Raw genomic sequence first — 230,195 nt, 5'->3', positions numbered from 1 at the left:
GCCGAGGCGATGTGCACGCCGTCGGCGGTGTTGTGGTGGAGGTTCGCGATGTCGACGAAGAGTCCCGCGCGGAAGTAGTCCAGCGCCGCCTTCTGGTGGCCGACCTCCGCCGCCATGATCGACTGCACCACGGCCGAGAGGGACGAGTCACCGGTGGTGATCGGGTCGTAGTACTCGAAGTCGGCGCGCTTCTCCTCCGCGGTGAACTCGCTGCCGCGCAGGAACTCCGCGAGCACCACGTCGGCCTGCTTGAGCACCTGGAAGCGGTAGATCACCAGCGGGTGGTAGTGCAGCAGCAGCGGGAACGCCTCTTCCGGCGTGCTGGCCACGTCCCAGATCTCCCGCTCCAGGAAGCGGTCCTCCTGGAGGTGGATGCCGAGGGACTCGTCCTTGGCCACGAACATGCCGTCCGCGCAGGCGTCCCACTGCTCCAGCTCGCCCTCGTCGAGCTCGAGCTCGATGCGCATCGCATCGTAGGCGGCGGGGTCGGCCTCGCGCAGCTCGCGCACCGCCCGGGCGGCGCGGCGCAGGTTGAATCGGGCCATGACGTTGGTGAACAGGTTGTTGTTCACGACGGTCGTGTACTCGTCGGGGCCGGTGACGCCGTTGATGTGGAAGCTGGCCCGCCCCTCGGCAGTGACCCTCCAGAAGCCGAGGTCCGACCACATGCGTGCGGTCTCCACCAGCACCAGCACCCCGTCGCGGTGCTGGAACTCCATGTCGCCCGTGACGTCCACGTACTGGCTGAAGGCGTAGGAGACGTCCGCGTCGATGTGGTACTGCGCGGTGCCGGCGGCGTAGTAGGCCGAGGCCTCGTCGCCGTTGATGGTGCGCCAGGGGAACAGCGCACCGCGCTGGTTCAGCTCCCGGGCGCGCTCACGGGCGTTGGGCAGCATGTTGGTGCGGAAGCGCAAGGCGTTGCGCGCCCAGCGCGGCTGGGTGAACGTGAGGAACGGGACCACGTAGATCTCGCTGTCCCAGAAGTAGTGGCCCTCGTAGCCGGAGCCGGTCACGCCCTTGGCGGGGATGCCCCACTGGTCCGAGCGGGCGGTGGCCTGGGCGAGCTGGAACAGGCACCAGCGGGTGGCCTGCTGGGCGGCGGGCTGGCCGGGCAGCTGGACGTCCGAGCTCTCCCAGAAGGCCGCGAGGTAGTCGCGCTGTTCGGCGTGATGGTGCTCGAAGCCGTGCGCCCGCACCCGGTCCAGGGTGCGGCGGCAGCGGTCGAACAGCTCCCGATGGGGGACCGAGCGGGAGGAGTGGTAGGCCACGGACTTGCGCACCGTGAGCGAGGTGCCCTCCTCGAGGTGGGCCCGGATCACCTGCCGTCCGAGATCGACGGAGGTGTCCACCAGCTGCTCGACCTCGACGTCGGACTCCACCTGGTGGTCCGCGCCGACGGCGAGGGTCATGCCCGAGCGCGCCACCCGGTAGCCCAGCAGCATCCGCCGCTCGGAGTGCCAGTCCTGCAGCGGCTCGAGCACGCGATGGGTGAAGGCGGTGGTCTGGCGCGGATCGGCCTTATCGGTGATGGGGCCGCCGGCGACGCCCTTGCCAAAGTCGTCCAGGAAGTCCTCGCGGTTGATGATCTGCGAGGAGACCGCGATCGGGGCGGAGCCCTCGAGCATCTCCACCCGCAGGGTCATCAGGGCCAGGTGCCGCTGCTCGAAGGAGACCATGCGCGAGGTGGAGACCTTCACCCGCTTCCCGGCCGGGGTGCGCCAGATCAGCTCGCGGCGCAGCACCCCCTCGCGGAAGTCGATCCAGCGCTCGTACTCCTCGAGATCCGCGATCGACAGCAGCAGCGGCTCGTCGTCCACGTACAGCTTCAGCACCGACGAGTCGGGCACCGAGATCATCGTCTGGCCGGTGCGGGCGAAGCCGTACGCGGACTCGGCGTGGTTGATGTCCCAGGTCTCGTGGAAGCCGTTGAGGAAGGTGCCGTGGTGCTCGGCGTCGCGACCCTCCTCGGGGGTGCCGCGCATGCCCATGTAGCCGTTGGCGGTGGCGAAGAGGGTCTCCATCAGGCCCAGGTCGCCGTTCGGGCGGGACTCGACCAGGCGCCACTCGTCCACGGGCAGGCGGGTGCGGTCCACCGGATCGGTGGGCACGGAGCGCAGGCGGGTCATGCGAGCTCCTCGAGGTCGGCCACGACGAGCGTGGCGCCGGCATCGGTCAGGGCCTGGGCGCCCGCACCGCGGTCCACGCCGACCACGGCGCCGAAGCCGCCGGCCGCACCGGCCGCGACACCGGAGACCGCATCCTCGTAGACCACCGCGTCCGACGGGTCGACGCCCAGCAGGGCGGCGGCGCGCAGGAAGGTGTCCGGCGCGGGCTTGCCGGGCATGCCCTCGCGAGCTGCGACGTTCCCGTCGACGACGTGCTCGAAGCGGTCGCTCAGCCCGGCGCCGCGCAGCACCTCCTCGGCGTTGCGGGAGGAGGAGACGATCGCGAGGCGCGCCCCCTCGGGCAGGGCGTCGAGGTAGGCGACGGTGCCGGGGTAGGGGGCGACGCCCTCTTCCCGCAGCAGCTCCAGGACCTCGTCGTTCTTGCGGTTGCCGAGACCGCGCACGGTCTCCTCGCCCTGGGGTTGGTCGCCGGGGTCGGAGTCCTCGCCCTCGGGGATCGAGATCCCTCGGGACTCGAGGAAGCCGCGCACCCCGTCGTAGCGGGGACGGCCGTCGACGTGGGCGAAGTAGTCGGCGTCGGTGTACGGCTCGGCGATGCCGCGGGAGGCGAGGAAGCCGTCGAACATCGAGGCCCAGGCGCGCATGTGCACCTCGGCGGTCGGGGTGATCACGCCGTCCAGGTCGAACAGGTGCGCCGTGAGCTCGGTCGGTCGGGAGGTTTGCGGTGAAGTCACGCGCCCATGCTACGAGGGCGTCTGCGACGGGTCACGCCCGGGGAGGCGGACCCGGGGCCGTGGGTGGGGCGAGGCCAGGCGTGAGGCACGCCTCGCCGCCGGGCGTCCACGACGCGCTCCATCCCATGGCACGGGTCCCGCCGCTGGGCTACTCTGCGGATGTCCGCGCCCGTGCGAGCGCACCGGTGCGGAGCGGCTGCGATCCTTCTGAGGAGAAGATGACTGTCACCGAGTCGCTGCCCGCCCTCGAGGCGGTGCGTCGAGAACTCGAGATCGACGAACGGGCCCCGGGCGGCCACCCGCAGGTGCGGGTCGTGCTCACCCTCTCCACCAACCTGGACCTGGCCCCGGCACAGCTGTGGCCCCTGCTCACCCGGCCCGCGGAGCTCGGCTCCTGGTATGGCCGGGTCGACGGGGACCTGCACGAGGGCGGGCGCTTCACCGCGCCGCGCGGTGCGAGCGGGAGCATCCTGGAGGTCGAGGAGCCCCATCGTCTGAGCCTCGTGTGGGAGCAGGAAGGCGCCCAGGACCTGCTCCTGCTGCGCCTGGACCCCGAGGACGACGGCACCACCCTCCTGCGCCTGCGCCAGACGGCGCTCGTGGACCGCGAGCGCTTCGACCAGGAGGGCCCCGGGTCCCTCGCCCTGCACTGGGAGCTCGCGCTGCTGGCCCTGGTGGCCCGCACCGACGGGTGGCGCACCGGCTGCCTCACCGAGGTGCCGGTGCCCACGGCCGAGTGGCAGCGCAGCGAGGAGGGGCGCCGCTACCTGCGCGCCTGGTCCGTGCGCTGGGCGGCCGAGGCCGTCGCCGCCGGGATGGATGAGGACGCCGCCCGCCGCACCGAGTCCGAGATCGCGGGCGCCGGGCTGGCCGACTGACCGGAGAGGTCGACCCGCGGGCCGCGAAGGCCCGTCGGCCGCGAAGGCTCGTCGGACACGCAGGTCCGTCGGCCGACGGGAGTCGTCCCGACCTCGCCCGCGTCCGGCGGGCGGAACTCTTTGCCCCGGCTCACGACCCGGTGACACACTGCGGCGGTGACCTCTCCTGCGCCCGCTCCCCGCCCCCGGGACGGACGCACCCCCGCGCAGGTGCTGCGCGGGCTCACCCCGTCGGTCTACGCCCCGAGCCTGCTGGAGTTCATCGGCCTGGCCGCGCTGATGCCCGTCATCCCGCTGCTCGCCCGCGACCTCGGGTTCTCCGTCCCGCAGGCCGCGGCGCTGTCGACCATCTTCGGCCTCGCCTCCTTCCTCGGACCGATCCCTGCCGGGCGGATGATCACGGCGCTTGGCGCCCGCGCCTCCCTCGTCCTCACCGGCTGCCTGCTCGTTGTGGTCAACGTCCTCGCCTTCGTCCTGATCGCGCCCGCGCTCGGCGGGGGCGGCGACGCGCTGCACCGGGGTGCGCTCATCGGACTGCTGTTCGTGATGGCGGCGAGCACCCAGGTGTGGCAGCTGGGACGCCAGGCCTACCTCGGCACTGCCCTGCCTCCCACCATGCGCGCCCGCGGCATGACCCTCTTCGGCGGCGTGATCCGGCTGGGGGAGATCCTCGGCCCGCTGGTCGGCGCGGTGGTCATGACGGTGGGGAACATGGCCTGGGTCTTCCTGCTCTTCGCCGTCACCGCCGCAATCGCCACCGTCATGGTCGCCGTGTTCCTCCCGCCCGGGGAGGCGCGCCCCAGCGCCTCGCGGGAGCAGTCACGGGCCGAGGGCTCACCGGCCCGTCGGCCCCGCACCGAGGCGAAGGTGCGCCTGGACCGTGCGGTGCTGGGGCGGATGGTCGCCGTGGGCCTCGGGATCTCGCCGGTGATGATGGCGCGGGTGAACCGGCCCGTGATCGTGCCGCTGCTGGGGGAGGCGCTGGGCCTGGACCCGGTGTGGATCTCCATCGTGTTCGGCATCAGCGCCGCGCTCGAGATCCTCATGGTGCTGCCGGCCGGCACCCTCATGGACCGCTTCGGCCGCGCCGCCGTCGCCGTCCCGTGCGCGCTCGTGATGGGCGTCGGGTTCCTGCTGCTCGCGCTCATGGGGACCACCCTGGAGGGCGGCGGCACCACCGCCGCGGTCCTCGCCCTGCTGGTGCCGAGCCTGCTGATCGGGCTCGGCAACGGGCTCGGCTCGGGGATCGTGATGACCCTCGGGATCGACGTGTCCCCGGTGCACGGCCGCACCGGCTACCTCGCCTGGTGGAACACCATGCTCGGCGCGGGCCGGCTCGCCGCGCCGCTGATCGTCACGGGCATCACCCTGGTCGCGCCCGTCGCCGCGGCCGGTGCCGCCACCGGTGCGCTGTGCCTGGCGGGCGGGCTCTGGCTCGCACGCACGCTGCCCCGCGTCACACCGTCCGGGGGGACCCGGAGGCGCTGACGCGGGGCAGCGTGGAGGGGGAACGGCCGCACCGCTCGCGCGGTGGCCGGCTCAGGCGATGATGCCGCTCAGGCGGCGGTGTCGACCAGCGCGTTCTCGGCGGTGGTCTGCAGCAGCTCGGAGGCCTCGTCGCGGGAGACCGCGCGGGCGATCGCGATCTCGGAGGCCAGCGGGTCGATGGCCTGCTTGAGCAGGTTGCGCTCGGCGAGGCTGGACGGGGTGCCGCCGGAGTCGCGCATGATCGAGCGGATCACCTCGACGCGGTCGGTGAGGCGACCGGTCTGGAGCTGCATCTGCAGGGACTTGATGCGGTGCGCCCAGGAGGCCTTCTTCTCGGGGACCTCGATCGGCTCGGACAGCTGCGCGATCAGTCCGTCGATCTCCTCGTTGCCGAGGATGGGGCGGAGCCCGATGACGTCCTTGCCGTCGGCAGGGACGGAGATCCGCATCTCGTCACCGATCACCTCGAGGTCGACGTAGGACCGTTCGGTCCCGCGGACCGTGCGGGTGCAGGTGGAGACGATGCGCACCGGCCCGTGGACGGGGTGGGTGAGCACGTCACCGGTCTTCGGGACGGTGGTGTCGACAGCGGCATCGGCAACGGACAAGGGGTACCTCCTCGATGGACCAGCGCACCACCGGCACCCCGGCCCTGGTGGGGTCGGGGCGGACGCCCAGCATCACAGCGCCCCGATCCATGGTCGGGGCGGAGGGCTGGGGGAACGACTCGAGTGGCGTTCGACCTGCAGGAACAGGCGACGACACCTGCGATGGCACCGCACCATTCTCTCACGGATCTGACAGCAGATCCAGAGCGTGACGTCTCCGGCTACATCACACCGGACTGCTGGTGACGGCGGCGCGCCGAGGGGTCCGGAGGTCCCGAACGGTGGGTGGTGTTGGATGGGGTCATGCCGCGCCGTCGCCCCTCCCGCTCTCCCGAGACCGAGCACCCGCTGGTCCGCTTCGACGAGGTCGGGGTGGTGCGCGACGGGATCGTGCTCCTGCTCGAGGCCAGCGGCACGGTGGACGCGGGGGAGACGCTGGCCGTGACCGGGCCGAACGGCGCGGGGAAGACGACGCTGCTGCGCGTTCTGGCCGGGCTGTGGACCCCGACGGCCGGCACCGTGCGGATCGCCGGGAGGGAGCCGGACGACCGCGACCGGCGGGTCCGCGCCGACCTCGCCGCGCTCATCGGACCCCCGCAGACCGCCCGGGACCTCACCGTCGTCGAACATCTCCAGTTCGTCGGGGCGACCTGGGGGACCCCGGCCGACGAGGCCCGGCGGAAGGCTGAGGCGCTGCTCGACCGGCTCACGCTCTCCCACCTCGCGATGCGCTTCCCGCACGAGCTCTCGAGCGGCCAGACCCAGCTGCTCGCCCTCGCCCTGACGCTCGCCCGGCCCGGGCGCGTTCTCCTCCTGGACGAACCGGAGCAACGACTGGACGAGGAGCGCCTCGGCCTGGTGATCGATCTGCTCCGCGAGCGGACCGGGGCCGGCACCGCGCTCGTGATGGCAACCCACAGTCCTCGGCTCGTCGAGGAGCTCGCGACCTCGCGGCTCCACCTCGAGGAGGCGGCGGCGTGAGCAGCGATCTGCAGGCCGTCAGGGAGGTCTGGGCCACCCGCTCCCGCGCCCGCACAGGCGGAGAGATCCTCTACCTCCTGTACGTCGGGGTGCTGAGCGTGCTGATCTTCGGCCTCCCCGCGCTGCGCTCGGCCGGGAACGCACTCGCCCGCCCCGATGTGCTGCCCTGGCTCCGGGCCGCGGACTCGGGGACGTGGGTGGTCGCGGGCGCTCTCGCCGTCGCAGGAGCACTGGTGATGCTCGGGGCCGTGCGCGGGCCCGCACTGCTTGCCCCCTTCTTCACCGCGACCCTCGCCTCCAGCAGGATCCGGCGCCGGGACGTGCTGTGGCGGCCGCTGCTGCGGGCCCTGCTCGTCCCGCTGCTCGGGAGCGTGGTCCTCGCGGCGTTGGTCGGTGCGACGCTCGTCAGCGCCGGGAGTGCGACCGCCGCTGCGGTGGTGTGGGCTGTGCCGGCCGCGGTCGGCACGGGCCTGCTGCTGGGCTGCGCCTGGCTGGTGGGAGAGGTGCTGCCGGCGGTGCCACGCCGGCTGACGGCCGCCGCCCTCCTCCTCGCAGCCGTGCTCTGCGCGGTGTTCCCGGTCCTCGCCGGACCCGGCGCGCTGCTCGCGGCGGATGTGCCGGTCGCGGCCCGGTCGCTCTGCCTCCTCGCCGCCGGTCTCCTCGGCCTCGCCGTGAGCATCCCCTCGCTCGATCGGATCCGCGGTCAGGTGCTGGCGGAGCAGTCGACGCGCTGGGAGACCGCGGCGACCATCGCCACGACGGGGGACATGGTCAGCGCGTCCGGGATGTTCCGCTCGCCCCCGTCGGCAGGGCGTCGCCTGCCCGCGGTCGGGGGTGGGCCGCTCGCGATGGTCTTCGCCCGCCGCGATGCCTTCGCCTGGCTGCGCAGCCCGGAGCGTCTGGTGATCGGTATCGGGCTGGGGCTGACCTCGGCCGTGGCGCTGGCCGCCAGCGGTCTCGTCACCGGCCCGGTCGCCTGGACCGTGGCCCTGCTCGGCGGTGCGGGCCTGTGGGCGGCGTCGGGGGTGTTCGTGGACGGCATCCGCCACGGGGTCCACACGCTCGGAGCGCCGCCGCTGTTCGGTCCGGGGGCCGGGGAGCAGGTTCTCCTGCACGCGCTCGCGCCGACGGTGATGCTGTCCGTCCTCGCCGTGCTCGGCGGGGTGGTGCCGGGACTGCTGTCAGGGGCGGAGGCGCCGGGCGGGGCGCTGCTCCCGCTCGCTCTCGTCCCCGTGCTGGTGGCGGGACGGGCACGCGATGCGGCGAAGGGCCCCTTGCCGCTGATCCTCATCACCCCGATGCCCACGCCCCAGGGAGACATGGCGGTGCTGCCGATGCTGGCCTGGCAGTCCGACGCGATCCTCCTGGCGCTGGTGGCGACCGCGGTGCTCGTGGTGCTCGTGCCGCACGGCATCGGGGCGGTCCTCGTCGGGACGCTGACGATGACCGTGCTCACCGCACTCATGGCGGTGCGGCGCCTGCGCGCGCTGCGCGACTGACCCGGGCGCCGCCCGTCGGCCCGTCGGTTCAGTCGCGAGGATGCGCGGCGATGACCTCGCCGAGCCGCCCGATCGCGTCCTCGATGACCTCGGGGGAGTGGGTGACGAAGCTCAGCCGCATCGTGGAGCGGTCGGGGTTGTCGGCGAAGAAGGACCAGCCCGGCAGGTAGGCGACGCCGGCGTCGACGGCCGCGGGGAGCATCTCCTGGGCGTCGTAGCCCTCGCCGAGCGCCGCCCACAGGAACATGCCGCCCTCGGGGTGGGTGACGTGCGCGCCCCCCGGCAGGATCGGGGCGATCGCGCGGGCCATCGCATCGCGGCGCTCGCGGTAGATCCCGCTGACCGTCGCGACGTGCCCGTCGAGGTCCGCGGTCTCGAGGTACCGGGCGACCGTCAGCTGGTCCACCACGGAGGACTGCATGGAGATCGCGGCCTTCGCCACCGCCAGGGTGTCCAGGATCGCGCCCTCGGCCCGCATCCAGCCGATCCGCACGCCGGGGCTCATCAGCTTGCTCATCGAGTTCAGCAGGATGGTGCGCTCGCCCATCCCGGGCAGCGCCGCGATCGGTGCCCAGGTGCTGCCGGTGAAGCTCAGCGCCCCGTAGGGGTCGTCCTCGATCAGCGGCACCCCGGTGCGCAGCAGCACGTCCGCGACAGCGCGGCGCCGCTCGATCGGCATGGTGCGCCCGGTGGGGTTCTGGAAGGTGGGGATCAGGTAGACCATCTTGGGGTGATGGGTGCGGATCGCCTCCTCGAGCGCCTCCGCGATCACGCCGTCGTCGTCGGTGTCCACGCCGATCATCCGCGCGCCGTGCACCGAGAAGGCCTGCACCGCGGCGAGGTAGGTCGGGGACTCCACGAGCACCACGTCACCGGGCTCGAGCAGGGCCTGGGCGACGACGAACAGCCCCTCCTGCGAGCCGGACGTGACCCGGATCTGCGAGGCGTCGGTGGGCAGGTCGCGGGACAGCCGGCGCGCCGCCTGCTCGCGCAGCTCGATCTCGCCCTCGCTGACCCCGTACTGCAGGGCGCGGTGCCCCTGATGGGAGAGCACCCAGTCGTAGCAGGCGGTGACGTCCTCGAGCGCGAACAGCTCCGGGTCGGGGATGCCGCCGGCGAAGGAGACGACGCCCTCGAGCGCGGCCATCGCGAAGATGTCCTTCAGCGGCGAGGACTCCATCCCGGCGTAGCGGGCGGCGACGGGGAAGCGGAACGGGGCGGTCATCGGGGGCGTGGTCATCGCTCCATCGTGTCACGCGAGGGCGGCGCCCTCGAGGAGCAGCAGTGCCTGTTTCGTCTCGATCCCGCCGGCGTACCCGGTCATCGCGCCGTCCGCGGCGAGGACCCGGTGGCAGGGCACCACGATCGACAGCGGATTGCGCCCGACGGCCGCGCCGACCGCCTGGGAGGCCCGGGGCCGGCCGAGCTCCCGCGCGATCCCGCCGTAGGTGGTGGTCTCCCCGCGCGGGATGGCGCGCAGCAGGCGCCACACCTCCTGCTGGAAGTCGGTGCCGTGCGGGGCCAGCGGCAGGTCGAAGTCCTCGCGCTCGCCGGCGAGGTAGGCGAGCAGCTGGCGCTCCGCCGTATCCAGCAGCGGGTCGGTCCCGCCCGCCGCCTCGCCCAGGCGCTCCGGGCGCGGCGGATGGGACTGGTCGCGACGCCACACGCCGGTGAGGGCCTCGCCCTCGGCGGCCAGCACGTAGTCGCCGAGCGGGGTGGTCACCCAGCGGTGGCGCGGGGCGGTGGTGGGGGTCATGGGCGAGGTCCTTCCTCGGGGAGGTCGGTGCGGGGTGGGAGGTCGGTGCGGACTCTTCGGTCTGCGCGGTCGATGTGGTTGGTGCGATCGGTGCTGCCGGTGCGAGGGGCAGGGTGCGGCCGACGGTCGCCGCGCAGCGAGGCCTGGTGGTGCCACAGGTGCAGCGTCGCGTAGGACCGCCACGGCGAGGCGGCGGCCAGCGACGCCTGGAGCCCGGGGTGGTCCTCGGCGAGGCCCAGGTCGCGGGCGGCGGCGAGCAGGGCCGCGTCCCTCGCGGGGGAGAGGTCCACGGCCCGCACGGTGCGCAGCAGCGCATAGTCCGCGGTCCACGGGCCCACGCCGCGCAGAGCCAGCAGCTCCTCGCGCAGCGCACCGACCGGCAGGGTCGGATCCAGCGCCTGCGCCGCAGGGACCGCGACGGCCAGTGCCTCGCGGCGGGCGCCGGGGCCGCGGAACCACTCCGCCGCCGATGCGGCGGCGAGGACGGGGTCCACCGGCAGGCGGTGCACCCCTGCACTTCGCATCCCCGCGGGCAGCTCCTCGGTGTGCAGGTCGGTGGCGCGGGTGATCTGCTCGCGCGCCTGGGCGGTGGTGATCTGCTGTCCCGTGATCGCCCACAACAGCGCCTCGCCGAGGTCCGGCAGGCCGGGCAGGCGCACCCCGGGCCGGTCCGCGACCAGGCCGGCGAGGGCGGGGGAGGTGCCTGCGAGGCCCTCGTCGATGCCGACGGGATCCGCGTCGAGGTCCAGCAGGCGGCGCAACAGCGCGATCGCGGCGGCATGGTCGCGCAGGTCGGCGAGGTGCAGGGTCAGCGGCAGCGGACCGTCGGCGGCGAGGTCCACCTGGGCGAGTGCAGGACCGTGGGGCAGGCTCAGCGCCCGCGTCCACCGCAGGTCCTCGAGGCTCTCCACCCCCTCCACGGCGCGGTGCGCCAACCAGTCCGCGAGCCCGGCGCCGTCGAAGGGGCGCCGCACCGCCAGGCGTGCGGTGAGCACTGCCCCGTCGGATCCGGGGCTCGCGGAGCCCCCGGCCCGCGCCCGGTCGGCCGATGCCCGGTCCTCGGGCGCCGCGGCCCGCCGGGCCCGCTCGCGCACCACCGAGGGTGCGTGGCCGTAGATGCGGGAGAAGGTGTCGTGGAACTGACGCTCGGAGCCGAAGCCCGCCGCGTGCGCGACCGTCGCGAGCGGCACGTCGGAGCCTGCGACCAGCTCGTGGGCCCGTCGCGCCCGGCGCAGCCGGGCATGGGCGAGGGCACCCGCACCGGTCCGGTCCACCAGCGCCCGGTGCAGGGTCCGCTCCGACACGGCGAGGCGCCGGGCGAGAGCCGGGACGCTCCCGTGCTCGTCCAGTGCGCCCTGCTCGATCAGGCGCAGCGCCCGCCCGGCGAGGGTGCCGGCCGGATCCGCGTCCGGACTGCCGGGCGGGGCCGTCGGCCCGCAGCGCTTGCACGCCCGGTACCCGGCGGCGACGGCCGCGGCGGCCGACGGGACGAACTCGACCCCGTCCCGCCGCGGGGTCCGTGCCGGGCAGGAGGGGCGGCAGAAGATGCCCGTCGAGCGCACGCACGTGAAGAACATGCCGTCGAACCGGGTGTCCCGCGCCCGGATCGCGGCATAGCGCTCGTCGTCGGTCATCGCTGTCATGGCTCCAGTGAACCCCCTCGCGGCCTGGGGCACCAGCGGGATCCGGTCATCGCGGCCCGGCGGCGGGACCATCGGCCGACGGAGGCCCCCGTCCCGTCTCGCCCGTCGGATCCTGCGCGCCCGCCCTGTGGAGGGGACACTGGGACGATGCGCGAGATCGAGGACGACGCGAGCGGGCCTTACGGCGACGCCCTGGTCGCACGCCTGCGCGCCGCGGGCTGCGTGGCCGCCGAGGAGGAGGCGCAGGTGCTGCGCGGCGCCGCCCGCGACGAGGCCGAGCTGGAGGAGTGGACCGCCCGGCGCTGCGCGGGGGAGTTCCTCGAGCAGGTCGTCGGGCACGTGGACCTCGCGGGGGAGCAGCTCGTCGTCGCCCCCGGCGTGTTCGTCCCCCGGCAGCGCACCGCGCTGCTGATGCGCGAAGCGCTGCGCGAGGCCCGCACCCGACCCCGCCCGGTCGTGCTCGAGATGTACGCCGGGGTCGCCCCGGTCGCCGCACACCTGGCCCGCCGTCTCCCCAGCGCCCACGTGCACGCCGCCGAGCTCGACGAGCGCGCCCTGGACTGTGCCCGACGGAACCTGCCCGAGGAGGCGACCCTCCACCACGGCGACGGCTGGGTGGCGCTGCCCCCGCACCCGCCCCGCTTCGACGTGATCGCCGCCGTGCCGCCCTACGTCCCCGACGATCAGCTGCGGCTCATGCCCCGGGAGGCGCGCGAGCACAAACCGCTCACGGCGCTGCTCGGCGGCGAGGACGGCCTCGACCACGTACGCCGGATGCTCGACGGTGCCGCCGCGCACCTGACCGCGGACGGGGTGATGCTCCTGGAGATGCACCGCGACCAGGCCATGGCCGCCCTCGACCTCGTCGCGGCCCTCCCCGCGACGGAGCGCCCGTCGGCCGACGTGATCGAGGGCGACGACGGTGCCACCGCCCTGCTGCGCCTGAGGAGGGTCCCCGCCCGCGCGACCGCGCCCGCCCCGGACCTCTTGCTCCTGCGCCGGGTGCGGGACCAGATCGACCGCGAGCACCACGTGCCCCTGGATGTCGAGGCGCTCGCCGCGGGCGTGCACCTCTCCGCCGGGCACCTCAGCCGACGCTTCCGCGAGGAGTACGGGGAGCCGCCCTACTCCTATCTCATGACCCGGCGGGTGGAGCGGGCGATGACGCTGCTGCGCACCGCCGACCGCTCCGTCACCAGGATCTGCATGGACGTCGGCTTCTCGTCGCTGCGCACCTTCAGCACCCGGTTCAAGGAGCTGGTGGGCGTCTCTCCGAGCGCCTACCGCGAGCACGGCGCCGAGGTGCTGGACACGATGCCGCCGTGCATCGCCCGGAAGGTCACCAGGCCGGTCAGGAATCGAGAAGCACCGCGCGCGGAAGGCTCCTCGCGTGGGGTGCATGACCACGACATCGCCCGCACTGACCATCCACTCCAGCTTCCTCCCGCACACCGACCCCGAGGCCTCCCTCGCCTTCTACCGGGACGTCCTCGGCTCCGCAGACCTCGACGTGACCTTCGCGGCGCTCGAGGCCGCCGGCGCCGAGATCGTGCAGGAGCCGGTCGACCAGGACTACGGCATCCGCGACTGCGCGGTGCGGGACCCTGCGGGGAACATGGTCCGCATCCAGCAGGCCCAGTCCTGATCCGTCACCGCACCGCGACCTTTGCACCGCACCGATCAGGACAGGGATCCATGAGCACCGACGACCACACCTCCGGCACCTTCAGCGACGCCGAGAAGGAGGCGATGCGCGCCCGCGCCGAGGAGCTGCGCGCCGAGAAGGCGCAGGGCAAGGGCGCCAAGAAGCGCGAGAGCGACCGGGCCAAGCTCGAGGAGTTGATCGCTGGCCTGCCCGAGGCGGACCGGCGGGATGCGACGCGGGTGCACGAGATCGTCTCCCTCGTCGCCCCGCAGCTGGATGCGCGCACCTGGTACGGGATGCCGGCCTGGGCTCTGGACGGCGACGTGCTGTGCTTCTTCACCCCGGCCTCGAAGTTCGAGGAGCGCTACAGCAGCATCCGCTTCAACGCCGTCGCACAGCTGGACGAGGGGAGCATGTGGGCGGCCTCCTTCGCCGTCACCGAGGTGGGCGATGCCGCGGCGGACAGGATCGCCCTCCTGGTGCGCCGGGCCGTCGAGGGTGGGACCGCAGCAGGCTGAGCCTCAGGCGCGTCGGCACCGCTCGACGCCTCCCGGCACAGGGAAAGGGCCCTGCTCCTCGCGAGGAGCAGGGCCCTGACTTGCAATGATGCTGGAGCGGGCGACGGGAATCGAACCCGCGTAATCAGTTTGGAAGACTGAGGCTCTACCATTGAGCTACGCCCGCGTGCCGCCCCATTGAACCAGATCAGGGCGCAGGAGCACATTCCCCGCGGGCCATACGTGGGCCAGACGACATGCATCTGCTCACAGGCGTCCGGTCCCATCCCGCCGTCGCGCAGGGGGAACGGGTAATATCCCCTGGGTTGCCCTCCGGGGTGTAGCTCAGCTTGGTAGAGCACCCGCTTTGGGAGCGGGAAGTCGCAGGTTCAAATCCTGTCACCCCGACTCCGCCACCGGGTCGCCACCGCGCGAGCTCCGGGGCGCCACCCGAGAACGTCCATCTGCTGTCCATCCACAGGGAGACCTGACCAGTGAAGACCGAGTCCGAGAAGCTCAGCCCCACCCGGGTGAAGCTCACCGTCGAGGTGCCCTTCGACGAGCTGAAGCCCGCCGTCGAGGCCGCCACCAAGAAGATCGCCGATCAGGTGCAGATCCCCGGCTTCCGCAAGGGCAAGGTCCCCTCCAAGCTCGTCGAGCAGCGCTTCGGCCGCCCCGCGATCATGCAGGAGGCCGTCAACGACTCCCTGCCCGACTTCTACCAGCAGGCCGCCGCCGAGGCGGAGCTGAAGCCCGTGGGTCGCCCCGAGGTCGAGGTCACCGAGGTCCCCGGCCTGGACGGCTCCGAGGACGGCAGCCTCCAGTTCACCGTCGAGCAGGACGTGCGCCCCGAGATCGCGCTGCCCGAGTTCTCCGACGTCGAGGTCGAGATCGAGGAGCCCTCGGTCGACGACGACGCGGTCGAGGTGCGCCTGAACGAGCTGCGCGAGCGCTTCGGCACCCTGGTGGGCGTGGACCGCCCCGCCGAGGACGGCGACTTCGTCTCGATCGACATGACCGCCACTATCGAGGACGAGGAGATCGAGTCCGTCGAGGGCGTCTCCTACCAGATCGGCGAGGGCAACATGCTCGAGGGCCTGGACGAGGCCCTGATCGGCCTGTCCGCCGGCGAGACGACCACCTTCGCGTCCAAGCTGGCCGGTGGCGACCGCGCCGGCGAGGAGGCCCAGGTCAAGGTCACCGCGCAGTCCGTCAAGGTCCGCGAGCTGCCCGAGGCCGACGACGAGTTCGCCGAGATGGCCTCCGAGTTCGACACCATCGACGAGCTCAAGGAGGACCTGAAGGTCCAGGCCGCCAAGGACGCTGAGGGCAACCGCGTGGCCCTGGCCCGCAACGCCCTGCTCGAGAAGCTCCTCGACGAGGTCGAGATCCCCATCCCCGACCAGCTGGTGGAGGACGAGATCCTCACCCACCTGCAGAACGAGGGCAAGGAGGCCGGCGACCCGCACGGCGAGGAGATCCGCGAGGACACCGTCAAGGCGATCCGCGCCCAGTTCCTGCTCGACGAGATCAACGGCACCCGCCAGGTCGACGTCGACCAGAACGACCTCATGAGCTACATGACCCAGCTCTCGGCGCAGTACGGCATCGAGCCCAACCAGCTCATGCAGATGCTCGCCCAGTCCGGTCAGCTCGAGCAGATCTTCTCCGAGGTCCAGCGCTCCAAGGCCCTGGACGTGGTGCTCGCGGACGTGACCGTGAAGAACGCCGCCGGCGACGTGCTCGACCTGGGCCTGACCCCGGCCGCCGAGGAGTCCGACGAGGCCGCTGAGTCCTCCGAGGACGCCGAGGAGAAGGCTCCGGCCAAGAAGGCTCCGGCGAAGAAGGCCCCCGCCAAGAAGGCGCCGGCGAAGAAGGCTCCGGCCAAGAAGGCCGCTGCGGCCGACGACACCGCCGAGGCCGACGCGGAGAAGGCCGACGAGGCCGCTGCCGAGGCTCCGGCCGACGAGGCCGCCGAGGAGAAGGCTCCCGCCAAGAAGGCCCCGGCCCGCAAGGCTCCGGCCAAGAAGGCCCCCGCCCGCAAGGCTCCGGCGAAGAAGGCTGCCGAGACGTCCGAGGACGAGGCCGCTGAGGCGACCGACGCCGAGTGACCCCCGGCGCCCCTGAGGGCGCTGCTGCGCGGGCCGTCACCCCTTCGGGGGTGGCGGCCCGTCGCCGTGCCGGGGCACCCAGCTCTGCCGGGGGCGCTCAGCCGCGCCGGGCTGCGAAGCCGCCCCGGACCGCTCAGTCGTGCCGGGGCCGGTAGAGCCGTCCGCAGGTCTGCGGATCCGTCCCGATCGTGCCGGCCGGTTCCCAGCGGACCCGTCGGCCGCCCGGGACCGCGAAGATCCGCGTGCCGTCACCGAGGAAGACCGGCGCCGTCCACACCTGCAGCTCGTCCACGAGGCCGTGCTCGATCGCCTGACGGGCGATGTCGGCGCTGATGATCTGCACGTCCTTCTCGCCCGCGATCTCCTGCGCGCGGCGGATCGCCTCGCGCACGTCGATGTCCAGGGCGAGGACCGAGGGGTCGCCGGCGAGCTCCTCGGGGCGGTGGGTCAGGATGATCTCGGTGCCGGACCATTTCCCTCCGTACGCCTCGGAGGTCAGCTCGTCCCGCTCCCCGGCCTGGGCCCGGGCGGCGTCATACCCGGCACGGCCCGAGATGATCACCCCCACCGCGGCGGCCAGCTTCTCGAGCTGCGGGTCCGCGGCCGGGTCGGGATCGGACGGTGGGACGTCGCCGAGGAAGCTCATGTCATGGCCGGGCCCGGCGATGAACCCGTCCAGCGATGCGGTGAATCCGTAGGCGAGCTTGCCCATGGCGTGCTCCTCGCGAGGTGTGGGGCGCGGAGCCCCCGGAGATCCATCGTCGGCACGGGGTGCGGGGGAGTCAACCGGGGGAGCGGACCGGCATCGCACCCCGGACGCACGAGAGCCCGGTCTCCGTGTGGAGACCGGGCCCTCGAGGTGGTCGCGACGCAGGCGCTGGATCAGCGGTAGGTCACGAAGATCGGGTTGCCCCAGATGTTGCGCTCGGTGACGGAGGCCGGGGTGCGGCCGGCGTCGATGACCTTGCCGTTGCCGGCGTAGATGCCGACGTGGCCGGGCCACGAGACGATGTCGCCGGGCTGGGCCTGGGACTGCGAGATCTGGCGGCCGCCGTTGGTGATCTGGCTGGAGGTGCGGCCGATGTTGATGCCGGTGCCGGAGTAGGCGTAGTTCACGAGGCCCGAGCAATCCATGCCGGAGAAGGAGGAGCCGCCCCAGCTGTAGGGCACGCCGATGGCGGTGCGGGCCTTGTTGACGATCGAGCTGCCGGAGGTGGAGGTGCTCGAGGAGGAGGAGGCGGCCGGAGCGGAGGCACCGCCGGTGGAGACGCCACCGCCGTTGAGGGCGCTGCGGGTGTTCTTGCCGACGACGCCGTCCACGTACAGACCGGCGTCGGACTGGTACTCCTTCACCGCGCTGTGGGTGCGCGGGCCGAACACGCCGTCGACGGCGAGGTTCGCGCCGTTGTTGTTCAGCGCGGTCTGCAGCTCCTGCACGGAGGCGCCGCGGGAGCCCCAGCGGAGCTTCTCGGTGGTGTTCAGGACGGCCGACGGGGCGACCGTGGTGGTGGCGGGGGCGGCCTGCGCGGCCGCGGGGGCGCTCACGGCCGGGGCGGCCGGAGCAGCGGGGGCGGCCTGCGCGGAGCCGGCGAACGCGGTGCCGAGGACCACGGTGCCGAGAACCGCAGCGCCGCCGAGGCCCTTGGCGGCCTGGTGCGCGTGGCGGGTGGGGAGCTGCGCGCGGCCGGGGGCGCGGTGCGAGTTGTGCTGAGCCATGATGTGCGGTTCGTTCCTTCCGATCCCGACCGGAAGGCCGGGGCTGTCCTGCTGGCTGTCGTGACCACCGTTGTCTAGGCGATGGCTCAAAGGTAGAAGCGACTTCCAGCGCGTCACCAGGTGCTTGGCAGAGCCCGACCAGTTACTTGGCGTTCTTTTTACACAGTCGTGCACTCTCGTGACCCTTCCTCGCCCCGTCTTGACGATCTGACGGGGGCGGGGCCACATGTCCGCCTTCCGTGCGCTCGGGCGGCACCCGTCGGCGCCCGGCGGATCCCCGCCGACGATTCCGTCGGCCCCTCGGCCGCCCTGGGGGCCCCGCGGGACAGTGCGCCTGCGGCGAACAGGAGGCCGCGGGCCCCGACCGGCGCATAGAGTCGACCCATCGAAGATTTCCGCGATCAAGGAGCTCCAGTGACCTCAGCGACCTCGATGAACCCCGCGCCCCGCGACGCCGGCGGCGACTCCCCGATGGGCCTCGACGACAACGTGTACCAGCGCCTCCTGCGCGAGCGCATCGTGTGGCTCGGCTCGGAGGTCCGCGACGAGAACGCCAACGCGATCTGCGCCAAGATCCTGCTGCTGGCGGCCGAGGACCCCGAGAAGGACATCTACCTCTACATCAACAGCCCCGGCGGCTCGATCACCGCGGGCATGGCCATCTACGACACCATGCAGTTCGTCAAGCCCGACATCGTCACCGTCGGCATGGGCATGGCCGCGTCGATGGGCCAGTTCCTGCTCTCCTCGGGGGCGAAGGGCAAGCGCTACGCGACCCCGCACACCCGCGTGCTCATGCACCAGCCGCTGGGCGGCCTCGGCGGCACCGCCACCGACATCCGCATCCAGGCCGACCTCATCCTGTCCATGAAGCGCCAGCTCGCCGAGCTGATCGCCGAGCAGACCGGCAAGAGCGTCGAGCAGATCACCGCCGACTCGGACCGCGACCACTGGTTCACCGCGAGCGAGGCCCTCGAGTACGGCTTCATCGACAAGATCGTCACCGGGTCGGGTGACGTCTCCGGCGGCGGCGGCACCGAGGGCTGACCGCGCCCGTCCTTTCCACGACACTCTCGAGACCAGGAGACCCCGTGACCTTCGATCCCCGCACCATCGGCGCGCTGCCCACCGCCCAGGCCGGCGGCTACGGCCGTGGCGCCGCCCCGCAGATGCCCACCTCCCGCTACGTGCTGCCCCAGTACGAGGAGCGCACGGCCTACGGCTTCAAGCGCCAGGACCCGTACACCAAGCTGTTCGAGGACCGCATCATCTTCCTGGGCGTCCAGGTGGACGACGCTTCGGCCGACGACGTGATGGCCCAGCTGCTCGTGCTCGAGTCCCAGGACCCCGACCGCGACATCACGCTGTACATCAACAGCCCCGGCGGCTCGTTCACGGCGCTGACCGCGATCTACGACACGATGCAGTACATCAAGCCCGACATCACCACCGTGTGCCTGGGCCAGGCGGCCTCCGCCGCCGCCGTGCTGCTCGCCGCCGGTACCCCCGGCAAGCGCCTCGCCCTGCCCAACGCCCGCATCCTCATCCACCAGCCCGCCATGGGCGGCGAGGGCGGCGGCGGCCAGGCCTCCGACCTGGAGATCCAGGCCAACGAGATCATGCGCATGCGCGAGTGGCTCGAGGAGACCCTGGCCCACCACTCCGGTCGCACCAAGGAGCAGGTCAGCGTCGACATCGAGCGCGACAAGATCCTCACCGCGCAGGCCGCTCTCGAGTACGGCCTGGTCGACCAGGTCCTGGCTTCCCGCAAGGAGACCAAGGGACAGATCCCGAACTGAGCAGCGTCGCGCCGCGCCCGCCGGAGGACCGTCTCCGCCGGGCGCGGCGCGCATGCTCCCGTCGACGGCGCGGCGAGGTCGACCTCGACCGTGCCCGTCCGGCGGGGGCGCGGAGGAGCGGGGCCCGCGGCAGCGGGCGCTCCGCCTCCCGCGTCGCGACGGCCCCACGCTGTACCGTTGGTGGGGTCCGCGAGAGGGGACCGCCCCGGCCATGCCGCCGGGACGACCGAGGAATGACCGCCCGAGGAGAGGACACGGACATGGCGCGCACGAGCGATGGGGCCGACGTGTTCAAGTGCTCCTTCTGCGGCAAGTCCCAGAAGCAGGTCGAGCGCCTGATCTCGGGGCCCGGTGTGTACATCTGCGAGGAGTGCATCGAGCTCTGCAACGAGATCATCGCCGAGGAGATCCAGGCTGCCCAGCCCGCCTCCGAGGAGCAGGCGCCGCTGCCCACCCCGCGCGAGATCTTCGACTTCCTCGAGGAGTACGTGGTGGGCCAGGAGCCCGCCAAGCGCGCCCTCTCCGTCGCGGTCTACAACCACTACAAGCGCGTGCGCGCTCAGGACGCCGCCCAAGCCGGCTCCGGGGCGAGGAGCGCCGCCGCGGCGCTGGCCGAGGAGGCCGGTGCCGAGCGCGACGACATCGAGGTCGCCAAGTCCAACGTGATGCTGGTGGGGCCCACCGGCTGCGGGAAGACCTACCTCGCCCAGACCCTCGCCAAGATGCTCGACGTCCCCTTCGCCATGGCGGACGCGACCGCGCTGACCGAGGCCGGGTACGTCGGCGAGGACGTCGAGAACATCCTGCTGAAGCTGCTGCAGGCCGCGGACTATGACGTCAAGAAGGCCGAGCGCGGCATCATCTACATCGACGAGGTCGACAAGATCGGCCGCAAGGCCGAGAACCCCTCGATCACCCGGGACGTCTCCGGCGAGGGCGTGCAGCAGGCGCTGCTGAAGATCCTGGAGGGCACGGTCGCCGCGGTCCCGCCGCAGGGCGGTCGCAAGCACCCCCACCAGGAGTTCATCCAGATCGACACGACCAACGTGCTGTTCATCGTCGCCGGCGCCTTCGCCGGCATCGAGGACATCATCGGCAACCGGATCGGCAAGCGCGGCATCGGCTTCGGCTCCGAGCTGCACTCCCCGCTGCAGCAGGAGGCGCTGTACTCCAAGCTCCTGCCCGAGGACCTGCTCAAGTTCGGGCTGATCCCCGAGTTCATCGGCCGCCTGCCGGTCATCACCAGCGTGTCCAACCTCGACCACGACGCGCTGATCACCATCCTCACCGAGCCGCGCAACGCCCTGGTCAAGCAGTACCAGAAGATGTTCGCGCTGGACGGGGTCGAGCTCGACTTCGAGCGCAGCGCCCTGGAGGCGATCGCCGATCGCGCCATCGAGCGGGAGACGGGAGCGCGCGGCCTGCGCGCCATCCTCGAGGAGTCCCTGCAGCCGGTCATGTTCGAGGTCCCCTCCCGGGACGACGTCGTGAAGGTCGTGATCACCGAGGGCGTGATCACCGAGGGCCGCGCCCCGCTGATGCTCACCGGCAAGGACGCGGACCGCCAGGTCGCCTCCCCGCAGGAGCGCAGCGCATGAGCGCAGCCGACGCCTGCCAGGCCGAGGCCCGCCAGGACGCCGGTGCGCCCGCGGGGACCGATCCCGTCGATCCTGCGCGTGAGGCGGAGGTCGCCCGTGCCCGCGAGCTGCTGGGCGAGGAGCGGCGCAGCATCGACAACATCGACGCCGCGCTCGTGCATCTGCTCGCCGAGCGCTTCTCCCACACCCAGCGCGTCGGGGTGCTGAAGGCCGAGCACGGCCTGCCCCCGGCGGATCCGTCCCGCGAGCAGGCACAGATCGAGCGTCTGCGCTCCCTCGCCCACGACGCGGGTCTGGACCCGACCTTCGCCGAGGCGTTTCTGCGCTTCATCGTCACCGAGGTGATCCGTCATCACGAGCGGATCCGCGAGGAGGGTCCGGGGGAGTCCTGACCCCGCCCCGTCGGCCGCCCGTCCGGTGTGTCGAACCCCCGTCGCCCCTGCTGCACCGCTGGTAGCATCGCTGGCATGGCTCGCACCACGTTCCTCGACTGGCCGGTGATCCGGCAGCTGCGCGGAGCGGATCCGACCGGTCGTGGCACCGCCGTCACCTCCGAGCGGACCCGCGGCACCGCACCGCGCACCTCCGACGCCGACGGGATGGCCGAGAGCGTCTGCCCCTACTGCGCCGTGGGCTGCAGCCAGCGGGTGTACCACAAGGACGGCAAGGTCATCCAGATCGAGGGCAACCCGAACTCCCCGATCTCCCGCGGGCGCCTGTGCCCCAAGGGTGCCGCCAGCGAGCAGCTGGCCAACTCCTACCTCCGCCAGACGAAGGTCCGCTACCGCCGTCCCTACGGGACCGAGTGGGAGGACCTCGACCTGGACACCGCGATGGACATGATCGCGGATCGCTTCCTCGAGGCCCGGCGCAAGCACTGGGAGGACGAGGACGCGCAGGGCCGGCCCCTGAAGCGCACGCTGGGCATCGCCAGCCTCGGCGGTGCGACCATCGACAACGAGGAGAACTATCTGATCAAGAAGTTCTTCACCGCCGCGGGCGCCATCCAGATGGAGAACCAGGCCCGCATATGACACTCCGCCACGGTTCCCAGTCTGGGAGCCTCGTTCGGTCGTGGCGGTGCCACGAACACGGTGCAGGACTTCGCCAACGCTGACCTCATCGTCATCGAGGGCTCGAACATGGCCGAGGCCCATCCGGTCGCGTTCCAGTACGTGATCGAGGCGCGCAAGCGCGGTGCCCGCGTGATCCACGTGGACCCCCGCTTCACGCGCACCTCGGCCAACGCCGATCGGCACATCCCGATCCGCACCGGCACGGACATCGTCCTGCTCGGCGGCGTGATCCGGTACGTGCTGGAGAACGAGCTGTACTTCGACGAGTACGTGCGCGCGTTCACCAATGCCTCGACGCTGATCAGCGAGGAGTACGGCGATCCCGAGGACCTCGACGGCCTGTTCTCCGGCTACGACCCGGAGACCGGCACGTACGACAACTCGACCTGGGCGTACGCCGGTGACCCGGACATGGTCGCGCGCGGCCTGCCGGACCGCGACGAGACCCTGCAGCACCCGCGAACCGTGTTCCAGATCCTGAAGCGCCACTACTCGCGCTACACCCCGGAGATGGTGCAGGAGACCTGCGGCATCTCGCCGGAGGACTTCGAGTACCTCGCCCGCTCCATCGCGGAGAACTCGGGGCGCGAGAAGACCACGATGTTCGCCTATGCGCTGGGCTGGACCCAGCACCAGGGCGGTGCGCAGATGATCCGCACCTCGGGCATCCTGCAGCTGCTCATGGGCAACATGGGCCGTCCGGGCGGCGGCATCATGGCGCTGCGCGGCCACGCCACGATCCAGGGCTCCACCGACATCCCCACGCTCTACCACATCCTGCCCGGCTACCTGCCGATGCCGAAGGTGGGCCAGGACGACTTCGGGGATTTCACCCGGGCGGTGGGCACCAAGGAGCAGAAGGGCTTCTGGGCCAACGCCGACATCTACACCATCAACCTCCTCAAGGCCTGGTGGGGGAAGCATGCGACCGCCGAGAACGACTGGGGCTACCACAACCTGCCCAAGCTCACCGGCGCGCACGGCACCTACCAGACCCTGATGCGGATGCTCGAGGGCGGGGTCGACGGGTACTTCCTGTTCGGCCAGAACCCCGCCGTCGGCTCGGCCAACGGTCGCATGCAGCGCCTGGGCCTGACGCACCTGAAGTGGATGGTGGTGCGCGACTTCTACATGATCGAGTCCGCGACCTTCTGGAAGGACGGCCCGGAGATCGAGTCCGGGGAGCTCTCGCCCGAGCAGATCGGCACCGAGATGTTCTTCCTTCCGGCCGCGAACCACACCGAGAAGGCCGGGTCCTTCACCCAGACCCAGCGTCTGGTCCAGTGGCGCGACAAGGCCGTGGACGCGCCGGGCGATGCGAAGAGCGACCTGGAGTTCATGTACGACCTGGGCCGTCGCGTCCGCGAGAAGCTCAAGGACTCCACCGATCCCCGCGACCGGCCGATTCTCGACCTCACCTGGGACTACCCGGTGGACGAGCACGGCGAGCCGGACGCGGAGGCGGTGTTCGCCGAGATCAACGGCCGACACCTGACCGGCGAGAAGGCCGGGCAGCCGCTCGCCGCCTTCGGCGAGATGAAGGCCGACGGCTCCACCATGGGCGGCTGCTGGATCTACGCCGGCGTCAACGCGGGCGGGGTCAACATGGCCCGTCGGCGCACGCCCGGCAAGGATCAGGACGAGACCGCGCTGGAGTGGGGCTGGGCCTGGCCCGCCAACCGTCGCATCCTCTACAACCGCGCCTCGGCCGACGCCGACGGCAAGCCGTGGAGCGAGCGGAAGAAGTGGGTGTGGTGGGACGAGGAGGCCGGGAAGTGGACCGGCAAGGACGTCCCCGACTTCCCGCCGACCAAGCGGCCCGACGACCCCGGTGACCCGACCAAGGGCGGCGCCGCGGCGCTGGCCGGCAACGACGCATTCATCATGCAGTCCGACGGGCGCGGCTGGCTGTTCGCCCCGACGGGCATGGTGGACGGGCCGATGCCCACCCACTACGAGTCCCCGGAGTCCAACGTCCCCAACCCCCTGTACCCGCAGCAGTCCAACCCCACGCGCGTCACCTTCCGGGACGAGGACAACCTCAGCTCCCCGGGCGCGACCGGGAAGGGCGGCGAGGTGTACCCGTACGTCTTCACCACGTACCGGATCACCGAGCACCACACCGCGGGCGGCATGAGCCGCTTCCTGCCCTACCTCGCCGAGCTGCAGCCGGAGATGTACTGCGAGGTCTCCCCGGAGCTCGCCGAGGAGCTGGGCCTGGAGCCCTACGGCTGGGCCACCATCATCTCGGCGCGCAACGCGATCGAGGCGAAGGTGCTGGTCACCGAGCGGATGACGCCGCTTCAGGTGGGCGGGCGCACGATACATCAGATCGGGCTGCCCTTCCACTGGGGCCGCGGTGACGAGGCGATCGTCCAGGGCGACGGCGCCAACGATCTGATCGGCATGAACCTCGATGCCAACACCCAGATCCAGAACAGCAAGAACAACTCGTGCACGATCATCCCGGGGAGGCGCCCCCGCGGCGCCGGGCGGGCGGAGCTCGTCAAGGCGTACCGACGTCGCGCCGGGCTGATCCCCGAGGAGCATCCGCAGGTCGACGGGGCCGAGGGCGCTCCGGGCGCCGGCCCCGCCGCGGACCTCGTCGCGCACGAGGTGCGCGGACCGGAGGAGGCCACCGCGGTGCCCACGGGCGAGTCGTCGATGAAGGGAATGGAGAACCGATGAGCCTGCTCGCAGGACCGGAGGGACCCGCCGCCGACACCGGCTGGGGCCACGACCACGCGCGAAAGGGCTTCTTCACCGACACCTCGATCTGCATCGGCTGCAAGGCCTGCGAGGTGGCGTGCAAGGAGTGGAACCGCAACCCCATCGACGGCAACCTCGAGATCCTCGGATCCAGCTACGACAACACCGGCGCCCTGGGTGCGAACACCTGGCGTCACGTCGCGTTCGTCGAGCAGGGCCAGGAGCGGATCGAGGAGGCTCGCGAGTCCGGGCGGAAGCTCGTCAGCCTCGGCATGCCGACCATCGGCCCGAAGTCCTCCGGGGCCCGCGGTGCGACCCCCGCCGGGGACCTCTCGCAGGTCGACCGCACCCCGCCGGACACCCCCGAGTTCCGCTGGCTGATGTCCTCGGACGTGTGCAAGCACTGTACCAACGCCGGATGCCTGGACGTGTGCCCGACCGGTGCGATCTTCCGCTCCGAGTTCGGCTCCGTGGTCGTCCAGCAGGACGTGTGCAACGGTTGCGGCACCTGCGTGAGCGCGTGCCCCTTCGGGGTCATCGAGCGCCGCGACGACGGCACCGTCTCGCCCTTCGCGCACCGCGAGGAGAAGGACGAACGGGCCCGCACCGCCAGCAAGTGCACGCTGTGCTACGACCGCCTCGTCGACGGCGAGCAGCCCGCCTGCTCCGCGACCTGCCCCACCCAGTCGATCACCTTCGGCGACCACCCCGACCTCAAGGCCGACGCGAAGCAGCGCGTCGCGACCCTGCACGAGCGCGGCATGACCGAGGCGCGGCTGTACGGCGCGAACCCCAAGGACGGCGTGGGCGGCACCGGTTCGGTGTTCCTGCTGCTGGACGAGCCCGAGGTGTACGGCCTCCCGCCCGACCCGCAGGTGCCCACCAAGTCGCTGCCGAGGACCTACGCCCGCACCGGCCTCGCCGCGGCGGGGATGGTCGCGGCCGTGGCCCTGTCCTTCCTGGGGGCCCGCCGATGAGCGTCAGCGAGTTCGACGCCGACCGGCCCCCGCAGCAGCCTCGCCGCCGTGGAGGCGGCAGAGGGCGTCGCCGCCGCAGCCTCGGCGAGGTCGGCATGGGCGACGGGTCCCGTGAGGGCGCGGTCGTCGAGGACGTCGAGTTCGAGCGGTCCGACGAGTACGACTCCTACTACGGCCGCCCCGTCGTCAAGGCGCCGCCGTGGGAGGCGCCGATCGCCGTGTACCTGTTCCTCGGCGGCGTCGCCGGCGGGTCCGGGCTGCTGGCCTTCGGTGCCCAGTGCACGGGCCGGCCCGTGCTGCGCCGCAACGCCCGGCTGACGGCGCTCGGCGCCGTGGGCCTCGGCACCGTCGCGCTGATCGAGGACCTGGGCCGCCCCGAGCGGTTCCTGAACATGATGCGCACCGTGAAGATCACCTCCCCGATGAGCCTCGGGACCTGGGTGGTGGCCGGCTACGGCACCGTCTCCGGCGTGCTCGCCGCGCTCGAGGTGGACACTCTGACCGGGGAGCGCGTGCCGCTCGGGCCGCTGCGCACCCTGCTCCGCGGCGTGGAGGGCCCGGTGTCCGTGGCCCAGGCCGGACTCGCCCCACTGCTCGCCTCGTACACCGGTGCGCTGCTGGGCAATACCGTGGTCCCCACCTGGGAGGCCGGCCGCGGCCACCTCTCCTACCTCTTCGTCTCCTCGGCGAGCCTCGCCGCGGGCGGCGCCGCGATGCTCAGCACCCCGGTCGCCGAGGCCGGTCCGGCCCGCCTGCTCGCCACCGCCGGGGTCGCCGGCGACGTGGCGAGCATGCACCTGATGAAGGAGTCCATGCATCCGCTGGAGCGGGAGCCGCTGGAGACCGGCAGGGCCGGGGCGATGCTGAAGTGGTCCGAGCGCCTCGCGATCGCGGGCGGCATCGGCACCCTGCTCGGCGGGCGCAACCGGTGGATCGCCGCCGCGAGCGGCGCCGCGCTGCTGGCCTCCTCGGCACTGACCCGCTTCGGGGTGCTCGAGGCCGGGCTCGAGTCCGCCAAGGACCCGCGCCGCGTCATCGAGCCGCAGAAGGCGCGCCTGGCCGCCCGCCGCGCCGCCGGCATCACCGACGACTCGATCACGACCGTCGGCTGAGGCGGGCCGGCCTGGGCCCGCCGGGTCGCCCGGGACTCAGCGCACTTCGATGCCCTCGCCCGCGACGGTCTCGCCGATCACCGGGTAGCCGGGCACCTCGCCGACCACGAGCAGACCGCCCGAGGTCTGCGCATCCGCGAGCATCAGCAGATCGTCCTCGGTGATCCCGGCGCCCGGGCGCACCGCGTGGCGCACCCAGTGGAGGTTGCGACGGGTACCGCCGGAGACGAACCCGTCCCGCAGCGCCTCCGCCGCCCCGTCGACCAGCGGCACGGCGGCGCGATCGATCACCGCGCCCACGCCGGAGGCGCGGCCCATCTTGAACAGGTGCCCCAGCAGACCGAAGCCGGTGATGTCGGTGGCCGCGCGCACCCCGGCCGCGAGCGCCGCCTTCGAGGCGTCGCGGTTCAGGGTCGTCATCGTCTCGATCGCCGAAGGGAACACGTCGCCGGTGGATTTGTGGCGGTTGTTCAGCAGGCCCACGCCGAGCGGCTTGGTGAGGGTCAGCGGCAGGCCCGCCTCCGCGGCGTCGTTGCGCAGCAGGCGGTCCGGGTGGGCGGTGCCGGTGACGGCCATGCCGTACTTCGGCTCCGGATCGTCCACCGAGTGCCCGCCGATCACCGGGACGCCGGCCTCCTTGGCGACGGCGAGGCCGCCTTCGAGGACCCGCTGCAGGAGCTCGTAGGGCAGCACCTCGCGCGGCCAGCCCACGAGGTTGATCGCGACCACCGGGTCGCCCCCCATCGCGTAGATGTCCGAGAGGGCGTTGGCCGCAGCGATTCGGCCCCAGTCGTAGGGGTCGTCGACCACGGGGGTGAAGAAGTCCGCGGTGGAGAGCACGGCGGTCTGGCCGTCCGGCCCGCCGATCCGCACCGCTGCGGCGTCGTCGCCGTCGTCCAGCCCCACGATGACCTGGTCGTAGCTCTGCTCGGCCAGCGACGAGACGACCTCCTCCAGCTCGCCCGGCGGGATCTTGGAGGCGCAGCCGCCGCCGTGGGCCATGGTGGTCAGACGGATCGAAGGACGGGACAGGGGTTGGATCGTGCTCTCGCTCATGGCACGACCATAGTCCGCTCCCGCCCTCCGGCGGCGGGAGTCGTCGCAGGTCCCGCGGTGATACGGTGGGCGGCGGAGGCGTACGTGTCCTGGTGGGCGCCCCGGTCTTCAAAACCGGTGAGACCGAGCATCTCGGTCTGGCGGGTTCGATTCCCGTCCGCCTCCGCCACGCCACCGTCCCATCGGCCCCGCCGCAGCCGCCGACCGACGGACGTCCGATCCCGTGCGCAGGAGGTCCCGTGCCGCAGTCCCCGACCGGCGACCAGGGCGCGCAGGACCCTCGTCGCCGCATCCCGCGCACCGATCATCTGCTCGCCCTGCCCGAGGTCGTCGCCGCGAGCGGGTCGATGGGGGAGCGGGTGGTGCGCGACGTGGTCCGCGCCGCCCAGGACCGTGCCCGCCGCGGGGAGATCGCCCCGGAGGATGTGCAGGCCGCGGTGCTCGCCGCGCTCGGGGAGCACAGCGCCTCCTCGCTGCGTCCGGTGCTGAACGCGACCGGGGTCATCGTTCACACGAACCTCGGCCGGGCCCCGCTCTCCGCCGCCGCCCGGCAGGCCCTGCAGGACGCGAGCGGGTACACCGACGTCGAGTTCGACCTCGCCACCGGTGCCCGCGCCCGCCGCGGCGCCGGTGCCCGGGCCGCTCTGCTCGCCGCCTGCCCCGCCGCGGAGGACGCCCTGGTGGTCAACAACGGCGCCGCCGCCCTGCTGCTGGCCACGACCGCGCTCGCCGCGGGCCGAGAGGTGCTGTGGAGCCGCGGCGAGCTCGTGGAGATCGGGGCCGGCTTCCGCCTCGCCGAGCTCGTCGCCTCCGCCGGGGCGCAGGTGCGCGAGGTCGGCACCACCAACCGCACCCACGCCGCGGACTACCGCGACGCCCTCGCGGGCGGGACCGTCGGCGCGGTCCTCAAGGTCCACACCAGCAACTACCGCATCGAGGGATTCACGAGCGAGGTCGGCATCGCCGAGCTCGCAGGGATCGCCCACGCCCACGGCGTCCCGCTCATCGCGGACCTCGGCTCCGGGCTGCTGGCCCCGGAGCCGGCCCTGCCCGCCGAGCCCGACACCGCCACTGCCCTCGCCGACGGCGCGGACGTGGTCCTCACCAGCGGCGACAAGCTGCTCGGCGGCCCCCAGGCCGGGATCCTGCTGGGCCGCGCCGAGGTCATCGCGCGCCTGGCCCGCCATCCGCTCGCCCGTGCGGTCCGCGCCGACAAGCTCGCCCTCGCCGCGCTCGAGGCGACCCTCGCCGGACCGGTCCCGCCCGTGCTCGCCGCACTGCGCCAGGACCCGGTGGCGCTGCGGGAGCGCACCGCGCGCCTCGCCGAGCGCGTCGGCGGCAGCGTCGTCCCGCATGACGGCCGCGTCGGCGGCGGGGGAGGAGCCGAGGTGCCCCTGCCCGGCTGGGCCCTCGCCCTCGAGCCCGGGCTCGCCGCGCCCCTGCGCGCCGGGGAGCCCGCCGTGGTCGCGACCGTCCGCGACGACGCCTGCCTGCTGGACCTGCGCTGCGTGCCGGGCGAGGCCGACGACACCCTCGCCGCCGCGATCGAAGCCGCCCGCGCGGGTGCGGTCATCACCGCCGACGGGAAGCGCTGATGCAGGTCATCGCGACCGCCGGGCACGTCGACCACGGCAAGTCCACCCTCGTGCGCGCCCTGACCGGCATCGAGCCGGACCGCTGGGACGAGGAGAAGCAGCGCGGCCTCACCATCGACCTCGGCTTCGCGTGGACCCAGCTTCCGTCCGGCCGCGAGGTCTCCTTCGTGGACGTCCCCGGCCACGAGCGGTTCCTCGGGAACATGCTCGCCGGCATCGGCCCGGCCCCCATCGTCTGCTTCGTCGTCGCGGCCGACGAGGGCTGGCAGGCCCAGTCCTCGGACCATCGCGACGCCGTCGCGGCCCTCGGCATCGACCAGGGGCTGCTGGTGATCACCCGCGCCGACCTCGCCCCGGACCGCGTCGACGCGGTCGTCGCCGAAGCCCGACAGGAGCTCGCCGGCACCGGCCTCGCGAATGCTCCGGCGGTCGCGGTCTCCGCCGTCACTGGGCAGGGGATGGACGCGCTGCGCGACGAGCTGGACCGGGCGGTCGAGGCGGCGCGCCTGCCGTCGGCCGCCGCGCCCGTACGGCTGTGGGTGGACCGTGCCTTCTCCATCTCCGGCGCCGGGACCGTGGTCACCGGCACCCTCGCCGCCGGAACCCTCGCCCCCGAGGACCGGCTCGAGCTCGTCGGCGCCGCCCACAGCGGCGAGGTCGCCGTGCGCGCCGTGCAGAGCCGCGGCGGCCCCGTGGACGCGCTCGGCCCCGTCAGCCGTGCCGCCGTGAACCTGCGCGGCGTCACCACCGAACAGGTCCATCGCGGGGACGCGCTGCTGACCCCCGGCGCCTTCGCGCGCACTGCGCTCGTGGACGTGCGCCGCACCAGCGGCGTGGACCTCGAGAGCGCCCCGGGGGAGCTCGTCGTGCATGTCGGCACCGCCGCCGTGCCCGCCCGCGTGCGCCCGCTCGGCGAGGACCACGCCCGCCTCACCCTGGACCGTGAGCTGCCGCTTCGCGTCGGCGACCGGATGGTGCTGCGCGGCAGCGGCTCCCGCAGCGTCCGCACGGGCGTGCAGATCCTCGACGTGGACCCGCCCTCCCTCACCCGCCGCGGCGACGGTGCCCGACGCCGTGCGGCGCTCGAGGCCATGCCCGTCGGCGGCGACCTCGTCCACGAGGTGACCCGCCGCGGGGTCGTCCGCCGCGAGGAGCTGGCGCGCTACGGGATCGAGGTGCCCGAGACACTGCCGGACGGGATCACCGGGCACGGGCCCTGGCTCGTGGACGGCGCAGCATCGACTGCCTGGAGCGAGCGGCTCGCCGCGCTCGTCGAGCGTGACCGCCGCGAGGACCCTCTCTCCGCCGGGGTACCGCGCAAGGCCGCGATCGACGCGCTCGGCCTGCCCGATCCCACCCTGCTCGACGCGGTGGTCACTGCCGCGGGTCTGCGCCAGGAGGCCGGCCGGGTGCGCGACCCGCAGACGGTCGCCGGGCTCGGCGCGGCCGAGCAGGCCGTGGCGGAGCTGGAGAAGCGCCTGGCCGCAGCACCCTTCCGCGCCCCGGAGTCCGACGACCTCACCGCCCTGAAGCTCGGGCCGAAGGAGATCGCGGCCGCGGCCGCGCAGGGGCGCCTGCTGCGCCTGGCCGACGGGGTGGTGCTGCTGCCCACCGCTCCCGCGCTCGCCATGCGCGAGCTCGCCCGGCTCGACCAGCCCTTCACCACCAGCCAGGCCCGTCAGGCGCTGGACACCACGCGCCGCATCGTCATCCCGCTGCTCGAGCACCTCGACTCCCGCGGCTGGACCCGGCGCCTGGACGCCGGGCACCGCGAGATCGTGCGCTGAGCACGCCGCCCCGCCACGGGCGCCGGGACGGCGCGCGCAACGGGGCGGGGACCTGCGGAGGGGCGGAGGCCGTGCCTTCGGGAGTTGGCGCTCAGCCCTGGTTGCGGGGCTGCTTCACCGGCGGCTCGCCCAGCTCGACGTCCTCGGTGCGCAGGCCCTCGGCGTCCTCCGCCCCGGCCAGCTCCAGCTGCTCGATCCGGCCCAGCGCGATCAGGTCGCCCCGGGCGGCCTCGAGGTGCGCGAGCTGCCCGGTCGGAGCGACCAGGCGCAGCGACAGGATCGGGGTCTTCTGGGAGACCTTCGCGTCGGACTTGATGCGGCGCAGCACGATCGCGGCCTGGGCGACGGTGTCCACCAGCGCCGCGTCCTGGCCTTGGGCGGCCTCGCGCAGCGGCGCGGCCTCCGGCCAGGGCTGGGTGTGCACGGAGCCGCCTCGCCACCACGACCAGACCTCCTCGGTCGCGAACACGACCACCGGCGCGAACAGACGCAGCAGCACCTCGAGGGTGATCGCGAGCGCCGCACGGGCCGAGGCGGCCCCGGCCTCGCCGGCCTCCGAGTTGCCGTGGGCGCGCTCCTTGACCAGCTCGATGTAGTCGTCGCAGAACGCCCAGAAGAAGGGCTCGACGACCTCGAGGGCGCGGGCGTAGTCCATGTCGTCGTTCGCGGCGGTGGCCTGCTCGACCACGTCCGCGAGCTGGGCCAGCAGCGCCCGGTCCAGCGGATCGGTGACCACGGACGGGTCCGCGGCCAGACGACCGGCGGGATCCGCGGGCGCCTCGCCGAAGCCCAGGGCGAACTTCGAGGCGTTGAGGATCTTGATCGCCAGGCGTCGGCCGATCTTCATCTGGCCCTCGTCGAAAGCGGTGTCCACGCCCTGGCGGGCCCGGCCCGCCCAGTAGCGCACACCGTCGGAGCCGTGCTGCTGCAGCAGCCCGATGGGGGTGACCACGTTGCCCTTGGACTTGGACATCTTCTTGCGGTCCGGGTCCAGGATCCAGCCGTTGATCGAGGCGTGCTTCCACGGCAGCGCGTCCTGCTGCAGGTGCGAGCGGACGATCGTGGAGAACAGCCAGGTGCGGATGATGTCGTGGCCCTGCGGGCGCAGGTCCATCGGGTACACCTTGCCGAACAGGTCAGGGTCCGAGTTCCAGCCGCCGGCGAGCTGCGGGCTCAGGGACGAGGTGGCCCAGGTGTCCAGGATGTCGGGGTCGGCGACGAAGCCGCCGGGCTGGTTCCGCTGCGCCTCGGTGTACCCGGCGGGGACGTCGATCGTGGGATCGATCGGCAGGTCCTCGACGGGCGGGGTGAGCACGGTGTCGTAGTCGGTCTCGCCGTCCTCGCCCACCGCGTACCAGACCGGGAAGGGCACGCCGTAGAAGCGCTGGCGGGAGATCAGCCAGTCACCGGCCAGGCCCTCCACCCAGTTGCGGTAGCGGGACTCCATGTAGGCCGGGTGCCAGGTCAGCTCCTTGCCGCGGGCGATGAGCTCGTCGCGCAGCCCGCCCTCGGAGGTGTCGCGGCCGCCGTTGGTGAGGTACCACTGGCGGGAGGTGACGAACTCCAGCGGCTTGTCGCCGTTCTCGTAGAACTTCACGGGGTGGGAGATCTTCTTGGGCTCGCCGACGAGGTCACCGGACTCGGTGACCATCTCGACGACCTTCTTCTGGGCGCTGAACACGGTCAGGCCCGCGAGCTCCGCGTAGGCGGCCTGGCCCTCGGCCGAGGAGATCCACGGCGCCTCGGGCAGGAAGCGGCCGTCGCGGCCGATGACCGAGCGGGTGGGCAGCCCGAGCTCGCGCCACCAGATGACGTCGTTCGCGTCGCCGAAGGTGCAGATCATCGCAATGCCAGCACCCTTGTCGGGCTGGGCGAGGGGGTGGGCCTTGACCGGCACCTCGACCCCGAAGATCGGGGAGACGACGGTGGTGCCGAACAGCTCGTGGTAGCGCTCATCGTCCGGATGGGCGACCAGGGCCACGCACGCGGGCAGCAGCTCCGGGCGGGTGGTCTCGATGAACACCTGCTCACCGGTGCCGTCCGTGCGGGTGAAGCCGATGCGGTGGTAGGCACCGTCGCGGTCGCGGTCCTCCTGCTCGGCCTGCGCCACCGCCGTGCGGTAGGTGACGTCCCACATGGTGGGGGCCTCGGCCTGGTAGGCCTGGCCGGCGGCGAGGTTCTCCAGGAAGGCGCGCTGGGAGGTGGCGCGGGAGTGTGCGTTGATCGTCTGGTAGCTGTGGTTCCAGTCCACCGACAGGCCCAGGGTGCGGAAGACCTCCTCGAAGGACTTCTCGTCCAGGGTGGTCAGCTGCTCGCACAGCTCGATGAAGTTGCGGCGCGAGATCGGCAGCTGGTTCGCGGCCTTCGCGGACTTGTTGTCGCCGCCCACCTGCGGGGGCGTGAAGTCCGGGTCGTAGGGCAGCGACGGATCGCAGCGCACGCCGTAGTAGTTCTGGGCGCGGCGCTCGGTGGGCAGGCCGTTGTCGTCCCAGCCCAGCGGGTAGAACACGTTCTTGCCGCGCATGCGCTGGTAGCGCACGATCATGTCCGCCTGCGAGTAGCCGAAGACGTGGCCGATGTGCAGGGAGCCCGACGCGGTGGGCGGCGGGGTGTCGACGCTGAAGACCTGGTCACGGGTGGTGTCCGGGTCGAAGGCGTACAGCTGCTGCTCGCTCCATACGCCGTCCCACTTCTCCTCCAGACCCTCGAGGGAGGGGCGGTCGGGGATGGAGGCGCTCTGGTGCGGTGCGGTATCGGTCATGGGGGCCATTGTTCCAGGCGCGCGCGCCGGATCGAGAACGATCCCGCGTCGTGGAGGGTCGGGTGCGCCACGTGGGCGCGCCGTGAGCGCCCGCCGTCGCTCAGGAGGCGAGCGGCAGGCGCACGGTGAACGCGGTGCGGCCGGGGCGGGAGTCCACCTCGATGCGGCCGTGGTGCGCCTCGGTGATCGCCTGGACGATGGAGAGCCCGAGCCCGGTCGTGCCGTCGCTGCCGGAGCGGGCGGAGTCGGCACGGGCGAAGCGGGCGAAGACGTGGTCGGCGATCGCCGGGTCGATGCCGGGGCCGTCGTCGATCACCTCGAGCACGGCGGTGCTCGTCACGGCGCCCTTCTCGGCGCCCTCCACCGTGCCCTGCTCCGTGCCGAGCCGCACCCGCACCTCGGTCCCGTCGGGTGTGTGCTTGCGGGCGTTGGCGAGGAGGTTCACCACCACCTGGGTGAGCTGGCGGGCGTCGCCGCGCACGGGGACCTCGTCGGCCCCCACCTCGAGCCGCCAGCTGTGCCCGGGCGCGGTGACCCGTGCGTCCATGACCGCGTCGACCACGATCTCCCCGAGCTCCACGACCTCGTCGTGCCCCGACGTGGCACCGGTCCGCATCGCGCCGTGGACCCCGGCCGCGGCGAGGGCCTCCTCGTCCAGCCGGGCCAGCAGCAGCATGTCCTCCACGAGCGCCGTCATCCGCTCGGCCTGCGCCTCCATCCGCTCCACGGACTGCTCGCCGCGAGGAGTGAGCTCCTCGGTGTAGCGCAGCATCTCGGCGTAGCCGCGGATCGCGGTCAGCGGGGTGCGCAGCTCGTGCGAGGCGTCCGCCACGAAGCGGCGCATCCGGGTCTCGCTCAGCGCCCGCACCTCGAGGGCCTCGTCGACGTTGTCGATGAGCAGGTTCAGCGCCCGCCCCACCTCGCCGGGCTCGGTGCCGGCGCGCGCGATCTCGGGGCGCACTCGGGCGGTGAGCGCCACGTCGCCGCCGGTCAGCGGCATGTCGGCGATGTGGCGGGCGACGGCGGTGACCTCCTCCAGCGGGCCGAGCGCCCGCCGCACGATGAGGGAGCCGGCCACCCCGGCGACCAAGGTCGCGAGCACCCCGGCCAGCAGCAGGGTCAGGTCGAGCCGGGTGATGGTGGAGGTGGTGGTCGCGAGCGGCAGTCCGGTGATGACCACGACGCCGCCGGTCTCGTCGGCGTGCACGCGGTAGTCGCCGATGGTCAGTGACACGTCCCGGTTCACGGAGGTGACCGCGTCGGTCGCGGCCGCGGCGAGGGCCTCCTGGTCCTCGGTGCCGAGCTCGTGGATCGCGCCCTGCGCATCCCGCCAGGAGCCCTGCAGGGACCCGTCCGTCGCCAGCATCAGCGCGCCGAGCTCGAACTCGCCGGCGCCGGGGCCCGCGGGGGCGCCGGAGAGGTCGGGGACGGTGCCGGGGTCGACGTCGCTGAGATCCACGCCCCCGGAGTCGCCGTTCGTGGGAGGCATGCGCCGGTCGGCCGCGCGGCCCAGCTGCTCGTCGAGCTGATCACGCAGGTGCCCGCTGACGGAGACGTGCGTGACCACGCCGACGCCGAGGCACAGCAGCGCGACCGTCGCCGCGAGCAGCACGACCATGGTCGCGCGCAACGAGCGCCGGCCCACCGGGGTGGTGGTGGCGTCGGGGGAGCCGGTGGCGTCGGGGGAGTCCTGCGTGGTGCGGGGCCGGCTCGTGCGGGCTCGGCTCATGCGGGCTTGAGCATGTAGCCCGCGCCGCGCACGGTGCGGATCATCGGCTCGCGGCCGACGTCGATCTTCTTGCGCAGGTAGGAGATGTACAGCTCCACGATGTTGGCCTGGCCGCCGAAGTCGTAGTTCCACACGGCGTCGAGGATCTGCGCCTTGGAGAGCACGCGGTGGGGGTTCTCCATCAGGTACTGCAGCAGCTGGTACTGGGTGGCCGTCAGAGCGATCGGGTCGCCGCCCCGGGTCACCTCGTGGGCATCGAGGTTCATCACCAGGTCGCCGACCACCAGCTCGTTCGCCTGCCGGGCGGTGACGCCGGAGCGCTGGACCAGGCGGTGCAGGCGCAGCAGCACCTCCTCGATGGTGAAGGGCTTGGTGACGTAGTCGTCGGCCCCGGCGGCGAGGCCGCCCACCCGGTCGCTCGGCGCATCCAGCGCCGTCAGCATGAGGGAGGGGACGTCCGGCTGCAGCAGCCGGATCCGGCGCAGCACCTCGAGCCCCTCGAGACCGGGGAGCATCCGGTCCAGCACCAGCACGTCCGGGCGCAGGTCACGGGCCACGCGCACGGCCTCCAGGCCGTCGCCGACCACGGTCACCTCCCACCCGATCAGCTGCAGCGGGAAGCGCAGCAGGTCCGCGATGGTGGGCTCGTCCTCGACGACGAGCGCCCTGATCGGGGAGCCGTCGGGATGTTCGAGGCGCGGGAGGGCGCTCAGCGCCGCCGCCAGTCCAGCGGTCATGGGGTCATCCTCCCACGCCGACGGGGGACCCGACGGCGAGGGCTGCGCGGACGGCGGGCTTGCGCCCTGCCCATTCGACGGGCCGCAGCGCCGGGGCGGCGTCGGGGGCGTCAGGACGGGAGGCGGGCGCCGGGGCGGGAGCGGCGCCGGAAGCGCTGTGGAGGTCTGCGCGGTGGAGGTCGGCGCTGTGGAGGTCTGCGCGGTGGAGGTCGGCGCTGTGGAGGTCTGCGCGGTGCGAGTTCATGGCGCTCACGATCGGGCGCGAGGCTATTGATCTGCTGTGAGCGTGCTGAGGCACGGGGATGAGGCACGGGGATGAGGCGCGGCAGGCGGGAGCGGGCGGGGCTCTTCGACGTCGCTGGGGCCCTGCACAGCAGATCCATAGGCATCGCGCCCAGGGTTCCTCCCATGCACACCTCTGACACCAGGACCGTGGACGCCCCGTCGGCCGCGCCGGTACCGTCGGCCGCGCCGGTCCCGTCGGCCCCGTCGGCCGCGGCGGCCCGGCGCTCCCTCGGAGCGCGCGCCGCCGCGCTGCGCACCCACTGGACCGACTCGCGCGCCGGCACCCTCGCCCTGCTCGGGATCCTTCTCGCCACCGGATTCCTGTACTGCTGGAACCTCACGGCGAACGGCTACGCGAACTCGTTCTACTCCGCCGCCGTGCAGGCGGGCTCCGTGGACTGGACGGCCTTCGTCTACGGCTCCTCGGACGCCGGGAACTCGATCACGGTCGACAAGCCCCCGGCCTCGCTGTGGATCATGGCGCTGTCGGTGCGGCTGTTCGGCCTGAACTCGGCCGCGATCCTCATGCCGCAGGTGGTCATGGGGATCCTGTCGGTGTTCGTGGTGAACCGCTCGGTGAAGCGGGTGGCAGGGGAGGCCGCCGGACTGATCGCGGCCGCGGCGCTCGCGATCACCCCGGTCGCGGTGCTGATGTTCCGCTTCAACAACCCCGACGCCCTGCTCGTGCTGCTGATGACCCTCGCGGCCTGGGCGACCGTGCACGCGATCGAGACGGGCTCGATCCGCTGGATGACCCTGGTGGGGGTGCTGATCGGGTTCGCGTTCCTCACCAAGACCCTGCAGGCCTTCCTGGTGGTGCCGTTCTTCGCGATCGCGTTCCTGATCTGCGCGGACACGACGCTGCGCCGGCGGATCCTCGGCACCCTCGCCGCGGGTCTCGCGCTCGTGGTCGCCGGCGGCTGGTGGGTCGCGATCGTCGAGCTCGTGCCCGAGCAGTGGCGCCCGTACATCGGCGGCAGCCAGACCGACTCCTTCCTCGAGCTGACCTTCGGCTACAACGGGCTGGGCCGCCTCAGCGGCGACGAGGTCGGCTCCGTCGGCGGTGGCGGCGGCTTCGGCAGCGGCGCCGGCATCTCCCGCCTGTTCAGCTCCGCGATCGGTGGTCAGATCAGCTGGCTGATCCCCGCCGCCCTGATCCTCATGCTCGGCGCGCTGTGGCTGGGGCGGCGCGCCCCCCGCACCGACCCGGTGCGGGCCTCGTTCCTGGTGTGGGGCGGCTGGTTCCTGGTCACCGCGGTGGTGTTCTCCTTCATGCAGGGAATCTTCCACGAGTACTACACGGTCGCCCTCGCCCCGGCGATCGCGGCGATGGTCGGCCTCGGCGCCCGGACCGTGTGGCGCCACCGCGAGTCGCTCCTGGCGCGTCTGGTGCTCGCGCTCGCCGCGGCCGGCACCGGGGTGTGGGGCTTCGTGCTCCTGCAGCGCCAGAGCGAGTACGGGACCTGGCTGGCGGTGCTCGTGCTGGTGAGTGGTCTGCTCGCGGCGGCCGGCCTCCTGCTCGCCTCACGCTTCGGCAGGCGGACCCTCGCCGTGGTGCTCGTCCTCGCAGCGCTCAGCGCCGGCGCCGGCCAGGCGGCCTACGCCGCGAGCACCGTCACCACCGCCAAGACCGGCTCGATCATCACCGCCGGCCCGTCCTCGAGCGGCGGGTTCGGCGCCGGCCCTACGGGCATGTCCCGCGGCGGGCAGGCCGGGCAGATGCCCGGAGGCGTCCCCGGCGGCGGGCAGATGCCCGGCGGAGGCTCGAACGACGGCGGCTCGAACGGCGGCGGCTCCAACGGCGGGGGCACGATAGGCGGGAACATGCCCGGCGGCGGGCCCGGCCAGGGCTCGGGCTCCTTCACCCCGCCGAGCGGCGGCGCGCCGGGCGGATCGGGCGGCGAGTCGGGCTCCGTCGGCGGTGCCCCCGGTGGCGGGGGAGGCGGCATGGGCAGTCTGCTGAACGCCGAGGAGCCGGATGCGGAGGTCGTCGCCGCGCTCCAGGAGGACGCGGACCAGTACACCTGGGTGGCCGCTGCCATCGGCAGCCAGAACGCGGCGGGGCTGCAGCTGGCCTCCGAGGAGCCGGTCATGGCGCTCGGCGGGTTCAATGGCTCGGACCCCAGCCCCTCCCTCGAGGAGTTCCAGCAGTACGTGGCCGACGGGGAGATCCACTACGTCCTCGCCGGCGAGGGGTTCGGCGGCCAGAACGGCGGGTCGAACACCGCCTCCGAGATCACCCAGTGGGTCGCGGAGAACTACACCGAGGTCACGATCGGCGACACCACCTTCTACGACCTCACCCAGCCGCTCACGAGCACCGACGCGGCCGCCACCACGCAGGAGGGCACGGTATGAGCACCGACGCCCGCGTCCAGACCCCGCCGGCGCCGGGGACGGCGCTGCTCCCGGGCGATGCTGAGCCCGGCACCACCGTCCTGGACGTGGTGATCCCGGTGCTGAACGAGGAGCACACCGTCGGCGCGTGCGTGCGGCGGCTCGAGGCCCACCTGCGCGAGACCTTCCCCTACCCGTACCGCATCACCATCGCCGACAACGGCAGCACCGACCGCACCCCCGAGGTCGCCGCCGAGCTCTCCCGTGAGCTGGCCGGGCGGGTGCGGGTGGTGCGGTTGGACCAGAAGGGGCGCGGCCGGGCGCTGCAGCAGGTGTGGTCCGCCTCGGACGCGCTGATCCTCGCGTACATGGACGTGGACCTCTCCACGGACCTCGATGCGCTGTGGCCGCTGGTCGCGCCGCTGATGTCCGGGCACTCCGACCTCGCGATCGGCACCCGGCTGCACCGCTCCTCGCGGGTGGTGCGGGGCATGAAGCGGGAGCTCATCTCCCGCTCCTACAACCTGGGACTGTCGGTCGCGCTCGGCGCGCGCTTCTCCGATGCGCAGTGCGGCTTCAAAGCCATCCGGGCCGACGTCGCCCGCGAGCTGCTGCCCCTGGTCGAGGACACCGCCTGGTTCTTCGACACCGAGCTGCTCGTCCTCGCCGAGCGGTGCGGGCTGCGGATCCACGAGGTGCCCGTGGACTGGTACGACGACCCCGACTCCCGGGTCGACGTGGTCCGCACCGCCCGCGACGACATCGCGGGTGTGGTCCGTCTCGCCGTCGCCCTGCACCACGGGGACCTCCCCGTCGAGCAGATCCGCACCCGCTCGGGCAGGGCCAGGCCCCGCAGCGGCACCGCCGCCCAGCTGATCCGCTTCGCGCTCGTCGGCGTGCTCTCCACCGTGCTGCACCTGGGCGGCTTCGCGCTGCTGAGCGCCACCGGACTGCTCGGCTCCCAGGTCGCGAACCTCGTCGCGCTGATGATCGCGACCGTGCTGAACACGACCATGAACCGTTCGTGGACCTTCGGGATCCGCAGCCGCCGCCTCGCCTGGCTCCATCAGCTCCAGGGCCTGGTGATCCTGGGCCTGACCTGGGCGCTCAGTGCCGGGGCGCTCGCTGGGCTCGAGGCGGCGCACCCCGACGCCCCCGTCTCCGTGCAGACCGTCGTGCTGGGCGGCGCGATGGTCATCGCCACGCTCGTGAAGTTCGCTGTGATGAAGGGATGGAGGCGGGCCGAGGGGGAGTGAGGCGGGCGGGCGCTGGGGCGGCGGGTGGCTGTCGGCGCCTCCGCCCCGGCCTCATGGCACCCGCGCGGTCCACTCCTCGGTCCCGAACTTCGTCGCCACCAGCTCGCGGGCCCTCGCCAGCTCGTCCTCGGTGTAGGTGCTGTCGCGGGAGTCGTAGCGGGAGCGGAAGAAGTCCAGGAACCCCTCGATGATCTGCTCGCGCGGCAGACCGGTCTGGGAGCGCATCGGGTCCACGCGCTTGTTCGCGCTGCGGGTGCCCTTGTCCGAGAGCTTCTCCCGGCCGATGCGCAGCACCTCGCCCATCTTGTCCGCGTCGATGTCGTAGCTCATGGTCACGTGGTGCAGCAGCACTCCGCCGGCGAAGCGGCGCTGGGCGGCGCCGCCGATCTTGCCCTGCTCGGAGGCGATGTCGTTCAGCGGCACGTACCGGGCCTTCACGCCGATCTCGGCGAGCGCCCCCATCACCCAGTCGTCGAGATAGGCGTAGGCCTGCTCGAAGCTCAGCCCCTCCACGAGCGAGGTGGGGACCACGAGGGAGTAGGTGATGCAGTTGCCCTGCTCCATGAACATCGCGCCGCCGCCGGTGATGCGGCGCACCACCCCGATGCCGTGGCGGGCCGCGCCCTCGGCGTCGATCTCGTTGCGCAGCGACTGGTAGGAGCCGATCACCACGAGCGCCGAGTCCCAGTCCCAGATGCGGAAGGTGGGGCCGCGCCGACCGGCGACCATCTCGGTGGGCAGCACCTCGTCCAGGGCCACGTGCATCACCGGCGGCAGCACCACCGGCGGGATCACGTCGAAGGTGAGGTCCTCCCAGCTGCTGGCATGGCCGAGCGCGCGGCGCACCGCGATCGCGACGGCCTCGGCATCGAAGCCGATCATCTGCACCGGCTCGGACCGGGCCTCGAGACGGGCGGTGATCGCCGCGGCGAGCTCCGCGGCGGTCGCCTCGGTGGACATGCCCACCAGGGCCGCGTTCAGGTCCTCGAGGGCGTCGTCCGGCTCGAGGAAGAAGTCCCCGAACACGTGGGCGGAAGCGATGGCGCCGTCCGTCGCAGTCACGTCGACGGCGACGAGCTTGCCGCCGCGGACCTTGTACTCCCCGTGCATCACGGTGCCGTCCTCGCGCTCGCCGCGCCCGTCGCTGTCAGTCTGGGTCATGGCGCCATTGTCGCGCAGTGGGGTACTGGAGCGCGGGGCGGGAAACGCTCCCGCGCCTGCTCTTTGCCTGCCCTGCGCCCCGGCTCACACGATGGTCAGCGAGCGCAGCGCCCGGTGGACCTCCCACACGAAGTCCGCGGTGGACTGGTTCTTCCGCGGCGCGACGGCGTAGGTCTCCTCAGCGCGGGCCTCCGTCGCCTCGCGGGTGACCTTCGGGATCAGGTGCTGCCACTCCCGCTCGCCGCCCACCCAGATGCGGTAGGCCGCCTCGTCGTCCTCGGCGCGGGAGAGCAGGCGCAGCCCCATCGTGGTCGCGGTGAGGGCGGGCTGGCGGCGGGCCGGGGCCAGGTCGAATCCGCGGTCGCGCAGCAGCATCGGGTTCAGCACCGCCCACAGCAGCAGCCGCGCGCCCTCCATCTCCGGGGAGGCCGCGGCGCCGATCAGCTCGCCGGGCGCGGGCAGCGCGCCCTCGTCTGTGCGCCAGGCGGTGCGGCGGGCGAGGGCGTCGAGCCGCTCCTGCGCCGCCTGCTGCTCCTCGTCGGTGCCAGGCATTCCGATACCCACGGGCCGCGGCTCCTGGCCGGTGCGCAGGAAGTGGACCGGGGTGCCGTGCTCGACCTCGCCGAACTCGAGCCCGGTGCGGTGCAGGCCCACCCCGGCCTGGAGGTGCGCATCGGTCTGACCGCGACGGGTGGAGAAGTGGGGGCTGGTGCCCAGCAGGGTGCGGGAGGCGCGGTGCAGCACGTCGAGGTGGGCGCGGAACTCGCGCGCGACCTTGCCCTTGGTGAGCAGGCGCTTGGGGTCCACGGGGAACTGCACGATGGGGCGGCCGGAGTTCTCGCCGATCTCCCCGATCGTCTCCCACAGCTCGGCATGGCCGGGATCGGCCTTGACCATCCGCCCGCCCAGCCGGCCCCAGCTCGTGACCACAACGCCCTCCGGCGGGGTCACCGGCCCCTCGGGGATGTCCGAGCGGCGGCAGATCGCGACCAGGAGATGGTGCGGGGAGTCGCCGAGCGCCCGGCGCATCTTCTCCAGGTGGGGGAGGGACAGGTCGCCCTCGGTGCTCACCGTGATCCCGAGTCGGGCGCCGTCGTCGGCCGCCGCCGAGGTGGGCAGGATCTCCGCGACCAGGTCCGGCGACGTGCGGCGCAGCCGCGGCGCGGCGACGATGCTGCCCGTGGTGCGGTCGGTGCGCGCGACGGTGCGCAGGAAGGCGCTGCGGCTGCGGGGCGCCATCAGCACGAACTCGAGCATGTGGCGCAGGATCCCCTCGGCCCGCACGGACGCCTCGGCGCCGGACTCGAGCAGCGGGACGGCGGCCGAGCGCTCGACGGCATAGGTGAGCATCTGTCCGACGGTGGCGTAGGAACGAGCCATGGTCCTCCTTCTCGCGGGCCGTGCGGTGCGCGGTCTGATCCTGGTGATCGTCCAGTATCCTCCGCAACCAGTCTGCATCAGCGCAGGTGGGCGGGCCAGGCGTGTCTGTCGAGGAGCGGCCCGGAGGTGTGACGGCGGTCTCTCCTCCCGTCATGACCTGCGGCGACCCGAGGCGGTCCTGGTGAGCGGCGGCGGCGGGCGTCTACGCTGTCCCGGTCCCCGTCCCGCCATCCCGAACCGGACCCCCATGAACTCCTCCTCCGACGCCGCCGTCGGCACCGGTGCCGGCGAGTCCGCAGCCGCCCCCGGCGCCCCGTCCTCGGCCCCCGCCGACTCCTCCTCGAGCGGCGACGCCCCGCGCCGTGCGCGCGTCGGCCTGCTGCCCCGGATCCTCGTCGCCATCGTGCTCGGCATCCTGCTGGGCCTGGTCATGCCCGAGGCGATCGCCCGGATCTTCACGACCTTCAACGGCGTGTTCTCCGGCTTCCTCGGCTTCCTCATCCCGCTGATCATCGTGGGCCTGGTGACCCCGGCGATCGCGGAGCTGGGCCGTGGCGCCGGCAAGATGCTCGCCGCGACCGCCGGCATCGCCTATCTCTCCACGATCCTGTGCGGCCTGTTCGCGCTCGGCCTGTCGCTGCTGCTCCTGCCGCGCATGCTGGGCGACGCATCGATCGGCACGCTGGAGAACCCCGAGGACTCCGCGATCGCGCCGTACTTCGCCATCGAGATCCCGCCGGTCTTCGACGTGATGACGGCGCTCGTGCTCTCGTTCTGCCTTGGCATCGGGCTGACCCTCGTGAAGAAGGGCGCCCTGCAGGAGTCCTTCGAGCAGCTGCGCACCATCATCGTGCGCATCATCGAGGCGATCATCATCCCGCTGCTGCCCATCTACATCTTCGGCATGTTCCTGGGCCTGACCATGAATGGCCAGATCTGGACCGTCATCGGCACCTTCCTCGCCGTGATCGTGCTGGTCTTCGGCATGACCGTGGTGGTGCTCCTGGCCCAGTACGGCATCGCCGGCCTCGCGATCGGCAGGAACCCCCTGAAGATGCTCGGGAACATGATGCCCGCGTACATGACCGCGCTCGGCACCAGCTCCTCGGCCGCGACCATCCCGGTCACCGCCGAGTGCACCAAGCGGAACGGCATCCCGGATGCGATCGCGGACTTCGTGATCCCGCTGTGCGCGACGATCCACCTCTCCGGCTCGACGCTGAAGATCACCACCTTCGCGGTCGCGATCATGATCGTCACCGGCATGGACCTGAACGTCCCCGCGCTGCTCGCCTTCGTGTTCATGCTGGGCGTCGTCATGATCGCGGCGCCCGGCGTGCCCGGCGGCGCGATCATGGCCGCCGCGGGCGTGCTCTCCTCGATGCTCGGCTTCGGCGAGGCCGCGGTGGGCCTGATGATCGCCGCCTACATCGCGATCGACTCCTTCGGCACCGCCACCAACGTCACCGGCGACGGTGCGATCGCCGCGATCATGACGCGGCTGTCCAAGGGGCGCGTCTCGGGCGACCTCACCGTCTCCCAGCACGAGCACGTGCACGGCGTCTGACCCGCACTGCTCGCGACGAACGGCGCCCCTCCCGCCGCGTGCGGGAGGGGCGCCGTCCTCGTGGGGGAGGGTTCGGGCGGACGACGGGGCATGGCGGCCGATGGGGCCTGGCCGCTCGCGAGGCCGACGGGCCACGGCTCGCGCGGCCGACGGGTCAGACCCGGGCTGCGGTCGCCGGAGCGGCCCGCTCCTCCTCCGACCCGGCGCCCTTCGCGGGCCAGGCGGGGCCGGAGGGGTCGCGACCGCGGGTCTCCGGCAGCACGCGCACCGCGATCAGGGCCAGCAGGGCCATGCCGGTGAGGTAGATCGCCGGGGCGATGTCGATCGTGCGGGACACGAGGAAGGTGGCCACGTACGGGGCGGTGCCGCCGAAGATCGCGTAGGCGACGTTGTAGGCGACCGCCGAGGCGGTGTAGCGCGAGATCGTCGCGAAGGCCTCGGAGAGCATCACCGCGGTGGAGACGTTGCAGGCCACGGCGCCCACTGCGATGAGCAGCTGGCCGATCAGGGCGTTGCCGAAGCCGCCCCCGGCCGCGAGGAGGTAGGCGGGGACCGAGGCGACGGCGAGGGCGACGAGCGCCCCGACCATTACCGGGCGGCGGCCCAGCCGGTCGCTGAGCAGCCCCATCACCGGGGCGAGTGCGGTCGCGCACAGCAGCGCGACCACGTTGGAGCCGAGCACCACGTTCGCAGGCATCTCCGCGACGGTGCGCAGGAAGGTGGTCATGTAGGTCGAGAAGATGTAGAAGCTCAGCCCCGTCACGGCGATGAACCCGCCGAGGGTGAGCATCATCCGGCCCTCGCGGCGCAGCACCTCACCGAAGGGGAGATGGGCCGCGGCGGACGCGCCGCGCTCGGCCCGCTCCTGCTGCATGCGGGTGAACTCGGGGGTCTCCTCGAGGTGGGAGCGGATGAGGAAGGCGATGATGCCCATCGGGATCGCGGCGAGGAAGGGGATGCGCCAGCCCCACTCGTCGAAGGCAGCGGAGCCGATCGCCTGGGTGATCAGCCAGCACAGCAGCGCCGCCGCGGCGAAGGAGCCGAACGTCGCCGCCGGCATCGCTGAGGCGTAGAAGGCGCGCTTGCGGGCGGGGGCGTGCTCGATGACGTAGGCGACGGCGCCGGCGTACTCGCCGCCGGCGGAGAGGCCCTGGAGGCAGCGGGCCACGGTCAGCAGGATCGGGGCGAGGATCCCGATCGACGCGTGGCCGGGCAGAAGACCGATGATCGCGGTCGAGATCGACATGAGGAACACGGTGGCCAGCAGGATCTTCCGTCGGCCGAGGCGATCCCCGAGCCGTCCGAAGACCAGACCGCCGAGCGGCCGCATCGCGAAGGCGACGGCGAACACGGCGAAGGTCTGCAGCAGTCCGCCGACGGCGGTGTCCGAGGGGAAGAAGGTGGCGGCCAGGGCGCTGGCCGTGTAGCCGTAGACGGCGAAGTCGAACCACTCGATCACGGTGCCGCCGAACGCGGCGGCGGTCACCCGGCGCAGGGTCGCGGGGGAGACCTCCTCGGTGCCGGTGGTGCCCGCGACGGGGATGCCTGGGGCGGTGGGGCCGGGCGCGCCGGCGGACGGGTGGGATGACATGGTGGCCTCCGGTGGGTGACGGGGGAGGGCCGGCGTCGGGCTCGGGGTGGCCGACGGGGGCACGACTCGTGTTGTGACGGCAGCAACACGGTTGGTGGCGACCCTAGGGGGAATCATCCGTCGAGGGCCAGGGATCGGGGTCCTGCGACCTGTTCGTGATGTCCGGTCCCGGGCGGTGACCGGGACGCGGTCGGCGGTGCGCTCGGGGCCCGTGCCCGGGGACCGGGGCGCGGCGGGGATGCCGCCGGTCAGGGCCGCGACGGCCGGCCGCCCCGACGTAGGCTCGGGGCCATGACCTCCGACGCCTCCGCTCCTGTCCCGTCCTCCGCCCCGTGCGGTGCAGCCGCTCCGCTGACCGCCGTGGTCACGGGTGCCTCCTCCGGCATCGGCCGCGCCACCGCCGCGCGCCTCGTCGCCGACGGCTGGCGCGTCCTCGCCGTCGCCCGCCGCGAGGGGCGCCTCGCCGAGCTCGCCGCCGAGACCGGCTGCGAGGTGCTGAGCGTCGACGTCACCTCCGACGCGTCGGTCGACGCCCTCGTCGCGCGCGCCCGCGAGCTGTTCGGCGAGAGCCTGAACGCCGTCGTCCACGTCGCCGGCGGCGCCCTCGGCGTCGAGCCCGCGGCCGAGGCGGACCTCGAGAAGTGGCAGGGCATGTACGACATCAACGTGCTCGGCGCCGTCCGCGTCACCCGCGCCCTCCTGCCCGCCCTGCGCGCGAGCGGTCGCGGCGACCTGCTGTTCGTCACCTCCGTCGCCGGCCACGAGGCCTACCCGGGCGGGTCCGGCTACAACGCCGCCAAGGCCGGCGAGCACATGCTCGCCAATGCTCTGCGGCTCGAGCTGAACGGCGAGAAGGTGCGCGTCATCGAGATCGCCCCCGGCATGGTCCACACCGAGGAGTTCTCCCTCGTGCGCCTCGGCGACCAGGACAAGGCCGACGCCGTCTACGACGGGGTCGAGAACCCGTTGACCGCCGAGGACTGCGCCGACGTCATCTCCTACGCCCTGAACGCGCCCCACCACGTCAACCTCGACCTCGTGATGGTGCGTCCCCTCGCCCAGGCCGCGGCGCACCGCGTCGCCCGCCACCAGGGGGTCTGATGGCGCACGGCGGCATGGGCGGCGGTATGGGCGGCGGCATGGGGGGCGGAGGCGGACGCCTCAGCAGCGACCTGAAGCTCGCCCCCGGTCAGCGGCCCGACCTGCGCCGGGTGCTGGGGCTGTTCCGCCCCTACCGCGGCACGCTCGCCGTGGTGCTGTTCCTCATCGTGCTCGGCGCCGCCGCGGGCGTCGTCTCCCCGTTCCTCATCCGCGAGATCGTGGACGTGGCCCTTCCCGAGCAGCGCGCCGACGTGCTGGCCTGGTCCGTCGGCGGCCTCATCGCCGTCACCGTCGTCTCCAGCGCCCTCGGCGTCACCCAGGCCATGCTCTCGACCCGCGTGGGCCAGTCGGTCATGCACGACCTGCGCGTCTCGGTCTACTCCCACCTGCAGCGGATGGGGCTGGGGTTCTTCACCCGCGCCCGCACCGGCGAGATCCAGTCCCGCATCTTCTCCGACATCGGCTCGATGCAGTCCGTGGTCACCTCCGTGATGACCCAGATCGTCTCCGCGACCGCGGGCGTGCTCATGGCGCTGGTGGCGATGTTCGCGATGGACTGGCGCCTCACCCTCTTCTCGCTCATCGCGCTGCCTTTCGCGGTGTGGATGAACCGGCGGGTGGGGCGTCGGCGCCGCGAGATCGTCCGCACCCGCCAGGAGAAGGCCGCAGACCTCTCCGCCGGGATCCAGGAGTCCCTGTCGGTCTCCGGGATCCTGCTGGGCGTGACGATGGGCCGCACCGAGGCCCTCAGCCGCACCTTCTCCGCCGACTCCCGCGAGCTCGCCGACCTCGAGGTCCGCTCCGAGATGGCCGGGCGCTGGCACATGGCCGTGTTCACGACGCTGATGGCCCTGTTCCCGGCACTGACCTATCTCCTCGGCGGGCACCTGCTGTTCAACGACCCCGACGGCTCCGGCATCACCATCGGCACCCTGGTCGCCTTCATCGCCCTGCAGTCGGGACTGTTCCCCCAGATCAACGGTCTGCTCCGGGTCGCCACCCAGGTCAACAGCTCCCTGGCCCTGTTCTCCCGCGTGTTCGAGTACCTCGACGCCCCGATCCTCATCAAGGACGCCCCGGACGCGGTCGCGCTGGACCCCGCCGAGGTGCGCGGCGAGATCCGCTTCGAAGACGTCTCCTTCTCCTACCCCGGCGCGGAGGATCCGGCGCTGGACCGCATCGACCTCGTCGTCCCCGCCGGGAAGCACACCGCCCTGGTCGGCTCCACCGGCTCCGGCAAGACCACCACCGGCTACCTCATGGCGCGGCTGTACGAGCCGAGCAGCGGAAGCATCACCCTGGACGGGCACGACCTGCGCGAAGTCACGATGGAGTCCCTCGCGGCGAGCATCGGCGTGGTCACCCAGGAGACCTACCTCCTGCACGCCACCATCGCCGAGAACCTGCGCTTCGCCCGGCCCGAGGCGTCCGACGAGGAGCTCGTCGCCGCCTGCCGGATCGCCCAGATCCACGACCACATCGAGTCCCTGCCGGACGGCTACGCGACCGTGGTGGGGGAGCGGGGCTACCGCTTCTCCGGCGGCGAGAAGCAGCGCCTGGCCCTGGCGCGCACGATCCTGCGCGACCCGCCGGTGCTGCTGCTGGACGAGGCGACCTCCGCGCTGGACGTCGCGACCGAGCGGGCCATGTCCGGGGCGCTGGATGCCGCGGCCCGCGGCCGCACCACGGTCTCGATCGCCCACCGCCTCTCGACCATCCGTCACGCCGACCAGATCGTGGTCATGCAGCGCGGACGGATCGTCGAGCGCGGCACCTACGACGAGCTGCTCGCCCGCGGCGGGGTCTTCGCGGACCTTGCTCACCAGGACTCACGGCGGGACGACGGCGCCGACGGGCTCGCTGCCGACGGGGTTGTTGACGATGGGGTCGCTGCCGTCGACGACGGAGCCGACGAGCCCGTCGTCCAGGACCCGAGCGGCCGCTGAGCGAGGACGCCATGAGTGACGGCCCCCTGCCCGAGGACCCACTGCCCGAGGACCCACCGCCCGAAGACCCACCGCCCGGGAACCCGCTACCCCCGGACGACGACCCCGAGGCCGGCATGGACCCGCGGCTCGTTCGCCAGGACATCGCGCCCTACGCCGCGTTCCTCTCCGCCTCGCGCCGGCGACGGCTGGTCGAGCCCGAGGGGACCGTGTGGGCGTGGTCGGGCCTGAACGCGGTGCGCGAGCTGAGGCACCACCAGAAGGACTCCCCGGTGCGCGTGATCGCCGTGCACGGCGCCGGCGCGCATGCCGCCGCGCTGTGGCCGGTGGCCTCCCAGCTCGCCGAGCGCGGGATCGACGTGCGCGTCCCGGACCTGCCCGGCTACGGCCGCACCTCGATGCGCGACCCGAAGTCGGTGCGATACACCGACTGGATCCACATGCTCGGCGACATGATCGAGGAGGGGGACGACGGCCGCCCGCTGCTCCTGCTCGGCGGCAGCATCGGCGGGATGCTCGCGCTCGAGGTCGCCGCCCGTCTGCCCGACCAGGTCTCCGCGGTGGCGGCCACCTGCCTGCTCGACCCCGCCGACCCCGAGGCTCGCGCCCGCATGACCCGGTTCGGTGGGGCGGGCACCGCCGCGATGCGGATGCTGCCGCTCGTGCGCGGAGGGCTCGCGGATCGGATGCTGCCGGTCTCGGCGCTCGCGGACGTCTCGTCGATGGGCCGGGTCCCGGCGCTCGGCGCGCTGTGCGCCCGGGACCCGCGCGGCGGCGGTGCACGGATGCCGCTCGGCTTCTGGCGCTCCTATCTCGAGCACCCCCACGAGGCCGTGCGCACCGTGCCCGTGCCGGTGACGCTCCTGCACCCCGAGCACGATGCGTGGACGCCGCTCGCTCTCAGCGCCCGCACCCTCCACGCGCTCCCCGGGCCCACCGACACCGTGATCCTGCGCGGGGGAGGGCACTTCCCGGTCGAGGACCGGGCACTGGACGATCTGGTGACGGCGATCGAGCGGATCATCGCCCGAGTCGTCGACTGAGCCCGCACCGCACGGGCGAGCGAAGGCGAGACCGAGGGTGACGCCGCGCGTGACTACGACCAAAGACGGAGGGGGATGACCTCCCTGCGCGGGATGTGCCGCTGCGCCGGTCTGGAGGAGGATCGCTCCATGACCACGACGCACCTCGAGGACTGCGAGCTGCGCAGCCCGAAGCCCGCCATGGGCCGTCCCCTGCTGTTCGCCGTGATGCTGGTCCTCGCCGCCGCGGGGATGCTGGCACTGCTGGTTCTCGGCCCGGCCATGCCGCTGCTGACCGCGGTCGGCTCCGCGGCCGCGCTCATGGGTGTGGTCGTGCTCGCCTGGGTGGTGGCCGGTCCGCGGCTCTGACCGCGCCGGCCTCGGGACCGTCGTGGTCCCGGAGCGGTCTCAGACGTCGATCTCGATCTCGCCCACGCCGCGGGAGACGCAGGTAGTCATCTGGGTGTCGTGCTCGTCGTCCATGAGGAACTCGTCCAGGTGCTCGACCTCGCCGGAGACCAGCGGCACGACGCAGGTGCCGCACACCCCGCCCTCGCACGAGTAGTCCATGGAGATGCCGGCGTCCAGGAGGGCCTGCAGCAGCGATTGACCCTCGGCGACCTCGACGGTGATGCCCGACTTCAGGCACTTCGCGGTGAACGGCTCTCCGAACAGCGACATCCTCGCTCCTTCTGCATCGACCGCCCCTCGGGGACGGATCCGTGGAAGGACCAGTGTTCCACGACTGCGCGCGGGCGAGGAGGTGACTCACGCCTCCTCGGGGGCGGAGCCCGCCACGACCTCCTGGTCGTCCTCGGGGCGGGAGATCGCCTCGGCGGTGGAGGTGGCCTGCTGCGCGGTGACCGCGACATGGGCGGGCGGTGCGGCGTGGACGGAGGAGTCCGACGGGGTCAGCGCCAGGGCCGACGGGCCGAAGCTCAGCACCAGCAGCGCTGCCGCGCCGATCGCCGAGGCCCCGGCCAGGGCTCGCCTCGGTGGGGTGGGGTCGTCCATGTCGTCGTCTCCTTCGCCTGCGGCGTCGTCCGCGGCGGGCGCGGGCTGCGCCGCCGGGACCATCACACCCCCCGACGCTTCGAGAACACTGGGGATCAGGCAGTGATCACCTGTGACGACCGCCAGTGAACGTCGGACGCGTCCCGCCCGGCGCGCACCCGTCCCGCCCGGCCCCGCAGGGCCCGTCGGCCGCGCCGCGATGTTCCGCGCGTCTCCTTCGCCCCCCGTCCCGTGCCGCCGCCGGGAGCCACGCGTACACTGGCGTCCATCGGCATCGACCCGGCCATCACCGGTGAGCCGCGGGAAGAACAGCACGCGCAGGATCCGCGAGGATCCGGCCGCACCCAGTAGAACCCGCCGGGACCAGCCCGTCACAGCTGAGGAACAAGGGGAGGCCCCCGCGTCGGCACGCCGACGCGCCGGCGTCAACCGAGGTGGTACCGCGCCACCGGCCCCCGGGCCGCAGGCGTCCTCGGACAGCAGTCGTCCACACCGCCGTCCCCTGTGCTTCCTCGGAGGTCCCTCCCCATGGTCTACCCGGTCAGCGGAGACCCGCTCGTCCCCTCGCCGAACCTGCCCGCGCTCGAGAACGAGATCCAGGAGTTCTGGCGCACCGACGACACCTTCCGCGCCTCGATCGCCCAGCGCGAGGGCGCCGACGAGTTCGTCTTCTACGACGGCCCGCCCTTCGCCAACGGCCTGCCCCACTACGGGCACCTGCTCACCGGCTTCGTCAAGGACGTCATCCCGCGCTTCCGCACCATGGACGGGCTGAAGGTCGATCGCCGCTTCGGCTGGGACACCCACGGACTGCCCGCGGAGCTCGAGGCGATGCGGGAGCTCGGCATGACCGAGAAGTCCGAGATCGAGGACATGGGCCTGCAGGCCTTCAACAACGCCGCCCGCGCCTCGGTGCTGAAGTACACCAAGGAGTGGGAGGAGTACGTCACCCGCCAGGCGCGCTGGGTCGATTTCGAGAACGACTACAAGACCCTCGACGTCACCTTCATGGAGTCGGTGCTGTGGGCGTTCAAGACCCTGCACGACAAGGGCCGCGCCTACGAGGGCTACTACGTCCTGCCCTACTGCTGGAAGGACCAGACCCCGCTCAGCGCGCACGAGCTGCGCATGGACGACGACGTCTACCAGGACCGCCAGGACCAGACCGTCACCGTCACCTTCCCCTTCACCGGCGAGAAGGCGGAGCAGCTTGGCCTCCTGGGCGTGAAGGCCCTCGCCTGGACCACCACCCCGTGGACCCTGCCCACCAACTTCTCCCTCGCCGTCGGGCCCGAGCTGCCCTACGCGGTGCTCCCGGCCGGACCGAACGGCGCGGCCGACGGCACCGCCGCGGGCGAGGGCCGCTACCTCCTCGCGCAGGCGCTCGTGGGCGCGCACGCCAAGGAGCTCGGCTACCAGAGCGCCGAGGACGCCCTCGCCGCCGTCGAGGAGCGCACCTACGCCGGCGCCGAGCTCGAGCACATCACCTACGAGCCGCTGTGGACCGTCTACTCCGAGGACCGCGAGAAGTGGGGCACGCAGAACGCGTGGATCGTCACCGTCGCGGACTACGTCTCCACCGACGACGGCACCGGCGTGGTCCACCAGGCCACCGCCTACGGTGAGATCGACCAGCAGGTCAACGCCGCCTACGGCATCCCCGTGATCGTCTCGGTCGACGAGGGCGCCCAGTTCCACGAGTACTTCCGCGGCACCGCCCTCGACGAGATCGCGGGACTGCAGGTCTTCGACGCGAACCGGCCGATCATCCGCAACCTCCAGGCCGAGGGGCGCCTGCTGCGCGAGGCCAGCTACGTGCACTCCTACCCGCACTGCTGGCGCTGCCGGAACCCGCTGATCTACAAGGCCGTCTCCTCCTGGTACGTGAAGGTCGCCGACCAGCGCGAGCGCATGCTCGAGCTGAACGAGCAGATCGACTGGGTGCCCGGCAACGTCAAGCACGGCCAGTTCGGCAAGTGGCTCGAGGGCGCCCGCGACTGGGCCGTCTCCCGCAACCGCTACTGGGGCACCCCGATCCCGGTGTGGAAGAGCGACGACCCCGACCACCCGCGCGTCGAGGTGTACGGCTCGCTCGCCGAGCTGGAGGAGGCCTTCGGCACCCTCCCGCGCGACGAGCACGGAGAGGTGAACCTCCACCGCCCCTACATCGACGAGCTCACCCGCCCGAACCCCGACGACCCCACCGGCACGTCCACCATGCGCCGCGTCACCGACGTGTTCGACGTGTGGTTCGACTCCGGCTCGATGCCGTTCGCGCAGGTGCACTACCCCTTCGAGAACCGCGAATGGTTCGAGGGGCACAACCCCGCCGACTTCATCGTGGAGTACATCGGGCAGACCCGCGGCTGGTTCTACGTCATGCACGTGCTGGCCACCGCCCTGTTCGACCGCCCCGCCTTCACCTCGGTGATCTGCCACGGCATCGTGCTGGGCGAGGACGGGCAGAAGATGTCCAAGTCGCTGCGCAACTACCCCGACGTGCGCGAGATGTTCGACAAGTACGGGGCCGACGCGATGCGCTGGTTCCTCATGAGCTCGCCCATCCTGCGCGGCGGCAACCTCGTCGTCGACGAGCCCAAGATCCGCGACGCCACGCGCCAGGTCGTGCTGCCGCTGTGGAACGTCTGGTACTTCCTGGGCCTGTACGCGAACGCGGCGGGGGAGAAGGACGGCAGCGGTCGGCCGACGGGCTACCGCGGCCGGTCCCGGTACGAGTCCACCGACGTGATGGACCGCTACCTGCTCTCCCGCACCGGCGACCTGGTGCGCGGCGTGCGCGCCTCCTTCCGGGAACTCGCCATCGCCGATGCGGCCGAGCAGATCGCCGACCACCTCGACATGCTCACCAACTGGTACGTGCGCCGCTCCCGCGACCGGTTCTGGGAGGGCGACGAGCAGGCCATCGACGTGCTCTCCACCGCCCTGGAGACCCTGCTGCAGGTGGCCGCGCCGCTGCTTCCCATGGTCACCGAGGAGATCTGGAAGGAGCTCACCGGCGGTCGCTCCGTGCACCTGACTGACTGGCCCGACGACACCTTTTTCCCCCGGGACGAGGCGCTCGTGGCCCAGATGGACGACGTCCGCGCCATCGCCTCGGCCGGCAACGCGCTGCGCAAGAAGGAGGGCCTGCGCGCCCGCCTCCCGCTCGCCGAGCTGACCGTGGTCCACCACGACCCCACCTCCCTCGAGCCCTTCGCCGAGATCCTTGCCGACGAGCTCAACGTCAAGGCGGTGCGCCTGCTGGACGCCACCGGCGACGAGGCGCAGGAGATGGGCGTGGAGCAGCGCCTGACCGTCAACGCCCGCGCCGCCGGGCCGCGGCTGGGCAAGCAGGTCCAGGTCGTCATCAAGGGCTCCAAGACCGGCGACTGGTCGGTCGCCGAGGACGGCACCGTCACCTCCGGCGGCATCGACCTCGTCGAGGGCGAGTACACCCTGGACATGGTCGCCGGCTCCGGCTCGGACACCGACGGTCGCGCCATCGGCGTGCTGCGCGGCGGCGACTTCCTGGTGCTCGACACCGCGGTCACCCCCGAGCTCGAGGCCGAGGGCACCGCCCGCGACGTGGTCCGTGCGATCCAGTCCGCGCGCCGCGAGGCGGGGCTGGACGTCTCCGACCGCATCGCGCTCAGCGTGAGCGGCGATGCGGCCGTGGTCGAGGCGGTCACCGCCCACCGCGACCTGGTCGCCGGCGAGGTGCTCGCCACCTCCCTCGAGCTCGGCGCCGAGCCCGCTGAGGGCGCGCACGTCGCCACCGAGAAGGTCGCCGGCGGTCAGGTGACCGTCGGGGTCGCCAAGGCCTGACCCGGCTGCTCGCGAGGGCCGGGCCGACGGGGGAGCATCCCGCCGGTCCGGCCCTCGCGCCGTGCCCGGCGCTGTCCGTGGCGCGCCCAGCAGCCCCGCCCCGGGCTCCCGCGGGGTCGCCGTCATCGCAGGTCCTCCCGCCCCACCTCGACGACCAGGTCCGAGACCACCTCGACCCCCTCGCCCAGGTAGCGGCCCTCGAGGTCGTCCTGCAGTGCCGCGAGCACCGGATCCTCCCCGGCGTGCAACAGCAGCGTGCCGTGGTAGCCGCCGGTCGGATCCGGACCCTGCGAGGTGCGCAGCACCGACTCGTGCGCGTTGTGGAGCTGGCTGCGCTCGCCGTAGGTCTGGGTAGGGGCCTCGAGCCATGCCTCGCGCACGGCCGGGGAGGTCGCGCGGCTGCCGTCGATCCGCAGCCCGTCCAGGTCCAGCCGCGGCACCGGATCGGCGATGTGCCGGGGGAGCGGGATCGTCCGCGCAGGCCCGGGCAGGGACTCCATAGGTGCCCACACCGGGTCGTGGGCGAGGTTCACGACCTGCGTCGAGGACTGCACCGGCACCACGGTCTGCACGGGGGACCCGACGGAGAAGACGTGGGTCACGTCGTACGTGCCCGGGACGCCGCCGACGGCGTTGAAGGATGGATCCGCGGCCAGCTGCGCGGCCGTCAGCCCGCCCTGCGAGTGGCCGACGAGCAGCACCCGCGCCCCGGGCGGCACCCCGGCGGTGCGCATCGCCGCGCGCACATCGGCCATCGCCGCGGACTCCGTCCCCGCCATGGCCCGCAGGTTCGAGTCCCAGCCGGCGGAGGCGCCCTGCGCGCCCCAGGCGTCGGCGTGCCAGATCGGCGCGCCGCCGGTGGGCGGGGCGTGCACGATGTACCCGGTCGTGCCGTCGGCCGCCCGGACCTGCTGCACCCGGATCCTGCCCGAGGAGGCGGCATCGGCCCCCGGCAGCAAGGACGGTCCGGTCGCGCCCCGGCGCGCCTCGTCCCCGTCCTCGACGAGGTCCGCGAGCGTGCGCGGCGCGACGGGGCCCGGCACCGCATGCATGCCGTGGACCGTCACGTCGGTGCGGGGATCGAGGAAGCCCGTGTCCGTGAACAGCTCGGCGGGCGCGACCGCGACGGAGCCCGCCGCCAGCAGCGAGGCCGCGCCGAGCTCCGCGACCGCCGGTGCTCCCTCCCCGTCCACCCAGCCCTCCAGCAGCACCCCGACCCGGCCCACGTCGTCGCGGGCCTGGAGGAGTCCGTCGGGATCCGCGCCGAGGAGCGTCGCCGTGCCCACCAGCACCTCCGCCCCGAGTCCGTACCCCCAGCCGATCCCGTCGGCCACCACGGAGGCCAGCGACATGCGGGGCACCGGGGCGGGCGCGGATGCCGGGGGAGCGGGGCGGCCGGAGACCCCGCCGAGCAGCGCCGAGAGCGCGGGACCAAGGGAGACGAACTGACCGTCGAGGGCGACAAGATCTCCAGATCGCGCGCCCGGGCGTGACGCTCGGGCTCCACCGGCGTCGCCGACCGCGGCTGCGCTGTCCTCGGGGACGTCGGGCGCGGAGGCCGTCTCCTGCGCGTCGGCCTCCGCGGCGAGCCGTTCGGCGAAGAACAGGAGCGCCGCGACCAGCGCCGACAGCCGTGCGTCGGCCGCCGCGCGCCAGCGCGCCCGGAGGGCGTCGCCGTCCGGACCGTGCCAGGTCGCCGCCCCCACCGCCGCACGGGCGGCGTCCCGCAGCACCTCCACCTCACGGGCCGCGAGGCGCAGACGCGCGGCATGAGCCCGGGCACCCGCCGTGTCCATCCCGAGCCCCGTCGTGCCGCCCATGGCCGTCCCTCCCCCCGCGCGCCGTCCCCGTGCGTCCCGGCGTCGCCGGGAGCTGCGGTCAGGCTAGGGAGCAGGTCAGCGGGCCGGGGGCGGCGGAGGGGCGGCGGTGGATGGAGGCGGGGTGGGGAGGAACGGTCAAGGGGACCAGCCGCCCGGGCGAGGAACACGGGCGCACGGCGGGCCGTCCCAGGCGCCCCCTCGTAGACTGGGCTCCGCCCGATCCACCCCGTCCTCAGGAGCCGCTGTGCCCCGTCAGTCCCGTCCGGACATGTCCCCCGAGCTCCGGGAGGTGTACGCGGCGCTCCTCGACCGCGCCCCGGAGAACCGGATCGAACCGGACCTCTCCCGCATCAAGCGCGTGATGGAGCTGATGGGCGACCCGCAGAACTCCTACCGCTCCATCCGCATCGCCGGCACCAACGGCAAGACCACCACCGCGCGGATCCTCGAGCGGATCCTGCGCGAGGCGGGCCTGCGCACCGGGCGCACCACCAGCCCCCACCTGCACTCGCCCACCGAGCGGATCGCCATCGACGGCGCCCCGATCGACGAGGAGGGCTTCCTCCAGGCCTACCGCGACGTCGAGCCGTTCGCCGCGATCGTCGACGAGGAGTCCCTCGCCGCGGGCGGGCCGCGCCTGACCTTCTTCGAGTACCTCACCGCCATGGCCTTCCAGGCCTTCGCCTCCGCGCCCGTGGACGTCGCCGTGGTCGAGACCGGGATGGGCGGGACCTGGGACGCGACCGGCGCCGTCGACCCCGACGTCGCCGTGATCACGCCCATCTCCCTGGACCACCAGGAGTACCTCGGCGACACCATCGCCGAGATCGCGGGGGAGAAGGCGGGGATCCTCACCGCCGACGCCATCGCCGTCCTCGCCGAGCAGCCCTACCAGGACGCCGCCGACGTGCTGCGCGAGCGGGTCACCGAGCTCGGCGCCGAGGCCTCGGTCGAGGGCCGCCAGATCGGCGTGCTCGCCCGCACCCCGGGCGTCGGCGGGCAGATGCTGTCACTGCAGGGCATCGCCGGCCGCTACGACGAGGTGTTCCTCTCCCTGCTCGGCGAGCACCAGGCCCGCAACGCCCTGCTCGCCGTCGCCGCAGCCGAGGCGCTGCTCGGCGGCGGGGAGACCCCGCTGGACGGCGAGCTGCTGCACGCGGCGCTGTCCACCGTAACCTCCCCGGGCCGGGCCGAGGTGGTGCGCCAGGCGCCCACCATCGTGCTGGACGCCGCGCACAACCCCGCCGGCGTCCTCACCCTCGTCTCCACCGTCCGCGAGAACTTCCGCTTCACCCGCACGATCGGGCTGGTCGGCATCCTGCAGGAGAAGGACGCCGCCGAGATCCTCGACGTGCTCGAGCCGCTGCTGGACACCATCGTCGTCACCCGCTCCAGCTCCCCGCGGGCGATCCCCGCGGACCGCCTCGCCGAGATCGCCCGCGACATCTTCGACGACGAGGACCGGGTGATCGAGCAGGAGTCCTTGCCCGACGCGATCCAGGCCGCCGTGGATCTCGCCGAGACCGACGGGGACCAGTTCGGCGGGGTGGTCGTCGCGGGCTCGGTGACCCTGGCCGCCGAGGTGCGCGACCTGCTCGGCGTGCCCGAGGAGGTGTGAGAGCGATGGACCTGGACCTGACCCCGTCCCCGCGCCCCCACGGCGGGCAGCGCATGATCTCCGCGACCGTGCTCGTGCTCGAGGCGTTCGTGGTGTTCTTCGCCGTGCTCGTCGCCCACCAGCTCGTCCCGGGCGACCGCGTCCTGACCTGGACCTGGGGGCTGCTCACCGCCTTCGGGCTGCTGGCCTGCGGCGGTCTGCTGAAGCGCGGCGCCTGGCCCTACTGGCTCGGCCTCGCCCTCCAGCTGCCCGTGATCCTGCTGGGCCTGCAGGTCTCGGCCATGTGGGTGATCGGCATCGGCTTCGCCCTGATGTACGCCTATGGCGTGGTCAAGGGACACCAGATGGACGCCGAGAAGGACGCCGTGGACGCGAAGGTGCGCGCCGGCTGGGCGGAGCAGGACAACGCGGGCGACTGACCTGTGGGTACCCTGATCCCATGACCGCACAGCGCACCCTCGTCCTGCTCAAGCCCGACGCCGTCCAGCGCAGCCTGCGCGGGGAGATCATCCGCCGCATCGAGGCCAAGGGCTACGACATCGTCGCCCTCGCCCAGCGCACCGCCACCGGTGAGGAGCTGGCCGCCCACTACGCCGAGCACGAGGGCAAGCCCTTCTACCCCGGCCTCGTGGAGTACATGGGCGCTGCCCCGCTCGTCGCGCTCGTCGTCGAGGGCGTCAACGTCATCGCCGGCTTCCGCTCCCTGGCCGGAGCCACCAACCCCACCGCGGCCGCCCCCGGCACCATCCGCGGCGACCTCGCCCGCGAGCAGGACCTCCCCGTCATCCAGAACCTCGTCCACGGCTCCGACTCCGAGGAGTCCGCCTCCCGCGAGATCGGGATCTGGTTCCCCGAGCTCGGCTGAGCCCCGACGGCTGAGCCCCGACAGACCGTCCCTGACGCCCAGGACGTTGCGCGCCCCACTCCGGGGACGCGCCGTCCTGGGCGTTCGTCGTCGGAGCGTGCCGCGCCGTGCACAATGAGGACATGCAGTCGTCCTTCGTCGTCGTCCTGTTCCTGGTGCTCGCCGTCCTCCTGGCCATCGGGATCCTCGTCGTCGTCGCACTGCCGCACCTGCGGCCCCCGCACGATCCCGACGACGAGCACGCCGACCCCCGCCACAGCTCCCGCACCGGCCGCAACTGACACGGCCGGCACGTCCGGGATCCCGGTGCACGGCGGGCACGGTCCCTGCGGCTGACGACGACGCCTGGCTGACGACGCACCGGTGACGACGACGCACGGTTGACGACGTCCCGGTGGCTGACGGCCCCCGTATGCAGGGCGAGGCCCGGCAACCGGCCGGGGTCCCAGGCTCCCGGCCCTAGACTGGCCACGGCCTCGCCGGTGCGCCGGCTTCCCCGACCTCGGAGGTGACCCGTGGAACCCGATGCCCTACTCGCCCTCATCGCCGGAGGCGGCAGCGGCATTCTCGTGCTCGGCGCCGGTGCCTGGGCGTACGTCCGACACCGCGGCAGGAAGGGCTCCTCCGACGGGGGCAGCACGCAGCACCAGGACGGCACCGACAGCGCGGAGTCGACCGGCACGGCCGGCACCGCGACCGCCGTCAAGGAGCGCCCGAAGGACCGCCCCGCCGCCCCGACCTGGGCGGACACGCTCTCCGCCCCGGCCCCCACCGCGAAGCCCGCCCCCGCCCCGACGACCGAGGACGCGGCGGACGCCCAGCCCGCCGACGCCCCGTCGGCCGCAGCCGGGACCCCCACCGAGACCGCCACCGAGACCCCATCGGCCGACGCGCCCGCCGGCGCTCCCGCCGACCAGGACGTCCCCTTCGACCAGGAGGCCCCCGACACCCCGGGCGAGGTCCAGGCACCCGCCGCGTCGGCACCGCTCGCGACCGACACCCCCGAGGCCGATGCGTCTGAGGCCGACGCGCCTGTGACCGACGCCCCGTCGGCCCACGCGCCTGCCGCGGACGCCCCGTCGGCCCACGCGCCTGCCGCGGACGCCCCGTCGGCCCACGCGCCTGCCGCGGACGCCCCGTCGGCCGACGCGCCCGCGGGCCCCGCCGAGGAGTCGGCCGCCCCGGCCGGACCCGTCATCGAGACCCCCGAGGCGCCCGAGAGCCGCATGGTGCGCCTGCGCGAGCGGCTCGCCCGCTCCGGCTCGCTCGGCCGCGGGATCCTCACCCTGCTCACCCGCTCCACCGTGGACGAGAGCACCTGGGACGAGATCGAGGAGACGCTGCTTCTGGCGGACCTCGGCCCCACCGCCACCGACGAGATGCTCGCGAACCTCAAGCGCCGCATCCAGGTGCTCGGCACCGATGACGCCGTCGCCGTGCGCCAGGTGCTGCGCGAGGAGCTGCTGGCGCTCGTCGACCCGTCGCTGGACCGGCGCCTGGCCGCCACCCGCCGCACCGCGCCCGACGGCACCGTCGTCCCCTCCGTGATCCTCATGGTCGGCGTCAACGGCACCGGCAAGACCACCACCGTCGGCAAGCTCGCCCGCGTGCTCGTCGCCGCGGACCGCTCCGTGGTGCTCGGCGCGGCCGACACCTTCCGCGCCGCCGCCGCAGACCAGCTCGCCACCTGGGGCTCCCGCGTGGGTGTGGACACGGTCCGCTCCGACCGCGACGGCGCCGACCCCGCCGCCGTCGCCTTCGACGCCGTGAAGAAGGGCGTCGAGCAGGAGGTGGACGTCGTCATCATCGACACCGCCGGCCGCCTGCAGAACAAGAAGGGCCTGATGGACGAGCTCGGCAAGGTGCGCCGCGTGGCCGAGAAAGGCCTGCACGGCGACGAGGTCGCCGAGGTCCTGCTCGTCATCGACGCGACCACCGGCCAGAACGGCATGCAGCAGGCCCGCGTGTTCTCCGAGGCCGTGCACATCACCGGCATCGTGCTCACGAAGCTCGACGGCACCGCCAAGGGCGGGATCGTGGTCAACGTCCAGCGCGAGCTCGGCGTGCCCGTGAAGATGGTCGGCCTCGGCGAGGGCATGGACGACCTCACCCCCTTCGACCCCCACGGCTTCGTCGACGCCCTGCTCGAGGGCTGACAGAGCTCGCAGGCTGACAGCGGCCGACGGGGAGCGAGCTCCCCACCCCGCGACGGCGGCGCACCGGATCCGGTGCGCCGCCGTCGCGCTGTGTGTACTCTGGCCGCCCCGTCGACTCATGCCGCCCGCCCCCGCTGTTCCACGGAACGGTCGGTGCGGTCACGGATTGGTCACGGGCCCCCTCCGCCCTAGGTGATCTGTCCGATTCCGCAAAAGATGTGCGGGACGACCGACCCGGTCGTGCGGTCCCGGAGGCGCGAAGTCGCTCACGGACCGGCCCCACCCCTTGTCTGGAGCCGACATGGAATTCACCCTCGACACGGGGGCGACCGCCTGGATCCTCACCAGCGCCGCACTCGTGCTGCTGATGACCCCCGGTCTGTCCCTCTTCTACGGAGGCATGGTGCGCGCCCGCACCGTGCTGAACATGATGCTGATGTCCTTCAGCGCCATCGCCGTGGTCGCCATCGCCTGGACCCTGGCCGGGTATTCCATCGCCTTCGGCACGGACATCGGGGGCCTGTTCGGCAGCCCGCTGGAGTTCTTCGGGCTGAACGGCACCGATGACCAGTCCATCCTCGCCGGCAGCGGCGTGCCCTTCCTGGTCGCCGCCGGCTTCCAGATGACCTTCGCGATCATCTCCACCGCCCTGATCTCCGGCGCCATCGCCGACCGCGTCAAGCTCGGCACCTGGATGGTCTTCTCCTTCGTGTGGGTCCTGATCGTCTACGCACCCCTCGCGCACATGGTGTGGGGCGGCGGCCTCCTCTCCGGCGACGGCCCCTTCGCCGCGATCGCCGAGCCGATCGACTTCGCGGGCGGCACCGTCGTCCACATCAACGCCGGCATCGCGGGCCTGGTCCTTGCGATCGTCGTCGGCGCCCGCAAGGGCTTCGGCAAGGAGCCGATGAAGCCGCACAACCTGCCGCTGGTCATGCTCGGCGCCGCGCTGCTGTGGTTCGGCTGGTTCGGCTTCAACGGCGGCTCGGCCGGCACGGCCGACGGCACCGCGGGCCTCGCCTGGGTGAACACCACCGTCGCCACCGCCGGCGCGATGCTCGGCTGGGCGCTCGTGGAGCGCATCCGCGACAAGCACGTCACCTCCCTCGGTGCGGCCTCCGGCGTCGTCGCGGGCCTGGTCGCCATCACCCCGGCCGCCGCCGCGCTCACCCCGGTGACCTCGATCATCCTCGGCCTCGTCGCCGGTGTGCTGTGCGCCCTGGCCGTGGGTCTGAAGTACCGCTTCGACATCGACGACTCGCTCGACGTGGTCGGCGTGCACCTGGTCGGCGGTCTCGTCGGCACCATCGGCATCGGCTTCCTCGCCTCCGAGGGCGGCCTGTTCCTCGGCGGCGGTGCGAGCCTGCTGCTGGTCCAGACCCTGGTCGCGGTCGTGGCGATGCTGATCTCCGGCGTCCTCACCCTCGCCATAGCCCTGGTCCTGAAGTACACGATGGGCTGGAGGGTCCCCGAGGCCGACGAGCGCGTTGGAATCGACATCACCCACCACGCCGAGTCCGGATACGATCTCGTCGGCGCCCTGGCCTCCCGCCGGGACCGCTCCTCGCTCCACGGCACGACCGGTGCCTTCCCGCCGGCCGACCCGGGCACCGAGCCCCGCAACCAGGCTCCCGCCGCCGGGCCGGGCCCCGTGGCCTCCGAGGAGACCACCCGTCCCGTCGTCACAGGAGAGAACCGATGAAGCTGATCACCGCGATCATCCAGCCGCACGCCCTGCAGTCCGTCACCGACTCGCTGCGCGAGTACGGGGTCACCGGCCTCACCGTCACCGAGGTCGCCGGGTACGGCCGCCAGGGCGGACACACCGAGGTCTACCGCGGCGCCGAGTACACCATCGACACGATCCCGAAGATCAAGGTCGAGGTCCTCGCCCTGGAGACCGATGAGCCGGCGATCATCGACCTGATCCTCGCCTCCTCCCGCTCCGGCCGCATCGGCGACGGGAAGATCTGGACCACCGATGTCTCCTCCGTCGTGCGGGTGCGCACCGGGGAACGGGGGGCGGATGCCCTCTGAGGAGCTCTCCACCCGTCGGATCACCCAGGTGCTCCACGAGGGCTTCGCGGACCACTCCGCCGGCCCCTCCCGCAGGCTCGCCCAGTCCGACCTCGTCGACGACTGGCTGCGCACCTTGTGGGAGCGGGCCGGCGAGGCCGTGTCCGGAGCCGGCAGCGGCGCGGCTCTGGCCGCGATCGGCTCGCTCGGCCGCCGCTCCCTCGGCCCCGCCAGCGACCTCGACCTCGTGCTGCTCGTGGATCCCGCGAAGGTCACCCAGGAGCGGGCCGCCGAACTGGCCAGCGCCCTGTGGTACCCCATCTGGGACTCGGGCACGTCGCTGGACCACTCGGTGCGCAGCCCCGAGGAGTGCGAGCAGGTCGCCCGCCAGGACCTCCGCGCCGCCATCGCCCTGCTGGACCTGCGCACCGTCGCCGGTGACGAGGACCTCGTCACCGACACCGCCTCGCGCGTCCGCGCCCAGTGGCGCCGCGAGGCCCGCCGCCGCGTCGGCGAGCTGGTGGACCTCGCCATGGACCGCGACCGCCGCTACGGCTCCCTCGCCCACTCCACCGAGCCGAACCTCAAGTCCGACCGCGGCGGACTGCGCGACATCACCGTGATCCGCGCGCTCGCCGAGAGCTGGCTGGCCGACTTCGACCACGAGGTCGTCGACGACGCCGCCCGCACCCTGCGCGACGCCCGCGACGCCCTCCAGGCCGTCACCGGCACCTCCGGGACCCGCCTGGGCCGCGCGGACCAGGACGCCGTCGCGGCGCTCACCGGCCACGCGAACGCCGACGACCACCACGCCGTGCTCGCCGAGGCCGCCCGCGCCGTCACCTGGGAGCTGCACCGCGCCGTCCGCGCCGCGGAGGCCGCGATCGCCCCCGGCGGCAGCGCCACCCGCGGCGCCGGGACGTCCCGTCGGCCGGCGCTCGAGCGCCACCCCCACGGCGTGATCGTCCAGGCCGGCGAGGTGTCCGTCGACCCCACCTCGCGGGACCTGCTGCGCGACATGGCCGCGGTCCGCCACGCCGCGACGACCGGCCTGCCGCTCAGCGACGCGACCCTCGCCCGCATGGCCGAGGCGCCGATCGAGCCGCTGCTGCCCGCCCAGCGGGACGTGCTCGTGGACGCCCTGGCCGGCGAGCACCTCGCCGACGTGTACGAGGCCCTGGACGTGAAGGGCATCTTCTCCCGCTGGGTTCCCGGCTGGGCGGAGATCCGCAACCGCCCCCAGCGCTCGGCCGTGCACCGCTTCACCGTGGACCGCCACCAGATCGAGACGGTCATCGAGTCCCAGCGGTTCCTCGCCCGCGTCAGCCGCCCCGACCTGCTGCTGGTCACCGCGCTGCTGCACGACATGGGCAAGCGCCCGGGCATGCGCGACCACGCCGCCGAGGGGGCACCGATGGCCGAGGAGGCCGCCCGCGCCCTCGGCTTCGACAAGGCCGACTCCCGCACCATCGCGACCCTCGTGCGCGAGCACCTGACCCTGATCAGCCTGTCGACCGGCCGCGACCTCGCCGACCCCACCACGCTGCGGGACCTCCTGAAGGCCGTGGACGACGACCTCGAGACCCTCGAGCTGCTGCGCGCCCTCACCGAGGCCGACGCGGTCGCTGCGGGCCCCTCGGCCTGGTCGACCTGGCGCGCCGACCTCGTCGACCACCTCACCGACCTCGGCCGGGACGCGCTGCGCGGCACCGCCACCGCGCCCCGCACGCGCCTCGCGCCGCAGCGCTCCGCGCAGGACGCCGTGCTCGCCGCGGTGCGCCGCACCGGCAGCGCCCAGGTCATCTACCCCGCCCACCTCGACGCCGAGCCGATCTCCCAGCTGTGCGTCGGCGCGCCCGACGGGGCCGGCGTGTTCGCCGCCATGGCGAGGGTGCTCGTGCGGCTGCGGCTGGACGTGCACAGCGCGGTCGTCTCGACCCTCGACGGCATCGCCGTGAACACCTGGTGGGTCGCCGGCACCCCCGCGGATCTCCCGCACCCCTCCGTGGTGCGCACGGCGCTGGACCGCGAGCTCGCCCACCGCGACCGGCCCGACGCGCGCGTGCTCGAGCTGCCCCCGGCCCCGCCGATGCGCACCACCGAGGACACGCCGGTGGTGACCCTGCTGCCCGGTGCGTCCCGCGAGGCGACCGTCGTGCAGGTCAACGCCCGCAACCGTCCGAGCCTGCTCGCGGACGTCGCCGAGACCATCACGGCCCACGGCCTGCAGGTGCGCAGCGCGCACGTGATGACCCTCGGCCGACGGGCCGTGGACGTGCTGTACCTGACCGATCAGCACGGCCGCGCGCTCGAACCGCCGGTCGTCGGCCGGATCGTCGCCGCGCTGATGGACGCCGCCTCGACCTGAGCGGCGAGGGGCCCTGAATGATGGGCGACCTGAGCGACGAGAACGGCGAAGGGCCTGCGCGGGAACGCGCGGGCCCTTCGCCGTCGGGGTTCTTGCCGGGCGGGCTCAGCCCTCGGCCAGCTCCTCGCGCAGCAGCGCCGCACCGGCGGTGAGCGCCCGCATCTTGCCCTGCGCGACCGTGCGGGGGAGCGGTGCCATGCCGCAGTTCGTGCTGGGGCAGAGGTTCTCCGCGTCCACGAACTCGAGCGCGCTGCGGAGCGTGTCGGCGACCTCCTCCGGGGTCTCGACGCGCGAATCGGCGACGTCGATGGCGCCGAGCATCACCTTCTTGCCGCGCAGCAGCCCGACGAGCTCGAGCGGGACCCGGGAGCCCCGGCTCTCCAGCGAGACGGTGTCGATGCTCGAGGCCTGCAGCAGCGGGAAGACCTCCTCGTACTGGCGCCACTCCTCGCCGAGGGTCGCCTTCCAGTCGGTGTTGGCCTTGATGCCGTAGCCGTAGCAGATGTGCACCACGGTCTCGGCGCGCAGCCCCTCGGCCGCCCGCTCGAGGACCTCCACGCCCCAGGCGCGCACGTCGTCGAAGAACACGTTGAAGGCGGGCTCGTCGAACTGGATGACGTCGACTCCGGCCGCCTCCAGCTCCCGCGCCTCCTGGTTGAGGATCGCCGCGAACTCGCGGGCGAGCTCCTCGCGGCTGCCGTAGTGCGCGTCGTACAGCGTGTCGATCATGGTCATCGGGCCGGGCAGGGCCCACTTGATCGGCTTGTCGGTGAGCGCGCGCAGGCGCTTCGCGTCCTCGACGAAGACGGGCCGCTCGCGGCGCACCGGCCCGACGACGGTCGGGACGCTCGCGTCGTAGCGGTCGCGGATCCGCACCGTCTCGCGGCGCTCGAAGTCGACGCCGCTGAGGTGCTCGATGAACGTGGTGACGAAGTGCTGGCGGGTCTGCTCCCCGTCGCTGATCACGTCGAGCCCGGCGAGGGTCTGCTCGGCGGCGGCGAGGTGCAGCGCGTCGTGCCTGCCCTCGTCCAGCCGCTCGCCCTCGAGCGCCCACGGTGCCCAGAGCGTCTCGGGCTCGGCGAGCCACGAGGGCTTGGGGAGGCTGCCGACGATCGCAGTGGGAAGGAGCGTGGTGGAAAGGGACGTGCTCATCGGGTCTCCTCCTCGGCGAGCCACTGCGCGAGGCGCTCGCCATGGGGTGCGATGAGGGTCTCCTCGATCACACGGCCCTGGGTCACGCCGAGCCGGCTGCGCTCCTCGCGGTCGTACACGATCCCCGTGTCCTCGTGGTCGGGGTTGTCGAGGGTGGGCCGGTAGGTCTCACCCGCGGGCCGACGGGCGTTGTAGATCTCAGGGCGGTAGATCCTCTGGAACGTCTCCATGGTCGCGATCGTGCCGATGAGCGCGAGATCGGAGTGGTCGGCCAGCAGGTCGCCCTCGAAGTAGAACGCGAGCGGAGCGACGGCGCCGCGCGGCATGAAGTACCGCACCTGCAGACCCATCCGGGAGAAGTACAGGTCGGTGAGGGAGGAGCCGTCCGTGGCGTACTCGTCCCCGAGCACCGGGTGCGGGGTGCCGATCCGGTGATAGGTGCGGCTGGTGGAGACGCTGATGCAGATCACGGGCGGCTGGGCGAAACGCTCGCGATAGGCGTCCGACGTGATGAAGCGTCGGAAGAGCCGTCCGTGCAGGACACCGAAGTCGTCCGGCACGACGGGGCCTTGGCCCTTGGTGCCCTCGGCCGGCTGGCTGGCGGGCAGCCGCACGCTGAAGTCGTGGTCCCGCACGTAGGAGGAGAAGTTGTTCCCGGTGATCCCGCGGGTGCGGGTGCCGGTCTCGCGGTCCAGGATCTGCACGTCGAGCATCTCGATCAGCGGGACGCCCGTGCCGGTCCCGTCGGGATCGACGTCCTCGCCCAGGTGCAGGTCCGCGGAGACGATGTCGAGCTCCACGGTGTAGCGGTCCTCGGTGCCCGCGAGGGCGTTCGCGCGGTCGTCGATCATCGTGAGTGCACGGCGGAGGTTCTCCTGGCGGTTCTCCCCGCGGGCCAGGTTGGCGAAGTTCGTGGTGATCCGCGAGCCGCTGGCGGGGACGTAGTCCTCGTCGAAGCGGGTGGTGCGGATGCTGAAGGTGAGGTCGCTCCTGGTGGCGGTCTCGCTCGTCGCGCTGCGCTCTGTCGTCATCGTGCTCTCGATCGTCATCGTTCCCCCGGTGGTCGTGGTGGGAAGAGCGTATGCACGACCTGCCTTTATAGCCCCATTGTGAAATCGGGGTGCACGCCATAGGCGTCATCTATGACGGGGGCATCGGCGTCAGGACCACTCTGGTCGGCAGCCTCTAGGCCAGGAGCTCGACCCCGAATCCGGTCACCACATCGCGCATCTCCGCGAGGAATCGCTCCGCCTGATCGGTGAGCCGCACGGAGGCGTGGCCGATCCATCCGATCTCGATGTGCTCGTCGACCTCGAGCGGAACCGCCACGATGGAGGGATCCAGGTCGTCGGAGACGATGCCGGTGGAGATCGTGTAGCCGTTCAGGCCGATCATCAGGTTGAAGATCGTGGCGCGATCGCTGACGCGGATGTCCTGCGCCGAGGACCGGGTGGAGAGGATCTCCTCGGCGAAGTAGAAGGAGTTGTCCGTGCCCTGGTCGAAGGTGAGCCGGGGCAACTGCTCGAGGTCCTCGAGGGTCACCTGTTCGCGCGAGGCGAGCGGGTTGGAGCGGGCGATGAAGATGTGTGGGCTCGCCAGGAACAGCGGCGTGAAGGCGAGGTCCGAGTCGCGCAGCAGCTTGTCGATGACCTTGCGGTTGAAGTCGCTGCGGTAGAGGACCCCGATCTCGCTGCGCAGAGTCCGCACGTCCTCGATGATGTCCGCGGTGCGGGTCTCCCGCAGCGCGAAGTCGTACTCCGCGGCCTGCGAGGCCTTCACCATGCGCACGAACGCCTCCACCACGAAGGAGTAGTGCTGTGCGGAGACCGCCAGCAGGCGGCGGGACGGCGGGCGCCCGAGATAGCGCTGCTCGAGCAGCTCGGCCTGCTCGACCACTTGGCGGGCGTAGCCCAGGAACTCGATGCCGTCCTCGGTGAGCGCGGCACCGCGCACGGAGCGGCACAGCAGGACACGGCCCACTCGGCGCTCGAGGTCCTTCATCGCGGCGGACATCGTGGGCTGGGAGACGTAGAGCAGGTCGGCAGCGGCGGAGATGGAGCCCTCCGCAGCGACCTCCACGAAATAGCGCAGCTGCTGCAATGTGATCCCGTGCGCCATCCCGACGCCCTCGCGTGCCATCGCCGCAGGCTATCCCACTGCGGGTGGTCGGAGCGCTGGTGCGTCTCTCGAGCGCCTCCGGCGCGGCCACTACACTGGGGCGGTCCGAACGACCAAGAGGAAGCGCCTTCGTGTTCAACAACCTCTCCGATCGCATCACAGAGTCGCTGAAGGGCCTGCGCGGCCACGGACGCCTCACCGAGGCGGACGTCGACAAGACCATCCGCGAGATCCGTCGAGCCCTGCTCGACGCCGATGTCGCGGTCTCCGTGGTGCGCGACTTCACCGGCCGGGTGCGCGAACGCGCGCTTGGCGAGGAGGTCTCCAAGGCGCTCAACCCCGCCCAGCAGGTCGTCAAGATCGTCAACGACGAGCTCGTCCAGGTGCTCGGCGGTGCGACCGGCGAGCTCCACTGGGCCAAGCAGCCGCCCACGGTCATCATGCTCGCGGGCCTCCAGGGCGCCGGTAAGACCACCCTCGCGGGCAAGCTCGCGAAGTGGATGAAGGGGGAGGGGCACACCCCGCTGCTGGTCGCGGCGGACCTCCAGCGCCCCAACGCCGTCAACCAGCTGCAGATCGTCGGCGAGCGCGCCGGTGTGCCGGTGTTCGCGCCGGAGCCCGGCAACGGCGTGGGCGACCCGGTGCTGGTCGCCATGAACGGCGTGTCCACCGCGCAGTTCCAGCAGCACGACGTGGTCATCGTCGACACCGCCGGGCGCCTCGGCATCGACGAGGAGATGATGCAGCAGGCCCGCGACATCCGCGACGCCGTGCATCCCCACGAGACCCTGTTCGTCGTCGACGCGATGATCGGCCAGGACGCCGCCCGGGTCGCCGAGGCGTTCCGCGACGGCGTCGGCTTCACCGGCGTGGTCCTGTCCAAGCTCGACGGCGACGCCCGCGGCGGTGCGGCGCTGTCCATCACCGGCGTCACCCAGCGCCCCATCCTCTTCGCGTCCACCGGCGAGGCTCTGGACGACTTCGAGCGCTTCCACCCCGACCGCATGGCCAGTCGCATCCTGGACATGGGCGATGTGCTCACCCTCATCGAGCAGGCGGAGAAGGCCTTCGACCAGAAGGAGGCCGAGAAGACCGCCGCGAAGCTCGCCGCGGGGGAGGACTTCACCCTCGACGACTTCCTCAACCAGATGCAGCAGCTCAAGAACATGGGCAGCATCAAGAAGATGCTCGGCATGCTGCCGAACATGGGGCAGTACCGCGAGGCGCTGGAGAACTTCGACGAGGCCGAGATCGGCAAGGTCGAGGCGATGATCCGCTCCATGACGCCGGAGGAGCGCCAGAACCCCAAGATCATCAACGGCTCGCGCCGCAACCGCATCGCCAAGGGCTCCGGCACCACAGTCCAGCAGATCAACCAGCTGCTCGAGCGGTTCAAGCAGGCCCAGCAGATGATGAAGACCATGGGCCGCGGCATGGCCGGCGGCGGCATGCCCGGACTGCCCGGCGGCCCCGGCATGGGAATGGGCAAGAAGTCGCGCGGACGCCAGGCGCCGCAGCGACCCCAGGGCAAGAAGTCCAAGTCCAAGAACCCCGCGAAGGCCGCGCGCGAGCAGGCCGAGGCCGCCAAGCGCGCCGCGGAGTCGGGCACCGGCGGCTCCGCGTTCGGCGGCGGCGTGTCCGGGGCGGGCCAGGGCGGCCGGCCGGACCTGTCCGACTTCGATCCCAGCCAGCTGCCTCCGGAGATGCAGAAGCTCCTCGGCGGGAAGTGAGCCGGGGCGGGCGGGGCGCGTGCGTGATGCCGCGTCGCTGCCCTGACCCAGCTCCGACCTGGCCAGCAATGCAGAAGGTGCCATCTGGTGGCACCTTCTGCATTGCGGGCTCCGTTTCTGCGGCCGGGAACGGGCCAGCACTGCAAAAAGTCCGCTCTGGTGAGACTTTCTGCCTCGCTGGCTCCGTGGAGCGTGCCCTCGCAGGGACGTGTGGACCTAGCTCCGGGACACGTCGCCGAGGAGCTGTGGAACGGGTCGCGGTCCGCTCCTCCACAGCGGGGCCTCGTCCACAGCAATCGCAGGGTCCGTCACCGCATCGATCGACCCGGCCTAGCCTCGGCGCATGTCCCTCCGGCCCGCTGACCTCCGCCGCGACACCGTGTACTCGCGAGCGTGGCTCCTGAGTGCAGGGATGAGTCGACGAGATCTCACCTCTGACGCCATGCGGCGTCTGTTCCCCGGCTGGTGGGCCCGCGCCGATGCGGGCCTGGACTTCACGCAGATCGCCATGTTCTTCCAGCAGCACGTCCGGCCGGGGTCGACCTTCAGCCACGCCACCGCCGCGGAGCTGTTCGGCACCCCGCTGCCCAGCGCCCTGACTTACGCAGGCGGTGCGCCCCTGCACTGCCGCGGTCCGGAGGGCCTCCACCCAGTCGGGCCCGCTGGTCGTGTCCCGCGGTACCACGGCGGTCCAGCCCATCGACCATCGCGGCGTGTTGATCTCGCCTCCGCTCACCGCGCTGCAGGAGATCAGCGCGAAGCTGTCGTGGACGGACCTCGTCGTCGCGTTCGATGCGCTTGCCGCAGACCGCTTCGGCGCGCACGAGCGCATCACCCGCGCGCAGCTGGCGGAGCAGCTCGCGGCGGCCCGCAGCAAGGGGACCACCGCACTGCGCCGCGCCCTCCCGTACGTCCGCGAGCGCTCGTGGTCCCCGATGGAGACGCGGATGCGCCTGCTGCTGCTCGTGCGAGGGTTCCCCGAGCCCGCACTGAACGTGCAGGTCGACGAGGACGCCACCGGGATCGCTTTCTACACCGACCTCGCTTATCCCGAGGAGCGGGTGGCGATCGAGTACGACAGCGAGCACCATCGCAAGGACCGCGCCGCGTGGCAGCACGACCTGAACAAGAACGAGGTGCTGCACGATGCGGGCTGGGCGGTGGTCCGGACGAGCGCTGCCGACTACCGCAGTCCGCGCCAGTTCCTGGCCAGGGTGGAGACGGCGCTGGCGAAGGCAGGTCGCCGAGCCGCCACCGTCACCTGACGCCCCGCCGCTAGGCTCGCCCCCATGAGCACCGACGCCAGCGCCCCGATCCTGCACCTGACCGGCCCCGTCCTGCTCGGTCCCGAGGAGGAGATCTCCGGGGCCTGGGTGGTGGACGGCGCGATCGGCCATGAGCGGCCCGATCTGCCCGCAGGCGCCGAGATCCAGGAGCTGGACGGCTTCGTCGTCCCCGGCCTCGCCGACCTGCACTGCCACATCGGGATCGGCGATGGGGGAGGGGGCACCACCCTCGAGGAGGCCCGCCGTCAGGCGCTCACCGATCGCGACACCGGCGTGCTGCTGATCCGCGACGCCGGCTCGATCATCGACAACTCCCCGCTGCAGCAGCAGGGCGACCTCCCGCGCCTGATCCGAAGCGGCCGACACGTCGCCCGCACCCGCCGCTACCTCATCGGCTACGCGGACGAGGTCGAGCCCGAGGACCTCGCCGCCGCCGTGACCAGGGAGGCCGGCCGCGGCGACGGCTGGGTGAAGCTGGTCGGCGACTGGATCGACCGCCAGGTGGGGGACCTGACCCCGTGCTGGAGCGGCGAGGACTTCGCCGTCGCGGCCGAGGCCGCCCATGCCGCCGGCGCCCGCATCACCACCCACACCTTCGACGAGGAGACGCTGCCGCTCGTGCTCGACGCCGGCTTCGACTGCCTCGAGCACGCCACGGGCCTGACCGATGCGACCATCGCCCGCGTCGCCGAGGCCCAGGTCCCCGTGGTCACCACGCTGGTCAACGTCGACGAGTTCGAGACCTACGCCTCCCAGGGCGAGCGGAAGTTCCCCCGCTACGCCAAGCACATGCGCCGCCTGCGCGCGGACCGCTTCGAGCGCACCCGCAACGCCCACGACGCGGGCGTGCAGCTGCTGGTCGGCACCGACGCCGGAGGAGTGCTCGGCCACGGCATCGTCCACGACGAGCTCGACGAGCTGGCCAAGGCCGGACTGTCCGCGACCGCGATCCTCGACGCCGCGACCTGGGCGCCCCGCCGCTTCCTCGGCGTGCCCGGGCTCGAGGACGGTGCCTCCGCGGACCTGCTGATCACGCGAGAGGACCCTCGCACGGACCACCGCACCCTGCGCGAGCGCACCCACGTGGTGCTCGGAGGACGAGTCGTCGCCTGACCCCGACGCAGCTCGGGAGACCTGAACCGGACGAAAGATCACAGAACGGATAACCTTTTCTCGAACTCTCGCGAAAACGCCCGGTCGGGGGTAACGGCCGTTAGCGTGCCGCAATGGACTCCGATGACGCAGACCGCAACCGCCCGCACGGCCCGAGCAGCTCAGGCACCGGCCCGTCGGCCCCCGATCCCCGACCCGACCCTGCCCGCTCCCGGTCGGGCGGCGACAGCTCTGGCGCTGCCGGCGACGCCGCGCTCCTGACCGACGCCGACACTGTCCACCCCGACGTCGCCCACACCGACGACTCCCAGGACCGACCCCACTGGAAGATCGTCGGCCCGGGCCTCGTCGTCGCGGCCACAGGCATCGGCGCCGGTGACCTGGTGGCGACTCTCGTCGCGGGCTCCCGCTACGGGTACGCGCTGCTGTGGGCCGCGATCGCGGGCGTGGTCATCAAGATCATCCTAGTGGAGGGTGCCGGTCGCTGGACCCTCGCCACCGGCCACTCCATCTTCGAGGGCTGGCGCCGCATCGGCCGCTGGACCTCGTGGTACTTCGGCCCATACATCATGATCTGGGGATTCGTGTACGGGGCGACGGCGATGAGCGCCTCCGCCCTGCCGCTCGCGGCGCTCGTGCCGCAGCTGCCCGTGCTCGGCGACATCGGCTGGATCGCGGACCTTCCGTTCATCGTCTACGCGATCCTCTCGGGCCTGATCGGCGCGGCCCTGGTGTGGCTGGGCCGGTACCACGCGCTGGAGAAGATGGTCGCGGTGCTCGTCGGCATCATGTTCCTCACCGTGGTCGGCGCGGCCGTGATCACCCTGCCGAACCTCGGCGAGGTCGTCGGCGGGCTCGTGCCCCGCATCCCCGAGGGCGGACTCATCTACACCCTGTCCATCGCCGGCGGCGTGGGCGGCACCATCACCCTGGCGGCCTACGGCTACTGGCTGAAGGAGAAGGGCTGGTCCACCCCGAAGTGGATGCGCGTGATGCGGATCGACAACGCGATGGCCTACGTCATCTCCGGCATCTTCGTTGTCGCCATGCTGATCGTCGGCGCCGAGCTGCTGTACTCCTCCGGCATCGCGATCGACGAGGGCGATCGTGGACTGCTCGACCTCTCCGACGTGCTCGCCGCCCGCTACGGCACGTTCTTCAGCTGGGTGTTCCTCATCGGCTTCTAGGCCTCGTCCTTCTCCTCCGTCCTCGGCGTGTGGAACGGGGTGTCGGTGATGTTCGCCGACTTCTGGGGCCACGTGCGCAAGAAGCCGGAGGACCACCCCGATCGCCGGATCGGCGGGAAGTACTACCGCTTCTACATCCTGTGGCTCACGTTCCCGCCGATGCTGCTGCTCCTGCTGGGCCGGCCGGTGCAGGTGATCATCGCCTACGGTGTGCTCGGAGCGCTCTTCATGCCGTTCCTGGCGATCACGCTGCTGTTCCTCATGAACTCCCGCCACATGCCGCAGAGGTGGCGCAACGGCCCGGTGCTGAACATCCTGCTCGGCATCGTGACGCTGCTGTTCGTGGTCCTCGGTGTCAACCAGCTCCTCGCCGCCCTGCCGGGCTGAGTCGGAGTCCGTCGGCCGCGCCCGTCATCGGCCGATGCGCCCGCCCATCCGCCCACCCCATGTGCCCCGGTGCACACGGGGACGGGTGGATCGCCCCGGGCGATCCCTGGCATAATCGATCCCTGTATGCGCCCGGACCGGCCCTCTACCCGTCCGTGCGCGACACCCCGAGAACCGTCAGCGCCCGCATCACCCCACAGGCTGCGGCGGGACTCACCCGAACATCCCTGAAGGAGAGTCCACCCACGTGGCTGTCAAGATCCGTCTGAAGCGCATGGGCAAGATCCGTGCACCGTTCTACCGCGTCGTCGTGGCCGATTCGCGCAAGAAGCGCGATGGCGCCGTGATCGAGGAGATCGGCAAGTACCACCCCACCGAGAACCCCTCGGTCATCGAGATCGAGTCCGAGCGCGCGCAGTACTGGCTCGGCGTCGGCGCGCAGCCGACCGAGCAGGTCACCGCGCTGCTGAAGGTCACCGGCGACTGGGCGAAGTTCAAGGGTGAGGGCGACGCCGCCGGCTCCCTGAAGACCGCCGAGGAGAAGAAGTCCGCCGAGGAGCTCATCGCCGAGGCCGACAAGGCCGCCGCGGAGTCCCGCGAGGGTGCCAAGAAGGCCAAGGAGGAGACCGAGGCGGAGAACGCCGAGGGCTCCGACGAGGTCGAGCCCGGCTCCGAGGAGGCTCCGGCCGAGGGTGAGTCGACCGAGGACGCCGAGGCCGCGTCGACCGACGAGGCCTGAGATGAGCGCCCGCGCCGAAGCGCTCGACCACCTGGTCCGCGGCATCGTCGATGATCCCGACGCCGTGCGCGTGACCGAGAAGTCCACGCGTCGCGGCCCGCTGCTCGAGGTCCGGGTCGGCGCCGCCGATCTCGGACGGGTGATCGGCCGCTCGGGCCGCACCGCCCGTGCCCTGCGCACGGTCACCGCGGCACTGTCGGATGACGACGTGCGGGTCGACATCGTCGACGTCGACCGGCGCTGAGGTGCCCCGAAGGACCCTGAGGAGCGGCGCTGCCGATCGGACCGTGAGGTCCCGGCAGCGCCGTTCCTCGTTCCCTCTGTCCGAACGCGTCCGGAACGAGCCCGCCCGGCTCGATCACGCTCGGTCCTCCGTCGGCCGACGGGTCGCCGGGACCCTCGCGCCCGCGCTCGGGCTCGCCCTGGTGCTCAGCGCCTGCTCGGGTCTCGGCCAGACCTCCGCGGGCGGTGCGTCCGACGGGGGCGCGGCCGGGTCGGACGGCGACGGCACCACCACCGCCGGGCAGGAGCAGAGCGTCGATCCTGCGCTCGCCGCGGCCTGTGCCGACTTCTGGGGCGACCCCGACTACGCCGATCCGCTCTCCCGCACGGTCCTGGACCGCGCCGGCACCGCGCCGGATGTGGGGCCGAGCGACCCGATGTTCTACGCCATGACCGTCGACGACGTCGAGACCGCCTTCGAGGCCGCGCCCGAGGATGCCCGCGCCGCCGCGACCGCGCTCGCCGACTGGTTCCGCACCGAGCCCGAGCGCGGCGCCGACGCGGACCGCGAGGCCTTCCGCACCGCCTGGGAGGGCGTCGCCGGTGCCTGCGAGGGCGCCTCCGCCGCCGCGGCCTGGGCCCTCGGCCCGGGCGAGGACGGCACCAAGCCCTCCGCGCTCGTGTGCGCCGACGTCCTGGACACCCCCTCCACCCTCACGCACTTCGCGAACTCCAACGTGCTCACCTCGAACATGTTCAAGCTCGTGGGCCTGTCCGCACGGGCGATCCCGCAGGACCGCGGCGAGGACCTCCGCGCGACCGACGAGCTGCTGGCCGGCGAGATCGCGGCGGCCGACGACGACGCGGTCCGCGCCGCTCTCGAGCAGGTCCGCGCCCCGTTCCAGGACGCCCTGGACGGCGCCACCTGGTCCGAGGGCCTTCAGGAGCCGCTGACCGCGCTCACCGACGCGTGCGCCGCCCTCGGCTACGACGCGAGCGTCGCCGACCCCGGCAACGGCGGGACCGCCGACGCCGGCAGCGGCGGCGACGGCGGCGAGGATTCTGGGGGAGGCATCGTCGGCGCCCCCGCCGTGCCCGACCGCCGCCACGACCCCTCGGCCCCCGACCCCCTGACCCCCGACCCCCTGACCCCCGACCCTTCGAACGGAGCCATGGCATGAGCACCCTGGACGTCATCGTCGCGACCATCGGCCGGGCGCACGGCCTGCGCGGGGAGGTCGCGCTCACCCTGCGCACCGACCAGCCCGAGGACCGCCTGCAGCCCGGCGCGGCCTTCGACGTCACCGTCGGCGGGCGCGAGCGGACCCTCACTGTGGTGCGCACCCGCCTGCAGCAGGACCGCTGGTACGCGGTGTTCGAGGAGGTCGCCGACCGCACCGACGCCGAGTCCCTGCGCGGCGTGGACCTCGTGCTCGAGGTCGACGAGGACGAGGAGGCCGACGAGGACCCCGACGCCTGGTATCCCTCGCAGCTGAAGGGCCTGGCCGTCCGCCACGTCGACGGCCGCGAGCTCGGCACCGTCGCCGGGATCGAGCACTACCCCGCGCAGGACCTGCTCGTGGTGCGCACCCCGGACCGTCGCCGCGTGCAGCTGCCGCTCGTGGAGCAGCTCGTGCCCGAGGTCGACCTCGAGGCCGGGGTCGTCACCGCCAACCCGCCCGGCGGCCTGTTCGACGAGCTCCCCGAGGACGAGCAGGGCCCCGAACCCGAGACCTCTCGTCCGGCCCGGAAGGACCGCTGAGGCTCCAGTGCGCATCGACGTCATCACGATCTTCCCCGAGTACCTCGCCCCGCTCGAGCTGTCCCTGATCGGCAAGGCCCGCCGCGACGGTCTCGTGGACCTGCACGTCCACGACCTGCGCGACTGGACCCACGACCGCCACCGCACGGTGGACGACTCCCCGCTCGGCGGCGGCGCCGGGATGGTCATGAAGCCCGAGCCGTGGGCCGCCGCGTTCCACGCCGTGCGCGAGGCGGGCCGCGCCCAGCTCGGCGAGGACGCCTCGCCGCTGGTCGTCTTCCCCAACCCCGCAGGTGCCCCGTTCGTCCAGGCCACCGCGCAGGAATGGTCCGACCGGCCATGGCTGGTCTTCGCGTGCGGCCGCTACGAGGGCATCGACGAGCGCGTCTACGAGCACCTGGCCGACGCCGGGTTCGAGGTGGCGCTGGCGAGCCTCGGCGACTATGTCCTCAACGGCGGCGAGGTCGCGGTCCTCGCGATCACCGAGGCCGTGGTCCGGCTCGTCCCGGGCGTGGTCGGCAACGCCGAGAGCCTCGTCGAGGAGTCCCACTCCGCGGGCCTGCTCGAGTACCCGCTGTACACCCGCCCCGCCCGCTGGGAGGACCCCGCCGGCACCGTGCGCGAGGTCCCGCCGATCCTCCTCTCCGGCGACCACGGGAGGATCGCGACCTGGCGCCACGAGCAGGCCGTCGAGCGGACCCGGCAGCGCCGACCCGACCTGCTGGACCCGGCCGGCGACTGAGGGGCCGACGGGGCGCACCCCGTCGGCCGATCGGCCCGGAGCGGGCCCGATGGGTCCAGCGTGAGCGACCCGACACCCGCACCCCGTGACGACCAGCACGGTCGCCCGGGCCCGGGCTTGCCGCCCTGCCGCGTGCGCTGGCACAATGTCCCGTCGTGCGCACCGCGCGCCTCTCTGCCTCAGGGGAGGGCGCAGAACGCGGTCGGGCAGGTCCGTGGCGATGGGAGTCGCCGCCAGAGGCCCAGCACACCGGCACGGGGAGTCCGCTCCCCGCCGGATCGACGGTTCACCACGGTCGGCCCCACCGGGCCCTCCCGCGAACGATGCCGTCCGACCTGAGGCGGAGGGCAGGAGAAGAACAATGCAGAAGCTCGACGAGCTCGACAAGGCGTCGCTCCGCGACGACATCCCCGACTTCCGCGCCGGCGACAACGTCAAGGTGCACGTGAAGGTCATCGAGGGCAACCGCTCCCGCATCCAGGTCTTCCAGGGCTACGTCATCGGCCGCCAGGGCCACGGCGTCAGCGAGACCTTCCGCGTCCGCAAGATCTCCTTCGGCGTCGGCGTGGAGCGCGTGTTCCCCGTGCATGCCCCGACCGTCGACAAGATCGAGGTCGTCACCCGCGGCGACGTGCGCCGCGCGAAGCTGTACTACCTGCGCGCCCTCACCGGCAAGAAGGCCCGCATCAAGGAGAAGCGCGAGCACTCCTGATCCGCACCCGGATCCCAGGATGTCCCGCCTGAGCGCGGACGGACGGCGACGGCCCCACCCCGTGGTGGCCGTCGCCGTCCTCGTCGTGCTGATGCTCGTCGCCGCCTTCGGCGTGCGTTACTTCGTCGTCCAGCCCTTCCGCGTCCCCTCGGCTTCCATGGCCCCCACCCTCGAGGCCGGCGACGTGCTCCTCGCCGACCGCGCAACGCGCGGCACCGCCGAGCCCGGCCAGGTCGTCGTCTTCGACGGCCGCGGCTACTTCGCCCCGTCGGACGACGACGGCGGCCGCTACTGGGTCAAGCGCGTGATCGCGGTGGGCGGGCAGCGGGTCCAGTGCTGCGACCCGGACGGGGCGATCCTCATCGACGGCGTCCCCCTCGAGGAGCCCTACCTCCCGCCCGGCACCGAGCCCAGCACCATCGAGTTCGACCTGCTCGTGCCCGAAGGGCGGATGTTCGTCCTGGGCGACAACCGCTCGGACTCCACCGACTCCCGCAGCCTGCTCGGCGCACCCGGCGGCGGCATGATCCCCGTCGAGCGCGTGGTCGGCGCCGTGGACCGCATCGTGTGGCCACCGCCTCGCCGCGGCACCCTCTGATCGCCCAGCATCTGCGGATAGGATCGCGCCGATGAATGCGTCCGAGGAGTCCCGCCGAGCCCTGTCCCACCCCGAGGACCCGGCTGCCGCACCGGACGCCGCTGAGGGAGCCGCAGGCACCGGGCCCGAGCCGAGGAGCACGGACCCGTCCGATGCGGAGAACGCGATGAAGGATCCGTCGGCCGACGATCGCGCCCACGAGACCCAGCTGGCCGACGATCGCGCCGAAGCGACCCCGTCGGCCGACGAGGCCGTCCCGGCCCGCGCGGGCCACTCGACCAAGGGCCGACGCACCTCGCGCCGCCAGCGCATGCCGCTGTGGCTGGACACGCTGGTCACCATGGTGGTCGCGCTCGTCATCGCCGTGCTGGTCAAGACCTTCCTCATCCAGCCCTTCTACATCCCGTCCGCGTCGATGAACCCGACGCTGCTCGAGGACGACAAGATCCTGGTCTCGAAGCTGACCCCAGGGGTGTTCGACCTCGAGCGCGGCGACGTGATCGTGTTCGAGGACCCGGACGGCTGGATCCCCGGCGACGCCACGGAGAACCCCACCCCGCGGGTGCGGCTGATGGTGGTGCTGTCCGTGGTGGGTCTCGCCCCGGACCCCTCCCAGGACCACCTTGTCAAGCGCCTGATCGGGCTGCCCGGCGACCACGTGGTGTGCGAGGAGGAGGGCGGCGCCCTCCAGGTCAACGGCACCACCCTGGACGAGCCGTACATCAACCCCGAGACCCCGGCCTGCCAGGCCGCCTTCGACGTCACCGTCCCCGACGGGAAGATCTGGGTGATGGGCGACAACCGCTACGCCTCCGCCGACTCCGTGTGGCACGAGGTCCAGGGCGATGGCGGCTTCGTCGACGAGTCGGACGTCACCGGCCGCGCCGCGGTCGTCTTCTGGCCGGCCAGCCGCTGGACGGGACTCGGCGACGGCGCCGAGGCCTTCGCCGACGTGCCCGACGCCCCGTGAGCCCCGCCCGATCCGTGGGCACTGCACGCTCCGTGAGCGCCGCCCGTTCTGCGAGCCCTGCCCGCTCCGTGCGCGCTGCCGTCCCCACCCTCGACCTCGAGCGCGAGCTCGCCCTGCAGCGAGGCCCCGGCCGACAGGTCGTGGTCGGCATCGACGAGGTGGGCCGCGGCGCACTCGCCGGCCCCGTCGCCGTCGGTGCCGTGGCGCTCGAGTTCCACGACGGCGAGGTCACACCGCTCCCGGACGGGGTGCGCGACTCCAAGAAGCTCACCGCCCGCCGCCGCGAGGCGCTCGTCGAGCCCATCCGTCACGCCGTCCTCGCCGGCGCCGTCGGCTGGGCCGAGCCCGCCGAGATCGACGAGATCGGGATCATGGGCGCCCTCACCCGCGCCGCGCTGCGCGCCCTGGAGGCGCTGGACGTCGACCTCGACGTGATCCTCCTGGACGGCGACGTGGACGTGCTCTCCTCGGCACTCGCCGCCGCGGACCGGCCCGCGCCGCTCGTGCACCTGCGCGTGGCCGCGGACCGCGACTGCGCGAGCGTCTCCGCCGCCAGCATCCTCGCCAAGGTCGCCCGCGACCAGCGCATGGTGGAGCTGGACGCCGAGGCGCCCGACTACGCCTGGGCCTCGAACAAGGGGTACGGCTCCGCCGCCCACCGCCAGGCCATCGACCGGCTCGGCCCGAGCGACCACCACCGCCGCAGCTGGCGACTCGGCTCCGCCCCCGCCGCGCCCGCAGCACCCGTCCCGACCGTCGCGCCCGTCGCGCCGGTCACCCGGTCCGAGTCCAGCCCCGCTGGCGTACTGTGGGACGGTCCCTGGAGCCCGCAGCAGGAGGAGGAGCGCCGATGAGCAGTCAGGACCTCGAGAACTACGAGTCCGACCTCGAGCTGCAGCTGTTCCGCGAGTACCGCGACGTGGTCAGCCTGTTCACCTACGTGGTCGAGACCGAGCGCCGCTTCTACCTCGCCAACCAGGTCGACCTGCAGGTCCGCTCCGGCGGCGGCGAGGTGTTCTACGAGCTGCGCCTGGCGGACGTGTGGGTGTGGGACATCTACCGCTCCAACCGCTTCGTGCGCTCCGTGCGCGTGGTGACGTTCAAGGACGTCAACATCGAGGAGCTGAACAAGCAGGACCTGTCCCTGCCCTGACGCGCAGCGACCGTTCCTCCACAGACCCCCTCCGTCCCCAGGATCGAGGGGGTCGTTCCGTCGAGGTGCGCGCCCGGCGAGGCTGTCCGGCATGGAACGCCTCGCCCCCGCCGCAGAGCACACACCGCCCGACCCGTCGCCGTCCGATGCTGAGCCGCCTCGCGCTGTGCGATCACCGGGCGTGCCCGGCCCCGCCGCCGACCGGCCGGTCGAGGGACCGCACGCCCCGCCGCCCGCCCGCAGCGTCCGCTCCATGTCCACCCTGGAGCTCGGACGCGCGGGGGAGGACCTCGCCGCCGCGCACCTGACCGCCTGCGGCTGGCAGATCGTCGAGCGGAACCTGCGCCTGCGCCAGGGCGAGCTGGACATCGTCGCCCTCGCCCACACCACGCTCGTGTTCGTGGAGGTGAAGACCCGCCGCTCCTTCGTCACCGGCGTCCCGCAGGCCGCGGTCACCCCGGACAAGCTGCGCCGGCTGCGGCGACTGGCGGGGGAGTACCTCATGGAGCGGGCGACCCCGCACCGCGACGTGCGCATCGACGTGGTCGCCGTACACGCTCACCTCGATGGGACCTTCTCCCTCGAGCACCTCGAGGCGGTGTCCTGATGGGACACGCGCGCACCGTCTCCGTCTCCCTCACGGGCCTCGAGGGCACCGTCGTCGAGGTCGAGGCCGACGTCTCCGCAGGGCTCCCCGCCTTCTCCGTGGTGGGGCTGCCGGACTCCTCGACCCTCCAGGCCCGCGAACGGGTGCGCGCCGCCGCCGCTCGCAGCGGGGCGCGGCTCGCCGCCCGGCGCATCACCGTGAACATGACCCCGGCCTGGCAGCCCAAGCACGGCTCCGGCTTTGACCTCGCCATCGCGATGGCGGTGCTGGACGCGCAGGGCGAGCTGCTCGTCCACGTCCCGCCGGACACCGTGCTGCTGGGCGAGCTCGGACTGGACGGGCAGGTCCGTCCCGTCCCCGGCGTGCTCGCGGCGCTGCTGGCCGCCAAGGCGCGCGGCCTCACCCGCGCGGTGGTGCCCGAGGAGAACCTCGCTGAGGCGAGACTGCTGGACGGCATCGAGGTGGACGGCGTCCCCGACCTCACCACGCTCCTGCACCGCTACGGCGCCGACGTCCCCCCGTCCCCGGTGCGCATCCGGGTGCCGCTCATCCCCGCGGAGCCGGCCGCACCGCTTCGGCCGGTGGGCGACTTCGCCGATGTGCTCGGCCAGGCCCGCGCCCGGCGCGCTGCCGAGGTCGCGGCGGCCGGTGGGCATCATCTGATGCTCATCGGGCCGCCCGGCGCCGGCAAGACGATGATCGCGTCGCGCCTGCCGGGGATCCTGCCGCCGATGGACACCGGCCAGGCCCTCACGGTCGCCTCCATCCGCTCCCTCACCGGCACCTTCGACCCCGAGGAGGGGCTGGGACTGGTCCCGCCGTTCGAGAGCCCCCACCACACCTCCACCACCGCCGCCGTGGTCGGCGGCGGCAGCGGCCTCGCCCGCCCCGGCGCGATCTCCCGCGCCCACGGAGGGGTGCTCTTCCTCGACGAGGCTCCCGAGTTCCCCGCCCAGGTGCTCGACGCCCTGCGCGAACCGCTCGAGAGCGGGGACATCACCCTGCACCGCTCCCGCGGAGTGACCCGCTACCCCGCCCGCTTCCAGCTCGTGCTCGCCGCGAACCCCTGCCCCTGCGGGAAGGGCTACGGCAAGGGCATGGACTGCACCTGCACACCCCTGCAGCGCCGCCGCTACCTCGCGCGCCTGTCCGGGCCGGTGCTGGACCGGCTCGACATCCGGCTCGAGATGGGACCGGTGGACCTGCGCCGCAGCGGCGCCGACCAGACCGAGAGCTCCGCACAGATCGCCGCCCGGGTCCTCGCCGCCCGCGCCCGCCAGCGCGAGCGATACAGGAAGGAGCCGTGGAGCACCAACGCGCAGCTGCCCGAGAGCGCGCTGCGCGGACCGTACGCCCCAGCCCCGGAGCACATGACTCTGCTCCGGGTCGCGATGGAGAACGGGAAGCTGACCATGCGCGGACGCGACCGGGTGGTGCGCCTGTCCTGGACCATCGCCGACCTCGACGGTGCCGACCGCCCCACGAGGCAGCACCTCGACGAGGCCGCCTCCCTGCGGATGGGAGAAGTGCGATGAGCGCGACCGAGCACCCCGACACCCCCGCGACCCCGGAGACGACCGACGCCGAGCGCCGGGCCCGCGTCACCTGGTCCCACATCGCCGAACCCTCCGACGCCGTCGCCCTGCTCGCCTGCGCCGTGCTCGGCCCGACCTCCGCCCTCGAGCTCGCCCGCGAGGGCAGCCCCGCCGACCTCACCGCAGCCCTGCAGGGCCAGGTCCCCAGCCACGCCTCCGACCCCGAGACCGGCACCCCGCCCGCCCGCGCCGCCCGCGCGCTCGAACGATGGCAGGGCCGGCTGCGCACCCTCGAGATCGACCGGGTCCTCGAGGACGCGCAGCGCCGACACGTGCGGATCCTCGTCCCGGACGATCCCGAATGGCCCGAGCATCTCTCGGACCTGCAGGGCACCGCCCCGCACTGCCTCTGGGTGCAGGGCGCGGGCCGACTGGACGCGCTCACCGGGCCCCGCACCGTCGCCCTGGTCGGGTCCCGCGCCTCCACCCCCTACGGCGAGGACGCGGCGACGACCCTCGGCGCCGCCTTCGCCGCGAGCGGCGGCACCGTCGTCTCCGGCGGCGCCTACGGCATCGACGCCGCCGCCCACCGCGGCGCACTCGCGGCCGACGGGGGTGCGACCCTCGCCGTGCTCGCCGGCGGCCTCGACCGCCTCTACCCGCGCGGGAACACCCAGCTGCTGGAACGGATCCGCGCCGAGCACGTCCTGGTCAGCGAGGCTCCGATCGGCACCGCCCCCACGAGGTGGCGGTTCCTGGCCCGCAACCGGCTCATCGCCGCCCTGTCCCGCGTGGTGGTGGTCGTCGAGGCGGCCTGGCGCTCGGGGGCGCTGTCCACCGCACGGCTGGCCGACGACCTCTCCCGACCGGTCGGCGCGGTGCCCGGACCGATCACCTCCGCCGCGAGCGCGGGCTGCCACCGACTGGTCCGCGAGCGCGGCGCCGTGCTCATCACCGATCCTGACGACCTGCTGGACCTGCTGCCCGGAGGACCTGCCGCGGGGGAGGGGTCCTTCGCCCTGCAGGACGAGCTGGACCTGCTCACCCCCGCCGACCATCGGGTACTGGACGCGGTCCCGCCCCGCTCCAGCATCGTCGAGGACCGTCTCGCCGCCGAGATCGGGTTCACCGCCCGGGAGGTGTCCGCAGCACTCGGCCGGCTGGAGCTGCTGGGACTGCTCGAACGCACCGGCGACCTCGTACGACGCGCCCGCCCCCGCCCCTGAACCGGGGCCCGGCGGGAGGGATGGGCGAGAATCACCCCATGAGCACGACGCGGAGCAGGAGCGACGACGCGGCCGACGGCACGCCCGTCGGCGCGTCGAAGGATGCGTGTGAGTCCCGGGCCTCGGACGCCGTCGTCGACGCCTTCTGCGAGCACCTCCTGCTGGAGCGCGGACGCTCCGATCACACCGTGCGCGCCTACCGCCGCGAGGCCCTCGATCTTTTGTCCCACCTCGCGGAGGTCGAGCGGATCGACCTTCCCGAGCTCGACGTCGCCGCGCTGCGCTCCTGGCTCGCCGCCCGTGCCGAGACCGGCGCGAGCGCCAGCACCCTCGCCCGCTCCGCGACCGCCGCCCGCACCTTCACCAGCTGGCTCGCCGCCACCGGCCGAATCCCGCACGACGTCGGTGGGCGCCTGCGCGCCCCCCGCCGCGGCCGCCACCTGCCCACCGTCCTCACCGGCGACCAGGCCGGCGCCCTGCTCGACGGGGCCGGGGGCGAGGACGAGCCGAGTCCTGAGGGCGGGCCGGGTCCGGAGCCCGCGGCCGACGACCCGCTCGCCCGCGCCGTCCAGCTCCGCGACGCCGCCGTGCTCGAACTGCTCTACTCCTCCGGCCTGCGCGTGTCCGAGCTCGTGGCCCTGGACCGCAGCGGCATCGACCACGCCGAGCGCACCGTGCGGGTCCGCGGCAAGGGGGACAAGGAGCGCATCGTCCCCGTCGGCATCCCCGCCCTCGAGGCGATCGAGCGCTGGGAGGAGCAGGGGCGCCCCGCGCTCGCCGAGGCGGGACGCACCGGCCGCGGCAGTGCGGGCGGTGCGTCGCCCGCGGGCGATGCCCTGTTCCTCGGGGTGCGCGGAGGCCGCCTCGGCGACCGTGCCGTGCGCACGCTGGTGGACCGTCACGCCGCGAGCGCCGGGATCTCCCGCCACATCACCCCGCACACCCTGCGCCACAGCGCCGCGACCCATCTCGTCGAGGGCGGTGCGGACCTGCGCAGCGTCCAGGACTTCCTCGGCCACTCCTCCCTCGCCACCACGCAGATCTACACCCACGTCAGCGCCGAGCGCCTGCGGAAGACTGTCGAGCAGGCCCACCCCCGAGCCTGAGCCCGTCACATCTCAGGCAGCGCTCGCCCCGCGAGGCCCGAGCACCGCAGGGCCCACCCCCGCCCAGGGCAGCAGCACGCTCGGCCCGCGCGCCCCGAGCAGCAGCATCGGGTCGAGGTACTCCGCGCCGCGCCGCGCGCCCAGGTGCAGGCACCCCGTGCCCGGGCAGTGCGAGCGCTCCGCACCCTCCATCACCCCGAGCAGCTGCCCCGTCGTGACTGCGTCCCCGGCCGCCACCTGCCCGGTCACCGGCTCGAAGGTGGAGATCAGCCCGTCGGCGTGCATTACCGAGACCACCCCGCGCCCGGCGAGCTGCCCGCTGAACCGCACCACCCCGCCCTCCACCGCGCGCACCGGCGTGCCCGCCGCTGCGGCCACGTCGATCCCGCGATGTCCCGGCCCGTACCGGTGCGCGGGCGCCTCGAAGCCCGCCACCACCCGGTGCGGAGGCGGCAGTGGCCACTGCCAGCGCGCCCCCGCGGCGGTCGCGCCCCCGTCGGCCGTGCCCCCGTCGGCCGTTCCCTCGCCCCAGGCCGGACCGGGCGCGCCCGCGAGGAGCGCGACTCCGAGCAACAGTGCGACCAGGAGCCGCGCCGCGGCGACGCGGTGCGACCGGGACGACCGGGACGAGGGCGACGGCGGGGGAGTGCTCGAGGATGGGACCATGGACCGATCCTCATCGCCGCCCGTCGCCCGCGCAGGCCGCGACGGGCCGCGGTGGAGAACTCGACGCTGTGGAGGAGAGGTCGGCGGATCGGCCCGAGAACGACCCCGCGACACCCGCCCCGCGTGACGCACGACGCGCGCGGGGAGGTGGCGGCGTCGGATAGACTCGCCTCAGCATCCGGTCCGTCCGGATGACTTCGCGTGCCCACCAGGGCCCGTCGGCCATCGGTCCTTCGCCGGTCCCGCTGCTGCGGGGAAGGTGCTGGGCGGCCGGCGACCCGGGCACCAGGCCCCGCACCATCCGGTGGCGGGGGATCAACCGAGAAAGCAGGTCCTGCGCGAGGACCGCGGACGCCCTACCGGGCGCGCCGCGCGAGCCCAGGACCACAGAAACAGAGGACACCATCATGGCAGTCGTCACCATGCGCCAGCTCCTGGAGAGCGGCGTCCACTTCGGTCACCAGACCCGTCGTTGGAACCCGAAGGTCCGTCGCTTCATCTTCACCGAGCGCAACGGCATCTACATCGTCGACCTCATGCAGACCCTGTCGTACATCGACAAGGCCTACGACTTCGTCAAGCAGACCGTCGCCCACGGCGGCACCATCCTGTTCGTCGGCACCAAGAAGCAGGCGCAGGAGTCCGTGCAGGAGCAGGCCACCCGCGTGGGCATGCCCTACGTGAACCAGCGCTGGCTGGGCGGCATGCTCACCAACCTGCAGACCGTCTCCGCGCGCGTGAACCGCCTCAAGGAGCTCGAGCAGATCGACTTCGACGATGTGGCCTCCTCCGGCCGCACCAAGAAGGAGCTGCTGATGATGCGCCGCGAGAAGGACAAGCTCGAGAAGACCCTCGGCGGCATCCGCGACATGGCCAAGGCCCCCTCCGCCCTGTGGGTCGTGGACACCAACAAGGAGCACCTCGCCGTCGACGAGGCCCAGAAGCTGAACATCCCGGTCGTCGCGATCCTGGACACCAACTGCGATCCCGACGAGATCACCTACCCGATCCCGGGCAACGACGACGCGATCCGCTCCGTCACCCTCCTCACCCGCGTGGTCGCCGACGCCGTGGCCGCCGGTCTGCAGGAGCGCCACGCCAAGTCCACCGGCGGCGAGAAGAACGTCTCCGCCGTGGACGCCGAGCCGCTGGCCGAGTGGGAGCAGGAGCTGCTGAAGCAGTCCGAGGTCCAGTCGCAGGACGCCCCCGCCGAGGAGTCCGTGGCCGCCGCCGAGGAGAAGCCCGCCGAGGAGACCCCCGCCGCGGAGTCCACCGAGGAGAGCACCTCCGAGGAGACCTCCACCGAGGCCCCCGCCGCCGAGTGACCCACCGGGCCCGGGACCGACCAGATCGATCCCGGGCCCTTCCACGGGCAGGCCCTCGGGCCTGCCGCCACCTCCCGAAGCAGCTCCCACAAGGAAGAGGAACATGGCCAACTACACGGCAGCAGACATCAAGGAGATCCGCGAGTCCACCGGCGCGGGCATGCTCGACGTCAAGAAGGCGCTCGACGAGGCCGACGGCGACAAGGCGAAGGCCGTGGAGATCATCCGCGTCAAGGGTCTGAAGGGCATCGCCAAGCGCGAGGGCCGCACCGCCTCCGAGGGCCTCATCGCCGTCGACATCCGCGACACCGAGGGCGGCCAGACCGGCACCCTGGTCGAGATCAACTCCGAGACCGACTTCGTGGCCAAGAACGAGAAGTTCGTGGCCCTGGGCGACGAGGCCGTGGCCGCCGCCGTCGAGTCCGGCGCCACCGAGCCGGCCGAGCTCGCCGACACCCCCTTCGGCGAGGCGCTCACCAACGCCGGCGCCACCATGGGCGAGAAGATCGAGGTGCGCCGCATCGGCCGCGTCTCCGGCGAGGTCGTCACCGACTACATGCACCGCACCAACAAGGACCTGCCCCCGCAGGTCGGCGTGCTCGTCGCCACCGACAAGGCCGGCGCCGAGGTCGCGCGCGACATCGCGATGCACATCGCTGCGTTCACCCCCTCCTACCTCTCCCGCGACGAGGTCCCCGCCGACGTGGTGGAGAACGAGCGCCGCATCGCCCAGGAGACCGCGGAGAACGAGGGCAAGCCCGAGAAGGCGATCCCCAAGATCGTCGAGGGGCGCCTCACCGGCTTCTACAAGGAGAACGTCCTGCTCGACCAGGCGTTCGCCAAGGACACCAAGAAGTCGGTCGGCCAGGTCGTGGAGGAGGTCGGCGGCACCGTCACCGGCTTCGTCCGCTTCCGCGTCGGCTCCTGACGCCCCCGGGGCGCTCCCGTCGGCCGGCCCTCGCGCCGCCGACCTGACGCCCCCCCGGCCACGTGAGCGTGGCCACCGCCCCGCGGCCCCGCACCATCGGTGCGGGGCCGCGCCGGTATCATCGCCGAGGACCCCGCGCGGAAGGACCCCCATGACCCAGACGTTCACGTCCCCCATCCCCGTTCTCCCCAAGAGGCAGGACGGACGTCGCGTCCTCCTGAAGCTCTCGGGCGAGGCCTTCGGCGGCGGCGCCGTGGGCGTCGACCCCGATGTCGTCTCCCGCATCGCCGGCGAGATCGCCGAGGGCGTCGCCCAGGGGATCCAGTGCGCGATCGTCGTCGGCGGCGGCAACTTCTTCCGCGGCGCGGAGCTGTCCCAGCGCGGCATGGACCGCCGCCGCGCCGACTACATGGGCATGCTCGGCACCGTCATGAACTGCCTGGCCCTCCAGGACTTCCTCGAGCAGCGCGGCGTCTCCACCCGCGTGCAGACCGCGATCGAGATGGGCCAGGTCGCCGAGCCGTACATCCCCCTGCGCGCCGTGCGCCACCTCGAGAAGGGCCGCGTGGTCATCTTCGGCGCCGGCGCAGGCATGCCCTACTTCTCCACCGACACGGTCGCCGTGCAGCGCGCCCTCGAGATCGGCTGCGAGGAGGTGCTCATGGCGAAGAACGGTGTGGACGGCGTGTACGACTCCGACCCCCGCAAGAACCCCGACGCCAAGAAGCTCGAGCACGTCTCCTACGGGGAGGCGCTCCAGAAGGGCCTCAAGGTCGTCGACTCCACCGCCTTCAGCCTGTGCATGGACAACGCGCAGCAGATGATGGTGTTCGGGCTCGACCAGGAGGGCAACATCACCCGCGCCATGCGCGGCGAGCGGATCGGCACCGTCGTCACCAAGTGACCCCCTCCCGCCCGTCGGCGCGCCGCAGCGCCCGGCCGTGCGGGACAATGGACCAGAACACACACCGAGAACCGAGGAGCACCCCCGTGAGCGACGACACCGCGAGCATCCTGAAGGACGCCCAGGCCAAGATGTCCAAGACCGTCGAGGTCACCAAGGACGAGTTCACCGCGATCCGCACCGGTCGGGCGAACGCCGCGATGTTCCAGGGCATCATGGTCGAGTACTACGGCGCCCCCACCCCGCTGAACCAGCTGGCCTCCCTCCAGTTCCCCGAGGCCCGCACCGTGCTGGTCACGCCCTACGACAAGTCCGCGACCTCGGCCGTCGAGACCGCGCTGCGCGAGTCGGACCTGGGCGTGAACCCCACCAACAACGGCGACAACCTGCGCGTGGTCCTGCCCGCCCTCACCGAGGAGCGCCGCAAGGAGTACGTCAAGCTCGCCCGTAACAAGGCCGAGGACGGCCGTGTCGCGGTGCGCGGCTCGCGCGGCAACGCCAAGAAGGCCATCGAGAAGCTGGTCAAGGACAAGGAGATCGGCGAGGACGAGGGCACCCGCGCCGAGAAGGAGCTCGAGGCCGTCACCAAGAAGTTCATCGAGCAGGTCGACGAGGCGCTGGCCGCCAAGGAGACCGAGCTCGAGACCATCTGAGCCGGGACCGGGAACGGACCGTCGTGCGCACCCCCAGCAGCCCGCTGTGACCGCCTCCCCGTCGGACCCCACCGCGACGACCGCCTCGCCCACCGGCGAGGCGGTCGCTCCCGTGCCCGGCCCGGACGGCGCGGTCACCACGGCCGACGGCACCACCACGGCCGACGGCACCACCACGGCCGACGGCACCGCCGCGCCCGGTGGCACCGCCGCAGGCGACACCGCCCACGCGAAGCGCCGCGGCCCCGGTCGGAACCTGCCCGCCGCGATCGCGGTGGGCGCCGGCCTCGGGGCCGTGCTGCTGATCTCGGTGTTCGTCATCCCGCAGCTGTTCCCCGTCATGGTGGCGGCGGCGATGGTGCTCGCTGTGCTCGAGCTGACGAGGGCCCTGTCCCACGGCGGACTGCGAGTCCCGCCCGTCCCGCTGCTGGTGGGCGTGATCGGGATGGTCGTCTCCACCGTCGTGTTCGGCGCGGAGGGGCTGCTGGTGTCCACTGCCGCCGCGGTGTGCGTGCTGATCCTGTGGCGCGTCAGCGAGTCGATGGGCCTGACCGCCCTGCGGGACGTCGCCGGGGGCGTGTTCTCCCTGGCCTGGGTGCCGTTCCTGGGCTGCTTCCTGCTGCTGCTGTTCCAGCGCGAGCAGGGCGAGATGCTGGTGCTCCTGGCCGTGCTCGGCCCCGTCGGCAACGACATCGGCGGCTACATCGCCGGCGTCCTGTTCGGCAAGCACCCCATGGCCCCGAGCATCAGCCCCAAGAAGAGCTGGGAGGGCTTCGTCGGCTCCCTCCTGCTCGGCACCGCCGCGGTCGTCGCCGTCGTCGTCCTCGCCCTGGACATGACCTGGTGGGTCGGCGTCGTGATCGGTGTGGTCCTCGTGGTCGTCTCCACCTGCGGCGACCTCTCCGAATCCCTGCTCAAGCGCGACCTGGGCATCAAGGACATGGGGCACCTGCTGCCCGGCCACGGGGGCGTGCTGGACCGGGTCGACTCGATCCTCCTGGCCGCCCCCACCACCTACGTCATGCTGGAGGTCCTGCTGCCATGAACGACACCGCAGACCGCGCCGAGAGCGCGCCCGCACCCCGTACGAACCTGCCCGACCTCTCCCGTGAGGCGGTCCCCGGCCAGAAGGTCGCCCTGGCGCCCGGCCAGCTGCAGCTGCGCCCCACCCGGCGCGGCAAGCCGCCGGCGCACCTGGCGGACCTCAGCATGGACGAGCGCATCGCGGCGGTCGAGGAGATGGGCCTGCCCGGCTTCCGCGCCAAGCAGCTGTCGGTGCACTACTTCGGGCACTTCACCACCGACCCCGAGGACCTCACGGACCTGCCCAAGGACCGCCGCCAGGAGCTCGTGGACCGGTTCTTCCCGCCGCTGCTGAGCGTGGTCTCCCGCCAGAGCGCGGACCACGGCGCCACCCAGAAGTTCCTGTGGAAGCTGTTCGACGGCTCCATGGTCGAGTCGGTGCTGATGCGCTACAGCGACCGCGTCACCCTGTGCATCTCCTCCGAGGCCGGCTGCGGCATGAACTGCCCCTTCTGCGCCACCGGCCAGATGGGCCTGACCCGCAACCTCTCGACCGCCGAGATCCTCGAGCAGGTCCGCATCGCCAACCGCATGCTCTCCCGCGGCGAGCTGCCCGGCGGCACCGGCCGCGTCTCCAACATCGTGTTCATGGGGATGGGGGAGCCGCTGGCGAACTACCGCCCCGTCGCCACCGTGTGCAAGCGCCTGAACGCGCCCGCACCGGAGGGCTTCGGGATGGGCGCCCGCCACATCACCGTCTCCACCGTGGGCCTCGCCCCCGCCGTGCGGAAGCTGACCCGCGAGAACATCCCGGTCACCCTCGCCGTGTCCCTCCACGCCCCGGACGACGCGCTGCGCAACGAGCTGGTCCCGATCAACACCCGCTTCGACGTCGACGAGATCCTCGACGCGGCGTACGAGTACTTCGAGACCACCGGCCGACGGGTCAGCATCGAGTATGCCCTGATCCGCGACATCAACGATCAGCAGCACCGCGCCCAGCTGCTCGCCGACCGGCTGATCGCCAAGGGCGGCGCGCACTGGGTGCACGTCAACCCCATCCCGCTGAACCCCGTCAAGGGCTCGAAGTGGACCGCCTCGGATCCGCTGGTGGAGAAGCGGTTCGTGGAGACCCTGCGCGACAACGGCATCTCCGCCACCATCCGCGACACCCGCGGCTCCGACATCGACGGCGCCTGCGGTCAGCTCGCCGCAGAGGTGATCGAGTCCGACGCGCACCGCGCCGACCGCGAGTCCCGCGTGGCGCGCGTCGAGGCGATCGCCGGGGCCGCACCCGCCGGGGCGGGGGCAGGGGAATGACTCGCGAGCCCGCGCGCGTCGTCGTCACCGGCTTCGGTCGCGAGGGGTACACCGCCTCCGAGGTCGACGACTTCCTCGACCGGATCCAGCGGGAGCTCGCCTCCGGGCAGCCCACGCTGACCGAGAGCGACGTCCTGAACCAGCGCTTCACCCCCGTCCGCTTCGGGCAGGCCTACGACATGGACCAGGTGGACCACTACCTGGACAGCATCGTGGGCCCCGCTCTGAAGGCTGCGGCGCAGCAGAGCCCGTCGGCCGGGCAGGACGTCCCGTCGGCCGGGCCGCAGGGCCCGTCGGGAGGGCAGAATGTCCCCTCGGCCGACGGGGGAGCGGGCGGGCCCGCCCCGACCCGCCCCTCGCACCCGACCCCCAGCCCCGAGCCGCCCTCCCGCACGGGCGGCGCCCATCCCGCCGAGCAGCGCCCCGGATTCCTGCAGCGCCTGTTCGGCTCCCGCTGATCTTCCGCTGACCTCCCGGTCCCGCTGAGCGCGGCGGGAGCGTGAGATGACCGACGGGCGCGGCCTGCGCGGTCACCGCCCTCGCCCCCGCTACAGTGGGACCGCGACCCCACCGAGGAAGGACCACCAGGTGAGCACATCGTTCGAGCGTGTCTCGCGCTTCAGCGTCGGCTATGACATGCGCGAGGTCGACGAGTTCCTCTCCCGCGCCCGCAAGGCGTACGAGGGGCGCGACCCGTCCTTCGACGGCGGCGACATCACGGCCGCGAGCTTCGGCACCGAGCGCGGCGGCTACGACATGCGCGTGGTCGACGAGGCGCTGGACCGCCTCTCCGACGCGTTCGCGCTGCAGGCCCGCGACGACGCGATCGCCGCGAACGGCGAGGAGGCGTGGATCCAGCAGCTCACCGAGCGTGCCGAGGTCCTCAAGGAGCGCCTCGAGCGCCCCGCCGGCGACCGCTTCGCCCCGGCCGCCCAGGGCGAGCCGGCCTACGACAAGAACGACGTCGACGCGCTGTGCGACCAGCTCGTCGCCTACTTCACCGGCGACCACAAGATGAGCGTGGACGACGTGCGCCGCGCCGCCTTCGGCCGCCGCCGCGGCCCGGACGGCTACCGCGAGGCCGTGGTCGACGTCTACCTCGATCATGTCGCGGACGTGATGGCCTCCGTGCCGTGATCGGCACCCCCGGACGCCGGCTGGTCCTGCTGGGATCCACCGGCTCCATCGGTACGCAGGCCCTGGACGTCCTCACCCGCTACCCCGAGGTCGCGCAGCTGCACGGCCTCGCCGTCGGCGGTTCCCGCCCCGAGCTGGTCGCCGAGCAGGTCGCCGCTCACCGCCCCGCGCACCTGGTCGTCTCCGACCCGGACCGTGCCGAGGCCGTGGAGAGCGCGGTCGGCGCCGCCTCCCGGGACGCCGGGATCGCCGGCCCGCGGATCGCCGCGGGCGCCGACGCGGTCGCAGAGCTTGCCGGCTCCCTCGGCGGCGGCGACGTGGTCCTCAACGCCATCACCGGCTCCGTCGGCCTGCTGCCCACCCTCGCGGCACTCGCCTCCGGTGCGCGCCTGGCACTGGCGAACAAGGAGTCCCTGGTCGTCGGCGGGCACCTGGTCATCGACGCCGCCGCGCCCGGGCAGATGCTGCCGGTGGACTCCGAGCACACCGCGATCGCGCAGGCCCTCGCCGGGGTGCGCCACGACCAGATCGACCACCTCGTGGTCACGGCGTCCGGCGGCCCCTTCCGCGGCCGCACCCGCGACGAGCTCGCAGCCGTCACCCCCGACCAGGCCCTCGCCCATCCCACCTGGTCGATGGGCCGAGTCATCACCACGAACTCCGCGACCCTGGTCAACAAGGCGCTCGAGGTCATCGAGGCCTGCTTCCAGTTCGACCTGCCCGAGGACCGGGTGCAGGTGGTCGTCCACCCCCAGTCGATCGTGCACTCCATGGTCACCCTCGTGGACGGCTCCACCCTCGCCCAGGCGAGCCCCCCGGACATGCGCCACGCCATCGGCTGGGCCCTCGCCCACCCCGAGAAGCTGCCCGGCCTCGCCGCGGCGCTGGACTTCTCCCGCACCCAGGAGTGGACCTTCGAGCCGGTGGACGAGGAGACCTTCCCCGCGATCGGGCTCGCCCGCGCCGCGCACCGCGAGGGCGGCGGCGCGATGGCCGTGCTCAACGCCGCCAACGAGGAGGCGGTGGACGCCTTCTTCGAGGGCCGCGTCTCCTTCCTCGGCATCACCGACCTGATCCGCGACGTGCTCGCCGACCCGTCCCGCCCCCGCGCCGAGAAGGCCGCCGGGGTCGACGGGCTCCTCGCCGTCGAGGCGTGGGCCCGCACCGCCGCCCGGGCACGCCTCACCGGCCCCGCCGGCGACGCGCGCGAGCGCCCGCACCGCCAGGAGGACTGAGCGTGCTGCTCTTCGCGCTCGGGGTGCTGATCATCGCCGCGGGCCTCGCCGTCTCCATCGCCCTGCACGAGGTCGGCCACCTGGTCCCCGCCAAGCTGTTCGGCGTCCGCGTCACCCAGTACATGATCGGCTTCGGCCCCACCGTCCTCTCCCGCACCCGCGGCGAGACCGAGTACGGACTGAAGGCGATCCCGCTCGGCGGCTACATCCGCATGATCGGCATGTACCCGCCGCACAAGGGCGAGCCCGAGGGCACCATCCGCGAGGACTCCACGGGGCTGATCCAGCAGATGACCTCGATGAGCGAGGACGCGAAGGCGTACGAGTCCGCCCAGTACGGCCCCGAGGACGCCCACCGCACCTTCGTGGCGCTCTCCGTGCCGAAGAAGCTCGTGGTCATGCTCGGCGGCCCCACCATGAACCTGCTCATCTCGGTGCTGCTGATGGTGGTGCTGGTCAGCGGCATCGGCCTGCCCTCGGTGACCCCGACCGTGCAGAGCGTCTCGCAGTGCGTGGTCCCCGCGGATGCCCCGGCGGACGTCTCCTGCGAGGGCCGCCCCGAGGCGCCCGCGAAGGCGGCGGGGATCCTCCCCGGGGACGTGCTGCGCGAGATCGACGGGCACGAGATCACCCGCTGGTCCGACGTCACCACCGCCGTGCGCGCGGCCGAGGACCGCACCGTCGAGGTGGTCGTCGAGCGCGACGGCGAGCTGCTCCCGCTCGAGGCGACCATGGTGGTCGACGCCCGCCCGGTCCTCGACGCGGACGGCCAGGCCGTCCTCGACGCCGACGGGAACTACGTCACCGAGCAGGTCGGGTTCCTCGGCGTCGCCGGCACCCCGGCCCTCGTGCGTCAGTCCCCGGCGCAGGTGCCCGAGCTCGCCTGGGACGCCTTCACCCGCACCGGCCAGATCGTCGTGACCCTCCCGGTGCGGCTGTACGAGGTGGCGCAGGCCGCCTTCGGCTCCGCCGAGCGCGACCCGAACGGGCCGCTCGGGGTCGTGGGCGTCTCCCGCCTCGCGGGCGAGGTCGCCGCGGCCGACGAGCCCGGCTTCGCGCTGCGCGAGAAGGTCGGGACGATGATCTCGATGCTCGCCTCGCTGAACATGGCCCTGTTCGTGTTCAACCTCGTGCCGCTGCTGCCGCTGGACGGCGGGCACGTCGCCGGGGCTCTGCTCGAGGGGATCCGGCGGATGATCGCCCGCCTGCGCGGCCGCCCCGACCCCGGCCCGGTGGACATGTCGCGGATGCTGCCTCTCACCAACGCGGTCGCGATCGTCTTCCTCCTCATGACGCTGCTGCTGCTCTACGCCGACATCGTCAAGCCCATCACGCTGTTCCCCTGACCCGGCGTTCCCCTGACCCCGCCCGGGACCGGTCAGAGGGCGCGTCGGCCTGTGCGACGGGCCACCGGGACCGTGCAGGAGCGGTGGAGGTGTCGCACCTCGCCCCACAGCGCACCGGTCGCGGGCCCATAATGGGACGGTGACTTCCGTGAGCCTCGGCATCCCCTCCGTCAAGACGCCTCCGCCGGTCCTCGCCCCCCGGCGCAAGACCCGCAAGGTGAAGCTCGGCGACCTGTACGTGGGCGGCGACGCGCCGATCACCGTGCAGTCCATGACCACCACGCCGACGCACGACATCAACGCGACCCTCCAGCAGATCGCGGAGCTGACCGCTGCCGGCTGCGACATCGTGCGCGTGGCCTGCCCCCGCCAGGAGGATGCGGACGCGCTCGTCGCGATCGCCGCGAAGTCCCCGATCCCCGTGATCGCCGACATCCACTTCCAGCCCAAGTACGTCTTCGCCGCGATCGAGGCGGGCTGCGCGGGCGTCCGCGTGAACCCGGGCAACATCCGCCGCTTCGACGACCAGGTCAAGGACATCGCCAAGGCCGCGAAGGACCACGGCACCGCGCTGCGCATCGGCGTGAACGCCGGCTCCATCGACCAGCGCATGATGAAGGGCGACCGCGTCACCCCCGAGGCGCTGGTCGCCTCCGCCAAGTGGGAGGCGTCCCTCTTCGAGGAGCACGACTTCCACGACTTCGGCATCTCCGTGAAGCACAACGACCCGGTGATCATGGTCGAGGCCTACCGCCAGCTCGCGGCGGAGGGCGACTGGCCCCTGCACCTCGGTGTCACCGAGGCCGGCCCCGCCTTCCAGGGCACCATCAAGTCCTCGGTCGCCTTCGGCATCCTTCTCGGCGAGGGCATCGGCGACACCATCCGCGTGTCCCTCTCCGCCCCGCCCGTGGAGGAGGTCAAGGTCGGCAACCAGATCCTGCAGTCCCTGAACCTCAAGCCCCGCAAGCTCGACATCGTCTCCTGCCCCTCCTGCGGCCGCGCCCAGGTGGACGTCTACACCCTGGCCGACGAGGTCACCGAGGGGCTCAAGCACCTCGAGGTGCCGCTGCGCGTGGCCGTGATGGGCTGCGTCGTCAACGGCCCCGGCGAGGCGCGCGAGGCGGACCTCGGCGTCGCCTCCGGCAACGGCAAGGGCCAGATCTTCGTCAAGGGCGAGGTCATCAAGACCGTTCCCGAGGCGGAGATCGTCGAGACCCTGCTGGCCGAGGCGAACCGCATCGCCGCGGAGATGGGCGAGGACACGGCGCCGTCGGGCACCCCCTCCGTCTCCGTGAGCTGAGGCGCGTGTTCCGGCGCGGCGGGCGGGTCCGCCCCGTGCGGCCCGGCTCCGTCCAGGCCGCCCTCGACCTCGCCCTGACCGACCCCGTCACCAATGCCCTGGGTGGTGCCCGGCTGCGGGAGCTGTCCCGCTCCGCCGCCGTCACCCAGGAGTTCTCCCTGTCCGGGGAGGACACCTCCGCCGAGGGGCTGCTCTGGCACGGCGTGAATCTCGCGCCCATGTCCGCGACCCCGAAGGCGCTGGACGAGTTCGGTGCCCACATGGCCTCCCGGCCCCGGCGCGCCAGCTCCGTGGTGGGGGAGCGGGGTGCGGTCGAGCGGATGTGGGAGACGCTCTCGGGATCCTGGGGGTCCGACGTGCGCGAGTACCGCTGGAGCCAGCCGCTGCTGCTCGCCCGAGGGGAGGCCGCGATGCCGCAGCTGCGCCCCGTGGGCCTGCGCCCGGCACTGCCGGAGGAGGCCGATGCGGTGTTCCCCGCGGCGGTGTCGATGTTCCGTGAGGAGGTCGGGGTCGACCCGCTGCTCGGCGACGGCGGCCGCTCCTACCGCGCCCGCGTGGGCGAGCTGATCCGCCGCCGCCGCACCTACATGGTGATCGAGCGCGGCGAGGTGCTGTTCAAGGCCGACGTCGGCGCGGTCTTCGGCCCCGTCGCCCAGATCCACGGCGTGTGGGTGCGCCCCGACCGGCGCGGCCACGGCCTCGGCCGCGGAGGGATGGCCGAGCTGGTGGAGCAGGTGCGCCGCGACCACGCCCCGCAGGTCTCCCTCTACGTCAACGACTTCAACGCCCCGGCCCGTCGCGCCTACGCCGCCTCCGGCTTCGACCAGGTCGGCGAGTTCACCACGATCCTGTTCTGAGCCCGGCAGCTCCGATCCCGGCGAAGAGCAGTCCCGTGCTCAGCCGGGCCGGTGCGCGGTGAGCACGAACTGCAGCGGCAGCCGGTCGGGATCCTCCCGCAGCCGGTACCGACCGTCCTCCTCGCGGACCATGAGCTCGGGCCAGGGGCGCCACGCCGAGTAGGGCGTCTCCTCGAAGGAGTCCAGCACCAGCCCCGCCTCGAGCAGGGCGGTGAGGATCTCGCCGATCGAGTGGTTCCACTCGTGCATGACCGTGTGGGTCATCCGCGGGGCGTCCGCCGGGGCGTCGACGTAGCTGCCCTCCTCGTCCCAGGTCATCGGCTGCTCGCGCTGGAAGTAGGGCTGCTCGATCCGCAGCCCCGTCGAGACGTCCTCGCCGATCGCCATGAACATCGGGTGGTCGTCGCGCAGCAGCAGACGCCCGCCCGGCCGTAGCAGCGAGGCGACGACCCGCGCCCACGCAGCGACGTCCGGCAGCCAGCACAGCACCCCGATCGTGGAGTAGACCAGGTCGAACTCGCCCTGGACCGCCTCGCGCGCGTCGTACACGTTCGCCTCGACGTACTCGATCGACGTCCCGGCCCGCGCGGCGAGGGACCGGGCGCGCTCCAGGGACGCGGGGGAGAGGTCCAGGCCCACCACGCGGCGCGGCCCGAGCCGGGCGAGGCTCAGCGTGTCCGTGCCCAGATGGCACTGCAGGTGGATCACGTCGAGGCCGGTGAGGTTGCCGAGCCGGTCGAGGTCCTGCGCGACCTCCGGGCTGATCCTCGCCGGGTCCTCGAGCAGCTCGGGGATCCCGTACCCGGAGACCTCGTGCAGCGCCGCACGGTCGTCCCAGTTCGCTCGGTTGTCCTCGAACCAGCGCTGTGCGCTCGGATCAGCCGACGGGGAAGCGGGCGTGGTGCTGGTCATGCGTCGCAACGTACGGGAGCGTGCGCGCATCGGTCCAGGCGATTCGGCCTGTCGCCGCGCCGGGCGGGGTAGGTTCGGGGGATGAGCGACGACGCCGCCGCCCCCGCCCGCCTGTTCCTCCTCGTCGGCCCACCGGCCGTCGGGAAGCTGAGCCTCGCCCGCGAGCTCGAGCGCCGCATCGGCGCGATCGTGGTGGACAACCACCTGGTCAGCAACCCCGTCTTCATCCCCATGGGGCTGAACTCCGGGGAGGACGTGGACTTCTCCGCCACCGACGACCTGCGGCGTCGCGTGTGGGACATCGTGCTCGAGGCCGCGGCCGCCGCGCCTCGCTCCCTCTCCCACGTGATGACCAGCTGGCTGACGGACGACGAGAGGGCCGAGGTGCACGTCCAGCGCCTGCGCTCCCTCGCCCACACCCGCGGGGCGACGTTCGTGCCGGTGTGGCTGCGGGCCGGCGAGGAGACGCTCCTCGCCCGGGTGGATGCGCCGGGCCGGGCCGAGCGCGGCAAGCTCACCGACGCTTCGCTCCTCCAGCAGATCCTCGCCGTACCCACGCTGCCCGCGCCCGAGGACGCGATCGAGCTGGACCTCACCCATCTCACCCCCGAGCAGGCCGCCGAGCAGGTCCTCGCCGCGTCCTCCTGACCGGTCCGGCCTGAGCCGGCGCTGCCCGGTCATACAGGCCCGTTCGCACAGCCCCGTTCGCCCCTGCCGGGTCCGCTCGCCCTCAGCGAGCGACGCGCGCCAGCCAGTCCACGGCCAGCAGCACGTTCGCGGCGGTCCACGCCAGGGGTGCCACCTCCGCGGGACGCCCGTCGAAGAGCACCTTCTCGGGCAGCGACCCGTCGGCCGTGCGATGCGCGGCGAGCCATCCGAGCGCGTCGGTCGCCTCGGCAGTGTGCCCGGCGCGGGCGAGGCCGAGGGCGAGCAGGCTCATCGACGGGGTCCAGCTGACGCCGTCCTGCTTCCACGACTCGCCGGGTGCGATCCCTCCGGCGGGCCGGGCGAGCCTCTCGCGCAGGGACAGCAGGACGTGCTCGGGGATCACCCGGCGCACCCCGGTCGCGTCCAGCATCGCCGCCGCCGAATCGGCGCCGCCGCGGCGCGGGTAGCGCTGGAAGTCGTGGTCCGCGAAGTTCCGCTCGAGCGTCGCGGTGAACACCTCGCTCGCCGTGAGGTCCTCCTCCGTGCCGGTGAGCGCGTGCCCGGCGCGCAGCCCGGCGAGGGTCGCGGCCATGGTCCCGAGGGTGACCGAGCGCTCGCGCCGCTCCCAGTAGTCGGGGGAGACCGGCGGGCGCCGCTCGCCGTCGCGCGTCCGCTCCTTCAGCGTCGTCAGCGAGGTGTCGATCAGGCGGGCGAGGCGCCTTCGCACCTCGTCCCGGTCGACCCCCGGGGCGTCTGCGACCTCGCGCACCGCCCACAGTGCGAACCCGGTGCCGTCGAACTGGCGGGGGCGGCCATCAGGCACCTCGCGCGTGCCGGGGAGGTACCGGGCCTCGAACCAGCCGTCCTCGCGCTGGAGGTCCTGGAGATGGGAGAGGACCTCGAGCGCGCGCTCCGGCAGACCCACCCGGGCGAGGGCCGCGGCACAGAAGGCGGCATCGCGCGGCCAGACGTACCGCCAGGTCCGGCTCCATCCCGCGACCGGGGCGGGCAGCCCGTCGGAGAGCACCCACAGGTCCTGCAGCGCGGTGCCGGCGAGATCGGCGAGCGGCGCGTCGAGACGGGAGGCGACGCGCTCGCGCCACGGGGCGACGGCCTCGTCGAAGGCCTCGGCACGGGCGTGGATCGGGGAGTCCGCGGCGAGGTCGGCGGCGCGGCGGGTGCCGGTCAGCAGGGTGAGGTCGGCGCCCTCCCCGCCCACGAGCGTGCGCTCGCCGGAGGGGTCGTAGGCGACGGTCCGCGAGCGCAGGGAGATCTCGGCCCGCCCGCCCGCCTCGGCGGTGCGCCGGCGCTGGTCCTGCACCAGCATCGCCGTGCCCGCACCGCCCGCGGCCAGCAGCAGCCCGGAGGCGGCGAGCACGCGGCGACGGCTCGGACGCGGGGCCGAGGCCTCCCGCGTCCCCCGGTCCTGCGGCGCATCGGACTGCATCTGCCCAGCGTAATCCGGTCGGCCCGTCGGCCGCGCGACCAGTACGATGGCCCCGCATGCGCCGACGTCGGCGCCGCCCCCGCATCCGTGAAAGGCCTGCCCCATGATCCGTCTGTCCTCGTCGTTCGTCCGCACGCTGCGGGAGGATCCGGCCGACGCCGAGGTCGCGAGCCACAAGCTGCTGGTGCGCGCCGGGTACATCCGGCGCAGCGCCGCCGGGGTGTACACCTGGCTGCCGCTGGGGCTGAAGGTGCTGCGCAAGGTCGAGCAGATCGTGCGCGAGGAGCAGGACGCGATCGGCGCGCAGGAGATGCTGTTCTCCGCGCTGCAGCCGAAGGAGCCCTACGACGCGACCGGCCGCTGGACCGAGTACGGCCCCACCATGTTCCGCCTCAAGGACCGCCGCGAGGACGACTATCTCCTGGCCCCCACCCATGAGGAGATGTTCACCCTCGCCGTGAAGGACCTGTACTCCTCGTACAAGGACCTGCCCGCGATGCTGTACCAGATCCAGACGAAGTTCCGCGACGAGGCCCGTCCCCGCGCCGGCCTGCTGCGCACCCGCGAGTTCGTCATGAAGGACGCCTACTCCTTCGACGTCGACGACGCGGGCCTGGACGTCTCCTACGACAAGCAGCGCGTCGCCTACCAGCGCACCTTCGAGCGCCTCGGCCTGCCCACCGTGATCTGCCAGGCCGACGCCGGCGCCATGGGCGGCTCCCGCTCCGAGGAGTTCCTCCACCCCACCCCCGTCGGCGAGGACACCTTCGTCGTCTCCGACGGCGGCTACGCCGCGAACGTCGAGGCCGTCACCACCGTCGCCCCGCCCGCGCTGGACGAGGCCGCGATCGCGGCGCTGCCCGCGATGCACGTCGAGGACACCCCCGGCGCCTCCACCATCGCGAAGCTCACCGACTTCTCCAACGAGGCGTTCCCCGGCAGGGGCCCGATCGCCGAGAGCGGCGAGTGGACCCGGTACGAGATGCTCAAGCACCTCGTCTACCTCCTCACCCACCCCGACGGCACCACCGAGCCGCTGGTGATCGCGCTGCCCGGCGACCGCGAGGTCGACGCCAAGCGCCTCGAGGCCGCGGTCGCGCCCGCCGTCGCCGCCCCCTTCTCCGACGCGGACTTCGCCCGCACCCCGGTGCTGAAGAAGGGATACATCGGCCCGATCGGCCTGGGTCTGGAGTCCGAGTCCCAGATCCGCTACCTCGTCGACCCGCGCGTGGTGCCCGGCACCGCCTGGGTCGCCGGCGCCGGCGAGAAGGACAAGCACGTCTACGACCTGGTCTACGGGCGCGACTTCACGGCCGACGGCACCATCGAGGCGGCCGAGGTGCGCGATGGCGACCCGGCGCCCGACGGCTCCGGACCGCTGCGCATGACCCGCGGCATGGAGATGGGGCACATCTTCCAGCTCGGTCGCAAGTACGCCGAGGCCCTGGGCCTGAACGTCCTGGACGAGAACGGCAAGACGGCCGTGGTGACCATGGGCTCCTACGGCGTGGGCGTCACCCGTGCGGTCGCCGCGATCGCCGAGCTGAACCACGACGAGAAGGGCCTGGTCTGGCCGCGCGCCCTGGCGCCGGCGGACGTGCACATCATGGCCACCGGCAAGGGCGCCGAGGTCTTCGAGGAGGCCGAGCGGATCGCCGCCGAGCTCGAGGCCCGCGGCCTCGAGGTCCTCTACGACGACCGTCCCAAGGTGTCCCCGGGCGTGAAGTTCAAGGACGCCGAGCTGCTGGGCATGCCCACCTCCGTGGTGGTGGGGCGCAGCCTCGCCGAGGGCAAGGTCGAGATCCGCGACCGCCGCAGCGGCGAGATCCGCGAGGTGTCCCCGGCCGAGGTCGTCGACGCGGTCGTCGCCGAGGTCCGCGAGGGCTGATCCCCGGCGCAGGATCGGCGCCCGGCCCGCTGCCGGGGCTCTCCCGCTACTCGGCGACGAGCCCCGGCAGCGGATCCATGCCGTCCACGAGCCCGGCCAGGAGCTCCGCCTCGGCCAGCGCCGCGGCGATCGACAGCGCCCTCCGCTCGAACGGCGCCGCGCCCACCAGGGCCGTGTGGTCCACGAGCAGCCCCTGCGCCAGCCGCGCGGGGAGCAGCGCCGCGGTCGCGTCGTCCAGCGTCCCGCCGGGCAGGGCGTAGACCGCCTCGCGCACGACCACCGGGCCGCCGTCCTCCTCCGCGTAGCCGGCCAGCTCCGCGGCGCGGGTGCGGTGCAGCTCCGCCTCGTCCAGCCGCGCGGTGCGCTGGTCGCCGTCGGTGCGGGCGGCGAGCACCTCGTGCACGTACCCGGCGTACCACTCCTCCTGCTGCGCCCGCTCGAGCGAGGAGAAGTAGTCCTCCTGCGCCCCGACGGAGGGCGGATCGGTCTGCGGCACGTCCCGCTGCGGGACGAGATCCGCGGCGACGGGGGAGGGGGAGACCTCGCCCTGCCCCGAGGCGGTCTGCAGGCGGCGTGCGCTCCAGGCGGTGCGCGCCGCGACCGCGACGAGCGGGCGGGCGAGGGAGCCGGAGACCTGCCGGGCCCCGTCGGCCGCGAGATCGCGCAGCTCGACCAGCACCGCGAGCAGGGCGGGGATGTCGCCGGGCACCTCGACGGGGACAGGGACGACGTCCTCCTCGGCGCCGGGGTCCTCGGCCGCCTCGGCCTCGCGCTCCTGCTGCGCCCCGGTCAGCAGCGCGTCGCGCTGCACCGGCAGGGCGGTGGTGAGGGCCGACAGCGCGGAGGTGAGCGACGCTTCGGCACCGATCGCGCCGTCGTCCCCGCCGCCGTCGCTCGCGCCGCCGCCCTGCGCGGCCAGCAGCGCGTCGGCCCCGGCGATCGCCCGGTCCAGCAGGGCGAGCAGGTCGTTGCGGTAGAGGTCGTCGATCCCGGGCGGAGGAGGGGTGTACTCCTCGGGGCCGCCGAGCGCGACGGGGCCGCAGGCGGTCAGCGCCTCGGTGCCGAGCAGCCCCGCGCCGAGGGTCCCGAGCGTCGCGCGCAGCACCGTCCGACGGGACGGGCACGGCGGGACGGCGGGGGACGGAGAGGGGACGGGCACGGGAGGATTCTCGCATCGACCGGCCCGGTGGCGGCGCGGACGGCGCGCGGACATTATCCTGGGGGACATCGCGCCGGGGACCTCCCCGGCCACCACAGGCACCCATAGCAGGAGGAGGCGCACCGGCCATGAGCGCACTCGACGACCGGACGATCCTGCGAGAGGCGGCGACGCCGGTGCTGGACGCCCACGGACTCGTGCTCGAGGAGATCGAGCTGGGCCGGGAGGGCGGCATGCCCCGCCTGCGCCTGGTCGTGGACCTGCCCGAGGACCAGCTGGGCAGCGCCGACCTCGACACCGTCGCCGAGGCGTCCCGGGAGCTGTCCGCCCTGGTCGACGCCGACGACGCGCTGCTGGGCCCCGACCCGGTGCTGCTGGAGCTGACCACCCCCGGCGTGGACCGCGCCCTCACCGAGCCCCGCCACTTCCGCCGCAGCCGCGGCCGCCTGCTGACCCTGACCACCGCGGACGGCACCGAGTACCGTGCCCGCCTGCTCGCCGTGGACGGCGGGACGCTGCGACTGCGCCAGGAGCCCGGCCGCGACGACCGCGGCCGCCCCCGCAAGCTGCCCGCCGGCACGACCGAGCGCCTCGAGCTGTCGCTCGCCGAGGTCACCGCCGCGAAGGTCGAGGTCGAGTTCGACCCGCCGGAGGACCTCGAGGCCCTGCTGGCCGAGGCGCAGGCCGACGGCACGGAGGGCGGCACGGCAGAGACCTCCACCGACCCCACCCCCACCGGCGAGACCGCCGGGACCACCGCACCGAAGGAGAGCTGATCATGGACATCGACATGGGTGCCCTCAGGGCCCTCGAGCGGGAGCGCGAGATCAGCCTCCCCGTGCTGCTGGACGCGATCCGCTCGGCGCTGCACGCCGCCTACCTGCACACCGACCACCCGGTGCGCGACTCCGAGGTGCTGATCGACGAGAAGACCGGCCAGGTCGCCGTTATCGCGCGCGAGCGCAACGCCGACGGCACGATCCTCGAGGAGTGGGACGACACCCCCGAGAACTTCGGCCGCGTCGCCGCGAGCACCGCCCGCCAGGTGATCTTCCAGCGCATCCGCGACCTCGAGGACGACGCGGTGCTCGGCGCCTACGCCGACCGCGAGGACGACATCGTCTCGGGCATCATCCAGCAGGGCCGCGAGCCGCGCATGGTGCTCGTGGACCTCGGCGAGGTCGAGGCCGTGCTCCCCCCGCACGAGCGGGTGCCCGGCGAGGACTACTCCCACGGCCGCCGCCTGCGCGCCTACGTCACCGAGGCGCGCCGCGGCCCCAAGGGCCCCCAGATCACCCTCTCCCGTTCTCACCCGAACCTCGTGCGGCGCCTGTTCGCCCTCGAGGTCCCGGAGGTCGCCGACGGCACCGTCGAGATCGCGGGCCTGGCCCGCGAGGCCGGTCACCGCACCAAGATGGCGGTGCGCGCGACCGTCCCCGGCGTCAACGCCAAGGGCGCGTGCATCGGCCCGATGGGTGCGCGCGTGCGCTCGGTGATGAACGAGCTGGGCGGCGAGAAGATCGACATCGTCGACTTCGACGAGGACCCCGCGACCTACGTCGCCGGCGCCCTCTCGCCCGCCAAGGTCACCTCCGTCACCGTGATCGACGAGGTGGGCCGCGCGGTCCGCGCGATCGTCCCCGAGAACCAGCTCTCCCTCGCCATCGGCAAGGACGGGCAGAACGCGCGCCTGGCCGCGAAGCTCACCGGCTGGAAGATCGACATCCGCGCCGAGGGCGCCCAGGCGCCCGCCGCTACCACCGCCCCCGGCGACCCGGGTCCCGCGGGGGACTGACCGCGCAGGCGCGACCGCGCGGGGCGACGCGTCCGCGCCGGTCCCGCCGGCGCCCCGCCGCCCCGTGAGGTGTGTCCCACGCCTCCCCGCTGAGGTCCTGAAGGTCCAGGTCCGCTATGCTGGGGAGGCTGTTCGCCCGGTGCAGACCCGGATCGCCCGTCGATCCGGAGCCGTCCGGGCGGAGGCGCTCGGAGCACAGGAGGTGGCGTGGAGACCCGCACCGCCCCCCATGTCCCGCAGCGCACGTGCGTCGGCTGCCGAGAGGTGGCCCCGCGCGCTCAGCTGGTGCGTCTGGTCCGGGAGTCCGCTCCCGACGGCGCCGCCGCGCGAGTCCGCGTCGATCCCACCGGATCGGCACCCGGTCGCGGGGCGTGGCTCCATCCCGATGCATCATGTCTCGACCTCGCCCTGCGGCGAGGCGGCGTGGCCCGGTCGTTCCGCGGTCCCGTCGACACCGGGCTCCTGGCCCGGGACCTCGAGGCCTCCGACCCCACCCGAACGTGGAACAGGTAGAAGAACCCATGGACATCCGATGAGTACTCGCTCATGAGCACCCTCAGGATCTAGTGGTCCGCGCCCTCTTGTCGGCCGGACCGAGACAGGAGAAACGTGGCTAAGGTCCGCGTCCACGAGCTCGCCAAGGAGCTCGGACAGCCGAGCAAGGTCGTTCTGCAGAAGCTGCAGGACATGGGCGAATTCGTTCGCTCCGCCAGCTCCACCATCGAAGCACCGGTGGCGCGCCGCCTGCGCGAGGAGTTCCCCGCCTCCGGCGGCGAGAGCAGCTCCGCGCCCAAGAGCGCCGCCCCGAAGAAGCCTGCCGGCGCCCCCAAGCCCGGCGGCGCCCCCACCCCCGGCCCCGCGCCGAAGCCCGGCGCGAAGCCCGCCGAGGAGAAGGCCGCCCCGGCCGCTCCCGCCGAGCCCGCCCCTGCGGCCCCCGAGACCGAGCAGGCCTCCGCCCCCGCGGCGAAGAAGCCCGTCGGCCCGTCGGCCCCCAAGCCCGGCGCCAAGCCCGCCGCGCAGACCCCCAGGCCTGCCGAGGAGCCCGCGGAGGAGAAGACCTCCGGGCCGAAGCCCGGCGGCGATCGCCCCGCGCCGCGTCCCGGCGCCGCGCGTCCCGGCAACAACCCCTTCGCGTCCTCGCAGGGCATGCCCCGTCCCGGCCAGCGCAAGCCCGGCCAGGGGCAGGGCGGTCAGGGCCAGGGCGGTCGCCCCGGCCGCGAGGGCGGCCCGCGCCCCGGCGGTCCCCGCCCGGGCAACAACCCCTTCGCCTCGTCGCAGGGCATGCCCCGTCCCGGCCAGCGTCCCCCGCGCCCCGGCCAGGAGCAGGGCGGCGGTCGTCCCGCACGTGAGGGCGGCGCTCCCCGTCCCGGTGGCGCCCCGCGTCCCGGCGGCGGTGCACCCCGTCCCGGCATGCCCACCCCCGGCATCATGCGCCAGCACTCGCACGGCGGTCTCGCCGATGCGAACCAGGGCGGCGGCGCAGCGCGCGGTCGCGGCGGTCGCCCCGGCCCCGGCGGTCGTCCCGGCGGCGGTCCCGGTGCGGGCGGCGGTCCTGCCGGTGGTGGCGGCGGCCCCCGCGGTCGCGGCGGTCGCGGCAGCACCCAGGGCGCGTTCGGTCGCGGCGGCAAGCCGGCCCGCTCCCGCAAGTCGAAGCGCGCGAAGCGTCAGGAGTTCGAGCAGCAGCAGGCTCCGGCGCCGGGCGGCGTCTCGATCCCGCGCGGCAACGGCCAGACCGTGCGTCTGCGCCGCGGCGCGTCGCTCACCGACTTCGCCGACCGCATCGACGTCAACCCCGCGTCGCTGATCACGGTGCTCTTCGCCATGGGCGAGATGGCCACGGCCACCCAGTCGCTGGACGAGGACACCTTCGAGCTGCTGGGCACCGAGCTCGGTTACAAGATCGAGATCGTCTCCCCGGAGGACGAGGAGCGCGAGCTGCTGGAGCAGTTCGACATCGACCTCGACGCCGAGCTGGCCGAGGAGGACGAGTCCGATCGTCTGCCGCGCCCGCCGGTGGTCACCGTCATGGGTCACGTCGACCACGGCAAGACCCGACTGCTGGACACCATCCGCAAGGCGAAGGTGGGCGCGGGCGAGGCCGGCGGCATCACCCAGCACATCGGCGCCTACCAGGTCGAGGTCGAGCACGAGGGCGAGGAGCGTCAGCTCACCTTCATCGACACCCCGGGCCACGAGGCGTTCACCGCCATGCGTGCCCGCGGCGCCGACGTCACCGACATCGCGATCCTCGTGGTCGCCGCGGATGACGGCGTGATGCCCCAGACGATCGAGGCGCTGAACCACGCCCAGGCGGCCGACGTGCCGATCGTGGTCGCGGTCAACAAGATCGACAAGCCCGAGGCGAATCCCGAGAAGATCCGCCAGCAGCTGACCGAGTACAACCTGATCGCCGAGGAGTACGGCGGCGACACGATGTTCGTGGACGTCTCCGCCCGCGAGAACCTGCACATCGACGACCTGCTGGAGGCGGTGCTGCTCACCGCGGACGCCGCCCTCGAACTCACCGCGAACCCGGACAAGGACGCGCGCGGCGTGGCCATCGAGGCGAACCTGGACCGCGGTCGCGGCCCGGTCGCCACGGTCCTGGTGCAGCAGGGCACCCTGCGCGTCGGCGACGCGATCGTGTGCGGCACCGGCCACGGCCGAGTGCGCGCCATGCTCGACGAGAACGGCCAGAACGTGGACGAGGCGGGTCCCTCCCGCCCGGTCCAGGTGCTGGGCCTGACCTCCGTGCCCGGCGCCGGTGACTCCTTCCTGGTCGCCCAGGACGAGCGCACCGCCCGTCAGATCGCCGAGAAGCGCGAGGCCGCCAAGCGCGCCGCCTCGCTGTCCAAGGCCCGCAAGCGGATCTCCCTCGAGGACATCAATAAGCACATGGCCGAGGGCAAGGTCGAGACCCTCAACCTCATCCTCAAGGGCGACGCGGCCGGTGCCGTCGAGGCCCTCGAGGAGTCCCTGCTGGGCATCGAGGTCGGCGAGGGCGTGGACCTGCGGATCATCGACCGCGGCGTCGGCGCGATCACGATGAACAACATCAACCTCGCCGTCGCGTCGGACGCCGTGATCATCGGCTACAACGTGCGCGCCGAGGGCCTGAACGCGGAGTACGCCGACCGCGAGGGCGTGGAGATCAAGTACTACTCGGTCATCTACAACGCCATCGACGAGGTCGAGCAGGCCCTCAAGGGCATGCTCAAGCCGGAGTACGAGGAGGTCGAGCTCGGCTCGGCGGAGATCCGCGAGATCTTCCGCTCCTCCAAGTTCGGCAACATCGCCGGCTCCATCGTGCGCAGCGGTCTCATCAAGCGCGGCGCCAAGGCGCGCATCACGCGCAACGGCACCGTCGTCGCCGAGAACATCGAGATCGCCGGTCTGCGCCGGTTCAAGGATGACGTCACCGAGGTCCGCGAGGGCTACGAGTGCGGTATCAACCTGGGATCGTTCAACGACCTCCAGCTCGAGGACCTCATCACCACCTACGAGATGCAGGAGAAGCCCCGCAGCTGATCCTGTGATGCCCGGGCACCTCCGTGAGGGGGTGCCCGGGCGCACCGGCAGGGGAGGAGACCCACGATGAACGAGGTGTCCCTCCTGCTCCGCGCCCCCTCGGCCAACCGCGTGTACGCGCAGGCCGCGGGGGCGCTCTCGCGCGCCGAGGCGCACTGGGCGCTCGGGGCCCACCTCGGCACCGCCCCCGTCCTCGCCGAGCGGACGCTCGCGGGGATGGAGGCGCTCGAGCTGCGTCGCCCGTCAGCCGGGGATCCGTCGGCCGACGGGCCGGACTCCCCGGCCGACGGGCAGGCCGCCCTCGAGGACCGCCTGCTCGGCCTGCTGTCCTCGACCCTCGGAGTGCTCGACGTGGTCGAGGAGACCGCCGGGGACCCGGACCGTCCCCTGCTGCGACCCCGCCCGCTGTCCACCGCGCTGCACCACCCCTCGGATCTCGAGACCACTCTGCGCTACCCGGGCAAGACCAACGAGCAGTTCACCGCGCTGATGATCAACGTCGCCGCGGCTCTGTCCACCCGCCGGGCCGGGCTGCTGGACGGCACGCTCGACCTGCTGGACCCGCTGTGCGGGCGGGGTACCACTCTGAACCGGGCGCTGCGGCTGGGGCTCAGCCCCCGCGGCGCCGAGATCGACCGCAAGGACGTCGAGGCGTACCGCGCCTTCCTCGGCACCTGGCTGCGCACCCACCGCTACAAGCACACCCTCGACTCCACCCGCCTCACCGTGCGCGGCGAGCAGCTGGGCAGCCGGCTCGAGGCCGAGCTCGCCCTCGACAAGCAGACCCTGCGCGAGAACGGCGGGCAGCGCGTCACCGTGCTCGGCTGCGACACCACGCGCCTTTCCGAGGTGATGCCCGCCCGCTCCGTCGACGCGCTCGTGGGCGACCTGCCCTACGGCGTCCAGCACGGCGCCCGGGCCGGCGGCACCTGGCGGCGCTCCCCGCTCGAGGTGCTGCGCGAGGCCGCCCCCGGCTGGCGCTCCCTGCTGCGCGACGGCGCCGGGGTGGCGCTGGCCGTCAACCGCCGCACCCTGGACCATGGCGAGGCGAGCGCCGTGCTCGCCGACGCCGGTCTGCGGGTCCTCAGCGCCGACGGCGCCTTCCGCCACCGTGTGGACCAGTCCATCGACCGTGACATCCTGCTCGCGGTCCCCTTCGACCACCCCCGCGCCGACGAGCTCGCCGCTCTCGGCGCCGACCAGGAGACACCAGTACCATGAACGACAGCCCCCGCGCCCTCAAGCTCGCCGACCGCATCAAGGTCATCGTCGCCACGCAGCTCGACACCCGGGTCAAGGACCCGCGCCTCGGGTTCGTGACCATCACCGACGTGCGCGTCAGCGGCGACCTGCAGCACGCCACCCTCTTCTACACCGTCTTCGGCACCGACGAGGAGCGGGAGGGCACCGCCGCCGCGCTGCGCAGCGCCACCGGCATGCTCCGCCGCGAGGTGGGCCGCCAGACCGGCGTGCGCCTGACCCCGACCCTCGAGTTCATCGCCGACGCCGTCCCCGAGAACGCCCGCATCATCGAGGACCTCCTCAGCGAGGCCCGCGGCCGCGACGCCGAGCTCGAGAAGGCCAAGGTCGGCGCCGTCCACGCCGGCGAGGCCGACCCCTACCGCAAGCCCCGCGAGGAGGAGCTCGAGGACGACGAGCTCGACGACGACGATCTCGACGACGAGGACGACGATCTCGACGACGAGGCCGACGCGGCCCGCGGACAGGCGTGAGCCCCGCCCCGCACGGGATCCTCCTGGTCGACAAGGCTCCCGACCGCACCAGCCACGACGTCGTCGCCCGGGTCCGCTGGCTGCTGGGCACCAAGAAGGTCGGGCACGCCGGCACGCTGGACCCCATGGCGACCGGGCTGCTCGTGCTCGGCATCGGCCAGGGCACCCGCCTGCTCACGCACCTGGTGGGTCTGGACAAGACCTACGAGGCCACGATCCGGCTGGGCCGTGCGACCGCGACCGATGACCGCGAGGGCGAGCCGCTCGGCGAGCACGTCGACGCCACCGCCCTCACGGACGCGCAGATCGAGGAGCAGGTCGCCGCTCTGCGCGGCGACATCGCCCAGGTCCCCTCCACCGTCAGCGCCATCAAGGTCGACGGCAAGCGCGCCTACGCCCGCGCCCGGGCGGGGGAGGACGTCGAGCTCGCCGCTCGCCCCGTGCGGATCTCCCGCTTCGAGATCACCGCGCGCCGCGAAGCGGACGGCCATCTCGATCTCGACGCGGTCATCGACTGCTCCTCCGGCACCTACATCCGTGCGCTCGCCCGCGACCTCGGCGCTGCGCTCGGCGTGGGCGGGCACCTCACGGCCCTGCGCCGCACGGCCGTAGGCCCCTTCGCCGTCGCGGACGGTGCGCACGTCCCCGCCCGCGGCGAGGGTGACGACGTCGACCTGCCCCTGCACGGCCTCGGCGGGATCGCCCGCCAGGTGCTGCCCGCGCTCCAGGTCGATGCCGCCCAGGTCGAGGACCTCGGCACCGGCCGACGCATCCACGCCGCCTCCGAGCCCGTCCCGGCACCGGGCCCGCACCGCCCCCGCACCGCCGAGGCGGGGGAAGAGAGCCCCGTCGCGGCGCTCGACGCCGCAGGGCGCCTCATCGCGATCCTCGTGCGCGAGGGCGCCCAGTGGCGCCCCACCCTCGTGGTCCCGGCCGACGCCCGCTGCTGAGGCGCCGCACCGCACAGGACTCGGCATCGCACAGGGCGCCGCACAGCACGAGAGCCCCCACAGCACGAGAGCCCCCACAGCACGAGAGCCCCCACAGCACGAGAGCCCCTCCCGACGGATCGGGAGGGGCTCTCGTGCACTGTGCGGGGGAGGGACCACCCGCGCCGACGGTGCGTCAGCGGTGGACGACCACCTTGGTGCCCATGCTCGCCCAGTCGTACAGCCACTTGGCGTCGGAGACCGGCAGGTTGATGCACCCGTGGGAGCCGGAGTAGCCGAACGAGGAGCGCCAGGGCGCGCCGTGGAAGCCGTAGCCGTGGTGGAAGTACTGCACCCACGGCACGTCCCGGATGTAGTAGTACTTCTCGTGACCCTCGGGGTAGTACGCGGCGTTGGTCATGTCCTGACGGTCGTAGCGCAGGTAGATCTCGTAGGTGCCGGTGGGCGTCTCGTTGCCCTCCTTGCCGTCGACCATCGAGCGAGGGCCCCACACCGGGGTGTCGCCCACGTAGGCGGTGACGGTCTTGTTGGTGAGGTCGACGTCGATCCACTTCTCACCGGTGGGCTCGGCCGGGGCGGCCTCCTCCTCGGTCTTCTTCTCCTCGTCGGTGGCCTTGTCGTCCGAGGTCTTCTCGTCCTCGGCCTTCTTCTCCTCCTCGGCCTTCTTCTCCTCCTCCGACTTCGGGGCGTCGACCTGGTCGACCTCGGCCTCGAGCTTCTTGGTCTCGAAGGCTGCCTCGAGCGGAGTGGTGCCCTTCAGCGCGGTGATGAGCTCCTCGGCGACCGAGTCGGTGTTGGTGATCTCCAGGCCGTCCTTCTTCTCGGAGACGACCTTGACGACCTTGCCGGACTCGTCGACCTGCTCGATGCCGTTCTCCGGCTCGACGGCGTCCTTGTCGGCACGCGCGGAGACCCACTCGCGCACCGCGTCCTCGTCCACCGCGACGGACAGGCCCTGGCCGTCCTCGGAGGGGGTCACGGAGATCCAGCTGTTGCGGCGCTCGGCGGAGACCTCGTGGGTCTCGCCGTCCGCGCCGGCGATGGCCATGGGCTGCTCGAGGATCTTGGCGATCGAGCCGACCACGTCCTGGGCCTCCTCATCGGTGATCGCCGGGGCGATCTCCTCGATGGGCTGCTCGACGGAGAAGTCCTTCAGCGCGGAGGCGTTGGCGGTGACCGCGTCCACGAGGTTCTGCGGGTCCACGCCCTGACCGTTGCGGCCGGGCTCGACGTTCCAGGTCTGGGCGTCCTCGTCGAAGACGACCTGCGCATCCACCGGGGTGGTGAGGTCGGCAGGGACGAGGCCCTTGGCGAACTCGGCGGCCTTGGCCTCGTCGACGGTGACGACGGGCTCCACCGGGTGCTCGCCCGACCAGGTCGAGGAGAGCACGGCGGGCAGCGAGTCGTCGCGCTGCACGGCGGCCTGTCCGGTCGCCGCTGCGTCCACGGTGACGCCGAGGTCCGCCAGCGGCACGTCGAGCTGCTGGTCGCCGGCGGTCACGGAGACCTTCACGGCGTCACCGCGCTCGGTCACCAGGGCGGCGATCTCCTCAGGGGTCTTCCCGGCCACGTCCTGGCCGAGCACGGTGGTGCCTGGGAGCGCGCGGCCGTCGAACTGCTTGGCATAGGCGAGGGCCCCGCCGGTCAGCACCACGGCCAGGGCCGCGAGGACTGCCACCAGGACCAGGGCGACGCGGCGGCGGCTGCGGCCGCCGGGACGGGTCGGGCCGCCCAGTGCGGCCGTATCGGTCACGTTCGTCATGGATGAGATCCGTTCTCGACGGCCGTCGTGGTGCCCCCGCTCTCGCAGGAGGACACAGGGGTCCCTCCCCGGCGCCGCCTTGGCGGCCAGGATAACGGGTTCCTGTGCAGCAGGGCAGGAGCCTCGGGCCGTCCTTCGTCACAGCTGGGCAACGGCCCGCGAACAGGAACCTCAGGGGTGCGCGTGCTCGCACAGGCCCATGCGCTGGTCGTCGCGCACGTCCGCGCAGGGGCCGGGGCGGGGCCTCGACGAGGGGCCGGCGCGAGCCCCGCAGCCGCCGGGCGCTACAGTGTGACCGGCGAACCCGCCGCCGCGCCCGATCCCGGTGCGGCCGAGCGAGGGGGCATCAGCTCCCCGGCACCGGAAGGACCTGACCGCGTCGTGACCCGCCCGCCCATCTGGCACTCCGTCGAGGAGGTGCCCGCCGCGCTCGGCCCGACCGCGGTCTCGATCGGCAACTACGACGGCGTCCACCGCGGCCACCGCTACGTGCTGGACCAGCTGCGCCACCACGCCGAGGTGCGCGGCCTCGAGCCCGTCGCCCTCACCTTCTGGCCCCACCCCCGCCACGTCATGGGCGATCCGTCGGCGACCCCGCTGCTCACCGGTCACGAGGACCGCGACCGCCTGCTGCTGCTCGCCGGGATGCACGGCGTGCTGGACCTCGCCTTCACCCTCGACTTCGCCCAGTACTCCCCGGAGGACTTCGTGCGGGTCTTCCTGGTCGAGGGACTCGGCGCCAAGTGCGTGGTCCTCGGGGAGGACGCCCTGTTCGGCCGCGCGAACGCCGGCACCATCGACACCATGCGGGAGCTGGGGGAGCGGTACGGCTTCGAGGTCGTCACCGTCGACGACCTCGGGCCCGAGGGCGCCGGCACCGGGCGCCTGTCCTCCTCCGGCATCCGTCGCGACCTGCTCGCCGGCGACGTGCGCGCCGCGAACGAGGCGCTCGGCCGCCTCCACACCGTCACCGACGTGGTCCATCACGGCTTCCAGCGAGGGAGGGAGCTGGGCTTCCCCACCGCGAACCTCGGCCCGGCCCCGCAGGGCCTCATCCCGGCCGACGGGGTCTACGCGGGCTACGCCACCGTGACCGCCCAGATTCCCGCCCACGAGGGCACGGAGCCGCTGACGGGCGCGCCCGCCACGATCTCCATCGGCACGAACCCCACCTTCGAGGCCCACGGCGCGCCGCAGCGCACCGTCGAGGCCTATGTGCTCGGCGCCCACGACCACGACCTCTACGGCGACACCCTGCGCCTGGAGTTCGTGGACTTCCAGCGCCCCACCCTGAAGTTCGACTCCATCGACGCGCTGGTCGCACAGATGCGCGAGGACGTCGAGGTGACCCGCCGCACTCTCGCCGACGAGCGCTCCCGGTCGGGGGCGGCCGGCTGATATCCTGCCGGGTGCCGTCATATCGGCCGCGGAGAGCGCTCCGCCCCCATGCATCGCATCCCTCACACATCGTTCGGGGTGCTGCATGTCCGGGGCCCGCTCATCGGAAGAGCCCGGGACAGAAGGTCCCGGCGCGCCGCGCAACGACCTGAGGAGAACCAGTATGGCCTTCGATACCGCCACCAAGCAGGCGATCATCTCGGAGTACGCGACCGGCGAGGGCGACACCGGTTCGCCCGAGGTCCAGATCGCGCTGCTCACCCACCGCATCACCTACCTGACCGAGCACCTCAAGACCCACAAGCACGACCACCACTCGCGCCGCGGTCTGATGCTGCTGGTCGGTCAGCGCAAGCGCCTCCTGAAGTACCTCCAGGAAGTCGACATCGAGCGTTACCGTGCGCTGATCAAGCGCCTCGGCATTCGCCGGTGATCCACCGCCGCCGCTCGCCCCTCGGGCGGGCGGCGGTGTCGTGTGTCCGCCCGTCGGCGGACCAGACCCCGCCCCGACCAGGTTCGGTCCTCGGCAGTGACCTGCGGACCAGGCGATCCGGAAGCCCCGGCTCAGCCTGACCGCCGCGGGTGAGTGACGAAGGCCGCGCCGGAGGGGCACCCCCGATACAAGGAGATCCCCCATGGCCATGGAAGGCCCTGACATCACCGCCACCACCGCCGTCATCGACAACGGCTCCTACGGGCGCCGCGAGGTCCGCTTCGAGACCGGCCGCCTCGCCCAGCAGGCCGCCGGCGCCGTGTCCGTCTACCTCGACGACGACACCATGGTGTTCTCGGCGACCGCCGTGTCGAACAAGCCCAAGGACCAGTTCGACTTCTTCCCCCTCACCATCGACGTCGAGGAGCGGATGTACGCCGCGGGCCGCATCCCCGGCTCGTTCTTCCGTCGTGAGGGCCGCCCCGGCACCGACGCCATCCTGGCCGCCCGCCTCACCGACCGCCCGTTGCGCCCCGCCTTCGTCAAGGGTCTGCGCAACGAGGTCCAGGTCGTCCTGACCGTCATGGCCTGCAACCCCGACGACGCCTACGACGTCGTCGGCATCAACGGCGCCTCCGCCTCCACCCAGATCTCGGGCCTGCCCTTCTCCGGCCCGATCGGCGGCGTGCGCATCGCCCTCATGCCCGACGCGCAGGGCGGCGGCCAGTGGGTCGCCTTCCCGACCTTCACCCAGCTCGACGAGGCCGTGTTCTCCATGGTCGTCGCGGGCCGCATCGTCGGCGACGACGTCGCGATCATGATGGTCGAGGCCGAGGCCACCGACAACGCCTGGACCCTCATCAAGGACCAGGGCGCCATCGCCCCGACCGAGGCCGTCGTGGCCGAGGGCCTCGAGGCCGCGAAGGTCTTCATCCGCAGCCTGTGCGTGGCCCAGCAGGAGCTGGCCGCCAAGGCCGCCAAGCCGGTGCGCGAGTTCCCGCTGTTCCTGGACTACCAGGACGACGCCTACGCCGTGGTCGAGGGCGCCGCCACCGAGCGCCTCGCCGAGGTCATGTCCATCGCCGCGAAGCAGGAGCGCGAGGAGCGCACCGAGCAGCTGCTGGCCGAGGTCACCGCCGAGCTGGCCGGTGAGGGCAAGGAGCTCGAGGGCCGCGAGAAGGAGGTCACCGGTGCGTTCCGCTCGCTGACCAAGCAGGTCGTGCGCCGCAAGGTCCTCACCGACGGCATCCGCATCGACGGCCGCGGCCTGCGCGACATCCGTGCGCTCTCCGCCGAGGTCGAGGTGCTCCCGCGCGTGCACGGCTCCGCCCTGTTCCAGCGCGGCGAGACCCAGATCCTGGGCGTCTCCACGCTGAACATGCTCAAGATGGAGCAGCAGATCGACTCTCTCGGGCCGGTCGATCGCAAGCGCTACATCCACCACTACAACTTCCCGCCGTACTCCACCGGCGAGACCGGTCGCGTCGGCTCCCCGAAGCGCCGCGAGATCGGCCACGGCATGCTCGCCGAGCGCGCCATCGTGCCGGTCCTGCCCAGCCGCGAGGAGTTCCCCTACGCGATCCGTCAGGTCTCCGAGGCGCTGGGCTCCAACGGCTCCACCTCGATGGGCTCGGTCTGCGCCTCGACCCTGTCGCTGCTGAACGCCGGTGTGCCGCTGCGCGCCCCGGTCGCCGGCATCGCCATGGGTCTGATCTCCGGCGAGATCGACGGCGAGCAGCGCTACGCGGCGCTGACCGACATCCTCGGCGCCGAGGACGCCTTCGGCGACATGGACTTCAAGGTCGCCGGCACCTCCGAGTTCGTCACCGCCATCCAGCTGGACACCAAGCTCGACGGCCTGCCCGCCTCCGTGCTGGCCGGTGCGCTGTCCCAGGCCCACGAGGCGCGCCTGGCGATCCTCGCGGTGCTCGAGGAGGCCATCGACGCCCCCGACGAGATGAGCCCGCACGCCCCGCGCGTCCTCGCGGTCACCATCCCGGTGGACAAGATCGGCGCGGTCATCGGCCCGAAGGGCCAGATGATCAACCAGATCCAGGACGACACCGGCGCGGACATCACCATCGAGGACGACGGCACCGTCTACATCGGCGCGACCGACGGACCCTCGGCCGAGGCGGCCCGCTCCGCGGTCAACGCCATCGCCAACCCGATGGTCCCCGAGGTCGGCGAGCGCTACCTCGGCACCGTGGTGCGCGTGGTGGACTTCGGCGCCTTCGTGTCCCTCACCCCGGGCAAGGACGGCCTGCTCCACGTCACCCAGCTGCGCAAGCTCAACGGCGGCAAGCGGGTGGACAACGTCGAGGACGTCGCCAAGGTCGGTCAGAAGATCGAGGTGGAGATCCGCGAGATCGACGCCCGCGGCAAGATCTCCCTCGCCGTGATCGAGGACGAGGCCGAGAACGGCGAGTCGACCGAGTCCGCCGAGTCGGTCGCCTCCGAGGAGACCACCGCCGAGTGATCCTCGCGGTGTGATCGCCCCCGGGCGATCCACCCGTCGGCCCCGGTCGACGACCGCTGGAGGGGAGGTGCCCATGACCGGGCGCCTCCCCTCCGCGCATGTCGGCCCGCCGACCCGGGCCGCGCCGGCGCCCCGTCGGCCGTGACGAACGGCTCGGCTCCCTCCCACCCGCCTCGTGGAACAATCGATCGATGCCTTCTGACCTCCTGTACGACGACCCTGCCTCGGACGTGGTGCTCGACGCCGCCACCGGGGTGCGCCGCAGCATCCTGCCCGGCGGCGTGCGCCTGCTGACCCAGACCGACCGCAGCGTGCGCAGCGCCAGCATCGGCCTGTGGCTCCCGGTCGGCTCCCGCGACGAGGCCCCCGCCCACGCCGGCTCCACCCACGTCCTCGAGCACCTTCTGTTCAAGGGCACCCGGCGCCGCAGCGCGATGGACATCGCCACCGCCTTCGACGAGGTGGGCGGCGACTCCAACGCCGTCACCGCCAAGGAGCACACCCTCTACTACGGGCGGGTCCGCTCCGCCGACGTCCCCATGGCCGTGGACGTCTTGACCGACATGATCACCGCCAGCGTCCTGGAGGGCGACGCCCTGGCCACCGAGCGCGAGGTCATCCTCGAGGAGCTCGCCATGGCCGAGGACGACCCCAACGACGTCGGCTACGAGACCTTCCTCGCCGACGTGCTCGGCCCCGAGACGGCGCTCGGCCGGCCCGTCGGGGGCACGGCGGAGACCGTCTCCGCGCTCGACATCGAGGACGTGCGCGCCCACTACGCCGAGCACTATCGCCCGGACAACCTCGTGGTCACGGCCGTGGGTGACATCGACCACGACGAGCTCGCCGGTCTGCTGCTCGCGGGCCTGCGCCGCGGCGGCTGGACCCTCGAGGACGGTGCCCTGCCGCGCCGCCCCACCCGCCTTGAGGGCCTCGCCGGCGCCGCGCGCACCTCCGGCGACGTCGCCGCCCTCGCCCCGCGCCGCCTCACCCGCCCCACCGAGCAGAACCACATCTACCTCGGCGGTCTCGGCCTCACCGCCCTCAGCGAGGACCGTCACGCCCTGTCGATCCTCATGAGCGTGCTCGGCGGCGGCATGTCCTCGCGCCTGTTCCAGTCCGTGCGCGAGCAGCGGGGTCTTGCCTACTCGGTGTACTCCTTCAGCGCCGGCTACCGCGACGCGGGACTGTTCGGCATGTACGCCGCGTGCCGTCCCGGCCGCACCGGCCAGGTCGTCGGGCTGCTCGCCGCGGAGCTCGAGCGCATGGGCGCCGAGGGCATCGACGAGCTCGAGCTCGCCCGCGCGAAGGGACAGATCACCGGCTCCTTCGCGCTCGGGCTCGAGGACACCAGCTCCCGCATGGGGCGGCTCGGCACGATCGAGCTGGTCCACGGCCGCTACACGAGCGTGGACGAGACCCTCGCCCGCATCGGCGAGGTCGACGTCCCCGCCGTGCGCGAGCTCGCCGCGCGCCTCGCCCGCTCCTACAGCACCCGGGTCGAGGTCGGCCCGGAGTCCTGATCCCGCCCGCCATCCATCCCGTCCCCGAGGAGCACCCCATGACCCCGCAGCCCGCACCCCGCACCGCCACCCCCGAGGAGCCGCTGCGCGTCGCCGTGCTCGGCGCTCGCGGCCGCATGGGCTCCGCCGCCTGCACCGCCGTGGAGGAGGCCCCCGACCTCGAGCTCGTCGCGGCGCTGGGCCGCGGCGACGACCTGACCGCGGTGACCGAGGCCGGCGCCGAGATCGCCATCGACCTCACGGTCCCCTCCGCCACCGCCGAGAACGTTCGCTGGCTGGTCGAGCACGGCATCCACGCCGTGGTCGGCACCACGGGCTGGACCGAGGAGACCCTCGGCGCGCTGCGCGAGCAGCTCGCCGCGGCCGACGGGATCGGCGTGCTCATCGCGCCGAACTTCGCCATCGGCGCCGTGCTCGCCATGCGCTTCGCTGAGGTCGCGGCCCGCTACTACGACAGCGCCGAGATCATCGAGATGCACCACCCGAACAAGCTCGACGCCCCCTCCGGCACCGCGCGCCACACCGCCGCCGCGATCGCCCGCGGCCGCGCCGCCGCCGGTCTCGGCCCCGTCCCGGACGCCACCGAGAAGGACCCCGACGGCGCCCGCGGCGCGGTCGTCGACGGCATCCACGTCCACGCCGTGCGCCAGCAGGGCCTGGTCGCCCACGAGGTCGTCCAGTTCGGCGGGGTGGGGGAGCAGTTCGTGCTGCGCCACGACTCCTTCGACCGCGTCAGCTTCATGCCCGGCGTGCTGCTGGGCGTGCGCGAGGTTGCCGCCCACCCCGGCCTCACCGTGGGGCTGGACGGCTACATGGACCTCGGCTGAGGCCGCCCGGATGCGCCAGAAGCTGCTCGTCGCAGCGCTGCTGCTGATCACCGCCGCCTATGCCTGGGGCCTGGGCTGGATCGCTTGGGGCTTCGTGAGGGTCGGCGGAGCAGTCGGCTGGGGCCTCGCCCTCGGCATCGTGCTGCTGCTGGCGCTGACCGTGTGGGTCACCTGGCGCGAGGTGCTCTTCGGCCTCGCCTCGGGCGATCTCGCTTCCCGCTACGAGCCCCCTGCCGACGCGATCGCCGAGGATCCGGCCGCCGAGTTCGAGGCGGCGCGGGAGGCGCTGGAGGGGGAGACCGCGGCCGACGGGGTGCAGGACGACTGGCGGGCATGGTTCCGCCTGGCGCTGGCCTACGACGCGATGCGCGATCGCAGGAACGCCCGGCTGTCGACCCGCCGCGCGATCGAGGCGTCCAAGCGCACCGCCGCCGCCCGAGGCTGAGTCCCCGTCACCGCCACCGCCAAAGTCCGCGGCTGAGCCGGGGCCGACGGGGCCGGGCCGCAGCGCCCGCCCCGTCGGCCGCTCCGCCGGCGAGCTGACGGCGAGCCGTCAGGCCCAGCCGAGGGCGCGCAGCGCCGCGGCGACCACGGCGGCCCCGACCACCACCGCGAGGAACGGGGCGCGCAGGAGCAGCAGCACCACCCCGGCGGCGAGCCCGGCCAGGCGCGCATCCAGCACGATCTCGGCGCCGCTCACCGCGGTCTGGGTCGCCACCAGCGCGCCGAGGAGTGCGATCGGCAGCAGCGTCGTGATCCGCGAGATCCGCGGACCCTCCAGCACATCCTGCGGGGCCTGGTAGCCGATCCACTTCTGCACGAAGCTCAGCACCGACGCGGCGATCACCGCGATCCACAGCAGGCTCATCGGGTCCCCTCCTCGTCCTCCGGCCGCTCCGCCGACCTCTCTCCCGTGCTCGCCAGGCCCTGACGGTGGGGGAGCAGTCCCGCGACCACCGCGACCAGCGAGGCGGCGAGTACCGGCAGGCCCGCGGGCAGCACCGGCGTGGTCACCAGCGCCACGAACGCCGCGGCGACCGCGATCGCCACCGCGTCCCCGGTGCGCAGTCGCGGCCACAGCAGCGCGAGGAACGCACCGGCGGCCGCCGCGTCGAGCCCCCAGGCCGACGGGTCGGCGATGTACTGCCCCGCGAAGGCGCCCACCAGGGTGAACAGGTTCCAGAAGACGTACACCCACACCCCGGCGGACCAGAACCCGGCCCGCTTCTCCTCGACCGTGGTGCCCGAGGCGGCCAGCGCCGCGGACTCATCGATCGTCAGCTGCGCGCGGGCGACGCCCTTCACCCCGCCGCGCGGCAGGGACGGGGCGAGGATCAGGCCGTACAGGGTGTTGCGGATCCCCAGCAGGAGGGAGGCGAGCGCCGCACCGAGCGCGGAGCCGCCCCCGCCGAGCACCCCGATGAAGGCGAACTGGCTGCCGCCGGTGAACATCACCGCCGAGAGCACCACCGCCTGCCACACGTCCAGTCCCGAGGCGGTCGCCAGTGCGCCGAAGCTGATGCCGTACAGCCCCGTGGCCAGCCCGATCGAGAAGCCCGTGCGGCGGATCCTGCGCAGGGCATCCGTCGAGGAGCCTGTCGCGGAGCCTCCAGCGCCGCCCGCGGGGGAGCCCGCGCCGTCGGCGGGCGTCGTCGATGCCGTGGTCATGATGCTCGACACTCTACGATCACCTGCGGCGACGACGCCGGGACGCCCACGTGCCGTTGTGCCATCCTGGGGCGCATGACCTCTCCCACGGGCACCACCCACGACGAGCAGTCGCTGCCGCTGACCACCGGCGCACTGCTGCTGGACATGGACGGCACCCTCATCGACTCCGGCCCCGCCGTCGAGCGGTCCTGGAACCAGCTCTTCCGCGAGCTCGGCGCCGACCTCACCTTCGGCCACGCCCAGCACGGCAAGCCCGCGCGCCAGGTCCTCACCGAGGTCCTGCCGGAGCTCACCGAGCAGGAGCTCGCCGACGCCCACTCCCGCATCGAGGAGCTCGAGAGCAGCGACGTCGAGGGGATCGTCGTGCTGCCCGGCACCGAGCGCCTCCTCGCCGAGCTGGACGCCGCCGCCGAGCAGGTCGGCCGTCCCACCTGGACGATCGTCACCTCCTGCACCCGGCCCCTGTTCGAGGCCCGCTGGGCCCGCACCGGCCTCGCCGTCCCCGCGCACCTGGTCACGGCCGACCAGGTCACCCGCGGCAAGCCCGACCCCGAGCCGTACCTCCTCGGCGCCGAGCGCCTGGGCGTCGAGCCCGGCCGGACCGTCGTCATCGAGGACTCCGTCGGCGGGCTGCGCTCCGGCACCGCAGCCGGTGCCCGCACCGTCGCCGTGACCAGCACCACCCCGGCCGGGGAGCTGTCCCCGCTCGCGGACGCCCTGGTCACCTCGCTCGACGACCTGGAGGTCCACGTCCAGGGCGAGGACCTGCTCCTGTCCCGACGCGGCAGCTGAGCGCTCCGCGCCCAGCTCCCGACCCACTGATCCCACCGCCGCGCCTCACCCGTCGGGCGCGGCCCCGTTGATAGGCTCGGGCGGCCCGACCGGTCCGCCCCGACACTCGAGAAGCGGACGCCCTCCAGGCGTCCCGGAACCCGACGACGAGCGCCCGGACCGCGGAGCGCAGCCGTCATCCTCGAAAGGACTCGTCCCATGTGCGGAATCGCCGGCACCTACGGATTCGGCGCTGACACCGAGGGCATCGCCCGCCGGATGAGCAGCGCGCTGGCCCATCGCGGCCCCGACGGCGAAGGCCTCTTCGTCGACGGCGAGACCGGACTCGCCCACCGCCGCCTCGCCATCATCGGCCGCGAGCACGGCGCCCAGCCGATGACCACCGCGGACGGCCGCTACACCATCGTGTACAACGGCGAGACCTACAACTACCTCGCGCTGCGCGCCGAGCTCGAGGAGCTCGGGCACGTCTTCCGCACCGACTCGGACACCGAGGTGCTGCTGGAGGCCCACGCCGAGTGGGGCACCGCCGCCTACGACCGCTTCAACGGCATGTTCGCCTTCGCGATCCACGACGCCACCACCGGCACGATCACCCTGGCGCGCGACCACTTCGGCATCAAGCCGTTGTACTACTGGATCGACCCCGCGACCGAGGCCGGCGCCGCCCCGCGCATCGTCTTCGGCTCCGAGATCCGCTCGCTGCTGGCGGCGAAGGTCTTCGAGGCCGCGCCGGACGACCGCGCGGTCTACCGCTACCTGAAGTTCCGCGTCCAGGACGACGACTCCCGCACCTTCTTCGCGGGCGTGAACCGCCTGATGTCCGGCGAGATCCTCGAGATCCGCCCCGACGGCACCGACGTCTCCTCCTTCACCCGCCTGAAGGAGGAGCTGCGCGAGATCGCCGCCCGCCCCTCCCGCCCCTACGACGAGAAGGTTGTGGACGAGTACCGCGAGCGCTTCCAGGAGTCGGTGCGGCTGCGCCTGCAGTCCGAGGTCCCCGTCGGCACCTCGCTCTCCGGCGGTCTGGACTCCTCCGCCGTCGCCGCCGTCATCGCCCGCCAGCTGCGCGAGCAGCCCGGCGACGAGGGCTTCAGCGCCGTCGGCAGCCGCCAGAACACCTTCTCGGCCGTGTTCCCCAACTCCTCCAACGACGAGGAGCGGTACGTGGACGCGCTGCTGGAGGACTACCAGGGGCAGGTCACCCCGCACAAGATCACCCCCAAGCCCGGCGCCTTCCTCGAGGACCTGCACGACTTCGTGCGCACCCAGGAGGAGCCGATCATCTCCACCGGCCCGTACGCCCAGTACGCGGTCATGCGCGTGGCCAGCCAGCACGTCACCGTGCTGCTGGACGGCCAGGGCGCCGACGAGATGATGGCCGGCTACAACCCCTACTTCTACGTCTACCTGCGCCAGCTGCGCCGCCAGAAGCGGTTCAAGGAGCTCGCGAGCGAGATGGTCGGCTCGAGAGACATCCTGCGCAAGCTCGCGAGGACCAAGTTCTCCGGCCGCACCTCCGTGCCGATCGAGGCGCTGCTGAACTCCGGCTTCGTCGCCGAGCACAGCGGCGAGAAGGTCACCAGCGTCCAGGACGACCTCAAGGAGCGGCTGATCGAGGACACCTTCCGCGCCTCGCTGCCCTCGCTGCTGCGCTACGAGGACAAGAACACGATGCGCTTCAGCATCGAGGGGCGCGTGCCGTTCGTGGACAAGGAGCTGCTGAAGTTCCTGTTCTCCCTGGACGAGTCCGCGATCATCCACGACGGCTGGAACAAGCGCATCCTGCGCGAGGCCATGGACGGGATCCTGCCCGACATGATCTCCAAGCGCCGAAACAAGATCGGCTTCACCACCCCCGAGGGGGAGTGGTTCCGCTCGATCGCCCCGCAGCTGCGCGACATCTTCGCCTCGCAGTCCTTCGCCTCGCGCCCCTACTTCGACGCCCCCAGCGTGCTGGCGCTGTTCGACGACTACATCGCCCACCCCGAGAACCACGGCACGCTCATGTTCTGGCGCCTGCTGAACGTCGAGCTGTGGATGCGGACCTTCTTCGACGACGCCGAGGGCGCGACCCGCGCGCTCGGCGGCTCGGCCGACGAGGCCGCCCTCGCGGCCGCTCCGGCCCCGGCCGCCCTCGCCTCCGCGCCCGCGGTCGAGGAGGAGGTCGTGCCCAAGAGCGATTACGTCGCCAACCCCGACAAGCAGCTCGACCTCGTCTCCGAGGCCGACGGCCACAGCTGGCGCCGCCTGCCGCTGCAGACCGCGCTGGTCGCCCGCGGCGACGACATCGTGCGGATCGCGCGCGAGCGGGTCGAGGCCTTCGCCTCCTCCCTGCCCGCCGACGTGGTCCCGGACGGTGCGCCCTGGTACTTCGTGATCAGCGAGAAGATCATCGCGATCTCCCAGAACCGCTCCTGGTTCACCTGGGAGATCAAGCCCCGACGCTCCGCCAAGGTGCTCAGCCGCTTCGTCAGCCGCACCCCCGCCGGCATCGGCCTCGGCGACCCCACCACCATGGAGCTGGCGATCCGCGAGGTCGGCCTGCCCCGCGTGGTCGCGGCCTCCGCCGTGGGCGCCGCCGGAAAGGTGGTCGGCAAGCGCGGACTGTTCTACGAGGTCGTCGGCGCGAACGTGCGCGCCATCGACGGCCCCACCCCGTACTCGGCGTTCCCGTCCAACGTCTCCGCGAAGCTGCCGCCGAAGGATCCGGACCAGGTCTCCGCGCAGATCTCCGCCGCGATCCGCGCCGCGGACATCCCCGACGCGCTGAAGAAGAGCTTCGTGGGCACCGTGGTGATGGACGCCAACGACATCGGCCGCAACGTCCTCGGCTCCGACGTCGCGACCTCGAACGACGTCCTCGAGGCGACCTTCGCGGACAATCCGCTGGGTCAGGGCCGTCAGCGCACGCCGCTGGCGATCCTCGTGGATCTCGGCACCGCGTCCTCGCGGTGACGACGCGCCCGGCTGGACTAGGCTCCGGGCTACAGGACTTTCTCGGGAGGAGACCATGACCGGCACCGATCCGCGCACCGCGCGACCCTTCGGCGCGGTGGGGACCGCGATGGTGACCCCGCTGACCGCGGACGGACTCGGGGTGGACCTCGACGCCGCCCAGGCTCTGGCCGCCCACGTGGTCGCCCACGGCAACGACATGATCGTCGTCTCCGGCACCACCGGCGAGTCGCCGACCCTCTCCGACCAGGAGAAGGTCGACCTCGCCCGGGCGGTCCGCGAGGCCGTCGGCCCCGAGGTCTCGGTCCTCGCCGGGGTGGGGTCCTACGACACCGCCCACTCGGTCGAGCTGGCCCGCGCCCATGCGGACCTGGGACTCGACGGCCTGCTGGTCGTCACCCCCTACTACTCCAAGCCCGGCCAGGCCGGCGTCATCGCCCACACCGAGGCGATCGCCGACGCCACGGACCTGCCGATCATGCTGTACGACATCCCCGGCCGCACCGGCACGGCGCTCGAGACCGACACCCTGCTGCGCCTGGGCGAGCACGAGCGGATCCTCGCCGTGAAGGACGCCAAGGCCGACCTCCAGCAGGCCGCGGTCGTCATGGAGCGCTCCGACCTCGTCTACTACTCCGGCGAGGACGCGCTGAACCTGCCCTGGCTGTCCATCGGCGCGGCCGGCATGGTCTCCGTGGTCGGCCAGGTCGCCGGCGACCTCGAGCGCGCGATGGTCGAGGCGATGGACCGCTCCGGCGTCGCCGCGGCGCTGGACGCCCACCGCCGCCTGATCCCGCTGGTCGAGGCGATCATGACCCGCATCCCCGGCGCGGTCGCCGCCAAGACCGCCCTGCACCTGCAGGGCGTGCTCCCGAACGCGACCGTGCGCGGCCCGCTCGTCGCCGCGGACGCCGAGCAGCAGCGCGAGCTGTCCGCCGCCCTGGACGCCGCCGGGCTGCTCTGACCCGTCCCGCACCGCCCCGGAGGCACGGCATGACCGCAGCGTTCACCGACCGACTCCCCGAGCCGCCCGCCCTCGACGAGGGCGCGATGCGGATCATCCCGCTGGGCGGGCTCGGGGACGTCGGCCGCAACATGACCGTCCTCGAGTACGGGGGCCGGCTGCTGATCATCGACTGCGGCGTGCTCTTCCCCGAGGAGACCCAGCCGGGCGTCGACCTGATCCTGCCGGACTTCGACGTCATCGCCGACCGGCTCGACGACGTCGCCGCGATCGTGCTCACCCACGGCCACGAGGACCACATCGGCGCGGTGCCCTACCTGCTGCGCCTCAAGCCCGACATCCCCCTGGTGGGCAGCCAGCTCACCCTCGCCTTCATCGAGGCGAAGCTGCGCGAGCACCGCATCACCCCCTTCACCCTCGCCGTCGCCGAGGGGCAGACGGAGAGCCTCGGCCCCTTCGACTGCGAGTTCGTGGCCGTGAACCACTCCATCCCCGACGCGCTCGCAGTGCATGTGTCCACCCCGGCCGGCACGATCCTGCACACCGGCGACTTCAAGATGGACCAGCTGCCGCTGGACGGCCGGATCACGGACCTGCGCGCCTTCGCCCGCCTCGGCGAGGCCGGCGTGGACCTGTTCATGACCGACTCGACCAACGCGGAGGTCCCCGGCTTCACCCTCGCCGAGCGCGAGATCGGCCCCACCCTGGATGGGATCTTCGCCCGCGCCCGCCAGAAGATCGTCGTCGCCTCCTTCTCCAGCCACGTCCACCGCGTCCAGCAGGTCCTCGACGCCGCCGCCAAGCACGGCCGCAAGGTCGCATTCGTGGGCCGTTCGATGGTGCGCAACATGGGCATCGCCGCGGACATGGGCTACCTCGCCGTCCCCGAGAACACCCTCGTGGACGTCAAGCGCATCGACGACCTGCCCGACGAGCAGGTGGTCCTCATGTGCACCGGCAGCCAGGGCGAACCGATGGCGGCGCTGGGCCGGATCGCCAACCGCGACCACCGCGTCAGCGTACGCCCCGGCGACGTCGTCATCCTCGCCTCCTCCCTCATCCCCGGCAACGAGAACGCCGTGTTCCGGGTGGTCAACGGGCTGATGGCGCTCGGCGCCGAGGTGGTCCACAAGGGCAGCGCCAAGGTGCACACCTCCGGCCACGCCAGCGAGGGCGAGCTTCTGTACTGCTACAACATCGTCCGGCCCAGGAACGTCATGCCGATCCACGGCGAGGTGCGCCACCTCATCGCCAACGGCCGCATCGCCGAGCGCACCGGCGTGCCCCGCGAGCGGATCGTGCTGGCGAAGGACGGCCACGTCGTGGACCTCAAGGACGGGGTGGCCCGCACCGTCGGCGAGGTCCCCAACGGCTACGTGTACGTGGACGGCTCGAGCGTCGGAGAGATCTCCGAGGCCGACCTCAAGGACCGTCGCATCCTCGGCGACGAGGGCTTCATCTCCCTGTTCGCGGTCGTGAACTCCGAGACCGGCGCCCTCATCGCCGGGCCCGAGATCCACGCCCGCGGCGTCGCCGAGGACGAGGCCGTGTTCGACCGGATCAAGCCCGACATCATCAAGGCCCTCGAGCAGGCCGTCGCCGACCAGTCCAACCGCCGCGACACCTACCAGCTCCAGCAGGTCATGCGCCGGGTCGTCGGCCGCTACGTCTCCCAGCGCCTGCGCCGCAAGCCGATAATCATCCCCGTCGTCGTCGAGGCCTGAACCGCCCCCTGAACCGCCCCCTGAGCTGCCTCGCGGAGCCGTCTGCCCCCGCGTAGCCGCGCGCCCCGCGGGCCCCGTCGGCCGACGGGGGAGGGGACGTGATCTGCGCCCGCCCGGCGGATCCCGGCCCCCGCCTCCCGGGCCCGGAGGGGCCCGGACGGTACGATCGGGACCATGGCGACACGTACGTCTTCCCCCGCACGTGCGTCGAAAGGCTCGTCCCGCACCTCGGCCTCCGGCACCTCCCGGACCCAGGGTGCCGCGGCGAACGATCCCTCGACGCTCCCTCTGCCGGTGCGCGCAGTGCGCTCCGGCTATCTCGCGATCGCCCGGATGGTCGGCGGAATGGTCCGCTCGATCGGGGTGCAGCGCTGGGAGGTCGCGCCCGAGCAGCGCCGTGACGGCTACTCCCTGTTCCTGATGCTCATCGCGGTGCTGGTCGCCGTGGTCGAGTGGTGGCAGGCCGCCGGTCCCGTGCTCGGCGCCGTGCACACCGTGGTCGCCGGCACCTTCGGGATCTCCTCCATGGTGATCCCGCTGCTGGCCGCCGGCTGGTCGCTGCGCATGTTCCGCCGACCCGACCAGGTGCGCGCCAACTCCCGCATCGCGATCGGCATCGCCCTCCTGCTCACCGCGATCTCCGCGATCGCGTCCGTCGCCGCGCGCCTGCCCGCCCCGGCCGACGGGATCGACGCCCTCGCCCGCGGCGGCGGCGTGCTCGGCTACCTCGCCGCCGCACCGCTGGAGGCGCTGCTGCCCCCGGTCGCCGTGATCGTCATTCACTCCCTGCTCATCGCCTTCGGGATCCTCGTCCTCACCGCCACGCCGGTCGAGTCGATCCCCTCGCGCCTGCGCGGCGTGTACGACGTGATGGTGGGCCGCAGCGAGGAGGAGGACGAGGAGCGCGTCGCCTTCGGCCTGCGCCCCCGCCGCGTCGACCCGGCCGTGCACGAGCAGGCCACCGAGGCCCAGACTGCCCGCCCGCGCCGCCGCACCCGCAAGGAGAAGGCGGAGGCCGAGGCTGCGGAGGCCGCCGAGCGCGACCACGAGGCGTTCGGCTACGCCGGCGACGAGGCCTTCGAGCAGGGTGTCGCCGAGGAGGATACGCGGGGCGGCAAGGGCGGAAAGGGCGCCAAGGCAGCCAAGGGGGAGGGCCGTTCGCGCCGCACCGGTCCCCGTCGCGGCGTTCCCGCGGACTCCACCGAGGTCTTCGACGTCGTCGAGGACGAGAACCACCGCGCCAAGTCCTTTCCGTCCGGTGACGGCGCTCCCGCGCCCACCACCCCTCTGCCCGCCAAGGGCGCCCGCGACGGCGCGACCGCCGCGATGCCGGTGAAGAAGCCCAAGCCCGTGCCCGCAGCAGCAGCAGCGGCTGAGGACGAGAGGCCCGCCGAGAAGGCCGAGCTGATCCCGCCGCCGATGGGCGACCTGCCCCGTGCCGGCGAGCAGCTCGAGCTCGCGGGCGACGTGGTCTACACCCTGCCGGACTCGTCCTTCCTGCTGGAGGGCCCGCCCCACAAGACCCGCTCCGAGACCAACGACCAGGTCGTCGCCGCGCTCGGCGAGGTCTTCGAGCAGTTCAACGTCAACGCCGAGGTCGTCGGCTTCTCCCGCGGCCCGACGGTCACCCGCTACGAGGTCGAGCTCGCCCCGGGCACCAAGGTCGAGAAGGTCACGGCCCTGGACAAGAACATCTCCTACGCCGTGGCCAGCGCCGACGTGCGCATCCTCTCGCCGATCCCCGGCAAGAAGGCCATCGGCATCGAGATCCCCAACACCGACCGCGAGACCGTCGCGCTCGGCGACGTGCTGCGTAGCCCCGTCGCCCGCCGCAACGAGCACCCGATGGTGATGGGCGTGGGCAAGGACGTCGAGGGCGGGTACGTCGTCGCGAACCTCGCCAAGATGCCGCACCTGCTGGTCGCGGGCGCCACCGGCGCCGGCAAGTCCAGCTTCGTGAACTCGATGATCACCTCGATCCTCATGCGCGCCACCCCCGAGGAGGTGCGGATGGTGCTCGTGGACCCCAAGCGCGTGGAGCTCACGATCTACGAGGGCATCCCGCACCTGATCACCCCGATCATCACCAACCCCAAGAAGGCCGCCGAGGCGCTCGAGTGGGTCGTCAAGGAGATGGACGCCCGCTACGACGACCTCGCCGCCTTCGGGTACAAGCACATCGACGACTTCAACAAGGCCGTGCGCGCGGGGGAGGTGCAGGTCCCGCCCGGCAGCGAGCGGCGCCTGGCCCCCTACCCGTACCTGCTGGTCGTGGTCGACGAGCTCGCGGACCTGATGATGGTCGCCCCGCGCGACGTCGAGGCGTCGATCCAGCGCATCACCCAGCTGGCCCGCGCCGCCGGCATCCACCTGATCCTGGCGACCCAGCGCCCGTCGGTCGACGTGGTCACCGGCATCATCAAGGCCAACGTCCCCAGCCGTCTCGCCTTCGCGACCTCGTCGCTGCAGGACTCCCGCGTCATCCTCGACACCCCCGGCGCGGAGAAGCTGATCGGCCAGGGCGACGCCCTGTTCCATCCGATGGGCAAGGCCAAGCCCATGCGCGTCCAGGGCGCCTGGGTCAACGAGTCGGAGATCCACAAGGTCGTCGACCACGTCAAGACCCAGATGAAGCCCAACTACCGCGAGGATGTCGCTGTCGTCGCGGAGAAGAAGCAGATCGACGACGACATCGGCGACGATCTCGAGGTGCTGCTGCAGGCGGCGGAGTTGGTGGTCACCACCCAGTTCGGCTCCACCTCCATGCTGCAGCGCAAGCTCCGCGTCGGCTTCGCCAAGGCCGGTCGCCTCATGGACCTGCTCGAGTCCCGCGAGATCGTGGGCCCCTCCGAGGGGTCCAAGGCCCGCGACGTGCTCGTCCACCCCGACGACCTCGGCACCGCCATCGCCCGCATCCGCGGCGAGGAGCCGCCGGCAGGCGAGGGCGAGGAGCCCTACGGCGCCGACCAGGCGGTCGACCTCGAGGAGGAGCCGGTCGAGCGGGTCTCCGCGGACGGCGGCGAGGACCGCTACGCCTCCGACCCGCTGGCCGACGACGGCTCCGAGCCCGCCGTGGACTACTACGACGAGGAGGACGAGGACAGCGAGGACGCCTGGTCCCTCACCGGCCGCTGAGCGTCCCGTCCCTCGCCCGCCCCGCCCCTACACCCGCCCCACACGCATCGAGGAGCACCGATGACCGCTTCGCCCAAGGCCGAGGTCCCGCTGTGGAACATCGCCAACATCCTCACCATGGTGCGCTGCGCGATGGTGCCGCTGCTGGTGGTGCTCGCGATCCTGTACCCGGACACGGTGGGCGGCCGGATCCTCATCGCGGCGGTGTTCGTGATCGCCATGATCACCGACTTCGTGGACGGGCACCTGGCCCGCAGCCGCAACCTCATCACCGACTTCGGCAAGATCATGGACCCCATCGCCGACAAGGCGATGACCGGGGCGGCGCTGGTCATGCTCTCGGTGTGGGAGTACGTGCCGTGGTGGATGACCATCCTCATCCTGGTGCGCGAGTTCGGCATCACGATCATGCGCTTCACGATCCTGAAGTACGGGGCGCTGCCGGCGAACATGGCCGGCAAGGCCAAGACCATGGTCCAGTCCATCGCGATCACCTTCTGCCTGCTGCCCTTCGAGCTGTGGTGGTCCCCGGCGCGCTGGATCGGCTTGGCCCTGGTGCTGCTGGCCGTGATTCTCACCGTCTGGTCGGGCCTGGTGAACCTCAAGGACGGCCTGCGCCTGCGCCGCGAGGCCCTCGCCGAGGGCGCCGGACCGGCATGAGCACCGCCGACGCGGCTCCCGCGGCCGACGGGGCTTCCGCGGCCGCGCCGGCTCCGGCGGTCACCGGCGCGGGCGTCGAGCCCGCCGAGGTGATCGCCGCCGCCCGCCGACAGGGCCTCTGGCTCGCCACCGCCGAGTCGCTGACCGCCGGCGCCGTGGTCGCGCGACTGGTCGACGTGCCCGGCGCGAGCGCCGTGATCGCCGGGGGAGCGGCCACCTACTCCTATGCCGCGAAGTCCCGTGTGCTCGGCGTCGACGCGGACCTGCTCGCGCGCACCGGCGCCGTGACCGCCGAGGTCGCCGCCGCCATGGCCGAGGGAGCCCAGCGCCTCTACGACGCGGACCTCGCCGTCTCCACCACGGGCGTCGCCGGCCCCGGCCCCGACGAGCGCGGCACCCCCGAGGGCACCGTCTTCCTCGGTCTCGCGCGCCGCGGCGCGGAGACCCGCACCCAGGAGCTGCACCTGCGCGGCACGAGGGCCGAGATCCGCGCCGCGAGCGTCCGCGCCGCCCTCGCCCTCCTCGCCGAGGGTCTGCTCGTCGAGGACCCGGCCGACGGGCACGAGGCCTGACCGCACCCGGCGGGGTCCCCGCAAGGGCGTCCTCTCCTCCCCACCGTCCCACCGTGCACACCTCCAGCGAATCCTCGGGAGTGGGCCACTACACTCTGGGGAACACTCTCGCGGGACCGCGCGTTGACCTCTTCGTGATGACGACGACGTACCGCACCGCAGAGGTGCATGACCAGTTCATCCAGAGTCAGAGGAAGGGAGGCAGGTCCATGATCCTGTTCCGTCAGGAGCTGGGGGACGTGCTGCGCGATGCACGCCGCGCCCAGGGCCGCACCCTGCGACAGGTGTCCTCCGACGCCCGCGTGTCGCTGGGCTACCTCAGCGAGATCGAGCGCGGCCAGAAGGAGGCCTCCAGCGAGCTGCTGGTCTCGGTGACCGACGCGCTCGGCCTCCCGCTGTCCTTCGTTCTGCGCGAGGTGTCCGACCGCATCGCGGTCCACGAGCGCGTGACGATCCCGGACACCGTGCCGGAGGGTCTGGCCGACGAGCCGGCGCCCCTGGTCGGCGCCCGCTGAGGTGCGCCGCAGCGAGTTCACGGAGCTGGCCGAGCACGTCTTCGGTCCGGCCCTGGCCCGCACCTATACCCACGACCTCGTGCTCGAGGAGGTGGGCGGCCTGACCGCCGCCGACGCCCTCGAGCGCGGGGTCGCTGTGCGTGCGGTGTGGACCGCACTGTGCGACCAGATGGACGTGCCCGAGACCCAGCGCTGGGAGATCCCGCTGGAGCAGCGACGCCGCTGACCCCTCGGAGAGCCGATCCACCTGCTGCTCGCCGGCCGCCCGGACGCCGTGCGTGATCCGTCCGTAGATAGCCGCGCGTGATCCGCCCGGAGACCGCCGTGCGCGACACGCCGCGCACAGACTTGTGTTCGAACGTCTGTTCGGTATTCTGTTCCCTGTCGGTCCGCCCGGGCACCGCGCCCGCCTCAGCACCTCTCCTCCACAGCGCTCTGTCATCCACAGGGGATGCGGGACGGCGAGAAATGTCGGGGCCCGCGCCTACTGTGGCCGCACGGTCACCACGTCGGCACTCCCGGCCCTCTGGAAGGAACACCCCATGCCTGCACCGAAGTCCGCCCCGAAGGATCGCGGATCCTCCCTCGACAACGCCCTCGCGCAGATCGACCGCCAGTTCGGCAAGGGCTCGATCATGCGGCTCGGCGACGATACGCGCCCGCCCGTCGAGGTCATCCCCACCGGCTCCGTCGCGCTGGACGCCGCGCTCGGCATCGGCGGCCTGCCCCGCGGCCGCATCGTGGAGATCTACGGCCCGGAGTCCTCCGGCAAGACCACCGTCGCCCTCCACGCGGTCGCCAACGCGCAGCGCAACGGCGGCATCGCCGCGTTCATCGACGCCGAGCACGCGCTGGACCCCGAATACGCCAAGAAGCTCGGCGTGGACACCGACGCCCTGCTGGTCTCCCAGCCGGACACCGGCGAGCAGGCGCTCGAGATCACCGACATGCTGATCCGCTCCGGCGCGCTGGACATCGTGGTCGTCGACTCCGTCGCGGCGCTGGTGCCCAAGGCCGAGATCGAGGGCGAGATGGGCGACTCCCACGTCGGCCTCCAGGCCCGCCTCATGTCCCAGGCGCTGCGCAAGCTCACCGGTGCCCTGTCCAACTCCGGCACCACCGCCATCTTCATCAACCAGCTGCGCGAGAAGATCGGCGTGTTCTTCGGCAGCCCCGAGACCACCACCGGCGGCAAGGCGCTGAAGTTCTACGCCTCCGTGCGCATGGACATCCGCCGCATCGAGACCCTCAAGTCCGGCTCCGACGCGGTGGGCAACCGCACCCGCGTCAAGGTCGTCAAGAACAAGATGGCCCCGCCCTTCAAGCAGGCCGAGTTCGACATCCTCTACGGCGAGGGCATCTCCCGCGAGGGCGGGCTGATCGACCTCGGCGTCGAGCACGGCGTGGTCCGCAAGTCCGGCGCCTGGTTCACCTACGAGGGCGACCAGCTGGGCCAGGGCAAGGAGAACTCCCGCCAGTTCCTCAAGGACAACCCCGACCTCGCCGCCGAGATCGAGGAGAAGATCCTGCGCACCCTCGGCGTGGGCAAGTACGCCGCCGAGCAGGCGGCGCCCGAGGCCGAGGAGGCGCTCGGCGAGGACGAGTTCTTCGACGAGGACGTCCCCGCCACCATCTGACGATGGCCCGGCAGCACCCCGAGCGCGGCGCCGACGACCACCCGGTCGCCGGCGCCGCCGCCGTCCCCGCCCGCACACAGGCCCCGTCGGCCGGGCACACCGCCCCGTCGGCCGGCGCCGCCCCATCGGCCGGCACCTCCCCGTCCGCGCGGGTCCGCGAGCGCCTCGAGCGGCGCACCCGCGAGATCCTCGACGCCCCGCGGCCGAAGCCCACCGAGGAGGACGCGTCCCATGAGAAGGCCGTCGTCCACGAGTGCCGCTATCTCATGCGGCTGCTGGCCACCCGCCGCCGCTCCGAGGGGGAGATGCGCCGTCGCCTCGCCCAGCGGGAGGTGCCCGGCGCCGTCGCCCACGAGGTCATCGCCCGCATCGACCGCGCCGGGCTGATCGACGACGCCGCCTTCGCCCGGGACTGGGTCCAGCAGCGCCGCGCCCTGCGCGCCCTCGGCGACGAGGCGCTGCGCCGCGAGCTCGAGGACCGCCGCGTCGCGTCGGACCTCATCGAGGAGGCGCTGCGCGCAGGGGAGGACGACGAGGAGCAGCGCTGCCGTGAGCTGGTCCGCTCGCGCTTGGACGAGCGGGACCGGGCGCGGCTGCGCGAGGAGAGGGACGGCGCCCACCGCAGGAAGCTCTCCCGGCGCCTGGACGCGCTGCTGACCCGCAAGGGCTATCCCGGCGACCTCGCCGTCCACGTCATCTCCGGCGAGCTCCGCGCCGCCGCCGAGGAGCCCGCCGCCTGAGTTCCGGCGAAGGAGCTCCGATGAGGGGAGCCCCGACGAGAGGAGCTCCTTCGAGGCCAGCCGCGCCGGTCCCGCTCAGGGGATCGGCGGGGTGCCCACCACCCGGGTGGGTGCCTTGCGGGCGAAGGAACTGCGACGCTGGACGAACACGGCCAGGCGCGACAGCGAGATGTTCAGCGCGATGTACACCGCCGCGCCCACCGTCAGCAGCGGCAGCAGGTACTGCGCGTTGGTCAGAGCATCGGCGACACGGCTCACGCTGCGCAGCAGCTCCGCATAGCCGACGATGTAGCCGAGCGAGGAGTCCTTGACCAGCACCACGCCCTGCGCGATGAGCGAGGGCATCATCATCCGCACCGCCTGAGGCAGCTGGATGTCGCGGTAGGTGAGGAATCGGCCCATGCCGAGTGACTCGGCCGCCTCCGTCTGCCCCTTGGGGAGGGCCGCGATGCCGGCGCGGAGGATCTCCGCGAACACCGCCGCGTTGTACAGCGTCAGTCCGAACACCACGGCGATCAGCTGCGTCGCCCCCGGCAGAACGAGGATCCCGAAGAACATCACCAGCACCACCGGCAGTCCGCGGAAGAACTCGGTGATCGCAACGACCGCCCAGCGCACCGGGGCGATGGGGGAGGGGCGCAGCGACACCAGCACCAGCGCCAGAAGCGCCGCGAGCGGCAGCGAGATCGCGGCGGCGATCAGCGTGTTGGTCAGTCCCCGGAACACGGCCTGCCAGACGTGGCGGGTCTCGTAGCCGGCGAAGTTCGTGGGCACGTCCACCAGCACCAGCCAGCGGTCGTTGAAGGCACCGTTGCGGGCAAGGAGGTAGATCAGGCCGCCGCCGAGCGCGACGAGCACGAGCGCCAGGATCACCGAGATGCGGCGCTCGCGCGCCTTCTCCTCGGGGCCGGCGACGTCGTAGAGGACGGGTCCGCTGGAGCTGCTCATCGGGCGAACGCCACCTTCCGTTCGAGGCGACCGGCGATCTGGCCGAGCGGGATGCAGATGACGAGGTAGAACAGCGCCACCCCGAGCAGGATCGCGATGACGTCCGCGGAGTACACGTTGGTCAGGCGCCGGGACATGGCGAACAGCTCGAACACGCCGAAGGCGCCGGCGACCGAGGTGTTCTTCACCAGCGCGATGAGCACGCTGATCAGCGGCGGGATCGAGGTGCGGAACGCCTGGGGGAGGACCACGATCGAGAGGTTCTGGCGGAAGGACATCCCCAGCGACCGCGCCGCCTCCGCCTGCCCGACGGCGACGGAGTTGATGCCCGAGCGCACCGCCTCGGCGACGAACGCGGAGGTGTAGCAGCTCAGCGCGATCGTCGCGGCGGTGCGGTAGTCGAAGGAGAAGCCGATCGAGGGGGTGACGAACACGAAGAAGAAGAACACGATCGTCAGCGGGGTGTTGCGCAGGAACTCCGTGTACGCGGTGGCGACCAGGCGCAGCGGCCGGTACGGGGAGACGCGCAGCGCGGCGATGAACGTGCCGATCAGCAGGGCGAGCACGCCGGAGACCGCGGCGAGGGACAGTGTGGTGCTGAAGGCGCGCCAGAGCATCTGGTGCTCGATGACGAAGGTCTCCATGGCGGCTCCTGGCTGGGTCGTCGGGCCGGCTGGGGAGCCGGCCCGACGGGGGAGGGGGAAAGGGAGGTCAGTACCGGTCGATGGCCGGCGGCTCCGGGGTGGGCAGCACGACGCCCGCGGTCGACTCCCACGCCGAGGCCCAGGCGCCGTCGTCGTACGCGGCCTGCAGCGTGTCGTTGATGAAGGTGCGGAAGTCGTCGTCGCCGAGGGCCAGACCGATGCCGTAGGGCTCCTCGGTGAAGGTCTCGCCGTCGTTGACGAGCTTGAGGTTGTCCGGATCGGACTCCACGAAGCCCGCGAGGATGACGTTGTCGGTGGTGACCACGTCGACCTGGCCGTTGATCAGGGCGGTGACGCAGTTGGAGTAGGTGTCGAAGGTGACCAGTTCCGAGTCGGGGTGGTTGTCCAGGATGTACTGGGCCGGGGTGGAGCCCTCGACGGAAGCGACCTTCTTGCCGGCCAGGGAGTCCTCGCCGGTGATGTCCTCGTTGTCCGCCAGCACCATCAGCGCCTGGCCGGCCACGTAGTACGGCCCGGCGAAGTCGACGACCTCCTTGCGGGTGTCGTTGATGGTGTAGGTCGCCACGACGATGTCGACCTGGCCGTTCTCGATGAAGGGCTCGCGGTTCGCCGAGACGGTCTCGGTCCAGGTGATGCTGCCCGCCTCGATGCCGAGCGCGCCGGCGATGATCTTGCCGATCTCGACGTCGAAGCCGACGGGGTCGCCGTCGGGCCCGGCCTGCCCGAACAGCGGCTGGTCGAACTTGGTGCCGATGGTGATGGCGCCGGCGTCGGCCAGGCGCGCCATGGTCGAGCCCTCGGGGAAGTCGGCGGTGTCGACCTCGGCGACCTCGGGCTCGTCGCTGCTGTCCCCGCCCCCGCAGGCGGCGAGGGTGAGAGCGGCGGCGGTGCCGACGGTGCCGGTGAGGAAGAGGCGGCGGTTCAGGGGCTTGCTCATGGTGTTCTCCTGGAGGTGCTGGTCGGGGTCGGTGGGAGGACAGGGCTCAGCGGTCGATGGGGCTCAGTGGTGGAGGATCTTGCCGAGGAAGTCCTTGGCGCGGTCCGACTCGGGGGAGGAGAAGAACTCCTCGGGCGGACGCACCTCGACGATGCGCCCGGAGTCCATGAACACCACCCGATCGGCGGTGCGGCGGGCGAAGCCCATCTCGTGGGTGACCACGATCATCGTCATGCCCGACTTGGCCAGCCCCGTCATCACCTCGATGACCTCGCTGATCATCTCGGGGTCGAGGGCGGAGGTGGGCTCGTCGAAGAGCATCACCTTGGGCTTCATGGCGAGGGAGCGGGCGATCGCGACGCGCTGCTGCTGGCCGCCGGAGAGCTGCGCGGGCAGCTTGTCGGCCTGGTCGGCGACGCCCACCCGCTCCAGCAGCTCCATCCCCTCGGCCTCGGCCTGCTTGCGCGGGACGCCCTTGACCTTGATGGGGGCGACGGTGACGTTCTGCAGCACCGTCTTGTGGGCGAAGAGGTTGAAGGACTGGAAGACCATCCCCACCTCGGAGCGCAGCTTCGCCAGTCCCTTGCCGGAGGTGGGCAGCACCGTGCCGTCGATGCGGATCTCGCCCTCGTCGATGGTCTCCAGGCGGTTGATCGTGCGGCAGAGCGTGGACTTGCCGGAGCCGGAGGGGCCCAGCACCACGACCACCTCGCCGGGGGCGACCTCGAGGTCGATGTCCTTCAGGACGTGCAGATCGCCGAAGTGCTTCTGGACGCCGGAGAGCTGGACCAGGGGCCGCGTCGTCGAGGCCCGGGGCCCCGCGGGGTCCGGTGTAATGGAGGTCATACCGGCAACCTAGGCCAGGAGCGCCGGCATTCCACCCCTGCGGGAGGTGCTGTCACTCTGTTGTGACCTTGCCGCCCGGTCGGCGGACGCCCCGATGGGGGCGGGATCACCCCCGTCCCCGTCGGCCCTGACAGGGCCCCGCGCGGCCCTGCGCCGTATTCTGGGGAGGCTATGTCTCTCACCGCTCCCGCCCCCACGCGCGGCACCTACCAGGTGCGCACCTTCGGCTGCCAGATGAACGTCCACGACTCCGAGCGCCTGACCGGCATGCTCGAGGAGGCCGGGTACACCGCCGCGCCCGACGGCGCCGACGCCCGACGCGGCGAGGTCGACGTGGTCGTGTTCAACACCTGCGCGGTGCGGGAGAACGCGGACAACAAGCTCTACGGCACCCTCGGTGGGCTCCGCCCCGGCAAGGACGCGAACCCGGGCATGCAGATCGCCGTCGGCGGATGCCTGGCCCAGAAGGACCGCGCCGCGATCGTGGACCGCGCCCCCTGGGTCGACGTCGTCTTCGGCACCCACAACATCGGCTCCCTGCCGGTGCTGCTGGACCGCGCCCGCCACAACGCCGAGGCGCAGGTGGAGATCCTCGAGTCCCTCGAGGTGTTCCCCTCCACCCTGCCCACGAGGCGCGAGTCCTCCTACGCCGCCTGGGTGTCGATCTCCGTGGGCTGCAACAACACCTGCACCTTCTGCATCGTCCCGTCCCTGCGCGGCAAGGAGAAGGACCGCCGCCCCGGCGACATCCTCGCCGAGGTCCGCGACGTCGTGGATGCCGGCGCCATCGAGGTGACGCTGCTGGGCCAGAACGTGAACTCCTACGGCGTCGAGTTCGGCGACCGCGGCGCCTTCGCGAAGCTGCTGCGTGCCTGCGGCGACGTCGACGGACTCGAGCGGGTGCGCTTCACCTCCCCGCACCCGGCGATGTTCACCGACGACGTCATCGACGCGATGGCCGAGACCCCCAACGTCATGCCCCAGCTGCACATGCCCCTGCAGTCCGGCTCCGACGACGTGCTGCGCCGCATGAAGCGCTCCTACCGCTCCAAGAAGTTCCTCGGCATCCTCGACCGGGTCCGCGACCGGATCCCCGAGGCCGCCATCACCACCGACATCATCGTCGGCTTCCCTGGCGAGACCGAGGACGACTTCCAGCGCACCCTCGAGGTCGTCGAGGCCTCGCGCTTCTCCAGCGCCTTCACCTTCCAGTACTCCATCCGCCCCGGCACCCCCGCGGCGACCATGGAGGACCAGATCCCCAAGGAGGTCGTCCAGGAGCGGTTCGAGCGCCTGGTCGCCCTGCAGGACCGCATCACCCACGAGGAGAACCGGAAGCTCGAGGGCACCCAGGTCGAGATCCTCGTCGCCGAGGGCGAGGGGGACCGCGACCGCGAGACCCACCGCCTCTCCGGGCGCGCCCGCGACCACCGCCTGGTCCACTTCGCCCTGCCCGCGGACCTGCCCGAGAAGGACCGTCCGCGCCCCGGCGACCTGGTCACCACCACCGTCACCCGCGCCGCCCCGCACTACCTCCTCGCCGACAGCGCCCTGGACGGCGGTGCGTTCTCCGTGCGCCGCACCCGCTCCGGCGATGCCTGGAAGGCGGGGGTGCAGGGCCTGGACGCCGGCAGCTCCTGCGGCACCGGCCATGGCGGCGGGGCCCCGGCGGGTCCCGTCACGCTCGGCCTCCCGAGCCTGCGCCGCGCCTGAGCGCGCATCGCCGGCCCATGACAGGAGGGCCGGCACCCCGCGGGGTGCCGGCCCTCCTGTCATGCCCGTCGGCCGACGTACTTCGGCTCGTGCCTCTCAGCGGATGCCTCGCGGTAGATGCCTCGCGGCCGACGGGGGAGCGGTTCAGCTGTCGAGCTCGTCGAGCTCCGCGCCGAGACGCTCCTCGAGGCTGTGGAAGAAGGCGATCACGGAGGACAGGCCGCACTTGATCGCGCTGTCGATCTGGGTGTCCGAGGCGCCGGCGTGGAAGTCCGCGGCCAGCTCGCCGTACACGCCGAGCAGACCCTCCGACTCGCGGCGCACGTAGACCTTCGGCCAGATGCGGTTCATGTTCCACTCGTTGCACAGCTTGATCATCTCGACCTTGCGGGAGATGTCCACGGAGTGGCTCCAGCGACCGCGGGTCTGGAGCACGCCGTGCCCCTCGCCGGAGATCATGAACTGGAAGCGGTAGTCGTCGAAGCGAGCACGGACCACCTCCGCGTGCTCACCGTCCTCGACGAACACATATCCATGGCGGGTGAGGCTCGCCTCGACCCTCGACAGGGACAGCGGAGCCAGATCGGCATTCGCCTCGGCCCCTTCCGTCCTCGCAGGGGACTCGTTCGGTGCAGTCACTTCCAACCTCGGGCGCTCGTCGTAGGGAACTGGTGATCCGGTCTCGTGGATCGCCGGACACCCTACTCCCTCCGCATGAGAAAGGGGCCAGGAGCACCCGTGATCCCCATGACCCCGGCCCCGCGGCGTGGCGTGCGGCGGGGCCGCTGTCGCTACAGTGCGGCCATGCACCCGCCCGCCGCCCCGGAGTCGCAGGACGCCCCGCGGCCGCTGATCGCCCTGGTCGGCGCGACCGCCACCGGGAAGTCCGATCTCGCGATCGCCCTCGCCGAGCACCTCGACGGCGAGGTGATCAACGCCGACGCCCTGCAGTTCTACCGCGGCATGGACATCGGCACCGCGAAGGTCACCGCCGAGGAGCGCCGCGGCGTGCCGCACCATCTCCTGGACGTGCTGGAGGTCACCGAGGAGGCGAGCGTCTCCGCCTATCAGGCCGACGCCCGTGCGGCGATCGCCGCGATCCGGTCCCGCGGCCGCACCCCGATCCTCGTCGGCGGCTCGGGGCTGTATGTCCGGGCGGCGCTGGACGAGATCGAGTTCCCGCCGACGGACCCCGCCGTCCGCGCCCGCCTCGAGCAGCGCGTCGCCGAGATCGGCCCGGCGGCGCTGCACCGGGAGCTCGCCGGCCGCGATCCCGAGGCTGCCGCCATGATCGGCCCGGGCGACGCGCGACGGATCGTGCGCGCGCTCGAGGTGGGGGAGCTGACCGGCCGCCCCTTCACCGCCTTCCTGCCCCGCCCCGTCCACGCGGACCCGAGCACCGTGCAGATCGGCCTGCGCCGCGACCGTGCCGAGCTGCACGAGCGGATCGCGCTGCGCGTGCACCGCATGGTCGAGGCCGGGCTCCTCGACGAGATCCGCGCCCTGCGCGAGCGGGGCCTGGACCGCGGCCTCACCGCCCGGCGCGCGATCGGCTACCAGCAGGGCCTCGCCGTTCTCGACGGGACCCTCACCTGCGAGGCCGCGATCGAGGAGACGATCGTGGGCACCCGGCGCCTGGTGCGCAAACAGGACACCTGGTTCCGCCGCGACGCCCGCGTGCACTGGCTCGACGCCGACACGAACACCTCCCTGAGGCACGACCTGCTGCCCCGCGCCCTCTCCCTCGTGGACACTGCCCGCCAGGAGCATGCCCGCGAGGGACGGGCCGCGCCGGGGGAGACCGGCGTCACCGCGCCGGGGACGCCCGCGCCGTAGGCTCCTGTCCATGAGCCGCAGCATCGCCTTCACCAAGGGCCACGGGACCGAGAACGACTTCGTGGTGCTGGACGACCCCGATGGCGCCCTCGGCCTCGACGCCGCCACCGTCGCCGCCCTGGCCGACCGTCGCGCCGGGATCGGCGGCGACGGCGTGATCCGCGCCGTCCGCTCCAAGGACGCCGGTATCGACGCCCCCGCGGACGCGCCCGAGTGGTTCATGGATTACCGCAACGCCGACGGCTCCATCGCCGAGATGTGCGGCAACGGCGTGCGGGTCCTGGCCGCGCACCTGCGCCGCGCCGGGCACGTGGACTCCGACCGCTTCGAGATCCTCACCCGCGCCGGCGTCCGCACCGTCGACATCCTCGAGGACGCCGCGAGCGACGGCGCCCCGTGGAGCGTCCGCGTGGGCATGGGCGCCTCCCGCAGCACACCCGGTGCGCGGACCGTCGAGATCGCCGGGCACCGGCTCGAGGCGACCGACGTCGACATGGGCAACCCCCACGCCGTCGCGTTCCTGCCCGACGACGTGGTGCTCGAGGACCTCGACCTCACCCGCCGCCCGGCGCTCGACCCCGAACCCGCGGACGGCGCGAACATCGAGCTGGTCACCCTGCGCGGCGACCACCACGTCGCCATGCGCGTCCACGAGCGCGGCGTGGGCGAGACCCGCTCCTGCGGCACCGGCGTCGCGGCCGTCGCCGTCGCCTCCGCCCTGCGCGCCGGGGACGAGTCCTGCACCCCCTGGACCGTGGACGTCCCCGGCGGCCGCCTCCAGGTGGGCTGGACCGACGACGGCGAGGTCACCCTCACCGGCCCCGCCCAGCTCGTCGCCGACGGGACCACCCTGGTCTGAGCCGCGACGGTCCAGCGCCGGAGGCCGGCTCTCAGTTCTCAGTTCTCGGCTCTCAGTTCTCGGGTCTCAGTCCCCGGGTCCGATCTCGAGGATCCGGAAGCCCTTCGCACTCGCGGCCTTGCGCACCGGACGCGCCGGCAGCTGCTCGCCGAGCCAGCGCGCCAGCGGATCGGCGCCGAGGTTCTTGCCGACCACGAGCGCGGCCGTGCCCGTCGGCCGCAGCCGCGCCGTCCACTCCAGAAGCAGCGCATGCAGCGCCGGCTTCCCGATGCGGATCGGGGGATTGGACCAGAGCGCATCGAGAGCCAGGTCCGCGGGCACCTCGTCGGGCGCGATGACGCGGAGGTTCTCCGCGCCCGCCCGGCGGGCATTCTCGCGCGTGAGCTCCCGGGCCCGCTCGCTGACGTCCACCGCCCACACCTCGGCGTCCGGGTGCAGCAGCGCCGCGGTCAGCGCGATCGGCCCCCACCCGCAGCCGAGGTCCAGGATCACGCCGTCCGCGGGCGGCTCGGCGATCTCGTCGAGGCGGTCCAGCAGCACGGCGGTCGCCTTGTCCAGCCCGTGCCCGCTGAACACCGCGGTCGAGGAGACCAGGTCCAGGTCGCGATCGGCCAGGCGCACCCGGAGCGGGAAGCGACGGTCCTCGGCGGAGGGGGAGGCGGTGAAGTAGTGCTCGTCCACCCGAGCAGGATACGGAGCCGCAGCCCGCGTCCCGGCCCGCCTGGGCGTGATCCGCGCTCCGCCCAGCGCAAAATCTCTCGACCCGGGCGCGGGGACGTGGGATTCTTGGGGAACCCGTTTCCGACCGAAGGAGAACCCCGATCGTGCCCATCGCCTTCCATCCCGACCCCGATTCCGACCTCGACGTCGACGGGACCACCACGGGAGGAGCCGGGGCCGACGCACTCCCGACGGACGCGGACGCGACCGGCGCCCCGACCCGCCCGGCCCCGTCGGCCGACGGGACCCCCGCGACCGACGGCACTCCCGCCACTCGCCGACGCGACCCCCTCACCGAGCGGATCCTCGCCCGCGGCGACGCCTCCGTCTCCGCCGTGACCTACGGCTCCGAGACCGACGGGGAGCAGTACGACCTCGCCGACCGCCAGGCGCTGCGCCGCGTCGCCGGGCTCTCCACCGAGCTCGAGGACGTCACCGAGGTCGAGTACCGCCAGCTGCGCCTGGAGCGCGTGGTCCTCGCGGGCCTGTACACCTCCGGCAACGCCGACGAGGCCGAGAACAGCCTGCGCGAGCTCGCTGCGCTCGCCGAGACCGCGGGTTCCGAGGTGCTCGACGGGATCCTCCAGCGCCGCGCCCACCCCGACCCTGCCACGTTCCTGGGCAAGGGCAAGGCTGCGGAGCTGGCCGAGATCGTCGCCGAGACCGGTGCGGACACCGTGATCGCCGACGGCGAGCTCGCCCCCGGCCAGCGCCGCGCTCTCGAGGACATCGTCAAGGTCAAGGTCGTCGACCGGACCGCCCTGATCCTGGACATCTTCGCCCAGCACGCCAAGTCCCGCGAGGGCAAGGCGCAGGTCGAGCTCGCCCAGCTCGAGTACCTCCTGCCGCGTCTGCGCGGCTGGGGCGAGTCGATGTCCCGTCAGGCCGGCGGTCGCGTCGCCGCCGGCGGCGCGGGCATGGGCTCGCGCGGTCCCGGTGAGACCAAGATCGAGCTGGACCGTCGGCGCATCCGCGACCGCATGGCCAAGCTCCGCCGGGAGATCAAGGAGATGGCTCCCGGTCGCGAGGCCCAGCGCGCCGACCGCACCCGCCACCAGGTGCCGGCCGTCGCGATCGCCGGCTACACCAACGCCGGGAAGTCCTCCCTGCTGAACCGCCTCACCGGCGCGGGCGTGCTCGTCGAGAACGCCCTGTTCGCGACCCTGGACCCGACGGTCCGCCGCGCCACCACCCCGGACGGGCGCGAGTTCACCTTCGCCGACACCGTCGGCTTCGTGCGCCACCTGCCCACCCAGCTGGTCGAGGCCTTCCGCTCCACCCTGGAGGAGGTCGGCGGCTCGGACCTGCTGCTGCACGTCGTGGATGCCTCCCACCCGGACCCGGAGGGGCAGATCACCGCCGTGCGCACCGTGCTCGGCGAGATCGAGGGCTTCGACGTGCCCGAGATCGTGGTGCTGAACAAGGCCGACCTCGCCGAACCCGAGACCATCGCCCGCCTGCGCAGCCAGGTGGGGGAGAGCGTCGTCGTCTCCGCCCGCACCGGCGAGGGCATCGAGGAGCTGCGCGAGCTGATCGCCGAGCACCTCCCGCGCCCCGCCGTCGAGGTGGACGTGGTGGTGCCCTACTCCCGCGGGGACCTCGTCTCCCGTGTACACACCACCGGCGAGATGCTCGAGGAGGAGGAGCACCTCATGGAGGGCACGCGCGTGCACGCCCTCGTGGATGAGGCGCTCGCCGCAGAGCTGCACGGCGCGGCCTGAGCGGGGAGGGCCCGGGCGGCCGATACGCTGAGCCGATGACCGCAGCGCCCGAGCACCCCGCCGTCCCTGCGGCGGGGGACGTGCCGCTGGGCACCCTGATGGAGGCCGCGGTCGCCGCCGTCGGCGGCTCGCCCCGCCCCGGCCAGCAGGCCATGGCCGAGGCCGTGGACACCGCCATGTCCGGCGGCCGTCACCTGCTGGTCCAGGCCGGCACCGGCACCGGCAAGTCGCTCGGGTACCTCGTGCCCGCGCTGCGCCACGCCCTGGCGAGCGGCCGGCCCGTGGTGGTCTCCACCGCCACCATCGCGCTGCAGACCCAGATCGTGCGCAAGGACCTGCCGCGGCTCGTGGAGGCGCTCGCCCCGCACCTGCCGCGCACCCCCACCTTCGCCCTGCTCAAGGGCCGCGCGAACTACCTGTGCAAGCACAAGATCGCCGGCGGCTATCCCGTGGACATCGAGCCCGGGGCCCTGTTCGCGGAGGCCTCCACCGACCCCTCGCGCAGCGGAGGGGAGCGACTCGGCGAGCAGGTCAAGCGCCTGCGCGAATGGGCCGACGAGACCGACTCCGGCGATCGCGACTCCCTCGAGGACGCCGTCTCCGACCGCGCCTGGCGCCAGGTCTCCGTCACCGGCAACCAGTGCATCGGCACCTCCTGCCCACTGGTGGAGAGCTGCTTCGCCGAGCGCAGCCGCGAGATCGCCCGCGAGGTGGACGTCGTGGTCACCAACCACGCCCTGCTCGCCATCGACGCCTTCGACAAGCACGGCATCATCCCCGACCACGACGTGGTCGTCTTCGACGAGGCCCACGACCTCACCGCCCGCGTCACCAGCGCCGTCACCGACCAGCTCAGCCCCGGCCTGCTGCGCGCCACCGTCCGCGAACTGCGCGGGCTCGGGGTCGCCGGCACCGCGCTCGAGGACGCCTCCGAGGAGCTGCGCGAGGCGCTCGAGCTCGCCCCCGACGGCCGTGTCATCGGCGACCTGCCGGAGCGGCTCGCCGACGCGATCGTGCAGCTGCGCGTCGAGGCGCGCACCGCCCACTCCGACGCGAAGGACGCCGGCGACGACTCCCTCGCCGGGGCACGCAAGACCGTCCGCGCGAACCTGCAGGAGATCATCGACGTCTGCGAGCGCCTCACCGACCCGGGGGAGGACGACGTCGTCTCCGTCTCCCGCGGCCAGGCCACCGGGCGGGTCTCCCTCCAGGTCGCCCCGCTCAGCGTCGCCGGCGCGATGCGCGGCGCCATCCTCGAGGAACGCACCGCCGTGCTCACCTCCGCCACCCTCGCCCTCGGCGGCCGCTTCGAGCCCGCCGCGGGGGAGGTGGGCCTCGCCCGCTCCGGGCGCATGGACGCCGACGCGCTGCCGCGCACGGAGGACTCCGGAGCGTGGGCCGGGATCGACGTGGGCAGCCCCTTCGACTATCGCCGCCAGGGCATCCTCTACACCGCCCGGCACCTCCCTCAGCCGGGCCGCGAGGGGCCCTCCCCGCTGATGCTCGACCACCTCACCGACCTGGTGGAGGCCTCGCGCGGGGGAGCGCTGTGCCTGTTCTCCTCGCGCCGCGGCGCGGAGCTCGCCGCGGAGCACGTGCGCGCCCGCCTGGACCTGCCGATCGCCGTGCAGGGCGAGGACTCGATGGCGAACCTGGTGCGCACCTTCCGCGAGCACGAGGACGCCTCCCTGTTCGGGACCCTCACGCTGTGGCAGGGCGTGGACGTGGCCGGACGCTCCCTGCGACTGGTCACCATCGACCGGATCCCCTTCCCCCGTCCCGATGATCCTCTGACCGCCGCGCGCCAGGAGCGCATCGGTGCGCACGGCGGCAACGGGTTCATGGCGGTCTCGGCCCAGCACGCCGCGCTGCTGCTCGCCCAGGGTGCCGGGCGGCTTATCCGCACCGAGTCCGATCGCGGCATGGTCGCGGTGCTCGACCCGCGACTGTCGACCGCGCGGTACGGGAGCTTCCTGCGCGAGTCGATGCCGCCGCTGTGGCCGACCTCCGACCCCGAGGTCGCCCTCGGCGCGCTACGCCGCCTCGCGGCGAGCTGAGCGCGCTGCCCCGCCTCGCGGCGAGCTGAGCGCACTGCCCCGCCTCGCGGCGAGCTGAGCGCACTGCGCCGCCTCGCGGCGGGCTGGAACCGCTCAGACGGCGCGCAGCACCGCCACGACCTTGCCGAGGATCTCGGCGTGGTCGCCGAGGATCGGGGCGAAGGCGGGGTTGTGGGGCATGAGCCAGACGTGGTCGTCGCGCTGGACGAAGGTCTTCACCGTCGCCTCGCCGTCGATCATCGCGGCGACGATCTCGCCCTTCTCCGCGGTGGACTGCGAGCGCACCACGACCCAGTCGCCGTCGCAGATGGCGGCGTCGATCATCGAGTCGCCGACCACCTGCAGCAGGAAGAGCTCCCCGCCTCCGACGAGCCGCTCGGGCAGGGTGAACACGTCCTCGACCTGCTCCTCGGCCGTGATGGGGATGCCGGCCGCGATCCGGCCCACCAGAGGCACGTTCACCGAGTGCGGCGTGAGGGTCGACTCCGGGGCGGCGGGGGCGGGGGCGTCATCCGCATCCGGCATGACGACCTCCATGGCGCGCGGACGCTTGGGATCGCGGCGCAGGAAGCCCTTGCGCTCGAGGGTCTGCAGCTGGTGGGCGACCGACGAGGACGAGGTCAGGCCCACGGCATCACCGATCTCCCGCATGGTGGGCGGGTATCCGCGCGCCGCGACCGCCTCGTTGATCGTCTCCAGGACCAGGCGCTGGCGGCGGGTGAGCCCCTCGGTGCGCGCATCGGCCGGCGCGTCGCCGCGGGCCCGGGTCGGCTTGGGGGTGCTCGTCGTCATCGTGCGGCCTCCTGAGGTCCTGGCGTGAGGGGTCCTGGCTTCGTCTGTCGGACCCTCGCGGTTCAGTAGGTCCGTGGCCCCAGACTAGGGCGGCACCGGACGGAAGCCAAACATGTGTTCGAGATTCCTCTTGCGTGTCGCACGACCCGACGGCTACAGTCGCACAGAAATTCGATCGAACAGGAGTTCGGAGATGCGTACCCATACCGCCACGGTCCTTCCCTTCCCGCGGCAGGACGAGCAGCGCCCCGCGCGTGCGGTTCGAGAGCACGTTCGACTCGAGCCGACCCGCCGCGGTCGCCTCCTCCTGACCGTCGTCGCCTTCCTGCTCGGCCTGCTCGTCGCGGCCGTCGCCCTGCTGGTGCTGGACCTCCCCGCCGCCCTCGCCGGCACCGAGGAGCGTCCCGCGGTCGTCACCGTCCAGCCCGGGGACACCCTCTGGGGCTACGCCGAGGAGCACGCCCCCGAGGGCGTGAGCCACTCGGAGTACGTCGCGCAGGTCCGCGCGCTCAACCACCTGCCCACCGGTCGGATCACCGCCGGCACCGAGATCGAGCTGCCTGCCGAGGGGAACTCCGCCCGCTGAGCGCATGCGGTGCCGGTACCCTGAGCGGATGCACTGCCCGTTCTGCCGCCACCCCGATTCGCGCGTCGTCGACTCGCGCACGTCCGACGACGGCGCGACCATCCGGCGCCGACGCCAGTGCCCCAACTGCTCCCGGCGCTTCTCCACCTCGGAGACCGCCTCCCTGTCCGTGCTCAAGCGCTCGGGCGTGAGCGAGCCCTTCAGCCGCGCGAAGGTCATCTCGGGCGTGCGCAAGGCCTGCCAGGGCCGCCCCGTCAGCGACGACCAGCTTGCGATGCTCGCGCAGAAGGTCGAGGAGAACATCCGCTCCAGCGGTCAGGCCGAGATCGACGCCCATCAGGTCGGTCTGGCGATCCTCCAGCCGCTCCAGGAGCTCGACCTCGTCGCGTACCTGCGCTTCGCGAGCGTCTACCAGGACTTCGACTCCCTCGAGGACTTCGAGGCCGCCATCGCGCGGCTGCGCGCCGAGGGCATCGGTGACGCTGCGGACGTGCAGGCCGCGACCGCCGGCGCCGCCGACTGAGCGCCGCACCTGTCACCCGGCCCCCCGGCGCGGCGGGGTCCACAGGATTCCCGGACGTGGTGCGGAGCGGGTCCCGGATGTGCTTAAGATGTCCTCCGTGCACCGACGAGGTGCGCGTCTGATCGGCGGTCGTGGAGGGGAAGCCACGGCCGCCGATCCTCGTTCCGGGACAGGTGAGCGGCGACCCGGGGATCGCTGGTCAGAGGATCGGCGGTCCGGGGATCGCCTGTCCGGGGGTCGGCAGCCCAGCGCTCAGGCGCCGTCTGCACCCTCCGGAGCCATGCCGGCCGGCAGCTCCCGTGCATGGACCACCCCGAGGTGCTGGGTCGAGCGCGACATGGCGACGTAGAGGTCGCCCGCGCCATGGGCGTCGATCAGCTCGGCCGGCTCGACGATCACCACGGTGTCGAACTCGAGGCCCTTGGCGTCCTGCGCGGTCATCACCGCGATCTCGTCGTCCACACCCGCGGACCCGGTCCCGATCCGGGGCAGGTCCCCGTCGGCCCGCAGCGCGGCGGCGAGGTCCTCGAGCCGCTCCGCCGCGGCGATCACCGCGATGCGCCCGGGGATCCGCGCATGCACGGCACGGACCGCCGCGGCGATGCGCGCCGTGAGCTGACCGGGCTCGGTCCGCTCCAGCAGCGGGTCCTCGTCCCCTTCGCGCACCGAGCTCACCGCGGTGACGGGCAGGGAGTGGGCCTGCGCCATCGCGACCGCGCGGTCCATGATCCGTGCCGGGGTGCGGTAGTTGACGGTGAGGTGCTCGACCTCGAGCCGGTCCTGGACGTATGGGGAGAGCGCCGCGGTCCACGAGTCGGTGCCACCGGCGGAGGAGGTCTGGGCGACGTCGCCCACCACGGTGAAGGACTTCGTGGGGGCGCGGCGCATCAGGGCGCGCCAGCTCATGGGGGAGTGCTCCTGCGCCTCGTCGACCACCACGTGGCCGTACGTCCAGGAGCGCTCGGAGGAGGCGCGCTCGGCGAGGGTGCGGCCGTCGCGGATGCGGCTCACCTGGTCGGCGAGGTCCTCGGCGCGGACGATGCCGGAGGTGTCGATGTTCTCGATGACCTTGCGGGCGTACTCCACGTCGGCGCGGCGCCGCTCGGCGTCGTCCTTGGCCTTCGCCTCCGCCGGGGCGGAGTCCTCGCCCAGCAGCTCGGCGATCTCGTCCAGCAGCGGCACGTCCTCGACGGTCCACTCGGCGTCCTTCGGGCGCACCAGCAGCGACACCCTGTCGGCGAGGGCCCTCGGTGCCGCGGCCCGCAGCCGGTCCGGGCGGGAGAGCAGGATCCGCAGGAAGCCCTGCGGGGTGTAGGGGAGCCAGGCGAGGTTCAGCTGCCGCCTCACCTCGGGATCGTGGCGCAGGTCCGAGAGCAGGTCGGGGCGGTCCTCGGGGACCACGGTGCGGCCCTCGGCCTTCAGCGCGCGCTCGTAGGCGTCGACCAGGCGGTCCATCGCCGCGCGGACGAACACGGTGCGGGCGGCGTTGTGGGGCCGGTGGGTGGCGCGCGCCTCGCGACGGGCGGAGCGCACCATGTCCCGGGTCAGCACGAGGTCGGTGCCGTCGATTCGCAGGCGCACGTCCTTCTCGGGGACGACCTGGCGCAGCTTGACGGCCTTGGCGAGCAGGTCCGCCATGGCGATGTCGCCCTTGACGCGCGCGACGTCGTCCTCGTCGTGCGCGAAGGTGGTCACGCCCGGGAACATCTCGCCGGGGGTCATCATCACCACGCCCGACTCGCCGAGGCTGGGCAGCACCCGCTCGATGTAGCGCAGGAAGCCGGGGGTGGGCGCCATGATCAGCACGCCCGTGTGCTCCAGGCGGCGACGGTGGGTGTACAGCAGGTAGGCGGCGCGGTGCAGCGCGACGGCGGTCTTGCCGGTGCCCGGCCCGCCCTGCACCACGAGCACGCCGCGGTTCTCGGAGCGGATGATGCGGTCCTGCTCGGCCTGGATGGTGGCGACGATGTCGCCCATGCGGCCGGTGCGGGTGCCGGAGACGGCCGCCAGCAGCGCGCCCTCGCCCTGCAGCACCACGTCCTCGGCGCCGCCCTCGAGCATGGACTGGTCCAGCACGTCGTCCTCGAGCCCCACCACGGTGCGGCCGCGGTTGATGAGGTGCCGGCGCAGCCGCACCCCGAGCCGCTCGGTGCTGGTGGCGCGATAGAACGCGGAAGCGGCAGGGGCGCGCCAGTCCACCAGCAGCTGCTCCCGCTCCGGGGTGAACAGGCCGATGCGGCCGATGTAGTGGCGCGCGGCGTCGTCCATGTCGAGCCGGCCGAACACCACGCTGCGCGAGACCGAGCGCAGCAGCGCGAGACGGTCCTCGTACAGCGCCATGAAGGCGTCGCGCTCGGAGCGGTTCTGGTGGGTCGAGGCCTGCTGCGAGCCTTGGATCTGGTCGAGGTTGCGCTCGACCTGCGCGATGAGCTCGTCGACCCGCTCGTAGAGCCGGTCCGCGTACTCCTGCTCCCGAGCGATCTCCCGTGCGACCTGCGCCTCGGTCCGGACCGTCTGCTGCTCGGACTCGTCCACTGACCTGCCCCCTCGATGTCTCTCCACACGCCGCGCGCGCCCCGGGCGCACCCAGGGCGGCGAAGCACGGTGGTCCATTATGGTGGACGGGCCTGGGTGCGCGTGCCATCAGGTCACCGACTGTCCGACGGCCGCGAGGAAGGGGAGCGCGATGCGCGATCCGCGCGATCTCTACCGCTTCGAGTCCACCGAGGTCCTCGAGGCCGTGCCCCGTTCCGGTCTCACCCTGGTCCACGCCCTGCCGGGGATGGTCGATGCCGGCAACGCCTGCCGCATCGCCGCGCGGTACCTGCGCGACGAGCTGCGCCACCTGCGCCTGGTCTCCTTCGACACCGACGAGCTGCTGGACTACCGCGGCTCACGCCCGCAGGCGACCTTCGACGGCACCTCCTACACCGACGTCGACATCCCCGAGCTCACGCTCTGGCTCGTGTACGACGAGGCGGACCAGCCCTTCCTGCTCCTGGACGGCCCGGAGCCGGACCTGCAGTGGAAGCGGCTCGTCGAGGCGCTCACCGACCTCATCGAGTACTTCGACGTCGAGCGGGTGGTGGGCATGCAGGCGGTCCCGATGGCGGTTCCGCACACCCGCCCGATCGGCCTGTTCGCGCATGCCAACGACCCTGCACTGCTCGGCATGCCCCACACCCGTCCCACCCCGGCGCCGGGCACGGACCCGTCCGAGGGGGAGGAGGGCATGGCGGAGCTGGTCATCCCCGCGGCCTTCGGGGCCCTGCTCGAGCACACCCTCGGCCGCGCGGGTCATCCCGCCATGGGCTATGCCGCGCAGATCCCGCACTACCTCACCCGCACCGACTTCCCCGCCGGGGCGCTCGCGCTGCTGCGCCGGGTCAGCGAGGCGGCGGATCTCGAGCTTCCCCTCGTCCACCTCGGCGACCTCACCGATGCGGCGACCGTCGCCCTGCAGGGCACCCTCGCCCAGAACAACGAGGTGCGCCAGATCGTCAGTGCGCTCGAGGAGCAGTACGACGCGATGAGCGAGGGAGCGGACCGCGCGCCCCTGGCCACCACGCTCGACCTCCCCACGGCCGACGAGATCGGGGAGCACTTCGAGCGCTTCCTCGCCGACCGCGATGACGAGGACGAGGCGGAGGAGGGTCCCGAGGACCCCGAGTCCCCGCGAGGACAGTGACCCTCACGCCGCGCGACAGGGCTGCGCGGGGTCTTGGGAGCGAGTTCGTTACTGCTTCGTGACCAGCAGGCGGACGTCACCGTGTGAAGCGGGCCACGGTCATGACAGAATGTCCGCGTTGCGGTGATGCAGGTCCAGCAGGACAGCCCGTCGATGATGCCTCGGCACAGCAGTACGGCTCGCACCAATGCGCCACCCGCCTTGGCGGGGGACGGCTTCACGCGGCACCGCGGTCGCGTCGTGCGGCCGATGATGGACGACACAGAAGGTGACAGGTATGGCACAGGGCTCGGTCAAGTGGTTCAACGCCGAAAAGGGCTACGGATTCATCGAGATCGACGGAGGCGGCGCAGACGTCTTCGTGCACCACAGCAAGATCGACATGGACGGCTACCGCTCCCTCGAAGAGGGTCAGCGAGTGGAGTTCGAGGTCAGCCAGGGGGACAAGGGGCCGCAGGCCGAGCAGGTCCGCCCTCTCTGATCACGGATCTCCCGTGAGTGCACGGGCCGGGAAGGAGCATCGCGCTCCTTCCCGGTCCGTTCTTCGTCGTGGGGGACAGGTCGGCCGACGGGCCCTCTGGCCCACAGCCCCGTCGGCCGACCGGTCAGTCGGTCCCGCCGACGTCGATGACCTGCCCCGCCCGGGCGAGCGCGCGCACCCGGTCGGTCGGCGCCAGCCGCACCGAGACCGCATCGGAGCGCAGCGCGCGGTCCACCCCGTCGGGCAGCGGGCGCTGCGAGGCGAGCAGCACGCAGTTGCCCCGGCGCTTGCCGGCCAGCTGGGAGGGCTCGGCGATGATCCTGACGTGCGCGAACACCTCCGAGAGCGTCGCGACCTCGTCGGCGACCAGACCGGTCCCGGGCGGCGCCGCGCAGTTGGCGAGGTAGAGGCCGTCCTCCCGCAGCACCCGCGCCGCATGGCGCACCGCCTGCACGCTCGTCAGCTCCGGCGGGGTGAGGGAGCCCGAGAACACGTCCCGCACCAGCACGTCGAAGCGATCCTCGCGCCAGTCGCGCAGCGCGGTCAGCGCGTCGTCGATCCGCAGCCGAAGCTGCGGGGAGCGGGGCAGGTCGAACCACTCGCGCACCTGCTCAGCGAGCAGCGCATCGACCTCGACCACGATCTGGCGGGAGCGGGGATGGCGGGCGGCGACCGCGCGGGGGAGTGAGCATCCACCCCCGCCAAGATGCGCCAGCTGCGGGGCCCGCTCGTCCGGGAAGTCCTCCAGGTGCCGGTCGATCACCAGCAGCATCCAGCGCATGTACTCGAACACCAGGTGCTCGGGATCGGGGTGCAGGTGCGAGGAGGGGACGCCGTTGACGTCCAGCAGCACCGACCCGTCGTTCTCCCGGGTGAGCCGGGCGGCACCGGTGGAGATGGGGATGAGGGTGTCCAGCGGGCCGAGGTGCTCGAACACGGCACGCGGCGCACGATCGCGGCGGGGCATCGCCCCACTCTAGGAGATCACCGAGGGATCAGCGGGCGAGCGCCGCCGCCCTCCACGACCGTTCCTCCCCAGGGCGGCGCCCTCCACCGGGCGGCGTCCCGAGCGTCGGATGTCACACCCCCTGCGTAGCGTCGTCCTCGGCACGACAGCACAGGCAGCACAGCACTGGCAGCAGCGCACAGGAGGAGCAGAGCGATGACCCACACGACGGCCCGTCCCACCACCCGCCGCACGGCCGCACCCGCGCTGCGGTCCGAGGCGCGCGCCCAGCGCCTCCTGCTGGCCCGGCTCGATCAGGACCAGGCCGATCTCGAGCGGGCGCGCCAGCTGCTCCAGCAGGCGCACGAGCTCGCCGGCCCCGCCCCGCGCGAGTCCTTCGAGCTCGTCCACCGCGCCGCGCTCCGCTGCGCCGGGGTGCTGGTCGCCCGGGCGAACCGGGAGCGTCGCCGGGCGCTCCCGCTGAACGTGTGGACCGCGCTGGACCGCCTGGGCGGGGCGGCCGCGGAGCGCTCCGCGCAGATGGCCCCGATGGTCGCCGAGCGGATGCGACTGGACCGGGACCCGCGTGCCCTGCCCGCCCCGGACCTGCTCGCGCAGCACCTCGCCGACACCGCCGCGCACCTCGCCGAGGTCGCCGCGTCGCTCGTGGCGGACCTCCCCGCGCGCCTCGCCGAGCTCACCGCCCCCTGATCCCTCCCGGGTACAGTGCCCGGCGAGGGAGGTGGCGATGGGCGCGCGCGACGACGGCACGGCGGAGGAGATCCCCGGGATCCTCCACCTCGACATGGACGCCTTCTTCGCCTCCATCGAGGTGCGCGACGACCCTTCGCTGCGGGGCCTGCCGGTCGTGGTCGGCGGCGCGGGGGCGCGCGGCGTGGTCGCCGCGGCCAGCTACCCGGCCCGCAGCCGCGGCATCCGCTCGGCGATGCCGATGGCCTCCGCGCGCCGCCTCGCCCCGGATCTCGTGATCGTCCCTCCCCGCATCGACCACTACCGCACCGTCTCCCGGCAGGTGATGGGGATCCTCGGCGACGTCGTCGCCGACATCGAGCAGATCAGCGTCGACGAGGCGTTCCTCGACGTGCGCGGGGCGCGGCGACTGTTCGGCGAGCCGGAGCAGATCGCGGACCTCCTGCGCCGCCGCATCCGCGAGGAGCTGGGTCTTCCCAGCTCCGTCGGAGGCTCCGTCTCCCGGGCGGTCGCGAAGATCGCCTCCGCGCGCGCCAAGCCCGATGGGATGCTCATCGTCCCCGCCGCGCGCACCGCCGAGTTCCTCGCCCCGCTGCCCGTCGGCGCGATCTCCGGCATCGGCCCCAAGGCCCAGGCATCCCTCGAGCGGCTCGGCGTGCGCACCATCGGCCAGCTGCGCGAGATCCCGCCGGCCACCCTCGCCCGCGCCCTCGGCCCGCGCGCTCGCGAGGTCGCCCGGCTGGCCGACGGCAGCGATCGCACCGGCCTCGGCCGACGGGTCAAGGACAGGTCCCTGGGCACCGAGCGGACCTGGGACGAGGACCTCACCGATCACGAGGAAGTGCGCCGACGCATCACCGTCATGGCGGACGACGTCGCGAGCCAGCTGCGCCGCGCCGGCTTCGTCGGCCGCACCGTCGTGCTCAAGCTGCGCGCTCCCGACGGCACCACGATCACCCGCTCCTCGACCCTCGACCAGCCCACCGCCAGCGGCGAACGGCTGCGCGAGCTCGTGGTCGCCCTGTGGGAGCGGGAGCGGCCGTCGATGCCCCGGGTGCGCCTGGCCGGGGTGCGAGCCACCCACCTCGAGCCCTCTGCCGGGATCGCCGTGCAGTCCGAGCTGACCGCGAGGTCGGCCGGATGGTCGGACCTCGAAGCCGCCATGGACCGGGCCCGCGACCGCTTCGGCAGCAGCAGCCTGGGGAGGGGGTCGACGCTCGCCCCGGGCCGCCCGGCACCGCGCGGGGACTCCGCCGTCGACGGACCAGCCGACGGGCCCGTCGATCGCGCCGTCGATGGCCCTGTCGACACTCCTGCCGACGCCCGCGCGGACCCCTCCGCAGAGGCGTCCGACGGGCCCCGCGGGCCGGGCGCGGACGGACTGTTCCCCGCAGGGTGGGGGATGCCCCACGGCGACAGTTCCCATATCTCAGGATGACGCTCTAAACTGGATGAACCGCCGACGGGGGCCTCTGGCTCCTGGCCGGTGAACCGGCGCCACGGGCGCGAGAGGACGGGGACAAGGAGCGGGGTCATGCCGCTGTCTGAACACGAGCAGAAGATGCTCGACGAGATGGAGCGTCAGCTCTTCGCCGACGATCCGCGCCTGGCGCGCGCCTTCGCGCCGAAGACGCCTCCGCGCCGCAACGGACGGCGGATCCTCATCGGACTCGGTGCGGTCGTGCTCGGCCTCGCCCTCCTGATCCTCGCCGTGGCCCTCCCCGCCATCTGGCTCGGCGTGATCGCCTTCATCGGCATGGTCGCCGGTGCGGTCTACGCCATCACCGGGCCGAGCGGCTCGGCCACCGACAAGGGCTCCTCCGGTCCCGGCCGCGGCGGCTCCGGCCCCACGGTCCCGCCCACCGGCGACGGCGGCTCGTTCATGCGCAAGATGGAGGAGCGCTGGGAGAAGCGCGCCGGCGAGGATCCCCGCCTCTGACCCTCCCGCGCCACCGCGCCCCCTGAACCACCCCGAAGCCCCGGCTCCTGCGAGCCGGGGCTTCGTCGTGCCCGGGGGATGCCCGGGGGCGTGCCCGCGCGACCCCGGCAGCGGCCTCACGGTGATCGCCCCAGCACTCTCCGCACTGCTCCCCGCAGCACTCCCGGGGCGCTCCTCGCGCGCTCCGCGGAGCATCCCCCACATCCCTCCACCGGCGTCCTCCCTTTCCCTCCACCACGCCCTCCACTGCCCTCCCCGCCCCGCACCACATCCCCTGACCTGCGGTGATGGGCAGGTGATGGGGGAGGGGTGCGAATGTCGAGGGTCCCGATGCGCCGGGAGGCGACGCGCCGAGCGGGATCCGCGACGAGATTCCCCCCACCTTCCTCCACCTCGCTGACCAGCATCGATCCGCGACTCGCCCAGGAAAAGAGCCACATTCTCAGCCTCCGGTGGGGAGTAGTGGGGTAAAGTGGAGCGTGTTGGGAGGAGATGGAGTCCGGATCGAGAGCGACGGTCGGTGAAGGAGGGCGTGGATGTTCCTCGGCACCTACACGCCCAAGCTCGACGAGAAGGGCCGCCTGATCTTCCCGGCGAAGTTCCGCGACGAGCTCGCCTCGGGACTGGTCATGACTCGTGGGCAGGAGCACTGCATCGCCGTGTACCCGCTCGTGGAGTTCCGCCAGAAGCTCGAGGAGGCCCGTCGGGCGCCCACCACCGATCGACGCACCCGCGACTACCTGCGCGTGCTGCTGTCCGGAGCGGAAGACGTCATCCCGGACAAGCAGGGCCGCATCACCATCCCGGGCCACCTGCGCACCTACGCGGGCCTGGACCGGGAATGCGCCGTCATCGGCGCACTGGACCGCCTCGAGATCTGGTCCCTCCCGGCCTGGGAGACCTACCTCGAGCAGAAGGAGGAGGGCTTCGCCGAGACGTCCGAGGAGGTCATCCCCGGACTGTTCTGAGCCCGGCTCGGAGGACATCCGTCCTGTGAGACCTCTCGTCGTTCCCGCCCCGACGCAACTTCCCCGGTGGCGGGTCGGGAACGACGAGGAATCTGGCAGGACGGCACCGCACGAAGGACAGAAGCCGGCAGGATCACGGTCCACCGCCGCAGCACAGCAGCACCGCAGCAACGCACCACCGCAGGACAGCTGGAACGCAGCGCAGCAACACCGCAGGACACGACAGCAGGACCCGAGGGGAGGGGTGACATGGACAGCACGCAGGAGAACCTGCCGGCCGAGCGTCGGCACGTCCCCGTCCTCCTCGAGACCTCCGTCGAGCTCCTCGTCCCGGCGCTGCAGGAGCCCGGCGCGGTCCACGTCGACGCCACCCTCGGCATGGGCGGCCACGCCGCCGCCGTGCTGCACGCCGCCCCTGCCGCCCACCTCGTCGGCATCGACCGCGACCCGCAGGCCCTCGAGCTCGCCCGCGAGCGCCTGGACCACGAGGGCGTGGGGGAGCGGGCCACACTGGTCCACGCCACCTACGACGAGATCCCCGAGGTCCTCGAGGAGCTGGGCCTGACCGGCGCGCACGGCGTGATGATGGACCTTGGCCTGTCCAGCTTCCAGATCGACACCTCCGAGCGCGGCTTCTCCTACTCGGTGGACGCGCCGCTGGACATGCGCATGGACCCGTCCTCCGACGGCCCCACCGCCGCGGACCTCCTGGCCGAGCTGCCCGAGGCCGAGATCGCCCGGATCCTCCACGACCTCGGCGACGAGCGCTTCGCCAAGCGGATCGCGCGCCGCATCGTCGAGCAGCGCGAGAGCGCACCCCTGACCCGCAGCAGCGAGCTCGTGGCGCTCCTCGAGCGCGCGATCCCCGCCGCCTCCAAGGCGAGCGGCGGCCACCCCGCCAAGCGCACCTTCCAGGCGCTGCGCATCGCGGTGAACGAAGAGCTCGAGATCCTCACCACCGCGATCGACGCCGCCCTGGACAGCCTCCACGTCGGCGGCCGCATCGTCGTGGAGTCCTACCACTCCGGGGAGGACCGCCTGGTGAAGAACGCCTTCGCCCGTCGGACCCGCTCCACCGCGCCGCCCGGCCTGCCGGTCGAGCTCGAGGAGCACAAGCCCTCCTTCACCCCGCTCGTGCGCGGCGCACTCCAAGCCGATGAGAGAGAGCGGAGTGGCAATCCCCGAGCCGCGTCCGTTCGCCTGCGAGCATTGACCCGTACCCGATCCGCCGAGAGAGCACACTGATGGCCAGCACGTCCGCCGTTCACGCGCCCGCGATCCGCCCCACCCGCGGAACGCGGAGTTCGTCGACCGCGACCCGCCCCCGCCTCGCCGTCGTCTCGGCGCCGAAGGCCGGCGGCAGCACGATGCCGTTCACGCTCCTGTGCACCTTCATCGTGGTCGCCACCCTCGCCGCGCTGCTGTTCCTCAACATCCAGATGTCGGGCACCAGCTACGAGATCACCCGCCTGCAGGCGCAGTCCCAGCGCCTGAAGGAGGAGGGTCAGGGCCTCGCCGAGACCAACGAGCGCATGGGCACCCCGCAGGAGCTCGAGCGCCAGGCCCGCGAGATCGGCATGGTCCCGGTGTCGGATCCGGCATACATCGACCTCGACACGGGCGAGATCATCGGCGAGACGGCCCCGGCGGAGCAGACTGGGACCGCGCCGGAGCTCGCGGGCGTCCCGGCCGAGGTGGCCGTCCCGCCGGCGCAGATCTACGACCAGCCCGAGGCCTACCACGGCATGGGCAACGAAGGGGCCTGAGGTATGACGTCACCGCGCAGGAACGGTCGGTCCAGCACCTCCCGCTCCGCGGGGGGTGCTCGTCGTCCGCGCACCTCCGGCGGTCCCGCCTCCCGCCTCCCCGCGGGCCGGGTGGGCGAGCCGGCCACGCGCCATCGCCTGCTGATCACCCTGATCCTGGTCGCCGTGCTCGCCCTGTCCGGCAGGCTCGTGTGGGTCCAGGGCCTGGACGCCAGCGCCCGCGCCGAGGAGGCCGTCGCCCAGCGCACGGTCACCCGCACGATCCCGGCGCTGCGCGGCGAGATCACCGACCGCAACGGCACCGTGCTCGCCAGCTCCGTCCAGCGCTACGACCTCTGGGTCAACCAGCTGCAGGTCGACGAGTACCGCCAGAACTCCAAGACCGCCGAGGTCAAGGGCATCGACGCCGCCGCGAAGGAGCTCGCCCCCGTCCTCGGCTGGACCGAGGCGAAGACCAAGGAGGCCCTCACCGGCGACGCCGGCTTCTCCTACCTCAAGAAGAACGTGGAGCCCGCCGTCCGCGACGCCGTGATCGCCCTGGGCATCCCCGGGATCGGCGCGGACGCGGTCGCCGACCGCATCTACCCGGCCGGCTCCGTGGGCGGCAACATCCTCGGCTTCGTCGGCTCCGACGGCACGGCCCTGGCCGGCACGGAGCTGTCCTTCGATGACGAGCTGCGCGGCACCGACGGGGAGACCACCTACGAGCGCGGCGCGCAGGGACAGATCATCCCCACCGGCAAGCAGACCACCACCCCCGCAGTGAACGGCAGCGATGTCGTCCTCACTATCGACCGCGACCTGCAGTGGAAGTCGCAGCAGATCGTCGCGAGCACCGTCCAGAAGTGGGGCGCCACCGGCGGCAGCGCCGTCGTGTACAACGCGCGCACCGGCGAGGTGCTCTCGCTGGCCGAGTACCCCACCTACGACCCCAACGACCCCGGCGCCGCCGACGAGGAGGACCGCGGCAACCGCTCGGTCTCCAACGTCTTCGAGCCCGGCTCCACCGGCAAGCTGTTCACCCTCGCCGCGGCGATCGAGGAGGGCACCACCACGCCCGAGTCCGAGTACGAGATCCCCTACGAGATGTACTTCGACGGGGAGCGGATCAAGGACTCCCGCTACCACCCCGATCAGCAGCTGACCACGGCCGGCATCCTCAAGAACAGCTCCAACGTCGGCACCGTGCAGATCTCCGAGACCCTCACCCCGCAGGTCCGCCACGACTACCTCAAGGCCTTCGGGCTGGGGGAGCGCACCGGCGTGGAGCTGCCCGGCGAGTCCGCCGGCATCGTCCACCCCGCTGACCAGTGGACCGGCCGCACCCGGTACACCACCTCCTTCGGCCAGGGCTACAGCGTCAACGCCCTGCAGATGGTCTCCGCCGTGGGCACCTTCGCCAACGACGGGGTGCGCGTCCAGCCCTCCCTGGTCAAGGGCATCCGCCAGGAGGACGGCTCCGTGCGGCCGCTCGGCGAGCCGGAGAGGACGCGCGTCGTCTCCAGCGAGACCGCCGAGACCATGCGCCAGCTCATGGACAACAACATCGACGACGGCGAGAACGTCGCGAGCGTCAGCGGCTACGCGGTCGCCGGCAAGTCCGGCACCGCCCAGGTGCCCGACGGCACCTACACCGCGTCCTTCATCGGCTTCGCCCCCGCGGACGATCCCGAGATCGTGGTCGGCGTGTTCCTGTTCGGCCTGGACACCTTCATCTCCGGCGGCCGCTCCGCCGCCCCCGCCTTCGCGGAGCTGACCACCTTCACCCTCCAGAACCAGGGCATCGCCCCCACCGGCAAGCCCGGCGTCGATCTGGAGGACGAGTGGTGAGCGCGGCACCCACCGACGCCCCGACCCCCGAGCCCGCGCGCCCGCGCCATCCGCTCGGCGTGAGCGTCGGAGAGCTCGCCGACGCGCTCGGCGCGGCCCGGCCGACGCCGGCCCCGTCGGCCGCTGGTTCCCAGCCGACCGCGGAGTCGCAGCCGACCGCGGAGTCCCCGTCGGCCGACGTGCGCCTCACCGGCGTCACCCTCGACTCCCGCTCCGCCCAGCCGGGCGATCTGTGGGCCGCCCTGCCGGGCGCGACCGCGCACGGCGCCCAGTTCGCCGCCCAGGCCGCGTCCTTCGGTGCGGTCCTCGCCCTGACCGACGAGGCCGGGCGCGAGCGCTGCGAGGCCGCGGGGCTGCCCGCCCTCGTCGTCGAGGATCCCCGCGCCGCGACCGCGACCGCCGCCGCGCTCGTGCTGGGACGGCCCGCGGAGCGCCTCGCGACCGTCGGCGTCACCGGCACCAACGGCAAGACCTCGATCACTACCGCGATCACCCGCACCCTGCAGGCCCTCGGCGTCAGCGCCGGGGTGATCGGCACCAGCGGCACCGCCTACCGCGACCCCCGCGGCACCGACCACGCCGTCGCGACCGTGCGCACCACCCCCGAGGCGCCCGAGCTGCACGGCATCCTCGCCCGCATGGTCGAGGACGAGGTGGCCGTGGCCTCCATGGAGGTCTCCAGCCACGCCCTGGTCCTCCACCGCGCCGACGAGGTCGTCTTCGACATCGCCTGCTTCACGAACCTCACCCAGGACCACCTCGACTTCCACGGCACCATGGAGGCGTACTACGAGGCCAAGCGCCTGCTGTTCACCCCCGAGCACTCCCGGCGCGGCGTCATCTGCGTCGACGACGAGTGGGGTCGCCGCCTCGCCCGCGAGGCGACCGTGCCGGTGACCACCTACGCCACCCTCCCCGGCGTCGAGGCCGACCACCGCGCGATCGACATCCGCCCCTCCGGCTACGGCAGCGACGTCACCGTCCAGGGCCCGGACGGCGAGCGGACCCTCCATGCCGCCCTGCCCGGACGCCACTACGTCGCCAACACCCTCGCCGCCGAGCTGATGCTCGCCGCGATCGGGCACAGCGGCCCCGAGGTCGTCCGCGCCCTCGGCGAGTCCGGCATCGTCCCCGGCCGCATGGAGCTCGTCGCCGAGTCGCCCGTGCGCGGGGTCGTGGACTACTCCCACACCGAGGACGCGCTCGAGCAGGCCCTGACCACCCTGCGCGCCGTCCCCGGCACCCGCCGCGTGCTGGTCGTCATGGGCGCCGGCGGCGACCGCGACCGCACCAAGCGCCCCCACATGGGTGCCGTCGCCGCACGCCTGGCCGACGTGGTGATCGTCACCGACGACAACCCTCGCACCGAGGACCCCGCGGACATCCGCGCCGAGGTCCTCGCCGGCATCCCGGGCGACACGAACGCGCAGGTCTACGAGGTCGACGGGCGCGGTGCCGCGATCGAGCTCGCCGCGTCCCTCGCCGACGTGTCCGACACCATCCTGGTGGCGGGCAAGGGAGCGGAGACGGGCCAGCAGATCGGCGGTATCGTCCATCCGTTCGACGACCGCCTCCGACTGCGCGACGCGCTGGCCGCGGCCGCGACGGAGGACGGGCGCGTCGACGCCGACGACACGGACGAAGGACGCTGAGCATGCTCGAGACCACGACACGGGACATCGCCGCCCTCACCGGCGGAGAGCTCGTCGGCGGTGCCACCGGTGACGAGCTCGTCACCGGCACCGCACGCATCGACTCCCGCGAGGTCGGACCCGGCGACCTGTTCGCCGCCTTCGCCGGCGAGCACGTCGACGGCCACGACTACCTCGACGTCGCCCGCACCGCCGGCGCCGCCGCCTCCCTGGTCAGCGAGGACCGCGGCGTGCCCGCCGTTCGCGTCGACGACGTGCGCGAGGCGCTGTCCGTCCTCGCCCGAGCCCAGCTCGAGCGGGCCCGCAGCGAGAACCCCGACCTCGTCGTCCTCGCCGTCACCGGCAGCGCCGGCAAGACCGGCACCAAGGACCTGCTGGGCACCATCCTGTCCGCGGCGGGGGAGACCATCGCCCCCGTCGGCAGCTTCAACAACGAGCTCGGCCTGCCGCTCACCGTGCTGCGCCTGGCAGAGTCCACCCGCTACCTGGTCCTGGAGATGGGCGCCCGCGGCATCGGCCACATCGCCCAGCTCACCGACATCGCCCGCCCCGACGTCTCCCTCGTCCTCAACGTCGGCTCCGCCCACCTCGGCGAGTTCGGCAGCGTCGACGCGATCGCCCAGGCCAAGGGCGAGCTCGTCGAGGCGCTCGCGCCCACCGGCCGCGCGATCCTGAACGCCGAGGACCGCCTCGTCGCCGCGATGACCGAGCGTTCGCAGGCGCCCGTGGTCACCTGGGGCTTCTCCACCGGCGACGTGCGCGGCGCGGACCTCGCCCTGGACGAGCAGGCCCGCATCACCCTCGATCTCATCGTCCCCGAGGGCCTGACCACCCTGGCAGGAGACGCGATCCCCGCCGGACGCCACGGCGTCCACCCCGACCTGCTCGGCGAGCACCAGGCCGCCAACGTCCTCGCCGCGCTCACCGGCGCGCTCGTCGCGGGCGTCGCCCCCGCCGCCGCGGCCGCCGCGCTCGAGGGCGCGACCCTCGCCTCCGGCCAGCGCATGCAGGTGCGGCGCGCCGGCGGTGCGCTCGTCATCGACGACGCCTACAACGCCAACCCCGACTCCATGAAGCAGGCGCTGAAGACCCTCGCGCACCTCGGCCGCACCCACCGCACCATCGCGGTGCTCGGCGAGATGCTCGAGCTCGGCCCGGACTCGGTGCGCCTGCACGACGAGATCGGCCGCCTCGCGGTGCGCCTGAACATCTCCCAGCTGTACGTCGTCGGAGACGGCGCCGCCCCGATCCACCACGGCGCGAGCCTCGAGGGCTCCTTCGGCGGGGAGTCGGAGTACCTGGACAGCGTGGACGAGGCGATCGCTGTGCTAGAACGGACCGTGCGGCCCGGTGACGCGGTGCTGCTGAAGTCCTCCCGGGACGCCGGTCTGCGCCGGATCGCCGACCCCCTCGTGGAGCACCTGACCCAGCACGGCGGCCACGCCGCGACCACCCAGACGGGAGACGACGCATGATCGCGATCATCATCGCGGGTGCACTCGCCCTGCTGCTCTCCATCCTCGGCACCCCGGTGTTCATCAAGGTGCTGGAGCGTCGCGGGTACGGCCAGTTCGTCCGCGACGACGGCCCCACCACCCACGCCACGAAGCGCGGCACCCCCACCATGGGCGGCGTCGCGATCATCCTCGCGGTGCTGGCGGCCTACTTCCTCACCCACCTGGTGCTGTGGACCCCGCCGACCGTCTCCGTGCTGCTGGTGCTGTTCCTCATGCTGGGCCTGGCGGTCGTCGGCTTCCTCGACGACTACCTCAAGATCTCCCAGCAGGACTCCACCGGTCTGCGCCCCCGCTACAAGCTCTTCGGCCAGTTCGTGGTCGCCACCGTGTTCGCGGTCCTCGCGCTGCTCTTCCCTGACGGGCAGGGCCGCACCCCCGCCTCGACGAACATCTCCTTCGTGCGTGACATCCCGTGGCTGGACCTCGCCTTCGCCGGCTCCGTGGTCGGGTTCATCCTCTTCGCGATCTGGGCGAACTTCCTCGTCGCCGCCTGGTCCAACGGCGTGAACCTCACCGACGGCCTGGACGGCCTCGCCACCGGCGCCACCATCCTGTTCACCGCCGCGTACCTCATCATCAGCTTCTGGCAGTGGCGGCAGACCGACGTCCTGGACCTCACCGGCGGTCACGGCTACCAGGCCCGCGACCCTCTGGACACGGCCGTGCTGTGCGCGGCGCTGATCGGCGCCTGCGTCGGCTTCCTGTGGTGGAACACCTCCCCGGCCAAGATCTTCATGGGCGACACCGGCTCCCTCGCCCTCGGCGGCGCGATCGCGGGCCTGACCATGGTCTCCCGCACCGAGCTTCTCGGCGCGATCATCGGCGGCCTGTTCGTGGTGATCTCCCTGTCCGTGATCATCCAGGTCACCAGCTTCAAGCTCACCGGCAAGCGCGTCTTCCGCATGGCCCCGTTGCAGCACCACTTCGAGCTCAAGGGCTGGAACGAGGTCACCATCGTGGTCCGCTTCTGGATCGTCGCCGGCCTCCTGGCCGGTGTGGGCCTGGGCCTGTTCTACCTCGACGCCCTGCCGAGGCTCGGCGCATGACCGCCGCCCCCCACGGCGCAGGTCCCGACAGCTCCACCCCCGTCGAGCAGCGCCCCTGGCCGGGCCTCGACGTCGCCGGGCTGCGGATCCTGGTCACCGGCTTCGGCGTCTCCGGCTACGCGATCGCCGACCAGACCATGCAGCGCGGCGCGCGCGTCCTCGTCGTGGACGGCAAGGACACCCCCGAGATCCGCGAGCGCATCCAGATCCTCGAGGTCCTCGGGGTCGAGTTCCGCCTCGGCGCCGAGCACACCACCGCCCTTCCCGCCGATCGCGAGATCGACCTCGTCGTCACCTCCCCGGGCTGGCGCCCCGACCAGCCGCTGCTCGCCGAGGCCGCGACCCGCGGCATCCCGGTGTGGAGCGAGATCGAGCTGGCGCGCCGCATGCAGGCGGCCGACGGGCCCGACTGGCTCGCCATCACCGGCACCAACGGCAAGACCACGACCGTCACCATGCTCGAGTCGATCCTGCGCGCCGCCGGACTGCGCGCCGTCGCCTGCGGCAACGTGGGCCTGCCCGTCATCGAGGCGGCCCTGGACCCCGAGGGCTACGACGTGCTCGCACTCGAGCTGTCCAGCTTCCAGCTGCACTGGACCGAGCACCTGGACTGCGAGGCCGCTGTCGTGCTGAACGTCAGCGCCGACCACCTCGACTGGCACGGCGGCGCCGAGGAGTACGCCCTCGCCAAGGGCAAGATCTTCGAGGGCGTGCGCACCGCCTGCGTGTACAACGTCGCCGACGAGACCACCCGGCGCCTGGTCGAGGAGGCCGACGTCGTCGAGGGCGCCCGCGCCATCGGCATCGGCCTCGGCGCCCCCGGCCCCTCCGAGCTCGGCGTCATCGACGGGATGCTCGTGGACCGCGCCTTCCACCCCGAGCGCCGCCGCGCCGCCGCGGAGCTCGCCACCCTCGAGGATCTCTCCCACCTCGGCGCCCAGGGCGCCGGCCCGCACGTGGTCCTTGACGCCCTGGCCGCCGCGGCCCTCGCCCGCGCCCACGGGGTCGAGGCCCACGCCGTCCGCGACGGACTGCGCGCCTACCGCATGGGCGACCACCGCGCCCAGCACATCGCCACGATCGACGGGATCGGGTTCGTCGACGACACCAAGGCCACCAACCCCGCGGCCGCCGCGGCCTCCCTGCGCGCCGCGGAGCGGGTCGTGTGGATCGCCGGCGGCGACGTCAAGGGCGCCGACCTCGACCCCCTCATCGCCTCCGCCGCCGACCGGCTCGTGGGCGTGGTCCTCCTCGGCGTCGACGAGACCCCGTTCACCACGGCTCTTCAGCGACACGCCCCCGAGGTCCCGGTCCGGCGCATCGATCCGGGCCAGACTGACGACGTCGCCGGGCGCACCCGGCTGATGGAGGACGCGGTGCAGGCCGCCCGCTCCCTCGCCGCGGCGGGGGACGTGGTGCTCCTGGCACCCGCAGCCGCCAGCCTCGACCAGTTCCGTGACTACGCGGAGCGGGGGGATCTGTTCGCGGCGGCTGTGACCCGACTGCCAGGAGAGCGCTCATGACGATGGAGGACACCCGCCGGGACAGCCGTCGGGGAACCGCCCGTCCTACCGGCCGCACCGCCGCATCCCGCCCCGAGCGCAGCACCGACGTGGTGCGCCCCGACGAGGAGCACCCGCTCGGCAACATCTCCGGCCGCGTCCGCGACGGAGTGGGCACCTGGCTGCGCTCCCCGGCCCTGGACTTCTACGGACTGATCATCGTCGGCGCCCTGCTCATCGGGGTCGGCCTGGTGATGGTGCTGTCCTCGAGCTCGGTCGGCAACATCTCCCGCGGCGCCTCCGGCTTCGCCGGCCTGATCCGCCAGGGCACCTTCGCCGGCATGGGGCTCGTGGGCCTCGTCGCCGCGGCCCTGATGCCGCCCGGCTTCTACCGCAAGGCCGCATGGGGGCTGTTCGGCCTGGGCCTGCTGCTGCAGAGCCTGGTGCACGTGCCCGGACTCGGCGTGGAGGTGTACGGCAACCGCAACTGGATCCAGATCGGCTCCCAGCGCCTCCAGCCCTCCGAGTTCCTCAAGCTCGCCCTCGCCGTCTGGCTCGGCGCGCTGCTGGCCATGAAGCGCCCCCTCCTGCACCGGCCCTTCCATCTGCTCTTCCCGCTCGTGCCCGGCGTCGGACTGGCGCTGGGCCTCGTGGTCCTCGGGCACGACCTCGGCACCACCCTCGTGATGGGCATGCTCGTCGCCGGCGCGGTGTGGGTCGCCGGCGTGCCCCGGCGCTGGTTCGCCCTCGCCGGCAGCGCCGCCCTCCTCGGTGTCGTGTTCCTGACCGTCACCAGCGCTAACCGCATGGCCCGCATCGGGAACTGGCTGCACGGCACCTGCGCCGGCGACTCCTGCCTCCAGTCCGAGCAGGGCCTCATGGGCCTGGCCGAGGGCGGCTGGTGGGGCGTGGGCCTGGGCCAGTCCCGCCAGAAGTGGGGCCGCCTGCCCGCCGCCGAGGACGACTACATCTTCGCCATCATCGGCGAGGAGCTGGGCCTGATCGGCACCCTCGGCGTGGTGCTGCTGTTCACCGCGCTCGCCCTGATCATGTTCCGCATGATCACCCGCCTGCACGACCCCTTCATGCAGATCACCGTCGCCGGGATCAGCGCCTGGCTGCTCGGCCAGGCCTTCGTGAACATGATGGTCGTCACCGGCCTGCTGCCCGTGATCGGCGTGCCCCTGCCGTTCATCTCCTCCGGCGGCTCCGCGCTGCTGGCCTCGATGACCGCACTCGGGGTGCTGCTCTCCTTCGCCCGGCGCGAGCCCGGCGCGCAGGAGGCCATCAGCGCCCGCTTCGGCAGCGTGCGCCGCTCCATCAGCGTGCTGCCCGCGCCCCGCGACGCGGGAGAGGACACCGGCCGCACCGCGCGCTCCGGACGCACCGGTCGCTCGGCCCGCACCGGCAGCACCGCCCGCACCGGCAGCACCACCCGCTCCACCCGCTCATCCCGCCGTGCCTCCCGCCGTGGAGGCACCTCCCGGAGGACCCGATGACCGCGACCCCGACCCCCGCCGCCTCCTCGTCCTCCTCCTCGGAGCCCGTGCGCGTCCTGCTCGCCGGCGGTGGCAGCGCCGGGCACGTCTCCCCGCTGCTCGCGACCGCCGCGCAGATCAGCCGCCGCGCCCCGGGCGCCGAGGTGCTCGTGCTCGGCACCGCCGAAGGGCTCGAGGCGGACCTCGTGCCCGCCGCCGGGTACGAGCTGGCCACCATCGAGAAGGTCCCCTTCCCGAGGAAGCCCGACGGTGCCGCGCTGCGCTTCCCCGGCCGCTTCGCCGGGACCTTGCGCGAGGTCCGCACCCTCATGCGCGAGCGCCGCATCGACGTGGTCGCCGGCTTCGGCGGCTACGTCTGCCCGCCCGCCTACCTCGCCGCCGCCTCCGCCCGCGTGCCGCTCGTAGTCCACGAGGCGAACCGCAGGCCGGGCCTCGCGAACCGGCTCGGCGCCCGCCGCGCCGCCGCCGTGCTCACCGCCTTCGACGGCTCCACCCTCCCCGGCGCCCGCCGCATCGGCATGCCGATGCGCGAGGGCATCGCCCACCTGGACCGCGCCGCCCGGCGTGAGCAGGCCGTGCGCGAGCTGGGTCTGGACCCCGAGCGGCCCGTGCTGCTGGCCACCGGCGGCTCCCTCGGCGCGCAACGCCTGAACGCCGCGGTCGCCGAGGCGGCCGACGACGTCCTCGCCGCCGGCGGGCAGATCCTCCACGTCACCGGCCGAGGCAAGGCCGAGGGGCTCACCGAGCGGCCCGGCTACCGGGTCCTCGAGTACGTCTCCGCCATGGAGGACGCCTACGCCGCCGCGGACCTGGCCCTGACCCGCTCCGGCGCCGGCACCGTCAGCGAGCTCACCGCCGTGGGCCTGCCCGCGGTGCTCGTGCCCCTGCCCATCGGCAACGGCGAGCAGGCGCTGAACGGCGAGCAGGTCGTCGCCGCCGGGGGCGCGACGATGATCCCCGACGCGGAGCTCGACGCCGACCGGCTGCGCCGCGACGTCCTGCCGCTGCTGCTGGACGGCACGCGCCGCACCGCCATGGCCGAGGCCGCCCGCGCCTTCGGCATCACCGACGCCGCCGAGGAGATGGCCGACGTGGTGATCGGCGTCGCACGCCGAGCCTGACCCGGCATCCCGTCCGCCCGGACTACGGTGGCCTCATGACTTCCGTGACCGGCTCCGCCCCGCAGCCTTCCCCCCGCACCATCCTGCGCCCCGGCGACGTCGTCACCCGCTCCGACTGGCCCGCCGACCGGCCCGTCCGCTCCGTGCACGTGGTCCGCATCGGCGGCGCCGGCATGAGCGCCGTGGCCCGGCTCGCCCTCGAGGCCGGCCTCGCCGTCAGCGGCTCCGACTCGCAGGACGGCCAGTTCATCGCCCCGCTGCGCGAGGCCGGCGCCCGCATCGGCATCGGCTTCGACGCCGCCCTGCTCGCCGACGACCTCGACCTCGTCATCGTCTCCACCGCCGTCCGCGCCGACAACCCCGAGGTGCGCGCCGCCCACGAGCGCGGCATCCCCGTGATCCACCGCGCCGCCGGGCTCGCGGGCCTGCTCGCCGGGCGCGAGCTCGTCGCCGTCGCCGGCACCCACGGCAAGACCACCACCACCGGCATGGCCGTCACCGCCCTGCGCGGCGCAGGCCTGGACCCCGCATGGGCGCTCGGCGCCGCCGTGCCCGACCTCGGCCGCAACGCCGGCTTCGGCGCGGATTCCGCCACCGGCCCCGGGGCCGGGTCGGCTCCGGCCGACGCGACCCCCGCGGTCGCCGTCGTCGAAGCCGACGAGTCCGACGGCTCCTTCCTCGCCTTCGCGCCGCGCTCGCTGGTCGTCACCAACCTCGAGCCCGACCACCTCGACTTCCACGGAGACGCCGCAACGCTCACCGCCGCGTTCGATGCACTGACCGACCAGATCCTGCCCGGCGGCACCCTCGTGGTGTGCGCCGACGACCCCGGTGCGGCGGCACTGGGGGAGCGGGCTGCCGCCCGCGGCGCGACGGTGCTGCGCTACGGCACCGCCGAGGGCGCCGATTGGCACCTGCGCGCCGAGCGCAGCGGCACCCGCGGCGCCGGCATCGAGATCGACACCCCGCAGGGCCTGCTCTCCGTCGAGCTCTCGGTCACCGGCCACCACAACGTCCTGAACGCCCTCGGCGCCCTCGCCGCGACCGCCGCGGCCGTGCCCGGCGCGGACCACGCCGCCCTTGCCGCGGGCCTGTCCACCTTCACCGGCGCCTCCCGCCGCTTCGACGTGGCCGGCACCGCCGGGGGAGTGACCGTGGTGGACGACTACGCCCACCACCCCCGCGAGGTCGCCGCGACCCTCGCCGCCGCCCGCGGCATCGTCTCCGCCCAGGCCGAGCCCGGGCGCGTGCTCGCCGTGTTCCAGCCGCACCTGTTCTCCCGCACCCGGGACTTCGCCGGCGACTTCGCCGCCGCGCTGGAGGCCGCCGACCGTGCTTGGGTGATGCCCGTCTATGCTGCCCGCGAGGACCCGGACCCCAGCACCACCGCCCGCACCATCACCGACCTCGCCGGGGGCACCGTCACCCCGCTCGACGCGGACGACGAGGTGCTCGGGCAGGTCCTCGCCGAGGCCCGCACCGGCGATCTGCTGCTGATGCTCGGCGCCGGCGACGTGGTCGAGACGACCCCCGACGTCCTCGAGGCGCTGCGGACGGCGGACCGGGGCCGCGCCTGATGGCTCGCCGCCCCACCGCACCGCGCCCCCGCCCGGGCGCATCCCGCCCGTCGGCGACAGGCGCGTCGGCCGCCTCCTCGGCGTCGGCCCCGTCGGCCCCCTCCGCCGCGTCCTCACCCTCCGCCGCGTCGGCACCGTCCGCGGCGTCCGCCGCACCGGCTCCGTCGGCCGCCTCTGCCGCGTCGGCGAACCGCGCCCCGCAGCGCACCGCCGCCCCTGCCGCGCGCTCGTCGGCCGCGAGCGCCCCGAGCGCCGCGAGCGCCGCCGACGCACCCGCGTCCCGCAACCGCACCCGCAGCCTCGGCCGCCCCGCGCCCACGGAGGCCGGTCGCCCGGCGCCCGCCGCGGCGCCCCCGGAGGAGCAGGAGGGCGGCCGCGTCGTCCAGGCCGCCGACCGGTTCCGCGACCTCGTGCGCGGCCGGCCCTGGCGGCGACGCCGCCGCGCGATCATCGCGGGCGGCCTCGCCACCGTGGTCGTGCTCGTCGCCGCCTTCGTCACCGCCGTGTTCCTCCCGGCGCTCCAGGTCCGCGACATCGCGATCGAGGGCACCGGCTACGTCTCCCAGGAGGACGTGCGCGCCGCCGTCGCCGGCCGCGAGGGCGACAGCGTGCTGCTGCTGCCCACCGGCGACATCGAGGCCCAGGTCGAGGAGGTCCCCGGCATCGCCTCCGCGACGGTCGAGCGCGCCTGGCCCGACGGCATGCGCGTCAGCGTGACGGAGGCGACCCCGGTCGCCCAGCTGACCCGCACCGACGGCTCCGTCGCCGTGCTCGACGCCGAGGGGCATGAGCTGCCCGCCGCCGCGGCCGAGGGAGCGACCCTCGTGCCGCTGGCCGTGCAGTCGGGCTCCGCCGACCCCGACGGCGCGGCGACCGCCATGAGCGAGGTCCTCGCGGGCCTCCCGGACCCCCTGCGCGGCGCGGTCCGCGACATCACCGCCTCGAGCCCCAGCGACGTGACCCTCACCCTCGCCCTCGAGGACGGCGGCACCAAGACCGTGGTGTGGGGCGACTCCGCCGACGCCGAGCTCAAGGGCGAGGTGGTCCAGGCGCTGCTGGGCCAGGCCGGGACCGTCATCGACGTCTCCTCCCCGGTCGCGCCCGTCACCCGCTGACGCGCACCCCCACCCTCCGACCTCCGTGCGGCGGTGATCTGTCCCGCCTCGGGCACGACACGCGCCCTTTGTGTTTGCGAACCGGTCCCGACGTCCTTAGCGTCGACAGAAAGGAGAGGCGCCCCGAAGTCCGAACCTCAACTCGAGGTCTAGGGTTTCGGAGGACCGCGACCAGGCGCGACGCTGGCCCCTCTCCCTGAGGAAACCCAAGAGCAAGGACCAAACGTGGCCGGAACCCAGATCTCCCTCGCAGTCATCAAGGTCGTCGGTGTCGGCGGCGGAGGTGTCAACGCCGTCAACCGCATGATCGAGTCGGGGCTGAAGGGCGTCGAGTTCATCGCGATCAACACCGACGCCCAGGCGCTGCTGATGTCCGATGCGGACGTCAAGCTCGACGTCGGCAAGGAGATCACCCGCGGTCTCGGCGCCGGCGCGGATCCTGAGGTCGGCAAGAAGGCCGCCGAGGACCACGCCGAGGAGATCGAGGAGGTCCTGCGCGGGGCCGACATGGTCTTCGTGACCGCGGGTGAGGGCGGCGGCACCGGCACCGGCGGCGCCCCCGTGGTCGCCAAGATCGCCCGCAGCCTCGGCGCCCTGACCATCGGCGTGGTCACCCGCCCCTTCACCTTCGAGGGCCGTCGCCGCTCCACCCAGGCCGAGTCCGGCATCGCCGCGCTCCAGGCCGAGGTCGACACCCTCATCGTCATCCCCAACGACCGCCTGCTCTCCATCGCGGACAAGCAGGTCTCGATGCTGGACGCGTTCAAGTCCGCGGACCAGGTCCTCCTCTCCGGTGTCCAGGGCATCACCGACCTGATCACCACCCCGGGCCTGATCAACCTCGACTTCGCCGACGTGAAGTCCGTGATGCAGGGCGCCGGTAGCGCCCTCATGGGCATCGGCTCCGCCCGCGGCGACGACCGCGCCCTCCAGGCCGCCGAGCTCGCCGTCTCCAGCCCCCTGCTCGAGGCCTCGATCGACGGCGCCTACGGCGTGCTGCTCTCCATCCAGGGCGGCAGCGACCTGGGACTGTACGAGGTGTCCGAGGCGGCCCGCCTGGTCCAGGAGGCCGCGCACCCCGACGCGAACATCATCTTCGGCTCCGTCATCGACGACGCCCTGGGCGACGAGGTCCGCGTGACCGTCATCGCCGCGGGCTTCGAGGGCGGCGGCCCCTCGCCGCGCCAGGACCTCGCCCCGCAGCACCGCCCCGCCGCCCGCACCGAGCAGGGCTCCGCCCGCCCGGCCGTGCAGCAGCGCCCCGCGGTCCAGCAGCGTCCCGCCCAGGAGCAGCGTCCCGCGCAGGGTGCCGCGGCCCCGGGCGCCTGGGGCCAGCCCCAGCAGGCGTTCTCCCCGTCGCGCCCGAGCGCCTCGGAGCCCGAGACCGAGGTCATCGACCCGGCCGACGTCGAGGACGGCGGCTACGACCAGCAGCGCGTCGCCCCGCAGCCCGCGCCCCGCGCCCCCGAGCGCGAGGCCGCGCGCCCGCCGCACATCGAGGAGCCCCCGGCGGACGACGACGACCTCGACCTGCCCTCCTTCCTGAAGTGACGGTCACCCGGTGACCTCCACCCTCGGCGCACGGGCCCCGCGACTTCGCGGGGCCCGTGCCCTGTTCACGGGCCGCGACGGCGGCGTCAGCACCGGCGACCACGCGAGCCTGAACCTCGCCCGCCACGTCCGCGACGACGACGCGGCCGTCATCGAGAACCGCTCCCGGCTCGCCGCCGAGATCGGTGCGCCGCTGGTGTTCGTGGACCAGGTCCACTCCGCCGACGTGCACGTCCTTCCCGCCACCGGCGAGGCGCCCGTGGTCACGGCCGACGCGATCGTCACCGGCCGTGAGGACGTGGCGCTGGCGATCATGGTCGCCGACTGCCTGCCCGTGCTGCTCTCCGATCCGGTCTCCGGCGTGATCGCCGTCGCGCACGCCGGCCGCAAGGGCCTGCTCGGCGGGGTGCTCGAGGCGACCGTCGCGGCGATGACCGAGCTCGGCGCGAGACCCGGCGACCTCACCGCCTCCATCGGCCCGGCCATCTGCGGCGCCTGCTACGAGGTGCCGGAGGACATGCGGGCCGACGCCGCCGCCCGGATCCCCGCCACCGCCTCGACCACGACGTGGGGCACGCCCGCGCTCGACCTGCGCGCCGGCGCGGTCGCGATCCTGCAGGGGGAGGGGTTCGCGCAGGACGCGATCGACGCCGACCACCCCTGCACCCTCGAGGACGAGCGGTTCTTCTCCTACCGCCGCAGCGCCACCACCGGGCGCTTCGCCGGAGTGCTGCGCCGCGCCTGAGCCGCGACCCGCCGATGTGACCTCCGTCGGCGTCGCCACGACACGCACGACACGCCGGGCGCCTCCCGGTGAGGCCGGAATCCCTGCGGTACGTTCGTCGCACAGGGCCCCCGCGCACTCCCCGTGCTTCCCCGGGGCCCAGGTCAGCGTGAACAACGGAACCGGGAGATCTGCGATGGGAACCTGGCGCAACGCCATGGTCGCACTCGGCCTCGCCAACGAGGTCGACGACGAGTACTACGAGGACGAGGGGTACCGCCAGGAGGAGACTTCCTCGTCCCGCCGCACCGAGCGTGGCCCCGAGCCCGCCGCCGAACGGGAGGCCCAGGTGACCCCGATCCGCCAGCATTCCAACGTGGTCGCGATGGCCCCGGCAGTGGAGGAGTCGATGCAGCGCATCACCACGATCCATCCGCGGTCCTACAACGACGCCAAGGCGATCGGCGAGTCCTTCCGCGACGGCGTGCCGGTCATCATGAACCTCTCCGACATGCAGGACGGCGACGCCAAGCGCATGGTCGACTTCTCCGCCGGCCTGGTCTTCGGCCTGCGCGGCACCATCGAGCGCGTCACCTCCAAGGTGTTCCTGCTCTCCCCGGAGTTCGTCCAGGTCGACGGGGACACCTCGGCCGACGAGGGCAGCTTCTACAACCAGAGCTGAGGTCCTGTGCAGCTCATCGCCGGAATCCTCTACCTCGCGGTACTCGTCTACCTGCTGCTGCTCATCGCGCGGCTGGTGCTCGAGTGGATCCAGAGCTACGCCCGCGAGTACCGGCCCAAGGGTCTCGCGCTGGTGCTCTTCGAGGTCGTGTTCACGCTGACCGACCCCCCGGTGAAGGGGCTGCGCCGACTCATCCCGCCGCTGCGGCTCGGGGCCATCGCCCTGGACCTCAGCCTCATGATCCTGCTGATCGTGGGCTGGATCCTACTGCGGGTGCTCGGCTCCCTCGCCATGTGACATGACGTGCGGCACGGGGTGAGCCCAGCCGCTCCACGAGCCCTCGGGGCCCGGCGCACCAGCGCCGGGCCCCGTCGCGTTCGGCGCGGATGTGATCCCTCCGCCGTTCTCCGCTCGCATTCAGTCGTCGGCCCGGCATCCGCTAGGCTGTCGACACCGCGCCACCGCGCGACTCCGTCTCCAGAACGATGAAAAGGTGACCCATGGCTCTGATGCCCGAAGACCTGATGAATCAGCGGTTCACCCCCGTCCGGTTCTCCGAGGGCTACGACATGGACGAGGTCGACAACTTCCTCGACAACGAGGTCGAACCCCGCCTGAAGGAACTGATCTCCGAGAACGAGCGCCTGAAGAAGGAGCTCGAGGAGGCCCACAACCGCATCGCCGAGCTCGAGTCCGGCGCGCCCGCCGCCGTCCCGGCCGAGGAGGCCGAGGCCGCCGGTGACGAGGTCGACGCCGACGCTCCCACCGCCTCCGCGGTCCCCGTCACCGGCTCCGCCGATGACGTCGAGGCCGCCGACGAGACCGCTCCGCAGGCCGTCGTCGAGGAGGAGGTCACCCCGCAGCCCGCGCCCGTCGCGGCCGCCCCGGTCCAGGAGACCCCGGACCAGTCCGCCGCTGGCATCATCGCCCTGGCGAACCGTCTGCACGACGAGTACGTCAAGAACGGCGAGGACGAGCGCGACCGCCTCATCAGCGAGGCCAACGAGGAGCACAAGCGCATCGTCGGCGAGGCCGAGGAGAAGTCCCGCAGCACCCTCGCCGACCTCGAGACCAAGAAGTCCGAGCTCGAGAAGACCATCGACGGCCTGCGAAACTTCGAGCGCGACTACCGCAACCGTCTGCGCAACTACCTCGAGAACCAGCTGCGCGATCTCGACACCAGCGAGACGCAGGAGACCCAGGCGAACTCCGGTCTGTGAGCGCCGAATCCTCCGCGCCGACGAGCGCCGGACCCTCGCGGTCCGGCGCTCGTCGCCGTCTCAGCCGCACCGCGGTGCTCGTCACGATCGCGGTGATCGCCGTGGTGCTGCTGGTTGTCGACCAGGTCACCAAGAACTGGGCCGAAGCGAACCTGCCGCTGCTCGAGCCGCAGCCCTTCCTCGGCGAGTTCCTCCAGCTGACCCTGCTGTACAACACGGGCGCGGCCTGGGGGATGGGTGAGGGGATCACCCCGGTCGTGACCTGCCTGCAGATCGCGATCGTGATCGGCGTGATCGTGTTCGCGGTCCGCTCCGTGCGCTCGCCCTGGTACACCCTCGCCCTCGGCCTGATCATGGGCGGCGCCCTCGGCAACATCCACGACCGCCTGCTGCGGGCCCCCGGTCCGTTCCACGGCGCCGTGGTCGACTTCCTCCAGTTCGGCCGCATCCCCGTGATCAACTACGACTGGCCCGTGTTCAACATCGCCGACATGGCCGTGGTGGGCGGCGCGATCCTCGTGATCCTGCTCGGCCTGCTCGGCCAGGACGCGGACCCCGCGCGTGCGGAGGCCGAGGCCCGGGAGATCGCCGCCGCGGAGGCTGCCGCCGCGCCGGATGACGAGGCCGCCGCCGAGGAGCCCGCCGCCCCGCAGGCCCCGTCGGCCGAGAGCGATCGCCCGGAGGAGCGATGAGCTCCTCGCGCACCCTCATGGTCCCCGACGGCCTCGCCGGAGAACGGGTCGACGTGGGCATCTCGCGCATGCTCGGCCTGTCCCGCACACGCGCCGCGGACCTGGTCAGCGCCGGACACGTGCTCGTGGACGGCCAGGTGCCCGCCCGCTCCACCCGTCTCGAGCCCGGGGCGATGGTGGACGTCGAGCTGCCCGACGAGAAGCCCGCCGTGCAGGTGCGGCCCCAGATCGCCGAGGGCATGAGCCTCGTCCACCAGGACGACGACATCGTCGTGATCGACAAGCCCGTGGGCGTGGCCGCGCACCCCAGCGCCGGCTGGTCCGGTCCCACCGTGCTCAGCCACCTCGCCGCCGCCGGCGTCTCCATCAGCACCAGCGGCGACCCCGAGCGGCAGGGCATCGTCTCCCGCCTGGACGTGGGCACCAGCGGCCTCATGGTCGTCGCCCGCACCGAGCGCGCCTACACAACCCTCAAGGACGCCTTCCGCGCCCGCGAGGTCGGCAAGGTCTACCACGCCGTCTGCCAGGGCGCCCCCGATCAGCCCGAGGGCACCATCGAGGCGCCCATCGGCCGCTCCCCGAACCACGACTACAAGTTCGCGGTGCGCCGCGACGGCAAGCACTCGGTCACCCACTACTCGACCCTCGAGCCGCTCCACGGCGCGACCCTGCTGCGGGTGAAGCTGGAGACCGGCCGCACCCACCAGATCCGCGTGCACATGGCCGCGCTCCACCACCCACTGGTCGGCGACCCGCTCTACGGCGCGGACCCCACCCTCGCCGCCCGCGTGGGCCTCGTCCGGCAGTGGCTGCACGCCATGGAGCTGACATTCCTCCACCCGGTCACCGGCCAGGAGGTCACCTTCACCTCCCGGTACCCGCGTGATCTGCAGGACGCCCTGGACGCGCTGCGCACCCTCTGAACCGCCCGCCCGATACGGTCGTGGCATGAGCGACGAGCAGCCCTCCACCGCGCTGACCCCCACCCGCGAGGCAGCCCTGGCCCGCCCCGACTTCCCGTACGCGCGGGTCGCCGCGCGCCTCGGCGTCCCGGCCGACGAGGCCGAGCTGGTGCTGCGCGACGACGACCGGGCCCGCGCCGCGATCGCCGGCGCGGTCGAGGAGTTCCTCGCGGCCGACGACGACCGCCGTGCCGGGCGCACCCCCGCCTCGCCGCTCGCCCTGGACCCCGACTTCCCGACCGGGGTGGGCATGGCGCTGGTTGGTGCGGCGGTGCTGTGGGACGCCCGCGACCTCGTCGCCAAGGTCGCGCTGCGCGTGGCGAAGGACCACCACGAGGACGGGGCCGACGAGCTCGCCGCCAGCTACATCGCGCTCGTGCAGGAGTCGGTGGACCCCGGCGAGGACACAGAGGCCGACACCCTCGCCTGGGCCGCCCAGTCGCTGCTGGTCGCCGTGCTGCAGCGCACCGGCGACGGCGCCCGGGCCGACGAGATCGCCCGCGACCTCGCCGCCCACTCCATCCCGCTGGACCTCTGGCGCGACGACGACCCGACCCTGCCCGACGACTCCATGGCCTGGCACGGCGGCGCCTTCGTGGGCGGCATCCCGCCCCGCCGCGACGAGCGCTCGCTCAGCTACGAGGACGTCCACGACTACATGAATGCGCTCCTGGCGGACATGGAGCGCGAGCAGCAGGCGGAGGACGACGGGGCCTGACTCCGGGCGCGGGCGGTGACCCGCCACCCTGATGCCTCGTCGAGTGTCGGACCCCGCCCGTACCGTGTCCGCATGACGACCGGGGACCTGCTCGCACTGCCCACCGGCTCGGCCGAGGACGACTTCTACGACCTCGTCGAGGAGGCGGGGGAGCAGTCGATCGCCCGGCTGCTCGCGGAATGCCGGGTCGTGGATCCGGATGCGCCGGGGCAGGTCGTGTCTGGGCTCGAGGAGCTGGCCGCAGCCCTGGCCGATGCGCTCCTGGACGAGGAGCTGGGAGCACCGCGCGGGATCTCCCCGCATTCGCCTCTGCGCGACCATCCCGACTTCCCCCGGGTGCTCGGCCTTCGCGTCCTCGGTGCACAACACCTTCACGACGCCCTCGCGCGCAGCACCGGCGCTGCGCTCCTGGCCGGGCTGCTCGCACGGCACCGGCTGCTCGAGGGCGAGCGGACGGAGGCGCTGGAACTCGCGGTGCTCGCTGCATCACTCGGGAGCAGCTCCTCCAGCTCCCACACCGGATTGGCGTTCGGGGTGCTCGCCGCCGCGCTCGAGCAGTGCGGAGGCCGTCGCCAGGCCGCCGGGCTCCGCCTGCTGCTGGAGACCGCCGGGGTCGAGGTCGAGGCCTGGCGGGACGCGGGGGAGTGGGCGACCTGCGCACCGTGGACAGATGGCACCCGGTTCTCCGAGATGATCGCGTTCTCGCCCCGCGCCGAGTGGCGAGCGCCGTACCCGGACGACGATCCCCGGACCGACTGGGCCGGGTGGCAGGAGCGCACTGCACGCATGGAGCGCTTCGGCCTGTGGCACTTCTTTCGGCGGAATCGCGGAGCGTACCTCCCCGGCGAGCAGATGCTTCTGAACCTCGAGGACCTTGCGATCCAGGAGGAGTGGGAGTACCTCTGAGCGGGGCGTCGCTGCCTAGCTCTCCGTACGCTCGGGCTCCCAGCCGGATGAGTACTTCTGCGCATGCCACACGGCGACGTCGAAGACGCGGAGGAGGGAGAGATCCTTCCCGTGCGTGCTCCGCTCACGGATCGTCGTGAGCTGCTCGTGGAGTCCGTTCTCTCGGAGAGCCCGTTCGAGATCCGCCCAGAACCTTCTGCTGTTCGCGGCTCCGACCGCCTCACCGACCTTGCTGTCCCAGATCGGGAAGAGGTGCGGACGTTTTCGATGGAGCAGCTTGCTCACGCGCGTAGAACCGAACCCGACCTTCCGCCCGCCCTCGTCGATTCCAGAACGCAGGTTCCACAGCTGCCAGCCGGGCGTCTCTCTGTGAGCCATCAGAGTGGGGTACATCGCCTCTGCCCGGCCATCGTCCGGTGAATCCTCGGGCGCCCACAGCACCGCGTCCTCGGGGATCGCTCTGAGGAGCTCACTGATGCGGTCCTTGCGACGGTGGAGGAACTCCACAAGCGCATCAGACCCGACCGGCACGCTCAGCAACGACAGGGCGGCCAGATCGGATGACGTGATCTGATCCCAGGTGTTGTTCTCGGGTTCCAAGGTGTCGAAACACGATCCGGCGAAGTAGGGAACGGTCGGCTCGTCGTAGTCGCCGTCGGGGAGCTTGCGCGAGTTCCTGAACTCATCCGGAAGGGGACGCGGGTCCTCGGAATTCTTCGGTCGGGTGAAGGCCAAGCGCGACGAATAGTAGTCGTCGACTCGCGCGACGGCTTCGTGGGTTCTGTCGAGCGCCAGGATGGTCGGGATCGCGAACGGAGACATCGGCTCTTCCCAGTGCAGAGGGGCAGATAGAAGGAGGCTCACCCGGCCGCCGGCCGTCCAACGGGGAAACGGTCGCGGCGAAGGCATTGATGATGGATGGTGAATCGCCCGGTCGCTTTGCGCCCGCCGCGCCGTACCCTGCGGGCATGACGACTCCACGGGGCGCCCTCCTCACGGGCAGCGTGAACTACGACGACGCCGAGAAGACCATGCGCACGGTCGCCGACATCCTCGGTCGCCACGTCGGCCGCATCCCCGACGGCGAGGTCGGCAAGAGGTTCCACTGGATCATGTTCCAGCCCGACGTGCTCGGCGAGGCCGACGGGATCGAGCGGGTCGGGGACGCGCCGATCCCCTTCAAGGCCGGGCTCGACGCCCGCCCCCTGCGCCTGGCCGATGGGGTCGAGGCCGCCGAGATCACCCTGCCGCCGCTCGGCTACGCCGACGCCGCCCTCGCCTCCTACGGGATCTTCACCCGCCTGCGCGAGGAGGGCGCGATCCCCGCCGGGATCCGCTTCCAGGTCTCCCTGCCCACCCCCGTCGCCGTGATCTCCTCCTTCTTCTCCGGCGACGACCGCGTCGCGATCGAGCCGGTCTACGCCGACGCGCTGCTCGGCGAGCTCGAGCAGATCCTCGAGGCGATCCCGCACGAGGACCTCGCGATCCAGTGGGACGTGGCCAGCGAGCTGGGGATCCTCGAGGTCGCGGCCGGCTACGGCAGCCCGATGACCGGCTGGTGGGGCGAGGAGGTGCTCGGCGGGATCGTCGCGCGCCTGGCCGCCCTGGTCGACGCCGTGCCCACGGACGTCGAGGTCGGCGTGCACCTCTGCTACGGCGATGCGGGCGAAAAGCATTTCGTCGAGCCCACCGACACCGCGACCCTGGTCCGCCTCGCCAACGCGCTGGTCGACTCCGCGACCCGGCAGCTGTCCTGGCTGCACCTGCCCGTCCCGATCTCCCGCGACGACGAGGCGTACTTCGCCCCGCTCGCCGAGCTCGCCCGGGTGCCTGAGCTGTACCTCGGCCTCGTCCACCGCGAGGACGGCCCCGAGGGTGCGCGCAGGCGCATCGCCGCCGCGAACAGCGCCGTGCGGCAGAGCTACGGCGTCGCCACCGAGTGCGGCATCGGCCGCGCCCCGGAGGGCACCACCGAGGGCATCCTCACCACCCACGCCGAGGTCGCCGACCCCCGCTGAAGACCCGCCGCATTCCCGACACGCCGGACGCGCCGGGGTGACCTCTCCGACCCCCTCCTGAGCCCCTCTAAAGGCCCCGTCGGGACTACGCTGGAGCGCATGGCTTCTGCGGGTACCGATGACTTCGTCCACCTCCACGTCCACACGGACTACTCGCTCCTGGACGGGGCCGCGAAGATCGACAAGCTCGTCGCTGAGACGGTGAACCTCGGCCAGCAGGCGGTGGCGATCACCGACCACGGCTACCTCTTCGGCGCCTACGAGTTCTACCGGACCGCGAAGAGCGCGGGCGTGAAGCCGATCATCGGCATCGAGGCGTACGTGACTCCCGGGACGAGCCGTCATGACCGCACCCGCGTGCAGTGGGGGACCAAGGAGCAGCAGGCGGCGGGCGACGATGTCTCCGCCCGCGGCGCCTACACCCACATGACGCTGCTGTCGAAGTCCACCGAGGGCATGCACAACCTCTTCCGCCTCGGCTCGGCCGCGTCCCTGGACGGGCAGATGGGCAAGTGGCCCCGCATGGACCGCGAGATCCTCGCGAAGTACGCGCCGGGCCTGATCGCCACCTCCGGCTGCCCCTCGGGCGAGGTGCAGACCCGCCTGCGACTGGGCCAGTTCGACGAGGCCGTGAAGGCCGCCGGCGAGTTCCAGGACATGTTCGGCAAGGAGAACTACTTCATCGAGCTGATGGACCACGGGCTCGACATCGAGCAGCGGGTCACCAAGGACCTGCTCGAGGTCGCGAAGGCCGTGGGTGCGCCGCTTGTGGCCACGAACGACCTCCACTACGTCACCGAGCAGGACGCCACCATCCAGGACGTGCTGCTGTGCATCAACTCCGGCTCGCGACTGAACGACCCCGATCGCTTCAAGTTCGGCGGCTCCGGCTACTTCCTGAAGTCCGCGCAGCAGATGCGCGAGCTGTTCCGCGAGTTCCCCGAGGCGTGCGACAACACCCTGCGGATCGCCGAGATGTGCGACGTGTCCTTCTCCACCACGGACGACGGTGCGAACTACATGCCCCACTTCCCGGTCCCGGGCGGCGAGGACGAGGAGTCCTGGTTCGTCAAGGAGGTCCAGGGCGGGCTCGAGTACCGCTACCCCTCCGGGATCCCCGACGAGGTCCAGAAGCGCGCCGACTACGAGGTCGGGATCATCCTGCAGATGGGCTTCCCGGGCTACTTCCTGGTCGTCTCGGACTACATCAAGTGGGCGAAGGAGCAGGGCATCCGCGTGGGACCGGGCCGTGGCTCGGGTGCGGGCTCCATGGTCGCCTACGCCATGCGCATCACCGACCTCGACCCGATCGAGCACGGCCTGCTGTTCGAGCGGTTCCTGAACCCCGACCGCGTGTCCATGCCGGACTTCGACGTCGACTTCGATGATCGCCGCCGCGGCGAGGTCATCGAGTACGTGACCCGAAAGTACGGCGACGACAAGGTCGCCCAGGTGGTCACCTACGGCGTCATGAAGACCAAGAACTCGCTCAAGGACGCCGCGCGCGTGCTCGACTACCCCTTCTCCATGGGGGACAAGATCACCAAGGCGCTGCCGCCCGCGGTGATGGGCAAGGACATCCCGATCAACGGGATCTTCGACCCGGAGCACAAGCGCTACGCGGAGGCGACCGAGTTCCGTCGCATGCACGACGAGGACCCCGACATGCAGAAGGTCGTCGGGATCGCCAAGGGCGTGGAGGGCCTGACCCGCGGCTGGGGCGTGCACGCCTGCGCGGTCATCATGTCCAGCCACACCCTCACCGACATCATCCCGATGATGCGCCGCCCGTCGGACGGCCAGATCATCACCCAGTTCGAGTACCCGACCTGCGAGACCCTCGGTCTGCTGAAGATGGACTTCCTGGGGCTGCGCAACCTCACCGTGCTCTCCGACGCGGTGCTGAACATGGAGCGCAACGGGAAGACCCCGCCGGACCTGGAGACCCTTCCGTTCGACGACGAGAAGACCTACGACCTGCTCCAGCGCGGCGACACGCTGGGCGTGTTCCAGCTGGATGGCTCGGGCATGCGCACCCTGCTGCGCCAGATGAAGCCGGACAAGTTCGGCGACATCACCGCCGTCTCTGCGCTGTACCGCCCGGGCCCGATGGGCATGGGCTCGCACACCAACTACGCGCTGCGCAAGAACGGCCTGCAGCCCATCACCCCGATCCACCCCGAGCTGGAGGAGCCGCTCGCGGAGATCCTGGGGGAGACCTACGGCGTGCTGGTCTACCAGGAGCAGGTCATGCAGACCGCGCAGAAGGTCGCGGGCTACTCGCTCGGCGAGGCGGACATCCTCCGCCGCGCCATGGGCAAGAAGAAGAAGGCGGAGCTGGACAAGCAGTACGTCTCCTTCGAGGCCGGCATGAAGGAGCGCGGCTACTCCGACGCCGCGGTCGCGGCGCTGTGGGAGACGCTGCTGCCCTTCGCGGACTACGCGTTCAACAAGTCCCACTCCGCCGCGTACGGCGTGGTGTCCTACTGGACCGCGTACCTCAAGGCCAACCACCCCACCGAGTACATGGCCGCACTGCTCACCTCCACGCAGGAGAACCGCGACCGCCTGGGCCTGTACCTCGGCGACTGCCGCCACCGCGGCATCACGGTGCTGCCCCCGGACGTGAACGAGTCGGACCTGTACTTCTCCGCCGTCGGCGACGACATCCGCTTCGGCCTGTCCGCGATCCGCAACGTCGGCGCGAACGTCGTCGAGGAGATCATCAAGGCGCGCGAGGAGAAGGGCGCCTTCACCTCCTTCACCGACTTCCTGGACAAGGTGCCGCTGAGCGTGTGCAACAAGCGCACCATCGAGTCGCTCATCAAGGGCGGCGCCTTCGACTCCCTCGGCCACAACCGTCGCTCGCTCGTGCTCATCCACGAGGACGCCGTCGACTCCGTCGTGGACGTCAAGCGCAAGGAGGCCCAGGGCCAGTACGACCTGTTCGCGGATATGTTCGCGGGCGGCGGCGACGGCGAGCAGATGGCGTCGGGCTCCGCGGCGACCATCACCATCCCGGACCTGCCCGAGTGGGACCGCAAGGAGAAGCTCGCCTTCGAGCGCAACATGCTGGGCCTGTACGTCTCGGACCATCCGCTGTACGGGCTCGAGCACGTCATCGCCCAGAACTCGACCACGTCGATCAGCGCGCTCGCCGACGACGGCGCCGTCGAGGACGGGGCCATGGTCACGATCGCGGGGCTCATCACGACCCTGCAGCGCAAGACCACCAAGAAGGGCGACATGTGGGCGATCGCCACGGTCGAGGACCTCGAGGGTTCGATCGACTGCCTCATGTTCCCCTCGACCTACATGACCGTCGCCTCCGAGCTCGCCGAGGACCTCGTGGTCTCCATGAAAGGCCGCGTGGACACGTCCAAGGGCATGCCCGAGCTGCGCGTCATGGAGATGACGATCCCCGAGACCGGCGGCAGCCCCGACGGCCCCGTGGTGATCGCCCTGCCGGCCATGCGCGCCACCACCCGCGTCGCCGAGCAGCTGCGCGGCGTGCTCGAGGACAACCCCGGCTCCTCCGAGGTGCGGGTGCGGCTGCAGGAGCCGGGCCGCACCACGCTCATGCAGCTGGACAAGCGCCTCTCGGTGACCCCGTCGGCCGCGCTGTACGCCTCGCTGAAGGCGCTGCTGGGGCCGAGCTGCCTGCAGTGACCCCGCTGGGGGAGGTGCCCTCGGTGGCGACCCCGCCGGGGCAGTCCGCTCCCTGGCGGGTGGCGACGTGGAACATCCGCCACGGCCTGGGGACCGACGGGCGCGTCGACCTCGCGCGGACCGCGCGCGAGATCCTCGCGCTCGGGGCCGATGGGCTCGCGGCCGACGTGCTGGCGGCCGACGTGCTGGCGGCCGGCGGGCGCGAGGCCGGTCGGCTCGCTCCCCGCGCGTCCACGGCCGACGGGGGCGGGCTCGACGTGATCGGGCTGCAGGAGGTCGACGTCACCTTCGGGGAGCGGTCCGCCTTCGAGGACCAGGCCGCTCGCCTCGCCGCGCTGCTCGGGATGAAGGTCGCCTTCGGTGCCGCGCTCGAACACCGGCCGACGCGGAACGGCGCCCCACCCCGGCGCTATGGCGTCGCCCTCCTGACCCCGCACCGCCTCGAGCAGGTGCAGCATCGGCTCCTGCCCGCCCACCCGGGCATCGCACCGCCGGGAGAGACCCGCGCGGTTCTCGCCGCCCGCGTGCGCCGGGCCGACGGCACCGCGCTCGACGTGCTGGTCACGCACCTGGACAACGCGAGCCCCCTCCACCGCACCGCACAGGTGCAGGGGATCGTGCACCTCACGCAGAAGCTCGCACAGCACACGCAGGAGCTCACGCCCACCGGCGACTCCCCGTCGGCCGATGTCCCCGCGGTCCTCCTGGGCGACCTGAACGCCGACCCCGCCGCACCCGAGGTCGCCGCCCTCGGCGCGACCGGGTGGCGCGAGGCCGCCGCACTCGTCTCTCGCCGCTCCTCCCGCGCTCGCCGCTCCTCCCGCGCCCGCCGCGCCGGTCTTGTCCTGCGCAGCCTCGCCGCGGGCGCCCTGCACGGCGCGCGACCTGCGGCGGCCCTGCCCGCCCTGCTCACCGCCCCGGATCTGCCCACCCATCCCGCCCGGCTCCCGGTGCGCAGGATCGACTCGGTGTGGGTGCGGGGCCCGCTCGAGGTCCGCGACCTCCGCGTCGGCCCGCGCGGCTCCTCGGACCACCGTGCGGTGCTCGCCACCCTCGACCCTCGCTCCTGAGCGGCGAGCGGTCCGGGAGCCGGCGACTGGATTAGCGTTGTCCTCATGAGCACCATCGCCGAGGACCTGCTGCCCGATGCCCTGCTGGACACCTTCCGCGAGCGCGCGGTCGTCCACGACCGGGAGAACACCTTCCCCGAGCAGGACCTCGCCGACCTGCGCGAGCGCGGCTACCTGCGCCTGCTGGTCCCCACCGAGCTCGGCGGCACGGGCGCCTCCCTGCTCGAGGCGGGCCGCATCCAGCGCCGTCTCGCCCAGGCCGCGCCCGGCACGGCGCTCGCGATGAACATGCACCTGGTGGTCACCGGCGCGGCCCTGCACGCCCACCGCCTCGGCGTCCAGCCGGTGCGCACGATCCTCGAGGACGCCGCCGCGGACCACCTGTTCGCCTTCGGGATCTCCGAGGCCGGCAACGACGCGATGCTCTTCGACTCCGCCACCCGGGCCGAGACCCGCGAGGACGGCGCCTACGCCGTCACCGGCACCAAGATCTTCACCTCGCTCGCCCCCGTGTGGGACCGGCTCATCGTCCACGCCCGCATCGCCGAGCCCTCCGAGGCGGATCCGCGACTGCTCTTCGGGGTGCTCGAGGGGCGCGACGGCGTCGAGGTGCTGGACGACTGGGACACCCACGGCATGCGCGCCTCCCAGTCCCGCACCACCCGCCTTGACGGCGCACGGGTCGCTCCGGAGCGGGTGCTCACCACCACTCCCGTCGGCCCCAACCCCGACGCCTTCGTGATGGGCATCTTCGGCGCCTTCGAGCTGCTGATCGCCTCGGTGTACACGGGCGTGGCCGAGCGTGCGCTCGCCGTCGGCGCGCAGGTCGCCTCGGCCCGCCGCTCGGCGACCAAGGGCATCGTCCACGCCGACGACCCCGACATCCGCTGGCGCCTGGCCGATGCGGCGATCGGCATCGATGGCGCGATCCTGCAGACCGAGAAGGTGCTCGTCGATCTGGACGCGCTCGGCACCGGCGAGCAGGGCCCCGGCATCACCGACCACGGCGGGCGCTGGTTCCTGCAGTGCTCCGGGGTGAAGTCCCGCGCCACCGAGGCGGCGATCGCGGCGGTGGACCAGGTGCTGCGGGCCAGCGGCGGGTCGCAGTTCTTCCGTCGCAGCGAGCTCGAGCGCCTCTCCCGGGACGTGCGCGCGGGGTTGTACCACCCCTCCGACGAGGAGTCCGTGCACGCCAGCTATGCCAAGGCCCTGCTGGGCGAGATCGGCGCCGAGCGCTGACCGGCGGCGGGCGACGGGCTCGACCCGTCGGCCGCGAGAGACCGGCCGTCCGATCAGCCGAAGAGGACCTGTGCCTCGCGCCAGCGTGACTCGGGCACGGCCTTCAGCGAGTCGATCGCCTCGGTGAGGGGCACGTCGACGATGTCGGTGCCGCGCAGCGCGACCATCCGACCGAAGCGCCCGGCGTGGACGAGGTCCAGCGCGGCGGTGCCCAGGCGCGTGGCGAGCACGCGGTCGTAGCCGGTCGGCTCGCCGCCGCGCTGGATGTGGCCGAGCACAGTCGAGCGGGTCTCGATGCCCAGGCGCTCCTCGATCACCGGCGCGAGCACCTCGGCGATCCCGCCGAAGCGGGGACGGCCGAACTCGTCCAGGTCGTAGTCCATGAAGCCCTCCGGCGCGTCCTTGGGCACGAAGCCCTCGGCGACGACGACCAGCGGCGCACGGCCTCGGTCGAAGGCGCTCTTGACGTGCGCGCAGATCTCGTCGATCGTCAGCGGGAACTCGGGCAGGCAGATCACGTGCGCGCCTGCCGCCATGCCCGAGTGCAGGGCGATCCAGCCCACCGAGCGGCCCATCACCTCGGCGACCATGCAGCGGTGGTGGGAGTCGCCCGTCATCCGCAGCCGGTCCAGGGACTCGGTCGCGATCTCCACGGCGGTGTTGAAGCCGAAGGTGTAGTCGGTGGCGTCCAGGTCGTTGTCGACCGTCTTCGGGACGCCGACCACGGGGATGCCGGCCTCGTGGAGGCGGTTGGCGGTGAACAGGGTGCCGTCGCCGCCGATTGCGATGATGCCGTCCATGTCGTTCTCGTCGAGGTGGCGGCGCACGATCTCGGCGCCGTCCTGCCCGTCGTGGAAGGGGTTCGCGCGCGAGGTGCCGAGGATCGTGCCGCCCACGCGGCCGATGCCGCGCACCCGGCGCCGCGGCAGGGTCATCCAGTCGTTCTCGATCACGCCGCGCCAGCCGTCGCGGTAGCCGATGAACTCGTCCTCGAACAGGCGGTCGCCCTTGATCACCGCTCCGCGGATCACGGCGTTCAGGCCGGGGCAGTCGCCTCCGGAGGTCAGGATTCCGATCTTCATGGGGGAGTGTCCTCAGCTCTCGCGGGTCTGTCGCAGCAGCGGCGTTCGGGACCTACCTTAGAGCCCGCAGCGGGCTCCCTCCAGGGCCGTCCGTCCCGCCCGTACCCCCGATGAATCGCAAGTGAACGCGGAGAAACGACCCGCCGACGGGGCTCGGGCGGCGGGCCGTCCAGCCCCTGGACGACGGGCCGTCCCGTGCCCGGACAGCGAAGCGTCCCGCTCCCCACGGCGGGCGAGCGGGGCGCTTCCGAGCGGTGCCGCGGGGCCGTCAGGCCTCGTCGGTCGCCGACGCCTCGGACTGCGAGGACTGTTCCGGCTGGTGGCGGACCGCACGGCCGCCGTCGGCGGCGCGCTGCAGGGTCTCCTGGAAGTCCACACCGGTGGTGGAGCGGACCATGTCGAGTACCTGCGCGAGACCGACGGAGATGTTCTGGCCGATCTTCGCCTCGCCGTCGGTGGAGAACACCGAGAGGTTGTCGATGTTGGAGTACGGGGAGGCGAGCTCGCCGGCCACCTGGGGCAGGACCTCGAGCACCTGGTTGAGGACCGCGGCGTCGTTGAACTGCTTGTACGCCTCGGCGCGGGCGCGGGTGGTCTCCGCCTCGGCGTCGCCCTTGGCGCGGATCGCCGCGGCCTCGGCCTCACCCTTGGCGCGCAGCGAGTCGGCCTCGGCCTGACCCTCCAGGCGCACCGCCTCCGCGTCCTTCGAGCGGCGCTGCAGCTCGACCTCGGCCTCGGCCCGACCGCGGGCCTCGATCGCGTGCGCCTCGGCGTCCGCGGTGACCTTGCGGGACTCGGCGCGGTTGCGCTCGTCGGTCAGCTGCGCCTCCGACTCGGCCACGCGCGCGTACTTCTTCGAGTCCGCGTCCTGCTGCTCGGCGTAGCGCTTCGCCTCGGCGGGCTTGTGCACCTCGGCGATCAGCTGCTTCTCGCGCAGGTCGTTGTTGCGGACCGCGATGAGCTCCTCCTGCTCGATGATCCGCTGCTGCTGGGCGGCGCGGGCGAGCGGGCCGGAGGCGTCGGCCACGGCCTGGCGCGCGTCGGTCTCCTCCTTGATCTCCGCGTTGCGGATGTCGAAGGCCTGCTTCGACTCCGCCTCCCGCTGGAGGTTGAGGTTCTTGGCCTGCGTCGACTCGCGGTTCGCGTCCGACTCGGCGATCGCGGCGCGCTTGGCGACCAGCGCCGCCTCCGGGCGGCCCCAGTCGCGCAGGTACGAGCCGTCGTCCTCGATGGCGGAGATCTGGAAGGTGTCGATGACCAGGCCCTGGTTGTTCATCGAGTGCTCCGCCTCGGCCTGCACCTGGGAGGCGAAGGAGGCGCGGTCGCGGATGATCTGCTCCACGGTGAGGGTGCCGACCACGGCGCGCAGGGTGCCCGAGAGGATCTCCTGGGTGTAGTGGTCGATCTGCTGCTGCTGATCGAGGAAGCGCTGGGAGGCCTTGCGCACGTCGTCGACGTTGCCGCCCACCTTCACCTGTGCGACGCCGCGCAGGCGCAGGAAGATGCCGTTCATCGAGTAGCCCTCGACCTCGACGGGGATCTGGCGCGAGCTGAGGCTGAGCACGAAGGCGCGGTCCACGATCGGGCGTACGATGGCGCGCCCGCCGATCACGACCCGGGCGCCCCCGGACTCCAGGTCGATGTCCCCGTTGGGGCTGGTCTTCGCGCTGCGGCCGGTGATGATGAGCGCCTCGTTGGGCGCGGCGATGCGGTAGCTGCGCAGGATGATGAACAGCAGGATCAGCAGGACGATCGCGACGACGACGAGTACGCCGATGATCGGTAACAAGGCTTCCATGGAGTCCCCTCGAACGGTGTGACGGCGCACTGCACCCACGTGGCGCGCCGAGATGTCCCGCACATCCTTCCAGGTGCGAGTCGGTCGGGGCGAACCGCGCCCGAAGCTGGGACGCGCCTGTGATCTGATCCCAGGATCCGGATAGTAGATCCCGAATCGTGAGATCCGGGAGTAGCGTCGCGGGAATGAGCACGACCACCCCTCCCGCCCCCTCCTCCGCGCCGCAGTCGGCGCCCGCGAACACCCGAGGACGGGTGATCGGCGCGTCGATGATCGGCACCACGATCGAGTTCTTCGACTTCTACGCCTACGCGACCGCCGCCTCGCTCGTCTTCCCCGCCCTCTTCTTCCCGAACGAGGACACCACCACCCAGCTGCTGAGCTCCTTCGCCGTCTTCGGCGTCGCATTCGTCGCCCGCCCGCTCGGCTCGATCATCTTCGGGCACTACGGCGACCGCGTCGGCCGCAAGAAGACCCTCGTCGCGAGCCTGCTGGTGATGGGTATCGCCACCTTCCTCATCGGACTGCTGCCCGCCGCGGAGACGCCCGGCTGGGCGGTCCTCGCCCCCGCGATCCTCGTGCTGCTGCGCTTCTGCCAGGGCATCGGTCTGGGCGGCGAGTGGTCCGGCGCGGCGCTTCTGGCCACCGAGAACGCCCCCGCGGGCAAGCGCGCCCTGTACGGCACGTTCCCCCAGCTCGGCGCCCCGATCGGCTTCATCCTCGCCAACGTCCTGTTCGTGATCCTCAGCCTCACCCTGAGCGAGGAGCAGTTCATGGCGTGGGGCTGGCGCGTGCCGTTCCTGCTCTCCGCGGCGCTGGTGATCGTGGGCCTGTGGGTGCGCATGAAGCTCATGGAGACCCCGGCCTTCCAGAAGGTCATCGACGAGCAGCGCGTCGCCGAGGTGCCGCTGACCCGCGTGTTCCGCACCGCGTGGCGGCCGCTGATCGCCGCAACGCTCGCCATGGTCGCCACCTACGTCCTCTTCTACATGATGACCGCGTTCCTCACGGTCGTCGGCACCACGCCGACCGACGCCGCCGTGCCGGGCCTCGGCTACGACCGCGCCACCTTCCTCACGATGCTGATCATCGGCGTGGTCTTCTTCGGGATCTTCACCCTCGCCTCCGGCCCGATGGCCGATCGTCTCGGCCGACGCCGCCACCTCATCGGGGTCACGATCGGCATCGCGATCTACGGCTTCCTCGTCCAGCCGCTGCTGTCCGTCGGCACCGCGGGCGTGATGGCCGCGCTGCTCATCGGCTTCACCCTCATGGGCCTCACCTTCGGGCCGATGGCCTCGTTCCTGCCCGAGATGTTCACGGCCGACGTGCGCTACACCGGCAGCGCCATCAGCTACAACATGGCCTCGGTGATCGGCGCCGCCCCCGCGCCGTACGCGCTCATCGCCCTGTGGGGCGTCGGCGACGGGCAGCTGTGGCTCGTGGGCGGCTACCTCACCCTCGCCGCGATCATCACCCTGGTGTCGATCACGCTGGGCAAGGAGACCAAGGACGTCGACTACCTCGCCTGACGGCTCGGCCGACGGGACATGGCAGGAGGGCCGGTGAGTGATGCACCGGCCCTCCTGTCGTCGCAGTCACTGCAGGGGCTGATCAGCCCTCGCGGTGCTCGCGGTAGTAGCGGATGAGGCCGGAGGTCGAGGAGTCCTCGGCCGCGATCTTCTCCTCGTCACCCGCGACGGCGCCGGCGAGGTCCTTGGCCAGCTGCTTGCCGAGCTCCACGCCCCACTGGTCGAAGGAGTTGATGCCCCACACCGCGCCCTGCACGAAGGTGATGTGCTCGTACAGCGCGATCAGCTGGCCCAGCACAGAGGGGGTGAGCTTCGGCGCCATGATCGAGGTGGTGGGGCGGTCGCCGGAGAACTCGCGGGCGGCCACCAGCGGGCCCTCGGTGCCCTCGGCCCGCACCTCCTCGGCCGTCTTGCCGAAGGCCAGCGCCTTCGTCTGGGCGAAGAAGTTCGCCAGGAACAGCTCGTGGACGTCCTGCTCCCCGTCGGTCAGGGCGTGGTCCGGGGTGGCGAAGGCGATGAAGTCCGCCGGGATCACTCGCGTGCCCTGGTGGATCAGCTGGTAGAAGGCGTGCTGACCGTTGGTGCCGGGCTCGCCCCAGAACACCTCTCCGGTCTCGGTGGTGGCCAGCGAGCCGTCCCAGCGCACGCCCTTGCCGTTGGACTCCATGGTGAGCTGCTGGAGGTAGGCGGGGAAGCGGTGGAGGTACTGCGAGTAGGGGAGCACCGCGTGGGTCTCCGCCTCCAGGAAGTTCACGTTCCACACGTTCAGCAGGCCCATCAGCAGCGGCACGTTCTGGGCCGACGGGGCGGTGCGGAAGTGCTCGTCCATCGCATGGAAGCCGGCCAGCAGCTCCTCGAAGGTCTCCGGGCCCAGCACCACGGCGAGCACGGTGCCGATCGCGGAGTCCACCGAGTAGCGGCCGCCCACCCAGTCCCAGAAGCCGAAGGCGTTCCGCTCGTCGATCCCGAACTCCGCCACCTTGTCCAGCGCGGTGGAGACGGCCACGAAGTGCTTGGCGACGGCCTCGCCCTCCTGCTCGGCGGTCAGGCCGGCGCTCTCCTTCAGGCCGGAGAGCAGCCACTGGCGCACCAGGCGGGCGTTGGTGAGGGTCTCCAGGGTGGTGAAGGTCTTGGAGGCGACGATGACCAGGGTGGTCTCGGGGTCGAGATCCTTCGTGGTCGCGTAGGCGTCGGTGGGGTCGATGTTGGAGATGAAGCGGGCCTCGAGGCCGTCCTGGGCCAGGGGCTTCAGGGCCTCGTAGACCATGACGGGGCCGAGGTCGCTGCCGCCGATGCCGATGTTCACCACGGTCTCGATGCGCTTGCCGGTCACGCCTGTCCACTCGCCCGAGCGGACCTTCTCGGCGAACTCGTAGATGCGGTGGAGGGTGCCGCGCACGTCCTCGTCCACGTTCTGCCCGTCCACGACCAGGGCGGGGGAGGAGCCGGCGGGGCGGCGCAGCGCGGTGTGCAGCACGGCGCGGTCCTCGGTGGTGTTGATGTGCTCGCCCGCGAACATCGCGTCGCGGCGCTCCTCGACGCCCACCTCGCGCGCCAGGCGCAGCAGCAGGTCGAGGGTCTCCTGCGTGATGAGGTTCTTGGAGAGGTCCACGTGGAGGTCCGCGGCGTCGTGCGTGAAGGTCTCGGCGCGCTGCGGGTCCGCGTCGAACCACTCGCGCAGGGAGCCCTCGAGGTCGAGGTTGTGGGCCTCGAGTTCGCCCCAGGCGTCGGTCGAGGTGGGGTCGATGGGGGAGGACGATGAGGTCGATGCAGTCATATGGCCATTGAACACCCCAGCGGGCCCCGACGTCAGGCGCAGGGTCCGCCTGGCGAGACCGAAGCGTTACCAACGGGTGGACAACAGTTGACATGCCAGGGTGCAGACTAGGGCCCACGTCGTGCGCAACGGTGCGCGACTCGAAGCCGAGACTTCCTCAGGAGAACCACATGGCCCTCTCTCGTCGATCCATGATGCTGGGCACCGCCGCCGGCGGCGCCGCAGCTCTCACGCTCGCAGCCTGCGGCGGCGACGATTCCGGCAGCGGCGGCGGCAGCGACAACGGCGGCGCCGCGGGCGGCTCCGGCGAGCCGATCTACGCGAACACCACCGAGCCGGAGAACCCGCTCATCCCCACCAACACAGGCGAGGTCGGCGGCGGCCGCATCATCACCACGATCTTCGCGGGCCTGGTGTACTACACGGCCGACGGCTCGGCCGAGAACGACATCGCGGAGTCCATCGAGTCCGAGGACAACCAGAACTGGACCATCAAGATCCGTGAGGGCCTGACCTACTCCGACGGCTCCACCCCGATCACCGCCGGCGACTTCGTCGCGGCCTGGAACTTCGGTGCGAACGCCGCCAACGCCCAGCTCGGCCAGTACTTCTTCGAGCCCATCGAGGGCTACGCGGACCTCTCCGCCGAGGGCGTCGCCGCCGATGCGACCCTGTCCGGCCTCGAGGTCGTCGACGACACCACCTTCACCGTGCGCCTGGTCTCCCCGCAGTCGGACTTCCCGACCCGCCTGGGCTACTCGGCCTACATGCCGCTGCCCCCCAGCGCCTTCGACGACATCGAGGCGTACGGCGAGAACCCGCTGGCCAACGGCCCCTACAAGCTCGACTCCTGGAGCCATGACCAGGAGCTCGTGCTCGTGCCGAACGAGTCCTACGACGGTCCCCGCGCCACGCAGAACGCCGGCATCACCTTCACGGTGTACGCCGACCCCGAGACCATGTACAACGACCTGCTCTCGGACAACGTCGACGTCGTCGACCAGCTTCCGAACTCGGCGCTGGCCACCTTCGAGGACGAGCTGGGCGACCGCGCCGTCAATGACCCGGGCGCCGTCTTCCAGTCGATCACCCTCCCGGGCTACGACCCCAACTTCGAGGGCGAGGCCGGTGCGCTGCGCCGCAAGGCGATCTCCCGCGCGATCGACCGCCAGTCGATCTGCGACAGCCTCTTCTACGGCACCCGCACCCCGGCCACCGACTTCGTCTCCCCGGTGATCCCCGGCGGCGGCGCTACCGACATCCCCGGCGCCGAGGTCCTCCAGTACGACGAGGCCGAGGCGAAGAAGCTGTGGGACGAGGCCGAGGCACTCACCCCGTTCCAGGGCCCGCTCACCCTCGCGTACAACGCGGACGGCCCCCACGCCGAGTGGGTCGAGGCGGTGTGCAACTCGCTGGCCAACACCCTGGGCATCGAGGCGAACCCGACCCCGTTCCCGGCCTTCGGCGAGATGCGCGAGCAGGTCCGCGCCCGCTCCCTGAAGGGCACCTGGCGCTCGGGCTGGCAGGCGGACTACCCGTCGGCCTACAACTTCCTCGGCCCGCTCTACGGCTCCGCGGCCGCCGACGGCAACGGCTCCAACGACGGCGACTACAAGAACCCCGAGTTCGACCAGCTGCTCTCGGACGGCCTCGCCGCGGAGACCGAGGACGAGGCGATCGCGCTGTGGAAGGAGGCCGAGGCCCTGCTCATGCGCGACCTGCCGGTCGTCCCGCTGTGGTACCAGAACACCATCGGCGGCTACTCCACCCTGGTCTCCAATGTCGAGTACGGCTGGGACACCGTCCCGCTGTACCACGAGATCACCAAGTGATCCGCTGATCCCTCCCACGTGACAGCGGGAACCGGACACTCCGGTTCCCGCTGTCTCGTGCCCGGCCCCGGCCGGGGTGTTCCACCGGGCCGCAAGGCCCTCCCCACCATCGAAAGGGAACGACGTGCTCTGGTACATCGGGCGGCGCCTGCTGCAGATGATCCCCGTCTTCCTCGGCGCCACACTGATCGTGTACCTCCTGGCCTTCGCGGCCTCCGGCGACCCGATCCTCACCCTCGCCGGTGACAAGCCGATCTCCCCCGCCGTCGAGCAGCAGCTGCGCGAGCAGTACAACCTCGACAAGCCCGTGCTCGTGCAGTGGCTGATCTTCCTCGGCAACGTGCTGACCTTCGACCTCGGCGTCGGCTTCAACGGCCGCCCGCTGATCGACCAGATCGCCGCCGCCTTCCCGACCACGATCAAGCTCGCCCTCATCGCCGTGGCCGTCGAGACCGTGTTCGGCATCGTCGCGGGCGTGATCTCCGGCCTGCGCAAGGGCACCTGGATCGACACCACGCTGCTGCTGCTGTCGCTGACCCTGATCGCGGTGCCGACCTTCGTGATCGGCTTCGTCGCCCAGTTCGTGCTCGGCGTGCAGCTCGGGATCGCGGAGATCAACGTGGGCCGCGATCCCAGCTTCCGCAACCTCCTGCTGCCCGGCATCGTGCTCGGTGCGGTCTCCTTCGCCTACGTGCTGCGCCTGACGCGCACGTCGATCGCCGAGACCGCCACCGCCGACCACGTGCGCACCGCCACCGCGAAGGGCCTCTCCCGCGGCGGCGTGATCGGCAAGCACATCCTGCGCAACTCGCTCATCCCGGTGGTCACCTTCATCGGCGCCGACCTCGGCGCGCTCATGGGCGGTGCGATCGTCACCGAGCGGATCTTCAACATCCCCGGCGTCGGCACGCTCCTGTTCCGCTCGATCAACGACGGCGAGGCCCCGATGATCGTTGCGCTGGTGACGCTGCTCGTGATCATCTTCCTGCTCTCCAACCTCGTCGTGGACCTGCTCTACGCCGTGCTCGACCCGAGGATCCGCTATGCCAAGTGACACCCGCTCCCCGCGGCGCCCGCGCTCCGAGCACTGGGTCGCCCCGCTCGACGAGACCCCGCTGCAGGCGGTCGACGCCGCCGACACCTCGAGCTCGCCCCGCTCCCTGTGGGCCGAGGCCGCCCACAACCTGGTGCGGAACCCCGTGTTCATCCTGTCGGCGCTGCTGATCCTCTTCGTGCTGTTCGTCGCGGCCTTCCCCGGTGTCTTCACCGACCAGGACCCGCGCTACGGCAACATCACCCAGGGCTCCAAGCCCCCCAGCGCCGAGCACGTCTTCGGCACCACCGTGCAGGGCTACGACATCCTCGCCCGCACCGTGTGGGGCACCCGCACCTCGGTGCTGATCGGCTTCTTCACCATGATCGGCTCGACCCTGCTCGGCGGCACCATCGGTGCGCTCGCCGGGTACATCGGCGGCTGGTTCGACGAGCTGATCTCCCGCGTCACCGACGTCTTCTTCGCGATCCCGATGATCCTCGGCGCGATCGTGATCGCCACCCGCCTGGGACACATGAACATGTGGACCGTGGTGCTGGTGCTGAGCGTCTTCGGCTGGACCAACGTCGCCCGCATCATGCGCGGCTCCGTGATCTCCACGAAGTCCCAGGACTTCGTCACCGCCTCGACCGCGCTCGGCGCCGCCAAGGGCAGCGTGCTGCTCAAGCACGTCATCCCCAACGCGATCGCCCCGGTGATCGTCACCGCCACCGTGAACCTCGGCGTGTTCATCGTCGCCGAGGCGACCCTGTCCTTCCTCGGCGTCGGCCTGCCCACCAGCGCGGTCTCCTGGGGACGCGACATCTCCGCGGCGCAGAACGCGCTGCGCACCCAGCCGATGATGCTGTTCTACCCCTCCATGGCGCTGGCCATCACCGTGCTGAGCTTCATCATGCTCGGCGACGCGGTGCGCGACGCCCTGGACCCGAAGGCGAGGAAGCGATGAGCGCCGTCCCCCAGACCAGCGATGCCACCCAGGCCCGGATCGGCGAGCCGCTGCTCGAGATCAAGGACCTCGAGATCACGTTCACCACCGGTACCGGCCCCGTGAAGGGCGTGCGCGAGGCGAGCCTCGAGGTGTATCCGGGCGAGACCGTCGCGATCGTGGGCGAGTCCGGCTCGGGCAAGTCCACCACCGCCATGGCGATCGCGCACCTGCTCGCCAAGAACGGGAAGATCACCAGCGGGCAGATCCTCTTCGAGGGCCGCGACATCACCCACGTGTCCGAGCGGGAGATCCGCGTGCTGCGCGGCGACCAGGTGGGCCTGGTCCCGCAGGACCCGATGAGCAACCTCAACCCCATGTGGAAGGTCGGCACCCAGATCAAGGAGACCCTCTCCGCCAACGGCATCGCCCGCGGCGAGGAGGCCCGCCGCCGCACGGTGACGCTGCTGGAGGAGGCGGGTCTCCCGGACGCCGAGCGCCGCTCCGGCCAGTACCCCCACGAGTACTCCGGCGGCATGAAGCAGCGCGCCCTGATCGCGATGGGCCTCGCCGCCCGGCCGAAGCTGCTGGTGGCCGACGAGCCCACCTCGGCGCTGGACGTCACGGTGCAGCAGCAGATCCTCGACCACCTCGACTCGCTCACCACCGAGCTGGGGACCGCGGTGCTGCTGATCACCCACGACCTGGGCCTGGCCGCCGAGCGTGCCCAGCATCTGGTGGTGATGTACAAGGGCCGCGTGGTCGAGTCCGGGCCCGCGCTCGAGCTGCTGCAGAACCCGCAGCACCCGTACACCAAGCGCCTCATCGCGGCGGCCCCGTCGCTCGCCTCCCGTCGCCTGGTCTCCGCCTCCAAGCGCGTCGAGGTGCGCGAGCAGGCCCGCGAGCAGGTGCAGGAGCTCGCCCACGAGGCCGGGCACGGACTGGACGCGGAGCTGGGAGCCCAGGCGGGCGAGGTCCCGTCGGCCGACGGGAGCGCCGTCGCGGCGAGCCCGGACGCGGTGATCCAGGTCCAGAACCTCACCAAGTCCTTCCCGATCCGCGGCAGCGTGCCGTGGAAGTCCACGCCGTTCCTCGCGGTGGACGACGTCTCCTTCGAGCTCGAGCGCGGCACCACCACCGCGATCGTGGGCGAGTCCGGCTCGGGCAAGTCCACCGTCGCCCAGATGGTGCTGCGCCTGCTGCAGCCCACCTCCGGGCGGGTGCTCTTCGAGGGCCGTGACGTCACCGACTTCCGCGGGAGGGACCTCAAGGCCCTGCGCCGACGGGTCCAGCCCATCTTCCAGAACCCCTACGGGACCCTGGACCCGATGTACTCGATCTACCGCACGATCGAGGAGCCGCTGCGCCTGCACGGCATCGGCACCGCGAAGTCCCGCGAGGCGAAGGTCCGCGACCTGCTGGACAAGGTCGCCCTGCCCGCGGCGATGATGCAGCGCTACCCCAACGAGCTCTCCGGCGGCCAGCGCCAGCGCATCGCGATCGCGCGGGCGCTGGCCCTGGACCCGGAGGTCGTGATCTGCGACGAGGCCGTCTCGGCGCTGGACGTGCTCGTCCAGGCCCAGGTGCTCGAGCTGCTCAACGACCTGCAGGCCGAGCTGGGGCTGAGCTACCTGTTCATCACCCACGACCTCGCGGTGGTGCGGCAGGTCGCCGACCGCACCCTGGTCATGGAGAAGGGGCGCGTCGTCGAGCAGGGCACGACCGACGAGGTCTTCCACTCCCCGCAGCAGGACTACACCAAGCGCCTGCTCGCGGCGATCCCCGGCGGCTCCATCCCGCTGGCCGGCGCCGAGACGATCGACGTCGTGACGCCCGTGGGGGAGGCCGACGAGACCGGCGACGAGCGCGGCGAGGGGCCCGACGACATCATCGACCCCTTCGCGCAGGCCGGACACGTCTGAGCGGTCGCGCCACCGCGCAGGAGCACCGCCCGCACCCCGGGGCCCGCGACGTCATCACGACGCCGCGGGCCCCGGCGCGTCGAACGTCTCACTCCCGACCCCCTGGTGGGAGGCCGCGCGGCGGTTAGACTCGCCAGGGCCCTGGAGCGGGTCGCACCCGCCGTGCGACCGGGCGCTGCTCGGTCCTCGCCTAGACGCGCTACCTGAAACGAGCACCTGCGTATGACCATCCAGCACCGCACCGACCTGCGAAACGTCGCCATCGTCGCCCACGTCGACCACGGCAAGACCACCCTGGTGGACGCCATGCTCACGCAGGGCGGCGCCTTCGGCGAGCGCGACAAGCATGACGAGCGGGCGATGGACTCCGGCGAGCTCGAGCGCGAGAAGGGCATCACCATCCTCGCCAAGAACACGGCGATCCGGTACACCGGCCCGTCGGCCGCCGCGGCGGGCGAGCCCGACGGCATCACCATCAACGTGATCGACACCCCCGGCCACGCCGACTTCGGCGGCGAGGTCGAGCGCGGCCTGTCCATGGTCGACGGCGTCGTGCTGCTGGTGGACTCCTCCGAGGGCCCCCTGCCCCAGACCCGCTTCGTGCTGCGCAAGGCGCTGGCCGCGAAGCTGCCGGTCATCCTTGTCGTCAACAAGGTCGACCGTCCCGACGCCCGCATCGACGAGGTCGTCGGCGAGTCCACCGACCTGCTGCTGGGCCTGGCCTCCGACCTCGCCGAGGAGCAGCCCGACATCGACCTGGACGCCGTGCTCGACGTCCCCGTCGTCTACGCCTCCGGCAAGGCCGGCCGCGCCTCCACCACCCAGCCCGTCGACGGTACCCTCCCCGACGAGGAGACCGTCGAGCCGCTGTTCAAGACCATCCTCGAGTCGATCCCGGCCCCGACCTACGACGACGAGATGCCGCTGCAGGCGCATGTCACGAACCTCGACGCCTCCCCGTTCCTCGGCCGTCTGGCGCTGCTGCGCGTCAAGAACGGCGAGCTGACCAAGGGCCAGCAGGTCGCCTGGTGCACCCAGGACGGCTCCGTGAAGACCGTGAAGATCACCGAGCTGCTGGAGACCAAGGGCCTCTCCCGCGAGCCGATGACCCGCCCCGCCCGCCCGGGCGACATCGTCGCGGTCGCCGGCATCCCGGAGATCATGATCGGCGAGACCCTCGCCGACGTGAACGACCCCCGCCCGCTGCCGCTGATCTCCATCGACGATCCCGCGATCTCGATGACCATCGGCATCAACACCTCCCCGCTGGCCGGCAAGAACGGCAAGGGCCACAAGCTCACCGCCCGCCAGGTCAAGGACCGCCTGGACTCCGAGCTGGTCGGCAACGTGTCCCTGAAGGTGCTGCCCACCGAGCGCCCCGACGCCTGGGAGGTGCAGGGCCGTGGCGAGCTGGCGCTGTCGATCCTCGTCGAGCAGATGCGCCGCGAGGGCTTCGAGCTGACCGTTGGCAAGCCCAAGGTGCTCACCCGCACCATCGACGGCACCGTCCAGGAGCCCGTCGAGCGGATGACCGTGGACGTGCCCGAGGAGTACCTCGGCACCGTCACCCAGCTGATGGCCTCGCGCAAGGGCCGCATGGAGACCATGAGCAACCACGGCTCCGGCTGGGTGCGCATGGAGTTCGTGGTCCCCTCGCGCGGCCTGATCGGCTTCCGCACCCGCTTCATGACCGAGACCCGCGGCAACGGCATCGCCTCCTCCTACGCCGACGGCTACGAGCCGTGGATGGGGCCGATCGAGTTCCGCGCCACCGGCTCGCTTGTCGCCGACCGCCCGGGCGTGGTCACCCCCTACGCGATGATCAACCTCCAGGAGCGCGGCTCGTTCTTCGTCGAGCCGACCTCCGAGGTGTACACCGGCCAGGTCGTGGGCGAGAACTCCCGCAACGACGACATGGACGTGAACATCACCAAGGAGAAGAAGCTGACCAACATGCGCGCCGCGAGCGCGGACAGCTTCGAGAACCTGGTCCCGCCGCGCAAGCTCACCCTCGAGGAGTCCCTCGAGTTCGCCGGCGAGGACGAGTGCGTCGAGGTCACCCCCGAGATCGTCCGCATCCGCAAGGTGATCCTGGATCCGAACGAGCGTCGCCGTGCCTCCTCGAAGGCCAAGTCCGGGAAGTGATGTGAGGTGACCAGCGCGCAGCACCCGCGGGCCGGGGTCGACACGACTTCGCTCGGGGCCCGGCTCGGCCAGGCCGCGATGGCGATCGTCCTCGCCATCGTCTCGGTGCTGCTCATGGTCGCCACCCACCGCGCCGAGGTGACCCTGGCCGGGATCGACCTCCCGGCCGGGCTCGTCCTCGGCGCGGTGCTCCAGGTCGTGATCAGCGTGTTCCTGTGGGCCGCGACCGGCACCCGGTTCCCGCTGCTCGTGCTGGGTTCCCTGTGGGGCATCCTCGCCACCCCCTTCCTCGGCGAGGGTGCGGGCGGCGGGGTGCTCATGCCTGCCGAGATCGCCGGTCAGGCGCAGTTCTCCGGCTGGATCGTGCAGGGCCTCGGGGTGGGGATCCCCTTCCTCACCGCGCTCGTGATCACGCTGGCCCCCAGGTCCCGTCGTCGGGCACGCTGAGCGCATGGCCGCCTCGACCCGCCCCGACTGGGCGACGCTCCCGAACCTCGTCACCCTCGTCCGCTTCGTCCTGCTGCTGCCGGTGTGCCTGCTGCTGCTGGACGGCCCGGTCACCCTCGCGGTGGTGCTGCTGCTGGTGTGGGCCTCGACCGACTGGGTCGACGGCATGCTCGCCCGGGCCCTGGATCAGACCAGCCGCACCGGCGCGATCATCGACCCGATCGCCGACCGGCTGGGCCTGGCGGCGATCGTGCTCACCCTCGCCGCGATGGACCTCATCCCCTGGGCGGGGCTCGTGATCATCGTGGTGGTGGACCTGGCCACGGCGCTGCTGGCCACCTCCGCCGCCCTCGGCGGGCGAATCTCCGTGTCGTGGCTGGGCAAGGTGCGCACCTTCGTGCTCATGACCTCGGTGTTCCTGCTGGTCGCCGCCGCGGCGTGGGCGCCCGGCCTGATCCGCCCCGCGCAGATCCTGTTCTGGATCGGTGTCGTCATGCACGCCCTCTCGGGCGCCGGCTACATCCTCAGGGCGCGACGCGCTCCGGCCGCCGAGGCGGCGGAGGCACCTCCTTCGCAGCGATGACCAGCGCGCGCGGCACCGACACCTCGCCGCGCCGCGTCATCACCCGCACGGCCGCGTCGTCGACGCCGAGGATCGTGCCGAGCGCATCGGTCATCGACTCGCCGTGCGGAGTGGAGCTGCGGTCGATCGCATAGCGCAGCACCACCCGCCGTCCCACCTCGAGGAACGGCGCCCAGCCGGGCCGGACGCGGTGCGCGTCAGGCGGGGGAGCGCCGGCGGGGGAGGGGGAAGGATCGGGGAGAGCCATCCCGGAAGGCTATCCCTCCGGCTCGCGTCGCGCTCGGTCCGGCCGGCGGGCCCGCCCGGTCGACGGCGCTCGCGACGCTCGGGCCGGCGGGGGAGCCCTGTGGGTCCTGTCACCTCCTGCGGCGAGGCCGCCCCGCGGCCCTCACGGACCGGACGGGGATGAGATGATGGAGGACGTCTCCGACGGAAGGAAGTCGCACATGACGTACGTTATCGCCCTGCCCTGCGTCGACGTGAAGGACCGTGCCTGCGTCGACGAGTGCCCCGTGGACTGCATCTACGAGGGCAGCCGGTCGCTCTACATCCAGCCGGACGAGTGCGTGGACTGCGGCGCCTGCGAGCCCGTGTGCCCCGTCGAGGCGATCTACTACGAGGACGACCTGCCCGACCAGTGGGCGGACTACTACAAGGCCAACGTCGAGTTCTTCGACGACCTCGGCGCGCCCGGCGGCGCCGCGAAGATGGGCGTGATCGAGAAGGACCACCCCCTCATCGCCGCCCTGCCCCCGCAGTCGAACCCCCTGGACTGACCCGTGCGCGACTCCCTCGCCGGACGCCTGCCCGCCTTCCCCTGGGACGCGATCGCCGCGGCCGGAGACCGCGCCCGCACTCATGAGGACGGCATCGTCGACCTCTCCGTCGGCACCCCCGTGGACCCGACCCCCGCCTCAGTGCAGCGCGCCCTGGCGGATGCCGCGGACAGCCCCGGCTACCCGACCACCATCGGCACCCCTGCCCTGCGGGAGGCGCTGGTCGACTTCGTGATCCGCCACCGCGGTGCGAGCCCGGAGCTCGGCGTCGAGGCCGTGCTGCCCACCGTCGGCTCCAAGGAGCTGGTCGCCCACCTGCCCTTCCAGCTGGGTCTCGGCGCGGGCGACGTCATCGCCTTCCCCCACATCGCCTACCCCACCTACGACATGGGCGCCCGCTTCGTGGGCGCCGAGTCGCTGCCCGTGGACATGGCGCGCCTGGCCGCCGAGGGCGACGCGGCGCTGCCGGACCCGTCGGCCGCCGACCGCATCGGCCTGCTGTGGCTGAACTCCCCGTCCAACCCCACCGGCGAGGTGATGGACGCCGCGCAGCTCGCCGCGGTCCTCGCCTGGGCCCGGAGGCGCGGGATCGTCGTCGCCTCCGACGAGTGCTACGCCTTGCTGCCCTGGACCGTGGACGAGGTCCCCTCGATCCTGGACCCGCGCGTCAACGGCGGTTCCCTCGAGAACGTGCTGTGCGTGTACTCGCTGTCCAAGCAGTCCAACCTCGCCGGCTACCGCGCCGCCTTCGTGGCCGGCGACCCGGCCCTGGTGGGGGAGCTGGTCGCGGTGCGCAAGCAGGCCGGCATGATGCTTCCCGGCCCGGTCCAGGTCGCGATGACCGCGGCGCTCGGCGACGACGAGGCCCCCGCCGCGCAGCGCGAGATCTACCGCGCCCGTCGCGCCCTGCTCGAGCCCGCGCTGCGCGCCGCCGGGGGAGAGATCACCGGCTCCCAGGCCGGCCTGTACCTGTGGACCACCTTCGGGGAGCCCGCGATGGACTCCGTGGAGGGCCTGGCCGACCACGGTGTGCTGGTGGCCCCGGGGATGTTCTATGGTGAGGGAGGCGCGCAGCACGTCCGGGTCGCTCTCACCGCGACCGACGAGCGGATCGCCGCCGCCGCCCAGCGCCTTCAGCGCCTCTGACCCTCCGGTCCCGCGCCGGGACCCCGATCCGACCACGCACAACGGAGAGCCCATGGATCACGCCACCACGACCGCTCAGCTCATCCTCGGGGACAAGTCCCTGGACCTTCCCGTCATCCCGGCTGTGGAGGGCAACTCCGGCATCGCCATCGGGCCGCTGCGCAAGGAGACCGGCGAGGTCACCTACGACCCCGGCTTCATGAACACCGCCAACGCGAAGTCGTCGATCACCTACATCGACGGCGACGAGGGCATCCTGCGCTACCGCGGCTACCCCATCGAGCAGCTCGCCGAGCACTCCTCGTACCTCGAGGTGGCCTACCTCCTGATCAACGGGGAGCTGCCCACCAAGGGCCAGCTCGACAACTTCGTCGCCCAGGTGGAGCGGCGCACCCTGCTCGACGAGCGCTTCAAGCACCTCTTCGACGGCTTCCCCCGGGATGCGCACCCGATGGCGGTGCTGCAGGCGGGCGTGTCGGGCCTGTCGACCTTCTACCAGGACTCGCTGGACCCCTTCGACGAGGAGCAGGTGCGGATCTCCGCCGTGCGCCTGCTGGCGAAGGTGCCGACGATGGCGGCCTACGCGCACCGGATCGCCCAGGGCCACGCCCTGCTCTACCCGGACAACCGCCTCTCGCTCATCGAGAACTTCCTGCGCCTGACCTTCGGGTTCCCGGTGGAGGACTACATCGCCGACCCCATCATCGTGCGCGCCATGGAGCAGCTGCTGATCCTGCACGCGGACCACGAGCAGAACTGCTCCACCTCCGCCGTGCGCCTGGTCGGCTCCGCGCAGGCGAACCTGTTCACCTCGATCTCCGCCGGCATCGGCGCCCTGTCCGGCCCCGCCCACGGCGGCGCCAACGCGGCCGTGATGGAGATGCTCGACGAGATCCAGGCCCGGGACATGGATCCGCGCGACTTCATGGAGAAGGTGAAGAACAAGGAGGACGGGATCCGCCTGATGGGCTTCGGCCACCGGGTGTACAAGAACTACGATCCCCGCGCCCGCATCGTCAAGAAGATCGCCGACGACGTGCTGGAGCGCCTCGGCGTCCAGGACGAGCGGCTCGAGCTGGCGATGAAGCTCGAGGAGATCGCGCTGAAGGACGACTACTTCGTGGAGCGCAAGCTCTACCCCAACGTCGACTTCTACACCGGCATCATCTACAAGGCCATCGGCTTCCCCACTGAGATGTTCACGGTGCTGTTCGCCATCGGCCGCCTGCCCGGCTGGATCGCCCAGTGGGAGGAGATGATCCACGACCCGGAGACCAAGATCGGCCGCCCGCGCCAGATCTACACCGGCCACGCCGAGCGCCCCTACAAGGCCATGGGCGACCGCACCGGCACCTCCGAGCTGCGCCTGGCCGAGCTGAAGGTGGACCTCGACAGCCGTCGCTGAGCACTCGCAGCGGCGATGTCGGACCCCGCGCCGCAGCGCGCGGAGAGCTCTCCGAGACAGCCCGATCCCGTTCCCGGATCCCAGTGATCCGGGCGCAGGATCGGGCTGTTCTCGTTCTCGACCCCGGCGCGCTCGGGCCGCCATCGGCGTGACGGGGATCGCAGTGCCGCGCATGGCCCATCAGGACCTTCCGCCCGGGTCACCGCCGACGGCGCGACCTAGCCTGGACACATCCGCGAAGGGCTCGGTCCGGTCGGGCCCTTCCGTCCCTGGAGGAGGGTCCCATGAGCACTGCCACCACCGATCGCCCCGGCACCGAGGCCGCGGGAGGTGAGGCCTGGAAGGGATTCGCCGCCGGTCCGTGGCAGGACGCCGTGGACGTGCGCGACTTCATCCAGCGCAACTACACCCCCTACGACGGCGACGCCTCGTTCCTCGCCGGCCCCACCGAGAAGACCCTGCGCGTGTGGGACCACCTGGAGCGCAACTACCTCTCCGAGGAGCGCCGCCGCCGCGTCTACGACGTGGACACCCACACCCCCGCGGACATCGACGCCTTCCCCGCGGGCTACATCAGCGAGGACGACGACGTGGTCGTGGGCCTCCAGACCGACGTCCCCCTCAAGCGCGCCATGATGCCCAACGGCGGCTGGCGCATGGTCGAGACCGCCATCACGGAGGCCGGCAAGGAGGTCGACGAGGACGTCAAGAAGATCTTCACGCAGTACCGCAAGACCCACAACGACGCCGTCTTCGACATCTACACCCCGCGCATCCGCGCCGCCCGCTCCAGCCACATCATCACCGGCCTGCCCGACGCCTACGGCCGCGGCCGCATCATCGGCGACTACCGGCGGCTGGCCCTGTACGGTGCGGACTTCCTCATCGCCGACAAGAAGCGCGCCAAGGACGCCGTGGCGGACCAGGGCTTCTCCGAGCACTGGGCCCGCTACCGCGAGGAGCACTCCGAGCAGATCAAGGCCCTGCAGAAGCTGGTGCGCCTGGGCGAGGCCTACAGCCTGGACCTGCGCCGTCCCGCCGCCACCGCCCAGGAGGCGGTGCAGTGGACGTACATGGCCTACCTCGCCTCGGTGAAGAGCCAGGACGGCGCCGCGATGTCCATCGGCCGCCTCTCCGGCTTCCTGGACGTGTACTTCGAGCGGGACCTCGCCGCAGGCACGCTCACCGAGTCCGAGGCGCAGGAGATCATCGACGCGCTCGTGATCAAGCTGCGGATCGTGCGCTTCCTGCGCACCGAGGACTACGACCAGATCTTCTCCGGCGACCCGTATTGGGCCACCTGGTCCGATGCCGGCTTCTCCGAGGACGGCCGCTCGCTGGTCACCAAGACCTCGTTCCGCCTGCTGCAGACCCTGCGCAACCTCGGCCCCGCCCCGGAGCCGAACATCACCATCTTCTGGGACCCGGCGCTGCCGGCGGGCTACAAGGAGTTCTGCTCCGCGATCTCGATCGAGACCTCCTCGATCCAGTACGAGTCCGACGAGCAGATCCGCGACCGCTGGGGCGACGACGCCGCGATCGCCTGCTGTGTCTCCCCGATGCGGGTGGGCAAGCAGATGCAGTTCTTCGGCGCCCGCGTCAACGCCGCCAAGGCCCTGCTGTACGCCATCAACGGCGGCCGCGACGAGGTGAGCGGCAAGCAGATCACCAAGGCGGGCGACTTCGCCCCGATCACCGGTGAGGGCCCGCTGGACTTCGACGAGGTCTGGCAGCGCTACGAGGAGATGCTGGACTGGGTGGTGGGCACCTACGTCGAGGCGCTGAACATCATCCACTACAGCCACGACCGCTACGCCTACGAGTCCATCGAGATGGCGCTGCACGACAGCGAGATCGTGCGGACCATGGGCTGCGGCATCGCGGGCCTGTCGATCGTGGCCGACTCGCTCTCCGCGATCCGGTACGCGACCGTCACCCCGGTGCGCGACGAGACCGGCCTCGTGGTCGACTACCTCACCGAGGGCGACTTCCCTCGCTACGGCAACGACGACGACCGCGCCGACGACATCGCGGCCACGATCGTGCACACGGTGATGCAGAAGATCAAGGAGATCCCGCTGTACCGGGACGCGATCCCGACCCAGTCGGTGCTCACGATCACCTCGAACGTGGTCTACGGCCGGGCGACGGGCGCGTTCCCCTCCGGCCACCAGGCCGGCACCCCCTTCGCCCCGGGCGCGAACCCGGAGAACGGGGCCGACACCCACGGCATGGTCGCCTCCATGCTGTCGGTCGGCAAGCTCGACTACAACGACGCACTGGACGGCATCTCGCTGACCAACACGATCACCCCGCAGGGCCTCGGCCGCACCAGGGACGAGCAGGTCACGAACCTCGTCGGCATCCTGGACGCCGGGTTCGTCATGGATGACGAGGCCTGCCCGGCGCCGTCGGCCGAGTCCTGACCCGCCGCCCCCACCCCCACCAGAACCGACACACCCCACCACCCTCGAAGGAGAACATCATGGCCGCGAAGACCTTCGACGATCGGCTCGCCTCGATGAAGGCGAACCGCGCCGAGCACAACATGGAGTCCGGTCTGTTCCACGCCAACATCAACGTGCTCAACAAGGACACGCTGGTCGACGCGATGGAGCACCCGGAGAACTACCCGAACCTCACCGTGCGCGTCTCCGGCTACGCGGTGAACTTCGTCAAGCTCACCCGCGAGCAGCAGCTCGACGTGCTCGACCGCACGTTCCACCAGGGCGCCTGAGCCCCGCGACGAGAGAGCACAGGATCACCTCGCAGATGACGCAGAGCATCGACCTGCTGGGCAGGCCCACCGAGAACCGGCGCGTCGGCGCCGGGACGGAGGGCATGGCCGAGGCAGAGCTGGGCCGCTCCGACCGCCTCACCGCGATCAGGGAGGGCCGGCTCGCCTCGGTCCACTCCTGGGAGCTGGTGACGGCGGTCGACGGCCCCGGCACCCGGCTGACCATCTTCTTCGCCGGGTGCCCGCTGCGCTGCGTGTACTGCCACAATCCCGACACCATGGAGATGCGGCGCGGGAAGGACGTGGAGCTCGACGAGATCCTCCGCCTGCTGCGCCGCTACCGGAAGGTGTTCACTGCCACCGGCGGCGGCATCACCCTCTCCGGCGGGGAGGTGCTCATGCAGCCCGCCTTCGCCCGGAAGGTGCTCCATGCCGCCAAGGAGCTCGGGATCCACACCGCGATCGACACCTCCGGCTACCTCGGCGCGGTCGCGAACGACGCCTTCCTCGAGGACGTCGACCTCGTGCTGCTAGACGTGAAGTCCGGCTCCGAGGAGGTCTACAAGAAGCTCACCGGCCGCGAGCTGCAGCCCACGATCGACTTCGGCGACCGGCTCGCCCGCAGCGGCACCGCGATCTGGATCCGCTTCGTGGTGGTCCCGGAGTGGACCGACGCGGAGGACAACGTCGAGAAGGTCGCCGACATCGTCGAGCGCTGGCGCGACGTGGTCGAGCGGGTCGAGGTGCTGCCCTTCCACAACATGGGCCAGGACAAGTGGGACTCCCTCGGGATGGAGTACAGGCTGCGCGACGCCCAGCCTCCCTCCAAGGAGGTCGTCGAGCGGGTGCGCGAGCAGTTCCGGGCCCGGGGGCTCACCGTCCACTGACCAGGACGACCACCCGCTCCGGGTCACCGGCCTCGACCGTGCCCCACAGATCCGCCTCGTCGCCGCGCAGCGCCCGGTCCCACACCCGGCCCTGGTAGCTGACCTGCACCACGCCGTCCTCGGCCGCGCGCGCCACGGCCCAGTTCGCGAGTGCCCAGCCGAGGGTGCGGTCCCCGCCCGGATCGATCACGAGCGCCGTCGCCCCGGCGCCGTTCGGCACCTGCGGGGCGACCCCGGCGGCGGAGTCCAGCGAGGCGGTGATCCGTCCGCTCTCCAGCGCCCGCGGGAACTGCCGCTCGAGCTCGGCCCGGACCTCTTCGGGGGAGGCGGTCGAGCCGACCGCCTCGAGCGTGCACACGAGGTTCGCGCCCGACTGCCCGGTCAGGGCCGAGGCGTACAGCCGTCTCGGTCTCGTGGTCCCGGTACGCCTCGGGATGGCCGCTGCGCTGGACCTGCTGGGCGACGTCGTTGATGTCCGTGCTCTCGTACCCGTCGATCGCGACCAGCGCGTCGTAGAACGCGTTGGTGGCGTGGATCGGGTCCATGATCTGGGCCGCGGTGCCCCAGCCCTGCGAGGGCCGCTGCTGGAACAAGCCCAGCGAGTCCCGGTCGCCGTAGTCGATGTTGCGCAGCTGCGACTCCTGGTACGCGGTAGCAAGCGCGATCGACGCCGCCCTCGGCGGCAGCTCCCGGTCCACGGCGACGGCGCTGATCAGCGCGGCGTTGGCGACCCGGTCGGTGGTGTAGCGGTGCGTGGTGCCGAGCCCGGCGGCCACGCACGTGCCCTCATGGGCGGGGGAGCCGTAGCGCTGCAGGGCGACATAGCTGCCGCCCGCGATCCCGCCGAACACGAGGACCATGGCCAGCGGGACCGCGAGATGACGGCCGAGACTGCGCCCGCCGCGCGAGGCGCCGCCTTGCGAGGCGCCGCCGTGCGAGGCGCCCGCGCGCGCGGAACTGCCGCGTGAGGCGCCCTGGCGCGCACGGGTGCCTCCTGCCATCTCCCGCGGTCCCCGCCCGGTCAGTTCGCGTGCAGCGCGGCGTTCAGCGCGACGGTCTGGCCCGCGCGGGCCACCGCCTGCACCGCACCGGTGAGGGAGTTGCGGCGGAAGAGCAGGTTCGGCACGCCCGAGAGCTCGCGCGCCTTCACGACGTGAGGCTCCGTGCCCTGCTCGCCGACGAGCTCCACCTTGGTGCCGGCGGTGACGTACAGCCCCGCCTCGACCACGCAGTCGTCGCCCAGGGCGATGCCCACGCCCGCCTCGGCGCCCACGAGGGAGCGCTCGCCGATGCGGACCCGCTCGGTGCCGCCGCCGGAGAGGGTGCCCATGGTGGAGGCGCCGCCGCCCACGTCGGAGCCGTCGCCGACCACGACGCCCTGGGAGATGCGGCCCTCGATCATCGAGGTGCCGAGGGTGCCGGCGTTGAAGTTCACGAAGCCCTCGTGCATGACGGTGGTGCCCTCGGCGAGGTGCGCGCCCAGGCGCACCCGGTCCGCGTCACCGATGCGCACCCCGGTGGGCAGCACGTAGTCGACCATGCGCGGGAACTTGTCGACGCTGAACACGGTCGGGGTGCGGCCCGCGGCGATCAGGCGCAGACGGGTCTCCTCGAAGCCGGCCACGGCGCAGGGACCCTCGGAGGTCCACACCACGTTCGTGAGCTGCGCGAACAGGCCGTCGAGGTTCTGGACGTTGGGCTGGACGAGGCGGTGGGAGAGCAGGTGCAGGCGCAGGTACGCGTCGGCGGCGTCGGCCGGCGCGGTCGCGAGCTCGATCGCGCGCACCACGACCTCCTGGGTCGTGGCGCGGACCTCGTCGGCGCGGGCGGCGGCCGCGAGCTGGGCGTGCAGGGGCTGGGACTGCGCGTCGGCCGGGGCCTCGCCCAGCTGCGGGGCGGGGTACCAGACGTCGAGGGTGGAGCCGTCGGCGGCGAGGGTGGCCAGGCCGATGCCCCAGGCGCGGGTGGGAGAGGTGTCCGTGGTCGTGGAAGTCATGACAGGGAGTCTACGAAGACTCGCCTGGGCGCCGCACGGGCGACGCGGGATGCGGGCGCTCGCCGAGCAGGGAGAACAGCACCCGCACGTCCTGCGCCTCGCCGTCGGAGTCCGGATCGCCAGGCAGGTCCGCGCCCTGCGCGTCGCGGTTGATCCGGTTGTACTCCAGCAGCTTCTCCTCCACCGCCTCGAACAGCTCCCGCGCCTGAGCACGGGACAGGCGCATGGGGGTGGAGAACAGCATGGCGGGCGGCTGCTGCTCGCGGGCCTCGGGGAAGTTCGCGGTGCGCTGGGCGATCTCGCTCACCCAGCCGGCGCGGATCCACTCCAGCGCCGCCATCGTGGTCGCCCCGGAGGCGGTGACGTACTCCTCGTCGACCGTGACCTCGGGGTCGCCGTCCCCCTCGCCGTCCGCACCCGGGGCGTGCATGAAGCTGGTGCGGGCGAGCTTCCACACCCGGTCGCGGCGGTCCCGGGCGGCCTCGGGCGCCTCGACGATCACGCCGCCGCGGGCGAGGGTGCGCAGGTGGTAGCTCACGGAGTTGGCGGGCAGGTCGAGGTCCTCGGCGATGTCCGCCGCGCGGGCGGTGCCGCGCCGTCCCACCCGGTCCACGATCTGCATGCGCACGGGATGCGCCATCGCGCGCAGCTGGTCGCGGGTCGCGTAGTGCATCTCGCCCTCGTGGGGCGCGCGGGCGGGGTCCGCCCGGTCGTCGCCCGTCTCCTCTGCGGTGCTCATCCTCGGATCCTATGAGCCGGGCGACCGACGGGGAGGCCCGACACGACATTACGCACCAGTAGATGCGCAACATCTATTGCGCAACTAGTGGTGCGGATCTACGCTGGGCCGAGGACGCTGAGCCCCGGCCTCCCGGGAGCAGGCGCACCGTCCGGCCGCAGGATCACGGCACGGGATCACCACACGGGATCACCACACAGGATCACCACGCAGCATCGAGGAGAGCACCATGGTCACCGCAGCGCACATCGGGACCCCGCAGACCGCACCGCTCGCGCCCCTGACGACCGCAGCAGTGACCGGCGCAGCGTCGGCTGCGGTGACCGGCGCCGACCCGTCGGCCGCCGAGCTGCTCGCCCAGGTCCGCGCCCTGCGAGACCGCCTCGACGCCCTCACCGAGGAGCTCCACGCGGCGCACCGGCCGTGGTGGCGGCGCTGGGGGAACGGCGCGACGCTGCCGGGGGAGCGCGCCGAACGCGCACTGCGGGAACAGGCGCGCCGGCAGCAGCGGGAGCGACACCAGCAGTACGCGCTGGACCACATGCTGCGCTCGGGCGTGCACGCGGTGCGCTGAGCCGCTGCTCCGACCGGGCGTGCCCGGCGCTCAGTCCTCGAGACCCGACTCCGGGCCGATCCACTCGATCGCCCGCGCCCGGCGCACCACGCGCTCGACCCGTCGGCCGTTCAGGTGCACGAGCACCACCGCGGTGACCAGGCATACCACCCCGCCGATCAGGAACACCGGGGCAAGGTCTGTGGCGATCACCTCGATGCGCACCATGAGCGAGATGAGCAGGATCGCCGAGCCCGCCACGATCGAGATGATCCCGAGCCCCAGCAGCAGCGCCGGGCCGAGCGAGCGCACGATCGCGGGACCGGCCGAGTCGCTCTGCAGGGGGCGGCGCACGGGCAATCCGCGACCCAGCTGGCCCGGGCGCGACACGGCCCAGTCCAGCAGCATCCGGTCGCGGCGGCTAGTGGCGAGCATGCCCACCGCGGCAGCGAGCAGCGCCGCGACCAGCAGGGTCGCCAGCAGCGGTCCCGCGTCCTGCGGGATCGAGCGGTCGGACGTGCGGAAGGTCGACGCCACCGTCAGCGCGAAGCAAGCGGCCGCCACCAGCAGCAGCACCGCCTCCACGATCCGCAGCGGCACCTGCCGGGCCGCGCGCTCGGCCGCCGCGACCGAGTCCGCCTCGTCGGCGACGGGGTCGGTGCCCTCCTCGAGCACCACGCGGCGCTCGTCGGCCAGGCGCTGGGCGAACTCGTCCACCTGATGGCCCGCGCGCAGCGTCGGCGCGTACCGCTCACGCTGCGCGGTGGTGAGCCAGGCGGTGAGCACGAGCGCGTCGGCCTCCGCCCGCTCCTCGGGCAGCAGGTCCGCGTTGACGATCGCGCGGATCCGGGCGGCCTGGCGGCCGAAGCGCAGGCCCGCGGGGCCCGCCCCGTCCCGGTGGGGGAGGTGACGCGGCGGCGGCAGCGGTGTCGACATGCGCACATGGTCCCAGACGGCGGGGCCGGGCGGGGTGTGCGGGGCGGGGGAGATCGAATCCCGGGGCGCGGCTTCTTGTCCGGTTTCGTTATCACTTTTCGATAAAGGATCGGTCCGATGGCTCAACGTCATGACATTTGGTGGTGTGATGCACGCCATGGCAGCGAAGAAGCACGAGCAGATCCGTGAGTGGATCCAGGACGAGATCCGTCAGGGCCACTACGTGGAGGGCGATCAGCTGCCCACCGAGCAGGCCCTCATGGCGCAGTTCGGGGTCAGTCGGGCGCCCGTGCAGCAGGCCATGCGGGCCCTTGAGCTCAACGGGGTCGTGGTTCGCAGGCCGGGCGCCGGCACCTTCGTCTCCGTGTGGGGCCTGCGCACCGACGTGCGCAGCGCGCTCGCCGGGGAGCAGGAGCAACCGGCCGAGCACACCTCCTACCGCGTCCTCGCGACTCGCACCACGAGCGCCGCGGCCCTGGAGTGGACGGCCACGGTGTTCGGCCCGCAGCATCCGGTCGCCGTCCTCACCCGGCTCAAGGTCCACACGACCGGCCGTCCCATCGCCCTGGAGCAGGCCGTGATCAGCCTCGTCCACGTCCCGGAGATCCTCGATCAGGACCTCGAGACGCTCTCCACGCAGGACCACTTCACCCGCATAGGGCTGTCGGTGAGGACCCTGACCAACCACCTGTCCGCGCAGCTCCTGAACCCCGGGGATGCCGCGCACCTGGAGATCGACCCCACCGTCCCTGTCATCCGCCAGCACCGCACCGTGATCGGCGCGGGCGACGTCCCGTACGAGACGGCCTACTTCCACATGCATCCCACCAACCAACTCATGGAGATCACCCGACATGTCTGAGCGCAGTACATCCCGCGTCGCCGTCATCGGCGCCGGGATCATCGGCACCATGACCGCCTGGCAGCTCGCCGCGCGCGGCCATCAGGTCACCGTCTATGACCAGTGGAACGTCCCCAACGACCGTGGCGCCTCGGCGGGGGAGTCCCGCATCTTCCGCACCGCCTACAAGGAGGGCGGTGACTACATCCCGCTGCTGCGCGCCTCCCTCGAGAAGTGGGACGAGCTGGAGCAGTCCTCCGGCCGGAAGGTCCTGGACATGTGCGGCGGCCTCACCCTCGGCCGCCCCGACCACCCCGACGTCGAGACCGTGATCGGCACCGCCGTCGACCACGACCTCGAGCACCGCATCCTCGACGCCACCGAGATGGCCCGCGAGTACCCCCAGTTCGCCCTCGACCCCGACGAGATCGGCGTGTTCGACCCCGCTTCGGGCATCTTCCGGCCCGAGCTCGCTGTCATTGCCGCGCGCGACGAGTCCGTGCGCCATGGCGCCGAGTACCGCCCCTACACCCCGGTGCTCAACATCCGCCCCCTCGCCGAGCGGATCATGGTCGACACCGCGGACGACGCTGTCGCGTACGACAAGGTCGTCGTCGCCACCGGACCCTGGGCGCACAGGTTGGCCGGGGTCACCCGCCAGCAGGTCCACCCCGCGCGACTGGTCGCCGGCTGGTTCGCGGCGGAGGACGTGCCGCTGCACAGCCCGGACCGCATGCCCATCTCCATCCGCCGCCACGATGAGGCGGGCTTCTCCTGCTTCCCCGCCGTCGACGGCGTCGCGGTGAAGATCCTCCCGCACCACCTTCCCTGGCTGCCGCTCGATGAGCCCGAGGACCTCCCTCGCCTCATCGAGCCCGAGTTCGTGCGCGCCATCGAGCGCGCCGTCGAGCGACTCCTGCCGGGCCTGGACCCCTCGGCGCTGCGCGTGTCGAGCTGGATCGAGGGCGTCAGCCCCGACGGTGCCCCGCTCATGGGTCCCTCGTCGCTCGACCCCCGCATCACGCTGGCCGTGGGCATGTCCGGGCAGGGCTTCAAGCTGGCCCCCATGCTCGGCTCCATCGCCGCGGACTACGTCACCGACGGCGCCAGCGCCGACACCATCGATCTGTTCGACGTCGCGCGCCTGCAGGGCGGTGCCGCATGAACGTCAACATCGGCACCACCGTCCTGATCGCGATCTTCGCCTTCATCATCCTGGCCATCGGCGCCGGGATCTCCTTCTACATCGGCAAGAAGCAGAACACCGACGAGGACTGGATGGTCGGCGGGCGCAAGCTCCCGCTCTACGTCATCGCCTTCACCCAGTACGCGACCGCCGTCGGCGGCGGCGTTCTCGTCGCCCACGTCGGCATCTCCTACGCCTGGGGCCTGTCGGTCTTCTGGTACGAGCTGTTCGTCGCGATCGGCATGCTCGCCATCGCCGCCTTCGCCGGCCGGCTCCACAAGGCCAAGTTCTCCACGATCCCCGAGATCATCGGGCGCAGCTTCGGGAACAGCAAGCTCCTGCTGCTGCTCGCCGCGATCGCCGTGATCGTGGTGCCCTTCGGCTGGCTCGCCACCCAGTTCGTCGCCTTCGCGGGCCTGTTCTCCGAGGTCACCGGCATCCCGCAGACTCCGCTGATCCTCGCCATGGCACTGATCAGCCTGGTGGTCGTCCTCCCCGGCGGCCTCGCCTCGGTCGCTTGGTCGGACTTCTTGTTCGGCGTGTTCATGATCGTGATCTCGGTCGTCATCGGCGCCTACGCGATCCACACGGCCGGCGGGTTCGGCCAGATCGCCGCGAACGTGCCTTCGGACATCATCTCCATCCCTGAGGGCTTCGGCGCGGCGGGCGCGATGACCATCCTGCTGTGGGCCTTCTCGATCCTGCCCGGTACCCTCACCAACCAGATGTACTACCAGCGCATCTTCGCGGCACGCACCGCGAAGGAGGCCCGCGTGGGCATCTACTTCAGCGCCGCGATGATCATCTTCGCCGGCTTCTACGCCCTGGCCATCGGCCTCGCCGTCCGCTCCATGAACCCGAATCTCGGCGTGGACGGGCGCGAGGGCGCGGCCGGCTGGTTCCTCACCCTGCTGCCGCCGTGGCTGCTGGCTCTGTACGGCGCGTTCCTCATGGCCACCATCGTGTCCACCACCGGCTCCGCCCTGCAGTCCGTCGTCGCGAACATGGTCTTCGACCTGCGCCGCAACTTCATGTCCGAGCAGCGCCAGGCGAAGATCTCCATGGTGAGCGTCTCCCGCTGGGCAACGGTCATCGTGACCCTCGCCGCCGCAGCCCTCGCGATCGTGTTCCCGCGGGCGCTGGACTGGCTGGTGGCGACCTACGCCTACTCGGCCTCGATCCTCGCCGTCCCGCTGATCGCCGCGATGCTTCGCCGCAAGTCCGCCCCGGCCCCCGCCGCGGTGGCGCTCAGCTCGATGATCGCGGGTCTCGTCGGCTGCGCCGGCGCGCACCTGATCGGCACACCGATCCCGTACGCGATCTTCGGAATCCTCGCCAGCATCCTCGGCTACGTGGTCGCCCTGATCGTCGTGCGGCAGAAGGAGCCTGTCACGGTGGCCTGACCCGCCGCGCCATACTGGGAGGATGACCCACGCCGCCGACCCCGTCCGCACCGTCGTCGTCATCGGGGCCGGGCCCCGGGGCACCGCGATCGTGGAGCGGCTGGTGGCGGCCTCCCGCACCGCGGCGTGGGACGGCGCGCTCACGGTGCACCTCGTCGACCCGCAGGTCGGGCTCGGCGGGGCGGTGTGGCGGCATGACCAGCCGGACGTGCTGCTGATGAACACCACCACCTGCCAGACCACGATGTACCCGGACGAGTCGTGCCACGCGACCCTGCCGGTGCCGCGCACCGAGACCCTCGCCGACCACCTGGCCGGCGAGGGTCTCGGCCCGTCCGACTACGCCTCCCGCGCCGCCCACGGCCGCTACCTCGCCCACGTGCTCGAGAGCGCGATGGCCGACGCGGACCCGGCCCGGCTGCGGATCGTGCTGCACCCCGCCGAGGCGGTGGACGTGACGGGTCCGGCCGACGGGCCCCAGCGGGTCCGGCTCTCCGACGGGCGCGTGCTGCGGGCCGACGCGGTCGCGCTCGCCCTCGGGCACCTCGCCACCGCGCTCAGCCCCCGCTCCCAGCAGCTGGCCGACGCGGCCGAGCGCCACGGTCTCGTCCACCTCGGCCCCGCCAACCCGCTCGAGGTCGACTACGCCTCGCTCCTGGGGCGCGAGGCCGTGGCCGTGCAGGGGATGGGCCTGAACTTCTACGACGCGGTGGGGATGCTGACCACCGTCGCGGGCGGCCGCTTCGAGCCCGACCCCTCGGCACCCTCGGGGCTGCGGTACGTGCGCGGCGGCGGGGAGCCGCTGCTCGTGGTCGGCTCCCGCTCCGGGATGGTCTACCGCCCCAAGCCCGACCTCCCCATCGAGCAGCTGCGCCCCTACCCGCTCGAGGTGCTCACCAGCGAGCGCGTGCTCGAGCTGGCCGTGCGCTCGGCGGGCGTGGACCACGAGAAGGAGGTCATGCCGCTGCTGCTGGCCGAGCTGCGCCGCGCCCTGCGCGCCGCCGGCCACGCGGACATGGCCACCGACGAGGCGCTGATCCGCTTGCTGTTCCCCTTCGGCCGGCGCGGCGGGGAGAGCCAGGACGCCCACCGCCGCACCCGCGACGTGCTGCGCGGCGCGCTCGAGGCCGCCACCGCCCCCGACCCCGCCTGGGTGCTCGCCTTCCGTGTGCTCATCGCGCTGCGCATCCAGGTCAACCGCCTCACCGACCTCGGCGCGTACACCACCGAGTCGGTGCGCCGGGACATCGACGGCCACCTTCGCAACGCCTTCGCCTCCTGGGCCTCCGGACCGCCCGTGCTGCGGGCCCGGCAGGTGCTCGCCCTCGAGGAGGCGGGGCTCGTGCGCTTCGTCGGCCCCCGCATGCACATCGACATCGACGAGGAGGCCGGCCGCTACGCCGTCCACGGCGGTGAGGGTCTCGTGGCCCACTGCGACGGGGTGCTCGAGGCGCACCTGCCGGGCGTGGACCTGACCGCCTACCGCAGCGCGCTGCTGGGCGCCTGGCGGGAGCGCGGCGAGGTGCAGAAGGACCACTGGGCCTCCCGCGGCTCCCGGCACCGCATGCTCACCGGCTCCATCGCCGTGGACGGCCTGTACGCCCCGATCGGCGCGGACGGCACCGTCTACGAGCGGCGCCTCATGGTGGGCGTTCCCGTCTCCACCGCTCAGCCCGGCTCCGCGATCACCGCCGAGCCCGGCACCTCCCCGCAGCTGCTGCGCCACGCCGAGGCGGTCGCGGTGCGCCTGGCCCGGGCCGGAGGCGCGCTGGCCGGGGAGTGAGGTCGGCCGGCAGAGCCGGCCTGCTCATCGGGGCGCGTCCTGTCCGTCCTCCCCGCCGTCTTCGACGTTCCCGTCCTCACCGTCCGGGTCGTCTTCGTCCTCATCGCTCAGCGACGTCGGCAGCCATTCCAGGGCGGAGGCGAGGGCCTGATCCCGTCGGCCGGCCCGTCGGCGCGCGAGAAGGAGAGCGAGCGTGCCCAGGAGCACGACCCCGCCGACCACGAGGGTCACCGCGCTCCCGCCGTCCAGCACGAGCCCGACCCCGATTGCCGTCACGAGGAGCCCGAGGGTCGCCCCGAGCACGACGGGCAGGCCGAGGCGTCCGTCGGAGCCGGTGGCGGGGATGCCGGCGACGGGCAGTCCGCGCGCGAACTGCCCGGGGCGATCGCTCGCCCAGTCCACGAGCGCCTCGCGCGCCGACGCGAGGGAGCGCCGTCCGGCGAGGGACTGCACACCGAGGAGGAAGGTGGCGACCACCAGCGCGATCGCCCCGACACCGAGCAGGATGTCCGAGCTCAGCAGCAGACCGAGCCCGCCCGCGACGAGGAACACGGTGCCGATGGCGATGACCCCGCACTCCGCTCCCTGCGTGATGCTGTCCCAGCGGCGGTGGGTGGCATGGGTCTCCAGGACCGCGAGCGCGGAGGCGTACTCCTCCTCGCTCGGCTCCGGCCCTGCCTGCAGCACCGCGAGCCGCTCCTCGGCGAGCCGGTCCGCGGCGATCGTGCGGTCCGCTGTGCCGGCGGCGCGTCGGCGCTGCTCCTCGGTGAGCGTGGCGGCGAGTGTCTCGCCGTCGCGGCGCGCCCGTGCGGTCGGATCGTCCTCGTGCGGCATGGTCATCGTGTCGTCGTCCTGGTCCTCGTGCTCGTGCGTGGGCATGATCTGGGCTCGAACGGTCCGGGGCTCGCATGGTCCGGGGGTCGCCCCGGTCCTCGCGCAGAGGCCTGCGCCGCCCCGGAGGTCCTGACGATCCTGCCATGCCCCGTCGGCCGGTTCCCGCACCGCCCGCCCCGTCGTGGCACGATGGCGGGCATGACCTCCCACGCTGCGCCCGCCCTGGACCCGTCGGCCGACATCGTCGACCTCACCGCCGCGATCGTCGACATCGAATCGGTCTCCGGGAACGAGAGGGCGCTCGCGGACGCGGTCGAGCAGACCCTGCGCGCGCACGCCCCGCACCTGGAGGTGCTGCGCGACGGCGACACCGTCATCGCCCGCACCGCGCGCGGCCTGGACCGCCGGGTGCTGCTCGCCGGCCACCTCGACACCGTCCCCGTCGCCGACAACCTCCCCTCCTCCCGCCGCACCCACGAGGGCCGCGAGGAGCTCGTGGGCCGCGGCACCTGTGACATGAAGGGCGGGGTCGCCGTGCTGCTCAAGCTCGCCGTCGAGGCCGACGCCGCCCCCATGGACCTCACCTGGATCTTCTACGACCACGAGGAGGTCGCCGCGGCGGACAACTCCCTCACCCGCCTCGCCGCCGAGCGGCCCGAGCTGCTCGAGGCCGACTTCGCGATCCTCGGCGAGCCCACCTCCGCCGGGGTCGAGGGCGGTTGCAAGGGCACCATGAAGCTCGAGGTCACCGCCCGCGGCATCGCCGCCCACTCCGCCCGCGACTGGGTGGGGGACAACGCGATCCACCACCTCGCCCCGGTGCTCGAGCGCCTTTCCGCCTACGAGGCGCGCCGCGCCGTGATCGACGGGCTCGAGTACCGCGAGTGCTTCAACGCCGTCGCGATCTCCGGCGGCATCGCCGGCAACGTGATCCCCGACCGCGCGAGCGCCACCCTGAACTACCGCTTCGCCCCGGACACCACCGAGGCGCAGGCCGAGGCGCACGTGCGCGAGGTGCTCGCGGGCCTCGACCTCGAGATCGAGGTGACCGACTCCGCGCCCGGCGCACTGCCGGGCCTGGACACCCCCGCTGCCCGCGAGTTCCTCGCCGCGCTCGGGGACGAGGTCACCGTCGCCGCGAAGCAGGGCTGGACCGACGTGGCCCGCTTCTCCGCGCTCGGCACCCCGGCGGTGAACTTCGGCCCCGGCGACCCGCTGCTCGCCCACACCGACGACGAGCACGTGCCGCTCGCGGACCTGCGGACCGCGCTCGAAGGGCTGCGCCGCTTCCTCACCGCCTGAGCCGGGGGAGCGCCCGCGAAGGCTGCGATCACCGGTGTTCACCTGAGCCGTCACCCGGGGCCGTTACGATCTGCCCCATGACGCCAGAGGAACGCGAGCACCACCGCAAGGGACCTGTCACGCTGCGCGGGGCCCTCCGCCCCGACCGCACCACAGACCAGCGCCTCCTGGAGGGGGCCGGCACCGGCGCGTGGGTGCACTCGGACCCGTGGCGGGTGCTGCGCATCCAGTCGGAGTTCGTCGAGGGCTTCGGGGCCCTGGCCGAGCTCGGCCCGGCCATCTCCATCTTCGGCTCCGCCCGCCTGCCCGAGACCGACCCCGACTACCAGTGCGCCCGCGAGATCGCCGCCGGCATCGCCCGCGCCGGGTACGCGGTGATCACCGGCGGCGGCCCGGGGATCATGGAGGCCGGCAACCGCGGCGCCCAGGAGGCCGGCGGCGTGTCCGTGGGCCTCGGCATCGAGCTGCCGCACGAGCAGGGCATGAACCCCTACGTCGACCTCGGCGTCGACTTCCGCTACTTCTTCGCCCGCAAGACCATGTTCGTGAAGTACTCCAGCGGCTTCGTGGTCATGCCCGGCGGCTTCGGCACCTTCGACGAGCTGTTCGAGGCGCTGTGCCTCATGCAGACCCACAAGATCGACCTGTTCCCCGTGATCCTCGTGGGCCGCGACTACTGGCAGGGGCTGCTGGACTGGATGCGCTCCGCCGCCGTGGCGCGCGGCATGGTCAACGCCTCCGACCTCGACCTGGTCCGCGTCGTGGACAGCGCCGAGGAGGCCCTCGCCGCGCTGCGCGAGGCGATGCGCAGCGAGGAGGCCGAGGAGCAGGCGGCCGACGGCGCGGCGCTCGGCGTGGGCGCGGCCGACGAGGAGACGGCCCTGCGTCCATGAGCGCCGTCTCGCCGATGGTGGTCCTGCTGCTGCTCGCCGCGCTCGTCGTGGCGGTGGCGATGGTGGGGGTCGCGACCGGCCGGTTCGGCGCCGGGATCGGACTGCCCGAGAGGCCCCGTCGGCCCCGCCGACGCGCCCGGCGTGCCAGCAGGTCCCGGGACCTGAGATAATGGACACCGCACGCGCGCTGTCCGAGGCCCCGTCCGGGGGAGCCACTCAGGGGCAGCGACACCATCAAGGAGGCATTCCATGGCTGCTATGAAGCCGCGCACCGGGGACGGTCCGCTCGAGGTCGTGGAGGAGGGGCGCAGCATCATCATGCGGGTCCCGCTCGAGGGGGGCGGCCGCCTGGTCGTCGAGATCGCCGCTTCGGAGGCCGTGGAGCTGCGAGACGCCCTCGAGGGCGTCATCAAGTAGCACCCGCTTCGTCGCCGCTCCGGCCCCGCACCCGCCAAGGGTGCGGGGCCGGAGGCATGCCCGGGAGCTGGGGAGTGGTGTGCAGGCCGGCCATGCTCAGCCCGGCGCCGCGTTCAGAGCTGTGTTGTGTCGAGGTGCGCGTTCAGGACCGAGCGGGGCGGAGCACCGCGGCGAGCACCCCGTCGCCGCTGCCGGTGAGGGCGGGCACGAGGTCGTCGGCGTCGGAGACGGCGCGCAGCAGCGCCCGCACGGCCTGCGTGGTCGCATCGCGCGCGGTCGGGTCCGCGACGCGGTCGTGGAAGAGGGCGTGGGGGATGACCAGCACGCCGCCCGGGCGCAGCAGGCGCCGCGCGTGCTCGAGCAGGTCCAGGGCGTGGGGGTCGTGGGCCGGGAAGCTCACCAGGTCGTAGGCGTGGTCGGTGAGTCGGCCGACGACGTCGCGGGGCCGGCCGGCGATGGTCCGCACGCGCGGCGCGCGGATCCGCGCCTCGGCGAAGGCCTCGCGGGCGGCGCGCTGGTTCTCGACCTCGGGGTCGATGGTGGTCAGCACCCCGTCCGGGTGCATGCCGGCCAGGAGGTACAGGGAACCGACGCCGCTGCCGGTGCCGATCTCCACCGCGGAGCGTGCCTGCACGGCCGCGGCGAGCACCCGCATGAGCGCCCCGGCACCGGGCAGCACCGGCGTCGCGCCGAGCTCGCTACCGCGCTCGCGCGCCCGGGCGAGGACGCCGTCGTCCGCGAAGAGGGTCGACTCGTCGACGAACTCCTCGCCGTGGGCCCAGCCGGCCACCTTTCCCGACGACATCTCCACGTCCTTCCCGCGCACCGGTGTGATCGGGCCGATCCTACGGCAGGGCCCGCCTGCGCCGGGCCGCTCCCGGAGGACCCACAGCAGTCTGTGAGCCGCCGCACGGGGCCGCGATGCAATAATGGGCCCGCATCAGCGGACCTCGAGACGTACAGGTGGACAATGGGCGGCACCGGATTCATGGGCCTCGGTGGGTGGGAGGTCGTCGTCCTGCTCATCGTGTTCCTGGTGGTCGTGGGCCCGCAGCGGCTCCCGGAGGTCACCCGGCAGCTCATGCAGTGGGTGCGCCAGGCGCGGCGCTGGGTGGACGAGTCCCGCAGCACCGTCGAGGACGAGATGGGCATCGCCATCGAGGACCTCAAGAAGTACGACCCGCGCCAGTACGACCCCCGCCGCATCATCCGCGAGGCCTGGGGCGAGACCGATCTCGACGAGCTCCTGCCCAGCAAGGAGTCCATGTCGATCGCCGCCGGTGCCGGCGCCGCAGGCACCGCCGCCGCGGCCAAGGGCACCAAGAAGCGCTCCGGCTCCTCCGCGAAGAACGACGGCCCGAAGCGCGCCCCGTTCGACGACGAGGCCACCTGAGCCCTCGGCTCGCAGGTAGGACCTGTTCCTGCCGTTGCACACCTCACCGGAGGCGTCCCCACGGGGGCGCCTCCTTCGCGTTCCCGGGGCGGGTTGAGCGGTGGGGAGCCGACCTCGGCGCGGAATTCAGGGGCGCTATGGCGATTACTGTCGGGCTTCTGTCGATGCTTCTTAGCGGGCTGCTTCCGCGGGGTGATGCCGACGAGCTCTGGTCGCTGAAGTTCCGTTAGCCGATCGTGCACAGGGACGACTCCACGCTGGGGCAAGACCTCCCATGTCCGTGCCCGAGCAACCGCCGCGAGTGTCCATTACCAGCGAGACCTTCCCGCTGTCCCGACAGCAGAATGACAAGATGGATACATGACCGAACACGTGCCGACCGACGAAATCACAGCTAGCACGCGCCCGAGCAGCGACCGCGCCGCAGCACCGCAGCCGGCCACGGATCCCATCCCGCCAGACTGGAACCCGCGGGGCCCGCGGGTCCGTCGCGACCCGGTGGCCGCCTACGACGAGATGCGGTCGCGCTGTCCGGTCGCCCGTGGCGCAAGCGGCGCATGGACGCTGTTCTCGCACGCCGACGTCACCGCTGCCGCCCTCGACCACCAGACCTTCGCCAATGCGGTCTCCCGCCACCTCCAGGTCCCCAACGGCCTCGACGGTTCCATGCACACCGCCTTCCGCGCCCTCGTGGACCGTTACTTCACACGGGAGCGGATGACCGCTCTCGAACCCTCGGTGCAAGGCGTCGCAGCCGGTGTGATGAGGCAGGTCGAGATCCCCGGGCCGGTCGACGCCGTCGAGCTCGGCGCCCGTTTCGCGGTGCGGGCGCAGAGCGCCTGGCTGGGGTGGCCCGCGGACCTCGAGGACGACCTGCTGCGGTGGATGGCGGACAACCATGCCGCCACGCGTTCGCGGGACCGTGCGCGCACCGCGGAGGTCGCCCAGCGGTTCGACTCCATCATCCGGTCGCTGACCGACGCTCGCCGCGGGGCCGGCGACGACGCGCCTGACGACGTCACCACCGAGCTCGTGCGTGACCACGTCGACGGCCGCGAGCTCACCGATGAGGAGATCGTCTCGATCCTGCGCAACTGGACGGGCGGCGACCTGGGCTCGATGGCGCTGTGTGCCGGGGTGGTGCTCACCTACCTCGCCGACCACCCCGACCTGCAGGCCCGGCTGCGCTCCGAGGTCTCCGACCGAGAGTTCAACGCGATCCTCGACGAGATCCTGCGGATCGATGACCCGTTCGTGGCCAACCGCCGCATCACCACCGAACCCGTCACGGTCGGTGGGCGCGCGTTCGCGGCCGGGGACCGGGTCTTCCTGAACTGGGTCTCCGCGAACCGTGACCCGCAAATGTTCGCTGAGCCGGAGGCGTTCGACCCGGACGGCAACGCCCCATACAACCTGGTCTGGGGGATCGGGAAGCACGTGTGTCCCGGACGCCCGCTGGCGACCCTGGAGCTGCGGGCCCTGACCCGCGCCGTCCTCGACGCGACGGCCGCGATCGAGCCCGATCCCGGTCGCCCGCGGGACCGTGAGCTGCCACCCGTCGGCGGCTTCGCCACGGCCCCGCTGCGCCTGCGGTGACGCCCCCGGTCGGCCGCGGCTGAATCGCCCCGGGTTTGTTAGAGGCTCGCAAGTGCCGTGTCGGCGGGTGCCGGTGCGGGGTGGTTGTGATGGTAGGTGTCCTCGAGCTCGACGGGCGGGATCATGCCGATCTCGCCGTGAAGTCGCCGGTGATTGAACCAGTCGATGTATTCCGCGGTCGCGATCTCGAGGTCGTCGATGTTCTTCCAGGGCCCGCGGTTCGAGCTGACTTACAAGCACGACGCCGAGGAGCGGTTCCATCTACCGGAGAACCTCTACGTCATCGGCACGATGAACACCGCCGACCGCTCCCTCGCGCTGGTCGACTTCGCGCTGCGCCGGCGCTTCGCGTTCTTCGAGCTCGATCCCCGCTTCAACGACGCCTGGAAGAAGCACCTGAGCGACAAGTTCCGCACCGCTCCGGCGTCGCACATCGACGAGCTCGCCCGCCGCATCGCTGCGATGAACGACCAGATCGCGGCCGACCCGAGCCTTGGGGCATCGTTCCGGATCGGCCACTCGTACTTCACTCCCGAGACCGAAGTCAGCGAGCTTGACCCCTGGCATCGAGCGGTGGTGGAGACGTCCGTGGCTCCGCAGCTGCGCGAGTACTGGCATGACCGACCCGAGACCGTCGATCTCATCGTTGAGCAACTGCTCGCGGAGCTCTGAGGTGTTCGTCGCCGGCGAGGGATCCACTCGCATTGACGTGCGCAGCGTGTGGTTCCTGCTGCTCTACGCATCGGACCTGCTCGAAAAGCTCACCGGTGAGGACCGGGAGCGTCTGCTGCGAGGCGAACGCGACAACGACCTGCTCGACGCGCTGGCAGACGTCCTCGCCGCCCGCGTCGACCGCCGGATCCGGACCATGCTCGCACGCAGCTACCGGCGCCGGATCGAGCCGCTGACGCGGGTGCGCGGACGCATCGACCATCTCGGGACCGCCCGCGGCCATCTGATGAAGTCCGGACGCATCCTGTGCCGCTACGACGAGCAGACCGTCGATCTGCCGCGATACCGATCGATGCTGGTCACACTGCGCCGCGCAGCGCGGCGTGCAATCTCCGCAGACGTACGCCGGCGCTGCCTGACCACGGCGCAGATGCTCGAGCGCTCCGGCGTCACGCCCGTGGACCCGACCGCTGCCCAACTGTCCATGGAGCAGTTCGGGCACTTCGACGCCGAGGACAGGACGCTCCTGGCGCTCAGCGCGCTGGTGCGAGACATGTGCGCGCCCGAGCATGCCCCAGGTGACAGTGAGCTGCCGAAGATCCTGCGGAGCGAGGGCGCGCTGCGGAGGCTCTTCGAGCGGGCCGTCCGCGGCTTTTACCACCATCATCTTGGGCCACGGGGGTACACCGTGAAGTCCGAGAGCCGCGCTTGGCCAGCGACCGGCGAGCCCACGGATCTCGCCTTCCTGCCCCGGCTTAACGCCGACGTCGTCGTACGCGGCCACGGCGTGCAGGTCGTCATCGAGTGCAAGTTCGCGCCGATCTTCACCCAGCACGAAAGCAAAACGATGATCAACCCAGATCACGTGCGCCAGCTGATCTCCTACGCCTCGGTGTTTCGCGGCGCGTTCGCGGGAGAAACGCGGGCACTCCTGCTGGGAGCTCTCGTCGACGGCTCCCGGGGCCGCGACCTCGACTTCACGATCGACGGGACTGCGTACTCAGTGCGACAGATCGATCTGTCCGCCAGTCCCACAGAGATCCGGGAGGCACTGACGGAATTCCTACAGCTCGGGACGAGCGTGGGCGCAGCGCCTACGGGGCTGGGGTAGTTGGCGTGGCCAAGTGATAATGAGACGGCGGTGACAGGTGGTCGAACGAGACGATACGCAAGGAGAGAATAGACTCGCGTGGCCTAAACTTGTTAAGAGGGTAGCCAAAAACCTCCTCTCGCTCTTCGGCGCACTTGTTCTCATTGACTTCACCGGACTGTCGGATATTCGAATTTTTGCACCCATAGAGCCACCGTGGATCACCAAGCAATCGGCACAGAAGTCCACACCCAGCGAGCCTGCGAATCCGGCCACGCCCACCCAAACGATCGAGGCACTTAAGGCGGGTGTCCCCAAGGCCAGCAATGAGAGCACGGTAACCGTGACATGGAACGGCGTGGGCGACTCCGTTGTTGTCAATTGGGACCCGTACGAGTATCCAGAACTTTACTGGCGCTACATGGAGGCGCAGCTCGCATACGCGCGAGCGTCGCCGTATTCCGCCCGTGAATGCACGCGCGACCGCCGCCGGGTCAGCGGCGGCTGACGGACAGGGGCAGCTTCATCCCGCCGAGCCCGCGCGGAGTGTGCACGAGGCTCCGGGCCACGTCCCGCAGCGCGGCGGCGGTGGGGGAGTCGGGGTCGGAGACCACCAGCGGCACGCCCTTGTCCGCGCCCTCGCGCAGTGCGGGGTCCAGGCCGATC

Annotated in this window: 200 protein-coding genes, 3 tRNA genes and 4 pseudogenes (2 of these 207 cut by a window edge); 155 read left to right on the top strand and 52 right to left on the bottom strand. The window is 72.4% G+C overall.

The genetic code is table 11. The features are described 5' to 3' along the window. Positions 1–2,126 carry the 5' portion of a glycoside hydrolase family 65 protein gene (locus HNR70_RS09930; RefSeq protein WP_184325512.1) on the bottom strand. It extends 421 nt beyond the left edge of the window, so the window shows 2,126 of its 2,547 coding nt (coding positions 1–2,126); it begins with the start codon at positions 2,124–2,126; its stop codon lies off the left edge, out of view. Continuing rightward, positions 2,123–2,860: an HAD family hydrolase gene (locus tag HNR70_RS09925; protein WP_184325511.1), complete on the bottom strand. Its 738-nt coding sequence runs from the start codon at positions 2,858–2,860 to the stop codon at positions 2,123–2,125. Before HNR70_RS09925 ends, HNR70_RS09930 begins: the two co-directional genes overlap by 4 nt. A gap of 218 nt (positions 2,861–3,078) precedes the next feature. Here HNR70_RS09925 and HNR70_RS09920 point away from each other — a divergent pair, with 218 nt between their 5' ends. Both HNR70_RS09920 and HNR70_RS09915 read left to right on the top strand, forming a co-directional pair. Next, positions 3,079–3,738 carry an SRPBCC domain-containing protein gene (locus HNR70_RS09920; RefSeq protein WP_184325510.1) on the top strand — a complete coding sequence of 220 codons (660 nt, stop codon included), beginning with the start codon at positions 3,079–3,081 and terminating at the stop codon, positions 3,736–3,738. A 156-nt stretch (positions 3,739–3,894) separates the two neighbouring features. Next, the gene (locus HNR70_RS09915; RefSeq protein WP_312857629.1) at positions 3,895–5,226 is read left to right on the top strand and encodes an MFS transporter; all 1,332 of its coding nucleotides are present in this window, start codon (positions 3,895–3,897) and stop codon (positions 5,224–5,226) included. Positions 5,227–5,294: 68 nt separating this feature from the next. Here the strand turns inward: HNR70_RS09915 and HNR70_RS09910 are convergent, their stop codons facing one another. Continuing rightward, entirely contained in the window at positions 5,295–5,834 is a 540-nt protein-coding gene (locus HNR70_RS09910; protein ID WP_184325509.1) for a CarD family transcriptional regulator, read from the bottom strand. Between the two features lie 414 nt (positions 5,835–6,248). On the opposite strand from HNR70_RS09910, the pseudogene HNR70_RS09905 reads away from it, so the two are divergent. Both HNR70_RS09905 and HNR70_RS09900 read left to right on the top strand, forming a co-directional pair. Further along, positions 6,249–6,815 (top strand): annotated as a pseudogene (locus tag HNR70_RS09905) (ABC transporter ATP-binding protein); the annotation flags it as partial. Further along, entirely contained in the window at positions 6,812–8,314 is a 1,503-nt protein-coding gene (locus tag HNR70_RS09900) for a hypothetical protein (RefSeq protein WP_184325507.1), read from the top strand. The pseudogene HNR70_RS09905 and the gene HNR70_RS09900, both read left to right, overlap by 4 nt. Before the next feature lie 28 nt (positions 8,315–8,342). Here the strand turns inward: HNR70_RS09900 and HNR70_RS09895 are convergent, their stop codons facing one another. Genes HNR70_RS09895 through HNR70_RS09885 form a run of 3 tightly spaced genes read right to left on the bottom strand, consistent with a single transcriptional unit; the run spans position 8,343 to position 11,713 of the window. After that, on the bottom strand, positions 8,343–9,554 hold the full coding sequence (locus HNR70_RS09895; RefSeq protein WP_184325506.1) for an aminotransferase-like domain-containing protein: 1,212 nt from the start codon (positions 9,552–9,554) through the stop codon (positions 8,343–8,345). 12 nt (positions 9,555–9,566) lie between these two features. Further along, a complete protein-coding gene (locus HNR70_RS09890) occupies positions 9,567–10,070 on the bottom strand; it encodes a methylated-DNA--[protein]-cysteine S-methyltransferase (protein ID WP_184325505.1) in 504 nt (167 codons plus the stop codon). Then, positions 10,067–11,713, bottom strand: a complete 1,647-nt coding sequence (locus tag HNR70_RS09885; protein WP_184325504.1) for an Ada metal-binding domain-containing protein — start codon at positions 11,711–11,713, stop codon at positions 10,067–10,069. The genes HNR70_RS09890 and HNR70_RS09885 overlap by 4 nt, the downstream gene beginning before the upstream one ends. Positions 11,714–12,655: 942 nt before the next feature. Between HNR70_RS09885 and HNR70_RS15595 the strand changes: the two are divergent. Then, a pseudogene (locus tag HNR70_RS15595) lies at positions 12,656–13,093 on the top strand (helix-turn-helix transcriptional regulator); the annotation flags it as partial. 19 nt (positions 13,094–13,112) lie between these two features. Beyond that, entirely contained in the window at positions 13,113–13,358 is a 246-nt protein-coding gene (locus HNR70_RS15895) for a VOC family protein (protein ID WP_246375629.1), read from the top strand. Between the two features lie 610 nt (positions 13,359–13,968). On the opposite strand, the gene HNR70_RS09870 is transcribed toward HNR70_RS15895, so the two are convergent. Beyond that, positions 13,969–14,042: transfer RNA gene (locus HNR70_RS09870), tRNA-Gly, on the bottom strand. Between the two features lie 147 nt (positions 14,043–14,189). On the opposite strand from HNR70_RS09870, the gene HNR70_RS09865 reads away from it, so the two are divergent. Together HNR70_RS09865 and tig are read left to right on the top strand one after the other, a co-directional pair. Further along, positions 14,190–14,263: transfer RNA gene (locus HNR70_RS09865), tRNA-Pro, on the top strand. Positions 14,264–14,349: 86 nt separating this feature from the next. Then, the gene (gene tig, locus HNR70_RS09860) at positions 14,350–15,966 is read left to right on the top strand and encodes a trigger factor (protein ID WP_184325503.1); all 1,617 of its coding nucleotides are present in this window, start codon (positions 14,350–14,352) and stop codon (positions 15,964–15,966) included. 133 nt (positions 15,967–16,099) lie between these two features. Here tig and HNR70_RS09855 read toward each other — a convergent pair whose 3' ends face one another. Next, positions 16,100–16,678: a dihydrofolate reductase family protein gene (locus HNR70_RS09855; RefSeq protein ID WP_184325502.1), complete on the bottom strand. Its 579-nt coding sequence runs from the start codon at positions 16,676–16,678 to the stop codon at positions 16,100–16,102. Positions 16,679–16,848: 170 nt separating this feature from the next. After that, positions 16,849–17,682, bottom strand: coding sequence for a C40 family peptidase (locus HNR70_RS09850; protein WP_184325501.1), 834 nt, complete (start codon positions 17,680–17,682; stop codon positions 16,849–16,851). A 432-nt stretch (positions 17,683–18,114) separates the two neighbouring features. Here HNR70_RS09850 and HNR70_RS09845 point away from each other — a divergent pair, with 432 nt between their 5' ends. The 7 genes from HNR70_RS09845 (at position 18,115) to nrfD (ending at position 26,953) form a co-directional block, all read left to right on the top strand. Further along, positions 18,115–18,729, top strand: coding sequence for an ATP-dependent Clp protease proteolytic subunit (locus HNR70_RS09845; RefSeq protein WP_184326634.1), 615 nt, complete (start codon positions 18,115–18,117; stop codon positions 18,727–18,729). Positions 18,730–18,773: 44 nt separating this feature from the next. Next, positions 18,774–19,481, top strand: a complete 708-nt coding sequence (locus tag HNR70_RS09840) for an ATP-dependent Clp protease proteolytic subunit (protein ID WP_312857628.1) — start codon at positions 18,774–18,776, stop codon at positions 19,479–19,481. Between the two features lie 260 nt (positions 19,482–19,741). Next, on the top strand, positions 19,742–21,079 hold the full coding sequence (clpX, locus tag HNR70_RS09835) for an ATP-dependent Clp protease ATP-binding subunit ClpX (protein WP_184325500.1): 1,338 nt from the start codon (positions 19,742–19,744) through the stop codon (positions 21,077–21,079). Further along, positions 21,076–21,471 (top strand): chorismate mutase, encoded by a 396-nt coding sequence (locus tag HNR70_RS09830; protein WP_184325499.1) that lies wholly within the window; start codon positions 21,076–21,078, stop codon positions 21,469–21,471. The genes clpX and HNR70_RS09830 overlap by 4 nt, the downstream gene beginning before the upstream one ends. Before the next feature lie 75 nt (positions 21,472–21,546). Further along, on the top strand, positions 21,547–24,843 hold the full coding sequence (gene fdnG / locus HNR70_RS09820) for a formate dehydrogenase-N subunit alpha (RefSeq protein ID WP_246375195.1): 3,297 nt from the start codon (positions 21,547–21,549) through the stop codon (positions 24,841–24,843). Then, positions 24,840–25,841, top strand: a complete 1,002-nt coding sequence (locus HNR70_RS09815) for a 4Fe-4S dicluster domain-containing protein (RefSeq protein WP_184325496.1) — start codon at positions 24,840–24,842, stop codon at positions 25,839–25,841. Before fdnG ends, HNR70_RS09815 begins: the two co-directional genes overlap by 4 nt. After that, entirely contained in the window at positions 25,838–26,953 is a 1,116-nt protein-coding gene (nrfD, locus tag HNR70_RS09810) for an NrfD/PsrC family molybdoenzyme membrane anchor subunit (RefSeq protein ID WP_184325495.1), read from the top strand. Before HNR70_RS09815 ends, nrfD begins: the two co-directional genes overlap by 4 nt. Positions 26,954–26,989: 36 nt before the next feature. Here the strand turns inward: nrfD and selD are convergent, their stop codons facing one another. Further along, entirely contained in the window at positions 26,990–28,009 is a 1,020-nt protein-coding gene (gene selD, locus HNR70_RS09805; protein ID WP_184325494.1) for a selenide, water dikinase SelD, read from the bottom strand. Positions 28,010–28,083: 74 nt separating this feature from the next. On the opposite strand from selD, the gene HNR70_RS09800 reads away from it, so the two are divergent. The 3 genes from HNR70_RS09800 (at position 28,084) to selB (ending at position 31,391) form a co-directional block, all read left to right on the top strand. Further along, positions 28,084–28,178 (top strand) — tRNA-Sec (locus HNR70_RS09800). 70 nt (positions 28,179–28,248) lie between these two features. Then, positions 28,249–29,604 (top strand): L-seryl-tRNA(Sec) selenium transferase, encoded by a 1,356-nt coding sequence (gene selA, locus HNR70_RS09795; protein WP_184325493.1) that lies wholly within the window; start codon positions 28,249–28,251, stop codon positions 29,602–29,604. Further along, complete coding sequence (gene selB, locus HNR70_RS09790) at positions 29,604–31,391, top strand: selenocysteine-specific translation elongation factor (protein WP_184325492.1); 1,788 nt, start codon at positions 29,604–29,606, stop codon at positions 31,389–31,391. Before selA ends, selB begins: the two co-directional genes overlap by 1 nt. A 91-nt stretch (positions 31,392–31,482) precedes the next feature. Here selB and valS read toward each other — a convergent pair whose 3' ends face one another. From valS to HNR70_RS09770, 4 genes are all read right to left on the bottom strand, one after another. Continuing rightward, positions 31,483–34,152 carry a valine--tRNA ligase gene (gene valS, locus HNR70_RS09785; RefSeq protein WP_184325491.1) on the bottom strand — a complete coding sequence of 890 codons (2,670 nt, stop codon included), beginning with the start codon at positions 34,150–34,152 and terminating at the stop codon, positions 31,483–31,485. 100 nt (positions 34,153–34,252) lie between these two features. Then, positions 34,253–35,881, bottom strand: a complete 1,629-nt coding sequence (locus HNR70_RS09780) for a sensor histidine kinase (protein ID WP_184325490.1) — start codon at positions 35,879–35,881, stop codon at positions 34,253–34,255. Continuing rightward, a complete protein-coding gene (locus tag HNR70_RS09775; RefSeq protein ID WP_184325489.1) occupies positions 35,878–36,618 on the bottom strand; it encodes a response regulator transcription factor in 741 nt (246 codons plus the stop codon). Before HNR70_RS09775 ends, HNR70_RS09780 begins: the two co-directional genes overlap by 4 nt. A 4-nt stretch (positions 36,619–36,622) precedes the next feature. Then, positions 36,623–36,862: a pentapeptide repeat-containing protein gene (locus HNR70_RS09770; protein ID WP_184325488.1), complete on the bottom strand. Its 240-nt coding sequence runs from the start codon at positions 36,860–36,862 to the stop codon at positions 36,623–36,625. A gap of 164 nt (positions 36,863–37,026) precedes the next feature. On the opposite strand from HNR70_RS09770, the gene HNR70_RS09765 reads away from it, so the two are divergent. Both HNR70_RS09765 and HNR70_RS09760 read left to right on the top strand, forming a co-directional pair. Further along, positions 37,027–39,261 carry an ArnT family glycosyltransferase gene (locus HNR70_RS09765; RefSeq protein ID WP_184325487.1) on the top strand — a complete coding sequence of 745 codons (2,235 nt, stop codon included), beginning with the start codon at positions 37,027–37,029 and terminating at the stop codon, positions 39,259–39,261. Further along, positions 39,258–40,496 (top strand): bifunctional glycosyltransferase family 2/GtrA family protein, encoded by a 1,239-nt coding sequence (locus tag HNR70_RS09760; protein ID WP_184325486.1) that lies wholly within the window; start codon positions 39,258–39,260, stop codon positions 40,494–40,496. Before HNR70_RS09765 ends, HNR70_RS09760 begins: the two co-directional genes overlap by 4 nt. A gap of 51 nt (positions 40,497–40,547) precedes the next feature. Here the strand turns inward: HNR70_RS09760 and lplAB are convergent, their stop codons facing one another. Together lplAB and HNR70_RS09750 are read right to left on the bottom strand one after the other, a co-directional pair. Further along, on the bottom strand, positions 40,548–41,606 hold the full coding sequence (lplAB, locus tag HNR70_RS09755) for a lipoate-protein ligase LplAB (RefSeq protein ID WP_184326632.1): 1,059 nt from the start codon (positions 41,604–41,606) through the stop codon (positions 40,548–40,550). Positions 41,607–41,741: 135 nt separating this feature from the next. After that, positions 41,742–43,037, bottom strand: coding sequence for a hypothetical protein (locus tag HNR70_RS09750; protein ID WP_184325485.1), 1,296 nt, complete (start codon positions 43,035–43,037; stop codon positions 41,742–41,744). A 247-nt stretch (positions 43,038–43,284) separates the two neighbouring features. Here HNR70_RS09750 and HNR70_RS09745 point away from each other — a divergent pair, with 247 nt between their 5' ends. Next, the gene (locus HNR70_RS09745) at positions 43,285–44,604 is read left to right on the top strand and encodes a dicarboxylate/amino acid:cation symporter (protein ID WP_184325484.1); all 1,320 of its coding nucleotides are present in this window, start codon (positions 43,285–43,287) and stop codon (positions 44,602–44,604) included. Positions 44,605–44,758: 154 nt separating this feature from the next. On the opposite strand, the gene HNR70_RS09740 is transcribed toward HNR70_RS09745, so the two are convergent. After that, positions 44,759–46,195 (bottom strand): MFS transporter, encoded by a 1,437-nt coding sequence (locus HNR70_RS09740; protein ID WP_184325483.1) that lies wholly within the window; start codon positions 46,193–46,195, stop codon positions 44,759–44,761. Between the two features lie 291 nt (positions 46,196–46,486). Between HNR70_RS09740 and HNR70_RS09735 the strand changes: the two genes are divergently transcribed. The 4 genes from HNR70_RS09735 to HNR70_RS09720 all read left to right on the top strand — a co-directional run bounded on the left by HNR70_RS09735 (position 46,487) and on the right by HNR70_RS09720 (position 50,633). Further along, a complete protein-coding gene (locus HNR70_RS09735; RefSeq protein WP_184325482.1) occupies positions 46,487–47,296 on the top strand; it encodes an SDR family oxidoreductase in 810 nt (269 codons plus the stop codon). Continuing rightward, positions 47,296–49,242 carry an ABC transporter ATP-binding protein gene (locus tag HNR70_RS09730; protein WP_184325481.1) on the top strand — a complete coding sequence of 649 codons (1,947 nt, stop codon included), beginning with the start codon at positions 47,296–47,298 and terminating at the stop codon, positions 49,240–49,242. Before HNR70_RS09735 ends, HNR70_RS09730 begins: the two co-directional genes overlap by 1 nt. An 11-nt stretch (positions 49,243–49,253) precedes the next feature. After that, positions 49,254–50,285, top strand: a complete 1,032-nt coding sequence (locus HNR70_RS09725) for an alpha/beta fold hydrolase (protein WP_221421120.1) — start codon at positions 49,254–49,256, stop codon at positions 50,283–50,285. Positions 50,286–50,414: 129 nt separating this feature from the next. After that, positions 50,415–50,633: a hypothetical protein gene (locus tag HNR70_RS09720; protein WP_184325480.1), complete on the top strand. Its 219-nt coding sequence runs from the start codon at positions 50,415–50,417 to the stop codon at positions 50,631–50,633. A gap of 39 nt (positions 50,634–50,672) precedes the next feature. On the opposite strand, the gene HNR70_RS09715 is transcribed toward HNR70_RS09720, so the two are convergent. Next, complete coding sequence (locus tag HNR70_RS09715) at positions 50,673–50,945, bottom strand: 2Fe-2S iron-sulfur cluster-binding protein (protein WP_184325479.1); 273 nt, start codon at positions 50,943–50,945, stop codon at positions 50,673–50,675. A gap of 87 nt (positions 50,946–51,032) precedes the next feature. Next, a complete protein-coding gene (locus tag HNR70_RS09710) occupies positions 51,033–51,278 on the bottom strand; it encodes a hypothetical protein (RefSeq protein WP_184325478.1) in 246 nt (81 codons plus the stop codon). 528 nt (positions 51,279–51,806) lie between these two features. Here HNR70_RS09710 and ileS point away from each other — a divergent pair. Continuing rightward, positions 51,807–55,103, top strand: a complete 3,297-nt coding sequence (gene ileS, locus HNR70_RS09705) for an isoleucine--tRNA ligase (RefSeq protein WP_184325477.1) — start codon at positions 51,807–51,809, stop codon at positions 55,101–55,103. Between the two features lie 122 nt (positions 55,104–55,225). On the opposite strand, the gene HNR70_RS09700 is transcribed toward ileS, so the two are convergent. Next, a complete protein-coding gene (locus tag HNR70_RS09700; RefSeq protein WP_184325476.1) occupies positions 55,226–56,923 on the bottom strand; it encodes an alpha/beta fold hydrolase in 1,698 nt (565 codons plus the stop codon). Positions 56,924–57,191: 268 nt separating this feature from the next. Here HNR70_RS09700 and HNR70_RS09695 point away from each other — a divergent pair, with 268 nt between their 5' ends. The 8 genes from HNR70_RS09695 to HNR70_RS09660 all read left to right on the top strand — a co-directional run bounded on the left by HNR70_RS09695 (position 57,192) and on the right by HNR70_RS09660 (position 65,946). Next, positions 57,192–58,541, top strand: coding sequence for a bifunctional folylpolyglutamate synthase/dihydrofolate synthase (locus tag HNR70_RS09695; protein ID WP_184325475.1), 1,350 nt, complete (start codon positions 57,192–57,194; stop codon positions 58,539–58,541). Positions 58,542–58,546: 5 nt separating this feature from the next. Beyond that, positions 58,547–58,960, top strand: a complete 414-nt coding sequence (locus tag HNR70_RS09690) for a DUF4233 domain-containing protein (protein ID WP_184325474.1) — start codon at positions 58,547–58,549, stop codon at positions 58,958–58,960. A 20-nt stretch (positions 58,961–58,980) separates the two neighbouring features. Then, a complete protein-coding gene (gene ndk, locus HNR70_RS09685) occupies positions 58,981–59,406 on the top strand; it encodes a nucleoside-diphosphate kinase (protein ID WP_184325473.1) in 426 nt (141 codons plus the stop codon). A 122-nt stretch (positions 59,407–59,528) separates the two neighbouring features. Continuing rightward, on the top strand, positions 59,529–59,687 hold the full coding sequence (locus HNR70_RS09680; protein ID WP_184325472.1) for a hypothetical protein: 159 nt from the start codon (positions 59,529–59,531) through the stop codon (positions 59,685–59,687). Positions 59,688–59,921: 234 nt separating this feature from the next. Further along, positions 59,922–61,562 (top strand): signal recognition particle-docking protein FtsY, encoded by a 1,641-nt coding sequence (gene ftsY, locus HNR70_RS16380; RefSeq protein WP_184325471.1) that lies wholly within the window; start codon positions 59,922–59,924, stop codon positions 61,560–61,562. Between the two features lie 301 nt (positions 61,563–61,863). Next, positions 61,864–63,264 (top strand): ammonium transporter, encoded by a 1,401-nt coding sequence (locus HNR70_RS09670; RefSeq protein WP_184325470.1) that lies wholly within the window; start codon positions 61,864–61,866, stop codon positions 63,262–63,264. Continuing rightward, positions 63,261–63,599 carry a P-II family nitrogen regulator gene (locus HNR70_RS09665; RefSeq protein WP_184325469.1) on the top strand — a complete coding sequence of 113 codons (339 nt, stop codon included), beginning with the start codon at positions 63,261–63,263 and terminating at the stop codon, positions 63,597–63,599. Before HNR70_RS09670 ends, HNR70_RS09665 begins: the two co-directional genes overlap by 4 nt. Further along, positions 63,589–65,946: a [protein-PII] uridylyltransferase family protein gene (locus tag HNR70_RS09660; protein WP_184325468.1), complete on the top strand. Its 2,358-nt coding sequence runs from the start codon at positions 63,589–63,591 to the stop codon at positions 65,944–65,946. Before HNR70_RS09665 ends, HNR70_RS09660 begins: the two co-directional genes overlap by 11 nt. A gap of 105 nt (positions 65,947–66,051) precedes the next feature. Here the strand turns inward: HNR70_RS09660 and HNR70_RS09655 are convergent, their stop codons facing one another. The 3 genes from HNR70_RS09655 to HNR70_RS09645 all read right to left on the bottom strand — a co-directional run bounded on the left by HNR70_RS09655 (position 66,052) and on the right by HNR70_RS09645 (position 69,237). Beyond that, the gene (locus HNR70_RS09655) at positions 66,052–67,098 is read right to left on the bottom strand and encodes a methionine synthase (RefSeq protein WP_184325467.1); all 1,047 of its coding nucleotides are present in this window, start codon (positions 67,096–67,098) and stop codon (positions 66,052–66,054) included. After that, the gene (locus HNR70_RS09650; protein WP_184326630.1) at positions 67,095–68,129 is read right to left on the bottom strand and encodes a putative oxygenase MesX; all 1,035 of its coding nucleotides are present in this window, start codon (positions 68,127–68,129) and stop codon (positions 67,095–67,097) included. Before HNR70_RS09650 ends, HNR70_RS09655 begins: the two co-directional genes overlap by 4 nt. 154 nt (positions 68,130–68,283) lie before the next feature. Continuing rightward, positions 68,284–69,237 (bottom strand): LysR family transcriptional regulator, encoded by a 954-nt coding sequence (locus HNR70_RS09645; RefSeq protein WP_184325466.1) that lies wholly within the window; start codon positions 69,235–69,237, stop codon positions 68,284–68,286. Between the two features lie 110 nt (positions 69,238–69,347). Here HNR70_RS09645 and ffh point away from each other — a divergent pair, with 110 nt between their 5' ends. The 18 genes and pseudogenes from ffh to HNR70_RS09555 all read left to right on the top strand — a co-directional run bounded on the left by ffh (position 69,348) and on the right by HNR70_RS09555 (position 86,291). Then, positions 69,348–70,946, top strand: coding sequence for a signal recognition particle protein (gene ffh, locus HNR70_RS09640; RefSeq protein ID WP_184325465.1), 1,599 nt, complete (start codon positions 69,348–69,350; stop codon positions 70,944–70,946). Positions 70,947–71,659: 713 nt separating this feature from the next. Further along, complete coding sequence (locus tag HNR70_RS09635; protein WP_184325464.1) at positions 71,660–72,211, top strand: endonuclease domain-containing protein; 552 nt, start codon at positions 71,660–71,662, stop codon at positions 72,209–72,211. Between the two features lie 24 nt (positions 72,212–72,235). After that, positions 72,236–73,345: an amidohydrolase family protein gene (locus HNR70_RS09630; protein WP_184325463.1), complete on the top strand. Its 1,110-nt coding sequence runs from the start codon at positions 72,236–72,238 to the stop codon at positions 73,343–73,345. 257 nt (positions 73,346–73,602) lie between these two features. Then, positions 73,603–74,919 (top strand): annotated as a pseudogene (locus tag HNR70_RS09625) (Nramp family divalent metal transporter). Positions 74,920–75,166: 247 nt separating this feature from the next. Next, positions 75,167–75,658 (top strand): 30S ribosomal protein S16, encoded by a 492-nt coding sequence (gene rpsP, locus HNR70_RS09620; RefSeq protein ID WP_184325462.1) that lies wholly within the window; start codon positions 75,167–75,169, stop codon positions 75,656–75,658. Between the two features lies 1 nt (position 75,659). Then, the gene (locus HNR70_RS09615) at positions 75,660–75,902 is read left to right on the top strand and encodes an RNA-binding protein (RefSeq protein WP_184325461.1); all 243 of its coding nucleotides are present in this window, start codon (positions 75,660–75,662) and stop codon (positions 75,900–75,902) included. Positions 75,903–75,945: 43 nt separating this feature from the next. Next, positions 75,946–77,061: a hypothetical protein gene (locus HNR70_RS09610; RefSeq protein ID WP_184325460.1), complete on the top strand. Its 1,116-nt coding sequence runs from the start codon at positions 75,946–75,948 to the stop codon at positions 77,059–77,061. Beyond that, positions 77,058–77,642: a ribosome maturation factor RimM gene (gene rimM / locus HNR70_RS09605; RefSeq protein WP_184325459.1), complete on the top strand. Its 585-nt coding sequence runs from the start codon at positions 77,058–77,060 to the stop codon at positions 77,640–77,642. The genes HNR70_RS09610 and rimM overlap by 4 nt, the downstream gene beginning before the upstream one ends. Positions 77,643–77,649: 7 nt before the next feature. After that, on the top strand, positions 77,650–78,384 hold the full coding sequence (gene trmD, locus HNR70_RS09600; protein WP_184325458.1) for a tRNA (guanosine(37)-N1)-methyltransferase TrmD: 735 nt from the start codon (positions 77,650–77,652) through the stop codon (positions 78,382–78,384). 361 nt (positions 78,385–78,745) lie between these two features. After that, positions 78,746–79,096 (top strand): 50S ribosomal protein L19, encoded by a 351-nt coding sequence (gene rplS / locus HNR70_RS09595; RefSeq protein ID WP_184325457.1) that lies wholly within the window; start codon positions 78,746–78,748, stop codon positions 79,094–79,096. Positions 79,097–79,115: 19 nt separating this feature from the next. Beyond that, positions 79,116–79,694, top strand: coding sequence for a signal peptidase I (lepB, locus tag HNR70_RS09590; RefSeq protein WP_184325456.1), 579 nt, complete (start codon positions 79,116–79,118; stop codon positions 79,692–79,694). A 31-nt stretch (positions 79,695–79,725) separates the two neighbouring features. Continuing rightward, the gene (lepB, locus tag HNR70_RS09585; protein WP_246375193.1) at positions 79,726–80,664 is read left to right on the top strand and encodes a signal peptidase I; all 939 of its coding nucleotides are present in this window, start codon (positions 79,726–79,728) and stop codon (positions 80,662–80,664) included. 32 nt (positions 80,665–80,696) lie between these two features. Then, positions 80,697–81,518: a ribonuclease HII gene (rnhB, locus tag HNR70_RS09580; RefSeq protein ID WP_312857627.1), complete on the top strand. Its 822-nt coding sequence runs from the start codon at positions 80,697–80,699 to the stop codon at positions 81,516–81,518. Next, entirely contained in the window at positions 81,515–81,817 is a 303-nt protein-coding gene (locus HNR70_RS09575) for a DUF2469 domain-containing protein (protein WP_122939854.1), read from the top strand. Before rnhB ends, HNR70_RS09575 begins: the two co-directional genes overlap by 4 nt. 253 nt (positions 81,818–82,070) lie before the next feature. Next, positions 82,071–82,424 carry a YraN family protein gene (locus HNR70_RS09570; RefSeq protein ID WP_184325455.1) on the top strand — a complete coding sequence of 118 codons (354 nt, stop codon included), beginning with the start codon at positions 82,071–82,073 and terminating at the stop codon, positions 82,422–82,424. Continuing rightward, positions 82,424–83,959, top strand: a complete 1,536-nt coding sequence (locus HNR70_RS09565; protein ID WP_184325454.1) for a YifB family Mg chelatase-like AAA ATPase — start codon at positions 82,424–82,426, stop codon at positions 83,957–83,959. The genes HNR70_RS09570 and HNR70_RS09565 overlap by 1 nt, the downstream gene beginning before the upstream one ends. Continuing rightward, positions 83,956–85,185: a DNA-processing protein DprA gene (gene dprA, locus HNR70_RS09560; RefSeq protein WP_184325453.1), complete on the top strand. Its 1,230-nt coding sequence runs from the start codon at positions 83,956–83,958 to the stop codon at positions 85,183–85,185. The genes HNR70_RS09565 and dprA overlap by 4 nt, the downstream gene beginning before the upstream one ends. A gap of 38 nt (positions 85,186–85,223) precedes the next feature. After that, positions 85,224–86,291 carry a tyrosine recombinase XerC gene (locus tag HNR70_RS09555; RefSeq protein ID WP_184325452.1) on the top strand — a complete coding sequence of 356 codons (1,068 nt, stop codon included), beginning with the start codon at positions 85,224–85,226 and terminating at the stop codon, positions 86,289–86,291. 12 nt (positions 86,292–86,303) lie between these two features. Here HNR70_RS09555 and HNR70_RS09550 read toward each other — a convergent pair whose 3' ends face one another. Further along, positions 86,304–86,957 carry a murein hydrolase activator EnvC family protein gene (locus tag HNR70_RS09550; RefSeq protein WP_184325451.1) on the bottom strand — a complete coding sequence of 218 codons (654 nt, stop codon included), beginning with the start codon at positions 86,955–86,957 and terminating at the stop codon, positions 86,304–86,306. Positions 86,958–87,364: 407 nt separating this feature from the next. Here HNR70_RS09550 and rpsB point away from each other — a divergent pair, with 407 nt between their 5' ends. The 12 genes from rpsB to HNR70_RS09490 all read left to right on the top strand — a co-directional run bounded on the left by rpsB (position 87,365) and on the right by HNR70_RS09490 (position 98,985). Next, on the top strand, positions 87,365–88,282 hold the full coding sequence (rpsB, locus tag HNR70_RS09545; protein ID WP_184325450.1) for a 30S ribosomal protein S2: 918 nt from the start codon (positions 87,365–87,367) through the stop codon (positions 88,280–88,282). 103 nt (positions 88,283–88,385) lie between these two features. Beyond that, positions 88,386–89,210 carry a translation elongation factor Ts gene (gene tsf, locus HNR70_RS09540; protein ID WP_184325449.1) on the top strand — a complete coding sequence of 275 codons (825 nt, stop codon included), beginning with the start codon at positions 88,386–88,388 and terminating at the stop codon, positions 89,208–89,210. A 151-nt stretch (positions 89,211–89,361) separates the two neighbouring features. Further along, positions 89,362–90,114, top strand: coding sequence for a UMP kinase (gene pyrH / locus HNR70_RS09535; RefSeq protein WP_184325448.1), 753 nt, complete (start codon positions 89,362–89,364; stop codon positions 90,112–90,114). A gap of 86 nt (positions 90,115–90,200) precedes the next feature. Beyond that, a complete protein-coding gene (gene frr / locus HNR70_RS09530) occupies positions 90,201–90,767 on the top strand; it encodes a ribosome recycling factor (protein WP_184325447.1) in 567 nt (188 codons plus the stop codon). A gap of 46 nt (positions 90,768–90,813) precedes the next feature. Then, positions 90,814–91,812 (top strand): phosphatidate cytidylyltransferase, encoded by a 999-nt coding sequence (locus HNR70_RS09525; protein WP_312857626.1) that lies wholly within the window; start codon positions 90,814–90,816, stop codon positions 91,810–91,812. Continuing rightward, entirely contained in the window at positions 91,809–93,110 is a 1,302-nt protein-coding gene (rlmN, locus tag HNR70_RS09520; RefSeq protein ID WP_184325446.1) for a dual-specificity RNA methyltransferase RlmN, read from the top strand. Before HNR70_RS09525 ends, rlmN begins: the two co-directional genes overlap by 4 nt. Then, entirely contained in the window at positions 93,107–93,568 is a 462-nt protein-coding gene (locus HNR70_RS09515; protein ID WP_184325445.1) for a DivIVA domain-containing protein, read from the top strand. Before rlmN ends, HNR70_RS09515 begins: the two co-directional genes overlap by 4 nt. A 130-nt stretch (positions 93,569–93,698) precedes the next feature. After that, on the top strand, positions 93,699–94,247 hold the full coding sequence (locus HNR70_RS09510; protein ID WP_184325444.1) for a DivIVA domain-containing protein: 549 nt from the start codon (positions 93,699–93,701) through the stop codon (positions 94,245–94,247). Then, positions 94,244–95,482 carry a 1-deoxy-D-xylulose-5-phosphate reductoisomerase gene (gene dxr, locus HNR70_RS09505; protein ID WP_184325443.1) on the top strand — a complete coding sequence of 413 codons (1,239 nt, stop codon included), beginning with the start codon at positions 94,244–94,246 and terminating at the stop codon, positions 95,480–95,482. Before HNR70_RS09510 ends, dxr begins: the two co-directional genes overlap by 4 nt. Before the next feature lie 2 nt (positions 95,483–95,484). Further along, on the top strand, positions 95,485–96,828 hold the full coding sequence (locus HNR70_RS09500; RefSeq protein ID WP_376768820.1) for a M50 family metallopeptidase: 1,344 nt from the start codon (positions 95,485–95,487) through the stop codon (positions 96,826–96,828). Positions 96,829–96,967: 139 nt separating this feature from the next. Next, positions 96,968–98,128 carry a flavodoxin-dependent (E)-4-hydroxy-3-methylbut-2-enyl-diphosphate synthase gene (gene ispG / locus HNR70_RS09495; RefSeq protein WP_184325442.1) on the top strand — a complete coding sequence of 387 codons (1,161 nt, stop codon included), beginning with the start codon at positions 96,968–96,970 and terminating at the stop codon, positions 98,126–98,128. A 35-nt stretch (positions 98,129–98,163) separates the two neighbouring features. Then, complete coding sequence (locus HNR70_RS09490; RefSeq protein WP_312857625.1) at positions 98,164–98,985, top strand: GNAT family N-acetyltransferase; 822 nt, start codon at positions 98,164–98,166, stop codon at positions 98,983–98,985. A 39-nt stretch (positions 98,986–99,024) separates the two neighbouring features. Here HNR70_RS09490 and HNR70_RS09485 read toward each other — a convergent pair whose 3' ends face one another. Then, the gene (locus tag HNR70_RS09485; protein ID WP_184325440.1) at positions 99,025–99,897 is read right to left on the bottom strand and encodes a class I SAM-dependent methyltransferase; all 873 of its coding nucleotides are present in this window, start codon (positions 99,895–99,897) and stop codon (positions 99,025–99,027) included. A gap of 81 nt (positions 99,898–99,978) precedes the next feature. Here HNR70_RS09485 and HNR70_RS09480 point away from each other — a divergent pair, with 81 nt between their 5' ends. Continuing rightward, the gene (locus HNR70_RS09480; RefSeq protein ID WP_184325439.1) at positions 99,979–100,545 is read left to right on the top strand and encodes a P-loop nucleotide/nucleoside kinase family protein; all 567 of its coding nucleotides are present in this window, start codon (positions 99,979–99,981) and stop codon (positions 100,543–100,545) included. 82 nt (positions 100,546–100,627) lie between these two features. On the opposite strand, the gene HNR70_RS09475 is transcribed toward HNR70_RS09480, so the two are convergent. After that, the gene (locus tag HNR70_RS09475; RefSeq protein WP_184325438.1) at positions 100,628–101,992 is read right to left on the bottom strand and encodes a glycoside hydrolase family 15 protein; all 1,365 of its coding nucleotides are present in this window, start codon (positions 101,990–101,992) and stop codon (positions 100,628–100,630) included. Positions 101,993–102,095: 103 nt separating this feature from the next. On the opposite strand from HNR70_RS09475, the gene HNR70_RS09470 reads away from it, so the two are divergent. Beyond that, on the top strand, positions 102,096–103,880 hold the full coding sequence (locus tag HNR70_RS09470; protein WP_184325437.1) for a proline--tRNA ligase: 1,785 nt from the start codon (positions 102,096–102,098) through the stop codon (positions 103,878–103,880). Positions 103,881–103,926: 46 nt separating this feature from the next. Here the strand turns inward: HNR70_RS09470 and HNR70_RS09465 are convergent, their stop codons facing one another. Further along, positions 103,927–105,039, bottom strand: a complete 1,113-nt coding sequence (locus HNR70_RS09465) for a DUF4439 domain-containing protein (protein ID WP_312857624.1) — start codon at positions 105,037–105,039, stop codon at positions 103,927–103,929. Positions 105,040–105,167: 128 nt separating this feature from the next. Between HNR70_RS09465 and rimP the strand changes: the two genes are divergently transcribed. From rimP to truB, 7 genes are all read left to right on the top strand, one after another. Then, the gene (rimP, locus tag HNR70_RS09460) at positions 105,168–105,815 is read left to right on the top strand and encodes a ribosome maturation factor RimP (RefSeq protein WP_184325435.1); all 648 of its coding nucleotides are present in this window, start codon (positions 105,168–105,170) and stop codon (positions 105,813–105,815) included. A 2-nt stretch (positions 105,816–105,817) separates the two neighbouring features. Next, entirely contained in the window at positions 105,818–106,834 is a 1,017-nt protein-coding gene (nusA, locus tag HNR70_RS09455) for a transcription termination factor NusA (RefSeq protein ID WP_184325434.1), read from the top strand. 207 nt (positions 106,835–107,041) lie between these two features. Beyond that, positions 107,042–107,347: a YlxR family protein gene (locus tag HNR70_RS09450; protein WP_184325433.1), complete on the top strand. Its 306-nt coding sequence runs from the start codon at positions 107,042–107,044 to the stop codon at positions 107,345–107,347. Between the two features lie 96 nt (positions 107,348–107,443). Continuing rightward, positions 107,444–110,362: a translation initiation factor IF-2 gene (gene infB / locus HNR70_RS09445; RefSeq protein ID WP_184325432.1), complete on the top strand. Its 2,919-nt coding sequence runs from the start codon at positions 107,444–107,446 to the stop codon at positions 110,360–110,362. 66 nt (positions 110,363–110,428) lie between these two features. Further along, positions 110,429–111,583 carry a TRM11 family SAM-dependent methyltransferase gene (locus tag HNR70_RS09440; protein WP_184325431.1) on the top strand — a complete coding sequence of 385 codons (1,155 nt, stop codon included), beginning with the start codon at positions 110,429–110,431 and terminating at the stop codon, positions 111,581–111,583. Further along, a complete protein-coding gene (gene rbfA / locus HNR70_RS09435) occupies positions 111,580–112,095 on the top strand; it encodes a 30S ribosome-binding factor RbfA (protein WP_184325430.1) in 516 nt (171 codons plus the stop codon). The genes HNR70_RS09440 and rbfA overlap by 4 nt, the downstream gene beginning before the upstream one ends. After that, on the top strand, positions 112,092–113,045 hold the full coding sequence (gene truB / locus HNR70_RS09430; protein WP_184325429.1) for a tRNA pseudouridine(55) synthase TruB: 954 nt from the start codon (positions 112,092–112,094) through the stop codon (positions 113,043–113,045). The genes rbfA and truB overlap by 4 nt, the downstream gene beginning before the upstream one ends. 175 nt (positions 113,046–113,220) lie before the next feature. Here truB and HNR70_RS09425 read toward each other — a convergent pair whose 3' ends face one another. Next, positions 113,221–114,807 (bottom strand): L,D-transpeptidase family protein, encoded by a 1,587-nt coding sequence (locus HNR70_RS09425; RefSeq protein ID WP_184325428.1) that lies wholly within the window; start codon positions 114,805–114,807, stop codon positions 113,221–113,223. A 381-nt stretch (positions 114,808–115,188) separates the two neighbouring features. Here HNR70_RS09425 and HNR70_RS09420 point away from each other — a divergent pair, with 381 nt between their 5' ends. The 6 genes from HNR70_RS09420 to HNR70_RS09395 all read left to right on the top strand — a co-directional run bounded on the left by HNR70_RS09420 (position 115,189) and on the right by HNR70_RS09395 (position 121,912). After that, positions 115,189–116,205 (top strand): bifunctional riboflavin kinase/FAD synthetase, encoded by a 1,017-nt coding sequence (locus HNR70_RS09420; RefSeq protein WP_184325427.1) that lies wholly within the window; start codon positions 115,189–115,191, stop codon positions 116,203–116,205. A 163-nt stretch (positions 116,206–116,368) separates the two neighbouring features. Continuing rightward, complete coding sequence (gene rpsO, locus HNR70_RS09415) at positions 116,369–116,638, top strand: 30S ribosomal protein S15 (protein WP_184325426.1); 270 nt, start codon at positions 116,369–116,371, stop codon at positions 116,636–116,638. 208 nt (positions 116,639–116,846) lie between these two features. Continuing rightward, complete coding sequence (locus HNR70_RS09410) at positions 116,847–119,117, top strand: polyribonucleotide nucleotidyltransferase (RefSeq protein WP_184325425.1); 2,271 nt, start codon at positions 116,847–116,849, stop codon at positions 119,115–119,117. Positions 119,118–119,308: 191 nt separating this feature from the next. Continuing rightward, on the top strand, positions 119,309–120,640 hold the full coding sequence (locus HNR70_RS09405; protein ID WP_184325424.1) for a M16 family metallopeptidase: 1,332 nt from the start codon (positions 119,309–119,311) through the stop codon (positions 120,638–120,640). Positions 120,641–120,678: 38 nt separating this feature from the next. Further along, the gene (gene dapB / locus HNR70_RS09400) at positions 120,679–121,467 is read left to right on the top strand and encodes a 4-hydroxy-tetrahydrodipicolinate reductase (RefSeq protein ID WP_184325423.1); all 789 of its coding nucleotides are present in this window, start codon (positions 120,679–120,681) and stop codon (positions 121,465–121,467) included. Between the two features lie 10 nt (positions 121,468–121,477). After that, positions 121,478–121,912, top strand: a complete 435-nt coding sequence (locus HNR70_RS09395; protein WP_184325422.1) for a hypothetical protein — start codon at positions 121,478–121,480, stop codon at positions 121,910–121,912. 108 nt (positions 121,913–122,020) lie between these two features. On the opposite strand, the gene HNR70_RS09390 is transcribed toward HNR70_RS09395, so the two are convergent. Next, positions 122,021–122,335: an AzlD domain-containing protein gene (locus HNR70_RS09390; protein WP_184325421.1), complete on the bottom strand. Its 315-nt coding sequence runs from the start codon at positions 122,333–122,335 to the stop codon at positions 122,021–122,023. Continuing rightward, on the bottom strand, positions 122,332–123,135 hold the full coding sequence (locus tag HNR70_RS09385) for an AzlC family ABC transporter permease (protein WP_184325420.1): 804 nt from the start codon (positions 123,133–123,135) through the stop codon (positions 122,332–122,334). Before HNR70_RS09385 ends, HNR70_RS09390 begins: the two co-directional genes overlap by 4 nt. Before the next feature lie 75 nt (positions 123,136–123,210). Between HNR70_RS09385 and HNR70_RS09380 the strand changes: the two genes are divergently transcribed. The 11 genes from HNR70_RS09380 (at position 123,211) to HNR70_RS09330 (ending at position 136,835) form a co-directional block, all read left to right on the top strand. Continuing rightward, entirely contained in the window at positions 123,211–123,930 is a 720-nt protein-coding gene (locus HNR70_RS09380) for an HAD family hydrolase (RefSeq protein ID WP_184325419.1), read from the top strand. A gap of 198 nt (positions 123,931–124,128) precedes the next feature. After that, positions 124,129–126,888, top strand: coding sequence for an asparagine synthase (glutamine-hydrolyzing) (asnB, locus tag HNR70_RS09375; protein WP_184325418.1), 2,760 nt, complete (start codon positions 124,129–124,131; stop codon positions 126,886–126,888). 55 nt (positions 126,889–126,943) lie between these two features. Beyond that, on the top strand, positions 126,944–127,852 hold the full coding sequence (gene dapA / locus HNR70_RS09370; RefSeq protein ID WP_184325417.1) for a 4-hydroxy-tetrahydrodipicolinate synthase: 909 nt from the start codon (positions 126,944–126,946) through the stop codon (positions 127,850–127,852). Between the two features lie 29 nt (positions 127,853–127,881). After that, positions 127,882–129,576 carry a ribonuclease J gene (locus HNR70_RS09365; protein WP_184325416.1) on the top strand — a complete coding sequence of 565 codons (1,695 nt, stop codon included), beginning with the start codon at positions 127,882–127,884 and terminating at the stop codon, positions 129,574–129,576. 174 nt (positions 129,577–129,750) lie between these two features. Then, positions 129,751–132,711 (top strand): FtsK/SpoIIIE family DNA translocase, encoded by a 2,961-nt coding sequence (locus tag HNR70_RS09360; protein ID WP_221421118.1) that lies wholly within the window; start codon positions 129,751–129,753, stop codon positions 132,709–132,711. A 60-nt stretch (positions 132,712–132,771) separates the two neighbouring features. Next, positions 132,772–133,371: a CDP-diacylglycerol--glycerol-3-phosphate 3-phosphatidyltransferase gene (gene pgsA / locus HNR70_RS09355; protein WP_184325415.1), complete on the top strand. Its 600-nt coding sequence runs from the start codon at positions 132,772–132,774 to the stop codon at positions 133,369–133,371. Further along, positions 133,368–133,943: a CinA family protein gene (locus HNR70_RS09350; RefSeq protein WP_184325414.1), complete on the top strand. Its 576-nt coding sequence runs from the start codon at positions 133,368–133,370 to the stop codon at positions 133,941–133,943. Before pgsA ends, HNR70_RS09350 begins: the two co-directional genes overlap by 4 nt. A gap of 209 nt (positions 133,944–134,152) precedes the next feature. After that, positions 134,153–134,458 (top strand): helix-turn-helix domain-containing protein, encoded by a 306-nt coding sequence (locus HNR70_RS09345; protein ID WP_184325413.1) that lies wholly within the window; start codon positions 134,153–134,155, stop codon positions 134,456–134,458. Position 134,459: 1 nt separating this feature from the next. Further along, complete coding sequence (locus HNR70_RS09340; RefSeq protein WP_184325412.1) at positions 134,460–134,684, top strand: DUF3046 domain-containing protein; 225 nt, start codon at positions 134,460–134,462, stop codon at positions 134,682–134,684. A gap of 316 nt (positions 134,685–135,000) precedes the next feature. Beyond that, entirely contained in the window at positions 135,001–136,095 is a 1,095-nt protein-coding gene (recA, locus tag HNR70_RS09335) for a recombinase RecA (protein WP_184325411.1), read from the top strand. Positions 136,096–136,097: 2 nt separating this feature from the next. After that, on the top strand, positions 136,098–136,835 hold the full coding sequence (locus tag HNR70_RS09330; RefSeq protein WP_184325410.1) for a regulatory protein RecX: 738 nt from the start codon (positions 136,098–136,100) through the stop codon (positions 136,833–136,835). 75 nt (positions 136,836–136,910) lie between these two features. Here HNR70_RS09330 and HNR70_RS09325 read toward each other — a convergent pair whose 3' ends face one another. The 4 genes from HNR70_RS09325 to HNR70_RS09310 all read right to left on the bottom strand — a co-directional run bounded on the left by HNR70_RS09325 (position 136,911) and on the right by HNR70_RS09310 (position 140,231). Then, entirely contained in the window at positions 136,911–137,783 is an 873-nt protein-coding gene (locus HNR70_RS09325) for an amino acid ABC transporter permease (protein WP_184325409.1), read from the bottom strand. Beyond that, the gene (locus tag HNR70_RS09320; protein WP_184325408.1) at positions 137,780–138,427 is read right to left on the bottom strand and encodes an amino acid ABC transporter permease; all 648 of its coding nucleotides are present in this window, start codon (positions 138,425–138,427) and stop codon (positions 137,780–137,782) included. The genes HNR70_RS09325 and HNR70_RS09320 overlap by 4 nt, the downstream gene beginning before the upstream one ends. Positions 138,428–138,494: 67 nt before the next feature. Further along, on the bottom strand, positions 138,495–139,385 hold the full coding sequence (locus HNR70_RS09315) for a glutamate ABC transporter substrate-binding protein (RefSeq protein WP_184325407.1): 891 nt from the start codon (positions 139,383–139,385) through the stop codon (positions 138,495–138,497). Between the two features lie 63 nt (positions 139,386–139,448). Further along, positions 139,449–140,231, bottom strand: coding sequence for an amino acid ABC transporter ATP-binding protein (locus HNR70_RS09310; RefSeq protein ID WP_281383212.1), 783 nt, complete (start codon positions 140,229–140,231; stop codon positions 139,449–139,451). A 171-nt stretch (positions 140,232–140,402) separates the two neighbouring features. Here HNR70_RS09310 and miaB point away from each other — a divergent pair, with 171 nt between their 5' ends. Next, positions 140,403–141,944 (top strand): tRNA (N6-isopentenyl adenosine(37)-C2)-methylthiotransferase MiaB, encoded by a 1,542-nt coding sequence (miaB, locus tag HNR70_RS09305; protein WP_184325406.1) that lies wholly within the window; start codon positions 140,403–140,405, stop codon positions 141,942–141,944. A 144-nt stretch (positions 141,945–142,088) separates the two neighbouring features. Here the strand turns inward: miaB and HNR70_RS09300 are convergent, their stop codons facing one another. After that, positions 142,089–142,583, bottom strand: a complete 495-nt coding sequence (locus HNR70_RS09300) for a YbjN domain-containing protein (RefSeq protein ID WP_184325405.1) — start codon at positions 142,581–142,583, stop codon at positions 142,089–142,091. Between the two features lie 165 nt (positions 142,584–142,748). Between HNR70_RS09300 and miaA the strand changes: the two genes are divergently transcribed. Both miaA and dapF read left to right on the top strand, forming a co-directional pair. Continuing rightward, positions 142,749–143,780, top strand: a complete 1,032-nt coding sequence (gene miaA / locus HNR70_RS09295) for a tRNA (adenosine(37)-N6)-dimethylallyltransferase MiaA (protein ID WP_184325404.1) — start codon at positions 142,749–142,751, stop codon at positions 143,778–143,780. A gap of 10 nt (positions 143,781–143,790) precedes the next feature. Then, positions 143,791–144,639, top strand: a complete 849-nt coding sequence (gene dapF, locus HNR70_RS09290; RefSeq protein ID WP_184325403.1) for a diaminopimelate epimerase — start codon at positions 143,791–143,793, stop codon at positions 144,637–144,639. Positions 144,640–144,705: 66 nt separating this feature from the next. On the opposite strand, the gene HNR70_RS09285 is transcribed toward dapF, so the two are convergent. Then, complete coding sequence (locus tag HNR70_RS09285) at positions 144,706–145,320, bottom strand: class I SAM-dependent methyltransferase (RefSeq protein WP_184325402.1); 615 nt, start codon at positions 145,318–145,320, stop codon at positions 144,706–144,708. 143 nt (positions 145,321–145,463) lie between these two features. Between HNR70_RS09285 and hflX the strand changes: the two genes are divergently transcribed. Further along, a complete protein-coding gene (gene hflX / locus HNR70_RS09280; RefSeq protein WP_184325401.1) occupies positions 145,464–147,080 on the top strand; it encodes a GTPase HflX in 1,617 nt (538 codons plus the stop codon). Positions 147,081–147,115: 35 nt separating this feature from the next. Next, the gene (locus tag HNR70_RS09275) at positions 147,116–149,137 is read left to right on the top strand and encodes an ATP-dependent DNA helicase (protein WP_184325400.1); all 2,022 of its coding nucleotides are present in this window, start codon (positions 147,116–147,118) and stop codon (positions 149,135–149,137) included. A gap of 93 nt (positions 149,138–149,230) precedes the next feature. Here the strand turns inward: HNR70_RS09275 and lexA are convergent, their stop codons facing one another. Next, complete coding sequence (gene lexA, locus HNR70_RS09270) at positions 149,231–149,929, bottom strand: transcriptional repressor LexA (protein ID WP_184325399.1); 699 nt, start codon at positions 149,927–149,929, stop codon at positions 149,231–149,233. A gap of 193 nt (positions 149,930–150,122) precedes the next feature. Between lexA and HNR70_RS09265 the strand changes: the two genes are divergently transcribed. Both HNR70_RS09265 and nrdR read left to right on the top strand, forming a co-directional pair. Continuing rightward, a complete protein-coding gene (locus tag HNR70_RS09265; RefSeq protein ID WP_184325398.1) occupies positions 150,123–150,515 on the top strand; it encodes a LysM peptidoglycan-binding domain-containing protein in 393 nt (130 codons plus the stop codon). Between the two features lie 28 nt (positions 150,516–150,543). After that, complete coding sequence (gene nrdR, locus HNR70_RS09260) at positions 150,544–151,038, top strand: transcriptional regulator NrdR (protein ID WP_184325397.1); 495 nt, start codon at positions 150,544–150,546, stop codon at positions 151,036–151,038. 252 nt (positions 151,039–151,290) lie between these two features. Here the strand turns inward: nrdR and HNR70_RS09255 are convergent, their stop codons facing one another. Next, positions 151,291–153,573: a HelD family protein gene (locus HNR70_RS09255; protein ID WP_312857623.1), complete on the bottom strand. Its 2,283-nt coding sequence runs from the start codon at positions 153,571–153,573 to the stop codon at positions 151,291–151,293. A gap of 151 nt (positions 153,574–153,724) precedes the next feature. Here HNR70_RS09255 and HNR70_RS09250 point away from each other — a divergent pair, with 151 nt between their 5' ends. Both HNR70_RS09250 and HNR70_RS09245 read left to right on the top strand, forming a co-directional pair. Next, a complete protein-coding gene (locus HNR70_RS09250) occupies positions 153,725–154,726 on the top strand; it encodes a PAC2 family protein (protein WP_184325395.1) in 1,002 nt (333 codons plus the stop codon). Between the two features lie 277 nt (positions 154,727–155,003). Continuing rightward, positions 155,004–155,207: a cold-shock protein gene (locus tag HNR70_RS09245; RefSeq protein WP_184325394.1), complete on the top strand. Its 204-nt coding sequence runs from the start codon at positions 155,004–155,006 to the stop codon at positions 155,205–155,207. Between the two features lie 124 nt (positions 155,208–155,331). Here HNR70_RS09245 and HNR70_RS09240 read toward each other — a convergent pair whose 3' ends face one another. Then, positions 155,332–156,174, bottom strand: coding sequence for a spermidine synthase (locus tag HNR70_RS09240; RefSeq protein WP_184325393.1), 843 nt, complete (start codon positions 156,172–156,174; stop codon positions 155,332–155,334). A gap of 195 nt (positions 156,175–156,369) precedes the next feature. Here HNR70_RS09240 and HNR70_RS09235 point away from each other — a divergent pair, with 195 nt between their 5' ends. From HNR70_RS09235 to HNR70_RS09120, 24 genes are all read left to right on the top strand, one after another. Continuing rightward, the gene (locus tag HNR70_RS09235; RefSeq protein WP_184325392.1) at positions 156,370–156,864 is read left to right on the top strand and encodes a hypothetical protein; all 495 of its coding nucleotides are present in this window, start codon (positions 156,370–156,372) and stop codon (positions 156,862–156,864) included. A gap of 37 nt (positions 156,865–156,901) precedes the next feature. After that, complete coding sequence (gene dinB / locus HNR70_RS09230) at positions 156,902–158,302, top strand: DNA polymerase IV (protein WP_246375192.1); 1,401 nt, start codon at positions 156,902–156,904, stop codon at positions 158,300–158,302. A gap of 96 nt (positions 158,303–158,398) precedes the next feature. Then, a complete protein-coding gene (locus HNR70_RS09225) occupies positions 158,399–158,803 on the top strand; it encodes an SCO2097 family morphological protein (RefSeq protein WP_184325391.1) in 405 nt (134 codons plus the stop codon). A gap of 536 nt (positions 158,804–159,339) precedes the next feature. Then, complete coding sequence (mraZ, locus tag HNR70_RS09220) at positions 159,340–159,771, top strand: division/cell wall cluster transcriptional repressor MraZ (RefSeq protein ID WP_184325390.1); 432 nt, start codon at positions 159,340–159,342, stop codon at positions 159,769–159,771. A 249-nt stretch (positions 159,772–160,020) separates the two neighbouring features. Further along, complete coding sequence (gene rsmH / locus HNR70_RS09215) at positions 160,021–161,016, top strand: 16S rRNA (cytosine(1402)-N(4))-methyltransferase RsmH (RefSeq protein WP_184325389.1); 996 nt, start codon at positions 160,021–160,023, stop codon at positions 161,014–161,016. Continuing rightward, positions 161,016–161,537 carry a cell division protein FtsL gene (gene ftsL, locus HNR70_RS09210; protein ID WP_184325388.1) on the top strand — a complete coding sequence of 174 codons (522 nt, stop codon included), beginning with the start codon at positions 161,016–161,018 and terminating at the stop codon, positions 161,535–161,537. Before rsmH ends, ftsL begins: the two co-directional genes overlap by 1 nt. A gap of 3 nt (positions 161,538–161,540) precedes the next feature. After that, positions 161,541–163,367, top strand: coding sequence for a peptidoglycan D,D-transpeptidase FtsI family protein (locus HNR70_RS09205; protein ID WP_184325387.1), 1,827 nt, complete (start codon positions 161,541–161,543; stop codon positions 163,365–163,367). Beyond that, positions 163,364–165,019, top strand: coding sequence for a UDP-N-acetylmuramoyl-L-alanyl-D-glutamate--2,6-diaminopimelate ligase (locus tag HNR70_RS09200; protein WP_184325386.1), 1,656 nt, complete (start codon positions 163,364–163,366; stop codon positions 165,017–165,019). Before HNR70_RS09205 ends, HNR70_RS09200 begins: the two co-directional genes overlap by 4 nt. 2 nt (positions 165,020–165,021) lie before the next feature. Next, positions 165,022–166,494 (top strand): UDP-N-acetylmuramoyl-tripeptide--D-alanyl-D-alanine ligase, encoded by a 1,473-nt coding sequence (locus tag HNR70_RS09195; RefSeq protein WP_184325385.1) that lies wholly within the window; start codon positions 165,022–165,024, stop codon positions 166,492–166,494. Further along, the gene (gene mraY, locus HNR70_RS09190; protein WP_184325384.1) at positions 166,491–167,582 is read left to right on the top strand and encodes a phospho-N-acetylmuramoyl-pentapeptide-transferase; all 1,092 of its coding nucleotides are present in this window, start codon (positions 166,491–166,493) and stop codon (positions 167,580–167,582) included. Before HNR70_RS09195 ends, mraY begins: the two co-directional genes overlap by 4 nt. Further along, complete coding sequence (gene murD / locus HNR70_RS09185) at positions 167,579–169,105, top strand: UDP-N-acetylmuramoyl-L-alanine--D-glutamate ligase (RefSeq protein WP_184325383.1); 1,527 nt, start codon at positions 167,579–167,581, stop codon at positions 169,103–169,105. The genes mraY and murD overlap by 4 nt, the downstream gene beginning before the upstream one ends. Next, the gene (locus tag HNR70_RS16215) at positions 169,102–170,583 is read left to right on the top strand and encodes a peptidoglycan glycosyltransferase FtsW (protein ID WP_184325382.1); all 1,482 of its coding nucleotides are present in this window, start codon (positions 169,102–169,104) and stop codon (positions 170,581–170,583) included. Before murD ends, HNR70_RS16215 begins: the two co-directional genes overlap by 4 nt. Next, on the top strand, positions 170,580–171,704 hold the full coding sequence (gene murG / locus HNR70_RS09175) for an undecaprenyldiphospho-muramoylpentapeptide beta-N-acetylglucosaminyltransferase (protein ID WP_184325381.1): 1,125 nt from the start codon (positions 170,580–170,582) through the stop codon (positions 171,702–171,704). The genes HNR70_RS16215 and murG overlap by 4 nt, the downstream gene beginning before the upstream one ends. 35 nt (positions 171,705–171,739) lie before the next feature. After that, the gene (gene murC, locus HNR70_RS09170) at positions 171,740–173,281 is read left to right on the top strand and encodes a UDP-N-acetylmuramate--L-alanine ligase (RefSeq protein ID WP_184325380.1); all 1,542 of its coding nucleotides are present in this window, start codon (positions 171,740–171,742) and stop codon (positions 173,279–173,281) included. After that, a complete protein-coding gene (locus tag HNR70_RS09165; protein ID WP_184325379.1) occupies positions 173,281–174,396 on the top strand; it encodes a cell division protein FtsQ/DivIB in 1,116 nt (371 codons plus the stop codon). Before murC ends, HNR70_RS09165 begins: the two co-directional genes overlap by 1 nt. Positions 174,397–174,621: 225 nt before the next feature. Next, positions 174,622–175,947, top strand: a complete 1,326-nt coding sequence (gene ftsZ / locus HNR70_RS09160) for a cell division protein FtsZ (protein ID WP_184325378.1) — start codon at positions 174,622–174,624, stop codon at positions 175,945–175,947. A gap of 10 nt (positions 175,948–175,957) precedes the next feature. Continuing rightward, positions 175,958–176,692, top strand: a complete 735-nt coding sequence (gene pgeF / locus HNR70_RS09155) for a peptidoglycan editing factor PgeF (protein WP_184325377.1) — start codon at positions 175,958–175,960, stop codon at positions 176,690–176,692. Between the two features lie 175 nt (positions 176,693–176,867). After that, positions 176,868–177,353 (top strand): cell division protein SepF, encoded by a 486-nt coding sequence (locus HNR70_RS09150; protein ID WP_184325376.1) that lies wholly within the window; start codon positions 176,868–176,870, stop codon positions 177,351–177,353. Between the two features lie 6 nt (positions 177,354–177,359). Next, positions 177,360–177,650: a YggT family protein gene (locus tag HNR70_RS09145; protein ID WP_184325375.1), complete on the top strand. Its 291-nt coding sequence runs from the start codon at positions 177,360–177,362 to the stop codon at positions 177,648–177,650. Between the two features lie 203 nt (positions 177,651–177,853). After that, positions 177,854–178,573: a DivIVA domain-containing protein gene (locus HNR70_RS09140; RefSeq protein WP_184325374.1), complete on the top strand. Its 720-nt coding sequence runs from the start codon at positions 177,854–177,856 to the stop codon at positions 178,571–178,573. After that, entirely contained in the window at positions 178,570–179,265 is a 696-nt protein-coding gene (gene lspA / locus HNR70_RS09135; RefSeq protein WP_312857622.1) for a signal peptidase II, read from the top strand. Before HNR70_RS09140 ends, lspA begins: the two co-directional genes overlap by 4 nt. Continuing rightward, a complete protein-coding gene (locus HNR70_RS09130; protein ID WP_184325373.1) occupies positions 179,262–180,188 on the top strand; it encodes an RluA family pseudouridine synthase in 927 nt (308 codons plus the stop codon). Before lspA ends, HNR70_RS09130 begins: the two co-directional genes overlap by 4 nt. Before the next feature lie 25 nt (positions 180,189–180,213). Beyond that, positions 180,214–180,945 carry a hypothetical protein gene (locus tag HNR70_RS09125; RefSeq protein ID WP_184325372.1) on the top strand — a complete coding sequence of 244 codons (732 nt, stop codon included), beginning with the start codon at positions 180,214–180,216 and terminating at the stop codon, positions 180,943–180,945. Between the two features lie 72 nt (positions 180,946–181,017). Beyond that, the gene (locus tag HNR70_RS09120; RefSeq protein ID WP_184325371.1) at positions 181,018–181,851 is read left to right on the top strand and encodes a hypothetical protein; all 834 of its coding nucleotides are present in this window, start codon (positions 181,018–181,020) and stop codon (positions 181,849–181,851) included. Between the two features lie 15 nt (positions 181,852–181,866). Here the strand turns inward: HNR70_RS09120 and HNR70_RS09115 are convergent, their stop codons facing one another. Continuing rightward, a complete protein-coding gene (locus HNR70_RS09115) occupies positions 181,867–182,673 on the bottom strand; it encodes a DUF6308 family protein (protein WP_184325370.1) in 807 nt (268 codons plus the stop codon). A gap of 146 nt (positions 182,674–182,819) precedes the next feature. Between HNR70_RS09115 and HNR70_RS09110 the strand changes: the two genes are divergently transcribed. From HNR70_RS09110 to HNR70_RS09095, 4 genes are all read left to right on the top strand, one after another. Next, complete coding sequence (locus HNR70_RS09110) at positions 182,820–183,869, top strand: hypothetical protein (RefSeq protein ID WP_184325369.1); 1,050 nt, start codon at positions 182,820–182,822, stop codon at positions 183,867–183,869. Positions 183,870–183,968: 99 nt separating this feature from the next. After that, complete coding sequence (dnaE, locus tag HNR70_RS09105) at positions 183,969–187,538, top strand: DNA polymerase III subunit alpha (RefSeq protein ID WP_184325368.1); 3,570 nt, start codon at positions 183,969–183,971, stop codon at positions 187,536–187,538. 23 nt (positions 187,539–187,561) lie between these two features. After that, positions 187,562–188,608 (top strand): endonuclease/exonuclease/phosphatase family protein, encoded by a 1,047-nt coding sequence (locus HNR70_RS09100; protein ID WP_184325367.1) that lies wholly within the window; start codon positions 187,562–187,564, stop codon positions 188,606–188,608. Positions 188,609–188,653: 45 nt separating this feature from the next. Continuing rightward, the gene (locus HNR70_RS09095; RefSeq protein ID WP_184325366.1) at positions 188,654–189,847 is read left to right on the top strand and encodes an acyl-CoA dehydrogenase family protein; all 1,194 of its coding nucleotides are present in this window, start codon (positions 188,654–188,656) and stop codon (positions 189,845–189,847) included. 53 nt (positions 189,848–189,900) lie between these two features. Here HNR70_RS09095 and HNR70_RS09090 read toward each other — a convergent pair whose 3' ends face one another. Beyond that, on the bottom strand, positions 189,901–190,929 hold the full coding sequence (locus tag HNR70_RS09090; protein WP_184325365.1) for an ATP-dependent 6-phosphofructokinase: 1,029 nt from the start codon (positions 190,927–190,929) through the stop codon (positions 189,901–189,903). A 268-nt stretch (positions 190,930–191,197) separates the two neighbouring features. After that, positions 191,198–192,727 (bottom strand): flotillin family protein, encoded by a 1,530-nt coding sequence (locus tag HNR70_RS09085; protein ID WP_184325364.1) that lies wholly within the window; start codon positions 192,725–192,727, stop codon positions 191,198–191,200. A gap of 185 nt (positions 192,728–192,912) precedes the next feature. Here HNR70_RS09085 and HNR70_RS09080 point away from each other — a divergent pair, with 185 nt between their 5' ends. Beyond that, positions 192,913–194,259, top strand: a complete 1,347-nt coding sequence (locus tag HNR70_RS09080; protein WP_184325363.1) for an MFS transporter — start codon at positions 192,913–192,915, stop codon at positions 194,257–194,259. Between the two features lie 82 nt (positions 194,260–194,341). Here the strand turns inward: HNR70_RS09080 and pgi are convergent, their stop codons facing one another. Next, positions 194,342–196,036 (bottom strand): glucose-6-phosphate isomerase, encoded by a 1,695-nt coding sequence (gene pgi / locus HNR70_RS09075; RefSeq protein WP_184325362.1) that lies wholly within the window; start codon positions 196,034–196,036, stop codon positions 194,342–194,344. Between the two features lie 170 nt (positions 196,037–196,206). On the opposite strand from pgi, the gene HNR70_RS09070 reads away from it, so the two are divergent. The 7 genes from HNR70_RS09070 to HNR70_RS09040 all read left to right on the top strand — a co-directional run bounded on the left by HNR70_RS09070 (position 196,207) and on the right by HNR70_RS09040 (position 204,944). Continuing rightward, complete coding sequence (locus tag HNR70_RS09070) at positions 196,207–197,868, top strand: peptide ABC transporter substrate-binding protein (protein WP_184325361.1); 1,662 nt, start codon at positions 196,207–196,209, stop codon at positions 197,866–197,868. A 124-nt stretch (positions 197,869–197,992) separates the two neighbouring features. After that, on the top strand, positions 197,993–198,922 hold the full coding sequence (locus tag HNR70_RS09065; RefSeq protein ID WP_184325360.1) for an ABC transporter permease: 930 nt from the start codon (positions 197,993–197,995) through the stop codon (positions 198,920–198,922). Beyond that, on the top strand, positions 198,912–199,868 hold the full coding sequence (locus tag HNR70_RS09060; RefSeq protein WP_184325359.1) for an ABC transporter permease: 957 nt from the start codon (positions 198,912–198,914) through the stop codon (positions 199,866–199,868). Before HNR70_RS09065 ends, HNR70_RS09060 begins: the two co-directional genes overlap by 11 nt. Further along, a complete protein-coding gene (locus HNR70_RS09055; RefSeq protein WP_184325358.1) occupies positions 199,865–201,769 on the top strand; it encodes a dipeptide ABC transporter ATP-binding protein in 1,905 nt (634 codons plus the stop codon). Before HNR70_RS09060 ends, HNR70_RS09055 begins: the two co-directional genes overlap by 4 nt. A 222-nt stretch (positions 201,770–201,991) precedes the next feature. Then, positions 201,992–203,914 (top strand): translational GTPase TypA, encoded by a 1,923-nt coding sequence (gene typA, locus HNR70_RS09050; RefSeq protein ID WP_184325357.1) that lies wholly within the window; start codon positions 201,992–201,994, stop codon positions 203,912–203,914. A 6-nt stretch (positions 203,915–203,920) separates the two neighbouring features. After that, entirely contained in the window at positions 203,921–204,361 is a 441-nt protein-coding gene (locus HNR70_RS09045) for a hypothetical protein (protein ID WP_184325356.1), read from the top strand. A 4-nt stretch (positions 204,362–204,365) separates the two neighbouring features. Continuing rightward, positions 204,366–204,944, top strand: coding sequence for a CDP-alcohol phosphatidyltransferase family protein (locus HNR70_RS09040; RefSeq protein WP_184325355.1), 579 nt, complete (start codon positions 204,366–204,368; stop codon positions 204,942–204,944). Here the strand turns inward: HNR70_RS09040 and HNR70_RS09035 are convergent. Then, positions 204,886–205,191, bottom strand: coding sequence for a putative acetyltransferase (locus HNR70_RS09035; protein ID WP_184325354.1), 306 nt, complete (start codon positions 205,189–205,191; stop codon positions 204,886–204,888). The genes HNR70_RS09040 and HNR70_RS09035 overlap by 59 nt on opposite strands. Positions 205,192–205,390: 199 nt before the next feature. On the opposite strand from HNR70_RS09035, the gene fdxA reads away from it, so the two are divergent. The 6 genes from fdxA to pflA all read left to right on the top strand — a co-directional run bounded on the left by fdxA (position 205,391) and on the right by pflA (position 211,895). Continuing rightward, the gene (gene fdxA, locus HNR70_RS09030; RefSeq protein WP_184325353.1) at positions 205,391–205,720 is read left to right on the top strand and encodes a ferredoxin; all 330 of its coding nucleotides are present in this window, start codon (positions 205,391–205,393) and stop codon (positions 205,718–205,720) included. A gap of 3 nt (positions 205,721–205,723) precedes the next feature. After that, positions 205,724–206,866, top strand: a complete 1,143-nt coding sequence (dapC, locus tag HNR70_RS09025) for a succinyldiaminopimelate transaminase (RefSeq protein WP_184325352.1) — start codon at positions 205,724–205,726, stop codon at positions 206,864–206,866. A 52-nt stretch (positions 206,867–206,918) separates the two neighbouring features. Then, on the top strand, positions 206,919–208,271 hold the full coding sequence (locus HNR70_RS09020) for a citrate synthase (RefSeq protein WP_184325351.1): 1,353 nt from the start codon (positions 206,919–206,921) through the stop codon (positions 208,269–208,271). 284 nt (positions 208,272–208,555) lie between these two features. Continuing rightward, positions 208,556–210,697, top strand: a complete 2,142-nt coding sequence (locus tag HNR70_RS09015; RefSeq protein WP_184325350.1) for a pyruvate formate lyase family protein — start codon at positions 208,556–208,558, stop codon at positions 210,695–210,697. 59 nt (positions 210,698–210,756) lie between these two features. Further along, positions 210,757–211,008, top strand: a complete 252-nt coding sequence (gene grcA2 / locus HNR70_RS09010) for an autonomous glycyl radical cofactor GrcA2 (RefSeq protein ID WP_184325349.1) — start codon at positions 210,757–210,759, stop codon at positions 211,006–211,008. A gap of 35 nt (positions 211,009–211,043) precedes the next feature. Next, positions 211,044–211,895, top strand: coding sequence for a pyruvate formate-lyase-activating protein (pflA, locus tag HNR70_RS09005; RefSeq protein WP_184325348.1), 852 nt, complete (start codon positions 211,044–211,046; stop codon positions 211,893–211,895). Here the strand turns inward: pflA and HNR70_RS16575 are convergent. The 3 genes and pseudogenes from HNR70_RS16575 to HNR70_RS08990 form a co-directional block, all read right to left on the bottom strand. Continuing rightward, positions 211,882–212,755 (bottom strand): annotated as a pseudogene (locus HNR70_RS16575) (hypothetical protein). The gene pflA and the pseudogene HNR70_RS16575 sit on opposite strands and share 14 nt — an antisense overlap. Before the next feature lie 161 nt (positions 212,756–212,916). Continuing rightward, complete coding sequence (dapD, locus tag HNR70_RS08995) at positions 212,917–213,891, bottom strand: 2,3,4,5-tetrahydropyridine-2,6-dicarboxylate N-succinyltransferase (RefSeq protein WP_184325347.1); 975 nt, start codon at positions 213,889–213,891, stop codon at positions 212,917–212,919. Between the two features lie 10 nt (positions 213,892–213,901). Beyond that, positions 213,902–214,630 (bottom strand): winged helix-turn-helix domain-containing protein, encoded by a 729-nt coding sequence (locus HNR70_RS08990; RefSeq protein WP_184325346.1) that lies wholly within the window; start codon positions 214,628–214,630, stop codon positions 213,902–213,904. A 229-nt stretch (positions 214,631–214,859) separates the two neighbouring features. Between HNR70_RS08990 and HNR70_RS08985 the strand changes: the two genes are divergently transcribed. Next, positions 214,860–215,204 carry a hypothetical protein gene (locus HNR70_RS08985; RefSeq protein ID WP_184325345.1) on the top strand — a complete coding sequence of 115 codons (345 nt, stop codon included), beginning with the start codon at positions 214,860–214,862 and terminating at the stop codon, positions 215,202–215,204. A 30-nt stretch (positions 215,205–215,234) separates the two neighbouring features. Here HNR70_RS08985 and HNR70_RS08980 read toward each other — a convergent pair whose 3' ends face one another. Then, on the bottom strand, positions 215,235–216,119 hold the full coding sequence (locus HNR70_RS08980; RefSeq protein ID WP_184325344.1) for a hypothetical protein: 885 nt from the start codon (positions 216,117–216,119) through the stop codon (positions 215,235–215,237). 157 nt (positions 216,120–216,276) lie between these two features. Between HNR70_RS08980 and HNR70_RS08975 the strand changes: the two genes are divergently transcribed. From HNR70_RS08975 to HNR70_RS08960, 4 genes are read left to right on the top strand one after another with little or no spacing between them, the layout of a single operon-like run. Beyond that, positions 216,277–216,981 carry a GntR family transcriptional regulator gene (locus tag HNR70_RS08975; protein WP_184325343.1) on the top strand — a complete coding sequence of 235 codons (705 nt, stop codon included), beginning with the start codon at positions 216,277–216,279 and terminating at the stop codon, positions 216,979–216,981. Further along, the gene (solA, locus tag HNR70_RS08970; protein ID WP_184325342.1) at positions 216,974–218,125 is read left to right on the top strand and encodes an N-methyl-L-tryptophan oxidase; all 1,152 of its coding nucleotides are present in this window, start codon (positions 216,974–216,976) and stop codon (positions 218,123–218,125) included. The genes HNR70_RS08975 and solA overlap by 8 nt, the downstream gene beginning before the upstream one ends. Then, positions 218,122–219,549, top strand: a complete 1,428-nt coding sequence (locus HNR70_RS08965; protein WP_184325341.1) for a sodium:solute symporter family protein — start codon at positions 218,122–218,124, stop codon at positions 219,547–219,549. The genes solA and HNR70_RS08965 overlap by 4 nt, the downstream gene beginning before the upstream one ends. Before the next feature lie 22 nt (positions 219,550–219,571). Next, entirely contained in the window at positions 219,572–221,332 is a 1,761-nt protein-coding gene (locus HNR70_RS08960; RefSeq protein ID WP_184325340.1) for an FAD/NAD(P)-binding protein, read from the top strand. Positions 221,333–221,356: 24 nt separating this feature from the next. Here the strand turns inward: HNR70_RS08960 and HNR70_RS08955 are convergent, their stop codons facing one another. After that, on the bottom strand, positions 221,357–222,211 hold the full coding sequence (locus HNR70_RS08955; RefSeq protein WP_184325339.1) for a hypothetical protein: 855 nt from the start codon (positions 222,209–222,211) through the stop codon (positions 221,357–221,359). Between the two features lie 153 nt (positions 222,212–222,364). Between HNR70_RS08955 and dapE the strand changes: the two genes are divergently transcribed. The 4 genes from dapE to HNR70_RS08935 all read left to right on the top strand — a co-directional run bounded on the left by dapE (position 222,365) and on the right by HNR70_RS08935 (position 224,778). Beyond that, a complete protein-coding gene (gene dapE / locus HNR70_RS08950; RefSeq protein WP_184325338.1) occupies positions 222,365–223,468 on the top strand; it encodes a succinyl-diaminopimelate desuccinylase in 1,104 nt (367 codons plus the stop codon). Between the two features lie 77 nt (positions 223,469–223,545). After that, a complete protein-coding gene (locus HNR70_RS08945) occupies positions 223,546–224,361 on the top strand; it encodes an LOG family protein (protein WP_184325337.1) in 816 nt (271 codons plus the stop codon). Further along, positions 224,358–224,531 carry a hypothetical protein gene (locus tag HNR70_RS08940; RefSeq protein WP_184325336.1) on the top strand — a complete coding sequence of 58 codons (174 nt, stop codon included), beginning with the start codon at positions 224,358–224,360 and terminating at the stop codon, positions 224,529–224,531. Before HNR70_RS08945 ends, HNR70_RS08940 begins: the two co-directional genes overlap by 4 nt. 79 nt (positions 224,532–224,610) lie before the next feature. Further along, entirely contained in the window at positions 224,611–224,778 is a 168-nt protein-coding gene (locus HNR70_RS08935) for a DUF3117 domain-containing protein (protein WP_010551467.1), read from the top strand. Between the two features lie 142 nt (positions 224,779–224,920). Here the strand turns inward: HNR70_RS08935 and HNR70_RS08930 are convergent, their stop codons facing one another. Beyond that, positions 224,921–225,583: an O-methyltransferase gene (locus HNR70_RS08930; RefSeq protein WP_184325335.1), complete on the bottom strand. Its 663-nt coding sequence runs from the start codon at positions 225,581–225,583 to the stop codon at positions 224,921–224,923. Positions 225,584–225,748: 165 nt separating this feature from the next. On the opposite strand from HNR70_RS08930, the gene HNR70_RS08925 reads away from it, so the two are divergent. Continuing rightward, complete coding sequence (locus HNR70_RS08925) at positions 225,749–226,171, top strand: twin-arginine translocase TatA/TatE family subunit (RefSeq protein WP_184325334.1); 423 nt, start codon at positions 225,749–225,751, stop codon at positions 226,169–226,171. Between the two features lie 360 nt (positions 226,172–226,531). Beyond that, a complete protein-coding gene (locus HNR70_RS08920; protein ID WP_184325333.1) occupies positions 226,532–227,767 on the top strand; it encodes a cytochrome P450 in 1,236 nt (411 codons plus the stop codon). Between the two features lie 38 nt (positions 227,768–227,805). On the opposite strand, the gene HNR70_RS08915 is transcribed toward HNR70_RS08920, so the two are convergent. Then, positions 227,806–227,952 (bottom strand): hypothetical protein, encoded by a 147-nt coding sequence (locus tag HNR70_RS08915; RefSeq protein WP_512698834.1) that lies wholly within the window; start codon positions 227,950–227,952, stop codon positions 227,806–227,808. Here HNR70_RS08915 and HNR70_RS08910 point away from each other — a divergent pair. Genes HNR70_RS08910 through HNR70_RS08900 form a run of 3 tightly spaced genes read left to right on the top strand, consistent with a single transcriptional unit; the run spans position 227,933 to position 230,037 of the window. Continuing rightward, entirely contained in the window at positions 227,933–228,439 is a 507-nt protein-coding gene (locus tag HNR70_RS08910) for a 5-methylcytosine-specific restriction endonuclease subunit McrB (protein WP_184325332.1), read from the top strand. The two genes, HNR70_RS08915 and HNR70_RS08910, sit on opposite strands and share 20 nt — an antisense overlap. Before the next feature lies 1 nt (position 228,440). Next, entirely contained in the window at positions 228,441–229,550 is a 1,110-nt protein-coding gene (locus HNR70_RS08905; RefSeq protein ID WP_184325331.1) for a 5-methylcytosine restriction system specificity protein McrC, read from the top strand. A 37-nt stretch (positions 229,551–229,587) separates the two neighbouring features. Then, entirely contained in the window at positions 229,588–230,037 is a 450-nt protein-coding gene (locus HNR70_RS08900) for a hypothetical protein (protein ID WP_184325330.1), read from the top strand. Here the strand turns inward: HNR70_RS08900 and HNR70_RS08895 are convergent. Continuing rightward, positions 230,024–230,195, bottom strand: partial view of an Mrp/NBP35 family ATP-binding protein gene (locus HNR70_RS08895; protein ID WP_376768819.1) — the end only. The gene runs 1,019 nt beyond the window's last position; 172 of the gene's 1,191 nt are visible here — the last part of the coding sequence; its start codon lies beyond the right edge, outside the window; it ends in the stop codon at positions 230,024–230,026. The two genes, HNR70_RS08900 and HNR70_RS08895, sit on opposite strands and share 14 nt — an antisense overlap.

Origin of the sequence: Brachybacterium aquaticum (assembly GCF_014204755.1) — a bacterium.
Lineage (GTDB): Bacteria > Actinomycetota > Actinomycetes > Actinomycetales > Dermabacteraceae > Brachybacterium > Brachybacterium aquaticum.
This window is presented reverse-complemented; position numbering and strand designations above follow the sequence as displayed.

Coding starts and splice junctions, on each gene's coding strand:
- HNR70_RS09920 (WP_184325510.1), top strand. CDS start 3,079: ATGACTGTCACCGAGTCGCTGCCCGCCCTCGAGGCGGTGCGTCGAGAA.
- HNR70_RS09895 (WP_184325506.1), bottom strand. CDS start 9,554: ATGACCACGCCCCCGATGACCGCCCCGTTCCGCTTCCCCGTCGCCGCC.
- HNR70_RS09890 (WP_184325505.1), bottom strand. CDS start 10,070: ATGACCCCCACCACCGCCCCGCGCCACCGCTGGGTGACCACCCCGCTC.
- HNR70_RS09885 (WP_184325504.1), bottom strand. CDS start 11,713: ATGACAGCGATGACCGACGACGAGCGCTATGCCGCGATCCGGGCGCGG.
- HNR70_RS15895 (WP_246375629.1), top strand. CDS start 13,113: ATGACCACGACATCGCCCGCACTGACCATCCACTCCAGCTTCCTCCCG.
- HNR70_RS09855 (WP_184325502.1), bottom strand. CDS start 16,678: ATGGGCAAGCTCGCCTACGGATTCACCGCATCGCTGGACGGGTTCATC.
- HNR70_RS09850 (WP_184325501.1), bottom strand. CDS start 17,682: ATGGCTCAGCACAACTCGCACCGCGCCCCCGGCCGCGCGCAGCTCCCC.
- HNR70_RS09845 (WP_184326634.1), top strand. CDS start 18,115: ATGAACCCCGCGCCCCGCGACGCCGGCGGCGACTCCCCGATGGGCCTC.
- clpX (WP_184325500.1), top strand. CDS start 19,742: ATGGCGCGCACGAGCGATGGGGCCGACGTGTTCAAGTGCTCCTTCTGC.
- HNR70_RS09830 (WP_184325499.1), top strand. CDS start 21,076: ATGAGCGCAGCCGACGCCTGCCAGGCCGAGGCCCGCCAGGACGCCGGT.
- HNR70_RS09815 (WP_184325496.1), top strand. CDS start 24,840: ATGAGCCTGCTCGCAGGACCGGAGGGACCCGCCGCCGACACCGGCTGG.
- nrfD (WP_184325495.1), top strand. CDS start 25,838: ATGAGCGTCAGCGAGTTCGACGCCGACCGGCCCCCGCAGCAGCCTCGC.
- selD (WP_184325494.1), bottom strand. CDS start 28,009: ATGAGCGAGAGCACGATCCAACCCCTGTCCCGTCCTTCGATCCGTCTG.
- selB (WP_184325492.1), top strand. CDS start 29,604: ATGCAGGTCATCGCGACCGCCGGGCACGTCGACCACGGCAAGTCCACC.
- valS (WP_184325491.1), bottom strand. CDS start 34,152: ATGACCGATACCGCACCGCACCAGAGCGCCTCCATCCCCGACCGCCCC.
- HNR70_RS09780 (WP_184325490.1), bottom strand. CDS start 35,881: ATGAGCCGAGCCCGCACGAGCCGGCCCCGCACCACGCAGGACTCCCCC.
- HNR70_RS09775 (WP_184325489.1), bottom strand. CDS start 36,618: ATGACCGCTGGACTGGCGGCGGCGCTGAGCGCCCTCCCGCGCCTCGAA.
- HNR70_RS09770 (WP_184325488.1), bottom strand. CDS start 36,862: ATGAACTCGCACCGCGCAGACCTCCACAGCGCCGACCTCCACCGCGCA.
- HNR70_RS09765 (WP_184325487.1), top strand. CDS start 37,027: ATGCACACCTCTGACACCAGGACCGTGGACGCCCCGTCGGCCGCGCCG.
- HNR70_RS09760 (WP_184325486.1), top strand. CDS start 39,258: ATGAGCACCGACGCCCGCGTCCAGACCCCGCCGGCGCCGGGGACGGCG.
- lplAB (WP_184326632.1), bottom strand. CDS start 41,606: ATGCACGGGGAGTACAAGGTCCGCGGCGGCAAGCTCGTCGCCGTCGAC.
- HNR70_RS09750 (WP_184325485.1), bottom strand. CDS start 43,037: ATGGCTCGTTCCTACGCCACCGTCGGACAGATGCTCACCTATGCCGTC.
- HNR70_RS09745 (WP_184325484.1), top strand. CDS start 43,285: ATGAACTCCTCCTCCGACGCCGCCGTCGGCACCGGTGCCGGCGAGTCC.
- HNR70_RS09740 (WP_184325483.1), bottom strand. CDS start 46,195: ATGTCATCCCACCCGTCCGCCGGCGCGCCCGGCCCCACCGCCCCAGGC.
- HNR70_RS09735 (WP_184325482.1), top strand. CDS start 46,487: ATGACCTCCGACGCCTCCGCTCCTGTCCCGTCCTCCGCCCCGTGCGGT.
- HNR70_RS09730 (WP_184325481.1), top strand. CDS start 47,296: ATGGCGCACGGCGGCATGGGCGGCGGTATGGGCGGCGGCATGGGGGGC.
- HNR70_RS09725 (WP_221421120.1), top strand. CDS start 49,254: ATGAGTGACGGCCCCCTGCCCGAGGACCCACTGCCCGAGGACCCACCG.
- HNR70_RS09720 (WP_184325480.1), top strand. CDS start 50,415: ATGACCACGACGCACCTCGAGGACTGCGAGCTGCGCAGCCCGAAGCCC.
- HNR70_RS09715 (WP_184325479.1), bottom strand. CDS start 50,945: ATGTCGCTGTTCGGAGAGCCGTTCACCGCGAAGTGCCTGAAGTCGGGC.
- HNR70_RS09710 (WP_184325478.1), bottom strand. CDS start 51,278: ATGGACGACCCCACCCCACCGAGGCGAGCCCTGGCCGGGGCCTCGGCG.
- ileS (WP_184325477.1), top strand. CDS start 51,807: ATGGTCTACCCGGTCAGCGGAGACCCGCTCGTCCCCTCGCCGAACCTG.
- HNR70_RS09700 (WP_184325476.1), bottom strand. CDS start 56,923: ATGGGCGGCACGACGGGGCTCGGGATGGACACGGCGGGTGCCCGGGCT.
- HNR70_RS09695 (WP_184325475.1), top strand. CDS start 57,192: ATGTCCCCCGAGCTCCGGGAGGTGTACGCGGCGCTCCTCGACCGCGCC.
- HNR70_RS09690 (WP_184325474.1), top strand. CDS start 58,547: ATGGACCTGGACCTGACCCCGTCCCCGCGCCCCCACGGCGGGCAGCGC.
- ndk (WP_184325473.1), top strand. CDS start 58,981: ATGACCGCACAGCGCACCCTCGTCCTGCTCAAGCCCGACGCCGTCCAG.
- HNR70_RS09680 (WP_184325472.1), top strand. CDS start 59,529: ATGCAGTCGTCCTTCGTCGTCGTCCTGTTCCTGGTGCTCGCCGTCCTC.
- HNR70_RS09670 (WP_184325470.1), top strand. CDS start 61,864: ATGGAATTCACCCTCGACACGGGGGCGACCGCCTGGATCCTCACCAGC.
- HNR70_RS09665 (WP_184325469.1), top strand. CDS start 63,261: ATGAAGCTGATCACCGCGATCATCCAGCCGCACGCCCTGCAGTCCGTC.
- HNR70_RS09660 (WP_184325468.1), top strand. CDS start 63,589: ATGCCCTCTGAGGAGCTCTCCACCCGTCGGATCACCCAGGTGCTCCAC.
- HNR70_RS09655 (WP_184325467.1), bottom strand. CDS start 67,098: ATGAGCACGTCCCTTTCCACCACGCTCCTTCCCACTGCGATCGTCGGC.
- HNR70_RS09650 (WP_184326630.1), bottom strand. CDS start 68,129: ATGACGACAGAGCGCAGCGCGACGAGCGAGACCGCCACCAGGAGCGAC.
- HNR70_RS09645 (WP_184325466.1), bottom strand. CDS start 69,237: ATGGCACGCGAGGGCGTCGGGATGGCGCACGGGATCACATTGCAGCAG.
- HNR70_RS09630 (WP_184325463.1), top strand. CDS start 72,236: ATGAGCACCGACGCCAGCGCCCCGATCCTGCACCTGACCGGCCCCGTC.
- HNR70_RS09615 (WP_184325461.1), top strand. CDS start 75,660: ATGAGCGCCCGCGCCGAAGCGCTCGACCACCTGGTCCGCGGCATCGTC.
- rimM (WP_184325459.1), top strand. CDS start 77,058: ATGAGCACCCTGGACGTCATCGTCGCGACCATCGGCCGGGCGCACGGC.
- rplS (WP_184325457.1), top strand. CDS start 78,746: ATGCAGAAGCTCGACGAGCTCGACAAGGCGTCGCTCCGCGACGACATC.
- lepB (WP_184325456.1), top strand. CDS start 79,116: ATGTCCCGCCTGAGCGCGGACGGACGGCGACGGCCCCACCCCGTGGTG.
- lepB (WP_246375193.1), top strand. CDS start 79,726: ATGAATGCGTCCGAGGAGTCCCGCCGAGCCCTGTCCCACCCCGAGGAC.
- HNR70_RS09575 (WP_122939854.1), top strand. CDS start 81,515: ATGAGCAGTCAGGACCTCGAGAACTACGAGTCCGACCTCGAGCTGCAG.
- HNR70_RS09570 (WP_184325455.1), top strand. CDS start 82,071: ATGTCCACCCTGGAGCTCGGACGCGCGGGGGAGGACCTCGCCGCCGCG.
- HNR70_RS09565 (WP_184325454.1), top strand. CDS start 82,424: ATGGGACACGCGCGCACCGTCTCCGTCTCCCTCACGGGCCTCGAGGGC.
- dprA (WP_184325453.1), top strand. CDS start 83,956: ATGAGCGCGACCGAGCACCCCGACACCCCCGCGACCCCGGAGACGACC.
- HNR70_RS09555 (WP_184325452.1), top strand. CDS start 85,224: ATGAGCACGACGCGGAGCAGGAGCGACGACGCGGCCGACGGCACGCCC.
- HNR70_RS09550 (WP_184325451.1), bottom strand. CDS start 86,957: ATGGTCCCATCCTCGAGCACTCCCCCGCCGTCGCCCTCGTCCCGGTCG.
- rpsB (WP_184325450.1), top strand. CDS start 87,365: ATGGCAGTCGTCACCATGCGCCAGCTCCTGGAGAGCGGCGTCCACTTC.
- tsf (WP_184325449.1), top strand. CDS start 88,386: ATGGCCAACTACACGGCAGCAGACATCAAGGAGATCCGCGAGTCCACC.
- pyrH (WP_184325448.1), top strand. CDS start 89,362: ATGACCCAGACGTTCACGTCCCCCATCCCCGTTCTCCCCAAGAGGCAG.
- rlmN (WP_184325446.1), top strand. CDS start 91,809: ATGAACGACACCGCAGACCGCGCCGAGAGCGCGCCCGCACCCCGTACG.
- HNR70_RS09515 (WP_184325445.1), top strand. CDS start 93,107: ATGACTCGCGAGCCCGCGCGCGTCGTCGTCACCGGCTTCGGTCGCGAG.
- HNR70_RS09485 (WP_184325440.1), bottom strand. CDS start 99,897: ATGACCAGCACCACGCCCGCTTCCCCGTCGGCTGATCCGAGCGCACAG.
- HNR70_RS09480 (WP_184325439.1), top strand. CDS start 99,979: ATGAGCGACGACGCCGCCGCCCCCGCCCGCCTGTTCCTCCTCGTCGGC.
- HNR70_RS09475 (WP_184325438.1), bottom strand. CDS start 101,992: ATGCAGTCCGATGCGCCGCAGGACCGGGGGACGCGGGAGGCCTCGGCC.
- HNR70_RS09470 (WP_184325437.1), top strand. CDS start 102,096: ATGATCCGTCTGTCCTCGTCGTTCGTCCGCACGCTGCGGGAGGATCCG.
- rimP (WP_184325435.1), top strand. CDS start 105,168: ATGAGCGCACTCGACGACCGGACGATCCTGCGAGAGGCGGCGACGCCG.
- nusA (WP_184325434.1), top strand. CDS start 105,818: ATGGACATCGACATGGGTGCCCTCAGGGCCCTCGAGCGGGAGCGCGAG.
- HNR70_RS09440 (WP_184325431.1), top strand. CDS start 110,429: ATGAACGAGGTGTCCCTCCTGCTCCGCGCCCCCTCGGCCAACCGCGTG.
- rbfA (WP_184325430.1), top strand. CDS start 111,580: ATGAACGACAGCCCCCGCGCCCTCAAGCTCGCCGACCGCATCAAGGTC.
- HNR70_RS09425 (WP_184325428.1), bottom strand. CDS start 114,807: ATGACGAACGTGACCGATACGGCCGCACTGGGCGGCCCGACCCGTCCC.
- rpsO (WP_184325426.1), top strand. CDS start 116,369: ATGGCCTTCGATACCGCCACCAAGCAGGCGATCATCTCGGAGTACGCG.
- HNR70_RS09410 (WP_184325425.1), top strand. CDS start 116,847: ATGGAAGGCCCTGACATCACCGCCACCACCGCCGTCATCGACAACGGC.
- HNR70_RS09405 (WP_184325424.1), top strand. CDS start 119,309: ATGCCTTCTGACCTCCTGTACGACGACCCTGCCTCGGACGTGGTGCTC.
- dapB (WP_184325423.1), top strand. CDS start 120,679: ATGACCCCGCAGCCCGCACCCCGCACCGCCACCCCCGAGGAGCCGCTG.
- HNR70_RS09395 (WP_184325422.1), top strand. CDS start 121,478: ATGCGCCAGAAGCTGCTCGTCGCAGCGCTGCTGCTGATCACCGCCGCC.
- HNR70_RS09390 (WP_184325421.1), bottom strand. CDS start 122,335: ATGAGCCTGCTGTGGATCGCGGTGATCGCCGCGTCGGTGCTGAGCTTC.
- HNR70_RS09385 (WP_184325420.1), bottom strand. CDS start 123,135: ATGACCACGGCATCGACGACGCCCGCCGACGGCGCGGGCTCCCCCGCG.
- HNR70_RS09380 (WP_184325419.1), top strand. CDS start 123,211: ATGACCTCTCCCACGGGCACCACCCACGACGAGCAGTCGCTGCCGCTG.
- asnB (WP_184325418.1), top strand. CDS start 124,129: ATGTGCGGAATCGCCGGCACCTACGGATTCGGCGCTGACACCGAGGGC.
- dapA (WP_184325417.1), top strand. CDS start 126,944: ATGACCGGCACCGATCCGCGCACCGCGCGACCCTTCGGCGCGGTGGGG.
- HNR70_RS09365 (WP_184325416.1), top strand. CDS start 127,882: ATGACCGCAGCGTTCACCGACCGACTCCCCGAGCCGCCCGCCCTCGAC.
- HNR70_RS09360 (WP_221421118.1), top strand. CDS start 129,751: ATGGCGACACGTACGTCTTCCCCCGCACGTGCGTCGAAAGGCTCGTCC.
- pgsA (WP_184325415.1), top strand. CDS start 132,772: ATGACCGCTTCGCCCAAGGCCGAGGTCCCGCTGTGGAACATCGCCAAC.
- HNR70_RS09350 (WP_184325414.1), top strand. CDS start 133,368: ATGAGCACCGCCGACGCGGCTCCCGCGGCCGACGGGGCTTCCGCGGCC.
- HNR70_RS09345 (WP_184325413.1), top strand. CDS start 134,153: ATGATCCTGTTCCGTCAGGAGCTGGGGGACGTGCTGCGCGATGCACGC.
- recA (WP_184325411.1), top strand. CDS start 135,001: ATGCCTGCACCGAAGTCCGCCCCGAAGGATCGCGGATCCTCCCTCGAC.
- HNR70_RS09330 (WP_184325410.1), top strand. CDS start 136,098: ATGGCCCGGCAGCACCCCGAGCGCGGCGCCGACGACCACCCGGTCGCC.
- HNR70_RS09325 (WP_184325409.1), bottom strand. CDS start 137,783: ATGAGCAGCTCCAGCGGACCCGTCCTCTACGACGTCGCCGGCCCCGAG.
- HNR70_RS09320 (WP_184325408.1), bottom strand. CDS start 138,427: ATGGAGACCTTCGTCATCGAGCACCAGATGCTCTGGCGCGCCTTCAGC.
- HNR70_RS09315 (WP_184325407.1), bottom strand. CDS start 139,385: ATGAGCAAGCCCCTGAACCGCCGCCTCTTCCTCACCGGCACCGTCGGC.
- HNR70_RS09310 (WP_281383212.1), bottom strand. CDS start 140,231: ATGACCTCCATTACACCGGACCCCGCGGGGCCCCGGGCCTCGACGACG.
- miaB (WP_184325406.1), top strand. CDS start 140,403: ATGTCTCTCACCGCTCCCGCCCCCACGCGCGGCACCTACCAGGTGCGC.
- miaA (WP_184325404.1), top strand. CDS start 142,749: ATGCACCCGCCCGCCGCCCCGGAGTCGCAGGACGCCCCGCGGCCGCTG.
- dapF (WP_184325403.1), top strand. CDS start 143,791: ATGAGCCGCAGCATCGCCTTCACCAAGGGCCACGGGACCGAGAACGAC.
- HNR70_RS09275 (WP_184325400.1), top strand. CDS start 147,116: ATGACCGCAGCGCCCGAGCACCCCGCCGTCCCTGCGGCGGGGGACGTG.
- lexA (WP_184325399.1), bottom strand. CDS start 149,929: ATGACGACGAGCACCCCCAAGCCGACCCGGGCCCGCGGCGACGCGCCG.
- HNR70_RS09265 (WP_184325398.1), top strand. CDS start 150,123: ATGCGTACCCATACCGCCACGGTCCTTCCCTTCCCGCGGCAGGACGAG.
- nrdR (WP_184325397.1), top strand. CDS start 150,544: ATGCACTGCCCGTTCTGCCGCCACCCCGATTCGCGCGTCGTCGACTCG.
- HNR70_RS09250 (WP_184325395.1), top strand. CDS start 153,725: ATGCGCGATCCGCGCGATCTCTACCGCTTCGAGTCCACCGAGGTCCTC.
- HNR70_RS09245 (WP_184325394.1), top strand. CDS start 155,004: ATGGCACAGGGCTCGGTCAAGTGGTTCAACGCCGAAAAGGGCTACGGA.
- HNR70_RS09240 (WP_184325393.1), bottom strand. CDS start 156,174: ATGCCCCGCCGCGATCGTGCGCCGCGTGCCGTGTTCGAGCACCTCGGC.
- HNR70_RS09235 (WP_184325392.1), top strand. CDS start 156,370: ATGACCCACACGACGGCCCGTCCCACCACCCGCCGCACGGCCGCACCC.
- dinB (WP_246375192.1), top strand. CDS start 156,902: ATGGGCGCGCGCGACGACGGCACGGCGGAGGAGATCCCCGGGATCCTC.
- HNR70_RS09225 (WP_184325391.1), top strand. CDS start 158,399: ATGCCGCTGTCTGAACACGAGCAGAAGATGCTCGACGAGATGGAGCGT.
- mraZ (WP_184325390.1), top strand. CDS start 159,340: ATGTTCCTCGGCACCTACACGCCCAAGCTCGACGAGAAGGGCCGCCTG.
- rsmH (WP_184325389.1), top strand. CDS start 160,021: ATGGACAGCACGCAGGAGAACCTGCCGGCCGAGCGTCGGCACGTCCCC.
- ftsL (WP_184325388.1), top strand. CDS start 161,016: ATGGCCAGCACGTCCGCCGTTCACGCGCCCGCGATCCGCCCCACCCGC.
- HNR70_RS09205 (WP_184325387.1), top strand. CDS start 161,541: ATGACGTCACCGCGCAGGAACGGTCGGTCCAGCACCTCCCGCTCCGCG.
- HNR70_RS09195 (WP_184325385.1), top strand. CDS start 165,022: ATGCTCGAGACCACGACACGGGACATCGCCGCCCTCACCGGCGGAGAG.
- mraY (WP_184325384.1), top strand. CDS start 166,491: ATGATCGCGATCATCATCGCGGGTGCACTCGCCCTGCTGCTCTCCATC.
- murD (WP_184325383.1), top strand. CDS start 167,579: ATGACCGCCGCCCCCCACGGCGCAGGTCCCGACAGCTCCACCCCCGTC.
- HNR70_RS16215 (WP_184325382.1), top strand. CDS start 169,102: ATGACGATGGAGGACACCCGCCGGGACAGCCGTCGGGGAACCGCCCGT.
- murG (WP_184325381.1), top strand. CDS start 170,580: ATGACCGCGACCCCGACCCCCGCCGCCTCCTCGTCCTCCTCCTCGGAG.
- murC (WP_184325380.1), top strand. CDS start 171,740: ATGACTTCCGTGACCGGCTCCGCCCCGCAGCCTTCCCCCCGCACCATC.
- HNR70_RS09165 (WP_184325379.1), top strand. CDS start 173,281: ATGGCTCGCCGCCCCACCGCACCGCGCCCCCGCCCGGGCGCATCCCGC.
- HNR70_RS09150 (WP_184325376.1), top strand. CDS start 176,868: ATGGGAACCTGGCGCAACGCCATGGTCGCACTCGGCCTCGCCAACGAG.
- HNR70_RS09140 (WP_184325374.1), top strand. CDS start 177,854: ATGGCTCTGATGCCCGAAGACCTGATGAATCAGCGGTTCACCCCCGTC.
- HNR70_RS09130 (WP_184325373.1), top strand. CDS start 179,262: ATGAGCTCCTCGCGCACCCTCATGGTCCCCGACGGCCTCGCCGGAGAA.
- HNR70_RS09125 (WP_184325372.1), top strand. CDS start 180,214: ATGAGCGACGAGCAGCCCTCCACCGCGCTGACCCCCACCCGCGAGGCA.
- HNR70_RS09120 (WP_184325371.1), top strand. CDS start 181,018: ATGACGACCGGGGACCTGCTCGCACTGCCCACCGGCTCGGCCGAGGAC.
- HNR70_RS09115 (WP_184325370.1), bottom strand. CDS start 182,673: ATGTCTCCGTTCGCGATCCCGACCATCCTGGCGCTCGACAGAACCCAC.
- HNR70_RS09110 (WP_184325369.1), top strand. CDS start 182,820: ATGACGACTCCACGGGGCGCCCTCCTCACGGGCAGCGTGAACTACGAC.
- dnaE (WP_184325368.1), top strand. CDS start 183,969: ATGGCTTCTGCGGGTACCGATGACTTCGTCCACCTCCACGTCCACACG.
- HNR70_RS09095 (WP_184325366.1), top strand. CDS start 188,654: ATGAGCACCATCGCCGAGGACCTGCTGCCCGATGCCCTGCTGGACACC.
- HNR70_RS09090 (WP_184325365.1), bottom strand. CDS start 190,929: ATGAAGATCGGAATCCTGACCTCCGGAGGCGACTGCCCCGGCCTGAAC.
- HNR70_RS09085 (WP_184325364.1), bottom strand. CDS start 192,727: ATGGAAGCCTTGTTACCGATCATCGGCGTACTCGTCGTCGTCGCGATC.
- HNR70_RS09080 (WP_184325363.1), top strand. CDS start 192,913: ATGAGCACGACCACCCCTCCCGCCCCCTCCTCCGCGCCGCAGTCGGCG.
- pgi (WP_184325362.1), bottom strand. CDS start 196,036: ATGACTGCATCGACCTCATCGTCCTCCCCCATCGACCCCACCTCGACC.
- HNR70_RS09070 (WP_184325361.1), top strand. CDS start 196,207: ATGGCCCTCTCTCGTCGATCCATGATGCTGGGCACCGCCGCCGGCGGC.
- HNR70_RS09060 (WP_184325359.1), top strand. CDS start 198,912: ATGCCAAGTGACACCCGCTCCCCGCGGCGCCCGCGCTCCGAGCACTGG.
- HNR70_RS09055 (WP_184325358.1), top strand. CDS start 199,865: ATGAGCGCCGTCCCCCAGACCAGCGATGCCACCCAGGCCCGGATCGGC.
- typA (WP_184325357.1), top strand. CDS start 201,992: ATGACCATCCAGCACCGCACCGACCTGCGAAACGTCGCCATCGTCGCC.
- HNR70_RS09040 (WP_184325355.1), top strand. CDS start 204,366: ATGGCCGCCTCGACCCGCCCCGACTGGGCGACGCTCCCGAACCTCGTC.
- HNR70_RS09035 (WP_184325354.1), bottom strand. CDS start 205,191: ATGGCTCTCCCCGATCCTTCCCCCTCCCCCGCCGGCGCTCCCCCGCCT.
- fdxA (WP_184325353.1), top strand. CDS start 205,391: ATGACGTACGTTATCGCCCTGCCCTGCGTCGACGTGAAGGACCGTGCC.
- HNR70_RS09020 (WP_184325351.1), top strand. CDS start 206,919: ATGGATCACGCCACCACGACCGCTCAGCTCATCCTCGGGGACAAGTCC.
- HNR70_RS09015 (WP_184325350.1), top strand. CDS start 208,556: ATGAGCACTGCCACCACCGATCGCCCCGGCACCGAGGCCGCGGGAGGT.
- grcA2 (WP_184325349.1), top strand. CDS start 210,757: ATGGCCGCGAAGACCTTCGACGATCGGCTCGCCTCGATGAAGGCGAAC.
- pflA (WP_184325348.1), top strand. CDS start 211,044: ATGACGCAGAGCATCGACCTGCTGGGCAGGCCCACCGAGAACCGGCGC.
- dapD (WP_184325347.1), bottom strand. CDS start 213,891: ATGACTTCCACGACCACGGACACCTCTCCCACCCGCGCCTGGGGCATC.
- HNR70_RS08990 (WP_184325346.1), bottom strand. CDS start 214,630: ATGAGCACCGCAGAGGAGACGGGCGACGACCGGGCGGACCCCGCCCGC.
- HNR70_RS08985 (WP_184325345.1), top strand. CDS start 214,860: ATGGTCACCGCAGCGCACATCGGGACCCCGCAGACCGCACCGCTCGCG.
- HNR70_RS08980 (WP_184325344.1), bottom strand. CDS start 216,119: ATGTCGACACCGCTGCCGCCGCCGCGTCACCTCCCCCACCGGGACGGG.
- HNR70_RS08975 (WP_184325343.1), top strand. CDS start 216,277: ATGGCAGCGAAGAAGCACGAGCAGATCCGTGAGTGGATCCAGGACGAG.
- solA (WP_184325342.1), top strand. CDS start 216,974: ATGTCTGAGCGCAGTACATCCCGCGTCGCCGTCATCGGCGCCGGGATC.
- HNR70_RS08965 (WP_184325341.1), top strand. CDS start 218,122: ATGAACGTCAACATCGGCACCACCGTCCTGATCGCGATCTTCGCCTTC.
- HNR70_RS08960 (WP_184325340.1), top strand. CDS start 219,572: ATGACCCACGCCGCCGACCCCGTCCGCACCGTCGTCGTCATCGGGGCC.
- HNR70_RS08955 (WP_184325339.1), bottom strand. CDS start 222,211: ATGCCCACGCACGAGCACGAGGACCAGGACGACGACACGATGACCATG.
- dapE (WP_184325338.1), top strand. CDS start 222,365: ATGACCTCCCACGCTGCGCCCGCCCTGGACCCGTCGGCCGACATCGTC.
- HNR70_RS08945 (WP_184325337.1), top strand. CDS start 223,546: ATGACGCCAGAGGAACGCGAGCACCACCGCAAGGGACCTGTCACGCTG.
- HNR70_RS08940 (WP_184325336.1), top strand. CDS start 224,358: ATGAGCGCCGTCTCGCCGATGGTGGTCCTGCTGCTGCTCGCCGCGCTC.
- HNR70_RS08935 (WP_010551467.1), top strand. CDS start 224,611: ATGGCTGCTATGAAGCCGCGCACCGGGGACGGTCCGCTCGAGGTCGTG.
- HNR70_RS08930 (WP_184325335.1), bottom strand. CDS start 225,583: ATGTCGTCGGGAAAGGTGGCCGGCTGGGCCCACGGCGAGGAGTTCGTC.
- HNR70_RS08925 (WP_184325334.1), top strand. CDS start 225,749: ATGGGCGGCACCGGATTCATGGGCCTCGGTGGGTGGGAGGTCGTCGTC.
- HNR70_RS08920 (WP_184325333.1), top strand. CDS start 226,532: ATGACCGAACACGTGCCGACCGACGAAATCACAGCTAGCACGCGCCCG.
- HNR70_RS08910 (WP_184325332.1), top strand. CDS start 227,933: ATGTATTCCGCGGTCGCGATCTCGAGGTCGTCGATGTTCTTCCAGGGC.